Below are 175,812 nucleotides of genomic sequence, written 5' to 3'. Positions count from 1 at the left end.
GACATGAGTATGTACCATAAAATGGATTATACTCATGTCTTTTTTATTATCTAAAAGGCAGAACACTGAAAAACAAGATGTTTTTCAGTGCCCTCCCATAAATCAGGCTCTCTTTTAGTTACACAGCAACTTTAGTATTAAGTAGCTCTACTAAATCTTGATTATTAATAGTTTCTTTATCTATAAGCGCTGCTGCAATACTTTCTAATAGTTCCATATTTTCTAGTAATAAGGTTTTAACCAAATGATATAATTCATCAACCGTAACCTTACATTCTTCTATGACATTACTTATATCACTATTGCTAGTTAAGCTATTCATTTCGGAGAGTCTCAGTAGTCCTAAAGATTTACCCATACCATACTCAGTAATCATATTATTTATCATATTTGTAGTATGTTTTAAATCACTGAAAGCACCAGTAGTAACCTTTTCTTTTCCAAATACTACTTCCTCAGCAGCACGACCACCTAACAATACCATAATTCTTCTTTTTAAATAATCTAGATTTTGATAAGAACTATCTTTGGGTAAACTTAAGGTATAACCTCCAGCTCCTTTTGAAGTAGGGATAATTGTAACCTTTGATACCTTCTCTTCAGGCAACTTTAACATAGACACTAATGCATGTCCAGCTTCATGATATGCAGTAATTTTTCTATCTTCTTCACTCAGTGAACTTCTCTCTATTTTTTCATATCCTGCTAAAACTATAGAGTAGGCCTTGTCAAAGTGTTCATTTGTTATAAATTGAGAGTTATCTTTACAAGCTATAATGGCTGCTTCATTTGTTAAACTCTCAAGTTTTGCCCCAGAAAAATATGCAGTTTTATGAGCTAAATCTTTTATATCTACATCTTTAATAGGTTTATTATTTAGGTGTAAGTTTAGTATTTTTTCTCTAGCGGCAATATCTGGTAATGAAACTTCTATGTGTCTATCAAATCTACCTGGTCTTAATAGGGCCGAGTCCAGCATATCTAGTCTGTTAGTGGCAGCCATTACAACAATTCCAGAACTCTCACTAAATCCAGACATCTCTGTTAAAAGAGCATTAAGAGTTTGATCTCTTTCATCAGAACCACCATTTTTACCACTATCTCTTTGTTTACCAATAGCATCAATTTCATCTATAAAAATTACAGCTTTTCCCTGAGTTTTAGCCTTTTTAAATAGGCTTCTTATTCTACCAGCTCCAACTCCCACGTAAACTTGTACAAAGTCTGAGCCTGACACAGCATAGAAGGGTACACCAGCTTCGCCAGCAACAGCTTTAGCAAGAAGGGTCTTTCCAGTTCCAGGGTCCCCGTATAAAATAACACCTTTTGGCATTCTAGCACCGTAAGAAGCATACTTATCAGGATTCTTTAAAAAATCAACTATATCATTAAGGCTTTCCTTCGCTTCTTCATTTCCAGCCACAGAAGCAAAGGAAAATTTCTCTTTAGCAATACCTTGACCGTCTAAAGCTTCAATAGAAGTAATTTTGTTACCACTAAGAGAAGAATTTCTCATAGCCATAATCAATAAGGATAGCAAAGATAACCCTAGAATAGTGACCGGCACTCTTTGTGAAGCAGGCATTGTAGCTGAGCTTCTTACTTCAATTCCTTTACTTAGCAATTCCTCTTTTAAGGTAATACTATTTGGATTATCTGTTAAATATTTCGTACCATCTTTTAAAGTGACATTTATCTTTTGTGAGGCAGTAACCTCAACAGTGGTAACAATTGAATTAGTTGTATCATTTAAAAATTCAGGATAAGATTTATAATCCATAGTATTAGTTTTATGATTAGTAAAAACCAAAGCAATGAGAGATAGTAGTGCGGCGAAAATCGGTATAAGTATATATTTATTTTTAATTTTATTCATCAATACAAATCCCCCTTAAATATGAAATATTAGTAAGCCATTATTTAGCATATAAGCACATATTCAATATATTTATTATTATATATGAAATAAAAATAAAGTCTAATTTATTTCATATATAATGGAAATGTAAGTTATGGAATAATTGACAAAGAAATATATTTGTAGGGGAAATGAAGAACCCCTTACCATTTTAAAATAGTAAGGGGCTAAATTATATCATTTTTTTAGCTAAGATTAAAATTGATTTTTAACAATTTCACCATTGATCATTACAAATTTAACTTTATTTCTTAAGTCAAATGGATGGCCACTGTATATTACAATATCTGCATCTTTACCAGTTTCTATTGATCCAACTCTGTGAGCAACATTAAGTGCTTCAGCAGCATTAATAGTTATAGATCTTAAAGCTTCTTCTTCTTCCATACCCTCTCTTGAAGCTAAAGCTGCACAAATTGGTAAATACTGCAGTGGAATTACAGGGTGGTCTGTCATTATAGCTACTTTTAATCCAGCTTTATTTAGAATTGATGGAGTTTCAAAGGTTAAATTTTGAAGCTCTATTTTACTTCTATCAGATAGTGTTGGCCCAACAATAATTGCCTTAGGACTTTCTTCCTTTAAAAAGTCTGCAATTAAATGACCCTCAGTACAATGCTCAAGAGATATCTCTATATTAAATTCCTTAGATATTCTAAGTGCAGTCAAAATATCGTCAGCTCTATGAGCATGTGCTTTTAATGGAATTTCTCTTTTTATAACTTTAGATAAAGCTTCCATTTTCATATCAAAATCTGGTGCTTTCTCATTGTTTTCTAGAGCTTTTTCTTGTTTTTCTACATACATTTTAGCCTTCATTAAGTATTCTCTTAGAATTGCAGCTGTTGCCATTCTTGTAGAAGGAGATTTTTTTTGTGAGTTATAAACTCTTTTAGGATTTTCACCGAAAGCAACTTTCATTGCAGTATACGGATCAATAACCATATCATCTACTCTTCTACCATGAGTTTTCATAGTAACGAAGGTTCCTCCAATTACATTAGCGCTTCCTGGTCCAGTAGCTACGGTTGTAATACCTGCTTCTAAAGCTTCTTTAAAGCATTTGTCCACAGGGTTGATTGCATCAATGGCTCTTAACTGAGGAGTTACTGGATCTACTGCTTCATTTCCATCAGCACCTTCAAAACCCATTGCATTTTCCCACATACCTACGTGACAGTGAGCATCAATCATTCCAGGCATTAAGAAGCCACCTTGTGCATCGATGACTTGCGCATCTTCAGGAATATTCAGATCTTTTCCTACCAAAAGAATTTTTCCATCTTCAATAGCCACCACGCCGTTATCGAAATTTTCTTTAGCCATGGTATGAATATTTGCGTTTTTAATTATTAACATTCCCTATTCCCCCTAAGTTTAATATATTTACAACTATTAATTACTATAAATATATTAAAAATCCTCTTAAAAATACAAAAACTATTTAACATTTTTGTGAATATTTTCAGCAAAGGAAATTTATCTGTAATTTTTATTATATACTAAACATATTTATGATGTAATTTTTACTAACGTAACTAAGTTTAATCCTATTAGATAAAGTAATAGGATTAAACTTATCTCTGGATCATATTTGAAAAATAACCTTTTGGAATAAGGCCTTTTCTGATGCCTGTAGTAACAATTAAATAAGTAGCTGTAGTATCAAATCTAGCATCATGGTAGTCCCCAACACCTTGAAATAGCTCCCTACACTTACTCTCAACATCTTCCTTAGAAATTCCTAAGAAGGTAATAACTTCTTCTAATCTGGGATTTTTTATACTCCCTTTTCCATTAGTTAACTTACACTTATCTTTGTAGTAACCCATAGTGCAAAAAGTGTGTGAAGGATTAAGTTCAATATCGCAAAATTCTAACTCATGGCTCATAAATTTTAAGTCAAAATTTACATTATGGCCGATTATAATATCTGCAGTTAAAAAATCTTCTATAAAGGTATTTAATTGATCTTCAAAATATAATCCTTCGCTTAATTCATAAAGTTTTTCTAATGAAAATCCATGAACTTCCTCTGCACTACTACTCATGTCTTCTACAGTAAAGAAGAAATTCTTTCCTATAGTAGTTTGTGGTTTAGAGTTATTATCAACTAATATATATGACAACTGGCATATATTGCCTGGTTTTATGTCAGTAGTTTCAGTATCAAAAAATAAAAGTTTCAATTTAAGACCTCCTTTAATTATAAGTTTATTAAACCATAAAAAATGTAATAAATCTATTGCATTTTAATGTAAATTTACAAAAGTTATATTACAAGAAGAATTAGTCATCATGGTTTAGTTAGATTTATGTATTCACTATGATACAAAGGAATTACTCACAAGAGAATAAATCCTATCATATAGACTTGACAATTTAAACTATATACATAAAACATATTTTATAATATATTATCAATTTTATAGCAAAATTACATTGTTAAGAATACCATAATTGAGAAAACTAAAAACTGGAACAAATACGAATTAAATAGAAATATATTTGTATTATGTTCGTACTTTATATACATTTTTCAAAATATATGTTACAATTGCAATATTCATTTAATAATATTGCATATATTTGGGAGGGATAACTTTTATGAATAATAATTTATTGTACTTTATAGGAAAAGAAAATCATAATAAGGAAAGGCTTATAGAAATTTTAGGGCAACATAAAGAGATTAAATTTATTTCCTTAGTAGGTGTAGATTTTCTAGGTAATGAAACAGATGAGAAAATCCCAGTAAAAAACTTTATTGAAAGTATAGATACTTTTCTTTATGGAATTTCAGTACAAACTGACGGTTCATCTGTAATACTTCCAGAAATAGCAACATTAAACAATGCTAAGGTTGATATGAAAGTTGATTTAGAGTGCAATTGGTTTGTTGATTATAACTATGAAAACATTGATGAGTATACTAATATGCCTACAGGTACTTTAAGAATACCTTGTCATCTTTATCATAATAATGTGGCTGTGGATTGTAGAAATATATTAAAAAATTCAGTTGATTATTTTCAAGGTGAGCTTCTTGAGTTATTAAAGAAGAGTCCAGAATGCTTAAATAGTATAGGGATATCCTTTGAGAATATAGAAAAAGTTTTAATTACGGCTGCTACAGAACTTGAATTTTGGGTTAAAACCCCAAATGAATTTGCTGAACTTGAAGAATTATCTACATCAGAAGTGTTAAAGGAACAGTATTGGAAAAGAACAAAAGGCACAGTAAGAACTGCCTTAGAGCAGGCACTCACTATGTTAGAAAACTATGGATTGGAGCCTGAAATGGGACATAAAGAAGTTGGGGGAGTTAAAGCCAAGCTAACTGAGGGTGGTTCCTATAATCATATTATGGAGCAATTAGAGATAGACTGGAAATACTCAAACGCAATACAAGCTTGTGATAATGAATTATTGGCTAGGGAAGTAATTAAAGAAGTATTTAGAAGAAACGGACTAGATGTGACTTTTCAAGCAAAACCTATGGACGAAGTAGCTGGAAATGGAAAACATCTTCATATAGGAGTTAATATAAAGTTAAAGGATGGAAAGGTAATAAATCTATTTCATAACATGAATGATTTTATTAGTGAGATAGGTTATGGTGCCTTAATGGGCATACTTAAAAATTACGAAGTAATAAACCCCTTTGTGTCTTCTAGTAATGGTGCCTTTAGGAGATTAAAACCTGGCTTTGAGGCTCCAGTATGCATTGTTACATCCCTTGGACATGAAGTAAATCAGCCTTCAAGAAATAGAACTATCTTGATAGGATTAATTAGAGATATGGATAATCCAATGGCAACTAGATTTGAACTTCGTTCTCCAAATCCACATACAAATATTTATCTAGTATTATCGGCTATGAATGTAGCCATGCTTAATGGTATTAAATACGCACTAAAAAACAAGAAAACTTGTAACGAACTATTAAAGGAATTATCAAAGAAACCAGGTGATATAGTAGAATACTTAGAAGAGTCTAGGGCCTATAGAAGTGAGGAAGATGTTTTTGAGCATTATTCAGAAGAGGAGAGGGAAGAATATTTTGGTAAAGCTCCTAGAACTGTTTTCGAAAATATCCTTAACTTCCAACATACTAACAAACTAAAAACACTTAAAGAGGGCAGTGTGTTTACTGAAGAAATTCTTAATAGTTATAAAACAGCAATTTTATCAAGATGGATGACAGAAATAGAGCATAGATTAATACCAAATTATATTAGTGAAATAAGAAGTATAAAAAAAGGGTGCAATGATGAGCTAACAGAGTATGATATAGAAAAGTGGGGAGAGATTAGCAAAATTAGAGAGTACATTATGAAAGATAGTTATACTAGAAAAAGTTTATTTAGTCAAATAAAGGATTCAATAAGTAATTCTGATTTTGAAAAATTATCAAATCTGCAAATTCAGCTTGATAGTGAAATGAAAAATTTGAGAAAGCTCTACGCAGATTATCGTAGAAATTTAATGAGCTTATAAGGCTTAGTAAAAGATATTAAAGTAATATTTTACACAATAATACTAAATCTATTTTTCTAAGGCAAATATATATAATAAAAGAGTACTTTAAATTAGTACTCTTTTATTATATATACATTAAAATTGTCTAAAAAGATGCTTCCTAACATTTTAAGGATCAATGCCGTAATACGGTATTGATAATGAAAAATAGAGCATTTAGTTGAACTGTTAAGGTCTATACATAAATGATTATAGGTATTATTTCCATGTAACTACTAATATTTTCTTCAATTAAATCATCAATATTTAGTTTGTCTAATAAATCTTTGCTTAGCACAGAGGAGAGTCTGTCATAAGCAAAATCAAAGCAAGTTTCAGTATTTATTGGTGCTTTGATATTACCATGCGAGTTTTTTTCAATAGAACTCACTTTACCAAGTACAGTCATATTAGTATGATAATTACAATCTAAATCCATTAAAGAGTATTTATTTTGTATAGGGATTATTCCTCTAAGATCGGAACTAAAAAGAGGCTCAGTTATATATTTTGTGCACTTAGAATCTTTTACAATCTGTAGAGTAGTCTTAAACCAGTTTAACAAAGCTTTTTTATCAAACTTTTTTTCTTCTCTTCTTTCCAGATTACATTCATCTATAATACTTTCTATTTCTAAAATATCAATGACATGTTGAATTTTCTTTAATTGAGAATTCATTTTCATTTTGCACTTTATTTCAACTATGTCTCCATCTTCAATAAAATTAATATCATCTTTGGATGACACCTTCTTTAAAAACATATTCTTTTCTAGTATATCTCTAAGTCTAATATAGGTGGTTATAGTTGATTTTTCAATTTCTTGAATGGTTCTTCTTGTAAAGCCTTGAAGGAGTTGTACTGATGCGTTTCCTTGAAGAATTTTACCGCAAGTAAGTTCACATAAAGGAACATTAGAATTTATAATAACTTCTTGTTTATTTGTTATTTTCTCAATTTCAATAAATCTTTCAATAGCAATTTTAAATAAGCTCGACAAAACTTCATCATTGATATACAAAGGGACAAAAAAATCGTTCATAGTTCCCTCCTTGGAAGTTAAATATATAATAATTATATTAAAATTATAAAGGGTTTAGAATTTATTGCGGTAATTTAAATCAATAAGTAGGTAAAATGACAAAGTTTCAATAGGATGATATAATAATAGGGTAATTTTTAGGGAGGGGATTAAGTGGAGATTATAATTGCATTATTTTTAGGAGCCATTATCGGATATTTTGTAAGACTAAAGGATAATCACAAAAAATTAAATGGTAAGGTTCAGCAAGCTGGTGTAGTATTTCTATTATTCTCAATGGGAGCCTCTATAGGGGCAAATGAGAACATAATAAGGGATTTACCTCTTATTGGGGCTAAAGCTTTTGCTTTTGCAGCTTTATCTATCTTAGGGAGTATAGTGATTATATACTTTCTTAGTAATAAGTTCTTAAGTAATAATATAGTGAAGGAAAAAAATAAGGAACTAGCTTTTAACAATGAAGATTTAGTACATAGAGAAGGACAGGAGGAAATATAGTATGACCTTAGTGATTTTAGGAGCAATTGTGCTTGGAATTGGTTGTGGGTATTTTATATTTCCATCCAGTATGATATCAAACTTAGATATGGTTGCATCTTTTTCCCTGTATGCATTAATATTTTGCGTAGGAATCGATGTAGGCTCAAATAAAACAATTTTAAAGGATCTTAAAGCTCTTGGATTTAAAATACTATTAGTTCCTTTGGGAGGAATCATGGGTAGTTTAATAGGAGGGCTACTTTCAGGCATAATTTTTAGTATGGCTATCAATGAAAGTTTATCCATAGCGTCAGGGTTTGGATGGTATAGCTTATCAGGAGTTATGTTGAAAGAGCTTGGAGGGGAAGCTTTAGGAGCAATAGCATTCCTAACAAATGTATTTAGAGAGATTTTTGCTGTAATATTAATACCGATACTAGCTAAGAGGCTAAATTACTACACTGCAATTGCACCTGCTGGTGCTACGTCTATGGATACTACCTTACCATTAGTCTCCAAAGCAACAAACCCAGAAATAGCAGTAATTTCTTTTATAAATGGAGTTATAATGAGTTCACTTGTACCAGTTCTGGTAACATTCTTTTATAATATGCATTAGAATAAGCAAGTCTTATTATTACAATTGTCGAAGGATTTTTATTTACTATAGTTCAGAAAATTTATATAATTAAGTTAGATTCTTTACTGCGAGAGATTCTTTCAGTTGAGAGTGGTAAATTAATAAAACATTAACCTGATTGTGGAGAAGTTCTTAGCAAAAAGGCGGTGAAAATAGAAATAATAAAGATTTTTACCAACACTTTTTGTGTTGGTTTATTTTTTTGTAAGTGGTGATGAATTATGAAAAAAAGAATTGCTGTTGTCGGCATAATAATTGAAGATATTGAAAAAGCTACTGAAGTTAATAGTATACTACATGACTTTAATTCAATAATAGTAGGTAGAATAGGAATTCCTTATAGAGATAGGGGAGTAAGTGTAATTTCTGTTATAGTGGATGGATTAGTTGATGATATATCGGCTATGACAGGGAAAATTGGAAAGTTAAAAGGAGTTGCTGTAAAATCAGCAATAACTAAGGGATAGGGTAAAATATTATAAATTTATAGGGTAAGAAAATTGTTAAAGATAATATAAGAAAAAGGGGATTTTTATGAATAAATATAATGCAGAAAATTTTATAAAAGATGATGAAATTAGAAAAGTAATAGATGAAAGTATAGAGCTAAGTAAAAATAGAAACTTAGTGCTAGAAATATTACATAAAGCTAGAACAGCAACTGGGCTTTCTCATAGGGAAGCTGCTATTTTACTGTCAGTTAAAGATAATGAAAGCATCGAAGAAATGTATAAGGTTGCCCGTGAAGTTAAGGAAAAAATATATGGTAAACGTATTGTAATGTTTGCTCCTTTATATGTAAGTAATTATTGCGTAAATAACTGTGTTTATTGTGGTTATAAACATTGTAATGAAGATTTAAAAAGAAGAAAGCTTAATATGGAAGAGCTTAAGGAAGAGGTTAGAGTTTTAGAGAGTTTAGGACATAAGAGAATTGCTTTAGAAGTAGGGGAAGATCAAGTGAACACTCCTTTAGAATATGTTTTAGACTGTATTAAAACAATTTACTCTTTAAAGTTTGACAATGGAGCTATTAGAAGAATCAATGTTAATATAGCTGCTACTTCTGTAGAAGAATACAGAAAATTAAAAGAAGCAGAAATTGGAACTTATATTCTTTTCCAAGAAACTTATCATAAGGAAACCTATGAGAGAATGCATCCAAGTGGTCCAAAACACAATTATAATTATCATACTACAGCAATGCATAGAGCAAGAGAAGCAGGTATTGATGATGTAGGTATAGGTGTTTTATATGGGCTTTATGATTATAAGTATGAAACTATTGCAATGTTAATGCACGCAGAAGAGTTAGAGAAAACAACTGGAGTTGGACCACATACCATATCAGTGCCAAGGCTTAGAGAGGCTGAAAATGTAAGCTTAAAAGATTATCCATACCTAGTAGGAGACGAAGAGTTTAAGAAGATTGTAGCTGTTTTAAGGCTAGCAGTTCCATACGCAGGAATGATTTTGTCTACAAGGGAAGAACCAAAACTAAGAGATGAAATAGTTAGCATAGGTATTTCTCAGATTAGTACAGGATCTTGTACTGGAGTCGGTGGTTATGCAGAAAGTCAGAGGGATATAGAAGAAAAGCCACAATTTGAAGTAGCAGATCATCGTTCACCAATTGAAATGGTAGAGAGCTTAATGGAAAGCGGCTATATACCTAGTTATTGCACAGCTTGCTATAGAGAAGGCAGAACAGGTGATAGATTTATGGCTTTAGCTAAGAGTGGTCAAATTAATAATGTATGCCAATGCAATGCATTATTAACCTTAAAAGAGTTTATGATAGATTATGGTACTGAAAATACTAGAAACCTTGGAAATAAAATTATTAAAGAATCCTTATCAGATATTCCTAATCCTAAGAGAAAAGAAGATACTGAAGCTAAACTAAATAGAATAGAAAATGGGGAAAGAGATCTCAGATTCTAATTAGGCATCTTCAAGAAATAAATAAGTCAATCTGCTCGTCTATTTTGTGCTATACTGCGTCAACAGAACCCTTAGATAGCCCCACTATCTGCAGAACCTGTTTCCTTGTCTATCACAAAATAGCCTTCACATCTTTGACTTGTTATTTATTTTCAGATGCCTTAACTCTTTCAAGAAGGAGGGATAACATGTTAGAAACACCAAGAGCTAATCGGCTTCATATTGGAATATATGGTAAGAGAAACGCCGGTAAGTCAAGTATTATAAATTTTATAACTAATCAAAATATAGCACTAGTATCAAATATCAAAGGAACTACCACAGACCCCGTTTATAAAGCTATGGAACTATTACCAATTGGGCCAGTAGTATTTATTGATACAGCTGGAATTGATGATATTGGAGAAATGGGAACTTTAAGAGTTCAAAGAACTAAAGAAGTTATAAACAAAACAGACCTTGGGATTTTAGTTATTTCTGCAGAACAAGTTCCTTATGATACTAAGGATTTAACTTTAGAATTAGAATGGTGCCAGTTACTAAAGAAGAAATCTATTCCAGTAGTTGGCGTACTTAACAAAATAGATTTAATCGAAAATAAAGAAATAATCAAAGAAAACTTGAAAATGTTAAAAAAAATATTTGACATATCCTTTGTAAGCATTAGTGCTGAAGATAAAATAAATCTAGATGAGTTAAAAGCTAATATTATTAAATTAACTCCTGAAAGTTTTCAGTCTTACACTTTAGTAGGGGATATTGTTAAGCCAGGAGATAAGGTACTACTAGTGGCGCCACAGGATATACAGGCTCCTAAGGGAAGGTTAATACTACCTCAGGTTCAAGTTCTTAGAGATTTATTAGATAATAAAGCTATTCCAGTAACGGTAACCCTTGATAATTTGGATTTAGGTCTTGAAATGCTAAACAATAAGCCTGACCTTATAATTACTGACTCCCAGGTGTTTAAGTTGGTACACTCAAAAATAGATGATAATGTACCATTAACCTCTTTTTCAATTATTATGGCGAGAGAAAAAGGGGATTTAAAAGAATTTGTTCAAGGGGCTAAGGAGATTAGAAATTTAAAGTCAGGAGATAAAGTATTGATTGCAGAAGCCTGTACTCACCATCAATTAAAAGGGGATATAGCAAGAGAAAAATTACCAACCTGGTTAAAATCAATTGAGGAAAACATTGTTGTAGATAATTTTTCTGGAAAAGATTTTCCTGAGAACTTAAAAGAGTATAAATTGGTAATTCATTGTGGATCTTGTATGTTTAATAGAGCGGAAGTAATGTCTAGAATTGAAAGTTGTAGAGCAGCTGGAGTGTCAATTACGAACTTTGGAATAGCCATTGCTGAAATTAACGGAATTTTAGATAGAGTAACAAGGCCATTTAATATTCAAGGTTATTAAACTTAAATATTAGGGATGTTTAATAAAAATTGCACTGTTTTTTATATTAGCAGTGCAATTTTCACTATAATTTATTCTCAGATTGTTACATATTATTACATAGAAAAAGCCCTGCATAATGCAGGGCTTTTATTATCTCTTAGTATAGTGAGTGTGTAATAGGTCATGAGCCTTATGGCTATTTGGCTCTCCTAAATACTCTTCATATAGCTTTTTAATTTCTGGGTTTTCATGGGATTTTCTAATTGCTTTTCCTTGATCCTCATTGTAAAGTATTTGCATTCTACCTTCAATGATGTCTCTTCTGTTGTTAGAGTATGGTTGGCCACCACCATTTATACATCCACCTGGGCAAGCCATTACTTCTATGAAGTGATAATTAGCTTCACCAGATCTGATCTTTTCAAGTAATTCTCTAGCATTTCCAAGTCCACTTACTATGGCAACTTTAACATCAGTTCCATCAATGTTGATAGTAGCTTCTTTTGTACCTTGAAGACCCCTAACAACATCAAAATCTACCTTATCTAAAGATTTATTTGTTAGCCATTCATAAGCAGTACGTAAAGCAGCTTCCATAACTCCACCACTAGTACCAAATATTACTCCAGCGCCAGTCGATTCTCCTAATGGATTATCGAATTCTTCATTTGATAAAGATTGGAAATCAATTCCTGCTTCTTTAATCATTCTAGCTAGTTCTCTGGTGCTTATTACGATGTCTATATCTTTAATGCCGCTTTCGAGAGAGAATTCTTCTCTTTCAGCTTCAGATTTTTTAGCTATACATGGCATAACTGAAACTACAACTAAGTTTTTAGGGTCTATATTCATTTTTTCAGCAAAATATGATTTAGCAATAGCACCCCACATTTGTTGTGGTGATTTACATGTTGAAGGTAAATGTAATAAATCATGATAATGCTTTTCTATGAAAGTTATCCAACCAGGACAACAGCTTGTTATCATTGGAAGATTTTCACCACTTTGAACTCTAGTTAAAAATTCACGTGCTTCTTCTAAAATAGTTAAGTCAGCAGCAAAATCAGTATCAAATACTTTGTTGAAGCCTAAAGTTCTTAAAGCTGCAGCCATTTTTCCAGTAACAGATGTACCAGTAATTCCAAACTCTTCCCCTAAAGCAGTACGCACAGCAGGAGCAGTTTGAACTATAACCACTTTTTCATCATCAGCTAAAGCTCTCCATAACTTTGAAGTATTATCTTTCTCAACTAATGCACCAGTAGGACATACAGCTACACATTGTCCGCAGAAAGTGCATTTAGTATCTTTTAAATCAGAACCAAAAGCAGGAGCTATAGTTGTATTAAATCCTCTGTTTATAGAAGAAATTGCTCCAACCTTCTGTACTTCATTACAAATAGTTTCACATCTTCTACAAAGTATACATTTTGAAGTATCTCTAGCAATAGAGAAGTTATTATCTTCCTTTTGACATATAGATTTTTCACCAGTAAATTCGATTCTTCTGATTCCATATTCAGCTGCTAATTCTTGTAATTCGCAGTGCATGCTCTTAGCACAAGTTAAGCACTCATTTGGATGGTCAGATAATAATAATTCTAATATAGTTTTTCTTGCAGCTAATGCCTTTGGAGAACTAGTTTTTATAACCATACCTGGAGTAACTGGAGTACAGCAAGCAGGAGCTAAGTTTCTTCTGCCTTCAACTTCTACTACACATACTCTACAAGAGCCAGGTTTATTTTCAGTTTTATTATCATGAAGATTTAAGTAGCAAAGTGTAGGTATTTTAATGTTTAACTCTTTAGCTGCATCTAAAATAGTTTTACCTTGCTCAACTTGAACTTCTTTATCATTTATTTTAAGTGTAACTAAACTCAATGTTGGCACCTCTTTCTCAAATTATTTTTTAATTAAACTAAATCAATAGCATCTACAGGACATGCTGATTGACAAGCTCCGCACTTGATACATTTTTCTTGGTCAATTACGTGCAGATTTTTAACTTTTCCACTGATGCAACTAACAGGACATTGTCTAGCACACTTTGTACATCCTATACATCTATCAGTAATTACATACTTCATAAGATCTTTACATACTCCAGCTGGACAAACTTTATCCACTACGTGAGCTTTATATTCATCATAGAAGTATTTCATAGTACTTAATATTGGGTTTGGTGCTGTTTGACCAAGTCCACATAAAGAAGTATCTTTTATAGTTTGAGATAGTGATTTTAGCTTGTCTAAATCTTCTAATGTTCCTTTTCCTTTACTAATTGTTTCTAATATTTCAAGAAGTCTTGTATTTCCAACTCTACAAGGAGTACATTTACCACAAGATTCTTCCTTAGTAAATTCTAAGTAGAACTTAGCGATATCTACCATACAGTTATCTTCATCCATTACAATCATTCCGCCTGATCCCATCATGGAACCAATAGCACCTAAGGACTCATAATCTATTGGTATATCTAAATATTCTTTAGGAATACATCCACCTGATGGTCCACCAGTTTGTACAGCTTTAAATTCACGGTCGTTTTTAATACCACCGCCAATTTCATAGATTATTTCTCTTAAGGTAGTTCCCATAGGTACTTCAACTAAACCTACGTTATTTATCTTTCCTGCTAAAGCGAATACTTTAGTACCTTTAGAAGTTGCTGTTCCTATAGAACTATACCATTTAGCACCTCTATTAATAATAGCTGGTATATTAGCAAAGGTTTCAACATTGTTTACGGAAGTTGGTTTATTCCAAAGTCCTGATTCAGCTGGAAATGGTGGCTTGTTAGTTGGTTCTCCACGCTCACCTTCGATAGAGTGAATAAGAGCAGTTTCTTCTCCACATACAAAGGCACCAGCACCATATTTAATTTGTATATCAAAATCAAAATCAGTTCCCATGATATTTTTTCCAAGAAGTCCGCAGTTTCTTGCTTGTTCAATAGCAATTCTTAATCTATTAATAGCTAGCGGATACTCTGCTCTTATATATACACATCCGATAGAAGCTCCAATGCAGTAACCAGCTATTGCCATAGCTTCAATTACACTATGTGGGTCACCTTCTAATATGGAACGATCCATGAATGCACCTGGGTCACCTTCATCAGCATTACATATAATATATTTTTGATCAGCATCATAAGATTTAGCAAATTGCCACTTTTTACCTGTAGGGAAGCCACCGCCACCTCTACCTCTTAGTCCTGATTCAATCATTATATTGATTACTTCATCTTGAGAATACTTAGTTAAACATTTTCCAAGTGCTAAGTAACCTTCTTCAGCGATATATTCTTTAATGTCTTCCGGATTGATTAATCCGCAATTTCTTAATGCAATTCTTACTTGTTTTTTATAGAAAGTCATTTCGTCCTGTGTCTTAACTTTTTCTTTGATAGTTGGCTCTTCATATAGAAGTCTATCAATAACATGTCCATTAATTATATGTTCGTTTATAATTTCTCCAGCATCTTCTGGTGTAACATGAACATAAAATACATCATCAGGCGAAACCTTTACAATTGGACCCTTTTCACAGAAACCAAAACATCCAGTAATTGAAACATGTACTAGATTTTCAAGTCCAGCAGCCTTAACTTCAGCTTCTAGATTTGATTTTATTAAATCACTTTGGGCAGACTTACAGCCTGTACCACCACAAATTAATAACTCAATTCTTTTGTTACCATTTTCATCTTTAAAATCCCTACCATTAGTAGCTTTCCTAACATTTAATAAGGATTTGTATTTTTCATGCAATTGATCTAACTCATTAAAAGAATTAATTTTATTCAAAATTATCCCCCCTAAACTACATATACTCTGCAACAATTTTTTCAACTTGGTCTTTTGTTACATGTCCATAAACTTTGTCATTAACAGTTACAACTGGTGCTAGACCACAAGCACCTACGCAGCGTAATGAACCTACAGTGAATTTCATATCCGGAGTAGTTTCACCAGATTTGATATTAAGCTGTTTTTCAAATTCTTTAAGTACGTCTCCAGCACCTCTTACAAAGCAAGCGGTACCCATACACACATTAACGACATACTTACCCCTAGGTTCTGTAGTAAAGAAAGAGTAAAAAGTTACAACCCCATATACCTTAGAAACAGGTATATCTAATTTTTCAGCTACAAAGGCTTGAACTTCAGATGGCAGATATCCAAAGATGTGTTGAGCTCTGTGTAAAACCTCAATTAAAGCGCCTTCCTTGCTAGGAAGTCCATCAATGAAAGTTTGAAGTTCGTTAAACATTTGATTCTTTTCATTGTTACAGCACACTTAAATTTACCCCCTTAAATAAACAATAATGCTTGACAGCTTCATTGCAATAAAAACAATTTTTGATATTTTGTAAATTGTTTAACAATTTCATATATAGTATAATACGTCCTTTGCTAATTGTATAGTGGTATTTTATTTATTTAGATATAATTCGACAACTTTTTTGCTTCATAGTTAAGAGTGTTTTAAACATACTCTTTAACTTATATATGATTAATTGATACGAATATTCAGTATTATATAATTCAGAGCTGAAAGTTCTAAAATAATATGATAATGATGAAGTGGGTTTCAGCCATAAAATCTTGTTAAAAAAATATTAATTATATATGAACATTTTTAGGTGTTTAAAATTTTTATATTAATTGTAATATTTTAAAACTTAATTAGAATATAAAAAGCTTCTTCAGAATATAAATTACAAACTAAAGTTATGAAAGTAGTTTTGTTTTTATGATAATTATGACATAAAAACTTCATTTTGCAGTTATAGATAACTTAAAATGAGTTTTTGTTTAAGGGTGGTTGTTTATGAAGGCTATAGTTAATTCTAAGTTTTATGATTTTAAAAACTACAGAGAAGATAGTTATATACTCTTTGATGAAAAAATATTGAAAATAGGCTCAATGAAGGAATTTACTTCTATAGAAAAAAAACATATTGATACTATTATTGATGGAAGTAACTGTATACTAATGCCTGGACTAATTAATGGACATACTCACATATATTCTACTTTTTCCAGAGGGATGAATTTGCCCTTCAATCCTCAAAGCTTTAAGGATATTTTAGATCAATTATGGTGGAAGTTAGATGGTGTTTTAGATATTGAAGATTGTTATCTAAGTGCAATTATTTATGGTGTAGACTGTATAAAGAATGGGGTAACTACACTGATAGATCACCATGCAAGTGGTGGAAATATTTTAGGTACCTTAAAAAAGCTTAAGACAGCAATTTGCGATGACTTAGGGCTTAGAGGTTTGTTTTGTTTTGAAACTAGCGATAGGTTCAATATTGATCAATGCATAGAAGAAAATATAGACTTTTCAAAAGTAAAAAACGAGAGTTGCTACGGCTTATTTGGAATGCATGCATCCATGTCTATTTCTGATAGTACTATGGAGAAGGTATATAACTTAAAAGGTGATATACCAATTCATATTCATGTTGCTGAAAGTTTAGATGATGAGATAGATGCTATTAATAAATATGGAAAAACAGTAGTTGAAAGATTAAGAGACCATAAGCTACTTGGAAACAATTCAATTCTAGCTCATTGTGTTCATATAAACCATATGGAGGCTGAAATATTAGGGAATAATAATGTATTTGTAGCTTTAAATCCGACCTCCAACATGAACAATGCAGTGGGATTGCCGGATTATAACTTGCTTAAAAGACACAATATTCCTTGTATTATTGGAAATGATGGGCTAGGTGCCAATATAACTAGAGAATATCTAAATTTAACCTACTCAATGAAAAATAAGTATCAAAGTCCACTAGCTTTTAACTTTGGTGACTTATTAAAAATAATTAACAATACTTATGAATATGTTTCTAATCAATTAGGGATAAAAATAGGAAGATTAGATGAAGGATATGTTGCAGATTTAATCCTAGTTCCATATAATCCACCAACTATGATTTCAGAAGAAAATATTTTTTCACACATTTATTTTGGTATATTTGATAATTTTGCTCCTAGTTATGTGATTTGTAAAGGTAGTATTGTTATGGATAACTATAAGATTAAATTACCCCTTTCTAATGTCTATGAAGAAAGTAGAGAGGCTTCAAGAAAAATATGGAATAAATTAAATTAGGTCATTATACATTTTAATAAAATAGTTTAATATTGGGGGAGATAAGATGAACTTAAGGACTAGCATATGTGGAATTGAACTTCAAAATCCATTGATGCCTGCTTCAGGACCATTAGTAGGCGATGATGAAAAAATTCTTATTCTTGAGCAGTTTGGTCTAGGTGGAATGGTTACAAAAACTATATCAGTAGAGGCAGCAGTGGTGCCAAGACCTTGTATATACGGAGATAACAATAAAATAATGAATGCAGAGCTTTGGTCTGAGTATTCTAGTGAAAAATGGATAAGCGAAATACTTCCTGCATTAAAAGAAAAACTGAAAGTTCCACTAATAATTAGCGCTGGTTACACAAAAGAGGATATGGAATATTTAATTCCAAAATTACACCCCTTTGCACAAGCTTTTGAAATCTCTACACACTATGTTGGTAAAGATTTGAATGTTATAGGACAAACTGTAGCTACAATTAGAAAATATACAGATAAACCAATATTTATGAAAATGAGTCCCCATATGCCTGATCCTATAGGATTTGTTAAAACTGCAATAGAAAATGGTGCAAATGGAATTGTAGCTGTAAACTCACTTGGTCCATCTATGATATTAGATCCAATGAAAAGAAAGGTATTAGTTGGAAATGAAAAAGGACAAGTTTGGACCTCAGGTCCTAATATAAAGCCAGTTGCACTTGCTTTGGTGAATATGATAAGAGAGGCTTTTCCTGATATTACTATAATCGGTGTGGGTGGAATATCTAGCGCAGATGATGTAGTGGAGTTTTTATTAGCAGGTGCAGATGCTGTGCAAATGTTATCTTCTGCCATGATAAAAGGAAAAGACTTATATGAAAAAATAGTTAAGGACTTACCTAAAACCATAGAAAAATACAACTTTAAATCAGTAGAAGAGATAAAAAACACAAAATTAATTAAAGAGATAAAATTTGAACCTAGACACCCAACTATTGATGAAGAGAAATGCAATGGATGTAAATTATGCGAGAAGGTATGCCCTTATTTTGCAATGAAAGTTGAAAAGGTTGCTAAGGTTAATAGGGACGTATGCTTTGGATGTGGTCTCTGTGAAAGCCGTTGTCCAATACATTCTATTACAGGAGTTTTATAAAAAAAATGGGGAGGAATATAGTTTGAGAATTAGCAATTATTTAAAACCTAAATCCTTAGATGAAGCCTATACTGAGTTAATTTCTCATGGTAATAATGCAGTTATAGGTGGTGGTGCTTACTTAAAATTAGGTAATAGAAAAATTAACAAAGCCATTGACCCATATGATTTAAATTTAAACTATATTAAAGAACAGGACAATTTTGTTGAAATAGGAGCTATGACAACTTTAAGAGAAATTGAAGAGTCAAAAGCTTTAAAAAATAATTTTGGGGGATTAATCTCAAAGGTTTCCTCTATAATTATGGGAGTTCAACTTCGAAATGTTGCAACTATTGGAGGCACAATTGGTGGAAGATACGGATTCTCAGACCTATTAACCGCATTAATAGCTTTAGATACTAAAGTATTTTTATACAATAGAGGGGAAATAAGTCTTGAGGATTTCATAGCATTGCCACAAATTCCAAGAGATATTATAACAAAAGTTATTATAAATAAAAAGAATTGTAAGACTAGTTTTAAAGATTTACGAAATACAGCTACAGATTTTTCAATAGTAAACGTAGCAGTTTGTAATACTAACAATAATTTTAAAATAGTAATTGGAGCTAGGCCAGGAGTTGCCAAAGCAACATGTAAGTCAATGGAGATAATAAAAGACTTACATGTTCCTGAAGAGCGGATAAATAATCTATGTGACTCAGTGGTTGATGAGTTTAGCTTTGGTAGTGATTTAAGAGGTTCAAAGGAATATAGAAAAGAAGTTGCAAAAGTCCTAGTAAAAAGGGCTGTAATGGAGGTATTGTAATGATTATTAATATAAAAATCAATGGTATGGATAAGCAATTACAAGTAGAACCTCAAGAATATCTATTAGAAACTTTAAGAGCTAATGGATATTTAAGTGTTAAACGTGGCTGTGATACTGGTTCTTGTGGAGCTTGCACTGTAATTTTAGATGGAAAGCCGATACCTTCTTGTGCCTGGCTTTCAGTAAGAGCTCATGGACATGAAGTAATCACTATAGAAGGAGTACAAAAGGAAGCTGAAGAAATAGGCAAATTTTTATCTTCTGAGGGAGTTGAACAATGTGGTTATTGTTCTCCAAGTTTTGTACTAACCATATTATCTATGAAAAAAGAGCTTGAAAACCCTACAGAAGATGACATCCGTCATTATTTAGTAGGAAACTTATGTAGGTGCTCAGGATATGTTGGACATACTCGTGCAATAAAAAAGTATTTAGGGGTGAAATAAATGAAGGAAGTTAAAAAGTCTATTCCGAAAATTGAAAGCATGGGTTTGCTAAAAGGAAAGCCAGTATATACAAACGACTTAGTTCCAAAAGATTCATTAGTCTGTAAAGTGTTAAGAAGTCCCCATGCCTTTGCAGAAATTATAGACATTGACACAAAGGATGCTGAAAAACTTCCAGGAGTAGAAGGAATTTTAACATATAAGGATGTACCAAGAAATGCGGTGACTAGAGCAGGTCAAGGTTATCCAGAACCTTCTCCCCACGATAAATTTATTTTAGATAAATACGTTAGGTATGTAGGAGATGAGGTAGCAGTTGTGGCAGCAATTAGCGAAACCATAGCTGAAGATGCTTTGAATTTAATCAAGGTACAGTATAAAGTTTTAGAACCAGTACTTGATTTTGAAAAAGCAGAAGGAAATCCTTCAATAATACATCTGGAACCTGAATGCCATTCTATGTTTGATATAGGTTTCGACCCTCAGAACAATATTGCAGCTGCTTATTCTATGAGCGTAGGTAATATAGACGAGACTTTTGCTAAGGCTGATATAGTAATAAGTAAAACTTATTATACTCAAGCTCAAGCTCATGTTACAATGGAGCCTCATTCCTCAGGAGCTTACTTAGATATACATGGAAGAATAAATATAATTTCTTCAACCCAAAATCCAGTTCATGCAAGAAGAATCGTTGGTACAGCTTTAGGGTTACCGCTAAATAAAATCCGCGTTATTAAACCCCGAATTGGTGGCGGTTATGGTGGTAAACAAGCTATCCATGGTGAGATGATTGTAGCTGCAATGACAATTAAAACTGGGAAACCATGTAAGTTGATTTATACAAGGACAGAAGTTTTTGATGCATCATATAACAGGCATCCAATGAGGTTTAATGTTCGATTAGCAGCTAATAAAGATGGAAGATTGAAGGGAATCGATATGAAGGTGCTATCAGATACTGGTGCTTATGGTGAGCATGCCCTAACTGTATTTATGGTAGGTGGATCAAAAACTTTACCATTATATAATAAAGTTGATGCGGTAAGATTTGGGGGAAAAGTTGTTTATACAAATCAGACTCCAGCAGGAGCCTTCAGAGGATATGGGGCAATTCAAGGCAATTTTGCATTAGAGTCTATTATAGATGAACTTGCTCATGAACTTAATATGGATCCATTAGAACTTAGAAGGATTAATATGATAACTGAAGGTGAAACCTCTCCAGTATTTAAAATCATGGGTGAAGGTGGCGAAGGAGTTGAAATGATTCTTGAAAATTGTAAGCTAGAATATTGTGTAAACAGAGGTTCGGAGCTTATAAATTGGAAGAAAAATTATCCAAGGAAAGTCGAAGGTAATGGAAAAGTTAGAGGATACGGTATGGCTATAGCTATGCAAGGCTCCGGTATACCTAAAATAGATATGGCCTCTGCAATATTAAAACTAAATGACGGTGGTTTCTTTAATTTAATGATAGGAGCTACAGACTTAGGTACAGGCAGTGATACAATACTAGCTCAAATAGCAGCAGAAGGTTTAGGAGTTTCCACTAGTGATATAGTAGTTTACTCATCGGACACTGATTTAACTCCATTTGATACAGGTGCCTATGCATCAAGTACTACCTTTGTATCAGGAAATGCTGTTAGGAAAACTGCTGAGAAGATGAGAGATATGATTATTGAAGAGGCAGCGCTTAAGTTTGGTGTATCTAAAACAGAAATACATTTTGACGGAAAAATTCTTAAAACTACAGATGCTAAGAAAGAAGTGTCATTAAAGGAGCTTTCAACAGAATTATTCTATAATAACAATCAAAAACAGTTAGTGGCTTGTGAATCTTACTGCGGTGAAAAGTCTCCTGCTCCATTTATGGGGGCTTTCACAGAAGTTGAAGTTGATACTGAAACTGGAAAAGTTGAAGTAAAAGATTATATATCTATAGTAGATTGTGGCACTACTATAAATCCAAATCTAGCTAGAATACAGGTTGAAGGTGGACTTCTTCAAGGGATTGGCATGACTTTATATGAAAATGTAGTGAGAAATGAAGCTGGAAAATTATTGACTAACAACTTAATGCAATACAAAGTACCTACTAGAAAAGATGTTACTAAACTTACCGTTGAATTTGCTGAAAGCTATGAACCTTCAGGACCTTATGGGGCTAAATCTGTAGGCGAAATAGGAATAGATACTCCACCAGCTGCTATTGCTAATGCGATTTTTAATGCATGTGGAGTTAGAGTGAGAGATTTGCCTATAACTCCAGAGAAGCTTCTAAGAGAAATAAACAATTTAAAAAAATAAATTTTTAGTAATAAAATTATAAGATTAGGGAGGTGTGACTATTGACCATAGAGGCAGTTGTTTTGGCAGCAGGATTTTCTTCAAGAGCTCACAGATATAAAATGACACTAGAATTTAATAATAGTACTGTTATTGAAACTTGTATAGCTAACCTGTATAGCAGTGTAGATAAAATTATTGTTATTGGTGGATATAATTATCATATTATAAAAGAACTACTATCAAAATACGAAAAGGTTCAGATTATCTATAATGATAATTATGAGTGCGGTATGTTCAGTTCTGTAAAGTTAGGTATTAATAACACTACTAGCCATAAGTTTTTCCTTATTCCTGGGGACTATGTTTTAGTTGATGAAGGTGTATATAAACAGTTGCTAGATTACAAAAGTAATTCTTCAGTAGTCATACCTACTTTTAGGGGGAGAAAGGGACATCCAGTTCTGTTTAGAGAAAATGATATAAAAAACTTAATAAATGGAGAGTTCAACAACTTGAGAGAAGTAATAAACTATATGGGTTTTGACACTTTAGAAGTAGACCATGATGGTATTTTATATGATATAGATACCTATGAAGATTATATTGTTGCCCTTGAAAAACATCTAGTTAAAGAAAAGAGCAAAAAGAAATAGGTTTTTATCATTAATCCGTTAATGAAGATAAATATTAGATTTATCTTACTATTAACATTAAGGAGTATGGGGGTGTTTAAAATTAATAAGTGTATAAGTACTCCAATTAATAGATTTGATGCTAAGGATAAAATAAAAGGAGAAGCTAAATATGTAGGAGACATGGATTTTGAAGATTTATTGTATGCGAAAACTCTTAGATCAACAATGGCTAGGGCTAAGATACTAAGCATTGAGTACCCTTCGCTTCCGGAAGGATACTTTATAGTTGATAAAAATGATATTCCAAGTAAAAATAAGGTTAAAATAGTTACCTATGATATGCCATTCTTTGCTGAAGATACTGTTAACTATATAGGAGAACCTATTGCCTTAATAGTAGGAAAAGATAAGAAGATAATCTTAGATTTATTGGCAAAGGTAAAGGTAAACTATGAGGCTTTAGACCCAATATTCAATATTGAGGAATCGACTTATAAATCACCAATTTATGGAACTGATAATTTGTTTGCAGATTATAATTATAAAAAAGGTGATATACAGCAGGCTTATAAAGAAGCTTATAAGGTTTTTACAAAAGAATATGAAACTGGATATCAGGAACATATTTATCTTGAGCCACAAGGAATAGCCGCAACTTATAGTAATGGTAAGGTTAGTATTTACGGTTCAATACAATGCCCTTATTATGTAAAAGATGCAGTAGTTGAAGCTTTAGGTTTTGAAGAGAATAGAGTACAAATTATTCAAACAACTACAGGGGGTGCCTTTGGTGGTAAGGAGGAGTACCCTTCTTTAACAGGTGGACATGTAGCCTTTGCTGCTATTAAAGCTAAAAAACCAGTAATGTTAATTTTTGATAGAGATGAGGATATAGAGTGTACTACTAAGAGGCATCCATCTAAACTTAAAGTTACTATGCTAATCGATAAGAATAATAAAATCATTGGAATAGATAATGATATTAGACTAGATGGTGGTGCATACTGTGGTCTTACTAATATAGTTCTGCAGCGGGCAATGTTTGCAGCAACAGGAGTGTACAATGTTCCAAACGTGAGAGTTAGAGGAAGAGCTTTTGCCACTAATACCGTTCCAGGAGGCGGTTTTAGGGGGTTTGGGGCCCCACAAGGTTTTTTTGCTTTAGAAATGCATATGGAATATGTAGCTAATGAGCTAAAATTAACTCCTCTTGAATTTAAAAAACTTAATTTAGTGAACACAGGAGATTTTACTTCTACAGGTGGTGTTTATAGGGGTTATGTACCAACAAAAGACTTAATCAATAAAATTGAAGATATGTCGCAATACAGTAAAAAGTATGATGAGTACAGAAGTAATAACTGTCTAAAAGGTATAGGAATGTCTTTATTTTTTCATGGTGGTGGATTTACTGGCAGTGGAGAAAGAGATCATATTAAGGCAGTAGTAAAGCTAAGAAAATATAAAGATGATTCCGTAGAAATTTTAATTTCAAATGTGGAAATGGGACAAGGAACCCAAACAACTTTAAGAAAAATAGTTGCAATGGAAATAGGGATTCCTGTGGATAAAGTAATTCTATCTAATCCTGATACAGATAGGGTACCAGATTCTGGCCCTACGGTAGCATCTAGAACTATAATGATTGTGGGAAAGCTATTACAACAAGCTGCAGCTAGATTAAAACAGTGCTGGCTTTCAGGGGAAGATCAGCAAATTACTGAAAATTACAAGTTTCCACAAGGATTTTACTGGGATGACTCCAAATTTGAGGGTGATGCTTATAATGAATATTCCTGGGGAGCAAATGTTGTAGAGGTTGAGGTTAATCCTTTAACCTATGAAATAAAAGTGTTAGGTGTCTATGGGGTATTTGATGTTGGTGTAGCCATAGATGAAAAAATAATTCGTGGCCAGATAGATGGAGGCATGCTTCAAGGATTAGGTTTTGGTTCCATAGAAAAAATGGAAATAAGAAAAGGACGGTTAGTTCAAAGAACAAATACAGATTATGTTATACCAACGGCTTTAGATTTTCCTAAAATTGAAAGTGCTATTATAACCAATCCCTATGACAATGGTCCTTTTGGTGCTAAAAGTGCAGGAGAATTAACCTTTGTTGGAGCGCCAGTTGCTTATGCCCTTGCAGTCAGAAATGCCCTAGGTAAAAATATAACTGAAATTCCTGTAACTCCAGAGTATCTTATGGAGGTGATGAATAATGAATAGGATTGCATTTATATTAGATGGTAAGGAAATAGTTTTATATTGTGATCCATTAAAAAGATTAATTGATGTACTAAGAGAAGACAAGTCCATAACTGGTGTAAAAGAAGGCTGTGGTCAAGGCGAATGTGGAGCTTGCTCAGTTATAATAGATGGTAACTTAGTAAACTCTTGTCTTGTTCCTATAGGTTCCTTAAACAATTCAATAGTATTGACTATTGATGGATTTAAAGAAAGCAAGCGATTTGAAGTTCTAAGACAGGCTTATGAGGATGCCGGTTCAGTTCAGTGTGGTTTTTGTACGCCTGGGATGATTATGGCATCAGAGGCCTTATTAGCTAAAAATCCGAAACCAACTGAAGAAGATATTAGAATTGGAATTTCTGGAAATCTATGTAGGTGTACTGGATACACTATGATAGTTGAAGCTATTAAATTAGCTGCGGAAAGGGGGAAAGGACTATGGTAAAAGCCTTCACTCCTAACACCCTAGAGGAAGCTTTAGATGTTTTAAGTAAAAATCAAGTCATGATTTTAAATGGAGGAACAGACTTAATGGTGAAAAGAAAAACTTGGTCAGGGGTTGTTCCGAGTTTTGAGAAACCAGTAATGTTTATTAATAAAATTAGTGAATTAAGGAGTATATCAATTAAAAATAGGACTCTTTATATTGGAAGTGGGTGTACCTTTAATGAATTAAATAACAGCCTTATAATTCCAAAATACTTAAAAGTAGTAATTAAAGAAATTGCTTCACCAGCCATAAGAAACGTAGCTTCCATAGGTGGAAACATTTGTAATGCTTCACCAGCAGGCGACATCATTCTTCCATTATACGCACTAGACGCAAAATTAAAGCTTATGTCTAAAGAAAGGGAAAGAATAATTCCTATAAAAGAATTTATTATTGGGCCTGGAAAAACAACCATATGTTCAGGGGAAATACTCACAGAAATACTAATAGAGAACTATGATAACAAAGAGTTTTATTATCATAAATTAGGAACTAGAAAGGCTACAGCTTTAGCAAAAGCTTCTTTTATAGGGTTTTATGAAGTGGAAAATAGTACTATTAGAGATTTGAGGATAGCATTTGGTTCAGTTGGACCCGTTGTAATTAGCAATAGAGATTTAGAACTTAGTTTAGTGGGAGGTTCAATAAAAGATACTAAATTCAAAGTTTGTGAAATTGTAGGGAGATATTCAGAATTAATTAGGCCCATAGATGATGCTAGGTCAACAGCTAAGTACAGAAAGTTCGTTTCCTTGAATTTACTGAGGCACTTCTTACTTAATGAATTATCAAAATAGTAAATAGTAGTAATATAACTGATTTCATTGTTACTTAAATCAATAATAGTCTAATATTTAGAAGTAAAACTTTAATAGCATAGTAATATGCTATTTTTTTATAGTAAATTAAAAAAAATTATTTATCCAAAGTATCCTAGAAACAGTTTAATCGGGTTACTTCATAAGTACTATGAGAACTTTGGTAAGTGCATGTATGAATTAATTTTTATATAGTTATATTGATTGCTAAAAAATGAATTCACGTCAAAGTATACTAATTTTATAATCATATTTACAATCGGTATCCATTGTAGTATACTATTGTATATACAGTAGTAAAGGGGGATAAAAAATGAAGACAAATGTTAAAAAGATGATTATTACGGCTTTATTAATAGCTTTTTCAATTATAATACCAGCAATTTTCGGACCATTTTTAAGGGTGTATATTCCACCATTTTCTGCAACACTAGCATCGCATGTTCCACTGTTTGTGGCAATGTTTCTTGGACCTTTTGAAGCATTAATAGTAGGATTAGGTTCTGCACTAGGATTTTTATTCGCTTTTCCAGATCCAATAATTGCAGCTAGGGCAGCAACTCATATGGCTGTAGGGTATGTTGGAGCAAGACTTGTGTTAAAGAATTTTGGTTATGCTGCAGTTATGTCAATTACTGCTCCAATTCATGGGTTGTTAGAAGCACTAGTGGTTTATGGTATGACTAAAAACCTTTTTGTAGCTTTTGTAGTAGTTGGAGTTGGTACAGTACTTCATCATATAGCTGATAGTTTAATTACGGCACCACTTATAGCTACTTTAAGTAGAGTTTTAAAGATAGATCTTAAGTCTATTGGTGAAAAATCAAAAAAATTAGTTGCATAAATAAGTTTTTTCTTAATAATAAAAAGCAGGTGACCCCTGCTTTTTATTATTTTTTTTTACCTTTATTATTCTTATTATTTTTGTTGTCAGTTTTCTTTTTATCGCCTTGCTTTTTATTGTTGTTATTTTTAGCCATACATACTCCCCCTTAAAATTATCTATTAATAGTATATTTACTTTACTATTAATTTAGAATAAATCTTTAGCTTTTAAATATATAATGAAAATTACTTTATAATTAGGTATAATGTTTAAGTGAATGTATGTAATGAATAGAGTTTATAGATTTATAAGTTTTATATTATAAAGGAAACAAAATCAATACTCAGCTTCCACAATAATCCTGTTTAAGTTATATTAATGTTTTTGTACTGGATAAAATATATTCGTATTTTGTGTTCCTATAATATTATTATTTAAACTTTATTTTCAACTTAAAAACTAACTGAAGGAATGATTTTATGAATTTAATTACCTTAGAAAATATTTGCAAAAGTTATAGTGAAAAAACCTTGCTAGATAATATTAAACTTAATATTACTGATGAGGATAAAATCGGAATTATTGGAGTAAATGGCACTGGAAAGTCAACTCTGTTAAAGATAATTGCTGGCGTAGAAAATTGTGATAGTGGAAGTATAATAAAAATGAATGGTCTAAAAATTAACTATCTCCCACAAGAACTTGATTTTAATGGGAAAGATACAGTTATGGAGGCAGTGTTTAAGGGTGACTTAGAAGTTATGGAAACACTTCGTCAGTATGAGCGAGTTGTGGGTGAGCTTCAAACTCATTCTGGAGATAAGAATCTTCAAGAACAATTGTTTAGGCTTAATAGCAAACTGGACGCACTTAATGGGTGGCAAATTGAAAGTGAAGCTAAAAGTATCTTAACAAAATTAAATATTACTAATTTTTCTCAGAGAATGGGAGAGTTATCAGGTGGTCAGAGAAAGAGAGTTGCCCTATGTAATGTGCTTATTAGTCCTTGCCATTTACTTATCCTAGATGAGCCGACAAACCATATGGATAATGAATTAATTGACTACTTAGAAGAGCTCCTTAAGTCAAGAAAAAGTGCTGTACTTATGATAACTCACGATAGATACTTTTTAGATAGAATTACAAATAAAATTTTTGAGGTTGATAATGGTAACTTATATAGCTATGTAGGGAATTATTCGACTTTTTTAGAAAAGAAGATGGAAAGAATAGCTATGCTAGAATCCTTAGAAAAAAAGAGACAGAATCTATACAAAAATGAACTAGCATGGATTCGAAGAGGGGCACAAGCTAGAAGTACTAAGCAAAAAGCAAGAATTCAACGATTTGAAGAGATTAGAGATAGTAAAATAGAAGTTAAGGACGAGACCGTAGAAATAAATACAGCATCGTCAAGATTAGGAAAAAAAGTTATAGAAGCTTATAATATTAGTAAAAGTTATGAAGATAAAGTACTAATAAAGGACTTTACTTATATTGTGACTAAGGAAGATAGAATAGGTATAATTGGAAGTAACGGAATAGGAAAAACCACCCTGCTAAATGTTCTTGGAGGAAGACTTAAACCTACTACTGGTGAAGTAGTCTTTGGAGAGACTGTAAAACTAGGGTATTTTACACAAGAAAATACTGATATGAACCCAAATCTTAGAGTTATCGAATATATTAAAGAGGTTGCTGAATACATAACTACAGCTGATGGAAGTAAAATTACAGCCTCTCAAATGTTAGAAAGGTTTTTATTTGAAGGATCTATGCAATTTACTTTTATATCAAAACTTTCTGGTGGTGAAAAAAGAAGATTGTATCTTCTTAAAGTTTTGATGGAAGCGCCAAATGTGTTACTGTTAGATGAGCCAACTAATGACTTAGACATAGAAACTTTAACAATACTTGAGGATTATATCGACAACTTCAATGGCTCAGTTATTGTAGTTTCTCATGATAGATACTTTTTAGATAGAATCATAAATAAGGTTTTTAGTTTTGAGGGAAATGGAGAAGTACTTCAACTAGTTGGAAACTACTCTGACTATAGAGAATACAAAGAAACTGTAATTGATGAATCTATTGAAGAAAAGGTTTTAGTAGAGAAAAAAAATAAAAATCTAGAAAAAAATAAGAACGATAAGCCTATAAAATTTACTTTTAAAGAACAAAAGGAATTTGAAGAAATTGATGATAAAATAGAAGCTAAAGAACTTGAGTTAGAAGAAATTCAAGATCAAATAAATAAATGTGGAAGTGACTTCGTACTTCTCCAAGAGTTGTTAAGTTTAGAAAGTAAATTAAAGGAAGACCTTGAATTTTTAATGGATAGATGGACTTACTTAAATGAAATTTATGAACAAATACAAGCATCTAAAAAATAATTATTATTTTAAGGTTCAGAAGGTAGATGGAATCTGCCTTCTTTTTATATAATAGTTTTATAATTATATTATGTTATGTTAAGGTGAAGTGTTATGAATAGCAATAAAATTAAAGTCTCTGTTAGAAACTTAGTGGAATTTATATATAGGAGTGGTGACTTAGATAGCAGTTATAATAGTATATCTAGAGCTCAAGAAGGAACAAAAATTCACCAAATGCTACAAAAATCAATAAAAACTCAATATCAAGATAATGAAAGAGCCAAATTTTATACTGAACTTCATCTAAAGCATGAATTTACTTATGATAACCTAAATTTTCTCTTAGAGGGAAGAGCAGATGGGATTTTAGTTCAGGATGAAATTGTTACGGTTATGGAAATTAAGAGCACTAATAAAGACTTAATTCTATTAGAACCAGATTATAATTTTCTTCACTGGGCTCAAGCTAAGTGCTATGGTTATATGTACGCACTTGAAAATTCATTAACTACTATTGAGATAGAATTAATTTACTGTCATGTTGAATCCTTGGAAGTTAAAAACTTTACTAGGACTTATAGCATACATGAATTAGAGGAATTTTTAGAAGAGATAATGAGTAAATATATACACTGGGCTAATTTTACTTCAAATTGGATATCTACTAGAGATAGTTCTATAGTAGATTTGAAATTTCCTTTTGACGGTTATAGAAAAGGTCAAAGGGATTTAGCTATAAATGTATATAGAACAATTAAGGAAGGTAAAAAACTATATGCTCAAGCTCCTACAGGCATAGGAAAGACTATGTCCACCTGTTTTCCTAGTATAAAAGCATTAGGAGAAGGGGCAGGAGATAGAATCTTTTATTTGACAGCTAAAACAATTACAAGAACAGTGGCAGAGCAATCCTTAAGTATTTTAAGGGAAAAAGGCCTAAGATTAAAATCAACAACAATTACAGCAAAAGAAAAGATTTGTTTTGAAGAAAGCTGTGAATGTAATCCTGAGCATTGTGAATATGCTAAGGGTCATTATGATAGAGTAAACGAAGCGCTATTTAATATTCTAGAAAATGAAGATTGCTATTCAAGAGAAATCATTGAAAGATATAGTAAAGAGTATATTGTTTGCCCCTTTGAGTTCTCCTTAGATTTAACTTTATGGAGCGATATGGTTATCTGTGATTATAATTATGTATTTGACCCAAGAGTGTATTTAAAGAGATTTTTTATGGAAAGCAAAGAGGAGTATATATTTTTAGTAGATGAAGCTCACAATCTGGTTGATCGTGGAAGGGAAATGTTCTCAGCACAAGTTTCCAAGGAACCAATACTAAATTTAAAAAGAAAGTTAAAAGGTGTTGAACCTAAGATTTATAAACAATTAAACAAGATAAACAGCTATATGATAAAGCTAAGGAATCAATTTGAAAATAAAGTTAATTATACCCTAACGGAAGAGCCTAAAGAATTGATTAAATTATCCAAGGATTTTACCGAGGAATGTGATATCTATTTAGCTAAAAATGATGAAAAAGAATTTCATGAAGAGCTTTTAGAGGTATATTTTGAATTTTTGACCCTTCTAAGGATTAGTGAGTTTTATAATGAAGAGTATGTATCTTATGTAGAAAAGGAAGGGCAAAATATAAAACTGAAGTTATTCTGCTTAAATCCTAGGGAAATGATTAAGAATACTTTGAAAAAAGGTAGAGCTGCAATATTTTTTTCAGCTACATTATCACCTATTCAGTATTTTAAGGAGCTTCTTGGTGGTGAAGAAGGGGATTACTCTTTAAAACTTAAATCACCATTTCCTTCGAAGAATAGAAGTGTTATTATTGGAGAGAACATAAATACAAGGTATAACTATAGAGAACTTACTTATGATACCATAGTTTCATATATATATAATTTGAAGGTGGCCTATGAGGGTAATTATATAATTTTCTTTCCATCTTATAGCTATATGTTTCAGGTTTATAATAAATATATTGAAGCGTATCCGGAAGATTATGTTATTATTCAAAGTGCCACCATGGGAGAAGAGGCTAGGGAAGAGTTTTTACGATTTTTCTATGACAAGGACAAAACAGTAATAGCCTTTTGTGTTCTAGGAGGTATCTTTTCTGAAGGAATAGATTTAGTGGGAGATGCATTAAAAGGAACTTTAATTGTGGGAGTTGGGTTGCCACAACTGTGCTTTGAAAGGGAATTAATTCAACGGTACTTTAATAAGCATAACAATTTAGGTTTTCACTATGCGTACACTTTTCCAGGTATAAATAAGGTTATCCAAGGTGCAGGAAGAGTAATTAGAACAGAAGAAGATAAAGGTATTATTTGTCTTCTCGACGATAGATATTCCAGTGACCTTTACAGAAAAATTATACCTGAAGAATGGATTCCCTATGCAGAAGTTAGTAGTATTGAAGAACTCCAAATTGCGGTTAGTGAATTTAAAGAAAAAAGTATGGATTAGGTAATTCAATCCATACTTTTTATTTTAGCTAGTTACTTCTAATTTAAAATATTTATTTCTAATAAAGAAAGCAATACTTCCTACTAGCCTTAGAATTGCAACCACAACTAAGGTGTACTTAATATTTGTATTACTTAAGATTACATCTCCAACTAATGGAGCAATACACAAGCTTATACTCACGATTGTGGTATGAAAACCTATAAAAACGGCTCTATTTTTACTTGGAGAAACTTCTAACAGTGAATTCAAAAGAACAGTTACAGTCCCAGGAGTAAAAAAACCAGAGATCGTTGACACTATGGTCATGGTAATAAGGTTATTAGATATAACGAATAATAAAGGTGTTAATGCCATGCCTAAAGTAGCTACAGCCATTGCAAAGGCATTACCTTTCTTTTGAATTACTTTTCTCCAATAACCATAAGAATAAATCATTATTATAGCAGAAGCTATATTTATAATTGTAAGCCAGGTTTCATTTGCACCTAGATACTTAATTTGATATATACTAAACATAGGCCATCCCATTTGCCAACCAAAGTGAAATATTACTGAGCAAATTAAGAAATTAATAAAAGGTTTAGTGCTTTTAATTTCCTTAAACACTTCTTTAAAATTAATCTTATTCTGCACAGTTTCCGTTACTTCCTTAAGCTTTTTAAAGGTATTAATTTCAACTAAGCCTACTAGGAAGGCTAGAATAAAAAATATCTGATATACAATAATTACGGTGCCTTCAGAAAAAATATTAGAGATTAAACCTAAGGTTTGACCTATAATAAAAGTAAATAATATTTGAGCTATAGTTGAATATTTACTTCTTGTAGTGATAGCTACTGGAATAGTATCTTGGGTAAAAATATCTCCTACATAGCTCTGAAGGGAAGTGACAGATACTGATTCTGGAAAGTTCATTAAGCTAATTAAAATAACAAAGGTTAAAGGTCTTATAGCACTCGGCAGAAAGGGCACTAAAGCAAATAAAACTAAAAACATTCTACTAAAGTAAAAAGCCCTACTCATGCTTTGTTTTTTATTTTGAATTCTACTTATTAAGATTAGTCCTGGAATTGTGGCTAACACTGCAACAAAGCCAGGAAGTGCATTATATAATGCCACATGGGACTCTGTTCCACCTAATCTAAAGATAAATTTTGTAGCAAAGGTTTTATAAAGTTCATTAACGATTGTAAACAATACTCCATTTAAGGTGTAGTAATATATATTGTTTTGTTCTAAATTAAGTTTTCGCTTTTTATTAAATCTTTTAAATCCAATAAATAATCTACTAGACTTTTTCATTTCTGTCTTCCCAACCATAAATATCCCCCTAAATAATAAGCAATATTACTGTTTTTCTTCTTCCATAGATGCGTTAAAAAGTATATTTAAGTATTTCTCGAAATTTTCTTTATCTTCACTACATACTTCCTTTAAAGAGTTATCAATAAATTTGCATCTTTCAATTAAAACATTATCTAGTATTTTATTTCCCTTCTCTAAGGGGATAACTCTTACAATTCTTCTATCCTTTTGATCTTTAATCCTCTTAACTAATTGATTCTTTTCCATTCTATCAATTAAATCTGTTATAGTACTTGGTGCTTGTTCAAGATAACTACTAATTTCACTTATAGTGATCTCTTTATTCTTTATAATCAATTGTAGTGCATCAAATTGAGCAGGAGTGATATCGTAGTCTTCTAGTATAACTCTCCCTCTTTTTCTTATATTAAAGCATACTTTTCTAAGTAAAAATTCCAATTGTTCAACTTGGCTATCGTTGTAAAGCCCCATAAAAACACTCCTATTATAATAATATTTCGACTCTCGAATTATTATACACCTGATTGAATTTTTAGTCAAATAGGTGAAGAATGATTATTATATTATTTCAGATTTATTTGGAATAATTAAAATATTAAAGGTTAAAACTTTAATGTAAATATTTATAAAAAGGAGAGTTGTCTATGAAAGAATTAAAAGTAGGAGATCAAGCACCTAACCTTGAACTAAATAACCATAGAGGAGAAAGGGTTAGTTTAGAAGAACTAAAAGGAAAACGAGTTTTACTTTCTTTTTATCCAGTTGCATTTACTCCTGTGTGAGAAAATCAATTAAAAGCTCTGGATGAGCATTTTAATATATTTACAGAAAACAATACTTTGGTTTATGGCATAAGTATTGACTCTCAGTATACTCAAGCAGCATGGTATAACCATCTTGAACTTAAAAATATTCAGCTTTTAGCCGATTTTTGGCCTCATGGAAAAGTAGCATCAGATTATGGGGTATTCAGAAGCAATGATGGAATTAGTGAGAGAGTAAATATATTAATCGATGAAGAGGGTAAAATTAAATACACTAAGTTATATGATTTAGGCACTTTACCAGACATAAATGAAATCTTAGATCAAATAAAAGGATAAGTTTATAAAAGCTAATAAAATTAACTTATAATATAAAAATAAGTGAAGAGTAGGATTTAATCTCTTCACTTATTTTTATATTAGATTTTTATGTACTATTCAGGTGTTGCTAAAGAACTAAGACATTCATGACATATGTTTTTTCCTTTGAAGTTTTTAATATCTCTTGCATTACCACAGAATATGCAAGCAGGCTCATATTTTTTAAGGATAATTTGATCTCTATCAACATATATCTCCAAAGCATCTTTTATTTCAATATCCAGTGTTCTTCTTAATTCTATTGGGATTACTATTCTTCCTAGTTCATCTACTTTTCTAACTATTCCTGTTGATTTCATAATGTTCCTCCTAGTGTAATTATTAGTGAGATTATAATACCTTTACTATGCTACTTAATATAAATAGTATAAAAACCTAAAATTTGTCATATTTTATATACATTATTAAATTATCCAATTCAAATAAAAATATACATTACAGTTAAAGAGTATAACTTATAATTTAATAATAAAATATTAAGAAAAAAATTTACCTATAGTTAGTAAACTGCACATCAATTCCGTAATCATTAGACTTTAATAACTGTATTGCAGCTTGTAAATCATCTTTATCCTTACCAGAAACTCTTAATTGGTTATCCATGATTTGAGCTTGAACTTTAATCTTACTAGCTTTAAGATCAGCTACCATCTTTTTTGCTTTTTCTGTAGCAATTCCCTTAACTAGTTTTGCAGTTACTCTTGCAGTTCCCATAGAAGCTTCTTCGATTTTACTAATATCAAGTGCTCTTGAAGAGATTCCACGTTTAATAAACTTAGTTTTTAAAACGTCTATAACTGAATTAAGCTTATACTCATCATCAGAAAGAATTTTAATTTCATCCTTTCCTAATACAATTTCAGTTTTCGTTCCTTTAAAATCATATCTTTGTTTAACTTCTTTTAGAGCTTGATTGATAGCATTATCAACTTCTTGCATGTCAATTTCTGACACTACATCAAAAGAATATGAACTTGCCATATTATTTCCTCCTTATGCAATTATAGTAATAATTTATACCATATATAATAATTCATAAATTTATTATTGTCTAGATTTATATATATAAAACAAAAGATGTTATAAAATTAAATATAAATTCATAAAATTCAGTATGAAATAAAATATTTTTAGGGGGAATTTCATGTTAAAAGTTTTAGAGGTAAATGGTAAAAAGGATTTTTTTTTATTACTTCTTAGTATTATCTTAATAAATGGGTTAGCTTATATAGTAGGAAACCTTACAAGAGGTTCTGCTATGATTTATGCTAATCTTCAAAAACCTGTTTTTGCACCACCACCTTGGGTGTTTGGAGTAGTATGGCCCATACTATATTTTTTGATGTCTATAGCCTTATATAGAATCCTAATGCTGGGAAAACAAGGGGAAGATATAAGGAGGGAGATTGTGGCATTTACAATTCAATTTATTCTTAACTTAGCGTGGTCAATAATATTCTTTTATTATGGAAACATATTCTTAGCTCTAATTGACTTAGCGATTTTATTAATTTTTATTGTTATTACTATAATCTTATTTTACAGAAAGGATAAAATAGCCGGTTTATTATTAATCCCATATTTCCTTTGGTGCTGCTTTGCACTGGTTTTGAATTATAGTATTTATACTTTAAATAAGCAGCCATCATCAGGATTAATCAATATTTAATAGGAAAACAATTTTAAGTTTATATTGAAATGCACGTTCATATTTGTTAAAATATATAATATTGTTTACAATCATAATTTAAAAGAGGGTAGTGATATTATGGAAATGTGCATTTTTCAAAATACTAAGAGTTGCAATAATTGTGGAGAATGTGATGTATGCGAATTAAATAAAAATAAAACCTGTGATAACTGCGGAAAGTGCCTACAGCTTGAAGGTTATGATGTAAAAGCTATCAAAATTGATGAAGTCTTTGAAAAGCAAGAAGATTCTCAAGCTAATGTTAGTATTAACATTGAGGATTTTAGTGACTTTGATAATGATTTTGAAGACGATGATTCTTTAGAAGAGTGTGTGGATGACTATATAGAGGAAGAGTATATAGATGCTCTTGATGAAGCTAATAATTGGCAGTATATCGATGATATTGATGAATTGAAGGACTTACTTGAGGATTCTGATAGTTTAAAGGACTTAGGTCTGGAGAAATATCCTGGTTTAATCGTTGTAAATCCAAATAAAATAAAATAATTTAAAAAGGTGAGGGGACTCACCTTTTTTCTGTTCTTTGAAAGATTATTATCTATTCTTCATTTAGTGGATTTGATTTAATTGCCTTTCTTAATCTATCGTTATCTACATGGGTGTAAATTTGTGTAGTAGCAATATTCTCATGACCTAGAATTTCTTGAAGACTTCTAATATCAACTCCGCCGTGTTTATGCATTAGTGTAGCTGAAGTGTGTCTTAATTTATGAGGGGTATATTTATCCCTGTCAAGGCCAGCTAAACCAACATATTTTTTAACAATTCTTTCAACAGTCCTCTTGTTAATTCGTCTATACTTACCACTAATAAACAAGGCATCCTTATCCTCAAAAAAGACTTTATCTTGAAGGTCATTACGTATAGGTAAGTATCTATAAATTGCTTTAATAGAGGCTTTATTTAAATAAATAGTGCGTTCTTTATTTCCTTTACCTAAAATAGAAATAGTATCTCCTTTGATTTTAGAGATATCAATACTGCAAAGCTCTGATAACCTAAGACCACAATTTAAAAATAAAGTTATAATACAAAAGTCTCTTTCAGAATGTTTATCTCTATTTTTAGCTGCATTGAGCAAATCTTTGCTTTCATCTAGGGTAAGATAAATTGGATTTCGTTTGCCAAGCTTTGGGGATTCTAAATCTCCAGTTGGATCACTGGATAAAACCTTAGCTTTTCTAGTAAGATAATTAAATAGAGATTTAAGAGAAGCCACTTTACGAGCTTTTGCATAATTGCCGTTGTTTCTTACATTTTCAACATAGGATAGGTAGCTGTAGAAATCTGTAAGTTGTAAATCCTTTAAGATATCAACAGTTAGATGTTGAATAGGAATGTCATTAAAATCCATAGGGTCGCTTAAGGTAACAAGGTTTTTATGAATACATAAAAATTTAAGGAATAAGGTTAAATCCGCACAATAAGCATTTATGGTATTAACAGATACATTCTTAACTGTAGTTAAATAATTCAAATAGTCCTTAATAAATGTAGGGAGAGCTTTAGCATGAATTTGATAATTTGTAGATTTAATAGAAATATTTTTTTTGTAAATTTTGTTATTCATTTAGTACCTCCAAAAAATAAGCTAATGTCGTGAAACTTACATTTGACGACATTAATATTCGCCAAGAGGGGGTCAAAATCCTTCTTAAGTAAAAATTATTCATAAATTTTAATAATAAAAAAAGTCCTGTTAAAGTTTTTAACGGGACTTTTTTTATTATTATACATTTATTTCAGCTTTTTCTCCTAAAGAATCTTTATTGTTTTCCATTAGAGGATTAATAAATTCATTAATAAAATCAACTACTTGTGATGATGCTCTTCCAGTAAACTTATAAGGATCAATTATAGCCATTATTTCTTCCTTATTCATTTTAAAGGCTTCATCACCAATAATTCTTTGAATTAAGTCGTTACTTTCACCAAGCTCCTTAACTTTTCTTGCAGCTTCCATAGAATGAATTCTTATTCTTTCATGTAATTCCTGTCTATCTCCACCACGTTTTACAGCTTCCATTAATATATTTTCTGTAGCCATAAATGGTAACTCATTATTAACATGAGCTTCTATAACTTTTGGATACACTACCATATTAGAAGTGATATTTAAGTATAAATTTAGTACTCCATCTAAAGCTAAAAAGGCTTCAGCTACAGAAATACGCTTATTAGCAGAATCATCAAGGGTTCTTTCAAACCACTGTGTTGAAGCAGTGATTGCTGGATTTAAAGAGCTTACAACAACATATCTAGCTAAGGCACTTATTCTTTCACTTCTCATTGGATTTCTCTTATAAGCCATAGCAGAAGATCCAATTTGATTCTTTTCAAAAGGTTCTTCCATTTCCTTCATGCTTTGAAGAAGTCGCATATCATTACTAAATTTATAGGCACTTTGAGCTACTTCTGATAAGGTGTTAAGAATTATTGAATCTAACTTACGTGAATAAGTTTGACCTGTAACTGGATAAGATGCTTTAAAGTTCATTTTTTTACAGACTATTTTATCTAACTCTTTTACTTTTGATTCATCATTATTAAATAAAGTCATAAAACTTGCTTGAGTACCTGTTGTTCCTTTAACTCCTCTAAATTTCATTGAATCTATTACAAAATCAATATTTTCAATATCCATGAGCAGCTCTTGAATCCACAAAGTAGCTCTCTTCCCCACTGTTGTTAGCTGTGCGGGTTGAAGGTGAGTAAAGCCTAGAGTTGGCAAATCTTTATATTTTAAAGCAAAGCTAGCCAATTGATTAATAACATTAAGAACTTTTTTTCTGATTAAATATAAGCCCTCTCTCATTATTATTAAATCTGTATTATCTCCAACATAACAGCTAGTAGCACCTAAGTGGATTATACCTTTAGCAGAAGGTGCAACAACACCATAAGTATGAACGTGACTCATAACATCATGTCTAACTTCCTTTTCCTTAGCTTCAGCTAGTTCAAAGTCAATATTATCTATATTATCTCTTAATTCCTTTATCTGCTCATCAGTGATATTTAAGCCTAATTCTTTTTCGCCCTCAGCCAAAGCTACCCATAGCTTTCTCCAAGTTTTAAATTTCATTTCATCAGAAAAAATATAGCTCATTTCTTTTGATGCGTATCTAGTGTTTAAAGGTGAATTATATGTATCTCTCATAGCAACCTCCGTACAAAAAATAAAATTTTATAACTATCATTCACTATTATAGCATACTATTATAGAATGTGAATATGTTTTGTTCGTGAATTTTTAGTTAAGTAAGTCTTTCAAACATATATTGTACTATTATTCTTCTTTGATTCATATATATTAATTAGAACAAATATATTTATTTTCATTTTATTTTATTTAAGGGGTGAAACATATATGTACAAAGTTAGTTTGTTAGACAAGTTATCTTTTCTTCTAGTTATTATTGGTGCACTTAACTGGGGACTTATTGGATTATTTAACTTCAATTTAGTTCATACCCTATTTGGTTTCATACCATTGTTAACAAGAGTGGTATATATACTAGTTGGACTAGCTGGTGTGAATTTAATAAGATTTTTGTACTGTTTAAAGAAAAAATAATTACTATAAATAGACTAGCAAGGAAAAATCCTTGCTAGTCTATTTATTTTTCGAAGGTACCTTTTATGATAGCTTCCTTATTTCTAACCATAACTTTACCCATTGCTATAACTGTCTCTACTTCTAAGGTTTCTTTATTTACGATTACAATATCAGCATCTCTTCCAAACTCAATTCTACCTTTATTGTCAAGTTTTAAGTTATCTGCAGGGTTCGAAGTAATAACTTTAAGAGCTACTTCTATAGGTATATTTTCTATTTTAATAGCATCTATAACTTCTTTATATAATGACTTAGAAGTTCCTATTTGAAGCTTTGAAAACTTGCCACTACTATCAAAGGCTGGCAAACTTCCTTGTCCATCGGAGGTAAAGGTTATGTTTTCCTCTTTCACTCCGTTATCCAACATTATTTTTAGGCCCTTACTGCACTTCATTTCACCCTGTTCTAAGAATTGATTTGTGGTACTTGTAGTTAAATCTACTAAACCACCTTTTTTAGCATATCGTATTCCTTCTTCAAAAAGGCGTTTATTTCTATTTATATGGGTAGGAATAAATTGCGTAATAGGAATTTCCGTTGTCTCACATACTTCATTAAGAATTTTAAGTTGTTCTTTGCCATCTCCTATATGCACATTTACTATACCAGCCTTACCAGAAAGCATTCCTGCTACCCTAGCATCTGCAGCAATTTTAGATACTTCAGTAACTGTAGGCGCAGAGGAACGGTGATCAGAAATAGCAACCTCTCCTACTCCTATGATTTCATCAATTAACATAATATCTTCTCTAATACTCATTAAAGTTTTTAAAGGTACTTCATAAGAACCTGTATAAAGATAACAAGATAAACCTTCTTCTTTTAATCCTTTAGCCTTAGCAATTAAAGATTTCATATCCCTAGTTACACTATCAGTTCCTAAGCATCCAACAATGGTTGTAACCCCTGCTGTGGTGGCAGTTGTTAAGGTTAACTCTGGTGTTCTAGTTTTAAAGCTGCCTTCTCCACCTCCACCTAAAATATGAACATGTGAGTCAATGAACCCTGGAAATATGAGTTTATCTTCTGCATCTATAACTTCCACTTCTACATTTAAGTTTTCTATAATTATTTCTTCCTGAATATATGATATTTTATCATCACAAACTAATATATCGCATTTACCCTTATATTCTGGGCTATATAAAATGCCATTTTTAATAAGTTTTAGCATTATGATTCCCCTTTCAGTATAGACATTTATACACTTATTACTAGTATTTACTTTATTGAAACCTTTAATTACATTAAATAAAATAATTAAGACTTTATTATTCTTTACCTAATAGTAGGTTTTTCATTCTTAACATCTCGTCATCTTTATCTTTAAGTAATCTAGATATTCTTTCCTCATATTCTTTTCTGATACATGATAACTTTTCATTAAATTCCTGTTCAAGATGTAAAACTTCTTTTGAATGGTTTATTTTCATACTTTGCTCATTTTGATAAAGAGAAGTCTTAAAACCTTCTTCCATATTACTAATTTTCTTTTCATAACTGTCTTTAATGAAATTTAGCTCACTGGATAGTTGCTGATTTTCATATTGTATCTTATCATTATTTTTACTTAACTCATCTTTTTCCTTTAATATAACTTTTAGTTCTTTTTGAAGCAATTTGTTTTTGTCCTCATATTCTCCAAATAAAACTAACTCCCTGGTTAAATCTTCATTTTTTTCTTTAAGCATTCTATTTAAAGACTTAAACTCTTGAAGATTTTCATCTTTGGAAATTAGGTTTTCTTCATGTACCTTTATTTGTTTTTTTAGTTCCTCTTTTTGTTGTAATGCCTCCTTCAGTTTTGTTTTCAACTCTTCATTTTCAGTTAAAATTTTATTTTTAATTTCTTGCTCTTCTGCTATTCTGCCCTTAAAGATATTTGTTTGTTCTAAGGATCTTATTTTATTTCCTTCAATTAGATTTATGTATATATCCACAATTCTGCTACTAAGAGCTTGCAACTCTTCAATATGACTTTTAGCTTCTACAGCCCCATTTTTCACGTTTTCTAACTCATAAGATTTTATAATATGCTCCATTAATTCTTTATTATTGATACCTTGGTTTTGGGCTATTTCTATAAACTTCTCCTTCAATTCTTCACTTATTCTTACGCTAAATATTGAATCCATATAAATTACTCCTTTATTTTTATATACTATTAAAACGCTGCTATAGTTGCTTTATTACACTTTAATCAATGTATACACCATGTATACATTGATTAAATTACTGTAAACAATGTTATTATTAATGTATACTTGATGTATACATTAATAATAACATGTAAACGTGGAAAAATCAAGAAATCTATAAAATAAAAGCATTCAATATAACTTTTATTATATTGAATGCTTTTGTTGGTTTAATTATAGTTAATTTTTATATGTTTTAAAAAACCTTAAAAGAGGTTGTTATTAATATATTACAGTGAAACATCCCATCAAAAAGAGGGAGCAATAGATTATTTGTTATATTTCTCTACTTCTTTGTAGTTAACTCCAAAGGTTTCCACTGTTATAGTTTTGATTTTAACATCATTTACAGGTTTATCATTTGCTCCTTTTTCAACAGTGGCAATTTCATCTACAACATCTAAACCTTCAATTACATTGCCAAAAGCTGCATACTCTCCATCTAAGGAAGGATAATCCTCGTGCATTATGAAAAATTGAGATCCGGCAGAATTTTTACTTTTAGAACGAGCCATTGATATAACTCCTCTTGTATGTTTAAGAGGGTTATTAAAACCATTGCTATTAAACTCGCCAAATATACTATAATCTGGACCTCCTGTACCATTACCTTTAGGGTCTCCCCCTTGAATCATAAAACCAGGTATTACCCTATGGAAAGTTAAGCCATTGTAAAATCCTTTATTTGATAAGGATAGGAAGTTCCTTACTGTGTTTGGAGCTATATCTGGAAAAAGCTCTATTTTAATAGTTTTTCCATTCTCCATTTGGATAGTTGCTATTGGATTTTTATCGTTGAGTCCCTTTTCTGTGATTGTAGTTTTATCCTTATCAGATGTTGGATTTTCACTAGCTTTATTCACATTTGTTGAGTTATTCTCCTTATTCTCTTTAGCTGTTGTTGAGCATCCTGCAAAGAAAAAACTCATAGATAAGCATAGTAACAAGGATAATTTAAGTAATTTTTTCATTTTCAAGCATACCACTCCTTTTGTATTTCATTACTATTATTACCCATATTAGCAAAAATAAGCTGACTTAACAATGGTTAAGCAGCTTTTTATATTTATGCTAAATATCGTTGATTTTCAAACTCTCTAATAGGTAAAACCTCATTGGCAAACATTCGATGAGTATGTTCTATATAAGATACTTTTATAATTTCATCATTAATATATTTTCCTTTAACCATATATTCTCCAAAATCATAAACTGTTAATATCTCTATTTTTTCTTTTGAAATTACATCAAAGCAATAACTAGCAAAAGACTTAAATAAATTTATGGAAGTTTCTTGAATTATTCTTTTTGCATCAAATATTAATTTTATATTGGTAAACCCTTGCTCTTGTTTTTGAATCTTATAGTTATTAAGGCATTTACTAATAAATTCACTATTATCTTTGCTGTTATTCATTATAATTTTATCTAAATCTATTTTTCCTACCATATATCTTTCTGTTTCGCTTAAACTATCTAAAACCAAGTTATAAATTGAATCCTCTATATATAAGAATATGAAATTATTATTTTTAACGGAATCCTTTATATATTTATATAAATTAATTACCATATGATCCTCACCGTAATAATAAAAAGAAATATGCTTTCCTAATTCTGTATTCATTGATTTTCTCCTCCTACCCATTATGTAAATAACTGGAATTTATTACACCATAATATTCTACACTTTCCATTAATTACCTTTATTTTCCTTTTTATCTTTTTATCTAATTTATATGATATTTTGACAGGAGATATTCCTTTTTTAATTTTATAATTAAAATAAATATGGATTTCTAACTTTTCATGATGAAATATGTTATACTATGTGATAGAATATTTTAAAATTAAAGGACAAAAATACAAATAGTGGCTTATTTATTATTGACGATTATTCTTATATTGTATAAAATTTTTATGTGCATTTGGAATAAACGGTGCCACTAAGGAGGAAAGACTATGTGCGGATTTGTAACCTTTTTTAGTAATTCAACTATAGCTGAAGAAAGTAAAGAATCTTTAAGAGAAATGAGAAGAACTATTATTCATAGAGGTCCAAACCAAGATGGTGAGTATATGGATGATATGCTTTATCTTGGATTTAGAAGATTAAGTATATTAGACCTTGCTAATGGACAACAACCATACTCATATAACAATGAACTAGAAATCGTATTTAATGGAGAAATTTACAATTATATTTATCTAAGAGATGAATTAATAAAAGAAGGCTATGAGTTTTCAACTAATTCAGAAGTCGAGGTTTTAGCAAAATTATATAAGCATTTTGGTGAAAAGTTTGTTGAGAAGCTCAGAGGAATGTTTTCATTCATAATATGGGATAAAGTTAATAAAGTGTTTTTTGGTGCTAGAGATCCTTTTGGTATCAAACCTTTTTATTATGTAGAAAACGAAAATGGACTTTATGTAGCCTCTGAGTTAAAAAGTTTTCATTGTAATGAAGATACAACTTACAGGGAAATAGATAATGAAGCTCTACACAATTATTTAACTTTTCAGTTTGTACCAGAGCCAAAGACTATGCTAAAAGACATTAAAATATTAAAACCAGGTCACACTATTAGAAAAGAATATGGTAAAAGTCATGAAATTAATTGCTACTACTCAATAAAATTTAACCCTACACCTGGATCCAAAGATGAAAAGATGGAGGAAATTAGAAAAGTTATTGATGACTCTGTCAGATTACATATGCAGTCTGAAGTGCCAGTTGCCTCTTTCTTATCTGGTGGAATTGACTCTACAGTAGTAACAGCTCTTGCTAAAAAATATAAACCTGATTTAAAGACTTTTACAATCGGATTTGATAGACAAGGCTACACTGAAATAGACTTAGCCAAAGAAACGGCTGATAAACTTGGAGTAGAAAACATCAGCAAAATTATTACCCATGAAGATTTTGCTAATGAATTGCCTAAAATAATCTGGCATATGGATGAACCAGTTGCTGACCCAGCTGCTATTCCACTTTATTTCATAGCACAAGAGGCTGCAAAGCATGTTACTGTTATATTGTCAGGAGAAGGTTCCGATGAAGTTTTCGGTGGATATACCATTTATCATGAACCAAACTCCTTAAAAATGTTCAATTATATGCCTTCTATGGTTAAGAAAATTTTAAAATCAGGAGCTTCAATGATTCCGGAAGGTACTAGGGGTAAAAGCTTTATTGAAAGAGGCTGTACTCCAATGAATGAAAGATATGTAGGAAATGCTAAGATTTTCTTAGATAATGAAAAGCAAACAATACTAAGAAACTTCAGTTCTGATTTTACTATTCCTAGAGCAGTTAAAGATATTTATGCTAAAGCTGCAAGCTATGACCCTATAACACAAATGCAGTTTGTAGATTTTAATACTTGGCTTACTGGAGATATCTTAGTTAAAGCCGATAGAATGACTATGGCTCATTCTTTAGAGCTTAGAGTACCTTTTCTTGATAAAGAAGTATTTAGAGTTGCATCTAAGCTAACTTCAGAAGAAAAAATCAATGGCCATGTTACTAAATATCTTTTGAGAGAGTCCTTTAAATCAGAGTTAGACTTAACAGCCATTGACAGAAAAAAACTAGGCTATCCTGTTCCAATTCGTCTATGGTTAAAAGATGAGCTTTATAGCTGGGCAGAAAATATAATAAAAGAAAGCAATGCAGATCAATATATAAATAAAGCTTCAGCATTAAAACTTTTAGAAGACCATAGAAAAGGACCTTTTGACTTAAGTAGGAAGATATGGACTATTCTTGTGTTTTTAATTTGGTATAAAATATTTATAGAAAATCAAAGTCCCTTTCTAGAGCAGAAAGAAATTGCAGTGGATAGGAATTAGTAATAAAACATAATAAAAAACTCTCCTAATTATATGGAGAGTTTTTTTATTAGTCTGTACCCTGTATTCCATTTTTAAATAACCACTTTTGTGCATATTCATGATACTTATAATCTTTAAAGTCATAAAAATTATCTATATCTCCTTCTTTAAGAAGAATAGCATTGAAATCATAACTATAATTTTGACCTTTAAGGGAGTTAAGAAGCTTTTCTTTTAAAGCCGTATTAATTATAGATAAAGTATATTCCTTCATAACTGATAAAGTGAAGTTTTCTTCTACGATTGGAACAAATAAATAATCTTGAGAGTTTAGCTTTAAAATATTTGAAGCTTCATCAATGAGACTTTTTTCCCAATCTTCTAATTCACTTATCTTAGTATTATCTTCAAGGGCATTTATTACACTTCTTGGAATATAACTTAATTCACCTGAAATAAGATTAAGATAACTATCCCCTTCACCCCTTGTGTCTTCAGAAATTAATTCCAATAATAATTCCATGTCTATTAATAGTTCCTTCATATAAACCTCACAAAAATTCAATTTAAATTTATTTAAATATAGTTTTATAACATTCTTATAAACTATTATATCATAAATTATTCTTCATATTTATAAAATAAGAAGAATAAGTAAATTTTTATTAGTATGCGCATAGTATAATTTGGAACTGTGTTTATATTGTAAAAATTTTCTGTTTCATTCAGGTTCTATTGATTTTTTGGAAGGAAGTGATAAAATAACATTGTCGGTATCCTTTTGGAACTGAACTCGTCTAATAACTTAATTAGACCCGAATTATATCCCTTGGGGAATAAGAATGGGAGGATTTTTATGCAAAGTAATGTATCAACAACTCATAATACTAAGCTTAGTACTAGACAACTTGCCATTGTAGGTATGCTATCTGCAATTTCTATGATTTTGGGAATGACTCCATTAGGCTTTATACAACTGCCTTTTATGAGTGCCACAATTATGCACATACCTGTAATTATTGGTGCCATATTAGAAGGACCAGTTGTAGGCGCGCTCGTAGGACTAATCTTTGGTGTTTTTAGTCTAATTAGGGCATTTTCTAATCCTACTTTGACTTCTTTTTTATTTATGAACCCAATAATATCTATTTTGCCTAGAATTTTAATAGGTGTAGGAACTTACTACATCTACAAAGTGGTTAAATTGAAAATAACTAATGTACGAATTGGGATAGCTTCAGTTATTGGTTCCTTCATAAATACTTTCGGTGTTTTAGGTATCTCTTATTTACTTTACGGTGACAAACTTGCTGAAGTAATGAAAATATCTAAAACTGCAGTTGGAGTAACTTTTCTAACTACAGCTGGAACTAACGGAGTTGCCGAAGCAATAATTTCTGCCTTGGTTACTATACCAGTGGTTGTTGCCTTAAGACGAATACTTAAATAATTAAAATTTATCTCCTAGTTAAGACGTTTTCTTAACTAGGAGTTTTATATTATATTCTGTTAATAATAAAATTAGAGGTGAGTTGAATGAAAGAAATACAATTTGTAGATATTTCAGGTATTAAAGTTGGTCATGCTCAAAGTCAAGAAGGAATTACTGGTTGTACTGTTGTGCTATGCGAAAAAGGAGCTACTGCTGGTGTTGCTGTAAGAGGTGGTGCCCCTGGTACAAGAGAAACAGATTTATTAAATTCTACAGAAATGGTTCAAAATATTCATGGAGTGATTTTATCTGGTGGAAGTGCTTTTGGACTTGACGCAGCTGGTGGTGTCATGGAATATTTAGAAAGCAAGAATATTGGCTTTGATGTTGGCGTTACAAAAGTCCCTATTGTATGCGGAGCAGTAATCTTCGATCTAGTTATAGGAAATTATAAAATTAGACCTGATAAAAACATGGGTTATGAGGCATGTATTAATTCTGAGGTAACTACAAAAGATTTTCAAGGTAACATCGGTGCTGGGCTAGGTGCTACAGTTGGAAAAATCTTAGGACCTGAAAATGCTATGAAAGGTGGTTTAGGCTCAGCTGCTTTTCAAATTGGTGATTTGCAAGTTGGTGCTATTGTAGCAGTAAATGCTTTGGGAGATATCATAGATCCTAATAATAACTCTATCATAGCTGGAGCATTAAATGAAGATAAAACTGAGTTTTTAAATACAGAGGAAATTATGCTTAAAGAATATAATAAGAAAATAAATAGATTCAATGGCAATACTACCATTGGTATTATAGCCACAAATGCAATTTTTACAAAGGCAGAAGCTAATAAGGTGGCCTCTATGGCACATAACGGTTTTGGAAGGACTATTAAGCCAGCTCATACAATGTTTGATGGTGATACTATCTTCACCATGGCTACCAATAAAGTTCAAGGAGATGTTAATGTGGTAGGTTTTTTGGCCACAAGAGCAATGGAAGTGGCTATACAAAATGCAATAAGAAGTTGTGAATCACTTGAAGGGTTTATAAGTTACCAAGAATTAAATAAGTTAAAAACTAATTATTAAAAATAAGCCATTAAGTGTGATTATTATTAGAATAACTTCTTATGAAACAAAAAGGAGACGGCGTGGCCGTCCCCTTTTATTATTTATTCATTTTTAATGTTTCTGCTATTGCAGATATACTTCCTAGTGATGAAAGTGTATCAACTGGTAAGATTAGTTTGTTTGCTGGATTCTTAGATAATTCTTTTAGAGCTTCTACTTGTTTCAAAGCTACTACAACTTCATTTGTACCTGACTCAATTATAGCTCTGTTAACTTTATCTATAGCGAGAGCTTCAGCTTGAGCAATTATGTCAATAGCTTTTGCTTTACCTTCTGCTTCAAGAAGTTGAGATTCTCTAAGTCCTTCTGCACGTCTAATATTAGCCTCTTTTTCAGCTTCAGCTTGAAGAATTTTTGATTGTTTCTCTCCTTCAGCTCTTTCAATAGCACTTTGTCTTTCTCCTTCAGCATTAAGAATTGCTGCTCTTTTGCTTCTTTCTGCCTTCATTTGTTTTTCCATAGCATCTTGAATTTCTGCTGGTGGAACAATATTTTTAATTTCTACTGATAAGATTTTAATTCCATAAGCATCAGTTACATTATCCACAATTTCTAAAAGCTTTGAGTTTATTCTATCTCTTCCAGCTAAAACTTCATCTAAGCTCATATCCCCTAATATATTTCTCATATTAGTAACTGTAGAATACATTATACCTGAAACATAGTTTTCAATGTTATATACTGCATCCTTTGCACTTAAAACCTGATAAAAGATAACATTGTCAACTGATATTTTAACGTTATCTTTAGTAATAACATTTTGCGGTGGTATATCAAGTATTTGTTGTTTCATTGATACTCTTTTTCTAACAAAGTCAGCAAATGGAATTGTTAGATGCCAACCTGGCTCTAAAACTTTATAAAATTGACCAAATCTTTCTAAAACATAAACATAACCTGTATTGACAACCTTCACAGAAGCAATGATTAGTACTAATACAAGTGCTAATACTACTAATAATCCAACAAATGGCATATTAAACATCTCCCTTTTTAACTATTAATTTATTGTCTTTCACTTCTAATACTTTAAAGGAATCACCCTTATTAATTGTTTCTCCTATGTTTTTCACAGCCCAAAAAACTTCATTTATTTTGATTCTGGTTTCTTTTTCTATTGTTTCTGGTGCTACAAATTCTTGCCCCTCATACTTACCAAGTAATAACTTTTCTTGGATAATATTGGTTTTGATGTATTTCTTTGAAACCTTAAGCCCATAAAATAATGATATAACACCAATAACCAAAGCAACAACCACTTGGATTTCAAAGCCTACGTAAAATCCTAGGAAAAAGGCAGGTATAAATCCTAATGCTAACCATGAATAAGTAAAGTTGCTTGTTAAAAAGTCTACTAATAGAACAAACAACACCAGTGCAAACCATATCCAGTTTAATCCCACATTCATCACCCCACAATTTTAATCTTCATAATAATATTTATATATGATTTAGGATTATAAAGATTAATAATATTTATAATCTTATTATAGCAAATAAAAATATTAACTACTAGTAAATATTTGAAAAATTTCCTTCATTAAGGCTTCACTAATCTTATTCAAGGGGAAAAGTAATTGCTAAAAGAATAATCTACGTTTTCCTTATACATATAAGCTTTAAATATTATTAAAGCCATAGAAGACAGAAAATCTAGATACCTGTTTCCTATGGCTATAATATTTAAAACTTAAATTATTTTGATATTATCTCCTGGTTTAATATATCCTCCTTTTATAACTTTTGCAAAAATTCCTTCATGAGGCATTATACAACTTCCAATGAGATTTTTTATTTCACAACCTTGATGGCACTCTTTACCTATTTGGGTAACTTCCATAATGGTTTCACCTATAGTAAGTTTTGTTCCAATAGGCAACTCATAAAGTACTATACCTTCTGTTGTTAAATTTTCTGCAAACAAACCAAATGTTGAATTGTTTGAAGACAAACTAATTTGTTTCATTTTATTTATACTTTCTATAGCCAAAAGAGATACCTGTCGATGCCAAGAACCACTATGAGCATCATTAATAAGACCATAACTTTCTAAAAAATTACCTTCACTAATTGCTGTCTTAATAGTACCTTTCTTTTCGCTGATATTTACTGACAAAACCCTACCCATAATCTTAACTCCTTTCAAAAACTCCTGACTTGCCACCAGTTTTACTTAAAAGCATTATATTGTTGATTGTAATTTCTTTATCAATTGCTTTGCACATGTCATATATCGTTAAAGAAGCTGCAGTTACTGCAGTTAATGCTTCCATTTCTACTCCTGTTTTCCCTTCAGTAGTTACAATGGCTTTTATACTAATTTTAGATCTCAAAAAATCCAATTCAAAAGAAATATCACATCCAGTAATCACCAAAGGATGGCACATAGGTATAATGGATGAAGTATTCTTACAAGCCATAATTCCAGCCACTTGAGCCACAGCTAACACATCACCCTTTCCAATTAATCCTTCATGTATCTTTTCTAAGGTACCGGAATTCATATTCACTTCAGAGTAAGCCACAGCTGTTCTTACAGTTATTTCCTTTCCTTCTATATTAACCATCTTTGCTCTTCCATCTATATTTATATGTGTGAGCTCCATATAATTATCCTCCTATTTGATACATTAATTTTTTACTCATACTTTCTGCATCAGATACCAGGGTATGCTCCTTTGGCTTATTATATATACTATCTCTTAATACTGATACAAGACCTAAATCATTATTTAGATAGGGCTTTAAGTCTATCTCATCCTTTGAATGCAAACACGGCTTAATTAACCCTTTGCATGAAAGCCTTACTCTATTACAGTTATGACAAAACTTACAGCTTATAGGACTGATGAAACCTACCTTTCCTATTGAGTTTGGTAGTTTATAAAGTTGTGCTACCCCTTTATCTAATGAATTTATTGGCTTTAATTCACCATACCTTTTAATAATTTCCGCCGAAGTTATTAACCCATTTTTGTAAAACTTTTCTCCCTCACCTATGGGCATAAGCTCTATAAATCTTAAGGTTATAGGCAAATTTTTTGTAAGTTTAATTAAATCCTCAACCTCATCATCATTTATTCCATTTATTAGAACTGTATTTATTTTCAGCTCTAGATTTAAGGACAAACATTGATTAATTGCATTCTCAACCCTGTCTAAACTACCCCGTTGAGTTATAAATTTAAACTTGTCCTTATTAAGCGTATCTAAACTCACATTAACTCTTTTCAATCCACTCCTCTTTAAAGATTTAGCCATGTCTGCCAAAAGCATACCATTAGTGGTTATAGCTATATCATCTATATTAGCAAGTGTTGAAGTTTCAGATATTATTTTTTCTATATCCTTTACTATTAGTGGCTCTCCACCTGTAAACCTAACTTTCTTAACACCTAGTATAGAGGCAGCTTTTAACACTTTATTGATATCTTCATTTTCTAAATAATCTTTATTATCCTCAACACACATATCTCTCGGCATACAATAAATACATCGCAAATTACATTTTTCTGTTAAAGATACTCTAATATAGTTTATATTTCTTCCTAATTTATCTAACATTGCAATTCTCCTCCTCTAGGTAGCACATTCAAAGGCATTGCCAATTAAAATTTCTATGCCATGCTTTAAAGCCGGAATTATAGCCTCTAAATTTTCAACTGCACCTTTGGGACTGCCTGGTAAATTAATTATTAAAGTATTATTTCTTATACCTGAGGTTGCTCTAGATAACATTGCTTTAGGAGTTATCACTAATGATTTTGCTCTCATGGCTTCTGTAATTCCTGGAACCTTTTTAGTTATTACTCTATCAGTTGCTTCTGGAGTTACATCTCTTTTAGAAAAACCTGTCCCACCATTAGTCAGTATTAGATTTACTTTAGCCTCATCACATAGATATATAAGTTCCTTTTCAATTAAATCTATTTCATCAGGAATTATCTTATAGTATTCAACGATATAATCCTTCATAGGTAGAGCTTGTTTAACAGCAAAACCTGTTAAATCCTTTCTTTCACCTGAAGCCCCTTTATCACTAATTGTTAAAATAGCACATGTTATCATAGCTTTGCACTCCTTGCTTAAATAAAGTGTTACTAAAAACAGTAGAAAGTATATTATATCTAAATTTTACCATTTAACTTGAATATATCTAGAAAAATAATTCTGTGATAATTGACAAAAACCTAGTACTTTTATGATTTTTTAGTAAAATTTTTAAATTTAATGTACAAGCTATGGTGATATGTGTTTGAAAGTGTAGTAATCAGTATTAAATTTATTAATGCACACATTGGTAATTTATGTTATTTTCTAATAAGAATAGTAGAAGTGAGGAGATGTATCATGGATAAATTATTAATTCTGTATAATAATGCAGAAGAAAATACTTTAGAATATATCGAGAAGCTCTCATTTATTTTTGAAAGATGCGAATGCATATCAACAAGAGATTTTAGTGAGAGCTATGAAAACTACAATATTATGTTAATATATTTGGATATGAGTTATGAACAAAAGAATTTAGATTTTTTAAATATGTTAAATTATTACAAAGATAAATTTAAGAAAAAAAAGCTATTTCTCTTTACCTTCGATAATAATTTGAATGATTATACATGGATTAAATCCACAATAGAAAAAGTAATTAATCACAATCTGGTAGATTATAGATATATTAATAAAAAAATAAGTGAAGTCTGCAAGTATGGATTAGAAATTAAAACCAGGATAGAAAAATATAATTCACAGTTAGATGAACAATCACTTAAAAGGTTTATTGAAGACTTTATAAGTAGAAGGTCAGTAGCAAGTATTTGTACCTCAAGCAAAGATAGCAACCCTTCCACTCCTATTGAGTATATATATAAGGATGAATATATTTACATCTACTCTGAGGAGGGAATTGAATTCTTTAACAATCTTCAAAGTAATAAAATATCTCTATCTATATATGATGATTATACAAACTTTAATACTTTAAGGGGTATGCAAATATCAGGAGTAGCTTATATTATATCGCCTAAAAGCGAGGTTTATCAGGAAGTATTGAAGCAGAAAAATGTTAATAAGTGGACTATGAGTAACTTATTAAGCGTAATTAAGATTAAAGTTAAGAAAGTAGAATTTCTTAATAGTGAGTTTAAGAAATTAGGCTATGACATAAAGCAAGTTTGCCACTATTAAAGTTATAAATTCAAAGTACTATAGTTTCTTATATTTACATTATGCCAATATATAATGTATTTCATATTATATATTAAAGCTATTAGCATCAAGGAGATAGATGATGATAATGAAGAAGCTATATAAAAAGATTATAGTAGATATTGGACTGATATTAATAACTATGATTACTAGCTACATTTATTTAATAATATCAAAACATTCAATGTAGGGTTAAATTTTTCACCCAAACTATTTAGTGCTCATACTCGTAGTTTCATTAATAAACTTAATAGTCTATGTGATAATTTTAAGATACAGCTCAAAATAAAACCTTCTTCACAAATTAATTCTATGAAGAAGGTTTTTTACATTTGAAGTTACACTTGGTCAATACTAGTTAATACTGGATCAAATAAGTTAATATTGCACTTATGATTTTCCCAATGGTGGCAATTATCACAGCTTTTGCATGTATCTGCACCGATTGAACTAACAATATTGTTACTGGTAGGATCATAACCAGAACAATTTACAGCAACCATCATCATTTGGTCTTTACTAGCAGAATTCTTCATAATAAAACCTCCTAAATTATAAGTAAATAGTTTACTTAGATCAATTTTAAAAGTGGACTCTTACAAGCCAAAACTTAATCTTTTTATCGCTCCACCCTAAATCCCAAGGAACATTATATCTATCTGTATTATGGCAGCTCACTAAGGAATATCCGTTGGAGTCAGCACCAGTTACTACAGAAATATGAGTTATATCTCCTTTTTTCTCATAGGCAACAAAATCTCCAGGAAGAAGTTTGTAAGACGCTTTAAATACTTTGTCATAACTTCCATAGGCAATAACAGATGCCCTGCCGCTATTTACCATATAACTTTTAAAACCATCAGCGTTTAACCATGCTCTTGTTGCCCCACTTTTATCATAATTCCAAGCACCATTTTTTCTAAATTTGCCACCTTCAAATAAAATTTGAGAAGCAAAATTCGCACAATCTCCTCCTTGGGGGTTGTAGTCTCTATAGGATTTATTATATTTATAACCATATTGTTCTTCTGAAGCAGCCCCACAATACTTTTGTGCATACTCTACAGCTTTCAATCTTCTTTCTTTAATTGTAGACAGGTCTCTCGTGCTTTGGCTTAGGATAAATTCTTTAAAAGAGTCAGTTTTAATGTTATCAAGGTCTAAGGAATCAGCAAAAGGGTCTGTATACCACTCCTTTGTGATGATCCATTCACCAGAGGTATTATTCAAATTTAGTATATGATAAGTTCCAATTCGTGAGCTATTTATAATATCTGGCTGATTATCATAGCTATATTTATATTCAGTTGAACATAGTAGATTTACTGAATATTTTCCTTCTGAACCTTTAATATACCTTATTACTGTATTGGGTATAATATCAACAAATTTTACTCCCTGCTTCCCTTCCCAATTATGTAAGTACTTCATTTTCTTTTTTTCGTGCTCCATTGCCCAAGTTCCATACTTTGACTTAGTGTCATATATTGAATCAATGATTTCAGCATCACCTTTTAAAATGGCTTTATTTCTTTTTTGAAAAATTTCATTTACTGCTTTTGTTACTTCTTCTTTTGTAGCTTCATCAATGGCAAGTACTTCAAAAGACCTTCCCATGATAATTAATAAAGAACATATAATGGCTAAAAGAAACTTACTGTTCTTACTCTTAGGTTTCAGCTTTCTGAAAAATATCATAAACGCACACTCCTTTACCTTGTAGAGATACCAACTTTAATAATTAAAAATCTAGTTTACTATAACTATTTTTACGCATAAATTATAGATTTTTATAGGTTAAAACATAATCGAAATTAAATTCATAAATATGTAAATTTAAATTTACAGTTAATAAAAGTATGCTACAAAACTCTATTTTTTATCAGCAATAGTTGCTAAAATTTCTATGGAAAATTGTTGTTTTTATACCAAGGTTTAATTTAATATGAACGTCGTTATTGTTAATAATTCAAACGAGTTTTTATTATATAATTACAAACTTTTACCTATTAACATAAATTATATTATGATATTTTAACTGGTCACAAATATTTTTAAAAACCATATAATATAGTGTAATGCTTTTAATGCAAAAGTAATTTTTAGGAGGAAACCCTGTGTATCAACAAAATTACAGAGATATAAAGGATGATATGAACACTTCAAAAAACTTAATTGACTTAATCATTGAGGCAATGAAGGATGAAAGACATGACCGAGTTAAGTATAAAATGATGATGGATATGACTAAAAAGGACAAGATCAAGGAACAAATTAGATTCGCTTATGAAGATGAAGGAAAACACTATAAGATGTTCCAGTACATTTTTTATCAATTAACTGGAAAACAAATTGATATTCCAATTCCTGAAGTTGAAGAATATGATGAATTAATTGATGCGGTAGAAACAAGTATAAATGGAGAATTAGCAGCGGTTGAGTTATATAGAAAAATTCAATCTATGCTTCCAAACATTGGCCTAAGAGATATGCTTTTCGAAATTATAACAGATGAGCAAGAGCATGCAACTAGGTTTACTTATGTTTTTAGTATGCTAAATGAAGATTAGTTAGCATTATAAATTTTGCTTATATTATATAATAGGTTTTATATTTATTTAAAAGGAAATAGAGTGGCTAAAAAAGTCACTCTATTTTACATTTATGCTTAAATATCAAATTCCATATAAATTTTGCCATCAAGAGTTTTGATAAAGAATTTATTCTCTTCAATAATTCCATATGTATTAGGATGATTTTCTTTTGGAAGAGATACAGATCCAGGGTTGAATATGAAAATGTTTTCCACTTGTTTTGCCATAGGTACATGGGTGTGTCCGTGGATTAATATATCCTCTGAGCATAAGCTAGGTAAATTATCCTCATTATGTAAATGACCGTGAGTTGCGAAAATTTTTCTATTATTGTGGAGTATAAAGGCATAGTCTGCCATTATAGGAAAATCCAAAACCATTGAGTCTACCTCGCTGTCACAATTTCCTCTAACACTAATAATCTTTTCCTTAATATCATTTAGTAACCTTATAACTTCTTTTGGATTATACTCTTCAGGGAGTGGATTTCGTGGTCCATGATATAAGATATCCCCTAAAATAATCAAATAGTCAGCTTTCTCCTTAAAAAAGGCCTCTACTCCTTGTTTTGCATATTTATAAGAACCATGAATGTCTGACAAAAAAAATAATTTCATAATATCCTCCTTTTATATTTTTAAACTAAGTTAAAGTTGATAAATTTCATTTCCTAGTGATAGTTCAATACATTTATTCTATTATATAGATAAACAACCTTAAAAATCAATGTGTTCATAAATACATAAATCGTTTCAATTGCTAAAACCTCTTATTTAAATATTCTCTTGAACTTATTTTGATTTTTGGTGAGAAAGTATTTCATCAAAGAAGTGCATATACTTGAAGTTGCTTCTCTATAAAGAAATTTCAAAAAATTACAAAATAATTGTTGACATATTTTGTTAGCCAAAGCTATAATATAATTATGGTGAATTTATCAAGTAATTTTAGGAGGTAGGAAAATGTTAAATATAAATCTTAATACCAATTTATCACAATTCAATAGATTCGATTATCTTACCCTGCCTCAAAATTTAGGTTTTTAAAAAGCTTTTTATTTTGCATGTCTAGACCTAGGGTAATACCCTAGGTCTTTTTATGTATATATGAATTAAGCCATAATCCTAACCTTGTGGTTGTTGGATTATGGCTTTTTATTGTAGGGTAGCAGCACACTAAGGGGGCGAATATTATGAAAAGAATTTTAAGCTACACTAAGAATCACAAACTACTAACCTTTTTAGGTACTTTGTCTATGATTATTGTTATTGCAGTAGACTTAATTAATCCATATTTAATTAAAGTCTTTACTGACGATATTATTATGAATGGACAATACAACTTATTATCTACAGTCCTTCTAGGTATAGCAGGTATAACTTTAGTAAAGTTTATTTTTGGCTATCTAAAGGAATTTCTTTTTGATTTTCTTGCGTCAAAAGTTGCAAAAGAATTAAAGCAAAAGGTTTTTAACCATATTGAAAGTTTATCTTTCTCTTATTTCGATGATATGAACACTGGAGAGCTTATGTCAAGAGTTGGAGAAGATGTAGATAATATTTGGATGGTTCTAGGCTTTGGACTTAGACTATTTATTGAAAATATAGTTTATTTCCTTTTAGCATCCATTTTACTCATTAGAATAAATTTACTTCTAACTGTTATTGCACTAATTACAATGCCGGTGATTGCATTTATTACAATAAAACTTGAAAAGCATCTTGATAAAGTTTTTGAGAAAATTAGTGATCATACTGCACAACTTAACACTACTGCTCAAGAAAATATTGCTGGTGTTAAATTAGTAAAGGCTTTTGCAAGAGAAAAGCATGAAATATTAAAGTTTTTAAAATTTAACAGTAAGAATTTTGACTTAAATATGGAACGTGCAAAAGTATGGGGAAAATTCTATCCCATTGAAGAATTTCTAGGCAACTTATCAATAGTACTTGTTACTTGCTTTGGCGGTATTTTAGTAATCAAGGGTTCAATGACGGTAGGAACTCTTCTTGCCTTCATCAACTACCTATGGCTCTTAATATGGCCAATGAGAATGCTTGGATGGCTTATAAGCTTACTATCTCAAAGTAGTGCTTCTGCAAAAAAGATAGAAAAAATCCTTGAGGTTAAACCAGCAGTTAAAAATAGTAATAATCCAATTAATTTAGAGAATATCGAAGGAAATATTAGCTTTGAACAAGTATTCTTTAGTTATAAAGAAAAACCAGTGCTTAAAAACATCAATTTAGACATTAAAGCTGGAAGTACAGTTGCTATAATGGGTACAACAGGATCAGGTAAATCTTCCTTAATTAGTCTTATTAATAGAAATTATGATATATTCAAAGGAAGTTTAAAGATTGATGGAGTGGATATTAAAGATATTGACTTAACTACTCTTAGAAAATCTGTATCTATTGTTCCCCAAGACTCCTTCTTGTTTTCAGATACTATTGAAAATAATATTAGATACGGTAAGGCTGACGCTACTTTAGATGAAATCAAAGAAGCATGTGCAACAGCTTGTGCTGAAGAATTTATCAACGAGTTGGAAGAAGGTTATGATACTTTAATTGGTGAAAGAGGTGTTGGGCTTTCTGGAGGACAAAAACAAAGGCTATGCATAGCGAGAGCTTTAATTCGCGACTGCTCTATACTAATATTAGATGACTCTACTTCTGCCCTGGATATGGAGACAGAGTATGAACTTTTAAATAATTTGTACCACAGTGATAAAAAAGTTACTACCTTTATTATTGCTCATAGAATTTCAGCTGTTAAAAATGCTGATATAATTATTTACATGGAAGATGGTGAAATTGTCGAGGTAGGAAATCATAATAGCTTACTAGAACAACAAGGTAAATACTATGAAATTTACAGGACTCAATTTAAAGACTTTTTATCACTAAGTGAAGAGGAGGTGTCCTAATTGGCAAAGAACACAGTAAAACAAGATGAAAAAGTAATATCTTTAAAAAATAAAGAAATATTTTTAAGATTAATAAGTTACCTTAGACCTTTTAAGATAAAAGTTATATTTATATTGCTTTTGATGATAGTTATCATGATTAGTGGATTATTAAGTCCAATGATTCTTCAAATTGCTATTGATAACTACATTGATACAAAAAACATTGTTGGGATGTTAGTAATTAGTGGTGTTTTATTAGCTTTAAATATTGTAAGTATGTATTCGCAAAGAGCATCTATACTACAAATGAATAAAATTACTAATAATATATTGTTAAATATAAGACAAGAACTTTATGTTCATATACAAAAACTATCTTTTTCCTTCTTTGATGACAGACCTGTAGGAAAGATACTTGCTAGAGTTGTTGGAGACGTAAACTCTCTTTCAGAACTATTTTCAAATGCTGTAACTACTTTAATACCACAAACTTTAACTATTATATCAGTGGCGGCAATAATGTTTTATTTAAATCCTAGTCTTGCACTTATTTCTATAACTGTACTCCCATTGCTGTTTGTGGCTTTATTTGGATTACAGGTATTTATACGCTCAAAGTGGCAAGTTTATAGACAAAAACGTTCTAATTTGAATGGTTTTACCCATGAGTCCTTTTCAGGTATTAGAATTATTCAAAATTTCACTTATGAAAAAGAAATTTCTAAGAGCTTTAAGAACTCAGTGAATGATCTAATGGATTCCTTTGTTAATGCGGTATTCTATAACGATTTTTTTTGGCCAATTGTGGACTTTTCTTGGGGACTTAGCTCTATATTAATCTTTTGGTACGGAGCTAAACTTTCACAGACTGGTAGTGTAACTATTGGTACTATTGCTGCATTTATATCGTATTCTGGTATGTTTTGGAGGCCTATTTTGAATATAGCGTCTTTCTATAATACTTTAATAACAAACTTCGCAGCAGCAGAAAGAATATTTGAGATTATGGATATTAATCCAGACATTGAGGACTTAGAATCAAATGAGATAATGCCTTTAATTAAAGGTACTGTAGAATTTAAAAATGTTACTTTTGGTTATGAAAAGCATATACCTGTACTTCATAATGTTAGTTTCAAAATAAAACCTGGCGAAACCATTGCCTTGGTTGGGCCAACGGGGGCAGGAAAAACTACGATTACAAGTTTAGTTAGTAGGTTTTATGATACTAACAAGGGAGAAGTATTGATTGATGGTAAAAATGTAAAAGATGTTAATCTTAACTCACTAAGAAGCCAAATGGGGATCATGCTTCAAGATACATTTTTATTTTCTGATACTATTAAAGAAAATATAAGATACGGTAAGTTAGATGCTACTGAGGAAGAAATTATTGAGGCTGCTAAAGCTGTTAATGCCCATGAATTTATAATGCAATTAGAAAATGGTTATGATACTCAAGTAAATGAAAGAGGATCTAGACTTTCAGTAGGACAACGTCAACTCATTTCTTTTGCAAGAGCTTTACTGGCTAATCCAAGGATATTAATATTAGATGAGGCAACCTCTAATATTGATACCGCCACTGAGATTTTGGTTCAAAAGGGTATTAACAAATTACTTCATGGAAGAACATCATTTGTAATAGCTCATAGACTTTCAACCATTAGAGACTGTGATAAGATTATGGTTATTGATAATGGTACTATTATTGAAGCAGGAACTCATGATGAGCTAATTAGAAGAAAAGGATTCTACTATAATCTTTATATGGCACAATATAGATTTTTAAACGAAGGTGCGTAATATGTTTTTAAAACACTGCGGAAGCATAATGCTTGTGCAGTGTTTTTCTTATTTAACTTTCATTTTTACTCCACTTATAATTGACTAAACTTTAACAAAATTCTATAATTTAATTATAGTTTCATAAAGGGGATGGTGAGTTATGGTAGTAAAAGTTTGTGTTGGTAGTGCATGTTATGTAAAAGGATCCCATAAAGTAATAAATCGGATAAAAGAATTAATTGAATTAAATAACCTAAAGGATAAAGTTGAATTAAAAGCAGCCTTTTGTTTAGGACATTGCACCAATGCTGTTTCTGTTGAAATTGATGAAACAGATATATTTGGGGTTGACTTTAATAATGTAGACGAATTCTTTAATACTTATATAAAGAAGAAGGTGGAATAATGCAAGTAATGAATTTCTCCTCAGCAAACTGTAAAAACTGTTACAAATGTGTAAGAACTTGCAATGTTAAAGCTATAGAAGTTAAAAATGACCAAGCTCAAATTATAGAAAATCGCTGTGTAGCTTGCGGACAATGTCTCGTAGTATGTCCTCAGAATGCTAGAAATGTCCTATCGGATGTAGACATCGTAAAAGAAGCTATTAAAAATAATAGAAAGGTTATCGCACAGATAGCACCTGCATTCAGAGGCTTCTTTAAATATTCCTCAAAAGTTGTAACCGCACTTTATGAACTTGGATTTTCTTATGTTGAGGAAGTTTCAATTGGAGCGGAGTTAGTATCCCGTGAGTATGAGAAAATAATCACTTCTAGTGATAAAACAGAATTTTTAACAAGTTGCTGTCCTTCTGTTATGATGCTCATAGAAAAATATTACCCAGAATTAATTCCTAGTGTAATTCCAATTGTGTCTCCTATGGTTGCTCATGCGGTTAGCATTAGAGAAAGATATGATAATCCCTATATAGTGTTTATCGGTCCATGCATTTCTAAAAAATGTGAGGCTTTATCTGAAGAAAATATGGGTATTATAGATGCAGTGCTTACCTTTGATGAAATTGTAAAGTGGTTAAAGGAAGAAGATATAGATTATAATTCTTGTGAAGATAATGTAATGGATTATGCAGGCTCTGTACGTGGTGATTATTACCCCGTTGTAGGTGGAATTTTAAAAGCTATCTCCCCTACTCTAAAAAGTAAAAATTTAGATTCCATAAGAGTACATGGCATAGATAATTGTAAGACTCTCTTAGAAGAACTAAAAAAAGGTAATCTAACTAAGGTGTGTGTAGAGTTAAGTGCTTGTAATGAGAGTTGTCTTGGTGGGCCAGGGGGATCAACTTCCAATGAAAGTGTATATACCAGAATTCAAAGGATTCAAAATGGAATTAAGGCTGTTAAAGAAAAAGGTACAAACTATAACCTAGAAGTAAAGAAGCCTTTGTATAGGAGTTTTAAAAATAAATCCATGCAACTTCATAAGCCAAGCGAAGAAGAAATATATGAAATCTTGAATAAAATGGGCAAATATGACAAAGAAGATGAGTTAAACTGCGGTGCTTGTGGATATAATACTTGCTATGAAAAGGCTATAGCAGTATCTCAAGGAATGTCTCAAATAGAAATGTGTGTTCCTTACATGAGAAGCATGGCTGAGAGAACAACAAATGAAATTTTTACTCACTCACCAAACGTAATACTATTTCTAGATACAAATCTAAAAATTAAAGAAGTAAACCCAATTGGTGAAAAACTTTTTTCCATGGCTAAAGAACAACTTAAGGATAAGCCTATTTCTAGCATAATTCAGGACAAGGACTTTGAATTAGTAGCAAAGTCTAAGCAAAGCATGATTAAAGAAAAGGTGTTTTATAGCGAATATAACTATCATGCCTATAGAAGTATTATTTACATGGAGAAACATTCAAGTCTACTTGTTATATATACAGATATTACGGATGAAGAAAAAAGAAAATTACAACTTTCAGAATTAAAACATAATGCATTAGATGTAACTCAAAGCATTATAGATAAACAAATGAGAGTAGCACAAGAAATTGCAAGTCTCCTTGGTGAAACCACCGCTGAAACTAAGGTGGCCTTGATGAAGTTAAAAAAAGTTTTACAAGAGGAAAAGGAAGTATGAAAACATATTATATAGATGTCGCAAATTTTAGTTTAAATAAGTTTGGTGAAGAGCTTTGTGGAGACAATGTAGAAGTAGTTACCACAGAAGATGGCCTTATTGTAGTAATGTCTGATGGTCTTGGCAGCGGTGTAAAGGCTAACATTTTAGCAACATTAACCTCGAAGATTGCAATAACTATGTTAAAAGAAGGTGCTACCATAGAGGAAACTATTGATACAATAACAAATACTCTCCCAGAGTGTCAGGTAAGAAAACTTGCCTACTCTACTTTTACAATACTTAACATTAGAAATAATGGTGAAGTTTATATGGTAGAATATGATAATCCCCCAGTATTTTTTTACAGAGGCGGAAGAGAAGGAAGTCTTTTTAAAAAAGAAAGACAAATAAATAACAAAGTAATTTACGAAACTAATTTTTATATGGGAGAAAATGATATGCTTACTATCGTAAGTGATGGTGCTGTACATGCTGGTGTAGGTCAATTGTTAAATCTAGGTTGGCAATGGGAACATATTAATGACTTCCTAAAAAATCTAGTAAATAAAGAAAAAACTTCAGAAAATATCTGTAGACATTTATTAGAAGTATGTAAAAACTTATACGATGACAAGCCAGGAGATGACACCACCGTAGTAACAATCAAATTGAAAAAAGCTGAGTATTTAAATATCTTTACAGGCCCACCTAAAAAGAAAGAAGATGACACTATATTAATTAATGCTATCAAAAATTGCGTAGGCAAGAAAGTGCTATGTGGTGGAACCACTGCTAATATTGTGTCCTCTGCCCTAAAAAAACCTATAACTATAGATATGGAAAACTATAATCCCGAAGTACCACCAATGGGTTATATGGAGGGCATTGACTTATTAACAGAAGGATTACTGACTCTAAATAAGACTAAAGATATTTTATCAATTTACTTAGAAGAGAGGAAAAATAAGAAGCTCCCCTCCCCTATTGAAGGCAATGATGGAGCTACTAAACTTAGTAGAATGTTGATTGAAGATGGAAGCCATATTCACATATGGGTTGGTCAGGCTGTAAACCCAGCTCATCAAAACCCTCTATTTCCTAGTGAATTTAACCTTAAAATGAAGGTTGTAAAAGAATTAGTTGAAATTTTAAAATCCCTAGGCAAAATTGTAGAGATTACTTACTTATAATTAGAGTACTATGTTAAGGTAATATTTATAAATAAAGCAATGCATAATAGAGATGTAAATTCTCCATTGTACATTGCTTTTATATTACATAAGATTCTCATTTTTTTTATAAGTCTACCTTAAAAACTTTCTTTTTACTAAATCGTAAACTATGTTAAACTCTTCTACTTTAAGTACTTTAAGCGCTATAGCGTAAACTGAAACTCCTGATACTGCGGAGATAATTAAGCCTAATAGTATACCCACTGTTCCTCCTAATATATTATAAGAAGCAGTATATGTAATGTGAACTAATACTCCCATAATTACAGATGCAACCAAAACTTTTAAAGTAGTTTTAATTATCGACTTTTTATCTATTCCATGAATTTTTTTATCTAGGCTTTTAAATAATAAAAAGGCACAAATTGCTGCTGCAATAGAAGAAGATAAAGCTAAGCCATTAAGTCCAATAACTCGTACTAAGATTAAATTTAAAATAATATTAAGTAAAACTGCTATTATACCATTTAAGGTTGATGTTTTTGTATCTTGCATAGCATAAAGAGCCCTATTAAACACATCTCTTACACTATAAAAAGGAAGTCCTAATGCATAAAAAACTAAAACACTTGAAGTCATTGCTACAGACCTGTCATCAAAAATACCCCTTTTAAAGAGAATTGTTATAATAGGAACACTTAAGATTAAAACACCAATTGTACAGGGAATCATTATAAGAAATATATTATTTATTGAAGATACAATGTATTTCTTAAATCCTTCCATATCATTATCATTGATACTTCTTGCAAGAGTTGGAAAGACTACTGTAACTATAGCTACTGCAAAAGTAGAGTAAAATACATCTGATACCCTGTCTCCAAAACCCAAAGCTGCAATACTTCCAGCCGGCAGTCCTGATCCAAGAGCATTATTTACCAATCTATTCACCTGATTAGCACTAGCACCAATAATTACAGGCAATATTAAAGAAAGCATTTTTCTAACTCTTTTATCAGTTATATCAAAAATTGGTTTAAATTTAAAGCCATGTCTTATTAAAAAAGGAATTTGTGCTAGTGCTCTTAAAGCCATACCAACTACAGTTACCACAGTGAGCCCAATTACTCCTCCTTTAGCACCAATGATTATATATATAATTATTGGTAAGTTTAGGAGTATACCTACAATAGCAGGTCCTAAAAAGTCATCTAAAGTTTGTAAGATAGCAGTATATGCAGCATTAATTATAAGGAACACTAGGCTTATTACACTAATTTTTGTTAATTGTACAGCTAATAAATAAGTTTCTCCTTTAAATAATGGTGCAATAACTCTTACTATTTGTGGTGCGAAAATATAACTAAAAGTAATTAGCAAAAGAGAAATACCCATCAATATATTTAATATATTATTAGCGAAGTTAAACATCTCTTCTTTACCTTTTCTAGACTGAACTTCACTAAGCATAGGTATAAATGTAGTACTAATTGCAAGTGCAATCATAATAAATAGCACATCACATATTTGCATTGCCATGTTATAGGCGTCTGTTTGATAAGTAGTTCCAAAGGTACTTGCAACTAATGAGTCTCTTAGAAAGCCCACGGCTTTATTAACAAGAGTCATGACCATTATTACGCTAGCTGCCTTTGCTAATCTTGTATTAGACATATCAATCTCCCTGTAAGTAAAATTTATTAAAATAAAAAGCTATTTTTTATTATTTATTGCTACAAATTTGCTTTCTATGTATAAACCTATACAATAAAAATAATATAACACCCCAAATTGTAGAGATAACAATTATAGCTATACCACAATGGGCAAAAAATTCTTCAGGCATAATATTTATAATTGGGTCAGTAACTGGATCTAATAACCACTTGTCATTATTAAACATTATTTTGTGAAATAGTGTAAATGCTTTAGTAAAGTCAACCTTTAGTAATGCTAAAGAAGCAACTGGTATTGATACTAATATAATAGCACTATATTTTAGGAACTTATACCAAAGTTTATAATTCCTCATTATAAAACCTAAAACACTACATATAATAAGAGATAAAATTAGAAGCTTTGTGCCTAAATTAAATAGATTCCTAACTTCAAAAAAATGTTGAGAACCATCCTCTGATGAAGATAATGTAGGTGGCTTAAACTCACTTATTGAGTTGTCAAAAAGATAATCTATAGTATAATTGTAGTTTAGTTTTATCTCTCCTATATTAAGTCCAGACATTTTAGGTATATTCAAATAATTAATGTCAAAATAATAAATAAAATTAGACTTAGTCACAACTAAGGTGGACAACATAAGAACCGAATATATTGTTAGTATACTTAGTATAATTGTAGTTAACTTACTTAGTCTATTCTTCATAAAAATAATCACCTCCCAATTAGTCACTACTTTATTTCATTAAAACTAACCATTTCAACTATTCTAATTTTACTTTTTTACTCATTCTAATACAAGGGTTTCTTTTACAAAGTATTGATCGCTAACTCATTACCTTAGTATTATCATTTCAACTAATTGGTTAGTTTTATTTACTAGACTTAAATATTTAGAATTTAAGAATAACCTAGAGGTTGTTAAAAAGTAAAAAACTTTATACTGAGTGGTGTATAAAGTTTTTATAAGTTATAAAATTATATTTATTTGCATTTTTTTATTTAAACCTATACTTACTATATTTTTTACTTTCTTGTAATGCTCTTACCAATTAAAAATCCTATTACTAGGCCAGCTCCTAGTGCCACGCCTGCTTTTAGTTTTTCCACTTGAACTTCAATATCAGTAACAGGTTCAGTATTATTAATTATTATTGTATCTTGATTGTTACTTCTAGGAGAAATATGAGCTCCTACTAAACATAAGTGATGAAATCTAACTTCGGAAAAGTTATTACGTAACTCATCTATACCAGTTAAAAAGTACTCTTTATTCCATTGAGACGCATCTTTGAGTTCCTTACCATCAAAGGGTTGAAAAATATCATCCATTAGCTCTTTAGCATAATTTAATGCATTAATAATCTCTTGTGTATTTCCTGAGTCTCTTATTATATATTCTATTAAAGCATTCCTTACACCATTTATATTGTCAGAAGAAATTGCCTCTACTAAGTTAGACTCTAGTTTAAATTCCATAATTTACTACCTCCAGAAAGTATGTTATTAATAAAGTATATAGTTTAAAGCCTCTACAGTCAATAAATTTTCCTATTAAGGGGCAATAATACTATATTGAATAAAATTAGAATATGTAATAACATTTATACATGAACTTGAGTAAAATATATTAGGGACGAAATTATAGGAGGTTAACATGGAGAGGTATGGACTTGCATTTGGTGGTGGTGGCTCTAGGGGTGCCTATGAGGTAGGTGTATGGAGGGCCTTAAAAGAGCTTAACATAGAAATATCAGTTGTTGTAGGTACATCTATAGGTTCTATTAATGGAGCGCTTTTTATCCAAAATAATTTCGAACTTGCTGAAAAACTTTGGTTGAATTTAGATATTTATAAATGTTTTAACTTTAATACTATAAGTTCAGATTATGATGGGAAAATAAAAATAAAACACATACCTTCAATAATAAAAGAATTTATTATTGAAAAAGGCATAGATGTTTCCCCTTTAGAAAAACTTCTTAAAGAGGCTATAGATGAAGATTTAATAAGGAAATCCCCTATTGACTTTGGGCTAATAACCTTCTCAACAACCACCTTTAAACCTATAGAGATTTTTAAAGAAGAAATTCCACAGGGACAACTTGTTAACTACTTAATGGCTAGTAGTTGTTTTCCAGGATTTAAACCTGTAAAAATAAAAGGAGAAAAATTTATTGATGGAGGAGTTTATAACAATATTCCTGCAGAGATGTTGCTAAGAAAAAATATAGCCTCAATAATTACTGTAAATATACATGGTCCCGGTAATGTGAAAAAGTTTCCCAGAAAATCAAAAAATATAATAGAAATAGAGTGCTCTGAACATCTTGGCCCCATATTCACTTTTGATAAAAACATCATAGTTAGAAATATGACTATTGGATATCTTGACACTTTGAAAGCTTTTGAAAAAGTTTTGGGAAATATATATTATTTTTATCCAGAATCAATTAAAATAAATTCTCTACTTAGGACAATATCTGAAAATGAAATGAAAATTATATTAAATTCAATTGGTTATACTCGTTCTAAAAATGATAGTATCCTAATTACAAGAGTTATTCGTTTGTTAGCAAAGACAACCAAAAAAATTCCTGATGGAAATTCAACTATTTTAACTGCTCTAGAAATAACTGCTGAAATATTAGATATTGATAGAGCTGTTATTTATAAATATGATGAACTGTTGAACCAGGTGCTAGAAAAAGTCACAAATACGAATCATAATGAAATAAACTATATTGATGCCTTTACTAAAGGAAGTTATGAAAATTTGATAAATATGAATTCGGATATTTTAGATTTCAGTGATAATGTAATTAATATTAGAAGAAGTTTAGCAGTATTATCCCCAAAACATTTTATAGCAACCATATTTCTATCCTTAATTAAGTATAGAATTAAATTAACATAAAATAACGAATATGTATTTTTAAAAAACTTATTATTTTGTTAAAATTATCTTCTTAATTTTAACAAAATACATGGTATAATGTAATTAAGTATAAAATAATTTTATACTTAATATTCTGTTTCAATAGAAAAATAAATTTTATCTATTGTTATAACATAAAGTTTAATCGGAGGATGATTATATTATGAATGTTGCCTTTTTTCTTACTCCTAAGAGTGAAGTAGTCTTTGAGAAGGTGAGCTCAACTATGAGAAGAGCAATGGAGAGAATGGAATATCATAGATACACTTCCATCCCTTTGTTAGATGACCGTGGCAGATATATTGGTACCTTAACAGAAGGTGATATTCTCTGGAAACTAAAAAATACTCCTGATTTTAGTCTTAAGGATACTGAGAAAGTTCTTATTAAAGAAATTCCAAGGCATGTATGCAATAAAGCGGTTTCAATTAATTCAGATATTGAAAGTCTAATATTAGCAGCGAAATCTCAAAATTTTGTACCAGTAGTGGATGATTCTAATATTTTTATTGGAATAATTAAAAGAAGTGATATTATATCTTACTGCTACAATAAAATGTTTAATGAGAATTATTCTAAACTTCAGGAACTTGAAGAACTAGCTCAAATTGCAAATTAAAATTTTATTTGTGAAGTTTTGAAAACTATTTTAAACCTTCACACAATTAGCATCATTAATGACTAAAAATTTAATTGTATTGCTAAACACCATAGTTTCATATATGGTGTTTTCTTATGTAAAATAATACTGTTAACAATTTACATAATTTAATAATTACACTATACTATTTATTATGATGAATTTGTTAATACTGATGTAAAGGGGGATTTTATATTGGAAAAGCTTTTTAAAAGAAGCAGTCTGTTTGCAGACATTAGTCTACTCTTAGTTGCTATTATCTGGGGGGGAGGTTTTATAGCGGTAAAAGACTCCCTAGATGTACTTACGCCATACTACCAAATGGCATTAAGATTTTCAATATCAACACTACTTATGTATATTGTATTTTATAATAAGGTTAAGAAAATCAATAAAAATCAATTTAAGCATGGCGCTATTATAGGTGTATTCTTATTTTTAGGTTTTGCATTTCAAACTGTAGGTATTAAATATACTACAGCTGGAAAAAGTGCATTCTTAACTGCCGTTTATGTGGTACTAGTTCCATTTTTGCAGTGGATTATTATAAAAAGAAAACCTGATAATTATTCTATAGCTGGTGCAGTAATATGCTTATTGGGTATTTCATTTTTAACCTTACAGGGTGGTTTTTCCTTAAATTATGGAGATGGACTAACACTAATTTGTGCCTTTGCTTTTGCAGGTCAAATCCTTGCCATAGGAAAATATGTTGAATTAGATGACCCATTAATTCTTACTATAGTTCAACTAGGAGTAGCTGCTGTACTATCTTTAATAGTAGCTTTGTTTTTTGAACCTATTCCAACGCATATGAATCTAAGAGCAATCAGCTCTATATTATATTTAGCAGTATTTAGTACTACTTTAGCATTTTTAGTTCAAAATATTGCACAAAAATATACTAGCTCAACTCATGCTGCAATCATACTTTCTCTAGAGTCATTTTTTGGAGCTGTATTTTCAGTTTTTTTCTTTAATGAAATTTTCAATATAGCCATGATAGTTGGTTGTATATTAATATTTATTGCTATTATAACTACTGAAACGAAGCTGGAATTTCTAAAAAAACGCGCTAATAATGCAGACTCAAATGAAAATATAATGTAAAAAACCTTTATAAGAGACTTATAAAACTTCTCTTATAAAGGTTTCTTATTTTGCAAACTAAATACAATAAATAAATTATCTGTATACTTCCATCTTTTCAATAGCTTCTTCAACTAGCTTATCAATATCTAGTACTGACTCTGACTTTATTATTTCAGGAAGTCTTGGCTTAGTTTTTGGATGCTTTGGAACAAATATAGTACAACAATCTTCATAAGGAAGTATTGAAGTTTCATAGGTGTTTATTTCTCTTGAAATATCCATTATGTCAACTTTATCCATTGCAACAAGCGGTCTAAATACAGGCCTATCACTGCAGTCATCACTTACTACTAAAGCTTCCATAGTTTGAGAAGCTACTTGACCAACACTTTCTCCAGTAGTAACGGAATTTATGTTATACTTCTCAGCAAGCCTACAAGCAATTCTCATCATAAATCTTCTCATAATTATTGTTAACTCATCTTCTCTACATTTTTCAATGATTTGAAGCTGAATATCAGTGAAGGGAACTATGTATAAATTATAATTTCCTGTATAGCCTTTCAGTATATCTGCAAGCATTTTTACCTTTTCCTTAGCTCTCTCGCTAGTGTATGGAGGTGAGTGATAATACACAGCATTAAGTTCCACTCCTCTTCTAGCCATTAAGTAGCCAGCAACAGGAGAGTCTATTCCGCCAGAAAGCATAAGCATAGTTGAACCATTCATTCCATAAGGTAGTCCACCTACAGCTTTTATTTTCTTAGCAATTACATAGCTATTATTTCTTATTTCTATATGTACTAAAAACTCTGGATTTTTAACATTAACTGATACATTATCTAATCTCTTTAGAATATAAGCTCCAATTTCTCTTGATACTTCCATTGAATTTAATGGGAATTCTTTATTTGCTCTGTTAGTTTCAACCTTAAAGGTTTTTGCTCCAGTTTCCTTTAATACTCTTAGTGCTTCATCGCCAATTGCCTCCATTGAGTTTTGGACTTCATGAACAATACAAACTTCCATAACACCAAAAATATTTTTTACCCTTTCTATTACTTCTTCAAGATATGTTGACTGAATAAACCATCTGCCACTATCCTCTACAAATTCATATTCCATATCTTTTAGTACGAATTTAATATTCTCTTTCAGTTTTCTCTCAAACTTTCCACGATTAAGTCCCTTTAAAAATATTTCAGGAGCATACTTTATAAGTAACAACTCTCTCATCTTTTTGTCCTCCTTAAAAATAATAAAACTGAGTTTAACTTTTCTATAACATAATCTATTTCTTCTTTAGTATTTGTTTCACAAAAACTAAACCTAATAGCACCTTGTTGCTCTTTTAATGTTAGCCCAAAGGCATTTAACACCTCTGAAGTTTTTGCAGCCTTTGAGGAACAGGCAGAACCAGTGGAAACATAAATATTATGCTCTTCAAGGGCATGCAAGAGTACCTCACCTCGAGCCCCGATAAAGCTTACATTTAGAACATGAGGCATATAAAATTCCTCACTACCACTATTTATTTTTATATCTTTTATGTCTTCTAGTTTACTTATAAAATAATTTTTAAGTTCAGTAATTATTTTATAATTTACTTTCATGTTTTTATGCATGATTTCTGATGCGATGCAGAAACCAGTTATAGCAGGAAGATTCTCAGTACCTGATCTAAAATTACGTTCTTGTCCCCCACCAGTTATTAATGCGGTGGGAACTAAGCCTCTTTTTATATAGGAAAAACCAATTCCCCTAGGTCCATGCAACTTATGAGCACTAGTGCTCATTAGATCAATATAAAATTTATTAACATCAATAGGAAGCTTTCCATAACTTTGAACAGCATCTACATGAAATTTAACTCTGCTAGATTTTTTCTTTATTTCTGCTCCTATTCTTTCAATATCTTGAATTACGCCAACCTCATTATTAACGTGCATTATGCTAACTAATACTGTATCTTTTTCAATAGTATTTAGTAATTGGTCTAAATCTACTCTTCCATCAGCCTTCAACCCTATATATGAGACTCTTACACCTTGCGCTTCTAGATCTTTAAAGGTATTTCTCACGCTAGAATGCTCTATATTCGAAGTAATAACATGATTTCCTGGTCTACAAAAGCCTCTAATTAAAAAATTATTGCTCTCACTTCCCCCAGAAGTAAAAATTACTTCATCTGGCTGAGCCTTTATTGTTTTACTAATACATTCTCTGCTTTTTCTTAGTTTTTGTTCAGCTTTAAAACCCAATGAGTGAGCAGAGGATGGATTAGCATAAAAATTTCTCATTGTGTTTGCTACTTCTTCTATTACTTCATCATAAGGTTTAGTCGTAGCACTATTGTCTAAATAAACTTCCATTTTATCACCTCACAGAGGAACATTATACCATAAAAATCCTCTAATTATAATTAATATATAAATTTAAATAAATATTTATATATTATTATTGCTATTTTAAGCTAAACAAATCCATAAAAAACCAGAGTATAAGGATTTATCATAGTTTTATTACAACTATTGGGTAGTACCTTTTAAAAATATCCTAACAATACTTTTAATCTTAATTTATCCAATTAATCAGAAATTACTCTAATGTAATTCAAAATAAAATACCGATGATTCTTCATCGGTACATCTATATTACCTTTTATTTTTCTTTCTAACATGTCTAGACTTCTTAATAGTAAATTCAGCACTAACAGGTTGTTTCTCTACCCACTTTAAGTATCTTTGAATTTTTTCATCATCGTGAAGCTTTTGTACAGTGTTTAAGTTTAAGGCTAATTCTTTATTAGTAAATAAGGCGTGTATTTGTTTATGACAGGTGGTACAAAGTAATGCGGTGGGTAAATTTTTACCACCAGCCTCACGAGGGGTAAGATGGTGCTCTGTAAGATTTACGCCTTTTCTTTTACATAATTCGCATATGGTTAAAAACTCTGTACTCAATAAATTCACCTCTCATCAAAAAGATAAAATTCATTTCCTATAAGATTATATCATAAATTTTTATAAATAAAAGTGAGTAGAAAATATTTCCATAAGGTGCTATACTTAAATTAAAATAACTTAGGGGTGATTTTTTGAATTTAATCAAGTATAATAAGTTTTTTTTATTTTTAGGTATTATTTGTATTTTATACTTTATAATATTAAAGCTTCTAATTTGGTCCATGGCTTTTGCTGAATTTTGGTTAGTAGCAGGACTTATATTAATAACAATGTATTATTTACAGAGTAAAAACATTAATTTATTCAATTATTTTCCCCCACTATTAAGAAAATTAATCTATGCTTTATTAATAATAGGCTTTATTTTATTCTTGATATTAGAGGGATTAATTATTTATAATGGCAGTTTAAAAGAGCAAAATCAATCAGATTATATCATAGTATTAGGTGCAGGACTTAATGGTAGCAAACTTTCTGCCTCCCTACGACTTAGACTTATATCAGCAATGGAGTTTCATAAAAGTCATTCAAATATAAAAATTGTAGTAAGTGGTGGCCAAGGTGCTGGTGAAGATATAAGCGAAGCTCTTGCAATGAAAAACTTCTTAGTATCAAAGGGAATACCAGAAAACCTGATAATTATGGAAGATAAATCAACATCAACTTATGAAAATTTTTCTTTTAGTAAAAGTATACTAGAGAAGGAATATATTTATAATAAGCCTATACAAGTAACTGTTATCACCAACAACTTCCATATGTTTAGAGCCAAATTAATTGGTGAGAGAATAGGTTTTAAAGTCTTTAGATACTCGGCCCCATGTAATATAACTAGTGCTGTTAATTTCTACCTTAGAGAAGCCTTTGCATCTGTGAAAACAATTATTTTAAACAAATAGAAAAAGAGGGAAATCCCCTCTTTTTTATCATAATTGGCTAAAGTTTTTAGTTTTAGTATTACTAAATACACAAATAAAAGTTAACAGAGCCTCTATAGACAGTGTAAGCCACATTGAAGCTAATCCAAGACCGGCAATAGCTAATAATAGAATCTTTATTCCAACGGATAAAACAATTGTCTTAGCTATATTACCTTGAACCCATTTACTAATTTTTATTGCTACAGCAATCTTACTTGGATCATCTGACATAATTAAAATGTCAGAGTTGTTTGTAGCTAAATCAGACTTAACACCATTTAATTCAGTACTAATATAATGTTTATCTAGTATGAAATCATTTAAAAGTCCGTCATTAACAAAAATAATCTCACTGTTATGCCTACTTCTAGTTTGTAAGCTTTCAATTAAAGAAGCTTTTTCTTCTATTGATAATTCTGAGTACACCTCATCAATATTTAAAACTATACCCACATAATCCGAAATCTTTTTGTTATCTCCAGTTACCATAATTACTGTTTTTACTCCTGCACTTTTCAAATCAGAAATAGCTTTTGGCGAAGTTTCTTTTACTTTATCAGAGATAATTATATATCCAACAAAGTTTTGATTTATTGCTAGGTAAATAATAGTTCCAACCTCATTGGGGCAGTCGTAATTAATCTCATATTGATCCATAAGCTTATGATTACCAGCGTAAATATATCTATCACCAAAATAAATTTTAACACCTTTACCTGGGATTTCTTCAAAAGATTTAATCCTTGATTTATCAATAACCTTGGTGCTGCTTATTTCTTTAAAGGAAGTAATAATGGATTTTGCAATGGCATGATTGGAATAGAACTCTGCATATGCAGCATACTCTAATAACATATCTTCAGTGATAAATCCTTTTGATACAATTTTTCTTACATGATAAGATCCTTCTGTTAAAGTACCAGCTTTATCAAAAGCTACTACCTCAGTTTTATTTAAAATTTCAAGAACATTTTTTGATTTAATCAAAATCCCATTATTAAAACATTCTTCTATACCTTTAAGAGATACTATGGGTATAGATATTATTAAAGACCAAGGAGTACATAAAACTAAAAAGGTTAGCCCTCTATATAGCCATTGTATATAAGTACCACCAACAATGCTTGGGAACAAAGCTATTAAAATTAGAGCAATTAAACCTATTCCCATGGCAAAGGTTTTAGAGAACTTTGTAATAAATTGCTCAGTTGAAGATTTTTCATTGGAAGACTTTTTTAAAGTTTCAATTACTTTAGATGCTGTGGACTGCTCAGGTAGTCTAGTAGCCTTAATTTCTAGAATGCCTGTCTTATTTATTGTTCCAGAGGAAACTTCATCTCGTTCCTTAACCCTTATTAAAATAGATTCACCTGTAATATATGAAGTGTCTATCAGAGATGCTCCTCTTATTACAATGCCATCAGTTGGAATTTCTTCCCCTGGTTTAATGATTATAACATCATTGACCCTTATATTTGACCAATGAGTCTTAAGAATTCCTCCCTTGTTATCTCTTATATTTAAAGTATCACATCGAATACTTTCAATACCCATAATCCTATTTTTATATTCATTAACACTATAATTTTTAATATAAGTTAATAACTGATATATTGATAACACTAGTATTGAATCCATGTACTTGCCTAAGATAAAAGTTATGATACTTATTAAATATATTAGAACATCCTGATTAAAAAATTTTAGTTTAATAAAACTCTTAAAGCTATTTATTAGTATTACTTCTCCTGTAAGTAAGAATGAAAATATGTATATGATGATATTTAAATTGCTTTCTACAAAAATACCACATATGCCTAGAGCTGTTCCTAGCAGTAATTGAATTATCCTTCTTTTATTAAGATATTGCTCTTGATAAACTGTATGATAATCTCTTTCAGAAGTGTGTAATTCAATTTCTTCTTTTTCCACAGAGTTATTATTTGGTAACACATCCTCTACGGGCTCATTTCTCTCAATTTCTTTAAGTAGTATATCCTTATTAATATTGCTTATTATAGTTGAAATTTCTCTAAAAACCTTTTCATTTGCTGTTTCACTAATCAGCTCAACTATGGCTCTCGAGGTAATATGATTAACTACAACACTTTTTACATATGGTAGTTTACTAACTTTCTCTTCTATATCCATGCTAAAGCTTTCTGAATCTAATCCAGATAATTCATAAAGCTTTCTTAGGTTTATATCCATAAAAACTCCCCCTAAAAATCATTACTCCCTTACATGATTTAAACCTTTTTCAAAAATGTCATTTACATGATAATCATCAAGAGAATAGTATACTACTTTACCCTCTTTTCTGTATTTTACAAGTCTGGCAGACTTTAATACTCTTAGCTGATGGGATATAGCTGATTGAGTCATATTAAGCAAAGAAGCTATATCACATACGCAGGCTTCAGTATTTATTAATATATTGATAATTTTTATTCTAGTTGGGTCAGCTATAGCTTTAAAAAGTTCAGATAAATTATTAATAGTATTTTCATCTAAAATATTGTCTTTTACCAGATTAACTACATCTTCATGTATAAAGTTGCAACTACAAGTGTCATTATTTAAATTTTCCATTGCTTCCTCCCTAGTAATATAAATAGCATTTGTAGATAGATATGGTTTCACCTATAGGGTCACATAGTCTAAAATTAACTTATTTAGAACCTTATAAAATTCAGAATCCAATAATTGCATCTTTTAGGATTAGAATTTCACCGAATGTTTACCTATAAACTAAGGTTTCATTCAGTCTTACAGATAACCATAGTCAAGAATTAGAGTAAAAATTAACCTTTTTCTGTTCCCTCAAGGCTTTTAGAAACCAACAATTAAAATTTGTATTATTAAATCCTATATAAATACTAAAGCTATGTTTAAAAAAAGTCAATAAAATAAGAATTTAATGGAATATAAAATTACTTAAACTTCCATAAAACACTCTACCTAAAATGCTTTGCGCTTAATTTTCCCCCAAGTATGTTTATTTTTTTTATATTTTAGTAACCCATTTATTCTAAATAAAACTATTAATTGTCTATAACCGAAATTTTCTAATATACTGTAAATAGTTAATTTAAACAATTGTGAAAACTTAGGGTATTTATTAAAGGTGAACTGCTCAGTTAAAATTGCTGCAAGGGATTGTATCAATCCTACTAAAAGAGTTATCAATAATAGTACCCAAAAGGGGGCTAATCTTATAATTCCAAGATACATTAGGATTGGAATTAATATGAAAACTAATAAGTCCACTAAGGGTCCTATAGTCTCAAAAATCCAGTAATATGGAATGGCTATTAATCCTACCACACCATATTTATAGTTTAAAAACATGTCCTTATGCTTAAATAAACAGTCCATTAGCCCAATCTGCCATCTCTCCCTTTGTTTTCTTAAATCTCTTATGCTGTCTGGTACTTGTGTCCAACAAATAGGATCAGGCAAAAACAATATTTTATATTTTTGTTTTTTATTAATCATGTGCTTATGGAGTTTTAAAATTAGTTCCATATCTTCTCCAATGGTGTTTGGGGTATAACCACCTACTTTTAATACGGCTTCCTTATTGAACGCACCAAAAGCTCCTGATATTATAAGTAAAGAATGGAAATAATCAAAAGCTGCGCGACCTAAGAAAAATGCTCTAAGGTATTCTACGAGCTGGAACATTGTAATCCACTTTTTAGGCAAAACTATATTTTTTATTTCACCGTCTATTATAGTACATTCGTTAGCAATTCTAATAACGCCTCCAGCTGCAATTATTGTCTTATCTAAAACAAATGGAAAGCTAATTCTAGTTAATGCTTCTATATCTAAAAGGCAATCAGCATCAACAGATACAAATAAAGGATATTTAGACATGTTAATTCCACAGTTTAAAGCATCTGCTTTTCCCCCGTTTTCCTTATCAATAACAACTAAGTTTTTTATATTCATATTTCTGTAAACAGCCCTAACTTCTTTAGTTTTTATTATCTTTCTTACTGGTTCCTTCACTTCCAACAAGTCAAAACTCTCTATTAATTTTGTAAGAGTATTATCTTTTGAACCATCATTTATAACTATAACTTCATATAAATTATAATCCAATTTTAAAAATGATTTTACACTTTCAACAATAGTTATCTCTTCATTAAAAGCTGGGACTAATAAGGAGATTGGAACCATATTGTTTGAACTCTTATATTTCTCATAGTTTAAATAGTTTGATTTTTTGAAATTAAAATCTAGTATAGATATTCCCATAAGTATTTGAAGAAAATGAAAACAATTATTTATTACTAGATAAACAGTTATAATTAAATTCAAAAATAGAGCAATTTTAATAAAAATATATAATCCCATATAATTATGCTTCCTTTATTACATTTGTATGATTTTTAATCTTGTCTAAAATATTTTTATCCTTAATTTCCCTTGTTTTTTTAGTATTGTCAAGAACTGCTATTATTATATCTTTTGCAAATCTATCTTCATCATTTAAAATCATACTAATGTATTTCTCATATTCTTTAGAATTTATTAAAGAATATGCAGCATTATATCTCACTGTCCAAACCTTATCTGTAAGAGCTTTAATTAAATAACTTCCCGTATCTTCATTAAAATTACCTAAGGTTTTTGCAGCAATGGCTCTAACTTCCCAGCTTTCATCTCTAAGGCAATGAGCAATTTGATTAATATATTTTACTTCTTTTATTGCTCCTAAAAACTTAATGCTAGAAATCCTTAATTCAGTGTTATCACTTTTTAAATAAGAAACTAACGTTTCTTCTATACTCTTTATATTTTCATTATTTAGTAATGACTTGTCATAAGTAATTGAATTACTAGCAGACTTAATAAATAAAGAAGCTATATAACTATTATTTGATTTTACCATTTTTGAATATAGTTTTAATTTATCTCCTTCAAAACTATCAATTATATCTATTAGGCTTCTATGAGTTAAATACTCTATACTCTCAGAATGATTAAACCCTTCTATAAATGCTTCTTCATCTCCTATTTTTGCAAGTGCTAGAAGGCTATTATAACTCTCATAGGTGTTTCCACTTTTCAGTACATTTAGAAGCTCCATTATAGGAACTTTACTTCTAAAGTGACCCAACTTTTCTGCTGCTTCAGCAACTTTATGATGGTCTTTATCTGAAAGCATTTTTGTATAGTATTTCACTAAACCTAATTCCTCTGTTAGTGCTGCAACAATCTCTGCAGTAACTTTATTTTTTGTTTTAGTGTAGATTAATATTACTGCTTCAACTATATTTCTTTCTACATTTTTTCTGGTTAATAACTTCAAGTTTTTTAAAATTACATTTCTTTGTTCTAATTGCATTGAATTTGTAATACAATTACCATCTTCATACGTTAACTGACTGAACTCCATGTATTCCTTCACTAATTCTTCAATTTTAGGTTTTAATTTTAGTACCCTTTTTTCGCAATAACGTTTTTTTATTTTATACCACAAGATAGCAAAATAGAAAAAAAATACACCGCTTAAAAACAGGCTTAGTATATAAACAATAAGTTTAGTCATTTTATTCACCTAACTTATACTTAAAATATTTCAATATATATTTATAGTAATCCTTCATAACATAATAGGATTTTTTTAATCTTTCATGATATTGTGGTTCTTCCCAATTATTCCAAGAATAAAAAGTCATATCATTATTTACAAGTTGTTTTTTTTCTTCTGAAAGAATAATTAATCCGCTATAAAAACCTTCAATGCTGTAAGGTTTGATTCCATATTTGTATAAGTCATCCATAACTAGTTTTTGAGATGGATCCATCACATTTAAAAGAGCCCAGGGAATTCTGATTTCTAACACATTATCCTTCATTGCATAATCCGTAAGAGAATTATATACTTTACTCTTTGGATTTCCATTTCCACTAAGTAGTTTGCCAGTTTCATATTTTTCAAAGGGTAAAGATACTTTATCAACAGGTAAGAATAATCCTCTATTTAAAGCTAGATATATTGGTGTAAATATCCCTGTATTATCCTTTGAATAATCATTATTGTAATCAATAAACCCTAGTAATTTACCATAATGATAACTAAAAGAATCGTAGTACGCATCAATGAGAATTCTTGAGTCACTATTTTTATCTATTTTAATTAAGACATCAATAGGAGCTTTAAACCCTAAATTAGCTTCAGTATAGCTTGTATTGCCTTGATTAGGTTTTATGTCAATTGGTATATAGGTAACACAATTATTTCTCAAGTTTTCAGATTTGATTAAAAAATAAACATACCTCTCATCATGTCTTATATATACATTATCGTCTCTGATACTGAATTTATCTTTATTCTCTATCCATTCACTATAATCTCCATCTACATCACATATTGAGTTCTCCTGACCTGGATCAAAGGCTAGAATTCCAAACATTTGCTCGTTTGTTTCAACATTGCTCCAGAAAGGTCTTCTTTCTGGCAAATCATAATCCATTGTGTTCCAAGTTCTTTTAAACCATTCATCCTGCCAAGTGAATGCTAGTGCCCCAGCATAACCCTCATCAACAATATCTTTTAGCATGTGGTTATTTATTATTCCTTGCATAGTCTCATCATTATTCCCTTGATTGAAATCCATATGAATATTTTTGTGAGCCATACCTCTTGAAGATGGAACCCCATATTCAGCAACTAACACTGGTATATTATGCTCTTTTCTTAAATCTCTTAAATAGGCTTTATAGGTATTAATATTTCCTTCATCATCTTTAAAATTCCTATATTCCTCTTCATAATTCATAAAATCAGGATAATAAGGATATATATGATATGATGCAAAAAGACCACATTTAAAGCTGTTTTTATATTTTATATGTTCTGTATTTACAGAAACTAAGTCTTCTTTTTTTAATGGTTCATTAGGATGTGATAACATATCTGTAGTTACCCAATTTGTGAAGCTCAGAGGTCTTTGATAACCATAAGACTTTGTTTCATACTCTATAGTCATGTCTCCTATTTCTGTTAGAAATGCCTCGAAGGGAGAACAATCTTTACTGTATAAATACTCTCCATTGTAAGTAGTTTTATCTGGATTCTTTTCATTTGTACCAATTACAAAGTAAGGATCCCATTCTATACCAAGAATCCAACCAATTACATAATTTGAAATGTCAAAGCTGTATTTTCCACCTGCGTGTCCTTTTTTCATTGGGATATCAGCATTTCCATGTATTACATCAATAATTTGTTTTATTTCATTAGTAAAATCCTCTTTAAGATCTGGATTATACGCATCTTCATACTCAGACACTTTTTCCTCATTAACCCATACTCCATGAAAAACATACAATGGTTTTATTGAGTTTTTATTATGTTCATAAAGTGCTTCATAAAAATCTGGACTTAGCAAGGTGTATACTCTTATGGAGTTTACATTCAAATCTTCAATATATTTAAACCATCTAAGATAGTCTTCTTTAGTTATACCATGCTCTCCTGGAAAGTATCCTGGTTTTCCTGCACCAATATTAACTCCTGTAATAAATGTCCTCTTCCATTGCCCAAACTTAAATAGCGAAAAATACTTGTCATCAACTCTTGAATTGTAGCTTATTTCATCCTTATTTTGTATTAAAAAAAAGTCTCTTACATGGCCATAATTGTCAAATAATAAGAATAGCAAGGAAGTAACTAAAAAGATAGAAATAAAATATTTACGCATAATATCACTCCTCTAGTAGTAGATTATGCAGATAGGAGAAATTTTACTTATTAATATTTAAAATTAAATAGATAAAAATTATTTCGGTTTAAAACATAAAAAGGCTTGTACTCACATAGCAAGTACAAGCCTTTTGTATATTAATTATTATTTTTATCTGCATATATTTCAACTGGAATTAACACTTTTGATAGTTCATCTGCTGTTACTTGAAAAAAATTTCTTCCAATGTTTAAAGGCTTTATTTGTGAAATTACATAATCTTGATGAAAAGCCCACATAATTAAATCAGGATTAATATACTCTTTTGGAGTTAAAACAGCAAAATTCTTAGTAACATATACTTCATCATCTTCAATAAAAGCAGCAGTTAAATCGCCTTTTACAAAGTTTTGCTTTAAACAAAGAATAAAATCACCTTTTAGCGCCTTAAAGAATCTATCTTTATCCTCAGAATTTCCTCTAAACTCTTTAGTCTTAGTTATTTTGCATTCTTTGTCATCTATACACTCATTATCAATTAATGTGTATGTTTTCATGGGATCAAGTTCATATGTTTTTACTCTTGAAGATAAGTTAATTTCGCATATTTGATATAAGTATAAGGTTTCATATTTAGGTAGCATTCTTTCTCCCCCTATATTATATTTTAAATTATATTAATAGTGTAAAAGTATTTTTCAATTTTATTGTAACACATTCAAGCAATCAACGATAACTTTCTTTTATTCTTTACAGTATGTTTACAATTAGTCCATTAATTTACATTATATTTTCATTGTTACAAAACAAAACCATATACTTTAATAATGATAAAAAGTATATGGTTAATTAATGTCATAAATAATAGATTAAACATCAAATTTCATTAATTTAGTTTTTATACCCTTCTTTTAGTCCACATAGAACCATAGCAAAAATAAGAAATGAAATTGTAATAAATTCAGCCATAATAGACCTCCCCACTAAGTATGTCTATTATATTTATATTCACTTTAAATTAACTTGTTGACTAAAATAAAACATATTTTTCTTATACTCTACTCTTTTTATAATTAAAATTAACTATAAAATTACTTGTCATATAATTTTTATTTACATATTTCCAAGTGACACTCTATTTAAATACTTTTTCGCTACCTTTTCTGCTCTAATCATATCCTCAACACTTGTAGGTGGATTATCCATTTTGTATCTTGGAAAATATCGTGACAAATGTAATGGTATATTATTATTTATAATACTTAAAAATTTAGCAATATCCCCTACTTCCTCCATAGAATCATTCTCGTTACTAACTAACAAAGTTGTTACTTCTACATGACATCTTTTGTTAGCTATTTCTATAGTTTTAAGTACTGGACTTAAATTTCCTCCGCATATTTCATTATAGTACTTATTATTATAACTTTTAAGGTCAATATTCATAGCATCTACATAAGGTAAAAGCATTTTTAAAGGTTCTTCGCTAATATATCCATTGGTTACAAGTACTACTGCTGCTTTTTCATTCATTTCCTTTAATAGCTTAGAAACCTCATAAACATATTCAAACCAAATGGATGGTTCATTATAAGTAAACGCTATGCCGATATTATTTTCTACAGTCAATATTAATTCTACTAACTTTTCCTTGGTGATAAAGTTACTTGGAGCTTTAACTTGAGAAATTTGGTGATTTTGACAAAATCCACAGGTGAAATTACATCCAAAAGACCCCACTGACAATATATTTGTTGAAGGTTTAAAGTAATGAAGTGGCTTCTTTTCAATAGGATCTAGTGAAACTGATGTTACTTCCCCATAATTAATGGTATAAAGTTTTCCATGTTCATGGATTCTAACATTGCATTTTCCATAATGATTTTCCTCAATTACACAATTGTGAGGACATAAAAAACAGTGTATCTTATTTTCTAGCTTTTCATAAAACATTGCTTCAGTTTTCATTTAAAGACCACCTTACTTTTTACTCTTCCATGTGCCTAATAACTTCAAATTTTTCTATGGTATAATCCTGAGAGTATATATTTGCTTTTCTAAGTGCTATTGATAGTTGATCCGCCACTGTGTCTACACCCTCTAAATCTGGCAAAAGAAGGCCTGTTTTTCCGTTGCTTCTCACAATAACGCCATATTTTTTAGGATCTAATTCACTCTCAATTGCAGGTTCTGGTTCAGTAAGTACATCTACAGAGAAATCAATATCCATCAATTCCTGCTCCTCAACTCTGTAAAATCTTGGATCATTTATTCCAGCCTCTATAGCATTTCTTAATATTTCCTCTGCTATAGAATCAGTCACAGGAAATATTGTACCAATGCAACCTCGTAATTCCTCTTCTTTTTTTAAGGAAACGAACACTCCTCTCTTTAAACCTTTCATTTCATTAGTAACATAATTTGGAATACATTCTAGCTCTCTTCCAGTAGTTAAATAATTGGTTAAACTCTCTCGTGCAAGCCTTACATAAGGGTCCTTCTCATTTAACTTATTTTTATACAGAGACTTTTTAAGTTCCTCAATTCTATCCACCTTAGTTTCATCTTCTCTAATTTTATTAAATTTCATTACTCCATATCCCACTCCAAAGGTACCCTCATAGCTCATTAGTTCTCCTGTAAATTTGTTTTTATCTAGTGCTCCTAAAAGCATAAGTATAGATCTTCTGCCGCACTCCCCTGCCCCTGTGATAGTTTTTTTATCAATGCTCATAACGCCCAGCGGATCTCCCTTTTGAAGCAAGTCTAAAAACTCCTTGTCAAAAACTTCTCCATAAGGACTATAGTCATAAGGACCCTCTTTCTTTAATCTATGTGATAAATCACCACTTGCAATTAAAACGACATTCATGCTAAGCTCTCTAGCTGCCTCATCTATACACATTCCAAACTTATAAAGTTCCAAATCACTTAAAGGTGCGTAGGTAATGTGCACAATTTTATAATCTTTAAATTTTTTATTAATGAAAAACAAGGGAACAAAAACCCCATGGTCTATTTCAACATTAGAATTAAACTGCCTTAAAAGTTCATTTGTAGCCATAACACAAGGAATATTCTTCTGAACTGCAAATTCATATATCTTACTTGTAAGTTTCTTATCAACTTCTATCTCCATTGAGGTATTATACTCACCAAATTTTTTTAAGTCCCCTTTAAGAGTATCTTCATATGCTAGGGAAATTGCATCACCAAACATGGTTCCATGAGGAGTTATTATAATTATAGTGTTAGGACTTTTTTCTTTGATATCTTTTGCTATCGTATTTAATGAATCAATTGTTTTGCTAATCTTATTTTCCTCTCCCTTTCCTATAGTGGGTATAATTATAGGGGGATGCGGCATTAAATAAAAACCTGTTAAACCCATAAAATCACCTCAAAATAATTTTAATATTTGTTTTAATATTTGAAATAATAGTTTTAAGTCTATTTTATATATTTTACTTTTAAACTATACTATATTTTATAAAAGCAAAAAATAAGTAACGAAATTTGTTATAGAAGGAGAGATATTAATGTTTTTTATTGGCATAATGGGCGTTGATAGCAAGGAAGAAAAAATCAAAGTAGTGAGTAGTGAATGTCCTAATTGCAGTGCAAATTACTTAACGTTAATACAAAACTACAATAGGTTTCATTTTTTCTTTGTACCCTTATTTAAATGGGCCCATAGTTACTACCTATTATGTGAGACTTGTAACTCTTTATATGGTATATCTGACGAGAAAGGAAGAAACTTAAGTATTAGAGAAGATGTTGAACTTACTTATTGGGAGTTATCACCTATTTACGTAGAAAAGCTATGTAAAAGTTGTAAAAGATCTTTAAATGGAAGTTTTGAGTATTGTCCTTATTGTGGAAATAAGCAAACGTAAACATATTGTAAACCACCATAATAAAGAATATAAATCTTCTCTATTATGGTGGTTTTATACTAGCTTTTATATACTACCTAATCAGTATAATAAGTTTCACTTATTACCATATTAATTGTTTCAATAATTCTATCACTGACTAAACTAAATATTTTTTTGCCTTTTTCCTTATTTGCAAGGGTTGAATTTCCTGATAAGGCATCCTTATATATAACTTTTCCTCTATCTTTAAAATACATTCTCATTGTAGGTTTCCTATTATTAATTATTGCTTTATCCATTTCTACAAGAGATTCATTATAAAATAATACCGCTGATGTCTCATCTTCTCCCCCATGACCTTGTCCTTCAGTGATTGTTAGAATATCCTTTGAATAATCTACCCACCAATTTATAGTTAATGCAGCTGCACCCAAAGCCATAAGCTTTTCGCTTGCAAGATTTAAAGCATTGACATTTCCACCGTGTCCATTTAGAAATATTATGTTCTTGATCCCATTTTCAAATAAACTTCTTCCTACCTCATATACATATTGTGCTAGTACCTCCGTTGGTACATGTATAGTTCCTGGATAAATAGACAAATCATAACTTTGGCCGAATGGTATTTCAGGTGCAATCCATACTATATCCCCAATCTTCTCTTCAAGCATATTACAAAAAACTCTTGGTGAAAAAATATCGGTACCTAGTGGCAAGTGATGTCCATGTGCTTCCACTGAACCAATGGGTACTATAATTGTTTTTATACTCTTAACTTTTTCTGCAAAGTTGTCTGATGTAACATTTACCATATACATAACTTTTCCCCCCGTAGACTTTTTACTTATTTTAAATATATTATACCATAATAATACATTATTTAATAATTTATTTAGCATTTCAATAATTTATTAAGCAAATTTCATAAATTATTGGTGTTAAATACACTATAATTAAATAAACTGAAAATATATAGAAACAGCTCTTAAATTCCACCCAAATTAAATATGATCTTTTGAACAGTACAAATCAGATTTCTGTGGAGTTATTTTAAATCCAGATCTTTTACAGTAATCAATGATAGTTTTTACATACCAATCCTTAGCACGAGGATCAATAATTATTTCATCAATAAAATCTAATGGATTTAAGCTAATCTCAAGACGTGAACAAGAATCACTTTTATTTCCAATCTGTACTTCATCCTTTAAAGTTATTAATCTAACCTCTTTTTCATGTTCAAAAGCCTTTCTTTTAAACAAACCTTGAGTAAGAAAAGAGTTATCCTTAGTTTCTAATGATAACTTTTCTGAAACCTGCCTCAAATTATCATAATATATTACTGGAGATAACATACCATAGGTTATTTCTTGTATTAAATCGAATTTTTGTACTGTAGTTTGAATTAAAATTCCTTCACCTTCCCTTGAATAAATTCTCCAAAGGGCATCGGATACTCCTTCTAGGCTCCAACATTGACCGTACAAATCCTTTACTTCCTGATCATTAAAATTAATATTAGAACAGCTTTCTACTTCAGATAGAAATCTTATTGTAGGCACTTCCCATTTATCCTCCCAAAACAAAAGTCTTGTAAGATAAGTTTTTCTTGTTTCGACAAAACTCATAAACTGACTTAAACACATGTATCTATAAAGTTTCGTATCCCTTTGTAAAGATTTATCAATTATAATTCCTTTTGAGTTCATTATATTTTCTCTCCTTAGTTATGAATTTTTATTACTTCTAAAAATTCTTTTAAACCTAAAATTCTTTCTGAAGAAATGATGACTCTTCCGCAATTTAATATTTTTTTATCTTCCGTTACCAATACTAAGTCATCATGTGTAAAGCATAGATAAATTAATTTAAAATCATTCTTTGATAACTTATTCTCATTAATAATATAAATATTAGTCCTTGGATTATATTTAATTTTCAGTCCAGTTTTGTCTGTAAAAATATTTTCTAAACTATAGTCTTCATCTTCTATAACATGATTTAAAAGACTTAAAAATTTATCTGACAAAACAGGCATCCCTTTGTACTTATGATACTCTTTTTGAGACAATTCACCAGCCACTCCCTTTGACACCTTAAAATCTATCCACTGATTTTTCTCTATTTCGCTAAATAGATTAGGATATTCTCTCCAAATTCTTATAACTATATTGGAATCTAACAAATAGGTTGTTTTTTTCATAAAATAACTCCTTTATTTACCGAAATTTATAAACCTATATACCAGTATAAACTTCATAAATAATATACGAAAAATTTGTAAATAAAAATATCATGAAATGAATTATCATGATATTTTTGTATATTAATAATATTTCAATTGTTCATCTATTTATACAATTTCATTTCTAAAAGCTGAAGGTTCATTATTATAAAAAGGTTCAATATGGACAATCATCTGTATATTACTATCCACTTCTTTTCTCACCTTTTCTTCAATCTGTCTAACTAAGCTGTGGCATTGAGCAACACTCATATTGGCTTCAAGTTTAATGTGCATATCTAGATAAATTTCACTATTAATGCCCCTACTTCTTATTTTATGAACATCTTTAACCTCTTTGAAAGACAGTATAACTCCTTCTACCCTTTCAGATTGAATTATTGCTTTATCCACTAAAATTCCACTAGCAGATTTAAATATTTCATAGGATGATTGTAAAATAAATATTGAAACAATAAAAGAGGCTATTGAATCAATAACTGGTGGTAGTCCTAACTTAACACAAATTAGCGTAACAAGTACACCTATTGATACAAATACGTCACTTCTTGTATGAAGAGAATCAGAAGTTAATATATAACTATTGAGCTTTTTACCTTGATTAAACTCAAACTTACATACAAAAATATTTACTATGATAGTTAATATCAAAGCAATTATGCTATCAGATGTTATTTTTAAAGGAACTGGGTTAATAAACCTATCAATTGCACTTATAATTACTTTTACACCAATAACAAGTAGCATACCAGCTATAAATAAACCTGAAAGCATTTCAAATTTTTTATGTCCATAGGGGTGCTCAGCATCTTCAGGCTTAGAAGCAAGGCTTATGCCTATTAATCCCACTATATTAGAAGAACCATCAGTTAAAGAATGAAACCCATCAGCACTCATACTTGTACTGTTTATTAAACTTCCAATAATTATCTTTAATATTGCTACAAAAATATTAGCGAATAATATTACCCAAAGGACTTTTTTTATTTTCGCAAAGTTATTTTTTATCATAATAATTTACCTCCTTTTAAAGATAAAAAAACCATGGAACACAAAATAAATTGTCCCATGGTTTTTTTCCACTGCTTTTAAGTAAGCCCGGCTGCATAAATTAATATTTATCGCCTGTTCATATATAATTATTTAACTGGTCTAATTTTATTATATTCAACCTTAACTTAATGGTTCATTAAATTTAAATTTTAAATTGTAGTATATTAATACATATACTATTTTCTCTATTTAATTATTTGATTTTCCTATGTGCCTTATTTATGATGTAAATAAAAATAAATACTTTGATAAGATTATTACTTAAACAAAACTGGGATATTAAATGTATAATTATTTAACACAGGAAGCCTTAGATAAATTAAAAGAAGAATTAAATTATAGATAAGGTGTAGGTGGAGAATATACAGTAAAAAAAGAAAAAATAGAAAAAGTAGAAAAGGTTGAAAGCTAATCTTTAATAGTTGGCTTTTAACTTTCTCTACACTTAATCATAAGTTTTTATTTATAATTATTGAGCTTTTAATTTGGTTATCATCAAATTTTAGTCATATCCTAGTAATTAATAATTAGACTTTAGGCAAATTTAATTACATACTATAAATACTTTAATTAAACAATAAACTAATTTACTATCTCCATATATTTTTCAGGATTTACAAGACTAGAAAATCCAAACTTTCTATATAACTCGTGAGCATCTCTTGTAGCTAGAAGCCATTTTTTTAAATCTAGTAAATTAGGATAATTTAATATGCATTCCAGCATCCAAATTCCAAGTCCATTTCCCCTATAGTCTTCCTGGATAAATACATCACACAAATAAGCAAAGGTAGCATAATCTGTTATAACTCTAGCAAAACCTATTTGCTTCTCGCCTTTAAACATTGAAAAACACAATGAGTTTTCTATTGAAACTATAATTGTCTGTTTTGTTCTATCATTAGCCCAGTAAGACTTGTTAAAAAAATTATGTAATGTATCTATATCTATTTTTTCTTTATCTGTAGTTACAGTGAATCCACCCTTGGTATAATTTATTATTTTTTCCATTTAGACTCCTCCATAATTTTTTTAAATCTAGAGATAATTTATATCTGAAATCATTTGAAATTTGTTAATCTAAAAACTATTTTCATTATAGCATATTCTTACAATTATTTCTTCTTTACTATAATATTTTTGTAAAAACATAATAAAATATAGAGTTTAGAATCTTGAAATTTATGCTAATAGAACCATTATATTTTATCATAGGTTACTTAAAATTGGAGAAACTATGACTAGCTTTTTATTTTAATAGAAATTTAAAACTTGAGAGGAGCGATAACTATGGATGACAAGTACTTGCAAGAAGTGAGGATGCAAAATGCAAAATCTAGAGAAAATGCAAATCAAAGCAATAATTTAACCTCCAGCACATCTTCTATGTCTAAGTCTTACAACTCTAATTCATATAATATGAACACATTAAGTGATGAGGATATTAATGAAGTAAATAGTTTAAATAACATAAGTAGCATGGTTAGTATGGACTCAGTAGATACTAATTCTAGTTATACCAACAAATAATTATTTCATAAAAAAAATCAGGCAATTATTAATTTGCCTGATTTTTTTATCTCCACTTTAAGGCCTATAATTTTGATTTAATAATAATGAGTAATTTATTGTTGCATCTGTAGGTTTATCAAACTCTCTCGATCTTAGCCCGAAAGTAATAGTTACCTTTACTCTATAAGAAGAGATTACCTCACATTTACTTTCAATGGTGCAACGAAAAAACATGCCTTCTTCGTTAGAAAAACCATAATCAAAACCCTGTATTGCAATTGAAGCTTCACTGGTTATGTATGGATAGGTATTAAAGACCTTAGTAATGGTTCTACCACCCTCTAGAGCTTCTGGAAATCTAATAGTATCACTTATGATATTAAGCACAACTCCACCCCCTTTAAAAATATATGTGATATGCTTATAATTTAGAATTATATATAAATATTTAAGTTTATGGAGATTGCAATTAAAAACAATATATATTTAACAAATATATGAATTAAATGAAAATGCATGAATATTATCCTTTAATTTAATAATGACATTTTTGTAAATGTCATATATAATGTACTAAAAGTTAAACAAGTTATGCCGAATCTCTTTTATAGAGTACGGGGGAATACATTTTTTGGGGTGAAGCTACTTTTGTAGCTGGGGAACTCCCCCCTAACCCGACAGCTAACCTCGGAGGCAAAGGAGGAATACGCTATGTTTAAAATGAACAATTTTAAAAAAGTACTAATTGGAGCTACCATAATTTTATTTACAGGTTCTGGTTCAGCAAAAGCTATTACTCATGATGCTCAAAGTGGCGATAACTTATATAGAAGTTCTAAGACCTATGGAATTACCTTAGATACCTTAAGGGAAAGCAATGATGAGTGGGATAATTTAATTATTTCGGGAGAAACATTGGAAATTCCAGGCGCAACTTCTAGCACTAAAAATTCTAGTGCAAGTGTTGAAACAAAACCTGAATCAGTAATTCCATACAATGATGAAGATCTTCAGCTACTTGGAAGATTGATTAGAGCTGAGGCAGGAAATCAGCCTTATACAGCCAAAGTTGCCGTGGGAGCGGTTGTTGTTAACAGAGTTAAAAGTGATAAGTTTCCTAGCAATATATCATCAGTGATATACGAAAAAAATCAATTTACTCCTGTAGATAATGGGATGATAAACAAGCCTGCAACTGATGAAACAATAAAAGCTGCAAAGGAAGCTTTAGCTGGCGTTGACCCAACAAAGGGTGCACTATTCTTTTATGATACTAGTGCCACAAGCAAATGGCTACTTTCAAAACCACAAGCTTTAAAGGTAGATAAGATGGTGTTTGCTTATTAATTATAAACTTAATGATGTTTATGTTATAGGGAATCAAAGTAAAGATTTAACTTATATATTACTTCTACTTTGATCTCCGTAAGACTATTTGAATCATCAATAATTAAATTTTTAGCTTTGAAGCCTTTAAAAAGACAAGAATTTCCTAGTATAGGATCAATTCTTGTCTTTTTAATTCTAAAATTAATTCTGAGTTTTATACCATCTCATTAAAATTATCATAAACAACCTTACAATTCTTAGGTACTCTAAAGGCTATTCTACTATTATCGTCATAGTATTCTTCATCAAAGCCATCATTATCATAATCACATTCTTCTTTACTTTCATACTCAATAAGCTTAGGTAAAATTACATCTTCTATTTTATTATCAAAGTCATGACTTTCATCTGCATGGAATCCAAATTGAGAATCAGTAGTCATTCTGATACTACAAGGGATACTGTCAGTGTTTTCATTCATAATTTCAATAATTTCTTCAGTTAATTCCTCTGCTACATGAGGAACTTCCATAAATACGAACTCATTTCCTTTGTATTTCATTAATTTGGTCAATTGATTTAAATCTCTAACTAAGTGATATATAGCTTCATAACCTTCTTTTGATGTAACCATATATAAATTGCTCGAATATGCCATAATACTACCTCCCTTAATAAATTAAAACTTTTACTGTTCTAATACGGATGATATTAGAAGTTGATAGTATATTTATACTGAAAGTATCTGTATTTTGTGCATATTTCTCAATACTTTTTTAAAATGTGAATCTATCTTTCAAAAATAACATAAGTTTTAGGGGACCCTTCCTTAGGGGTGCCATTTTCGTTAAGTTCAAAAACACCTTGAATTTCCACCTTAGATATTTTATCAGTAGTTTCATAAGTAAAAGATGATATTTTATCCTTTGTATTTGGACTATATAATTTAACCTCATCAAAGGGTAGTGTATATGTTTCTCCATCTTCAGTAGTTAGAATAACATTTCCAAATATATTGCCATATCCAAGGGACACCTTATAATTTGCTTTATTTTCAACAGCTAACATAGCGCCAATACCATCAAACAATCCTATAGTTTTTTCCAATCTAAACTTATATTGCCCCTCAGGGGTTTCAGAAACTTGAAAGTTTTCCGATGATATGGCTCCATTATATATTATTTCAACTTTGTTTTGAAAGTTCTTTTGCAGGAATAGCATATCTTCATGCTCTAATTTGGTACCTTCCTTTGAAATTTCCACATATCTTGTATTTACAATTTTAGTATTTTCATTAAAATCTTCTGTTGATAAAATCTTATATTCTTTCACATCATTACTTTTCAAATAAGTATCAATAGTTTTTTTTATTTCTTCACCACTAGAGCCTAAATGCTTAAGACTTGCACTGTTTATATAGTTAATATACTCATCAGAATTCTTATTTATTAAAGCTTTATATATGCCATCTACTGCCTTTTGTACTTCTTTTTCCGTAAAACTACTTTGTTTTTCTTCCGCAATTTTTCCCGAAGTACTTGCACTTTGCATTGAGTTGCATCCCACTATAGTAAGTGAAGAACCCAATAATAATGCTACTAAAGCTTTGGTTATAATCTTTTTCATCTTTACACCACCCTATATAAAATTTTTAAATAAAAAACTAAATTATCATGCATATATGTATACTTTAATATTTACTATACTTTCCCATGATTTACTTTGTGTCATTGCACTAACAGCACATTTATTACTTTTCATGGCTTTATATTTTCAATTAAGTTCCATATAAATTTTACTAATAGCTTGTACATCTGTGAAAGTAATGAGTAAGCTATTTTAGACTTAGCTAATATAATCTCAATGCCTTTAAGTTTATCTAAAATAGCCTACCGTTTATTTAAGTTTTATATAATATTTTACCTGGCAATCTTAAAATATCCTAGTTATGATATTAGATTTTTTTTAGAAGTTTTTCAGTATTTTCTCTTACTTCTTCTGGAGTGATATGAATTCTATTAACTTTAGTTAGAATTGCAGCTCTTGCAACATATTCAGCTACCTTAGGTGCTATTCTTAAGTCAAAGGGGACAGGGATTACATAATCCTCATCTAACTCTTCTGAAGTAATTATCCCAGCTATAGCCTTTGCTGCTGCAATTTTCATATCATCATTAATATCAGATGCCCTAACATCTAGAGCACCCCTAAATATTCCTGGAAAAGCTAAAACATTATTAACTTGATTTGGGTAATCTGATCTTCCAGTACAGACTATTCTTGCACCAGCTTTTTTAGCTAAGTCTGGACTAATTTCTGGGATAGGGTTTGCCATAGCCATAATAATAGAATCCTTATTCATAGACTTAATCATATCACTATCTACACAATTCCCCACTGATACTCCAATAAACACATCTTTATCTTTAATAATTTCCCTTAAGGTTCCTTTTTCCACAAACTTATTAGAAATCTTACTCATTTCTATTTTATGTTTGTTCATTTTCTCTTGTCTTCCATCGTAAATTGCACCTATAGTATCACATAATATTACATCTTTAACTTCCAATTTTATCAGAAGTTTTGCTATGGCAATTCCAGCTGCACCTGCTCCATTAATCACAACTTTTATATCTTTCAAGTTTTTCTTTATTAATTTTAAGGAATTAAATATAGCAGCTAAGGATACTACAGCAGTTCCATGTTGATCATCATGGAAAATTGGGATACTACAAACTTTTTTCAGCTCTGTTTCAATTTCGAAACACTCTGGAGCTTTAATATCTTCTAAATTTATTCCACCAAAAGAACATTGAAGGAGCTTAACAGTATTTACAATTTCCTTTGAATCTTTTGTTTCTAAACAAAGTGGAAATGCGTCCACCCCACCAAAGGCCTTAAACAATACTGCCTTCCCTTCCATAACAGGTAAGCCAGCAGGGGCACCAATGTCGCCTAGACCAAGAACTGCTGTTCCATTTGTAACTATAGCTATCCAATTTGATTTAGCAGTGTAATCATAAATCTTATCATAGCATTTATTGATTTCTAAACAAGGCTCAGCTACTCCTGGAGTATATGCTAAGGTCATTTGCTCCCTAGTTTCCACTGGTACCTTACAATGTAGGGCTATTTTCCCTTTATGAAGCTTATGAAAATTCAGTGCTCTCTCTCTTAAATCCATTATAATCTCCTTTAACTATTGCTAAGTGATTATGTTCAGACAATTATAGAAAATACTCTCTCAGGATTGCATAGTTTACATCATGTTTAATATGTTAATTAGTATATACTACTACCTTCTATTAGTCTGATTTAACATAATCACTACATAAAATATATTAGAAAAAACTTAAAAAGAGAACTAAATAATTTATCCTATATAAACACTGTGTTACATATTACAATTTACCTTATACATAATAAAAGCCTTGGATTTTAAAGAAATTATTTTATAGAAAATTCGGTTTCTACTTTCTATAAATCTGAAGAGCTTCCTCCTAACAACCTCATTCTATAAGCATTCATAGCTGTTTCTCCTAGTTTATCCATTAGCTGATAGTTAGCATATGCTCCTACAACAGCTCCAATGCCTGGAACTAGTTGAAGCATTTTTGCTAAATCAATATAGTCTCTATATTCCATTTGAAAGCTTTTCCAGTCAAATTCATTTAAGTTTGATGGAAGAGTATTAATATAATTTTCCCAATTTAGAATGTTATGATATATTTCATATCTTTTCTCATCACTAGAGAAAGCTAATAAAAAGATATGTAGAATATATAATCTTTCTGTATAGTTCTTTACATCAAAGCCAAATATGCTAGCCGTATCAAATAGAAATTTCATTTTTATGCTCAAAAGTATAGGAAAATCCGCGAGTCCTAATAGAAGGCCTCCTGCACCAGTTCCAGCACCACTTACTGTTGCAGCTTTTCTATAAAAGTTTAGCTTTTCTTCAACCAACTTTTCCCGCTCTTCTAAAACTGCATATAATAGTGGTGCTTTAGTAATAAATTCTGAACCTGTAAGCACAGCCTTAGTCATATTTTTAATAGCTTCGGTAATAATATTTTGAGCTTTTTCAGGGACTAAATTATTAAATTTTTTTTGAACTCCCTTAGTAACCTTACTTTTAAAAGATGGTTTCTTACTCATCTTTTTCTGCCATTTTTTAAGTTCAAAAAATGCTTGTTCTTCGTAACTAATCATAGGTTCCTCCCTATATTTTAAAATTAATATATAGACTTTAATAAAAAAGTTAGGTTGTTTATACCTAAAGATTTAAGTAAGTCAACTAAAGCCTATGAATAAAATCTTGTCTGGTTCCTTTTAAGCTTACTTATATCTAATTTTAATAACTTCTTGTTACTAGTTTAACTTATTATCAATTAAATTTATATATTCTTTAACCTGTTCATTCTCTGGGGCACCAAAGTGCCATGTTGAACTCTCCTGTATAGGAGTAGAAAAATATCTAGCTTTTAATATTATTTCTGGTCTATATTCAAAATGTAATATGTCAAAATGACCCCATTTTCCTCCCCAAACAAAGTTATGGTTTTCAAAAATTTCAACTAATTCTTTTGGGTAAGCTCGCATTCTTTTTTCTCCATTGCTTCTAGTATTCCATTTCCAATAATCGTTTGGGTGACTCTTTACATCTATGGCTATAGCAAAAGCATGAGGGCTTAACCTTCCTGTACCTGACACATATCTATAATTATAAGTTCCATTTATAGGATATACAAACCCACCAATTTTGGCATTAGTTTTTGAAGCTTCATTTACATCCTTTAAAACTAACTTTAATGCTTCTGCTGCTCCGTTTTGTTTATTGAATTGCCAACCATTACAATTTATTAAATTCTTTTCAATTATCCCTTGATTACTTCCATAAACTTCATGAAGCAAGTTATATATTCTTCCTCTTCCTGGATCAAAGTTTACATCAGGTAAATCATCAATGCTATTTAATGGATAAGGCTGTTCCAACATATCTTGGATATCTGGATTACTTAACTTTTCATCATGAGTTTTTTGTTTTCTATCATCGTATAATATTTTTTTGCCAGACTTTAGAATTACATAAACATTTCCTTCAGCTGACTTTTCCACTCCAGTTACATGCTCTGGATAGGCAAGAAATAAACTTAGTATATCTCTCTTCATCACAGTATTATAATCTTCCAAAGCTACTACTTCCCTGCAAGGAAAAATAGCGCATAGTAAATAGGATAAAGTAAAAATCAATAACTTTTTCATTTTAAACCCTACCTTTCTATTGATTTATTATTTTATTTTACCCTAATATGGTTGATTTATTTTTGGTAGAACTTTTATTTTGAAAATCAAATAGACTCATTTTATTTTGTTACCTGACAAGTAAATTTTAATCAACCGAACCCTCTTTTTCATTTAAGAACCTGGTTGTTTTTAAAACTAACTATATAAAATTATGTGACATTTATTCTTTAAAAATATAAATAAAAAGAAAAGATTTTAGAATTTATGTATTATCTAAAACCTTTTCTTAAGTAAGTTACTATAGCAAATTATCTTTTCTTTTCCATAACTATAAACTTAAAATCCTCATCCTCTAAATATTCTCCACATTTTTCAAAGTGAAGTTTATTAAATAAGTTAATTGCTGGTATATTATTTTCACCAGTTTCAATATAGATTCTTTCAATATCCATATGATTGAATATATAATCTATTACAGCTTTAACTGAAGTATAACCTAGGCCCCTTTGCCAGTATCTTTTATCTCCAATTATAACTCCCATTTCCCCTTGCTTTTTCTCCTTATCTATGCTAAAAAAGTTAACGAAACCAATGGAATTTCCTTCTGCATCTTCAATTAAAAAGTACTTATACTTTCGCTTCTCTATAGGGCTAGTTATTATTTCATCCTCAAATCTTCTACAGTAATTTTCACACTCTTTCATTAAAGATTTCGTATCTTTAGGCAATGGTTTTGGATCATGTTTATTTATTTCTTGGTCAATTGACCAAGAAAACAAATTAACCACATCTTTATTTTCTACATCCCTTATTACAATTTCACTATCCTTATAGTAAATCATTTTATCCCCTCACTCAATAAATTCAATAAATTCAATAAATGATTTAGTTATTTTACAACTTTATGCTCACAAGTTATCAATTAAATAGGATTTTCCTCACCACATATAAAATTAATACATTATAAAGAAAATTTAAGGATTATTCTCTAAGATATATTCCATAACTATTTCATTTCCATCCACTTCATCAGTATGATGAAAACCTATATTAAGATACAAATTTTTGGCTGTTTCATCTCCTTCAATATAGCAGAGAATAATAGAATTGTACCTATTTTGTTTCTTTATCAACTCCATCCATAGTTTCATAGCTGCTTTTCCATAGCCCATTCTTTGATGCTTTTCTGCAATCATAAATTGATCTAATACGCAAAATAATTGATTATCCTCTTCATATTCACGTTGCATTAACAACCCAATAGGTATGTCCTCATTGTAAATAGCATATACTTGACTATTTGAGTCTCTAAATGCATATGCTCGTGCAAGAATTGTTAAATTTGAAGCAACAAATTCTTTTTGGTCCTCTTTAACTTTCAACTTATTAAAAGTCCGCCAATTATCTGGAGTAATAATACCAAAATGTATATACATCTTTATCCCTCCATGACTTTATCTAATAATTTTACAAAAATATATTACTTTACAAGGTAATTGTGATCACTTGTAATAAACAACACATTTAACTTATTACATTTATTATTACTAAAGCCATTTTGTCATATTACTTTTTACCTAAAACATAGCAAGCTCTTTGTTGGTAAACAACTGGATGCATAAGCATATCTTGCTTAATTCTATCTACGCCCTTTTGTATTTCATCATGAGAAATCAAACCAAACATTGAGTAGCCTCTTTTAGTGGCAATGTCGATTAGTTTTGCACCATAGTTTTGGTCTTGTCCCAACTCAAGTATTCCATTTTCCACACTCCTAAATTCATTACTTAAAAGACTGTTAGTAAGCTGAGATGTATCTGGATATCTTTTAAGTTCCGGTGCTAATGTTTCCGGAAAATACTTAGAAGTAAGCCTATTTCTAATATGCTCATGGCTATCAGAAAACACAATTAGAGTTCCATTATCTTTTAATATCCTTTTTATACTTTCAAAGGTCTTATCAATATCCTTGATATGGTGAATTACATCTACCATAAATACTAAGCTAAAGGTTGAGTTAGGAAGATTTAAAAGTTCTGAAGCATCATCTTGAATAAACTTTCCATCACAGCATTTTTCTCTTGCCTTACTTAGTATTCCCAGCGATTGGTCTACTCCCCAAATCTTTGATTTTGTCATATTATGTACTAGCTTAAGATAATTTCCAGTTCCACATCCTACTTCTAGCACATGACTTTCTTTTGTAATGCCTGCCTTATCAACCATAAACTTCACTATTTCAAAATCCGCTTCCCTAACATCGTCATATATCTGGCAGATTTCATCATAATTATAACTCATAACATCACTCCTATATAACAACAACTAATACATTATTTTACTTTTATGGTATCATAATATAATTTTACAGTAAAGTGAATGTGTATAGAATTTAAATTAAACATATTTTTTTACTTTCAGATGCTAGAATCTAAACATATTTCAGAAAGAATTAGAGCATCTAATAGACGAATAGTAGGCGCTTTCTATAGTTGCAGGTCTTAGATTTCTAGCTTTACAACTATCTAAAAACTCCTAAAACCTCTCTTTAAAAGTTAGATTATTATTAGCTTGAACCTTAATTTCCTTGCTATTTTAACTTGTACATCACCCTTAAAATAATAAAAAAAGAGATACACATCTATTAGCTTTATACTAATAATGAAGTGTACCTCTTTTTTATTGTTTTCTTATTATCTCATAGCCTCTTCAATAGCGACAGCTACAGCAACGGATGCTCCTACCATTGGGTTGTTACCCATTCCGATAAGTCCCATCATTTCTACGTGTGCTGGTACAGAAGATGAACCTGCAAATTGTGCATCAGAGTGCATTCTTCCCATTGTATCAGTCATACCATAAGAAGCTGGACCTGCTGCCATGTTGTCTGGGTGAAGTGTTCTTCCAGTACCACCACCTGATGCTACTGAGAAGTATTTTTTACCCATTTCAATACATTCTTTTTTGTATGTTCCTGCTACTGGATGTTGGAATCTTGTTGGGTTAGTAGAGTTTCCAGTTATAGAAACATCGACTCCTTCATGGTGCATTATAGCAACCCCTTCTCTAACATCATCAGCTCCAAAGCATCTTACTTTTGCTCTTTCGCCTTTTGAATAAGCAGTTTCTTTAACTATTTCTAAGTTTCCAGTGTAATAGTCAAATTTAGTTTGAACATATGTGAAGCCATTAATTCTTGAGATAATCATTGCTGCATCTTTTCCAAGACCATTTAATATTACTCTTAAAGGCTCTTTTCTTACTTTATTAGCTGATTTTGCAAGACCTATAGCACCTTCTGCAGCAGCAAAAGATTCGTGTCCTGCTAAGAAGGCAAAACATTTAGTTTCTTCTCTAAGAAGCATTGCTGCAAGTCTTCCATGTCCTATTCCAACTTTTCTGTCATCTGCAACAGAACCTGGAATGCAGAATGCTTGTATTCCTTCTCCTAAAACTTCAGCAGCTTCTGCAGCGCTTGTACATCCTTTTTTAATAGCAATTGCAGCGCCAACTATGTATGCCCAGCATGCATTTTCAAATGCAATAGGTTGAATTTCTTTTACTATATTATAAACATCTATGCCTTTTCCATCGCAAATTGCTTTTGCCTCTTCTAAAGATTCTATTCCATACTTATTAAGTACAGGTAGAATTTGATTTATTCTTCTTTCAAAACTTTCAAATAATGCCATGTTTAGCTTCCTCCATTTCCTATTCGTGTCTTGGATCTATTACTTTATGAGCTTCAGAAAATCTTCCGTAACTTCCAGTTGCTTTTTTCATTGCTTCATTAGCATCCATTCCCTTTTTAATCATATCCATCATTTTTCCAAGGTGAATGAATTCATATCCAATTACTTGATCCTCTTCATCAAGAGCTACTTTATTAACATAACCCTCAGCCATTTCTAAGTATCTAGTTCCCTTATCCTTAGTTCCAAACATTGTTCCAACTTGGCTTCTTAATCCTTTGCCTAAGTCTTCTAAAGAAGCTCCAATAGGTAGTCCACCTTCTGAGAAAGCAGTTTGAGTTCTTCCATAAACTATTTGTAAGAATAATTCTCTCATTGCAGTATTTATAGCATCACAAACTAAGTCTGTGTTAAGTGCTTCAAGTATTGTTTTTCCTGGTAATATTTCAGAAGCCATAGCAGCTGAGTGAGTCATACCAGAACATCCTAATGTTTCAACTAATGCTTCTTCAATAATTCCGTCTTTTACATTTAAAGTTAGTTTGCAAGCTCCTTGTTGTGGTGCACACCAACCTACTCCATGGGTTAATCCTGATATATCTTTAACTTCTTTAGCTTGTACCCATTTTCCTTCTTGTGGTATTGGTGCTGCTCCATGGTTAGGTCCTTTTGCAACACATACCATTTGTTGAACTTCATGTGAATAAATCATAATTAGTCTCCTTCCTCTTACCAAAATACTTATACATAATACTTTAATGTATAATAAATATCCAATAAAGCTTATGATATTTAACACCACTATTCGGGACTAAAATTATCCCGCAGTGGGCAAATTTAGCAAATCGACTAACTCATTTTACCAAATATATTTAGTTTTAACAATAGCTATACTTAAATTTTATAAATATGGACATAGATTTCAAGGTATTACTACAAATTTATATAACTGGTTATTCAACTATATAATTTTAATAGTCATTCATAATATTTTACTTATGAATATTAATACACTAAAACAATGAAACAAAATAATATTTCTTAGCCCTACACAATTAAAGGAACTAAGAAATATTATTATAGGATTAAACTATGAACTTATTAATTATTTCATAATTATGGTTCTTCTACTATCCAAAATAAATTAAACCTATTGTTTATGGTTACTTAGAGTTCTAATAGATTCATATAATTAATCTATACTACTTCGTAATACACTATAGTCCTTAATACTACATAGTTATTGCAATTTAATAATTCTTATATACTGATAGTCTAAAAATTCTAATTAAATTGTATTACGAGATATTTGGAACATCTCCAGTAATTATATTATAGTACATTTTCCACTTTTCTTTACTTCCGCCAACTTCAATTACTTTCCCCTTCTGATCTAAATAAGTTGGGGGGGTATCACTTAATTTATCGGGATTTAGCTTGTTTAAATAATTATACATTCTCTTTGCATCTTTTATAACTTTTTTAGATAAATACTCTAAAGCCCTAAATACAGCACTCTCATAGGAATAACTTTCTTCCTGGCTTACTAAATTTAAAATAGTATCTACTGCACTGAAGAATCTATCCTCATCTTTAATCGCCCAACTATCGAAATTAGCTATATAGCAATCGTAAAGTATAGCTGCAAAAAGTTGGTTATGATGAGTGAAAGTCTTGTCATTTTCGTATAGCTCTTTGCGAAGATACAAGTCCTTGCAAATTCTAAGGGCTTTTTCATTTCTATTACACATTCTTAGACATCTAATGTAATTAATGTAATCTTCTCTAGTAAAATTACTTTTATCTTTTTCATAAAGCGTGTCATAAATTATTAAGGCATCTTGGTACTGTAAACATTCTAGCAAAGCTTTTCCTTCACATCTCATCATACAAATACTATCCATCTTTACACCCCTATAACTTTATTTTATAACTGCAAGTTACCATTTACATTTATGCATATTATATTATATGCAAACTCTACATCCATTGTATACCAATAATTCAATATAGTACATAATTATTTTATTGCAATTTTATTTAATCACACTTCATTAGTTGTTATATTAACAACTATCATTTTGAAATCTGTACTATAAAAGTATTAATTGTTTTATAACAGATTACTCATAATTGAGTTATTTAAAATATTTTTATCTTTTATATGTTTGAATGATCACAAAGTCATAGTAAGTGAAAAAATATATGTAAAAAAACTGTATGTTATTTTATTGAAACAGTATATTTAACTACTATACTAGTTTTCTAAAACATGATTAAATTCCTTCATGTAGTTAAATTAATATCAGAGTTTTTCTGTAAAAATACTAAGCACAAAAGTAAAAAGCTTCAGAAAGTTACAATGTCAATTTAACACTACAACCTTCTGAAAAAAAGATTTATAAATACTAATATTTTTTTATTTTGTTATAGCTAAACTTTTTATTAAGTTTAACCGTCAATCATATTGCTACATTGTTCTTTTAAAGCATAGGCTTCATCATAATGATCATCAATAGTTATGGCATCTTCACAGGCTCTTATTGCCTCTTTATACTGTCCATTTTTCATATAAATCTTGGCCTTAAGCAAGAAAAATCTCTCATCATCTCCAAGTTCAATGGCATTATTGATAAAAATTAGAGCCTTCTTATAATTAAAATCACTTAAGTAATAGAAATAATAGGCCATAAGATAGTAAATTTTATCCTGTCTTGGGTATATATTGAAGATCCCCATTAAAAAATTTAATATATCTTTTTTAGGTAGAAATGTTTTTTTTACCTTTCCTATAGATGTATTCTTAAATGACAGCCTTAAAAGTGCATCAATAGCTTCTGTATATTTATGACTCCTAATTAGTACAAATACCTTGTTTAAACTTATATATAATTCCCCTTCATCCATAGTCAAGGCTTTATCAATATAAGTAAGAGCTTTGTCATATTCACCTATTTCAAAGTGCGTTCTTGAAAGTAAATTAAAATACTTTGAGTTTGTGTGATTAAGGCTTATTGCTTTGTTTAAGTTAAATATAACTTCTGAGTAGGAATAACAATGTAAATCATGAACCATTCTTGAATCTTTAGTGGTTGTCTCTGAACTGTTTAATATTCTCAGCACAAGAACTATAGCCCTACCTTTTCTATAATATCCATGGGCACAGTACTCATTAAACTGAATTAACTTATCGTATATTTTAATTGCTTTATTATAGCTTTCTATAATTTTGAAATTCGATTGATTAGTTGGAGTTTCTTCATATTCTTCACCAAAGAATAAACAAACTTCTTCAGTTTTTAAAGGCCAATAGTTATTATCTAGGTTCATATTTAGAGCTCTATCGCATTGTTCAAGGACAATATTACATTTTTCATCTAAAGTTAAGGTTTCATCCCTTAAAACTTCTTCTACTTTTGTTTTGAGAAAATTAGAAAATTCAATTTTGTAAGCTTCATAGGTTTCTAAGCCTTTTATCCCTATATTTTCTAAGCCTATTATTATACATTGGTAAGCCTTAATTTTAATGGATGTTTTTGCATTAGAATCATCTATAACCTTTCTTAAAACTTCTAATCCGCCATTGTATTTTAAGGTTTTAAATAATATGGCACCCTTTTCATACAAATATTCATGAAAATCTTTATTTCCAATAGCTATAGCTTCCTCTAGAACTTTTAAATAAACCCCTTCTTTATTTTGAAGTGAAGTTCTATTTTCTGTTTCTACTATTAATTCCTTAATTTTTCTATCAATGTAATCCTTATTTACATAAGTTAAATCCTCATATTCTAAATTACATTCTACTTTGTATAGAGTTTTGTAGATATTTAATAATTCTAAAAAATATCCGCAATCTAGCAGTACCTGTCTTCCTATTTCAATTAGATGCAAGTAATTAATATTATTAGCTGTATTAAAACTATGATATTGATCGTTCTCTTCCTCTTTTATAATTATATCCAAAAGTCTACTATAGCAATTATAAAGTTCTTCGCAATTTTTCTCCGTTATAAACCTAATAATTCTTTTTTGCAACTTTTCTTTTAATAGATTACCAGTCCTCTCTAAATTCTCCCCAAATATCTCCAAATCCCCATAGCTTTTATTATTGTGGATTAAAAACTTTAATCCCTCATAGTAAGAATTAAAGGCCTCCTCATAATCTTTTAGCTTTTCTAAGATCTTCGCTTTATGATTATAGAGAAATTCATCCTCTGATATCTTAAAAGAGAGATTTACATAATTTAATGCTTCTTTATACTCTGAAATTTCATAGTATGCAAGGGACAAAAGGTCGTAAGCTTCCTCGCTTTGCTTAAATGAGAGAGACTTTTTCAAACATTCTATTGCTTCTTTAAATTTATCTAGCTTCAAATACATTTTACTTTTCAAAATGATACTGTCATAGTCCAGCTCCATGGTTTCATTTTGGCTTAACTTAAAAATAATCTTTTCAGCTTCTTCATTTTTTATGTTTTTGTAGCTATCATATTTCTCTTCTATATTAAACTTATTGTAATCCATAAAGTTTCTCCTTTGATAATTTAATTCTTGGGAAAACCCTAGATATTTCTATTAAATAAAACCTTCAAATATAATTTTATCATATTTTTTCCTTATAAACATATAATAAAGCCCTTTATAGTACTAATTAACATGGAAAAGGTGACAATTACACAGAATTATCACCTTTTCCTACTACTTGTAGCTGTATTTTTATTTAAAATATTTCTAAAAGTGAACCTAGCTTTAGTATTAAAATATATATAACCCTATTACTGTATCTAGGTTTTAATAATTAGTATAACTAGGTTTATAATGTAATTCCTAACTATAAATTGATCTACTTAAGTAAATACTCTTTGTGGAGCACCCAAGTATTGTTTACCCATTTAAAAATTGAAATATTATCAAATTCCCCGTTGAAGTCGCAACAAAGCTTACTTATATATTCCCATAACTCAGTGAATATAGGTTGAATTCTTTTAGAGCTCACTGTTACATGAAACACTTTATTTTTACCATCTTTTTTATCAAAGTCTATATAATCTATTTTACTCATTTCATCAATTAGCCGATCATGAACAGCTTTAGCTTCCTTTGACATATTTACTTTCATAAAAATAACTCTATCATCGAAATGATCAAAACCTTTTATTTCTAGAGGCTCACTTTTTTCAGTTTTAGAAAATTCTTTCAAGGTATTTTCTAATTCTAATATATCCCCTTCGTATTCAAAAGGTGCTTTAATAGTAAAATGTGCTGGAAGCTTTGAAGATTTTGCTCCAAATTTTTGAAAAACTTCTTTTCTAAGATTATTATTAAAATCCCCAGGTGCTCCTTTTATAATGGAAACTATAACATATCTCATATGCTCACTCCCAGACTTATTTATTTTTCTTAATAAAATAATATACCGGTAACCCTACTAGTGTAATTACTAACCCTACTAGTGCAAACATAGTATCGGTAAATAAAGTACTAATTATTATATAAAGTCCTCCTGCAACTCCCACAATAGGTGTAATTGGATATAAAGGTACTCTAAAAGGTGCAGGGTTATTTTTGAATTTTCTTCTTAAAATAAATACACCAAATACTGCCATTGTAAAGAAAATCCAAAGTACAAACATTACAAGGTTTGTTAATAATTCAAAAGAACCACTTAGAACATATAAAGATGCCAAAACAACTTCTATAATAAAAGCATTTAAAGGTGTTTCAAATCTCTCATTAACTTTACCGAAGAATTTTGCAAAAGGAAAAACTCCATCTTGTGCCATAGCAAAAGGTATTCTTACTCCAGTCATTAAATAGCCATTTAGGGCTCCGAAGATTGATATCATTATACCAGCAGCAATTAAACTAGCTCCACTTTTTCCAAAAAGTATTACGGAGGCATCTGTAGCAGGTTTTGATGATTTTATAACTTCACTTACTGGTATTACTTTTATTATAGCAAGATTAATAAGAACATAAACTACAATGATAACTAATAATCCAACTATAATAGATTTTGGCAAATCTTTCTCTGGCTTTTTTAATTCTCCCGCCATATTTCCAACTGCAATCCATCCATCATAAGCCCAAAGAGTTCCTAAAATGGCTGCTCCAAATCCCGCAAGTCCTGAGGTACTTCCCTGCATTAAACTTGGTGAAAAACTATTGACTGTTCCTTTCATCAAACCAAAAATTATTATTATTGCTATAGGAATAAGTTTAGCAATTGTAGATATCAATTGAACCTTACTTCCAATTTTTGTTGAAATAATGTTTAAAATCATGATGAAGAAAATCATAAAAATTGCAAGAATTTTTTGTTGTGTACTACTCATTGGAATAAAATAAGTTGCTTGAGTAACAAATACAATAGCTAAGGCTGCAACTGCCCCAGGAACATAAACGAAGCTTTGTACCCATCCAAATAAGAATGCCCATTTCTCACTATATAGTTCTTTTAAATATACAAATACTCCACCAGTTTTAGGTATTGCAGTGGCAATTTCTGCAATGGTAAGAGCTGAAGCTATTGTTATTACACCACCGATTACCCATGCCATGATACCCATAGTAGCACTTCCAGCATTGCCAAATACTGCGGAAGCTTTAAAAAATATTCCTGAACCTATAACAATCCCAATAACCATAGTTATTGCTTCAAATAAACCAATTTGTTTTTTTAGACTATTTGAACTATTGTCTCCTACTTTTGCCTTTTCCTTTTTTACTTCCATAAATAAGACCTCCTATTAATTAGTTTATAAGTCCTTGAGACTATTTTGCTTAATGTTTAAGATTTTTAAACATTAAAAAGGACAGAGAGTAAAATAGCATGTGAAATAATGCTATCTTACTCCCTGTCCTTTTATCTGAAAGATTCCTTTAAATAATGAATAAGTTCATTTTTCAATAACATTACAGTATAATTAAATCCTTCTTAATGAAAAAAGTTAACATTGCTGTAATAAACTGTCATTGAAATAAAGTTGCTCCGTTGATGCCACTTTAAAGTGGGCTCTCCAGGGTTGTGTCAAATTATTGTATGTGACCTGAAAGCTTCGATATAAACATTTAGCATTGCTTATATCTTTCTCCTACGGTTATCAATGATTGATATCTCCAATAATTTTCATCCACTATTATTAAATTATTTTAATTCTAATTAAAATAAACACAAATGTCAATACATAATTCGACATTTATATACAAGAAATATATTCATAACTCAGAAGATTAATTCATAAACCTATAAATATTAGCAATTTCTATATAAGTAAAACAATTTTATAATAATCATATGCTTTCATGTGCTAGCTAGTTGAACTTTTTATATCATTATAGGCGCTAATTACTGCATTCCATGTAGCCTCATCCACCTTCCCTGTAACGGGCAAATTTGAAATTCTTTGAAATTCAGATATAGCAGAACTTGTGTTAAGACCAAAAATTCCATCAGGTATAAGGTAAATTATTGATGGATATTTACTCCGTATCAGATTTAAGTAATCTTGTATAAGTTTTACACTATTCCCTTTAGAGCCTACTACTAAAACGCTTCCTGGATAAGAAGAGATAACTTCAGACTCTCTTTCTCCTTCACCATAAGCTTCTGCCATTTTTGTTACACCAACATAAACTTCAGACAATTTATACCAAGTTTTATAATCTACGTTACCACTTTGATATATTCCAAAAGTTCTTTGAAAATTCTGTACAGCCAGCTTTGTATTATTTCCATAAATTCCATCTGAAGATAACTTTTGTATAGCAGGAAAATTTCTCGAAATTCTATTTATATACTTTTGCACTATAGTAACTTCTTTTCCCCTGGTGCCCACAGCTAATGTATATCCTGGATATGATTTTGGTATTCCACGAATCATTTTCGAAATATCAAAAACTATATTTTTTCCATAATAATAAGTAAGTATTTCATAAGGAGTTTTCCCCTGGTCTCCAAGATACTTACTTCCCCATTGAGTTAGATGCCCTGGACACTTAGCTCTTACTCCATCACAGTATTGTGCCAAAAGAGGTTGAACTGAGCCTTGTCTTTTAATGTATTGGGCAAATACTTCATCTACGATATTACTAATATTTTCAAAGATATTTCTACCATAAACAAAATAATGATCATAGGCTGTAGAATTAGTTATGTCAAAATCTTTACCTTTAGCCCTGTACCATTCTGTAAATATTCTATTTAGGGTAAAAGATACAATGCAGTGAACATTAGCCCTAATAGTGTTTTCTGTCCAAGTTGGATAGATTTCACTGCTAGCTACATTTTTTATATAATCTCTAAAACTAACCTCATAATTTGGGCCTGTAGAATCTGGGTTTCCAATATGAACAACTATTTTGTCTGGTACTACCACTTCTGGCAATACTCTAAACATAGATTTTGCTATAGACATTTCTTTTTCCATATCTTCTAAATCCTTTTTCTCATAGCTTCCGTGGAGTAAGTGTGGCTCGATTTGGATTACAGTATATAAACTAGTTTCCCTATGACTTAAACTACTTAAACTTCTGTACATTGATAACTGATGCTCATCTTTTTCAAGGATTACCTTTTGAATAGATGTTATTTCGGGAAATATTTGAACTCCTTTGATTCTTATAGTTCTTCTTCCTGGGGCTTCAACCATTACTTCCCAAGAGCTATAGGGAGCAAGTCCTGCCGCATCACTAGGAGACTGAGACAAAGCAGTGGGTGGTGTTGGAATGTCTATAATTTCTGCCTCTCCACTTATATCAGTTACCGCCTCCTTTGTTCCGTAGTATTTATATTGAACCTCTTCTGGTGTAATTGTTACCTTTGCTCCTACATATGGTTTAAATTCTGCTTCATCATAAGCTACAACTTTTAGTCTTCCAGTATAACTCATAATTACCCTCAAAACTATTACTCGTATTACTATACTATGATACACACTTAAGTTTTGGTACATTGAAAATAAACCTAATAACTTACCAATTTTACCAAAAGGTTTTTATTTATCTGTAATTTTGTGCAGTATTTTGAAATATATCCTGTCTTTTATTCTATTTAGCATAAATTTTATTGACTTATACCCCCTATATTGTAAAATAAGTATGGATGTCATTTAATAATGAAAATGGGGTGGTTTTATGTTAGGTACTATAGTTAACTTTCTAGCTATAGTTGGAGGGGCAATCATTGGACTTTTTCTTAAAGGTGGAATCCCTGAAAAAGTTAGTAATACCGTTATGCAAGGCATTGCTTTATGCATATTGTACATAGGAATCTCTGGAGCTTTTAAAGTTGAGAATATGCTTGTAGTCATAATTTGTATGAGCCTTGGAGCGGTAGTTGGAGAATATGTGGATTTAGATAACATGCTTAAAAAGCTTGGCGATTGGCTTCAAAGTAAATTTAAAAATAGTGAAAGTAAAATTTCTGAGGGTTTTGTAAGTGCAAGCCTGCTCTATTGTGTAGGAGCTATGGCAATTGTAGGGTCTCTTGAAAGTGGTCTTCAAGGAAAACATGATATTTTGTTTTCAAAATCCATTCTAGATGGTATTTCTGCTATTATTTTTTCTTCAACCTTAGGTATAGGAGTTATGTTATCTGGAGTTTCAGTATTTATATATCAGGGAATTATAACTCTATGCGCTTCCTTTTTAAGCCCTGTACTTTCAACTTCTGTAATTGCAAACATGACTGCTTGTGGAAGCTTAATTATAGTAGGTTTAGGACTTAATCTTTTAGGGGTAACTAAAATAAAGGTTGCAAACCTTTTACCCGCCATATTCTTACCTATTTTAGCACCCTTTGTTATTCAATTAATAAATTTATTTTAAATTAAAAAGCACCTTTAATATAGTTTTAACGCTATACTAACGGTGCTTTTATAGGTGAATTAACTACAATCCTATGTCCTGTCTATAATAAATTCCCTCAAAGTCCACATTCTTTATTCCATTATAAGCATTTGATCTGGCTTCTTCTAAGGATTTTCCAAGAGCAGTAACTCCAAGAACTCGTCCTCCGCTAGTAAGTAAGTTTTTGTTGGCTTCTTTTCCTCCAGCTATAAATACCTTTTCAGGACCTTGATTTGAAATTTCTATACATTTTCCTGTATCATATTTATTAGGGTAACCTTTAGATGCAGCTATAATGCAACAAGCATATTGGTTTTTAAACTTTACCTCCGTGTTGTGTAAATTATCTTCTAACGCTGCTATTATTAGCTCCATAAAATCATTTTCCATTAATGGTAGTACAACTTGAGTTTCTGGATCTCCCATCCTCACATTATATTCTAAAAGATAAACATCTTCATTGGCTATCATTAAGCCGAAAAATATAATACCTTTATAGTAAAGCTTCTCTTGTTTAAGTCCTTGAAGAGTTGGAAGCATAATTTTTTCTTTAAAATCTTCTAGTACTTTTTCTGTGCAATAAGGATTTGGTGCTATAGTACCCATGCCACCAGTATTAGGTCCTAGGTTCCCATCAAATATGGCTTTATGATCTTTAGAAGATACAAAGGGTATTATTGTATTTCCATCAGTTATAGCTAAAATAGATGCTTCTACCCCTTGCAAAAATTCCTCTATTACAATAGATTTTCCTGCACCCTTTAAACTATCTGAAACCATAAATTCTTCTATAGCAACTTTAGCCTCTTCATAGTTGTTAGCAATAATTACTCCCTTACCTGCAGCTAAACCATCAGCTTTTAGTACTACTGGAAATTTACACTTTTCAATATACTTCATAGCATCATAAGGATTAAGAAAAGTGCTATATTCAGCAGTGTTGATATTATATTTTTTCATAAATTCCTTGGCAAAAATTTTACTTCCCTCGAGGTTAGCTCCGGCTAAGGAAGGCCCGAATATTTTTTGATTATTTTCTAAAAATAAATCTACTATACCTTCACAAAGTGGTGCTTCAGGTCCTACTACTGTTATATCAATGCTATTTTCCAGAGCAAATTTTAATAATCCCTCATTACTAGTTATATCAACATTTTCACACTTTTCTTCCCTTGCTGTTCCACCATTGCCAGGAGCGCAATATATTTTTCCCACTTTGTTACTTTGGCTTAGTTTCCAAGCAATGGCATGTTCTCTTCCACCACTGCCAATTAAAAGTACTCTCATTTAATCATCTCCTATTAATGTTTAAAATGCCTAGTTCCAGTAATAACCATAGCTATCCCATATTCCTCACAAGCTTCTATGCTTTCCTTATCTCTTACAGAGCCACCAGGTTGGATTATGGCCTTTATGTTGCATTTATTTGCTTCTTCAACACAGTCTCTAAATGGGAAAAATCCATCAGAAGCCAGAACTACACCATCTTTAGCCCTGTCAAGTGCTTGCACAGTTGACCAAATTCTATTAACCTGGCCTCCAGCAATACCCTTCGCCATTTTATCTTTGATTGCCACAATAGCATTAGATTTTACATATTTAGCTACCTTCATTCCAAACACTAAGTTTTCCATCTCATCATCAGTAGGTGCAGTTTTTGTCACTACCTTTAACTCTTCATATATTTTTTTATCTACATCCTGAAGAAGAATTCCGCCATCAACAGAAACAACTTCTATTTCATCCTGTGGAGATGTTGTACATTTTATAACTCTTAGATTTTTCTTAGTTTTTAGTACTTCAAGAGCTTCTTCATCAAAATCGGGAGCAATAACAATTTCTAAGAAGGTTTTTACCATTTCAAGAGCAGCTAATTTGTTAACTTTATTATTTAAAGCTACAATACCTCCATAAATTGATACCTCATCACAACTAAATGCTTTTGTATATGCTTCTTCAGGGGTTTCTCCTAAAGCTACACCACAAGGAGTGTTATGTTTTAAAGTACAACATGCTGTTTCTTCAAACTCATTAACTACCTTCCATGCAATGTCCATATCCTTTATATTGTTATAGGAAAGTTGTTTTCCATTTAATATTTCTATATTATTCATCATTCCATTTTTATCTGTTCTCTTATAAATTGCAGCATTTTGATGAGGGTTTTCTCCATACCTTAAATCCTCAAGTTTCTCATAAGATAAAGATAAGTATTTTGGATTAGAAAGTCCTTCTTCTTTGAAAAGATAATTTGCAATAGCTGCATCATAAGAGGAAGTTAAGTTAAACACCTTTGCTGCCAACCTTCTTCTTGTGGAGTAAGTAACTTCCCCTTGGTTTTCTATCTCTGCCATAATAGTTCTATAATCTTCAATTTGGCTTACAACCACTACATCTTGGAAATTCTTAGCTGCACTTCTTAGCATAGTAGGGCCACCAATATCAATAAATTCGATCATCTCTTCAAAGGAAAGATTTTCTTCTAATTTATCAAAGAAAGGATATAGGTTTACACATACTAAATCAATGGTTTGAATTTCTCTAGCATTTAAAGTTTCCATATGATTCTCATTGTTCCTTATTGCTAAAATTCCACCGTGAATCTTAGGATGAAGGGTTTTAACTCTTCCATCTAGCATTTCTTCTGCATTAGTGACTTCAGAAACTTCCTTTACAGGAAGTCCCTTTTCCTTTAATAACTTATAGGTTCCTCCAGTAGAGATAAGCTCCACTCCATTACTCACTAAAAAATTAGCAAAAGTTATAATGTTAGTTTTATCGTATACACTTATTAAAGCTCTCTTAATCATCTTAATTACTCCTTTACTATTACGTGTCTACCAGCAACACTAATTTTATTCTCTGAAAAAAGCTTAATAGCCTCTGGAAGAGCCTTATGCTCTTCCACAAGAATTCTTTTTTGTAAAGTTTCCTTAGTATCTTCAGCAAGAACCTCTACAGTCCTTTGAAGAACTATAGCACCTGCATCAGTATCCTCTTCAACAAGATGCACTGTACACCCACTTACCTTTACCCCATAATTTATGGCTGCTTCGTGGACCTTTAACCCATACATTCCTTTTCCACAGAAGCTTGGTATCAAAGATGGGTGAATATTTATAATTTTATTTTTAAATTCTTCTAGTAAGGTACCTTTTATTATAGATAAAAAACCTGCCAATACGATTAAGTCAACATTTCCCTTTAAAACCTTATAAATTTCCTCGCTTAAAGTTTGTTTATGTGCGTTTCTTTCAATAACTAAAGTTTTAATGCCGGCATTTTTTGCTCTTTCTAAAGCAAAAGCATCTCCTTTATCACTTATTACATACTCAATTGATACGTCTTTTAAGTACCCTGTTGAAATACTATCTATTATGCTTTGAAGATTAGAACCTCCGCCAGATACTAGAACCGCTACTTTAAACAAACCCCTTCACCTCCGGCTTGTACATATCCAATTTCATAGGCCTTTTCATTTAAAGCATTAAGAGCATTCAATACTTCTTTTGCTATAGATTTATCTACGGCTAAAACCATTCCTATGCCCATATTAAAAGTGTTATACATTTGTTCTTCAGCAACACCTTTATTCATAAGATATTTAAATATTTCAGGAAGCTCATAACTATTTTTATTAATTATTGCAGTAAAGTCCCCCTTAAACATTCTTGGAATGTTTTCATAAAACCCACCACCAGTAATATGTGCCATACCTTTAATACTAAAATCCTTCATAACACTTGAAATGGTACTTACATAAATCCTTGTGGGTTCTAAAAGGATTTCTCCTAAAGTTTTTTCTCCTAGTTTTTCATCATAATTAGTTACTAATTTTCTAACTAAAGAGAATCCATTGCTGTGAACTCCACTAGAAGCTACTCCTATTAGTACATCTCCATCAGCTATTTCACTACCATCAATAATTTTGTCCTTCTCAACAATTCCTAGTGCAAATCCGGCTACATCATAATCCCCTATGTTATACATTCCTGGCATTTCAGCTGTTTCTCCACCTATTAAAGCAGCTCCACTTTGAATACATCCTTCAGAAACTCCTTTAACAATATCACTTGCAATGATTGCATCTAATTTACCACAAGCAATGTAATCTAAGAAAAATAGTGGTTTAGCACCGTGACATAAAATGTCGTTAACACACATTGCTACACAATCTATGCCAATGCTATCAAACTTATTTAAAGAAATAGCAATTTGCAGCTTTGTACCAACCCCATCTGTGCCTGAAACTAGTACAGGATTTTTATATCCTGCTCCTAGTTCAAACATGCCTGCAAAGCTACCAATGCCGTTTAGTACTCCTTTTGTATAAGTTTTAACAGTATAATTTTTCATCAAAGTAACCGCCTTATAGCCCTCTTCAATATTAACTCCTGCATCTTTATATGAAATCATAGTTAATTCTCCTCTCCATTACATTCCTTAACTGGTGCTGATATTGGATACTTTCCATGGAAACAGCCTGTACAAAAACCTTCACTTTTGCCAAGACATTCATATAAACCCTCTGTAGATAAATACTCTAAACTATCTGCTCCAATAGCTTCTTTTATTTCATGAATTTCAAGTTGACTTCCAATTAAAGCATCTCTATAAGGAGTGTCAATACCAAAATAGCAAGGATACTTTACAACTGGAGAACAAACTCTAAAATGAACTTCTTTGGCACCTGCATTTTTTAATAGTTCTACAAGTCTTTTACTGGTTGTTCCTCTAACTATGGAATCATCTATTAATACTACTGATTTACCTTCAACACTTTCTTTTAATACATTCAATTTTACATTTACTGCGCTTTCTCTTTCCTCTTGATTAGGTGCAATAAAAGTTCTTCCTATATATCTATTCTTAATTAACCCAATTTCAAAGGGAATTTTTGAAGCTTTTGAAAAACCAATTGCTGCTGGCATTCCTGAATCTGGAACCCCTATAACTACATCTGCCTCAATTGGATGCTCTTCAAAAAGCTTGATTCCTGCTTTTACTCTTGAATCATTAACAGAAATACCATCAATAATAGTATCTGGCCTTGCAAAATAAATGTACTCAAAAGAGCAAGTAGCACATTTTGTCTTTTCTCCAAAGTTATAGGATTTAATTCCCTGTTCATTAATAACCACAATTTCTCCTGGTTCGATGTCTCTAATAAAGTTTCCACCTGTAGCATCAAAAGCACAACTTTCTGAGGCGATTATATAGTTCCCATCTATTTCGCCAAGACATAGTGGTCTTATTCCATAAGGATCTCTAACTCCTATTAATTCATTTTCAGTTAAAATTACAATACCAAAAGAGCCTTTTATTGCTTGCATGGTATCAATTATACTTTTGAGAATCCCTTTTCCTGATCCTTTAGCAATTAAATTTAATATTACTTCAGAATCTATAGAGGTTTGAAACACAACACCTGAATCTTCTAAAAGTTCTCTTATAATATCTGCATTTATCAAATTACCATTATGTGCAATAGCAATACTACCCAGTTTAAACTCACCTAAAACTGGTTGAGCATTTTTTAGTACACTATCTCCTGCTGTTGAATATCTTACATGTCCAATGGCAGAATGCCCTTGAAGACCATTAATAATCTCATTATTAAAAACTTCTGATACCAGACCCATACCTTTATGGCAATTCATAGACTTCCCATCACAGGTTACAATTCCTGCACTTTCTTGCCCTCTATGTTGAAGAGCGTATAGGCCATAATAAGTTCTTTTGGCTACATTAATCTGTGGTGACTTACTAAAAATTCCATATACTCCACACTCGTCATGAAATTTATCCTCATCGTAACACTCATAAGGCCTTTGTAATAACAACTCCATATTTTTCCTCCTGAATACCACTTAAAGTACTATCCGTTAATTCTTTCTAAAATTTTTGTATATCCTTCTACTAAGTCTCCAAGTTCTCTTCTAAATCTATCTTTATCTAACTTCTCCCCTGTGTTCATGTCCCAAAGTCTGCAAGTATCTGGCGAAACTTCATCAGCTAAAATAACTTCACCCTTATATCTTCCAAACTCTAATTTAAAATCTACAAGCTTGATATTTTGTTTTTTAAAGAAATCACTAAGAATTTCATTTATTTTTTCCGCTTGAGAATATATATGATTTAACTCATCAAAGGTAGTTAATCCCATAGCTACTGCATGATAATCATTCATTAGGGGATCACCTAGAGCATCATTTTTATAGCTTATTTCAAGAACTGTAGTTTTAAGCTCTGTACCTTCTTCAAGACCATATCTTTTCGCCATACTTCCAGCGGCAACATTTCTTACAATAACTTCAACTGGAACGATTTCAACTTTTTTACATAACTGTTCTCTATCACTTAGCTTCTTTATGAAGTGACTTTCTATGCCATTTTCTCTTAACATATCAAAGATAATGGAAGTAATACTATTATTAAGGATTCCTTTTGAGTTAATTGAAGCTTTTTTCTCACCATTAAAAGCTGTTGCATCATCTTTATAATATATAATTACTTCGTCATCCTTTTCTCCTTTATATATCTTTTTAGCCTTACCCTCATACAAGAAATTTTTATTATCCATTATAGCTCCACTCCTTCTTGATTTTCTCTTATAAAGTTCTCTTTCATTGTTTTTCTATAATTTAATAATTTTTCTTTCAGTTCAGGATATTTTATAGATAATATCTCCACTGCAAGCATAGCTGCATTATAGCTGTTATTAATTCCAACAGTTGCTACTGGAATAGACTTAGGCATTTGTACTATAGAATATAAAGAGTCTAACCCCCCAATAGCTGCCTTTATTGGTACTCCAATTACAGGAAGTACAGTTTTTGAAGCTATAACTCCTGGTAAGTGAGCTGCAAGGCCTGCACCTGCAATTATTACCTCGTAACCTTGAGCCTCTAACTCTTTTAAAACTTCTTCTAGCTTTTCAGGAACTCTATGAGCTGATAGTACATGAGCACTATACTCCACATTAAATTCCTTTAAACATTTCCCCGCACCTCTCATTACATCCACATCAGACTTGCTGCCAAAAATAATTGCTACTTTCATTTCTCTTCCTCCTATTTATAATAATTAACTCCACTTTGGAAAATCTTTTGATCAAAGTTTCCCTTAATATTTTTAAATACATTATTATCATATCTTTCGCTATGTCCCATTTTTCCAAAAACTCTTCCGTCAGGGCTAGTAATACCTTCAATAGCATAGGTAGAACCATTAGGATTAAATTTAATATCATAGGTTGGATTGCCAAAACTATCTACATACTGAGTTGCAATTTGATTGTTATTTAATAATCTATTCACCATTTCCTCACTACAATAGAAACGTCCTTCGCCATGGGAAACTGGAATGCTATGAACTTCTCCTAAATCTACTCCATGAAGCCAAGGTGAACTATTATTTATTACTTTAGTATTCACCATGCAGGATATGTGTCTTCCAATGGCATTAGATATTAAAGTTGGGCTATTCTCTTCTAAATCTCTAATTTCTCCATAGGTTACAAGCCCTAGCTTTATTAAGGCCTGGAACCCATTGCAAATTCCGAGAATTAAACCATCTCTATTTTTAAGTAAATCCATAGTAGCTTCACTAATTCTCTTATTTCTAAATATGGCATTTATAAACTTACCTGAACCATCAGGTTCATCCCCTGCACTAAAGCCTCCAGGAAGCATGATTATTTGAGAAGATCTAATTTCACTTTCAAGTGCTAATATGGACTCTTCAATATGCTCTGGACTTAAATTATTAAATACTAACTGTTTAACATCTCCGCCAGCTTTAATAAAGGCTCTTTCACAATCATACTCACAATTAGTTCCTGGGAACACAGGTATAACTATCTTCGGCTTCGGTAAATCAATTAATAAAGAGCTTTCATTTTTCTTACCCTCACCAAATCTTTGTATATCTTTTCTTGCAGTGTTGTTACTTTTGATAAAGTTTACTGGGATATCTCTATCAAACTGAAAATTTATTCTCTGACTTTCTTCATAATCCGTTGGAAACACCTTTTCTAAAGGCTGACAATATATTTTCTTAAGCTCTTTTATATCTATACTTTCCTCTCGAAGCTTAATAACTGATTCCTCTAAAGTTCTGCCAAGCACTTCGTATTCTACTAATTCCAATAGCTCTAAAGCTTCTTCTTTTTTTATCTCTAAAATTATACTTCCATAGGTATAATCTCTTATTTCTTCAAGCTTTGTACTTGGTCTAAATTCAAACCCAACTTCACTTCCGAAGGCCATTTTTGATATACCTTCAATAACTCCTCCGTAGGTTACTGTATATGAGGACAACACCAGGTTTTTATCAATAAGCTCTGATACACACTTAAAGTTCTTCTTTAATTTCGAAAAATCAACTACGAAATTTTCATCTAACCTACTTGGTAATATTACAACTTTACTTCCGCTTTCCTTAAAATCTCCACTAATAGCTTTTTCTACATCTAAAGTGCCTACTGCAAAGGAAATTAAAGTTGGTGGTACATGTAAATCTTCGAAAGTACCTGACATACTATCCTTACCACCTATGGCTGCAACTTCTAAGCTATGCTGAGCATATAGTGCTCCTAAAAGCGCCGAGAAAGGTTTTCCCCATTTACTTGGGTCACTACCTAATCTCTCAAAGTACTCTTGTAGAGTTAGATATGTACTTTCTAATTTAGCCCCTGAAGCTATAACCTTAGAAATACTTTCAACCACTGCGTACATGCTTCCATGGAAAGTACTCCAGGAAGATAACTCAGGATTAAATCCATAAGCCATCACAGTACCAGTTTTAGTTTCACCTTTTAGGGTAGGTATTTTACAAACCATAGCTTCTGATGGTGTTTCTTGTGTATTTCCTCCAAAAGGCATGAATACTGTTCCTCCTCCAATTGAGGAGTCAAACATTTCTACAAGCCCTTTTTGAGAGCATACATTTAAATCTCCTAATACCTTTGTTAATTCTGCTTTAAGGGTAAGGTTATGATTTTCCTTGTTTGCAAAATAGTTGTCACTTTCCTTAGGACTTTGAACTAAGACATCATTAAAACTAGGAGCACCATTGGTGTTCAAAAATTCACGGCTTAAATTTAAGATTGTTTGTCCATTCCATTCCATAACGACTCTATGTTCCTCTGTTACCTGTGCCACTATGGTTGCTTCAAGATTTTCTTCATTTGCTAGAGTTATAAACTTGTCAGCATCACCTTTTGAAACAACTACTGCCATTCTCTCTTGTGACTCAGAAATTGCAATCTCAGTTCCATCTAAACCTGCATACTTTTTAGGTACTAAATCTAAATTTATTTTTAATCCATCTGCTAACTCTCCAATTGCAACTGATACTCCACCAGCCCCAAAATCATTGCATTTCTTTATAAGTTTGGTAACTTCATTATTTCTAAATAACCTTTGTATCTTTCTTTCTGTTGGAGCATTACCCTTTTGAACTTCTGCGTTACTAGTATTAATGGAAGTTTCAGTATGAATTTTAGAAGATCCTGATGCTCCTCCAATTCCATCTCTACCTGTTCTTCCTCCTAATAAGATTATTAAATCTCCTGGTACAGGTTTACTTCTCACTATATTCTCATAGGGTGCAGCTCCAATCACCGCTCCTACTTCCATTCTTTTTGCTGTGTAGCCTTCATGATATACTTCTTTAACAAAACCAGTTGCAAGACCAATTTGATTTCCATAACTACTATAGCCCCTAGCAGCTTCTCTTGTAATTTTTCTTTGAGGAAGTTTTCCTCTTAAGGTTTTTGAAATAGGGCTTCTTGGATCTCCACTTCCAGTAATTCTCATTGCTTGATATACATAACTTCTACCAGATAGTGGATCTCTTATAGCCCCTCCAATACAAGTTGAAGCACCCCCAAAAGGCTCTATTTCAGTAGGATGGTTATGAGTTTCATTCTTAAACATCACTACATACTTTTCTTTTTTACCTTCAACATCAACATCTACTATAATGCTACATGCATTAATTTCATCAGAAGAGTCTAAATTTTGTAGCTTACCTTGATTTTTAAGTTTCTTCATCCCAATTACTGCAATATCCATTAAAGTTATTGGCTTTTCTTTTTCTTTATATAAATCTGATCTATAGCTTTTATAAATTTCATAGGCTTTTTTAACTGGATTATTTAAAGTTCCTTCTTCGAAGGTTATATTTTTAAGATTTGTTGAAAAGGTAGTATGTCTACAATGATCTGACCAATAAGTATCAATAACTTTAAGCTCAGTTATGGTTGGATTTCGTTTTTCTTCATTTTTAAAATAATCCTGAATTAGTTTTAAGTCATCTAAGGTTATTGATAGTCCAAATTCCTTAAGGAATATACTTAACTCATTTTCATTTTTCTCATTAAAATCATCAATGATTTCTATTGTTTGGGAAGTATTATCTATTGAAATGTGGTTAATTAAGCTGTTATTATTTTCAAGTGTTGTTTCTCTTGAGTCTACTTTATTTATGTAATAATCTTTAATTTTTTCTAAATCTTCACGGGCTACCTTTCCATAAAATGCAAAGATCTTAGCAGTTTTAATTTTAGGCATTTCACTTTGAGTAATTAATTGAATACACTGAGCAGCTGAATCCGCCCTTTGATCGTACTGACCAGGTAAATATTCTGAAACAAAATATTTACAATCATTTAGATTAATTTTATCAGTGTAAATATCATCTATATTTATTTCAGATAAAACTGTATATTTTACTAACTCATATTGTTCCTTTGAAATACCCTCTATGTTGTACCTATTAATTATCCTCACTTTTTCAACAGTTTTTATACCTAATAGTTGATTTATCTCATTTTTAATAGTTAATGCCTCATTTTGAAAGTTCGCTTTTTTTTCTACATAAGCAGTAATAATTTGATTTTCCACCTTATCACCTCTAAATTTCAGTTTCAATACGAATATTAACATTTTATATATTTGTATTGTTCGTATATTTATATTATTATATATTTCAGAAAATTAAAAGAGGTTTTTTAAAATTTTAACATTTTTAACTTATTCTTTACTATTAATACATAATTAATTTGAACTATGTTTAACTGTATAAATATTAAATTTGTTTTATTTAGTATTTATATTCCCTTATTAATTCTTAAACCAGTCTTGTATAAAGTAACTTTATAAATTTATATATATCTACTTTTAATTTAAAAGTAATTAATTTTGTATTCTTTACCTTTTTAAAAAAACCATTATCTTCATATCTTTTTACTAGTATTTCAAAACCTGAATCACAAGGCTTAGTTGCAATATTTTCAGGCAAAGAACTTAATTTTCTATATAAAAAAATGTATAAACCTTTATATTGACACCTAGAATCTATGCCCCTATAAAGGTCTACACATTTATACTAATTTTCTATTCTGTTTTTAAACTCCGCTAACAGTAACTTTGTCATAAAACCATAACTTGACACTCCGGCACTTTGATTATTAGATTTTAGGTAGCTATCATTAACTTTATCCCATATTTTTTCAATAGGCCCTTCTTTTGCTTTCCAATAGTTATAACTATAATTCAAATCTCTTCTTAGTTTTTCACTATATAGACTTTTAAGTTTATTGTATTCTTCCTTATCCATCTGATAGAGGTCATTCATAAGATAGTTTAACGCTAAGTAATATCCTGAATACTGAAATTCTTTATTTGGATTATTAATACAAGCCAAATAAGCTACATAATTTGCTTCTTCCTCTTTTGCAATTCCTCTTTGGTGAGCTTGCTCGTGACATATAGTAACTGGTAAAGTTGTTTTTGGAATATCTATATTTATATTAGCTTCCCCAGTGAAAGGAGAATACATTCCGGTGATCCCTGTATAACTCATAAGTTTAGACAAAACTACAGGCTTAGTATTAAAATACCTTTTACCTAAATTCATATTTACCAACTTTACATATTCAAATCCATTCTCCGCATTTTCACTTAACTCAGAGAAGGTTTGATTTAGGTAAAATACTCCATTAACATCTTCCGGCAGATTTTCTCTTAATTCATTAGCCTTATATATAAATTCCTTAGATAATTCAATTAAGTCATTTTTTTCAAATCCAGGATAATTAAGTCCTAAGATATTTACTAATGGTTCTCTATAGTAATTGAATGCCCACAAAAAGTTAAATAAAAAATAAGCTGGTACTAGCACCATAATTAAGGTTCTAGTGTACTTTAATGCATATAATTTTATTTCTTTAGGTCTTCTTATTAATACATAAATAAGCTTTAAAAACACATAAAAGGGAATTGAGAGTAAAGCTACATAGATTAACTCCCATAAGGAAAAAGGAAGCAACCCAAATATTTTTCCCAATGCTTTTGCAATAAAAAGAAATACATAATTAGAGTATATTTGCTCTACCTTTAATGAATTAACTTTACACAATTCAATTAAAAAGAAAGTCAAAATTCCTATTGCTATAAAACAAGAATATACACAAACTCTTTTATTTACTTTCATAAAACTACTCCTAATCAATTACTAATTCTATCTAGAGTTACATGTTAAAGTATAATTCATATATATAAATTCAATTGAACTTATAATTTATAAAATTACTTTAAATAGTACAAAAAAATTTCTCATACTATAATGTATTTATTATAGTATATCGACCCTATTTCGACTATTCTACTATATTTATAATTCTATCACATAAATATTACCAGAAATAATTTTATAAAAAATATGTTGACTTTTATTTTTTTAAATTATATAATCCTTTTTGTAAGATAACTCTTATTAATTAATAAATGCTGTGATTAGGAAAAGTAAGTATTAGGATTCATACAGAGAGAAGCTCATTTGGTGAGAGAGTTTTATGTAAGAATAATACTGAAGTGCCCCTATGAGCTTAATACCGAAATTAACATTAAATAAAAATGTTGAAGTAGGATATTACGGATTCCCCCGTTATAGGGATAGAGCATGGTAGTGCTTAAAAAGAGATGAGTATTAATTACTTAATCAGAGTGGAACCGCGGAATATTACTTCTGCCTCTGTTTTTACAGAGGTGGGAGTTTTTTGTTTTGTAAAATATTTAAGACGTCAAAATGCTTTGCAAAACAAGGATTGCGTGCTATTAATTTACCGGTGTTTATAGCCTTCTTAAATCTCAATAAAACACTAACCTTGTAAATTAGCTTTTTAATAAATATAGGCTTTTTATGTAAAAAATCGCTTTATCTTTTTAAGTATTAATTTAATCAAACTAAATCGATGTACAAGCTTAGTCCTAACATATTTGCTTATTGTAAAATTATTTGATTTAGTTGTAAGTCACAAATAAAAAAATTAGGAGGAAATCGTATAATGATGAATTATATAAGTTTAATAGTTTCAGTTGTCATTTTTTCAATTCTTATGTTTTTAAAGAAGAAAAATGTTTCTTTTGGTAATAGAGTCCTTATTTCTATGGTATTAGGTGTTGTTGTAGGTACAGTTTTCAGTGGAAATATATCTTTAATTGAACCAGTAGGTTCTATGTATGTTAACTTAATTAAGATGATTGTAATACCTCTAGTAGTATCATCAGTTATAACTAGTATAGCTTCTCTTGAAAGTCCATCAAAGCTTAAAAAGATTGGCACTAGAACACTAGCTTATTTAATGGGTACTACTGCAGCTGCTACTGTAATTGGAATTGTGGTTGCCCTTGTTTTTAACCTTGGAAATGGCATTAAGTTTGTAGAAGATGCAAGTTTTAAAGCAAAAGAAGTTCCAACCTTTACAAAGGTATTAGTTGACATGATACCATCTAACCCGGTTAATGAAATGGCTAACGGAAAGATAATTCCAGTTATAATATTCTCAATACTAATTGGTATAGCAATAATAATTGAGGGTTCAAGAAAGCCAGAAAAGGTGGAAGCAGTTAAAAATCTTTTTGATTCCTTTGCAACAATTATGTTTAGAATAACAAAAATGGTTTTAAAACTTACCCCTTATGGAGTTTATGCTTTAATGGCTGGAGTTGCTAGTAAGTACGGTATAGCTACACTAATTCCACTTGCTAAAGTTATAGTTGCAATATATATAGCTTGTGCACTTCAAATTATATTAGTACATGGTTCTCTTTTAGCTTTCGTGGCTAAAGTTAACCCAATAAAATTCTTAAAGAAAATCTATGAGCCTCAAGTAGTTGCTTTTACCACAAGAAGCAGTTATGGTACTTTACCAGTGACAATTAGAGCTTTAACCGATAACGTTAAAATCTCAAATAAAATAGCCTCTTTCGTAGCTCCTATGGGTGCTACAATGGGAATGAATGCTTGTGGTGGTCTTTACCCTGTTATGGCTGCAATTTTCGTTGCTAATGTATTTGGACATAACTTCACCTTAGTAAATTACATCACTTTAATACTAGTAACAACCATTGCATCTATCGGTACAGCTGGTGTCCCTGGTACAGCTTCAATAATGACTACTGTAGTTCTTGCAGCTATGGGTCTACCTGTAGAGGGAATTGCACTATTACTTGGAATAGATACAGTTGTTGATATGGCAAGAACAGCTACAAATGTAACTGGTGCCTCTGTGGTATCACTTCTTGTTGCTGATGCTGTAGGTGATTTTGATAGAGAATCTTTTAATAAAGAAGTATCTATTGATTCAAATGAAAGCATTACTAGATAGAAATATGGTTTATTAGTAATAGAATATAACAATATGTAAATACATGTTGTTATATTCTTATATTCTTATAAATATATAGTATTTGTGCGGCTTCCGAAGTCCGCACTTATTTTTTTATGAAGCTAATTAACCTTAGTAAATACAATCATAAAATTCTAATTACTGTATAATAGGGGCTTTAAAATATTTGTACTTTTCAGAGGTGTAAGAAATCACACCTTTATTATTTTAGTTACCTTTCTTTATTCTTATGCTAATTAGCTTATTAAGTGCCATAATAAGTTATAATCACCTTAGGTTATGAATAAAAATGAATTATAACCACTTGAGTATAGGGGGAATTATGGATTTTTTTATCATTTATGTTGTACTTTTTGCTTCAATTTTAATTCATGAATTAGGGCATTATATGACTTCTAAGCTCTTCAAGGTCCCTGTTTATGAATTTTGTATAGGAGTTGGTCCAAAGTTATATTCTTTTTTTAGACATGGCACAGAATTTCAAATAAGATTATTTCCCCTAGGCGGCTATATTTATAATAATGAATTAAAATATGAAAGACTAAATCTATTAGAGATTTATATAATATGTTTATCCGGGGTAGCCTTTAACTTTTTAGTGTTTACTTTATGTTTACTAGCTTCCTTAGATTTTAACTTTGACCTACTAAAAACAGCTCTAATGAATGTATCACATATAATTATTCAAAGCTTTCGCATTATAAGCTTAAAAAGAATTTATATCTTAGAAAATAGTCTATCTACCTTATTTCATTCCATGAAAGGTACTTTCTTTTTATTTTTTCTCACCATAGTAAATTTAACTCTAGGTCTTACGAATCTATTACCTTTGCCTTCTCTTGACGGAAACAAGGTATATATTGCAACTATGGAAAGGTTACTGGAGAAATTTCACCTTCCCCTTGTAAATAAGAAAAAACTTTCAGTAACATTAAACCTTATATTATTGTTATTTATTCTGATTTTATTTATATAGAAATTACCTTTTACATCAATTATCCTTCTTAAACTGATAGTTTAAGGACTACTATTCAATTTACAAAGGCTATATACTATAAAAAGCCATGAATAATTAGAAACATAACCTGCTCTATTATTCATGGCTTCAACTACGAAATTTTAATTTATTCATTTACAAAAGTTATAAGAACACCAAGGTAATTTTCATTTATTAGTTAGTCCTGACTTTGATTTCCTACATATTGAATTTGCTTTATTACTTCCAGTAAATATTATTTGCAACCTCTGCAATTTCAGGGAGATTAACACCCTCTAGTACAAAATCCTTAAAAACTTGATATCCTGTTCTATCAACTATATAACCTACATGCTCTTTACCGTTAGGTGCATCCTTATCAATATATTTATCTACATATTTATAGGTATTTAAGATTATTTTTATTATTGAATCTTCGTCAATCCATTTAATAAAGTCCTCTGCAATTCTTGGATTTTTCTTCCCTGTTCTCCCCATTATAACTAGTTTGTAATATTTTTTATCACTTCTAGTCCAGGCATTTGTTGGACATTTGTTTACGCACTCTCCACAGCCTAAGCATTTCTCATGATCTCTTTCTACTTTGAAATTCTCCATTCTAAGTGCCCCAGTTACTCTTTTTTTACAATTTTTAACGCAAGCACCACAGGAAATACATCTATGACTTTCATATTGAGGCTCAGTCATTCCTAAAACTCCAAAATCATTCATTCTAGCCTTAATGCAATCATTAGGACATCCTGTTACGGCTACCTTTACATGATAGTGGTTTGGGAAAATGGCTTTTTCAATCCTTTGTGCTAGTGCAGTTGTATCATAATTCGCAAAAGGACATACCCTATTTCCTATGCAAGAAGCTACATTTCTTGTCCCTGCAGCTGCATACCCAGTTTTTGGTGCATTAGGCTGATTTATATCTAATCCCTCAATTACAGGCTGGATTAGTTTATTAACCTCTTCCATTTTATCAAAATCTATATCTGTGATTTCAAACCCCTGCCTCGTAGTCATATGCACAGATCCATTCCCATACTTCTCTGCCACTTCTTTTAACACATCAAAATACTTTACAGGTAAGTGTCCTCCTGGAACTCTTATTCTAATAGCAGTTTTCCCTCTTTTTTTAGTTACCCTAAAGGCATTTCTCATTATAGCTTTAGTATTAATATCCAAAGTTATCCCTCCTTAATCTACTAGATTTTTTGCCTCTAAATAATTAAATACAGGTCCATCTAAACAAATATAAGTATCATCCATCTTACAATGTCCGCACTTACCTACTCCACAACACATTTTTCGCTCATAGGAAACCCATATATTTTCTTCTTTAATACCTAGTTTTAAAAACTCCGCCACGGTAAATTTCATCATCATTGGGGGACCAACCACTACAACTATTGCTTTTCCTACATCTTCTATTTTAAGCTCAGGTACATATTTAGTAACAAGTCCAGTATTTCCCTCATAATCTTCTGGTGCTGAATCTACAGTTACCGTAACATTAACTGTGTTAGACCAAAGTTTTAGATCATCTTTAAATAAAATATCTTTAGGAGACTTAAAACCTACTAATAAGTTGAAATCTCTGGCTCTATCTCTATGGCTTGTAAAGTGTTCTACAATACCTCTCACCGGAGCAAGTGCACTTCCACCTGCAGCTACTATTATTTCTTTACCTTCATATAAACTAACATCAAATCCATTTCCATAAGGTCCTCTTAAGAATAAGGAATCTCCTACAAAGAAGGTATGAATTATATCTGTAACCACTCCAACTCTTCTAATTGTTAAATCAATAAAGCCTTCACCAGCCCCACTTACTGAAATAGGTGCTTCTCCGTATTTAGGAATAGATACTTCCATAAACTGCCCAGGCTTAACCTGACCGTTAAATTCCATTCTAAAAGTAAACTCTATATCTGTATGCTTAATAATATCTAATATTTTTGATTTAAAGGGCATGTATATGTTATTCATTATTCCACCTCATTTACAGCAACATTTAATTTGTTTATGCAATTAGAAAAAGATATATATTGTGGACAAATATCATCACACCTACCACAGCCTACACACATATGATATCCAAACCTTTTCTTAAAATCATAAACCTTATGCATGGCTTTAAATCTCATCCTTTCTCCATTCTTTCTTCTAAAGCTATGGCCTCCTGCCATATCTGTATACCCGTCAACTTGACAGGATGCCCAAACTCTTCTTCTTTCACCATTTTTAGGATTATCCTTGTAATGAATATCCTGCATTGTAAAGCAGGTACAGGTTGGACAGACAAAATTACATCTTCCACAGGCTATACATCTTGCATCATATTCATTCCACATGGAAGATTTAAATATTTTTTGAGATAGATTTTCTGGAATATTTACACTAGTACTGTTCTCTTCCACAAAGTCTATTTCAATGTCTGTATTTATTCCTCCCTGGAAATAGCTTGTTAGTTCCTCATCCTTAACTTTTAAATAAACTGTGTCATTTTTATATTTTAAATACATACTATACTCATCTGTTTTGTTAGTTCCCATAGAAACACAAAAACAATTCTCAAAGGTTTTCTCGCAGCCTATTAAAACTATCTTAAGATTATCCCTAAAATGCTTATAGTAAGGATCTTCAAAACCATTTTTTAAATATATTTCATCACTTCTTTTAAGAGCGTGAATATCGCAACTTCTTAAAAAAACTAATGTCTTTTTCTCTTCTTTTTTAGGCTCAATGTATGAATCTTCAGTAAAATAAAATAAGGTTTCTGTAATTGGCATGTATACTTCTTTAGCAGAGAAACTGCTTTTTATTTTAAATTCCACATCCTCAATTCTATTTATTGGCTTATACTTAATTGAATCTGTATCACTTAAAGTTCCCTTACCAACCAAGGTCATAGGAGCTAATATTTTATATTCATGTTTTAATTTATTTAAAATTTCATTAAAGCTTTCTGTTGTAAACTTTATATCCATGGTTATCTCCTTCCAAATGTTTTTTTATATTCATATAAAAGTTTTCTTAAAAATACTACTAATCTAAGCTTTTATACTTATTTTTCTTTTGAAACGTACCAGTAGGCAAGGCCAACAAAAACTATTCCCCCTACCATGTTTCCAAGAGTTACGATACCAATATTATATAGATATCCTCCTACTGTAACCGTTGCAGGGTGAGGAATTAGTAGTCCTATAGCTAACAGTGTCATATTTGCAATACTGTGCTCAAAACCCGATGTAATGAATACAAATAAACACCAGAAAATCATTATTAATTTTGAGGTTTCTTCTTTTAATTTAAAAGAGCACCAAACAGCAAGACAGACCATTATATTGCAAAGAATTCCCCTAATAAATAATTGCATTGCTGGGGCAGTCATTTTAGCTGTTGATATCTTACCAATAAATTCTGCTACTGGCCCAATTCCAAGACCACTTTGAGAAAATAGAAATGCTAGTAAAATTGAACCTAATAAATTTCCTATAAAACTAAAAATCCAGATATTTAATGTGTCACTAAACTTAACTTTCTTCTCCAAATTACCAATGGTCATAATCATATTATTTCCAGTGAAAAGTTCTGATCCTGACATAATTACAAGACTAAGTGCAACTCCAAAGCTTAAGCCCATAATAATTTTTGTAGTAGGTGAGTTTGCTGCTGAGAGTAATCCACCAATAGTAAATATGAGTATAATTCCAAAACCTACAAACATTCCAGCTAAGGCAGAACTTACTATATATTTTCCTTTAGACCTTTTTAATAAATTACTCTTAGCTACAGATGCATTACTTACTTTTTCAATAACATCGCTAAACATAAAAAAACCCCCTTAAAGTATTGTTAATATAATAACAATAAACTCCAAGGAAGTATGTGATAATAGTCACGCAATTTAGTTTTTTTCTATAAATTTCTGTAAAATTGAAGTAACTTTTCTTGATCTACTACTATTTTTTTATCCATATATCTTACAAGTCCTTTGCCTTCTAAGGTTTTCATTGACCTTGATATGGTTTCTCTTGGATGTCCTAGCATTTCAGCTAGATAAGTTATAGTTATTTTTAAATCAATAATAGTTTCTCCATTACAAGGTTTACCGTAGTCTACAGATAGTTTCCAAAGCTTTGCTGCAACTTTCTTATCAACTCTGATTACTGCTGTATTCTTTAGTTGTCTATATAACCTTCTAATTTTTTTGCTCATTGAAAATATCACTAGCTTTGTGAATTCAAAATCTTTTTCCATTATTTTCAGTAAGTCTTCTTTGTTTATAGCTATAACCTGAGTATCTTCATAGCCCTCACAACAAATCGAGGCAGAAATACCATCAAAAATCACTTCATTAATTATAGTACCATCTGTAAGCACATATATAATTCTTTTTTGGCCATCAGAGGTAGTTCTATACATAGTAACTTTTCCTTTAAGAATAATATATACGTTATTTACTTCTTCTCTTTCTAAAAATAGCACTTCACCTTTTTCGATGGAAAGTTTTTCACATTTATTCATAAAACTTATTACAGTCTCTTCCTTAACCTGTTGGAAAAGCTCCAAACTCTTTAATTCAGAAAGCACCACTTTCATATAACCACCTACATTCTTCTTTATCTTCTATTAGCTCATTTTAAAGTTTGTGATAAATTTGCAATCGCCATGATTTTATCCTGTGCTTGTATAAATTTAAAATGAATCATAGTAAAAAATTATTCTTTACACTCTTTTAAACGGATACTTCATTTTCATAATTATATCATTGAATAAAATTAACATATAGCTTTTATTAATTTTTTTAGTGTTAACATATGTATAATACTTATAGGTATCTTATAACTATGTGAACATATAACCTGAATAAGCATTTAAAACTTACATGTAACTTTAAGACATTGAGTATTTATATATAAACTAATTTCTACGCTTGTTTATATATTTAAATAGATAAAAGCACTATAAAACTATTAATTTTATAGTGCTAAATTATATTTTTAATACTATAGTTTATTGCTCTATTACCATTTATCTTTAACAAAGCGGAGCTTCAATAGATTTGTAGACTTAAGTTAATTTCACTAAGACACACATCTAAATTTCACCATAGTTTGTAGTCACGTTTCTATACTCAAAGTAATTATCAAGTGTTGAAGCAATAATTAGTAATAAAATTTACATTTCTAAAGAAATCTCCCATGAAGTCATATTACTATTACTAGATAAACAAATTAACATTTGAATCTTCAGCTTCACCTAAGTAATATCCTACTCCACCTTCTTTTACTCCATCTATTAACTCCTCTTTTTTTATGCCCATAACATCCATTGACATTGAGCAAGCAACAACTTCTACTCCACTCTTCATTGCCTGTTCTATTAAGTCCTCAAGAGAAGATATGTTTTTATTTTTCATAACTCCTCTTATTAGCTTACTTCCCATACCCATCATATGCATATTGGAAAGTTTAAGTCTTTTACTTCCTCTTGGCATCATAAATCCAAAAGCTGTTTCAATAAAGTTCTTTTTAACAGGAACTCTTTCATGTTTTCTCAAAATATTAAGTCCCCAGAAAGTAAAGAACATTGTAACTTTCTTGCCCATAGATGCTGCTCCATTGGCTATTATAAATGATGCTATTGCCTTATCTAAATCTCCACTAAACACTACCATAGTTTTGTTATCTTTAGTTTCAGTAGTCACAGCAGTCGCAGGACAAGCTTCTGTTACCTTTTGTATAGCTCCCTTTTTTATTATTGCAGTTGAAATGCCTTTGTCCCTACTAATTTCGACTAACTCGTTATTTGTTCTTTTACACCAAGCTTTAATATCCTCATAAAACCCTGGGTCAGAGGCTTTAACTTCAAGGGTATCTCCAATATTAATTTCATTAATATTATCTCTTACCTTCATTAATGGTCCTGGGCAACTTAATCCACAAGCATCTAAAGCCACTCTTTTACTTATTTGATCCTTACTACTAATTGAACCATCTTCATTATTACTTTCAATACTTCCTACTCTTTTCCCTTCAAAACCAGCTTTTCCCTCGTTTTGATAATCATTAAACTCTTTTGGTAAGTATTTTTCAATCATGTAACTCTTATATCCACCAGTGACGTTCTTAGCATTGAAACCATGGTTTTTCATCATTCTCTCAGCCACATAACCTCTAAGTCCTACTGCACAATAAATCCAGTATTCTTTATTTTTATCAAGGGCTCCTAACTTATTTCTAAGTTCATTAACGCTTATATTTATTGAACCTGGTATTTTTCCTACTTCCACTTCTAGAGGTTCTCTTACATCTAAAAGTACCACTTTTTCCTTATCCCTATTATCTATATCTCTAGGTAATACAACTTCACTTTTTCCTGATAAAATGTCTTCAGTTATATAACCTAGAAAGTTTACAGGATCTTTAGCAGAAGAGAATGGAGGTGCATAGCTTAATTCTAACTCAGTTAAGTCGTGAACTGTTCCATTTAGCCTCATTACTGTTGCTATGACGTCAATTCGTTTTTCAACACCACCATACCCAAGACCTTGAGCACCTAATATTTTACCCTCATCATTAAATAATAATTTTAAAGCTATAGGTGTTGCTCCTGGATAATAAGATGCATGATCATTTGGATGAGCATAAACTACTTTATAAGGAACTCCTAACCTTTGAAGACCTCTTTCGTTGTTTCCTGTGCCTGCCGCTGTAATATCAAAAACTTTGATTACAGAGGTACCCTGAGTTCCCTTATAGGTTGATTTAATTCCACAAATATTATCTGAAATAATTCTACCTTGTTTGTTAGCTGGACCTGCTAGTGGAATTGCTGTTTTGCTTCCATTAACAAAATCTATAACTTCAACAGCATCGCCTCCAGCATAAACTCCTGGAAGATTTGTTTCCATATGCTCATTAGTAATTATGTGTCCTCTTGGTCCAAGATTAATTCCACTACCCATTAAGAATTCTGTGTCAGGTTTAACTCCAATAGCAGAAATTACTATTTCACCAAATACTTTTGTACCGCTATTTAAAATTACATTTAATCCATTTGTTAAAGCCTCGAACTTCTTAACTCCATCATTAAGTTTTAACTTTACTCCCTTTTCTTCAAGCTCTTTCTCAGCAATAACCACCATATCACTATCAAAAGGTGCTAATATGTGAGGCGCCGCTTCAACTAAGGTTACATGTACTCCTCTTTCCTTTAAGTTTTCAGCCATTTCAACCCCAATATATCCTCCACCTATTACAACTGCTTCTTTTATGTTTTTATTATCAACTACATGTTTAATTTTATCTGTGTCTGGTATATTTCTTAAGGTATAAATTCTTTCATCATCAATTCCTTCAATTGGTGGAACTATAGGCTTAGCTCCTGGGGCTAATATTAGGTAGTCATAGGACTCAATATATTGTCCCCTATCTTTGGATTCAACTGTTACAGTTTTGTTTTCTCCATCAACCTTTATAACCTCACTATTATTTCTTACATCTATATTAAAGCGGTTTTCCATTAATTCCTTCTTAGTTACAATTAATTTTTCTCTTTCTTTTATAACTTCTCCAATATGATAAGGAAGTCCACAGTTTGCAAAGGATATATACTCCCCTTTTTCAAACATAATTATTTCAATTTCTTCATTTAATCTTCTCAATCTAGCAGCTGCTGAAGCTCCTGCTGCAACACCACCAACAACTAATACTTTCATAAGCTTTCCTCCATAAATTTATTAATTACTATATCTTAATATTACGTTATTTCTAAAATAAAATCAAGTTAATTTTTTAACTTGTTTAATGATTTATTATTTTTATCTTATTTTAATATTATCTAGAAATTCAATAAATAATATTCTAAAAACTTAAAATAACTGTACAATTAGTTTGTACAGTTATCTTAATTCTTATATATTTCTTTCAAATCTTCTTCTTTTAAAAGCCCTTCAATTAAGTATCCTAATATAATAATAAAAGGTAGGTTCACAAACATTCTTGTAAAAGTATATTTGTAACCTAAGGCTGATAATTCAAATAAAAGAGTAGGTATTTTAGTAGTACACCATGCTCCAAGAAATATCATTACATTGCTGAACTTCACACCTTTTTTTATAAATACAGCAGTAATTGGGAAGGCTGCGTATAGTGGTCCTGCTGCCACAGATCCAAAAATAATGGCAAGAATTATTCCCATAATTCCTGAGTTTTCACCCATATATTTAAGCATGGTTTCCCTAGGTACCCAAATATCTAGTAACCCTAAAAGCAACATAATTGGCGGTAATACACTTATCATTTGTTTAAAGGAATCTACTGCTATGTTTATTATACTCTTACCGCTATTAAAGTCTATGGAGGTAATTATTAATGTAACAAACAGTACAATTAAAGAAAATATATATCTTTTTAATATCTTCAAAATATCACCTCATGAGAAAATTGATAACAAAAGCAATTAAAATTGAATATATAAAGTAAACAAGGTTTCTTATTAGAGTTGCTTTCTTGCCTAAAAACTTAGCCTCCAAAGAGAAGGTTAACACACCAACAAACATTAAGGTTGATATTAAAGCTGTAACTTGAGCATAACCAGCACCACTTTGCAATAATAGTGCTGCTGTTGGGAAGGCTACAAAGGTAGGCATTATAGTAATTGATCCAATAATTGCAGCTAGTAAAACTCCCCCAAAACCAGATTTTTCTCCAATTATGCTGGATATAGTTTCTGGTGATAGAGCAGTAAGTATGATTCCAACTATAAAGATTATCCCTAAAAATTGAGGCATGATGCTTTCAAAAGATTTTAAAGATTTCATTAGAGCTTTTTTAGTTTTATCTCTGTCTTTAAAAAAGCTAACAATATAAAGAAGTATTACAACCCCATATAGTATATAAGCACTCATTTTTTCACTTCCTTAAATCTCTATCTAATACATTATACAAAACTGTTTTTTAAAGGTTCATATTACTCCTAGTCATTTCAAAGTTATATTGAGACTAAAATCCATAACATTATTTTATTATTTAAAAAGTGAAATTATTTGGTGCAGAGTTTTCTCTTTGGTATATTTAATAAGCTTATACAAATAATAAATAATAGATCTAGGAGGTGAATGTCATGGATTTGAAAAACATAGATGTATTACAGGATTGGGATAAATGGAAGGGTACCCTTTCAAAAGCAATTAACTTAGGTGAAAATTTAGGAATGAGTGAGGATACTATTGATACTATAGCTTATAACGTAGGAAACTTTCTTAGTGCAATAGTTGATCCAGAGAATAGAGAAGAAAGGCTTCTTCATGAATTATGGAAAGTAGGATGCAAAGAAGAAAGAAAAGTTTTGGCAAAATTAATTGTTAAATCATTAAAAAATGATAACTTAAAATAAGTCCTATTAATTAATAGGGCTTTTTATTATAAAACTAAGAGATATCCTCAATAGGTAGTTTGTAAAGTTACCCAGTTTGATTTTGGGGAAATTTAAGACCACCCTGCTAGTTAACTATATATACTAACACACTGCATTTGCAGCTCATTGTTTTAATATACTCCAAATGAATTTTATCAATCTAAACATTGTTAAGTGAACTTTAATGTGACTTTAGCAAAATTTTATTCCTCTTGAAAATAAAACAAACCTTTTAAGAATTGTAAACTTATTATGGAATTATTTATAGTTTTGTAATATAATTTTAATAAATATACTATTCTGTTTATTTAGACTTTTCTAAAAAAAACAGTTTAATCTCTAATTTTGATATTTATTGGGGTATTTATGGGGGGCGTAATTATGGAAAATCGTGCTATAAAAGTAATTATAGAAAAGGATAAACCTTGTGTTTGTGGCAGTGGTATAGATTTTGAAAATTGTTGCATGAAAAAAAATCACAGGTATGAGGGTTTACTGAGGGAAGATGGCACCTACGGAATTTATGATGAAACTGAGTTTGTAACTGCTGCTAAAAGTCTTCTTAGTTTCATTGATCTTAGGGTTGAGAAGGAAAACTTAAAATTAACCTTTGATAGTAGTTCAAAAAAGTTAAACAAGCTATACGATAAACTAGGCAATACTTTAAAGCCAATACACGAAGCCTCTTCTTGTAGAGAAGGATGTAGTCATTGCTGTCACCTACTCGTTCTTACTAGTAAACTAGAGTATGAAATTATTAAAAATTTTATAGAAGTTAATTTTTCTAATGAAGATAAAGAAAAGTTAAAAACAAAAATTAATAATATACAGGATATATTAAAGGTGTTAGAACATAAGGATGAGAGGTTCACAAGTGATAGCTATAATATTTATAACAAAGAAGATATACCCTGTGCTTTTTTAGGTGATAATAATCGTTGCACCATATACAGTGTAAGACCATATATCTGCAGAAAATACTTAGTTTTAAATGACCCTAAGGTCTGTGAAGACCCTTCTAAAAAGACAACCCAATATTATGCTAAGTACTTAACTACTGTAAAAAATGCTATTGGAAAACTCAATAAATTAACCTACGGCGATTTGACATACAATCATCTCCTTAGCTGGTTTCTTGAAAAATAAAGCTTAAGACTAAATATATAGTTATTTTAGAACAAAAGTTTATTAATTAAATTAAAAAAGCCATGGATGAAAAGGAAGTTAAATTCCCATTTATCCATGGCTTTAGATTATTTAGGATTTTTATAAATTATTTTTCTAACTCATCTGTTAACTTAATAATTTCGTCAATTATATTTCCAATATGCTGAATTGTATCCCTTAGAGGTTTTTCAGTAGTGATGTCTACTCCAGCCATTTTTGCAAGCTCAACTGGGGTTTTAGTCCCTCCAGCTTTTAGAACCTCTCTCCAATCCTCTATAGCAGGTTTGCCTTGTTCAAGTATTCTTTTGCTAACTTCTGTAGCCACAGTAAGCCCTGCACTATAAGTATAAGGATATAGTCCCATATAATAGTGTGGTTGTCTCATCCAAGTTAATTCAGATCCGTCTATAATCTCTACTGTATCTCCCCAGAACTTTTGAAGAACTTCTTTCTTAATTTTATTTAATGTTGAAGCTTGAACACTACCACCCTTATCAATGATTCTATATACTTCCCTTTGATAGGCTGCTTCAAGAAGATGAGTAACAAAGTTGTGATAATAAGTACGACTAATCATAGAAGATAACACCCATCTTTTAAATCTTAAATCATCGTTGATTTTCATTAGATAATTTGCCATTAGCATTTCATTCATAGTAGATGGTGCTTCAATAAAATATAAAGATGGTCTAGAATCAAATATATTTTGATTTTTGTGTGCTAAGGTAAAATGTCCCGCATGACCTAATTCATGAGCTAACACAAAAACCTCCCTCATTCTTTCAGACCAAGATATTAGTATAAATGGATGACTTCCATAGGGACTTGAACAGAACGCACCTGTGGATTTACCCTTATTTTCAACAAAGTCAATCCATCTTTCTTTATAGGCTCTTTTGACCATTTCTAGGTAATCTTCACCTAGTACGGATAAGGCTTCTTCCACATATTTTTTAGACTCTTCTACTGAAATTTCAGGCTCATAGTCTGGGTCTACAGCTAGTTTTAAATCTGCAAAAGTCATGTGGTCTATATTATGAATTTTTTGAAGAAGCTTTACAAATTTTCTCATGTGAGGTGCTAATTCTTCCATAATTATATCTATTTGTCTATTATATAACTCGCTATCTACTTCCTGAGAAAATAATAAGCTATCTAAAACTGACTCAAAACCTCTTAAATTAGCTAAGGTTTTCTCTTTCTGAACTTGAACTCCATAAACTGTTGCTATGGTATTCTCATATTCCTTAAGCTTTCTTGAAAAAGCTTCAAAGGCTGCTCTTCTTACCTTTGTATTTGACTCAAACTCATAATGATTTTCAAAAAGTACAAAGCTTAATGGGTACTCTTCTCCATCAACAGTAAAGGTTCCAAAATCCATGTCAGCAAGTTTAGCTTTGTTGTATATAGAATAAGGTGAATCTAAAGCTTCAGATAAAGCTGCAAGAGCCTTTTCAACTTCTGGATGGAGAGTATGAGGTTTGGATCTTTTCAAAGATTTTAAATAGTTTCTATTTTCCTTTGAAGTATTCATAGCCTCTTCAATAATCTCTTCATCTACCGCAATAATTTCACTTTCTACAAAGCTTAAATTGCTTTGCAGTTCTGTTAGTATGTTCATTAGCTTCATATATCTCTCTTGATCTTCATAATTAGTTTGATCCACAGAAACAGAAAGACTAGCATAAGAACCTGTGAGGTTCATTAACTCAGTAACCTTTTGCATTTTACTTAAACATTCATTAATAATAAGAGGTGAATTTAAATTTCCCTTATATTTCTCAATTATCTCCGCAGCAAGAATTTCAATCTGTTTTACTGCATTATTAAACTCCCCTTCAGTTTTAAAAATTGCAGATAAGTCCCAGGTTAGTAATTCATCTACATCTTTTCTACTTAATATTGCTTTCCCCAATTGATTTACCCCCTTGAATAATAAAATATAATTACATTATATCACATTTTTGTTAATAATTTTTTATCTTATAATTTTTTCTAATTTTTCCGTTGAATCTTCACAAATATGAAACCTGTTTATTATATGGTGAATAAACGAAGCCTTAGCCCTGTGTTTTATTAAATATTTTTACCTTCTTACTCACATTTTTCAATAAGATTATTATCTAATAGAATCTTCAAATCAAACTTTCTATTATTACCATTTTTAAAGCTAATATCAATATTCCCATCTTCTAATTGGTTAACTATCCCCTGCCCAAAGCTTTTATGTATAACTTTATCTCCCTTAGTAATACCTTTGGAATTAACATTATCTTTAATGATACTACATTCACTTAAAAATCTAGAGGGTTTTCTGGCTTTTCCCTGAACTACATTAGGAAGGATTAGTGTTAAATCCTTAATAGCTCTTGTAATAGCTACATAAAACAATCTTCTCTCTTCCTCAATATTTTCTTCTAAGCTATGCTCATGAGGAATAACCCCTTCAACTAAATTAATTAGATAAACATGATTAAATTCCATACCTTTTACTCCGTGAATAGTGCTTAGCAAAACCACATCTTCATCCTTGGTTTTACTTCTACTTTTAAGAATTTCTTCACTAACTACCTCAACATGGGCTAGAAACTTAATAATGTTATTATAGTCTGCAAGAGAATCTCTAAATTCTTCTATAATATTCTCTAGATCTTCTAGATGTATTTTATACTTATTACAGTATTCTACCAAATAATCATGATACCCTAAATCATGTATTATAAAATCAACTGCTGTATGAAGGTTCATTTTATTTAAATTATGAATATCTTTTCTAAGCTTATCTATAGCTTTCAATTGGAATATTGGAACAGTATCAATACTTTTTAACTTTTCAAAAACATCTGAGCGATACCTATCTTTTTTTATTATTTCTAGATTTCCTTTACTTATATATCTATAAGGCCTATTTATTATCCTAATAAAGCTCTCTGTATCTGTAGAGTCTATACTTAACCTTAAATAAGATAAGATATCTTTACAAACAAAGTGGTCGTAAAAATTAAACTCCTTTTCTAATAGTTTAAATGGAATTTTTTTTCTTATAAGACTATCAATTACTCCCCTACTCTCTAGGTTGGTTCTATAGAGTACAGCAAAATTGTTGTAGGACACTTTCGTTGAGATAACTGTTTTTTCAATATCATTAGCTATAAAATCCCCTTGTTGTGATTCTCTCTGAACCTTAACAAAGGATATATTGCCATGAAAGCTTTTATTTGGCACTATAATTTTATCACTTCTTAACTTGTTGTTTTTTATAGTACTCATTGATAATTCTACAATATTTGAAACAGATCTATAGTTTGTAGAGAGATAAAGTTTAGTAGCATTAGGAAAAATCTCATGGAAATTTACCATAAAGTCAGGTCTAGATCCTCTAAAACTATAAATACACTGATCCTCATCACCTACAGCAAAAATACTGTTATTTTGCTTTAAGAGTTTTAATATTTCTAACTGCAGAGCATCACAGTCTTGAAATTCATCTACTAAAATATGCTTAAACATATTTTGATACCCTTGTAAAAGTCTAGGATTTTTAATAAATAGATTCTTACACATTAACTGCAAATCTTCAAAATCAAGTAACCCCTTTTCTCGTTTATACGCTTCATAGATTTCATAGCAATTTTTAAATATATTTTTATCTAAATCTGTATTAAATTCTTCTAAGGTTACATCAGCGCATTTAAAGAGTGAAATGGTATTGATAAATTCCTTTATTCTATCTTCACTAACTTCTTCCATATAAGTGGTTAAAAAGTTTTTTATTAGCTTAAAGGTCTCATTACTTTCAATTATTTTTATCTCACCATAGTAGGAAGTTAAAATTTTATAAAAGAGCCCATGAAAGGTACCAAAAAAGGGAGTAAAGTTGCTTTTACTCATTTTTACATATCTACTTTTCATATTGTTAGCTGCTGCTTTTGTAAAAGTTATAACAATAATATTCTTAGGACTTACTTTATTATTATTAATAAGATGAAATACTCTATTTACAATTACCACAGTTTTTCCACTACCTGGACCAGCTGTAACTAGTATATTTTCATCCTCACAAAGCACAGCTTTAAGTTGTTCTTCACTTAAACTTTCAAATTTTTTGTAAACCATTTTTATCCCTTTTAAATTAATATATTTTATTCTAACCAAATAATATTACCACATTATTAATAATTATACTATAGTAATAGAAGTATCAATATGGTAATATATAGTGGACATTAATATGAATTAAATTCATAATCATTAAATAGTAAGGGGAACAGAAATGAATACATTTACTGAATTTGATGTGAAAAATCAAAGAAATCTTACCATGCTGGTAGATTTTTACGAGCTAACAATGGCAAATGGTTATTTAAATAAGGGTGTTCAGGATACAATAGCATATTTTGATATGTTTTTTAGAAGAATTCCTGATGGTGGTGGATACTGTATAATGGCTGGTGTTGAACAGCTAATTGAGTATCTTTCGAATTTAAAATTTACTAAAAATGACATAGATTACTTAAGGAGTAAAAACCTTTTTAGTGATGACTTTTTGGAGTATCTGCTTAACTTTAAGTTTACCTGTGATGTTTGGGCTATTCCAGAGGGCTCTCCCGTGTTTCCTAATGAGCCACTAATTACTGTTAGAGGGCCAATAATGCAGGCACAATTTATTGAAACTATGGTTTTATTAACAGTTAACCATCAAACTTTAATAGCTACAAAATCAGCTAGAATTTGCGAAGCAGCCAAAGGAAGAGCAGTAATGGAGTTTGGATCAAGAAGAGCACAAGGTTATGACGGTGCTATATATGGTGCAAGAGCTGCTGTAATCGGTGGTTGTAGTTCAACCGCTTGTACTATTGCTGATGAAATGTTTAATATTCCAGCTATAGGAACTATGGCACATTCCTGGGTTCAGCTATTTGATAGCGAATATGATGCTTTTAAAGCTTGGGCTGAAACTTACTCTGATAATACGGTGCTTTTAGTAGATACTTATAATGTTTTAAAATCTGGAATACCAAATGCTATAAAAGTATTTAATGAAGTCTTAAAGCCTTTAGGCAAGCGTCCTAAGGCTGTTCGTATAGATAGTGGTGATATTACTTACCTATCTAAAGAAGTTAGAAAGCTTCTAGATGAAGCTGGATATGAGGATGTGAAAATTACTGTATCCAACTCCCTAGATGAGTTTATAATTAGAGGTGTCCTTGAAAATGGTGCTAAGATAGATAGCTTTGGTGTTGGTGAACGATTAATTACCGCTAGAAGTGAACCTGTCTTCGGTGGGGTTTACAAACTTGTAGCTATTGAAAAAGATAATAAAATTATACCTAAAATTAAAATTAGTGAAAATGTAGAAAAGATTACTAACCCTGCATTTAAAAAATTGTACAGGATATATGATAAAGGTTCTAAAAAGGCTGTAGCTGACTTAATTACTTTGCATGATGAGGTTATAAATGAAAGTTCTGCTTTAGAACTTTTCGATCCAAACTACACTTGGAAAAGAAAAAAAATAAAGGAATTCTACTGCAAAGAACTTATGGTTAAGATTTTTGATAATGGAAATTTAATTTATAAGAGTCCTTCAGTAATGGATATCAGAGAATATAGCCTAGAAGAAAGAAATAAGCTTTGGCCTGAGGTTTTAAGATTGGAAAACCCACATGCTTATTATGTAGACTTATCCCATAAGTTATGGGAATTAAAGGAAGCATTACTTCATGAATATTCATCGGTTTTTGAATAAAAACAAAGATAGGATTAAATAAATAATATGAGAAAAGTTAAGATAAAAATTGCAAACAATGCCTACAACGATATGTTAAATTTGCTTAAATTTCATGATAATTATAGTTGTTTCAGATTATATTATGAAGATGGTTGCTGTAAATCATCAAAGGTTCAACTCATGCTAGATGTACCAAAACCTACAGATATTTGCAATAAAATTGAGGATTTAACTATATGTTATGATGGTGAGCTTTCAGAGAAGGTTGAAGAAGTAATTGTTTACTTAAATAAGGGTAACTATTTAATTAAACCTACTTTAAAAAGTTTACCTGGCTTCCAAAAGGATTGTTCTAAATCTTGTGGTGGTTGCAAAAACTCCTGTGGAAGCCACTAAAGGAAAAAGTAACACCCTTATGTAAACTACATAAGGGTGTTACTTTTTAAATCATTGTAATCAAATCATTAAAATATTATCTTTTAAAGATAACTTTCTCCATATAAAATATTTAATGGTGAAGTCTTGTCCTCTCTAAACAAATCATAATCATAGATGTTTTTTATGGAAATTGATTTGAAATTTTTGAGTTCTACAAAAGGACATTTATTTTCATTTTCTGTCCATTTGTAAAGTGAACACTCTTTAAAGCATTCAACTACTTCATCACGTGTAGTCAAAAAAGGACATTTTGACATTATAACACCCCATCCCTACCAAAGCTAATAACACAATTATAGATTATAATAAGAATAAAATGAAGCATTTTTTTGAAAATTCTATATGTTTTATTAAATTAATTATAATTAATTTAAAAATTTTAGTGAAATAATATATTATTATAATATAATGGTAAAATAAAGAAACTTTCTGCGTAATTAGATATATTTTGACAAACCATTTTTCTCTTTTAGTTTAAAAACCTAAGTGTTCTCCTACAACTACAACTGTAATATCACTTCTTATAGGTCTTCGTTTAATAGTGGAATAAATTCTGCAAATTCTCCTATTACTATTACACTCAGTGCAAATTCCTCCAACAGTACAAGGGTTTTGTAAGTTTAATCTTTTATTGTTCAGCGGACATGCTCCAAGTTTCAGTGTTTCAAACGCACTAGCTTCATCCTTAACAATTTTATTTACCCCCACAATTATGATTGTTTTCTTAGGTCCAAAGGTCATTGCTGCTACTCTATTTCCAGCTCCATCAATATTTACTAAATATCCATCTAGGGTTACTGCATTAGAGCTGCATAAGTAAACATCACTTAGTAATTGTTTTCTCATAATTTCAACTCTTTCTTTGTCAGTAGAACCCTCAGTGTGCTTTAGTAAAGTTCCTCCATTTTCTATAATGTTGCGTTCTATATTTAATTGGCCGATTGTCACTGAACCTCCAATACCAACTACAGTTCCTTTATTTATATGATACATAATAAAGGCTACTGCTTCTTCTTTAGATTGTACATAGATAGCATGAAATTCATTATTTTGAAGAGCTTTCACAACCTTTTCCCCTAAAGTCTGTTCTTGCCATTTTATAATACTTTCCATAACCCCACCCCACACATTTTAAATATTAAAACCCTTTTATAATTATATGCTTTTAAATTCTACTTTTTCCTTTATAAAAATATATTTATAATTAGTTCATTTCTTTTTTTAAGATATCTACAAAAGTTTTAATAATTTGCGCTGTAAATCCCCATATTACATAATTGTTGTACTCGTAAAAATATTCTTTTAAAATGCCATTTCTAAATTTATAGTTTTTTCCTCCATTTATTAAATGAAAAGGAAAGCCTTCTTGGTTTGTTGGGCCTATTTCCATATTATACAGTAAAGGTTCCTGTTCCATAAAAAATTTCAAGGGTACTGTAAATATATGATCAACTTCATACTCACTTGGTTCTATTTCAATTTTATTTGTTTTACCTATAAAAGGATACATAAACATGCCATAAGGGCTTATGAAATAATCCAATTCCCCAACATACTGAATTTCATCTAAAGATAGATTTAGTTCCTCCATAGCCTCTCTTATTGCAGTATCCCTTGGATTTTCACCTTCTTCAATCATACCTCCTGGTAAACAAACATCTCCTGGTTGATGAGTTAATTTGTTAGATCTTACTTCAAAAATCACATGCTCTTCTCCATTAACCTGTTGCAATAAAACAAGTACCGCACTATTTTTGTACTTTCCAATTGGCATTGCTTTTCTATCTTTAAAAACCTTTTCTATATTATTTATCATAGTTAACATCCTTTCCAAGTGATTCTTCAAATGACCTTCCTCAAAGTTCAGCTTTTTTATTCTTTTAAACCTCAATGCACATATATATTTTATTATTTTCTTCGTTTTACTTATTACTATTATTATATACTATGATTATACCTAAAATTGCTAACTTTGTCCCCTTGTTCTAAATTATTCATAGTGTTATACTATGTTTATACTTTAGGCAAATGGAGAGATGCAAATTGATGAAAAAAAAGGTAATATCTTTAGCATTAACCTTTAGCTTACTTTTCTCTTCTACTGCATTGGCTGCACCAGCTCCTGAACTTATAGGAACTTCTGCAATTGCCGTAGATTTGAATACTAAAGAAATAATTTATGCTAAAAATATTGATGAAAAAAGACAACCTGCAAGTATAACTAAACTTATGACAGCATTATTACTTGCAGAAAATAAGAAACCTGAAGATAATTTAACTTATCCTCAAGGTGCTAAAACTCAACCTGATTATTCTTATGGGCTTAATGTTCATCCTGTTCAAGCAGGTGAAACCTTTAGCGGTGCTAATGCTATGGATATTCTTTTACTTTATTCAGGTAATGACATAGCTTATATGATTGCTGAAAACCTAGGGGGTAACGTTGAAAACTTTAGCAAACTTATGAATGAAAAAGCTAAAGCTTTAAACATGACAAACACCAACTTTGTAACCCCAAATGGATTAGATGACAACACTAATGATCATTATACTAGTGCTTATGACTTAACCCTACTTGGTGAAGCAGTTTATAACAATCCATGGGTTAAGGCAACTATTGCAAAAAAGACTTCTGAAGTTAAATCCTCAAATGGTCCTATTGCAGTAATAGAAAATAGAAACAAGCTCCTTGGTATCAATGGAAACATCGGTGGCAAAACAGGATATACTACAAAATCTGGTCGCTGTCTATTTACAATATACGAAAGGAATGGACGTACCATTGCTACCGTAGTATTAAATTCTGAGTATAACTTTCCTGCAGACACAAAGGTGTTTGAGGATATGGAAAAGCTTGTGGAGTACAGCTTCACTGCTGATAAGCAAGTATACTTAGAAAAAGGAAAGGAGTTACAATCAATTACCTTAAAATATAAGTCAATTCCTTTTATAGGACCTACTAGAACTATAAAAGTTCCTGTTACCTTACATAAGGATATAAACCTTTATGATACAGGGTTAACTCCAGAACTTAATTACAATATTGATGATGTAAGTCCTTGGAAGCTTAGTGCAGATAAACCAGTAGGTAAAGTAGATGTAAAGATTAGAAATTATTCTGAAAGCTATGAGCTATTCCCGAACATATCCAAAATGCAAATTATAAAGGATAATGCTTTATACTACATCTTAGCTTTATTGGCTCTAATTATAATTGTTTCTTCAATTATAATTATTAGAGTTAAGTTTAAAAGAAAGAAAAGAAGGAAAAAATCCCTTTTTAGATAACATCGAAAAAGCCTATAAAGAGTAACTCTTTATAGGCTTTTGTTTATCCATTCATGGTGTATTATTCCATAATTCACCAAATCATATCTTTGTTTATCTCTTAATATAAACTCTCTAAATACTCCTTCTTTTATAAAGCCTAAAGATTCGTAAAGAGCAATTGCAGCAGTGTTATACCCAAGCACTGTAAGCTGAAGCTTATGTAGGTTTAACTCATTAAATCCATAATCTATAGTTAGAGACATAGCTTCTTTTCCAATTCCTTTTCCTCTATAACCTTCTTCTCCAATACCAATAAATATTGTTGCAACCCTATTATTCCATTGTATATTTTCAAAACCAGTTATACCTATTAATTTATCATCTTCAATATCTCTAACCGCAAAGATAATTTCATTATTAGCATCTTGCATACCCTTTATAAAATTTGATATATATGTATTTTCTCTTGGAACCGCTATCAATTTATCAAAATGCCTTAAAAAGTTCATATCATTGTACCATTTTTCAATTACTGGAATGTCTGATTCTCTCACAGCTGCCAACTTAACTTTTTTTCCCTTTAATAAACACATCATATTTAAAATTCCCCCTACAAAATATCTATTATAGTATACTTTTTCTCTAGTTTTACTGGCCCATAGGACATTTTTGCAATTCTAAGCCCTGGTAATCCCATATCATCTTCCCTATTTATATAAGGTATATCACTGTATAACATTTCAGTGGATTTTTGGTTTATAAATGCAAATACCCCTGAGTAATCTTTATCACCTTTTTCAAAATGAATAATAGCCATTTCCTCATTAACAATTTCTCCAATGCTAAATCCGGCAATATTATTATCTACGTAAACAGCTACTCCTTTTAAGTCTAGTAAATCCCAATGATCAAGAACCTGGTTTATAGCTTCTAATTCGTAATCTGTAAGTTTATCATAGATTCCATAACTATCATGCCATATTTTCGCTACTCTTTTACAGTCTTCTCTAACTTCTAAGCTATTAATAATCTCTAGTCTATGGTTATAGCCTTTATCAAATTTGTTAAAATGGTTTCTTTTTTTATGAAGAACTTTTCCTGTCATAGTTATTAGACTATTACTTTCATAGATATAATCGAAATTATCTCTATCTTCTTCATATATAACCTGATCTCCATAAACCTGAATTAAATCCTGGACAAAATTCCACTCTACTTCTTTAAATAGATAATCTAAACCTGTCGTTTTCTTTTCTTCTTTAAGAGTTTCAACTATTGGTTTTAAAGAATTTTTATCATATCCAAGGAGTTGTACAAGGTGGCTTTTACCATGATAATCCTTCTTTTTTATAATTAAAACTCCCTCTTCAATTGTATATTCTATATTACAAGCCCTACTCCAAATAACTAGTGTTGCAAAAGAAAACTCACAGGTGTTAAATTTATATGGTGTAATATAGGGCTTAATAATATTTTTATCTTCAATAGTTAAATTTTTAAAACTAAGCATAAACGCCTCCACGCACTAATTAAAATCCATTATTATATTATTATCGTCAATTTTCAAACGGGCACTAAATTTGTTCCCCTTTTTAGAAACAAAACCTGGAATTAATTCAGTTTTTCCACTAGTTATTAATTGTCTAAGGTACACTGGTGAAATAGTAACTCCACATATGTCAGCAATAAAAAATTTACAGCCACTCTTCCAGTTAGTACAGCCATAACCCTTTGCATTTTTTACTATATGTCCTACTCTACATATTGGACATATTCCTAAAACTTCATCTAGATCAGACTTGCTTAACTTAGTATTTTCCTCAGAGCATAGCCCTTCCAGTGCATTGCTATAATCAATTACATTGTTATTAGACAATACTCTTTTTACATTATCCTTTATATAATTCTCCAGTTTACACATAAACTCTTCAGAGTCAATTTCACCCTCTGTAATCATTTTAAGTCCCTTTTCCCAACTAGCAGTAAGTTTAGGGTTTAAAAGAGATGGAATTGAGGTTTTTATAGTTTCATATATAAGTTCTCCCTTTAAGGTAGGATGTACTACTTGGCTCTTCTTGTTTGTTTGAATATACTCTATTCTTTCAAGCTTCTTTAAGATTTCTGCTCTTGTAGCACTTGTACCTATCCCCGCACCCTTTATATGCTCTCTTAGCTCCTCATCCTCTATTAGTTTTCCCGCATTCTCCATAGCTAGAATTATAGATCCCGAGGTGTAATATTTAGGCGGAGAGGTCTCCCCCTCTTTTATATTCAGCTCCATTAACTCTATGGGAGAGTTCTTTCTTATCTTATTTAAGTTACTTTCGCTTTTTTCTTCTTTTTCTTCCTTATTATTAGCTATAACAAGGTATCCCTTTTCAACACAAACCTTCTCGTTGGAGTAAAAATATTCATTATTAATATTAACTTCAATAGATATCTTGCTGTACTCAGCCGCAGGATAAAAGATAGATAAAAACCTTCTAAGAATCAACTCAAAAACTGATTTTTCTATGGAATTTAGTCTGTTATAACCTTCTAGTCCTTCCCCAGTTGGTATTATAGCATAGTGGTCTGTAATCTTAGTATCATCTACGTACTTTGATTTCAATAATTTTGAATACCACTTTTCATTTATGATGGTATTAACATTATTGTTAATATCTCCAATTTCTTTAAATCTTAATAGTTTATTTAAAGTTTTGTTTATTTCCTTTGCTACAGCTGAAGATAAAACTCTAGCATCAGTTCTTGGATAAGTGACAATCTTCTTTTCATATAAACTTTGAACAACTCCTAGAGTCTCATCCGGATTAATTTTAAATCTTTTTGAACACTCATTTTGAAGTTCTGCTAAGTTAAATAGCAATGGTGGATTTTTTTTCTCCTTTGCTTTATTTATATTTGTTATTTCTATGTTCTGTTTATTACTATTTACAAAATTTAATAATTCTTCACTATGTTCTCTTTTTAAAAATCCATTATCATTATATAACTTTTCGCTATTAAAATATCTAGATTTTTCTTGAACCTTCCACTCACCAGTAAAATCACCTTCAGAGGTATGAAATTCCCCTTGAACCTTGTGAAACACAGTTTTTTCAAATTCCTTAACTTCTCTTTCTCTATCTACAATCATAGCAAGAACACAAGACATAACTCTACCTACAGCTATAACCACCTTCTCTTCTTTTAGAAGTTTAGCTAAGCTTCGACCATAAATTAAAGTTAGTAGTCTGGAGAAGTTTATTCCCTGAAGATAATCTTCTTTAGCTCTAAGATAAGCAGAATTAGCTAGGGTATCGTAAGCTGACAAATCCTTAGCTTCTCTTATACCCCTTTTAATCTCCTCTTCGGTTTGCGAGTCTATCCAAACTCTCTTTTTAATCTTATTGTTTACACCAACCATTTCATCTACCAGTCTATAAATGTACTCTCCCTCTCTTCCAGAGTCAGTACAAACATATATAGTATCTACATCCTGACGAAGAAGTAGGTTTTTTACAACTTCAAACTGTTTTTTAACCGTTGGTATAACTTCGTATTTATATTCATGTGGTAAAAAAGGCAAAGTTTCTAAAGACCATGACTTTAATTTATCATCATAAGCTTGTGGATAACTCATGGTTACCATATGACCTACACACCAAGTGAAGATAGCCTTATCACACTCAATGTAACCATCTCTCTTTGTTCCCTTAAGCTTTAATAAGTTTACATAGTCCATAGCAACTGATGGCTTTTCTGTAACAAATAATGCTTTATTCATTTTAAGTCCTCTTTAATGTAATTTGTTTTTTATAATCTAAAGTTTAGTAACATTTTTAGTTCTAACTATCTAAGCTTCTATACCAATTATATAATAGCGCAAAAATCAACTTTTTTGCAATAAAAGACTTTTGTTTAGAACGGTACTTTCTTAGGTTCGTTTGTCACGAAATTTTTCTATATAATTACAATACTAAAACTTTAATTATAAATTAAAATAGTAAGGACTTTTTCACCTTACTTTTTTCATTATACCATAAATTCCTATAATATATTTCATTATTAGTCTAAATAATTTATAATGTATATGTAAAGGCTTTCAACATGGAGTTTTTACAATTTACTTATAAGTCCTAAGGAAGTAATGGTAGTAATTTAAATTTAGTTATATACCACATTTCCTATACTATATAAAAATGGAGGAAAAGTTATGAGAATAATAGACTTAAGAAGTGATACTGTTACGCAACCTACTGATAAGATGAGAGAAGCAATGTTTAATGCTATGGTAGGAGACGATGTTTATGATGATGATCCTACTATAAAAGAATTAGAAAAATATGCCGCTGAGCTTGTGGGCATGGAGGCTGCTCTATTTGTACCAAGTGGTACTTTTGGTAACCAATTAGCACTACTTACTCATTGTCATAGAGGAGATGAAGTTATTCTTGGTGATGACTGCCATATTGTTGCTCACGAAGTCGGTGCAGCTTCTGTGATTGCTGGTGTTCAACTAAGAACAGTTCAAAGCGATCATGGCACTTTAAACCCAGTGGAAATAGAAAAAAGAATTAGAAAAGAAGAAGATATTCACTATCCTAAAACATCTTTAATCTGTGTTGAAAATGCTCACTCTAGTGGTAGAGTTGTATCTCTAAAAGTTATGGAAGAAATTTATCAGGTTGCTAAAAAACATACTCTTCAAGTTCACCTTGATGGCGCTAGATTATTTAACGCATCTTCTTATTTAAATGTTGATGTAAAAGAAGTTACTAAAAATGTAGATTCTGTAATGTTTTGTTTATCTAAAGGCCTTTGTGCTCCAGTAGGCTCTATACTAGCTGGTAAAAAAGACTTTATATCAAAAGCTAAAAAGAATAGAAAACTTATGGGCGGTGGTTTAAGACAAGCAGGATTTCTAGCAGCTGCAGGTTTAGTTGCACTAAAAGAAATGAGAGAGAACTTAAAAACAGACCATGAAAAAGCTATCCTTTTAGCAAAGGAGCTACAAAAAATACCTGGAATAAAACTAAATCTAGAAGACATTCATCTAAACATGGTTTTCTTTGATATGACAGATACTGGATTAGTAAGTGACCATGTAGTGGAGAAGTTCCTTGAAAAGGGAATTAAAATTAATGGAGAAGAAGATGGTTTAATGAGATTCGTTACTCATTATTGGATATCAGAAGAAGATATTCATTTTGTAGTAGATTTGTTAAAATCTTTAATGAATAAATAAACTAAATTAAGAGTTTCTTTTCTTAATATAAAAATTTAAGAGTCCATTAAGAAGTTTTGTGGAAAATAATTTTTAATATAAACCCTTTCCTTAAAGTTATCAAGTTATGTAATTTAAATATCATGACTAGCACTTACTTTATAGTTCATTAATAAAACCATGAGATTCATAGATCCATCATTAAGTTTACAAAATTTTAATAATATTTATTTTATATTAGGAAACTCTATGAATAGGAAGAGAACCTAAAATAATTGAGATATTTTTAAATAGAATTCTATAATTACATAGGTGTAACTATAGAATATTATCCTATGAATAATGGATAATGTTCCTCCACTACTCTATTTAATAAATAATAGTCAAAATATAATAAATTTATTTCCATAAAACTATTATATATACACTATAAAACGTAGATTATTTTAAGTTCTCACTAAATCCCTAGGGTATAGACAGGCGCGCAATGCCTGTCTTTTTATATTATATTCCCAATATCTTCAATGGATTCTATAACATAATCTGGCTTATGCTCTAAAAGCTTTTCTAAAGGTAGTGCTGTATACTTAACAAGGCAAGTTTTTGTCCCAGCATTTCTCCCACATAATATGTCATTGTGACTGTCTCCTACCATTAAAACTTCTTCAGGTGACAAATCTAGCACTTCACAAGCTTTTAAAACTGGCTCCCCGCAAGGTTTGTGCTTCTCTGTGTCTTCTGGAGATATAATCACATCAAAGTATTTTTCTAAGTCAAATAATCTTAGCCCTCTTAAAGCCGTGCTTCTTCTTTTTGAAGTTACTATTGCTAATTTATAGCCCTTTTCTTTAAGATAGCTTAAACCTTCCTCAACCCCCTCAAACCCTTCTGTATATTCATCATGGATAGAAAGAGAATACTCCACATACTTTTGAACTAATTCTTCTACCCTATCCTTTGTGTATTTAGCCATAGTATAAGATAAAGGCTCCCCAAAATATTGAACTATTTCCTGTTCTTCTACCATTAAATTTAAATTCTCTTTAAACACATATTGAAAAGAGCTAACTATTAGCTTATTAGTGTTTATTAGTGTTCCATCTAAATCAAAAAAAATTCCTTTTATCATCAAAATCTACTCCTTTATTTATGTAAGTTACTTAAAGGAACATACCATTTACCATACCTATTTCCTTCTTTATCCTTATACTGTCCTTTGCTATCTAATACCATTACTGTTGCTCTTTTAGTTATATTAGACACAAATCCTTCATAAATTTTGTCCTTAAAAGTAAACTTAACTTTATCTCCAACAGATATATTGGTACTTTTATTTTTTTTATTTAAACTTTTTTCTGAGGGAATTTCATGATAAACCCCCTTATGATTAAATATTTCTATGCTGATTTTCTTAAACCTATAAGCCTTACAATTTGATTGCCCATAATTATAAAACTCAATAACATGGCATATCTCATGTTCCATTATAATCATTAAAGCCTCAATATGATCAAGTACGACTAACCCTGATACTCTTTTTTCACTATTAGTTAAATAAAAATTATTTAAAACTGGTAAACTTATTCTGATTTCATAGCTATAACCTTGAACTGATTTGCTGAAAATTGATTTGCCACCAGAAGAGGTCATCCTTTTAGAAAGAGAAAACTTCATTTTATCTCCAATAAATTTTTCTAACTGTCCCTTTAAAAAGTTATCATCATATAAATAAAATAGTTTTTTTATAAAACTATTACTTAACAAAATACTTTTTCCTTCTAAAGCATTTGCTGTAAAGCTGTGATTATTAATTTCTAATAGCTTTAGAAATTCACTCTTTATGTGGTTTCTAGCATTTAAAATATAACTCTCTGATTTCACTTCCCATTTAATCATAAGTAATCACCCTTGCATCTTACTTCTTTAACATTATAGCTTATATTTCATGAAAATTCATTTGCATACTATATATCTCTAATTAATGTACCATATATGCTTAATATAATAAACAAAAGCACCCGCAATTTTTACTTATAACTTTCACACAGCTTAAAAATTGGGATGCTTTTATCCTAGAGCTATTGCTCAAAGAAATTATTTAGTTTTTAATATAGTTTTATCAATTAAAGTATTTAAGGTATCTTGACCTTCAGAATTATTTGTAATAAAGTTTATAAACTCTTCTTCTATTTTTGATACATCAATACCTCTATTCTCTAAAACATCTTCAAGATCCTTACATTTGTATGCAAAGACTTCACGCACCTCAGATTTTATTATACCTTTATTCAGCGCAGTTTTTAAAGTTAAGTATACAAAGGGAAGTATAGCTTCTTCATTACTAATTTCCTCTTCAGAATTATCAATAACATAATTTAATGCCTTATCGAGGAGATTTTTATAAATAGTTATGTCCTCTTTTCCTAGAGTAAAGGCAAGAATACCTTTTAAAGTAGACATAAATTTAGCGTATTTTTCTTCTTCATAAGAATTAGCAAAGGCTCCACTAGCTAATTGTTGAGTAGCTAAAATTCTTAAAAGCTCTTCTCTCAAATCTAAGCTTAATATTTCCTCATTGAAAGAAACTCCATTTAAGGAATGGTTGTAATATAGGCTTGGCGTTGTTGAAGTAGTTTCATCCTCTACATCTTGAACCTTCACAGGCAAAAACTTTCTTATAGCAATACCTAATACTGGTTCATAAAGTTCTTCTAAGAGAATAAATGAGGTTTCACTACTTATTACTCCAACTTTAGTTGATAGTTCTATAATCTTATTTTTCATTGAGTTAAAAACTTCGCCGCGCTCATATACAATTCTATTTTCTAAAGACTCCAATCTCTTTTTATACCAAACCTTCTCTATTAAGTTTGCATTAACTTCTAAATCTAAATTTGTTAGGCTTATTCTTCTTTGAACCCTTCTATTTCTAACTTTACCTCTTAAAGTCACTACGCCCTCAAGAGGTCCTTCTACTTTTGCAAAGATAGAAAAAGGTTCCTCATCATACATATACTCTATAGTTCTTGGGTAGGTTTTTTCTACCTTCATGTTACCCCAATCGATTTCTATATCTGTTATTTGTAGTCCTCTTATTCTATTAAATTGCTTTAAAACAGAATTTTCAATTCTTCTTTTCCCATTGATAAACTCAGCTTTACCATAAGTAATTCTCGCAAGTTTATTAATAAAATAAGTATTAACTGAAGCATCAATTCCAAAGGGGAATATTCTGCTTTCCATGCAAATCTCATCTACATAATCTAGGATTTCTTTTTCATCATCTACTATGTCATCAGTGAATAGTAAAATAGTGTTTTCTTCACCTTCATGCTCCCTTTCAAAAGCATATTTAATCCCTTCAAAGATTACAGCATCTTCTTCACATTGCAAACTATCAATCCACTCTGAAGCATTCTTTAAACTTTCTTCGCTAAAGATTACTCTTCTTTCAGTTGAGAAGTAGTGTAATTTATCACCCATAGCTACAATATTAAAGGTGTCATGTTCAGTTAAGTTTCTTAAGCATAGTTGAAGAGCTCTTTTAGCCTCTTTAATTTTGTCGCCCTTCATAGACTCAGAAATATCAACTAAGAAAATATAATTACCATAGTTTATATTATTAATATCTTGAATATCTGGAATGAATCTTAAATATAAAATTCCATTCTTCTCTCTGTAATTCTCATAAACCATTCCTGTAGTTTCTTGAAGTTCTTGTTCTTCAAGATAAATTACCATATCCTCAGTTAATTTTTGTTCTTCATTTTCTAGAGTCACTTTATATAGATTATTTTCTCCGCCTTCAACAGCTATTTCGTGAGTAGGACAAGAAATTTTTATTTCTTCAAAGGACTCCACAAGTAAGTTTAAATTTAACCTATAATTATGGTTATTTTTAATTATCGCAATAGGTTTCTTGTTGTTAGAATAGGCCTTAACAGGTGGAATAACTTTAGGTATAGTGAGCTTAAGTCTGTTATTGTCATAAATTAAATCCTCAATATAGGAAATTTTAATATTTATGGTCTCACCTGATAGAATCTTTCCAATAGAAATTCTAAAGTTATTTTCGTTGAATTCTTCAAGTAAAAAATTACTAGTGCCTTGCTCAGCTACATTATTATAAATTTTGTCAATTTCATCTTTTCCTTCTACCTTGCCTTTAATGGTTCTGCCACCAATATTAGCTTCAAACCCTGATAATACAGCAGTTTCTGGAATTGGAAAGTTATAAACTGCTTCCACATCCCCCTTGCCTTTATTCTCATACACGTGATTAATTGTAAACTCAACAAACTCACCGCAAACATTTCCTTCGATATCTACTTTTTTTAGTTCAATGGCATTTTGTGATGGTTTGTATACGATTTTAGGATACTTCATACTATCTCTCCTTTTTTAGTGCAGGAAATATTATCTTTAATTATATTCTACCAGAAAAATAAGTAGAATAGTTGTAAAATTATGAAATTATATTAAATTTATAAGAAGCTAAGTAAACATTTTTTAATAAATGAACTTTCTTAGTTTCTTTAACACTCTCTGATTTCTATAAATTACATTATTCTCTTATATATTATAAAAAAGCAAAGCTTAAATATCTTTGCTTTCTTATTATTATACTTATTAGATAGTATACATATACTTATTTCATTACATCTTTTATTAATCTCATAGCATTTTTATAAAAAATCTTTTCAACTTCGTCCTCAGTAAATCCATCTTTTAGTAAGGCATTAGATAATTTGTGAATATCCCCAATGTTGTCTATTTCAATGCCCTTAGAATTTATGCCGTCTAAATCTGTACCTAAAGCAATGACATCAATACCACCTATATCATAAATGTGATTTATATGTCTTAGCATATCTTCAATATTACTTCTTTCTTCATTATTTAAAAAACTTCTTTCGAAATTAATACCTGTAACTCCACCTTTGTTACTTAGAATTTTAATCATCTCATCGGTTAGGTTTCTTCTATGACCACAAATTTCTCTGGCATTTGAATGAGAAGCTACAAAAGGATCTTTAGAATGCTTAGCTACATCATAAAAACCTCCATCAGATAGGTGAGATACATCAATAACCATACCTAAATTATTCATTTCTTCAACTACTTCTAAGCCAAAGTCCTTTAGTCCTTTATTTATAAAATCTATATTTTTATTTGGATATCCAATTTCATTTTCATAGTTCCAAGTTAAGGTTATAAGTCTAACTCCTAGTTTATAAAAGTTTCTCAAGTTAGATAGCTTTCCTTTTAAAGCCCCACCCTCTTCTATGGTTAAGAACGCTGAAATTTTTCCTTCTTCATTATTTTTTATCAGCTCCTCATAGTTTGTAGCTAGTTTTATAATTTCATTATTGTTTTTGATTTCCTCGTGAATCCTATCCGCCATGTCCATACAAAACTCAAAAGCATTATCAACGTACTGTTTTTCAATAAAAAGTGCAAAGAATTGTGCCATAGAATTAGATTTTTTAAGTCTTTCCAAGTCCACTGAAAAGTCATTTTTTCTTAAATTAACCTTTTCCCTTCCTTGCATTAACTTCATTACAGTATCGCAGTGCAAGTCAATTACTCTCATTTTTATCCCCCTATCCAATCTTTTATTTCCAATTAAAACCATATATTCATTAAACCACAATAATTGTTTAATATAATTATTTATACTGTGGCTTTTGTTATATATTTTTGCATTAGTTAGTTTTAATATCATAATCATTTAGTTAAAACAACTAATTTAAACAAGTAATTACTCTATAAATATTCAACTGCTAAAAATTAGTTATATTTGATACTATGATTTATAATCTCATAAATTCATTAATTAACTAAATATATAAATTTCAAAATTACCTCTTCATTATAAGAAAATTTGAAGCAACTTATATTAAAGAAAATGCAAAGTAAAATTAGCTCTACTAATGCAGTACTTTATTTCACTATAAATAAGATTTTAGATTAGCAGATTAAATTTCCATCCTTCTTAGTATATGTTTCTTTTCCTCTATATTTAACCTTAGCTATTCCATTTATAAAATTTTCAGCTTCCTCAAATTTAGGTTCTATTATGTTATTTCCATTAATATCAATGTATCCCCATAATCCATTAACTTCTATAGAAAATAAATCTTCACTAAAATCAAATACATTGTCATACTCAGGTTCAACAACTACCTTTCCACTCTTATCTATAAAACCATACTTATCATCCATTGATATAACTGCATAGCCATTACTAAAATTATCTGCCCAGTGATATTTAGGCTTAATGATAAGTTCCCCAGTTTTGTTAACAAATCCCCAAATGTCCTCTATGGATACTGGTGCTAATCCTTCACTAAAGTTACCTATAAAGTCAAAGCCTCCTTCTATTACTTTATGCCCCTTTGTATCAATAAAGTAATACTCTTCTCCTATCGCTACTGCTGCAAGATCTTCTATGAACTCATTAGCGAAATCATAAATTAAATCAATAACAACATTACCATTAGTATCAATGTAACCATATTTTTCGCCTTTTTTTACAAGAGCTAACCCATTTTCATTAAACTCACTAGCTTCATCAAAGGAAGGTTTAATTATCATTTCGCCTTTATAATTTATATAGCCATATTTACCTAAAATCTTTACTGCCGCTAAGCCCTTTGTAAAGCCCTTAGCATCTTCATATTTTATATTTATAACTTCTTCTCCCTGAGCATTAATATAACCGTACTTGTGGTGAATTTCTACCACTGCCATACCTTCATTAAAATAGTTTATATCATCATACTTAGGCTTGATAATAAACTCGCCATCTTCATTAATAAAGCCACATAATCCCTCAACTTCAACAAAGGCCATGTTATTTTCAAACTCATCTGCAAAGTCAAACTTAAAGGGAATAACTACTTCTCCATCTATATTTACATATCCATACTTATCTTCTTTTTCTACAGGGTATAATTTCATAATACTCTTTCCTCCTTAGGTTTAAATGTTGAATTTTATTAATTACTTTAACAAATTCTACTATGAGAAGTTTTAAAATTAAGCGCACTTATTTCTTAAAATTAATTTTCCTCAGCATAAATTGAGCTATGGCAATATACTTCTCTTGTTATACTGCTAATATATAATATTGAAAAGTATACCTATTAATCTACCATTATCAATGCCATGGCGAATTAGACTATAAAATTAATGGTATAAATATATTGTTATAGTTTAAAATGCTCTTAAATATCTCATTGCTTCACATAAAGAATAGTTAAAGCTTTTATAAATAATTAGCTTCTTAAATTATTATTATATCATATATTTTTTACCTAAATAGGATAATAATATTTATAGTTACAATTGTTACAAAGAAGGATTTATATTATAATGTAAAAAGTAATGAATTTTGAAGGGAGTACACAACATGAGAAATTGTATAGTAGCTCAATCCGGAGGTCCTACCTCTGTTATTAATGCCAGTGCAATAGGTATATTCGAAAAAAATGAGGAATTAAAATATTACGACAAAGTTTTTGCTGGATTAAATGGCATAGAAGGAATTTTAAAAGAAAATATTATTAACCTTTGTGAATTAGACAAAGAATCAGTACATGGTCTTAAATACACACCATCTTCTGGCTTAGGTTCTTGCAGATATAAGTTAAAATCCTATGAACAAAGTAAAGAAGAATATATTAAGTTATTTGAAATTCTTGAAAAGAACCAAATTAAAACCTTCTTTTACATAGGTGGAAATGATTCTATGGATACAGTTCATAAATTAAGTAACTATGCTAAAGAACATAGTATTGATATAAAGTTTATAGGAGTTCCAAAAACTATAGATAATGATCTTCCAATAATGGATCATACTCCTGGGTTTGGAAGCGCAGCTAAGTTTATTGCAACAATAGCATTAGAAAACAGCTTAGATGCTAGTGTTTATGAAACTAAAAACATATTCATCATGGAAGCCATGGGAAGAGATACTGGTTGGCTTGCAGCAAGTTCCTGTATAGCAACTTTAAACGGAGAGCCTGCAGTTGACTTAATCTACCTTCCTGAAATTCCTTTTGATACTAATAAATTCTTAAAGGATGTAGAGAATAAATTAAAAGAAAAGAACAGACTTGTTATTGTGGTTTCTGAAGGAATAAGAACCGCTGAAGGAGTATTCCTTGGAGAAATGCAATCCAACGCAGGATATGATAAATTTGGTCATGCACAATTAGGTGGAGTTTGCGTGTACCTTAAAAATTTAATCACTGAAAATGGTATTTGTAAAAAGGTAAGAGCTGTAGAGCTTTCTACTCTTCAACGCTGTGCAATGCACTTTGCTTCACAAACTGATATTGATGAAGCTTATGAAAGCGGTGCCTTTGCTTTAGAATATTCTATTGAAGGTGAAAGTGGAAATATGATTGGTATTAGAAGAATTCAAAATAACCCTTATAAATCTGAACCTTTTGCTGTTCATACTTCTAAGGTTGCTAATACCATAAAATACTTCCCTAAAGAGTGGATAAATGCTGAGGGCAACAATGTAACTAAAGAAGCTTATGATTACACTCTTCCACTTATTATGGGTGAGCCAAAAATTAAATATGAAAACGGATTACCTAAGTATGTTTTCTTAAATGAAAGAAAAAAATAGTAACCTTCTTAGGCATAACCTATTAATATTAAATAGAAAAATCAGGAGTGAATAAAATGAATAAAGTTAGAACTAGATATGCACCTAGTCCAACGGGTAGAATGCACGTAGGAAATTTAAGAACAGCTCTTTATGCTTATCTAATTGCTAAGCATAAAGATGGAGATTTTATATTAAGAATTGAAGACACGGATCAAGAAAGATTTGTTGAAGGTGCTATAGATATAATATATAACACTTTAAACCTTACAGGATTACATCATGATGAAGGGCCAGATGTAGGAGGCCCAGTAGGTCCTTATATTCAAAGTGAAAGAAAAGGACTTTATCTAGAGTATGCTAAAGAATTAGTATCTAAAGGAGAAGCTTACTACTGCTTCTGTGACAAAGAAAGATTAGATGCTTTAAGAGCAGAAACTGAAGAAAAAGGTGGAACTTTTAGATATGATAAACATTGTTCTCACCTTTCAAAAGAGGAAGTAGAGAAAAACTTAGCAGCAGGACTTCCTTATGTAATAAGACAAAACAATCCTACTGAAGGCTTCACTACTTTTGAAGATGAAATTTATGGAACAATTTCTGTGCCAAATAATGAGTTAGATGATATGGTACTAATAAAATCAGATGGACTTCCAACTTATAACTTTGCTAATGTAGTAGATGACCATCTAATGGGCATAACTCATGTAGTTAGAGGAAATGAATACTTATCTTCTTCTCCTAAATACAATAGATTATATGAAGCTTTTGGATGGGAAGTACCAGTATATGTTCATTGTCCACTTATAACAAATGAGGAACACCAAAAGTTAAGTAAAAGAAGTGGTCACTCTTCCTTTGAAGACCTTTATGAGCAAGGCTACTTAATTGATACCATAGTAAACTTTGTAGCATTACTTGGCTGGAACCCAGGAACTAATGAAGAAATGTTTTCCTTAGAAGACCTTGTTAAAATTTTTGATTATAGAAAAATCAATAAATCTCCAGCTGTATTTGATATGCAAAAGCTAAAATGGATGAATAGTGAATATATTAAAAAGCAAAGCCCCGAAGCTTTCTTTAAAATGGCTGAGCCTTATATTAAAACTGTAGTTAAAAATCCAAATACAGATTTTTTTAAAATCAGTAACTTAGTACAAAGCAGAGCTGAAGTGTTAACGGACATTCCTGAGAGAATAGACTTTATTGATGAGCTTCCAGAGTATAGTACTGAACTTTATATTCATAAAAAGATGAAAACAACTGAAGAAAACTCTCTAGAAAGCTTAAAAGCTGCACTACCAGTATTAGAGACAATTAGTGATTGGAAAGCAGAAGTTCTGCATGATGAGATGATGAAACTAGTTGAAACTTTAGGAATTAAAAATGGTCAAATGCTTTGGCCTATAAGAACTGCCATCTCTGGAAAAGCTGCAACACCAGGTGGCGCCTTCGAAATAGCTGAAATTCTTGGTAAAGAAGAGACTTTAAATAGAATTAGAATTGGTATAGAAAAACTTACAAAATAATTATTAGTTTTCACTGCATGATCATCACAATGTCCTAAGTTATCTTTATTTCTTTACTTAGATATTGTTAGTTAATGTATAAAGTTCAATAAAACTTTTATTGGTTTTAAGCAGGTGTATGTGTATACAACACTAATCATGGATTAAGGGATAGAGTTAATGGTAACTTCTATCCCTTAATTAATTTTCTGAAACTCTGGATATAGCTTGTATTTAGTGGTACTTACAGCAATATTGCTATTATTAACTATACTTATAATAAAACTCTCCCCTGTTATTTGAGACTTCGGCATTACTCCATTAAAATACCCATCTGCAATTTTCTTATATCCGCTATTGCTAATATTCTCTAGGGTTAAACCCTTGCTTAACTCAACTTTAACTGCTATTGCTATGTTTTGAGCAGTTATTTCATCTGCCTTTACCTTTGCATCATTCTTATAGGACATATAGTTTGGAACAGCTATTGATGTAATTATACCGATTACTGCTATTACTATGATTAGTTCAATGAGAGTAAATCCGTTCTTTTTTCCTGCACAATTTTTTTTATTCATATTTTAATCACCTAAATCCTTAATTAAGTAATAATTATATTTTACTTGTCTATAAGTGTGTCCAAATTATAAACTTAAAAACATTATAAATCTAAATATTTCCCTTTAATTATGTAAAATTATTTTGAACTAAATGCTAATAATAAAGTCATGGCTACACTCACAGCAAATTAAGGGTAATTAGGTAAGTTTACAAACTATAATTTTTTTAAACTAAATACCTACCAATTATTTGTACAGTTGTTAAATATAAAAATAAAACTTGGTTGAATACTCAATCAAGTTTTATTTTTATTATCATTTAATCATTATAAAATTCATGATTAAAAAACATCTGGCATAGCAACTATCTTTGTTTGAAAATCGTTGTATTTACTTGAATCTGTAATACCTGCCCTATTTATAATCAAGCCACTAGAACCCTCATTTACATCCGCCACCATGTAATTATAATTAATTATATAGTACTTATATCCATTAGTAGCTTCTCTAGCCAAAGTTACTTTAATATTAGGAGTACCACTTTCATCATTTTCTACAATAGGTGTTGATGATGTTAATTTGACAAGAGAACCATCTGTACTAATAGAATATACGTTAACAGATGCAACTTTAATCTTAGTTACGTCAACGTTGTTTCCTAAGTTTAGCTTAATATTTATTGACGTATCTTGTCCATTAGTTCTTATAAATGCAGCAAGTTGATATTCAACTTTTGGAGCTATATTTAGACTTGAATCGCTAATGTATTTTATGTTTTTTTCTCCAACATGAATAATATTAGGATTATTCCCATTTGGTTGGAAAAGCCCTTGCTTTATGATATAAGTATCTAAGATAGAAATATTAAGAGAGTCAAAAACTTTTTCGCCAGGAGTGCCATCAAAATCTGTATAAGTGAATTTAGCATCTCTACTTAACTCATAATTACCTACCTTAGTACCTTTTACATTAACCGTAAAGTTTATAGGCTCTGCTTCATACTGCTTTGTAGTATTATTATAGGTATAATTCACTCTTAAATCTTTAATTAAAGAATTGCTTCCGTTTTCTGTCAAAACTAGCCCATCAGGCAATGTTTGCGAAAACTTCACATTACTTAAAGATATATCAGTTTTTATCTGGTCAGCAATGCTACTATACACTTCATTAATTGCATCAATGTTATTACTTGTAGCATCAAAATATTCTCCACCAGCACTTGTTGAAATTTCTCTAAGTTTCTCAGCATTTGCACCCTTTGAAAATCCGATCGAAAAAGTCTTAATATTTAAATCCTTATTCTCTCTTAAAATGCCTGCTACTAAATTAGTGTATTCTAATCCTTTTTCATAGTCATTTCCATTACTATTAGTATATACATCTTTGTTATCTAATTCTGTATAATATTTTGAATCATAATAGGAATAAAATGTTGGTTCTCCATCCGTCATCATTACAATATACTTATTGGCATCCTTATTCGACGATAAAGCCCATGCCGCTCTTCTTAAACCGTCACCTATATTGGTTCCACCATTCGGTGTTAAGCCATTTATAGTATTTCTCATGCCAAGTATATTGCTATAATCAAACAAACTAATGCTATTATTAGTATATACTCTTCCCTTATCAGCATAGGTTATAAGTCCAATTTTTACATTACCAGCGTTACTAAATTTGTTTATAAAGTTATTTAATGCAGTTTTAGTCAATTCAATTCTAGACGGTTTAGTATAATCATTATCTTTTTCTACTGACCAGGCCATGCTACCTGATGTATCTACTACAAGCATTATCTCTTTAGTTTTTTGGGTAGTTTCTATTTTTATTGGTTGTGGTACAATAGAATATTCTATTTGAAACTCATTGTTTACATTGTATTTCCCACCATTTTGTTCTGGCAAAAGTCTTCTTGATACCGCAAATTCCGTATTATATTTTTCAATAGTAATTTGAGTTTTTGGCAAGAGTTTGTTGACAATATTACCATTAACATCTTTATAGGAAATGTTCCATCCAGTTCCTGATAACTCATAGTAACCCTTTGTAATTCCTTTAAATTTTAGAGTTACATCAAAAGCTTCAGCAATATATTGAGTATTTGTTGAATTTAATTTATATGATATACTTGAAACGGATTTTGAGTAATCATTTCCATTTACTGATGTATCAAAACTATCCATCACATATTCTAATCCATTAGGTAATGTGAAGTTCACCTTAACTCCCTCTACTGAATAATCTGCTTTTATTTTATCCCCAATATCAGAATATACTTGACTAATAGCTGTAGCACTTCTTGCATCATAATAAGTCCCAGCGCTTGCTGTGGCAATTTGAGTAAGCTTACTACTATCACTACCACCACTAAACCCAATTATATAGTTAGTTATACTATCCTTCTTTAATTCTGATGCCATGGTAGTACTATATTCTAAACAAATATTTTTGGGATCTGTATTTCCATAAGTTCCATACTTTAGTCCTTGTGTATTCATTGTATTAGTATAATACTGCCACCTTGAACTTTTTTCAAAAAATGATTCCCACCAATATATGTTTGGAGATTTGTAATAGCTTTCCTTTGAATACCTATCCTTATAACTCCCCCCTGCTTCTCCGGTATAAGATAATGCTGTAGGCATTCCATCTGACATTAAAACTAAATATTTCTTTGTAGATGCATCACTTGAAAACATACTATTGGCAACTCTTATACCATCTCCAATATTAGTAGCTCCTTCTGCACTAAGACCGTTAATAACATTTTTTAAATCACTTTGGGAGGTTGCCTCAGTTAAAGCTTTAGTTTTTCTCCCATAATAATCATAGGTTACAATTCCTATCTTTATAGTAGCTTCATTTTTAAATTTATCTATGAAGTTATTCGCAGCTTCTTTTAATGCTTGAATCCTTGTTTTAGAGTTTGTTATATACTCATTCATACTTCCCGAAGTATCAATAACCAAGATAATTTCTTTATTTGCTTTCTTATTTATATCATTTAATCCTAATGGCTGTGGCTGAACTCTATAGGTAACCTGAAATTCCTCATTTACATAAATGGATGATTTACTTATGCTGGCAGCGATATTTAAATCTGGTGTATTAACTGTTGCCTTCACATTATAAGCCATACCTAAAAAACCTATTAGTAGGAAAGCTACCATCATTTTTGAAACCTTATTTTTAAATGAAATTTTCTTCAAATCTTATCCCCCCTTCTATGTTTTATTTCTGAAAAATAGTATATTACTTACTTTATATTCAACTTCCTTTTTCTTCATATGTAACACCATTTTTATCCCCCTACTTTGCTGAAAGGTGGTCTCATCTAGAGGTACTATTTCCAAATACGTTACGTAATTAGCTATTTGAACTTTTTCATTTATTGGGGGTATTTTATATAATAATCCTTCTTCCAGTTGAAACTTATTTATTTCATCACTTCCAGATAAAAGTTCTAAAGTTTTATGACTAGACCCATCGATTTTATAAACTCCAGAACTATTATCAATATTTGCTCCGTCAAGTGAATTTACTTTTTTTGCTTCCATAGCTATTTTAGATATAATCCTAATAGCGTTTTCAGCTTCATTTTGAAGTTCTGATTTTATAGCAGTATTATTATAGGCTTTAAAAATTCTTATAAAAAAAGGGAAGAGGATTCCCATGACTATTGCCAAAATAGAAAGAGCTATTAATACCTCAATTAAAGTAAGAGCTTTCCTTTTCTTCATGTAAATTCTCCCCTTCTTTTATTTTACTAATTTCCAATTGTTAGTCTTTATAAGATTGTCCTTTGGAATATTTTGGAGTCCATTTTCTACAACTACAGATGCATCAACTTCAATATTACTTAAAACATTCTCCATATTTTTTTGAAAAATACCATCAAAATACTTAAAGTTATTTGCTACTATATAATCCACAACTTTTTTGTTACTATTTAAAGTAACCTTTGCATTATCTTTAATTACAATTTTGCCTGTAGTAATAATTGTGCCTTCAAAGTTAACATTTCCATCTATATACACATCACCAGATGCAATGATTACTCCTTTAGCATTTGTTCCATTTAAATATATTTTGTTATCTTTTGAATCTCCATTTCCATTAGAAATTTCTAAATTAGTATTTTCTTTTGAAATATATATTACTTGTTTAGATTTTTCAAAATTTGATACCTTATTTAATGCGCTAGTAATTGCTGAAAAATTGATATAATCATTTATACTTTCAATTTTTTTGATTTCATTATCATAAGTTTCTACACTTCTTTTAATAGTATCATTATCAATAGTATAATTCCCACCTAAGGCATTTCCACTGTTTATAGCAACTCCTAATGTATAAATATTTTCTGACAAATTAATTCCACTTAATTTTAATGAATTTTTTTTATTCTCCAAATAAGCCATGAAATAATTATTTTTATCCTCTAAAGTAAGGTCTTTTCCATCTGTGAACCTACTTGCTAATTGAAGAGGAGTTAAATAATCGAAAACAATTTTATCCTTATTATATTTACCTTCATTTTCTAAAGCTGTTGTATATGCCTTATAATTTCCTTTTATAGCAATGGATTCACCTGTTTGGTAACTTTCTGGTTTAGTATCGATATATGCAGTACCTAAAAGCACCAAATTTTCTCCAATAGTAATTGATGATCCATCCTTTTCTCCTATATCCTTTGCATTCACTATAATACTACTGGAATTACTTCTTCTTTCTCCAACACTATTTTTTCTAATATCATTAATTCCATAAAAACCTTTTCCGATGCCTATATTTGACTTTTCAGCATTTAAAATTAAATCATTATTTGCATATACTGAACCCTTAATATCAATGTTAGACTTAATTGCATTGTTCTCCACCGCTAAGCTTCCTGTGTATAAGGTACTTTTATCATCGCCTATAATTTTAGAAGAATCTCCCTTAATTCTAACATCACCTTTTGACACTACTTTTGCCTCTGTTAGATTTAGTCTTGCATTTGATCCATTTATCATAATTCCTGTGGAATCACTAAATGCTTCACTTTTTCCAAGTACATAGGCCTCACCCTTTATATTTAATTCTGAGTTTGTTTGTAATTCTAAGTTTGAGTTGATTGCAAGAGTTTTACCTCTTATGATGTTATCTAGTAAAATCAACTTTTCATTTTCCATAGCATAAGGATTACCATACTCTGACACAAAAATTTTAAAAGTAGTTTCAACAGTTCTTAAATTTTTATATCCATTGTTATCAATTTTCTCATAAGAAGAAGATATAACCATTTTTAACTCTTCAGGTTCATTGTTGTCGGGGTTAGTTTTTTTAAATGCTACTTCTTGGGCCGTTAAATTCTTAATACTAACTCTAGGAGAAGAATTGTCGTCCCCTATTAGATAGCTATTTTTATTATTAATTACACCTGTAATTTCATTAATTAAATAGTTTTTGTATGCTTCTTTAAAGGTTGAGTTCAATAAAGCTTTTATATATTCCTCTTTTACATCTCCTTCATCATCTATTAGGTCTTTATTATAGGTTTCATTATTTGTAAACTTATCTTTCTCCGTAACTATACGACTATTTAAAGCCTCAATCTCAATTTTAACTTTTTCATTTCCTGTTTTAATTGCTTCATCTACAGACTTTGAAAATATTCCATAAACATTTTCTAATCCTGATTCAGACTCGTATAGATTTTGAACTCTTTTACTTTCATTTGACCTTAATTTTACATCAGATAAAGACACAGTCATCACCGCTGTACCAACTGTAACTAATATACCGAAAACTAAAATTACAGTTAGCAGTGCAGACCCTTTCCTTTTTCTTTTCATGGTAACACCCCCTTATCTTACCATAGCTTTATTTGATTTTACTTCATAATAGGTATCTTTTTTTGAAACCTTTATATTAATATTATACACTCGATTTATTGTACTTGGTATTGTAGACGAATCTTGTTTTAATAAATTATCGTAATATGAAACCTTCCCCTTTTCATTTATTACATTGAATTTAGCATTTGAGTCATTAAACTTATAACAATATAAGTTTAATGTGGTATTAGTATTATTGGAAACTTTGATTGTGTAATTCAAAGATGAATCTTTATCGGCAATAATTTCTATAGCTGATTTATCGTTAGGGATTGCAGTGGTACCATTAGAAAATATTAATTTTGTGTCAGAAGTGTCTTTTACAATAGAAAGCTCTTTAAAATTTATAGTAAAAGATTGCCTAACACCATTTACTATTACATATAAATTGCCATTGGCATCTTCTTCAGGTAGCTCCACCGTGGCATCAGCATCAACTTCATTTGTTATACTACCTAACTCACTACTGTAACCTTCAACTGCCTCTATGGTTCCTTCTACCTTAAATCCATCTATTTCTCCTTGTATTCTGTAAGGTGAGCTCCCTACTTGCAAAGTTACTCCATCCGTTAGTTCTACACTACTGAATTTTGGTAGTGACTTTACCTTTTCCATAAGCTTTTGGGCTAAAGCAGTTGCTTGTTGCTTGTCTTCTGCCTGTTTGTTCATTTTAACTGTTTGAATTGCCATGGTAGATATGGGTATCATTATAATAAATAGAATTGCTAAACTTATTACAACTTCAATAAGAGTCAAAGCTTTCTTTTTATAAACTTGCAAAAACCTCAACCACTTTCCCTCCTTTAGGGTGCCTGCTTTACTTCAATATTTCCACCTTCACCTTCAATTTTAATTCTAGGTGATGTAGCATCTTCTCCTTCTATAATAACAACAATTTTTTTATCTGTTTTATTAGTAAGCTTAATATTTGCACCGGACTTGTCATCAGCTGTAAGTCTTAGAGAAGATAATATGTTGAAATATACGTCTGATAATCCTGGGTTGAATTCAATTTTCTCATCATTAAAATTTAATGGATAGCTATCTCTTGAAGTTTTATATCTGAAGTAATACTTATCTTTCTCTTTTTCTAAAACTATTTCAATATTCTCTACCTTATTACTATCTGCATAAACATATGATTGTCTATCTGTATCATTAGCCCTTCCCAAAATTATTGTTGGTATATCAGAACTTTGTGGCTTTACAGACATTACAAAGTCAAACTTTGGCTTGCCAGTATTGGTTATGTCTTCTACAGTCTTAAGAGGATTAATACTCATAGAACCATCAAAGATGTTTTCTTTTCCATAAGGATTTCGTAAATCCCAGCTAAAGTAATTTTTATCCTCATCAGTTATTTTAGGTATTGCAAAAAATTCTAAAACACAAGTACCTGTAATTTCAGTTTCACTACTTTGAGAAATATTTATTGATACCATAGCTATATGCTTAGAGTAATCCTCAAGTCTTTTTACAAAATCAACTATGTTATTGTATGCTCCAGTAAAGTTTAAAGTTACTTTTAATTGTTGTACCTTAGAGCTATTTTCATCCTTAGCTACTGCAGATTTATTGTCACCTTTTGTTTCTCCATTTGAAAATTGTCCCTTATCTTCAGTTTTAGTTGTACTGTTGTTTTCCGAATCATTTTTCTTTACTGTGGACTCTGTATTTAGGTTATTATATTGATTCTTCAAATCCTCTAACTTACTATCTTTTAATTTTGACTCTTCCTTCTTAGATGTTTCTATAGAAGATACAGCTACTTCTGAAAAGCTAATACTTCCATTAATTCCTGAGTCTCTGATTAATTTATCTAATTCTCTAATTATGTTTTCTTGAATTATATCAGGGTATAATTTAATACCTTTATCTTTAATTTTAGTAGTTATAACTTTAATATCTGATTCCTTTTGTGGTATGGTTGCAACTAAAGTATTTAACTTATCTACTTTTTCCACGTAGACAGCTTTATCTTTTTTTAACCCATCTATTTTCGCCTTTTGTGAAATAAAAATAAATTTATAATATGCTCCTAGAAATAATAAAACTCCTAAGACAGCTAATAGCATCTTTTCTCGCTTACTTAGCTTCATGATTATTCACACCCTTTAATGTACATTTTATTGAAAAACTATACTGTTCTTGGCTATCCTTACTAACTAAATTTATGTTTCCCATGTGAACTTCACTAAAGTAAGAAAGATTTTTTAGGTTATGACCAAGTTCAGCTACTGCAACCCTACTACTGGATATTCCTTGAATACTAAGGACACTCCCATCAAGTGACATACTCTTAAAGGAAATCTCCTTGGGAATTGAATTTGACACATCAAATAAAACTTGGCTACTAACAACCTTTCTATCTAACACACCAGAAAAGATATTTTCTAATTCCTTGTTATAATCATTAAGAGTATTATAAGTTTTAATAAGTCCTTCAGCTTTTGCTAATTGTTGTTGATTATCTGCAGCCTCATAAGTATTTTTTAAGTCCTTAATGTCGCTTCTCAAGGTGAAGATATAAAAGGAGTTATAAACAAAGGTTCCTACTACTATTGCAGCAACTAGGATTAAGGTGGTAGCTATATAAGTTTTTTTATTTTTTCTTTCATTTTTATCATTTAAATAGGGTAAGAAGAAGTTAAAATCTCTCATTAAATTTCACCACCTAAAGTCTTATTAAGGCGCCTAAAGCATTTAAGTATATATTAATATCCTCAAAGACCTTGCCATCTTGCACCACTATATTTTCAATTGTATTTATGGTTTCCACAGAAATAGATAACTGTTCTCTTAAAAATCTATCCATGCCTTTAATATTAGATGATCCTCCAAAAATGTACATATTATCAATTTTGTTACCAACATTTTTATTTTTATAAAATTGAACTATTCTTTGAATTTCTACCACCCATTGTTGAAGTTCTTCCTTTAAAAATTCATTAAACTCATGAACTTCTTCTGATTCACCATAACTATCTAAATGGCTATACTTTATTTTTCTTTCTTCCGCTTCTTTGAAAGTGATTCCATATTTTCTAGAAATCCTTCCATCTAGGTCACTACCTCCAGATTTAATAACTCTAGTAAATTCAAGATATCCGTTTTTATATATGTGTACATTTATAGTGTTACACCCCATGTCCACAAAGGCTGTGGTAGCTTCTTTAGATAAAAAGTTATCATTCAAATACTGAGTATTATTATAAAGTTTCTTTACAGAGTTAAATGCAACATCTAAGGCATAGGGTTCTAAATCACACTCTTTAATAAGATTAAAATATTCTTTTGACATAGCATTAGGGTAAGTAATCACCAGTGCTTTATATTTTTGTACACCTTCATTTTCCACTTCCCCTAAAATATCATATTGAATTGTATAATCATTCATATTAATATGAAGATACTGTTGTATAGAGAAGTTAATAACAGCACCCATTTCACTTTCTTCTGCAATAGGAACTACTATATCTCTATTAATTATAGAAGTACTATTTGTAGTACACACTGCAGCACTAATTTTAACATTGTTCAAAGCAAGCTTTTCCTTTATTAATCTAGTAATCTCCAAATGATTTAATATTTTACCATCCACCACAAAACCTTCTGGAATCGGAAATGAAAAAGCCTTATGCACAATGATCTTATCTTTTGCTCTTTCGCCTGCTACTACTTTAATACTATGGCTACCTATATCTAAAGACACAAGTTTCTTTACTGTATTTTTTTTAGAAAAATAACTAGTTTTTTTATTGTTATTTGTTTTATTTTTTACTAAAGTTTTAATATCCGTATTAAGTAAATCTTTTAAATTGGCTAACTTCGCAACTTTCATTGTTCAAAATACCCCCTTAATAACTTTTTAGTATTTGTCTATACTACCTATGCCTAATTTGTAAATTTTCAGTTCATATATTATATGAATTAATCTAAAGTTAAAGTGCACAGTTCAAGGATCAAAATTTAACGAATTAATTACTAAGCTTATATCTTACCTTATATTTGATAAGTGAACTCTACACTTTACTGTTTTAATTTATTATGGATAAAGTGTAAAGCTAGAGTAGCTTTACACTTTATTTCATTAAGGAGTTGTAGTAACTGAAACTTCCTTACTAGTTGAATCAATATTAATTTTATAGCCTGTCTTACCATCTTCTTGTGGCTTGTTCACACTTTTGAAGTAATCAGTTAGTTCAGCAGCAGTTGCAGTACCTGGTTGAGTAGCTGCTGTTGTTTTTGTAACTGTCCTGGTAGCAAGATCAGCACCACTAAATACTATTGTAACTACTTCACCTGGTACTAGCTTTTGATCTATAAGTAGTGTCTCTGTAATTCTTTCTATATTTTGAACACTTTGTTTCTCAGCCTTAACCCTTGATTCTGTTCTTATCTTTGTAAAGTTAGGTAATGCTATAGCACCTATAATTGCTATAATTGCTATTACGATAATAAGTTCTATTAATGTAAATCCTTTCTTTTTTCTTTTTTTGTTTGATATTTCTTTCATTTGAAAACCTCCCATTATATTTTTTATATATTAAGACCATATGGCCCAAATACCAATTTATACAGTTGATTTTGATATTTATTACATTTTTACAAAAACACTAAATAGTATTATACATTCCAAAGACTGGAGTAATAATTGAAACTATGATAAAACCTAATATTATTCCCATGACAGCTATCATTAGAGGCTCAAGAAGTGCTGTAGCTGTTTGAATTTCATTTTCTAGTTCCTCATCGTAGAAGTCTGCAGTTTTATTTAGAATGTCATCTAGTGATCCTGATTCTTCTCCGATTTTTATCATGGAAGATAACATCATTGGAAATATGCCGCAATCTCTAATGGGTTCTGCAAGGCCTTCTCCTTTTATTACTTTGTCCTTTATTTCATCTAAGGCATTTTCTGCAACTTTGTTTCCAATAACACCATTTACCACTTGAAGCCCTTGTACTAAAGGTATACCAGAAGCTAGAACAGTAGATAGTGTCCTTGTAAATCTAGATACAATAATCTTCTGGTTTAACTTTTTTATTACTGGAATAGTTAATTTAAGCTTGCTTAATAGTTCTTGTCCTTTTTCACTTTTAAAATATCGCCTTAAAACTACAACGAAGGAAATTGTTCCAATAAGCATTAACCATCCGTAACTTTGTATTCCTGAGCTAATACCAAGTAATATTTTTGTTGAGGTAGGAAGCTCAACTCCCCCTTGTGTAAACATATCTACAAACATTGGCATTACAAAGGCTAGGATAAATACAATAACTCCAATTGCTACAGTTGCTAAAACTAAGGGATATATCATAGCCCCTTTAATTTTATTGTTTATTCTATTTTCCTTCTCATAATGCTTTGACATTCTAAGCATTACTGAATCTAAGGTACCGCTGACCTCACCTGTTTCAATCATACTTATTAAAAGATTTGGAAACACATTCTTTGGCTTTGCCATTGCTTCTGCAAGAGTGGAACCTTTTCTTACTTCATCCTCAACCATAGATAGGGCATCTCTCAATTTTCTATTAGGATGCTGAGTTGAAAGTATATGAAGTGCACTGTTAATTGGACTTCCAGCATCTAACATAGTATGAAATTGCCTGCAAAACACAGCGATATCCTTTGTTTTTATTTTAGCAAATCCTGAAAAATCAATTTTTACTCCTTGTTGTGGCTCCTCAATCACGAGAGGATAATAGTTGTTTGCTTGAATCATTTCCATAACTTCTTCTTTTGATTCAGCATCAAAGGTTCCTTCTATTCTTTCTCCCTTTTCATTCATAGCCTTATATTTATAGTTTGGCACTAACTCCTCACCCCCATAAGATCTAAATAATCACTATTATATACATTTAATATTATGGATAATAAATGTGCATATTCTTATATTCTTAAGTTGTTATCTTGTTATATTTTTGCATTAAACAAATTACTCGTTTAAGAAAGCAATTTTGGCTAATTCATCTACAGTAGTAACCCCCTGAAGCACTAAACTTTTGCAAGCTAATCCTAAGGTTTTCATTCCCTTTTCTATAGATATATCTCTAAGTTCATCAGAACTTTTATCACTAAGTATTGCTTCTTTGTGCTCCCTTGTAATTTCCATCAGTTCATAAACCCCTGTTCTACCCACATATCCGGTGTTATTGCAGTACGCACACCCTTCTCCCTTGTGAAGTATAAGTTCTTCATAAGGGTCCATAGCCAGTATTTTTTTTTCATGAACAGAAGCTTTATATTCTTTTTTACACTTGCTGCATATTTTTTTAACTAATCTTTGAGCTATAACACCGCTTATAGATGTTGCTACAAGATAAGGTTCTATTCCCATATCAACAAGTCTAACCACAGAAGATGGGGCATCATTAGTATGAAGTGTACTTAATACTAAATGACCAGTTATAGCTGCTCTTACAGCTATTTGAGCTGTTTCATTATCTCTTATCTCACCAATCATTACAATATCAGGGTCTTGTCTTAAAATAGATCTTAATCCATTAGCAAAAGTTAGTCCCGACTTTGTATTAACATTAACTTGGTTAATACCTTCCATAATATATTCCACTGGATCTTCAATAGTAATTATATTTTTACCTTCATCATTTAGTTCATTTAGGATTGTATATAAAGTAGTGGATTTACCACTACCTGTCGGACCAGTAACTAATATTATTCCATGAGGATTTTTAGTCATGTTGTCAAGACTTTGTAGCTCTTCTTCGCTCATTCCAAGACTACT

At 30.5% G+C, this 175,812-nt stretch carries 153 protein-coding genes, 3 riboswitches and 1 other annotated feature (1 of these 157 cut by a window edge); of the genes, 50 read left to right on the top strand and 103 right to left on the bottom strand.

What is annotated here, in order from left to right; translation table 11 throughout:
• Positions 1–118 precede the first annotated feature (118 nt).
• From J2Z44_RS03205 to J2Z44_RS03195, 3 genes are all read right to left on the bottom strand, one after another.
• Positions 119–1,876 carry an ATP-dependent metallopeptidase FtsH/Yme1/Tma family protein gene (locus J2Z44_RS03205; RefSeq protein ID WP_209649333.1) on the bottom strand — a complete coding sequence of 586 codons (1,758 nt, stop codon included), beginning with the start codon at positions 1,874–1,876 and terminating at the stop codon, positions 119–121.
• Between the two features lie 237 nt (positions 1,877–2,113).
• Positions 2,114–3,277, bottom strand: coding sequence for an amidohydrolase (locus J2Z44_RS03200; protein WP_021282685.1), 1,164 nt, complete (start codon positions 3,275–3,277; stop codon positions 2,114–2,116).
• 218 nt (positions 3,278–3,495) lie between these two features.
• Positions 3,496–4,107 (bottom strand): 3'-5' exonuclease, encoded by a 612-nt coding sequence (locus tag J2Z44_RS03195; RefSeq protein WP_021282686.1) that lies wholly within the window; start codon positions 4,105–4,107, stop codon positions 3,496–3,498.
• A 418-nt stretch (positions 4,108–4,525) separates the two neighbouring features.
• Between J2Z44_RS03195 and J2Z44_RS03190 the strand changes: the two genes are divergently transcribed.
• Positions 4,526–6,418: a type I glutamate--ammonia ligase gene (locus tag J2Z44_RS03190; RefSeq protein WP_209649332.1), complete on the top strand. Its 1,893-nt coding sequence runs from the start codon at positions 4,526–4,528 to the stop codon at positions 6,416–6,418.
• A 217-nt stretch (positions 6,419–6,635) separates the two neighbouring features.
• Here the strand turns inward: J2Z44_RS03190 and J2Z44_RS03185 are convergent, their stop codons facing one another.
• Positions 6,636–7,481, bottom strand: coding sequence for a DUF6414 family protein (locus J2Z44_RS03185; protein WP_021282689.1), 846 nt, complete (start codon positions 7,479–7,481; stop codon positions 6,636–6,638).
• Between the two features lie 153 nt (positions 7,482–7,634).
• Between J2Z44_RS03185 and J2Z44_RS03180 the strand changes: the two genes are divergently transcribed.
• From J2Z44_RS03180 to hydF, 5 genes are all read left to right on the top strand, one after another.
• Entirely contained in the window at positions 7,635–7,979 is a 345-nt protein-coding gene (locus tag J2Z44_RS03180) for a LysO family transporter (RefSeq protein ID WP_021282690.1), read from the top strand.
• Between the two features lies 1 nt (position 7,980).
• Positions 7,981–8,580, top strand: coding sequence for a LysO family transporter (locus J2Z44_RS03175; protein WP_021282691.1), 600 nt, complete (start codon positions 7,981–7,983; stop codon positions 8,578–8,580).
• A gap of 242 nt (positions 8,581–8,822) precedes the next feature.
• A complete protein-coding gene (locus J2Z44_RS03170; RefSeq protein WP_209649331.1) occupies positions 8,823–9,068 on the top strand; it encodes a TM1266 family iron-only hydrogenase system putative regulator in 246 nt (81 codons plus the stop codon).
• Between the two features lie 67 nt (positions 9,069–9,135).
• The gene (gene hydG, locus J2Z44_RS03165; protein ID WP_209649330.1) at positions 9,136–10,545 is read left to right on the top strand and encodes a [FeFe] hydrogenase H-cluster radical SAM maturase HydG; all 1,410 of its coding nucleotides are present in this window, start codon (positions 9,136–9,138) and stop codon (positions 10,543–10,545) included.
• Between the two features lie 188 nt (positions 10,546–10,733).
• Positions 10,734–11,966 carry a [FeFe] hydrogenase H-cluster maturation GTPase HydF gene (gene hydF, locus J2Z44_RS03160; RefSeq protein WP_209649329.1) on the top strand — a complete coding sequence of 411 codons (1,233 nt, stop codon included), beginning with the start codon at positions 10,734–10,736 and terminating at the stop codon, positions 11,964–11,966.
• 132 nt (positions 11,967–12,098) lie between these two features.
• On the opposite strand, the gene J2Z44_RS03155 is transcribed toward hydF, so the two are convergent.
• From J2Z44_RS03155 to J2Z44_RS03145, 3 genes are read right to left on the bottom strand one after another with little or no spacing between them, the layout of a single operon-like run.
• A complete protein-coding gene (locus tag J2Z44_RS03155) occupies positions 12,099–13,832 on the bottom strand; it encodes an NADH-dependent [FeFe] hydrogenase, group A6 (protein WP_021282697.1) in 1,734 nt (577 codons plus the stop codon).
• 32 nt (positions 13,833–13,864) lie between these two features.
• Positions 13,865–15,760 carry an NADH-quinone oxidoreductase subunit NuoF gene (locus tag J2Z44_RS03150; RefSeq protein ID WP_021282698.1) on the bottom strand — a complete coding sequence of 632 codons (1,896 nt, stop codon included), beginning with the start codon at positions 15,758–15,760 and terminating at the stop codon, positions 13,865–13,867.
• A 16-nt stretch (positions 15,761–15,776) separates the two neighbouring features.
• Positions 15,777–16,253 carry an NADH-quinone oxidoreductase subunit NuoE family protein gene (locus tag J2Z44_RS03145; RefSeq protein ID WP_021282699.1) on the bottom strand — a complete coding sequence of 159 codons (477 nt, stop codon included), beginning with the start codon at positions 16,251–16,253 and terminating at the stop codon, positions 15,777–15,779.
• A 534-nt stretch (positions 16,254–16,787) separates the two neighbouring features.
• On the opposite strand from J2Z44_RS03145, the gene J2Z44_RS03140 reads away from it, so the two are divergent.
• The 12 genes from J2Z44_RS03140 (at position 16,788) to J2Z44_RS03085 (ending at position 32,645) form a co-directional block, all read left to right on the top strand.
• Entirely contained in the window at positions 16,788–18,086 is a 1,299-nt protein-coding gene (locus J2Z44_RS03140; RefSeq protein ID WP_209649328.1) for an amidohydrolase family protein, read from the top strand.
• 46 nt (positions 18,087–18,132) lie between these two features.
• The gene (locus J2Z44_RS03135) at positions 18,133–19,212 is read left to right on the top strand and encodes a 4Fe-4S binding protein (protein WP_021282702.1); all 1,080 of its coding nucleotides are present in this window, start codon (positions 18,133–18,135) and stop codon (positions 19,210–19,212) included.
• A 22-nt stretch (positions 19,213–19,234) separates the two neighbouring features.
• The gene (locus J2Z44_RS03130; RefSeq protein ID WP_021282703.1) at positions 19,235–20,023 is read left to right on the top strand and encodes an FAD binding domain-containing protein; all 789 of its coding nucleotides are present in this window, start codon (positions 19,235–19,237) and stop codon (positions 20,021–20,023) included.
• Positions 20,023–20,472: a (2Fe-2S)-binding protein gene (locus J2Z44_RS03125; RefSeq protein ID WP_021282704.1), complete on the top strand. Its 450-nt coding sequence runs from the start codon at positions 20,023–20,025 to the stop codon at positions 20,470–20,472. Before J2Z44_RS03130 ends, J2Z44_RS03125 begins: the two co-directional genes overlap by 1 nt.
• Complete coding sequence (locus J2Z44_RS03120) at positions 20,473–22,785, top strand: xanthine dehydrogenase family protein molybdopterin-binding subunit (RefSeq protein ID WP_021282705.1); 2,313 nt, start codon at positions 20,473–20,475, stop codon at positions 22,783–22,785.
• A gap of 41 nt (positions 22,786–22,826) precedes the next feature.
• The gene (locus J2Z44_RS03115) at positions 22,827–23,420 is read left to right on the top strand and encodes a nucleotidyltransferase family protein (RefSeq protein WP_021282706.1); all 594 of its coding nucleotides are present in this window, start codon (positions 22,827–22,829) and stop codon (positions 23,418–23,420) included.
• An 81-nt stretch (positions 23,421–23,501) separates the two neighbouring features.
• Positions 23,502–25,631, top strand: coding sequence for a xanthine dehydrogenase family protein molybdopterin-binding subunit (locus J2Z44_RS03110; protein WP_162830936.1), 2,130 nt, complete (start codon positions 23,502–23,504; stop codon positions 25,629–25,631).
• Positions 25,624–26,097, top strand: coding sequence for a (2Fe-2S)-binding protein (locus tag J2Z44_RS03105; RefSeq protein WP_021282708.1), 474 nt, complete (start codon positions 25,624–25,626; stop codon positions 26,095–26,097). Before J2Z44_RS03110 ends, J2Z44_RS03105 begins: the two co-directional genes overlap by 8 nt.
• Positions 26,091–26,939 (top strand): FAD binding domain-containing protein, encoded by an 849-nt coding sequence (locus J2Z44_RS03100; protein WP_021282709.1) that lies wholly within the window; start codon positions 26,091–26,093, stop codon positions 26,937–26,939. The genes J2Z44_RS03105 and J2Z44_RS03100 overlap by 7 nt, the downstream gene beginning before the upstream one ends.
• Before the next feature lie 334 nt (positions 26,940–27,273).
• Positions 27,274–27,804, top strand: coding sequence for a hypothetical protein (locus J2Z44_RS03095; protein ID WP_021282710.1), 531 nt, complete (start codon positions 27,274–27,276; stop codon positions 27,802–27,804).
• Between the two features lie 461 nt (positions 27,805–28,265).
• Positions 28,266–30,179 (top strand): ABC-F family ATP-binding cassette domain-containing protein, encoded by a 1,914-nt coding sequence (locus tag J2Z44_RS03090; protein ID WP_021282712.1) that lies wholly within the window; start codon positions 28,266–28,268, stop codon positions 30,177–30,179.
• Between the two features lie 93 nt (positions 30,180–30,272).
• Positions 30,273–32,645: an ATP-dependent DNA helicase gene (locus J2Z44_RS03085; RefSeq protein WP_021282713.1), complete on the top strand. Its 2,373-nt coding sequence runs from the start codon at positions 30,273–30,275 to the stop codon at positions 32,643–32,645.
• 24 nt (positions 32,646–32,669) lie between these two features.
• On the opposite strand, the gene J2Z44_RS03080 is transcribed toward J2Z44_RS03085, so the two are convergent.
• Positions 32,670–33,968: an MFS transporter gene (locus J2Z44_RS03080; RefSeq protein ID WP_021282714.1), complete on the bottom strand. Its 1,299-nt coding sequence runs from the start codon at positions 33,966–33,968 to the stop codon at positions 32,670–32,672.
• A gap of 27 nt (positions 33,969–33,995) precedes the next feature.
• Positions 33,996–34,445 carry a MarR family winged helix-turn-helix transcriptional regulator gene (locus J2Z44_RS03075; RefSeq protein ID WP_021282715.1) on the bottom strand — a complete coding sequence of 150 codons (450 nt, stop codon included), beginning with the start codon at positions 34,443–34,445 and terminating at the stop codon, positions 33,996–33,998.
• Between the two features lie 173 nt (positions 34,446–34,618).
• Here J2Z44_RS03075 and J2Z44_RS03065 point away from each other — a divergent pair, with 173 nt between their 5' ends.
• On the top strand, positions 34,619–35,077 hold the full coding sequence (locus J2Z44_RS03065) for a redoxin domain-containing protein (protein WP_242833398.1): 459 nt from the start codon (positions 34,619–34,621) through the stop codon (positions 35,075–35,077).
• A gap of 95 nt (positions 35,078–35,172) precedes the next feature.
• On the opposite strand, the gene J2Z44_RS03060 is transcribed toward J2Z44_RS03065, so the two are convergent.
• Complete coding sequence (locus J2Z44_RS03060) at positions 35,173–35,418, bottom strand: AbrB/MazE/SpoVT family DNA-binding domain-containing protein (protein WP_021282718.1); 246 nt, start codon at positions 35,416–35,418, stop codon at positions 35,173–35,175.
• A 190-nt stretch (positions 35,419–35,608) separates the two neighbouring features.
• Positions 35,609–36,100 (bottom strand): YajQ family cyclic di-GMP-binding protein, encoded by a 492-nt coding sequence (locus J2Z44_RS03055; protein ID WP_021282719.1) that lies wholly within the window; start codon positions 36,098–36,100, stop codon positions 35,609–35,611.
• A gap of 163 nt (positions 36,101–36,263) precedes the next feature.
• On the opposite strand from J2Z44_RS03055, the gene J2Z44_RS03050 reads away from it, so the two are divergent.
• Together J2Z44_RS03050 and J2Z44_RS03045 are read left to right on the top strand one after the other, a co-directional pair.
• Positions 36,264–36,788, top strand: a complete 525-nt coding sequence (locus tag J2Z44_RS03050) for a TspO/MBR family protein (protein ID WP_021282720.1) — start codon at positions 36,264–36,266, stop codon at positions 36,786–36,788.
• 99 nt (positions 36,789–36,887) lie between these two features.
• Positions 36,888–37,319 carry a hypothetical protein gene (locus J2Z44_RS03045; RefSeq protein ID WP_021282721.1) on the top strand — a complete coding sequence of 144 codons (432 nt, stop codon included), beginning with the start codon at positions 36,888–36,890 and terminating at the stop codon, positions 37,317–37,319.
• Between the two features lie 52 nt (positions 37,320–37,371).
• Here J2Z44_RS03045 and J2Z44_RS03040 read toward each other — a convergent pair whose 3' ends face one another.
• Together J2Z44_RS03040 and purB are read right to left on the bottom strand one after the other, a co-directional pair.
• Positions 37,372–38,370 (bottom strand): tyrosine recombinase XerC, encoded by a 999-nt coding sequence (locus J2Z44_RS03040; protein WP_161624455.1) that lies wholly within the window; start codon positions 38,368–38,370, stop codon positions 37,372–37,374.
• A 192-nt stretch (positions 38,371–38,562) separates the two neighbouring features.
• Entirely contained in the window at positions 38,563–39,993 is a 1,431-nt protein-coding gene (gene purB, locus J2Z44_RS03035) for an adenylosuccinate lyase (protein ID WP_021282723.1), read from the bottom strand.
• 210 nt (positions 39,994–40,203) lie between these two features.
• Here purB and J2Z44_RS03030 point away from each other — a divergent pair, with 210 nt between their 5' ends.
• Positions 40,204–40,410 (top strand): DUF378 domain-containing protein, encoded by a 207-nt coding sequence (locus tag J2Z44_RS03030; protein ID WP_021282724.1) that lies wholly within the window; start codon positions 40,204–40,206, stop codon positions 40,408–40,410.
• A 43-nt stretch (positions 40,411–40,453) separates the two neighbouring features.
• Here the strand turns inward: J2Z44_RS03030 and iadA are convergent, their stop codons facing one another.
• The 4 genes from iadA to J2Z44_RS03010 all read right to left on the bottom strand — a co-directional run bounded on the left by iadA (position 40,454) and on the right by J2Z44_RS03010 (position 44,277).
• Entirely contained in the window at positions 40,454–41,626 is a 1,173-nt protein-coding gene (gene iadA, locus J2Z44_RS03025) for a beta-aspartyl-peptidase (RefSeq protein ID WP_021282725.1), read from the bottom strand.
• 97 nt (positions 41,627–41,723) lie between these two features.
• Positions 41,724–42,587, bottom strand: coding sequence for a hypothetical protein (locus J2Z44_RS03020; RefSeq protein WP_021282726.1), 864 nt, complete (start codon positions 42,585–42,587; stop codon positions 41,724–41,726).
• A gap of 332 nt (positions 42,588–42,919) precedes the next feature.
• Entirely contained in the window at positions 42,920–43,627 is a 708-nt protein-coding gene (locus tag J2Z44_RS03015; RefSeq protein ID WP_021282727.1) for a peptidylprolyl isomerase, read from the bottom strand.
• An 89-nt stretch (positions 43,628–43,716) separates the two neighbouring features.
• Positions 43,717–44,277, bottom strand: coding sequence for an MEDS domain-containing protein (locus J2Z44_RS03010; RefSeq protein WP_021282728.1), 561 nt, complete (start codon positions 44,275–44,277; stop codon positions 43,717–43,719).
• A gap of 335 nt (positions 44,278–44,612) precedes the next feature.
• Here J2Z44_RS03010 and asnB point away from each other — a divergent pair, with 335 nt between their 5' ends.
• Positions 44,613–46,502 (top strand): asparagine synthase (glutamine-hydrolyzing), encoded by a 1,890-nt coding sequence (gene asnB, locus J2Z44_RS03005; RefSeq protein WP_209649327.1) that lies wholly within the window; start codon positions 44,613–44,615, stop codon positions 46,500–46,502.
• 49 nt (positions 46,503–46,551) lie between these two features.
• On the opposite strand, the gene J2Z44_RS03000 is transcribed toward asnB, so the two are convergent.
• Entirely contained in the window at positions 46,552–47,028 is a 477-nt protein-coding gene (locus J2Z44_RS03000; protein WP_021281461.1) for a hypothetical protein, read from the bottom strand.
• 312 nt (positions 47,029–47,340) lie between these two features.
• On the opposite strand from J2Z44_RS03000, the gene J2Z44_RS02995 reads away from it, so the two are divergent.
• Together J2Z44_RS02995 and J2Z44_RS02990 are read left to right on the top strand one after the other, a co-directional pair.
• Positions 47,341–47,934, top strand: a complete 594-nt coding sequence (locus tag J2Z44_RS02995; RefSeq protein ID WP_021281460.1) for an ECF transporter S component — start codon at positions 47,341–47,343, stop codon at positions 47,932–47,934.
• A gap of 86 nt (positions 47,935–48,020) precedes the next feature.
• Positions 48,021–49,004, top strand: coding sequence for a P1 family peptidase (locus J2Z44_RS02990; protein ID WP_021281459.1), 984 nt, complete (start codon positions 48,021–48,023; stop codon positions 49,002–49,004).
• A 79-nt stretch (positions 49,005–49,083) separates the two neighbouring features.
• Here J2Z44_RS02990 and J2Z44_RS02985 read toward each other — a convergent pair whose 3' ends face one another.
• The 6 genes from J2Z44_RS02985 to J2Z44_RS02960 all read right to left on the bottom strand — a co-directional run bounded on the left by J2Z44_RS02985 (position 49,084) and on the right by J2Z44_RS02960 (position 53,114).
• Positions 49,084–50,031: an SPFH domain-containing protein gene (locus J2Z44_RS02985; RefSeq protein ID WP_031270904.1), complete on the bottom strand. Its 948-nt coding sequence runs from the start codon at positions 50,029–50,031 to the stop codon at positions 49,084–49,086.
• Positions 50,024–50,449, bottom strand: coding sequence for an NfeD family protein (locus J2Z44_RS02980; RefSeq protein ID WP_021281457.1), 426 nt, complete (start codon positions 50,447–50,449; stop codon positions 50,024–50,026). The genes J2Z44_RS02985 and J2Z44_RS02980 overlap by 8 nt, the downstream gene beginning before the upstream one ends.
• Positions 50,450–50,736: 287 nt before the next feature.
• Complete coding sequence (locus tag J2Z44_RS02975) at positions 50,737–51,174, bottom strand: MOSC domain-containing protein (protein ID WP_021281456.1); 438 nt, start codon at positions 51,172–51,174, stop codon at positions 50,737–50,739.
• Between the two features lie 4 nt (positions 51,175–51,178).
• Positions 51,179–51,652 (bottom strand): cyclic pyranopterin monophosphate synthase MoaC, encoded by a 474-nt coding sequence (gene moaC, locus J2Z44_RS02970; protein ID WP_021281455.1) that lies wholly within the window; start codon positions 51,650–51,652, stop codon positions 51,179–51,181.
• Positions 51,653–51,656: 4 nt separating this feature from the next.
• The gene (gene moaA / locus J2Z44_RS02965; RefSeq protein ID WP_021281454.1) at positions 51,657–52,610 is read right to left on the bottom strand and encodes a GTP 3',8-cyclase MoaA; all 954 of its coding nucleotides are present in this window, start codon (positions 52,608–52,610) and stop codon (positions 51,657–51,659) included.
• Between the two features lie 15 nt (positions 52,611–52,625).
• Positions 52,626–53,114: a MogA/MoaB family molybdenum cofactor biosynthesis protein gene (locus tag J2Z44_RS02960; RefSeq protein WP_021281453.1), complete on the bottom strand. Its 489-nt coding sequence runs from the start codon at positions 53,112–53,114 to the stop codon at positions 52,626–52,628.
• A gap of 282 nt (positions 53,115–53,396) precedes the next feature.
• Here J2Z44_RS02960 and J2Z44_RS02955 point away from each other — a divergent pair, with 282 nt between their 5' ends.
• Complete coding sequence (locus J2Z44_RS02955) at positions 53,397–54,236, top strand: pyridoxamine 5'-phosphate oxidase family protein (protein ID WP_209649326.1); 840 nt, start codon at positions 53,397–53,399, stop codon at positions 54,234–54,236.
• Positions 54,237–54,595: 359 nt separating this feature from the next.
• Here J2Z44_RS02955 and J2Z44_RS02950 read toward each other — a convergent pair whose 3' ends face one another.
• Complete coding sequence (locus J2Z44_RS02950; RefSeq protein ID WP_021281449.1) at positions 54,596–54,793, bottom strand: hypothetical protein; 198 nt, start codon at positions 54,791–54,793, stop codon at positions 54,596–54,598.
• Positions 54,794–54,839: 46 nt separating this feature from the next.
• Entirely contained in the window at positions 54,840–55,955 is a 1,116-nt protein-coding gene (locus J2Z44_RS02945; RefSeq protein ID WP_021281448.1) for an amidase domain-containing protein, read from the bottom strand.
• Positions 55,956–56,374: 419 nt separating this feature from the next.
• Here J2Z44_RS02945 and J2Z44_RS02940 point away from each other — a divergent pair, with 419 nt between their 5' ends.
• Entirely contained in the window at positions 56,375–56,827 is a 453-nt protein-coding gene (locus tag J2Z44_RS02940) for a ferritin-like domain-containing protein (protein WP_021281447.1), read from the top strand.
• Positions 56,828–56,925: 98 nt separating this feature from the next.
• Here the strand turns inward: J2Z44_RS02940 and yfcE are convergent, their stop codons facing one another.
• Positions 56,926–57,468 (bottom strand): phosphodiesterase, encoded by a 543-nt coding sequence (gene yfcE, locus J2Z44_RS02935; RefSeq protein ID WP_021281446.1) that lies wholly within the window; start codon positions 57,466–57,468, stop codon positions 56,926–56,928.
• Positions 57,469–58,043: 575 nt separating this feature from the next.
• Here yfcE and J2Z44_RS02930 point away from each other — a divergent pair.
• The 5 genes from J2Z44_RS02930 (at position 58,044) to J2Z44_RS02910 (ending at position 64,837) form a co-directional block, all read left to right on the top strand.
• On the top strand, positions 58,044–59,783 hold the full coding sequence (locus tag J2Z44_RS02930; protein WP_021281445.1) for an ABC transporter ATP-binding protein: 1,740 nt from the start codon (positions 58,044–58,046) through the stop codon (positions 59,781–59,783).
• A complete protein-coding gene (locus J2Z44_RS02925) occupies positions 59,784–61,571 on the top strand; it encodes an ABC transporter ATP-binding protein (RefSeq protein WP_021281444.1) in 1,788 nt (595 codons plus the stop codon). It abuts the gene before it with no gap.
• A gap of 142 nt (positions 61,572–61,713) precedes the next feature.
• Positions 61,714–61,959: a (2Fe-2S) ferredoxin domain-containing protein gene (locus J2Z44_RS02920; RefSeq protein WP_021281443.1), complete on the top strand. Its 246-nt coding sequence runs from the start codon at positions 61,714–61,716 to the stop codon at positions 61,957–61,959.
• The gene (locus tag J2Z44_RS02915; RefSeq protein ID WP_021281442.1) at positions 61,959–63,665 is read left to right on the top strand and encodes a [Fe-Fe] hydrogenase large subunit C-terminal domain-containing protein; all 1,707 of its coding nucleotides are present in this window, start codon (positions 61,959–61,961) and stop codon (positions 63,663–63,665) included. The genes J2Z44_RS02920 and J2Z44_RS02915 overlap by 1 nt, the downstream gene beginning before the upstream one ends.
• The gene (locus J2Z44_RS02910; protein ID WP_021281441.1) at positions 63,662–64,837 is read left to right on the top strand and encodes a SpoIIE family protein phosphatase; all 1,176 of its coding nucleotides are present in this window, start codon (positions 63,662–63,664) and stop codon (positions 64,835–64,837) included. Before J2Z44_RS02915 ends, J2Z44_RS02910 begins: the two co-directional genes overlap by 4 nt.
• Positions 64,838–64,951: 114 nt before the next feature.
• Here the strand turns inward: J2Z44_RS02910 and murJ are convergent, their stop codons facing one another.
• From murJ to J2Z44_RS02895, 3 genes are all read right to left on the bottom strand, one after another.
• Entirely contained in the window at positions 64,952–66,493 is a 1,542-nt protein-coding gene (murJ, locus tag J2Z44_RS02905; protein WP_021281440.1) for a murein biosynthesis integral membrane protein MurJ, read from the bottom strand.
• Between the two features lie 49 nt (positions 66,494–66,542).
• Positions 66,543–67,202 carry a TIGR01906 family membrane protein gene (locus tag J2Z44_RS02900; RefSeq protein WP_021281439.1) on the bottom strand — a complete coding sequence of 220 codons (660 nt, stop codon included), beginning with the start codon at positions 67,200–67,202 and terminating at the stop codon, positions 66,543–66,545.
• 320 nt (positions 67,203–67,522) lie between these two features.
• On the bottom strand, positions 67,523–67,975 hold the full coding sequence (locus J2Z44_RS02895) for a hypothetical protein (protein WP_021281438.1): 453 nt from the start codon (positions 67,973–67,975) through the stop codon (positions 67,523–67,525).
• A gap of 178 nt (positions 67,976–68,153) precedes the next feature.
• Between J2Z44_RS02895 and J2Z44_RS02890 the strand changes: the two genes are divergently transcribed.
• The 3 genes from J2Z44_RS02890 (at position 68,154) to J2Z44_RS02880 (ending at position 71,184) form a co-directional block, all read left to right on the top strand.
• Positions 68,154–69,413 (top strand): patatin-like phospholipase family protein, encoded by a 1,260-nt coding sequence (locus J2Z44_RS02890; RefSeq protein ID WP_021281437.1) that lies wholly within the window; start codon positions 68,154–68,156, stop codon positions 69,411–69,413.
• Positions 69,414–69,597: 184 nt separating this feature from the next.
• On the top strand, positions 69,598–70,053 hold the full coding sequence (locus J2Z44_RS02885) for a CBS domain-containing protein (RefSeq protein ID WP_021281436.1): 456 nt from the start codon (positions 69,598–69,600) through the stop codon (positions 70,051–70,053).
• Positions 70,054–70,269: 216 nt separating this feature from the next.
• Positions 70,270–71,184, top strand: a complete 915-nt coding sequence (locus tag J2Z44_RS02880; RefSeq protein ID WP_209649325.1) for a DMT family transporter — start codon at positions 70,270–70,272, stop codon at positions 71,182–71,184.
• A 75-nt stretch (positions 71,185–71,259) separates the two neighbouring features.
• On the opposite strand, the gene thiI is transcribed toward J2Z44_RS02880, so the two are convergent.
• The 3 genes from thiI to J2Z44_RS02865 all read right to left on the bottom strand — a co-directional run bounded on the left by thiI (position 71,260) and on the right by J2Z44_RS02865 (position 74,129).
• Positions 71,260–72,402 carry a tRNA uracil 4-sulfurtransferase ThiI gene (gene thiI, locus J2Z44_RS02875; RefSeq protein WP_021281434.1) on the bottom strand — a complete coding sequence of 381 codons (1,143 nt, stop codon included), beginning with the start codon at positions 72,400–72,402 and terminating at the stop codon, positions 71,260–71,262.
• A complete protein-coding gene (locus J2Z44_RS02870; protein WP_021281433.1) occupies positions 72,399–73,538 on the bottom strand; it encodes a cysteine desulfurase family protein in 1,140 nt (379 codons plus the stop codon). The genes thiI and J2Z44_RS02870 overlap by 4 nt, the downstream gene beginning before the upstream one ends.
• 282 nt (positions 73,539–73,820) lie before the next feature.
• Positions 73,821–74,129: an HNH endonuclease gene (locus tag J2Z44_RS02865; protein WP_021281432.1), complete on the bottom strand. Its 309-nt coding sequence runs from the start codon at positions 74,127–74,129 to the stop codon at positions 73,821–73,823.
• 134 nt (positions 74,130–74,263) lie between these two features.
• Between J2Z44_RS02865 and J2Z44_RS02860 the strand changes: the two genes are divergently transcribed.
• Entirely contained in the window at positions 74,264–75,031 is a 768-nt protein-coding gene (locus J2Z44_RS02860; RefSeq protein ID WP_021281431.1) for a YdcF family protein, read from the top strand.
• Positions 75,032–75,058: 27 nt separating this feature from the next.
• Here J2Z44_RS02860 and J2Z44_RS02855 read toward each other — a convergent pair whose 3' ends face one another.
• The 8 genes from J2Z44_RS02855 to amrA all read right to left on the bottom strand — a co-directional run bounded on the left by J2Z44_RS02855 (position 75,059) and on the right by amrA (position 86,146).
• Positions 75,059–77,263, bottom strand: a complete 2,205-nt coding sequence (locus J2Z44_RS02855) for a heavy metal translocating P-type ATPase (protein ID WP_021281430.1) — start codon at positions 77,261–77,263, stop codon at positions 75,059–75,061.
• A gap of 21 nt (positions 77,264–77,284) precedes the next feature.
• Entirely contained in the window at positions 77,285–77,644 is a 360-nt protein-coding gene (locus tag J2Z44_RS02850; RefSeq protein WP_021281429.1) for an ArsR/SmtB family transcription factor, read from the bottom strand.
• Positions 77,645–78,013: 369 nt separating this feature from the next.
• Positions 78,014–79,417: a glycosyltransferase family 2 protein gene (locus J2Z44_RS02845; protein WP_021281428.1), complete on the bottom strand. Its 1,404-nt coding sequence runs from the start codon at positions 79,415–79,417 to the stop codon at positions 78,014–78,016.
• Positions 79,418–79,421: 4 nt separating this feature from the next.
• Positions 79,422–80,462 carry a HEAT repeat domain-containing protein gene (locus tag J2Z44_RS02840; RefSeq protein WP_021281427.1) on the bottom strand — a complete coding sequence of 347 codons (1,041 nt, stop codon included), beginning with the start codon at positions 80,460–80,462 and terminating at the stop codon, positions 79,422–79,424.
• Between the two features lie 154 nt (positions 80,463–80,616).
• Positions 80,617–82,773 carry a family 2 glycosyl transferase gene (locus tag J2Z44_RS02835; protein WP_209649324.1) on the bottom strand — a complete coding sequence of 719 codons (2,157 nt, stop codon included), beginning with the start codon at positions 82,771–82,773 and terminating at the stop codon, positions 80,617–80,619.
• A 140-nt stretch (positions 82,774–82,913) separates the two neighbouring features.
• Positions 82,914–83,399 carry a hypothetical protein gene (locus J2Z44_RS02830; RefSeq protein ID WP_021284088.1) on the bottom strand — a complete coding sequence of 162 codons (486 nt, stop codon included), beginning with the start codon at positions 83,397–83,399 and terminating at the stop codon, positions 82,914–82,916.
• 469 nt (positions 83,400–83,868) lie between these two features.
• Positions 83,869–84,723 (bottom strand): AmmeMemoRadiSam system radical SAM enzyme, encoded by an 855-nt coding sequence (amrS, locus tag J2Z44_RS02825; protein WP_021284087.1) that lies wholly within the window; start codon positions 84,721–84,723, stop codon positions 83,869–83,871.
• A 19-nt stretch (positions 84,724–84,742) separates the two neighbouring features.
• Entirely contained in the window at positions 84,743–86,146 is a 1,404-nt protein-coding gene (amrA, locus tag J2Z44_RS02820; protein WP_209649323.1) for an AmmeMemoRadiSam system protein A, read from the bottom strand.
• A 148-nt stretch (positions 86,147–86,294) separates the two neighbouring features.
• Here amrA and J2Z44_RS02815 point away from each other — a divergent pair, with 148 nt between their 5' ends.
• Positions 86,295–86,654, top strand: coding sequence for a zinc ribbon domain-containing protein (locus tag J2Z44_RS02815; protein WP_021284084.1), 360 nt, complete (start codon positions 86,295–86,297; stop codon positions 86,652–86,654).
• Positions 86,655–86,731: 77 nt separating this feature from the next.
• Here the strand turns inward: J2Z44_RS02815 and J2Z44_RS02810 are convergent, their stop codons facing one another.
• The 5 genes from J2Z44_RS02810 to J2Z44_RS02790 all read right to left on the bottom strand — a co-directional run bounded on the left by J2Z44_RS02810 (position 86,732) and on the right by J2Z44_RS02790 (position 90,945).
• Positions 86,732–87,454: a creatininase family protein gene (locus J2Z44_RS02810; protein ID WP_021284083.1), complete on the bottom strand. Its 723-nt coding sequence runs from the start codon at positions 87,452–87,454 to the stop codon at positions 86,732–86,734.
• Between the two features lie 183 nt (positions 87,455–87,637).
• Positions 87,638–88,345 carry a DUF2971 domain-containing protein gene (locus J2Z44_RS02805; protein ID WP_021284082.1) on the bottom strand — a complete coding sequence of 236 codons (708 nt, stop codon included), beginning with the start codon at positions 88,343–88,345 and terminating at the stop codon, positions 87,638–87,640.
• 14 nt (positions 88,346–88,359) lie between these two features.
• Complete coding sequence (locus tag J2Z44_RS02800; RefSeq protein WP_021284081.1) at positions 88,360–88,839, bottom strand: PIN domain-containing protein; 480 nt, start codon at positions 88,837–88,839, stop codon at positions 88,360–88,362.
• Between the two features lie 150 nt (positions 88,840–88,989).
• On the bottom strand, positions 88,990–89,892 hold the full coding sequence (locus tag J2Z44_RS02795) for a cation diffusion facilitator family transporter (protein ID WP_021284080.1): 903 nt from the start codon (positions 89,890–89,892) through the stop codon (positions 88,990–88,992).
• A gap of 48 nt (positions 89,893–89,940) precedes the next feature.
• Positions 89,941–90,024: riboswitch (NiCo riboswitch) on the bottom strand.
• A 492-nt stretch (positions 90,025–90,516) separates the two neighbouring features.
• Entirely contained in the window at positions 90,517–90,945 is a 429-nt protein-coding gene (locus J2Z44_RS02790) for a GNAT family N-acetyltransferase (RefSeq protein WP_021284079.1), read from the bottom strand.
• 279 nt (positions 90,946–91,224) lie between these two features.
• Between J2Z44_RS02790 and J2Z44_RS02785 the strand changes: the two genes are divergently transcribed.
• Entirely contained in the window at positions 91,225–91,464 is a 240-nt protein-coding gene (locus J2Z44_RS02785) for a hypothetical protein (RefSeq protein ID WP_021284078.1), read from the top strand.
• A gap of 57 nt (positions 91,465–91,521) precedes the next feature.
• Here J2Z44_RS02785 and J2Z44_RS02780 read toward each other — a convergent pair whose 3' ends face one another.
• Positions 91,522–91,833, bottom strand: a complete 312-nt coding sequence (locus tag J2Z44_RS02780; RefSeq protein WP_021284077.1) for a hypothetical protein — start codon at positions 91,831–91,833, stop codon at positions 91,522–91,524.
• A gap of 195 nt (positions 91,834–92,028) precedes the next feature.
• Positions 92,029–92,153, top strand: a riboswitch (cyclic di-AMP (ydaO/yuaA leader).
• A gap of 4 nt (positions 92,154–92,157) precedes the next feature.
• Between J2Z44_RS02780 and J2Z44_RS02775 the strand changes: the two genes are divergently transcribed.
• The gene (locus J2Z44_RS02775) at positions 92,158–92,793 is read left to right on the top strand and encodes a cell wall hydrolase (RefSeq protein ID WP_021284076.1); all 636 of its coding nucleotides are present in this window, start codon (positions 92,158–92,160) and stop codon (positions 92,791–92,793) included.
• 196 nt (positions 92,794–92,989) lie between these two features.
• Here the strand turns inward: J2Z44_RS02775 and J2Z44_RS02770 are convergent, their stop codons facing one another.
• The 15 genes from J2Z44_RS02770 to J2Z44_RS02700 all read right to left on the bottom strand — a co-directional run bounded on the left by J2Z44_RS02770 (position 92,990) and on the right by J2Z44_RS02700 (position 110,608).
• Positions 92,990–93,433: a hypothetical protein gene (locus J2Z44_RS02770; protein ID WP_021284075.1), complete on the bottom strand. Its 444-nt coding sequence runs from the start codon at positions 93,431–93,433 to the stop codon at positions 92,990–92,992.
• Between the two features lie 131 nt (positions 93,434–93,564).
• On the bottom strand, positions 93,565–94,401 hold the full coding sequence (locus tag J2Z44_RS02765; RefSeq protein ID WP_209649322.1) for a hypothetical protein: 837 nt from the start codon (positions 94,399–94,401) through the stop codon (positions 93,565–93,567).
• Positions 94,402–94,729: 328 nt separating this feature from the next.
• On the bottom strand, positions 94,730–95,959 hold the full coding sequence (locus J2Z44_RS02760; RefSeq protein WP_021284072.1) for an NAD(P)-dependent malic enzyme: 1,230 nt from the start codon (positions 95,957–95,959) through the stop codon (positions 94,730–94,732).
• A 293-nt stretch (positions 95,960–96,252) separates the two neighbouring features.
• On the bottom strand, positions 96,253–96,987 hold the full coding sequence (locus J2Z44_RS02755; RefSeq protein ID WP_021284071.1) for an EcsC family protein: 735 nt from the start codon (positions 96,985–96,987) through the stop codon (positions 96,253–96,255).
• A gap of 159 nt (positions 96,988–97,146) precedes the next feature.
• The gene (locus J2Z44_RS02750) at positions 97,147–98,040 is read right to left on the bottom strand and encodes a M15 family metallopeptidase (RefSeq protein WP_209649321.1); all 894 of its coding nucleotides are present in this window, start codon (positions 98,038–98,040) and stop codon (positions 97,147–97,149) included.
• A gap of 290 nt (positions 98,041–98,330) precedes the next feature.
• Complete coding sequence (locus J2Z44_RS02745; protein ID WP_021284068.1) at positions 98,331–98,864, bottom strand: GNAT family N-acetyltransferase; 534 nt, start codon at positions 98,862–98,864, stop codon at positions 98,331–98,333.
• Positions 98,865–98,996: 132 nt separating this feature from the next.
• Positions 98,997–99,458 carry a GNAT family N-acetyltransferase gene (locus tag J2Z44_RS02740; protein ID WP_021284067.1) on the bottom strand — a complete coding sequence of 154 codons (462 nt, stop codon included), beginning with the start codon at positions 99,456–99,458 and terminating at the stop codon, positions 98,997–98,999.
• Between the two features lie 130 nt (positions 99,459–99,588).
• Positions 99,589–100,323, bottom strand: coding sequence for a class I SAM-dependent methyltransferase (locus J2Z44_RS02735; protein ID WP_021284066.1), 735 nt, complete (start codon positions 100,321–100,323; stop codon positions 99,589–99,591).
• A 392-nt stretch (positions 100,324–100,715) separates the two neighbouring features.
• The gene (locus tag J2Z44_RS02730) at positions 100,716–101,714 is read right to left on the bottom strand and encodes a GGGtGRT protein (RefSeq protein ID WP_021284065.1); all 999 of its coding nucleotides are present in this window, start codon (positions 101,712–101,714) and stop codon (positions 100,716–100,718) included.
• 19 nt (positions 101,715–101,733) lie between these two features.
• Positions 101,734–102,426 carry an iron-sulfur cluster assembly scaffold protein gene (locus tag J2Z44_RS02725; RefSeq protein WP_017416026.1) on the bottom strand — a complete coding sequence of 231 codons (693 nt, stop codon included), beginning with the start codon at positions 102,424–102,426 and terminating at the stop codon, positions 101,734–101,736.
• Positions 102,427–103,012: 586 nt separating this feature from the next.
• The gene (locus J2Z44_RS02720; RefSeq protein ID WP_021284064.1) at positions 103,013–103,618 is read right to left on the bottom strand and encodes a hypothetical protein; all 606 of its coding nucleotides are present in this window, start codon (positions 103,616–103,618) and stop codon (positions 103,013–103,015) included.
• A 547-nt stretch (positions 103,619–104,165) separates the two neighbouring features.
• Entirely contained in the window at positions 104,166–106,241 is a 2,076-nt protein-coding gene (locus J2Z44_RS02715) for a tetratricopeptide repeat protein (protein ID WP_021284063.1), read from the bottom strand.
• A 319-nt stretch (positions 106,242–106,560) separates the two neighbouring features.
• On the bottom strand, positions 106,561–107,088 hold the full coding sequence (locus tag J2Z44_RS02710; protein WP_021284062.1) for a 2'-5' RNA ligase family protein: 528 nt from the start codon (positions 107,086–107,088) through the stop codon (positions 106,561–106,563).
• A gap of 16 nt (positions 107,089–107,104) precedes the next feature.
• The gene (locus tag J2Z44_RS02705; RefSeq protein ID WP_021284061.1) at positions 107,105–108,451 is read right to left on the bottom strand and encodes an APC family permease; all 1,347 of its coding nucleotides are present in this window, start codon (positions 108,449–108,451) and stop codon (positions 107,105–107,107) included.
• Between the two features lie 294 nt (positions 108,452–108,745).
• Positions 108,746–108,850: riboswitch (glycine riboswitch) on the bottom strand.
• Between the two features lie 177 nt (positions 108,851–109,027).
• Positions 109,028–110,608 (bottom strand): peptidoglycan-binding domain-containing protein, encoded by a 1,581-nt coding sequence (locus J2Z44_RS02700; protein WP_021284060.1) that lies wholly within the window; start codon positions 110,606–110,608, stop codon positions 109,028–109,030.
• 244 nt (positions 110,609–110,852) lie between these two features.
• Between J2Z44_RS02700 and J2Z44_RS02695 the strand changes: the two genes are divergently transcribed.
• The gene (locus J2Z44_RS02695; RefSeq protein WP_021284059.1) at positions 110,853–111,545 is read left to right on the top strand and encodes a DUF554 domain-containing protein; all 693 of its coding nucleotides are present in this window, start codon (positions 110,853–110,855) and stop codon (positions 111,543–111,545) included.
• A gap of 63 nt (positions 111,546–111,608) precedes the next feature.
• Here the strand turns inward: J2Z44_RS02695 and purD are convergent, their stop codons facing one another.
• From purD to J2Z44_RS02650, 9 genes are all read right to left on the bottom strand, one after another.
• A complete protein-coding gene (gene purD / locus J2Z44_RS02690) occupies positions 111,609–112,853 on the bottom strand; it encodes a phosphoribosylamine--glycine ligase (protein WP_021284058.1) in 1,245 nt (414 codons plus the stop codon).
• 14 nt (positions 112,854–112,867) lie between these two features.
• Positions 112,868–114,376 carry a bifunctional phosphoribosylaminoimidazolecarboxamide formyltransferase/IMP cyclohydrolase gene (gene purH, locus J2Z44_RS02685; protein WP_021284057.1) on the bottom strand — a complete coding sequence of 503 codons (1,509 nt, stop codon included), beginning with the start codon at positions 114,374–114,376 and terminating at the stop codon, positions 112,868–112,870.
• A gap of 5 nt (positions 114,377–114,381) precedes the next feature.
• Entirely contained in the window at positions 114,382–114,996 is a 615-nt protein-coding gene (gene purN, locus J2Z44_RS02680; protein WP_209649320.1) for a phosphoribosylglycinamide formyltransferase, read from the bottom strand.
• On the bottom strand, positions 114,984–115,982 hold the full coding sequence (purM, locus tag J2Z44_RS02675; RefSeq protein ID WP_021284055.1) for a phosphoribosylformylglycinamidine cyclo-ligase: 999 nt from the start codon (positions 115,980–115,982) through the stop codon (positions 114,984–114,986). The genes purN and purM overlap by 13 nt, the downstream gene beginning before the upstream one ends.
• A gap of 2 nt (positions 115,983–115,984) precedes the next feature.
• Complete coding sequence (gene purF / locus J2Z44_RS02670) at positions 115,985–117,415, bottom strand: amidophosphoribosyltransferase (protein WP_209649319.1); 1,431 nt, start codon at positions 117,413–117,415, stop codon at positions 115,985–115,987.
• 29 nt (positions 117,416–117,444) lie between these two features.
• On the bottom strand, positions 117,445–118,149 hold the full coding sequence (purC, locus tag J2Z44_RS02665) for a phosphoribosylaminoimidazolesuccinocarboxamide synthase (RefSeq protein WP_021284052.1): 705 nt from the start codon (positions 118,147–118,149) through the stop codon (positions 117,445–117,447).
• Positions 118,149–118,628 carry a 5-(carboxyamino)imidazole ribonucleotide mutase gene (purE, locus tag J2Z44_RS02660; protein WP_021284051.1) on the bottom strand — a complete coding sequence of 160 codons (480 nt, stop codon included), beginning with the start codon at positions 118,626–118,628 and terminating at the stop codon, positions 118,149–118,151. The genes purC and purE overlap by 1 nt, the downstream gene beginning before the upstream one ends.
• An 11-nt stretch (positions 118,629–118,639) precedes the next feature.
• Positions 118,640–122,476, bottom strand: a complete 3,837-nt coding sequence (locus J2Z44_RS02655) for a phosphoribosylformylglycinamidine synthase (protein WP_342591408.1) — start codon at positions 122,474–122,476, stop codon at positions 118,640–118,642.
• A gap of 484 nt (positions 122,477–122,960) precedes the next feature.
• Positions 122,961–124,067, bottom strand: a complete 1,107-nt coding sequence (locus J2Z44_RS02650; RefSeq protein WP_021284048.1) for a DUF3810 domain-containing protein — start codon at positions 124,065–124,067, stop codon at positions 122,961–122,963.
• 289 nt (positions 124,068–124,356) lie between these two features.
• Positions 124,357–124,612: a binding site (T-box leader), on the top strand.
• A gap of 308 nt (positions 124,613–124,920) precedes the next feature.
• On the opposite strand from J2Z44_RS02650, the gene J2Z44_RS02645 reads away from it, so the two are divergent.
• Complete coding sequence (locus J2Z44_RS02645; RefSeq protein WP_021284047.1) at positions 124,921–126,243, top strand: dicarboxylate/amino acid:cation symporter; 1,323 nt, start codon at positions 124,921–124,923, stop codon at positions 126,241–126,243.
• A gap of 343 nt (positions 126,244–126,586) precedes the next feature.
• Positions 126,587–127,240 carry a site-2 protease family protein gene (locus tag J2Z44_RS02640; RefSeq protein ID WP_021284046.1) on the top strand — a complete coding sequence of 218 codons (654 nt, stop codon included), beginning with the start codon at positions 126,587–126,589 and terminating at the stop codon, positions 127,238–127,240.
• Between the two features lie 240 nt (positions 127,241–127,480).
• On the opposite strand, the gene asrC is transcribed toward J2Z44_RS02640, so the two are convergent.
• From asrC to J2Z44_RS02600, 8 genes are all read right to left on the bottom strand, one after another.
• Entirely contained in the window at positions 127,481–128,434 is a 954-nt protein-coding gene (gene asrC, locus J2Z44_RS02635; RefSeq protein ID WP_021284045.1) for a sulfite reductase subunit C, read from the bottom strand.
• Between the two features lie 12 nt (positions 128,435–128,446).
• Positions 128,447–129,238, bottom strand: coding sequence for an anaerobic sulfite reductase subunit AsrB (asrB, locus tag J2Z44_RS02630; protein WP_021284044.1), 792 nt, complete (start codon positions 129,236–129,238; stop codon positions 128,447–128,449).
• Positions 129,238–130,239 carry an anaerobic sulfite reductase subunit AsrA gene (gene asrA, locus J2Z44_RS02625; protein WP_021284043.1) on the bottom strand — a complete coding sequence of 334 codons (1,002 nt, stop codon included), beginning with the start codon at positions 130,237–130,239 and terminating at the stop codon, positions 129,238–129,240. Before asrA ends, asrB begins: the two co-directional genes overlap by 1 nt.
• A gap of 77 nt (positions 130,240–130,316) precedes the next feature.
• Positions 130,317–131,084, bottom strand: a complete 768-nt coding sequence (locus J2Z44_RS02620) for a formate/nitrite transporter family protein (protein WP_021284042.1) — start codon at positions 131,082–131,084, stop codon at positions 130,317–130,319.
• A gap of 86 nt (positions 131,085–131,170) precedes the next feature.
• Positions 131,171–131,854, bottom strand: coding sequence for a Crp/Fnr family transcriptional regulator (locus J2Z44_RS02615; protein WP_021284041.1), 684 nt, complete (start codon positions 131,852–131,854; stop codon positions 131,171–131,173).
• A 622-nt stretch (positions 131,855–132,476) separates the two neighbouring features.
• Positions 132,477–134,975, bottom strand: a complete 2,499-nt coding sequence (locus J2Z44_RS02610) for a DsrE/DsrF/DrsH-like family protein (RefSeq protein WP_209649317.1) — start codon at positions 134,973–134,975, stop codon at positions 132,477–132,479.
• A gap of 188 nt (positions 134,976–135,163) precedes the next feature.
• Complete coding sequence (locus J2Z44_RS02605) at positions 135,164–135,682, bottom strand: permease (RefSeq protein WP_021284039.1); 519 nt, start codon at positions 135,680–135,682, stop codon at positions 135,164–135,166.
• Positions 135,683–135,686: 4 nt separating this feature from the next.
• Positions 135,687–136,166: a permease gene (locus J2Z44_RS02600; RefSeq protein ID WP_021284038.1), complete on the bottom strand. Its 480-nt coding sequence runs from the start codon at positions 136,164–136,166 to the stop codon at positions 135,687–135,689.
• Positions 136,167–136,381: 215 nt separating this feature from the next.
• Between J2Z44_RS02600 and J2Z44_RS02595 the strand changes: the two genes are divergently transcribed.
• The gene (locus tag J2Z44_RS02595; protein WP_021284037.1) at positions 136,382–136,654 is read left to right on the top strand and encodes a DUF3243 domain-containing protein; all 273 of its coding nucleotides are present in this window, start codon (positions 136,382–136,384) and stop codon (positions 136,652–136,654) included.
• Positions 136,655–137,056: 402 nt separating this feature from the next.
• The gene (locus J2Z44_RS02590) at positions 137,057–137,821 is read left to right on the top strand and encodes a YkgJ family cysteine cluster protein (protein ID WP_021284036.1); all 765 of its coding nucleotides are present in this window, start codon (positions 137,057–137,059) and stop codon (positions 137,819–137,821) included.
• A 127-nt stretch (positions 137,822–137,948) separates the two neighbouring features.
• Here the strand turns inward: J2Z44_RS02590 and pepF are convergent, their stop codons facing one another.
• On the bottom strand, positions 137,949–139,757 hold the full coding sequence (gene pepF, locus J2Z44_RS02585) for an oligoendopeptidase F (RefSeq protein WP_021284035.1): 1,809 nt from the start codon (positions 139,755–139,757) through the stop codon (positions 137,949–137,951).
• 179 nt (positions 139,758–139,936) lie between these two features.
• Positions 139,937–141,958 carry an ATP-dependent helicase gene (locus J2Z44_RS02580; RefSeq protein ID WP_209649316.1) on the bottom strand — a complete coding sequence of 674 codons (2,022 nt, stop codon included), beginning with the start codon at positions 141,956–141,958 and terminating at the stop codon, positions 139,937–139,939.
• Positions 141,959–142,115: 157 nt separating this feature from the next.
• Here J2Z44_RS02580 and J2Z44_RS02575 point away from each other — a divergent pair, with 157 nt between their 5' ends.
• Both J2Z44_RS02575 and J2Z44_RS02570 read left to right on the top strand, forming a co-directional pair.
• Entirely contained in the window at positions 142,116–143,591 is a 1,476-nt protein-coding gene (locus tag J2Z44_RS02575; protein ID WP_209649315.1) for a nicotinate phosphoribosyltransferase, read from the top strand.
• A gap of 27 nt (positions 143,592–143,618) precedes the next feature.
• On the top strand, positions 143,619–143,969 hold the full coding sequence (locus tag J2Z44_RS02570) for a hypothetical protein (RefSeq protein WP_021284030.1): 351 nt from the start codon (positions 143,619–143,621) through the stop codon (positions 143,967–143,969).
• Between the two features lie 83 nt (positions 143,970–144,052).
• On the opposite strand, the gene J2Z44_RS02565 is transcribed toward J2Z44_RS02570, so the two are convergent.
• The 3 genes from J2Z44_RS02565 to J2Z44_RS02555 all read right to left on the bottom strand — a co-directional run bounded on the left by J2Z44_RS02565 (position 144,053) and on the right by J2Z44_RS02555 (position 145,827).
• A complete protein-coding gene (locus J2Z44_RS02565) occupies positions 144,053–144,268 on the bottom strand; it encodes a hypothetical protein (RefSeq protein WP_021284029.1) in 216 nt (71 codons plus the stop codon).
• Between the two features lie 217 nt (positions 144,269–144,485).
• Positions 144,486–145,124 carry a lactate utilization protein gene (locus J2Z44_RS02560; protein ID WP_021284028.1) on the bottom strand — a complete coding sequence of 213 codons (639 nt, stop codon included), beginning with the start codon at positions 145,122–145,124 and terminating at the stop codon, positions 144,486–144,488.
• 91 nt (positions 145,125–145,215) lie between these two features.
• A complete protein-coding gene (locus tag J2Z44_RS02555) occupies positions 145,216–145,827 on the bottom strand; it encodes an NUDIX hydrolase (RefSeq protein ID WP_021284027.1) in 612 nt (203 codons plus the stop codon).
• Positions 145,828–146,057: 230 nt separating this feature from the next.
• Here J2Z44_RS02555 and J2Z44_RS02550 point away from each other — a divergent pair, with 230 nt between their 5' ends.
• Positions 146,058–147,299, top strand: a complete 1,242-nt coding sequence (locus tag J2Z44_RS02550; protein WP_021284026.1) for a D-alanyl-D-alanine carboxypeptidase family protein — start codon at positions 146,058–146,060, stop codon at positions 147,297–147,299.
• Between the two features lie 29 nt (positions 147,300–147,328).
• On the opposite strand, the gene J2Z44_RS02545 is transcribed toward J2Z44_RS02550, so the two are convergent.
• Genes J2Z44_RS02545 through J2Z44_RS02535 form a run of 3 tightly spaced genes read right to left on the bottom strand, consistent with a single transcriptional unit; the run spans position 147,329 to position 151,050 of the window.
• Positions 147,329–147,877 (bottom strand): GNAT family N-acetyltransferase, encoded by a 549-nt coding sequence (locus J2Z44_RS02545; RefSeq protein WP_021284025.1) that lies wholly within the window; start codon positions 147,875–147,877, stop codon positions 147,329–147,331.
• Positions 147,878–147,891: 14 nt separating this feature from the next.
• Entirely contained in the window at positions 147,892–148,791 is a 900-nt protein-coding gene (locus J2Z44_RS02540; RefSeq protein ID WP_021284024.1) for a DUF2156 domain-containing protein, read from the bottom strand.
• A 15-nt stretch (positions 148,792–148,806) separates the two neighbouring features.
• Entirely contained in the window at positions 148,807–151,050 is a 2,244-nt protein-coding gene (locus tag J2Z44_RS02535; RefSeq protein WP_209649314.1) for a type IA DNA topoisomerase, read from the bottom strand.
• Between the two features lie 429 nt (positions 151,051–151,479).
• Here J2Z44_RS02535 and ltaE point away from each other — a divergent pair, with 429 nt between their 5' ends.
• The gene (gene ltaE, locus J2Z44_RS02530) at positions 151,480–152,511 is read left to right on the top strand and encodes a low-specificity L-threonine aldolase (protein WP_209649313.1); all 1,032 of its coding nucleotides are present in this window, start codon (positions 151,480–151,482) and stop codon (positions 152,509–152,511) included.
• Positions 152,512–152,989: 478 nt separating this feature from the next.
• Here the strand turns inward: ltaE and ppaX are convergent, their stop codons facing one another.
• The 5 genes from ppaX to J2Z44_RS02505 form a co-directional block, all read right to left on the bottom strand.
• The gene (ppaX, locus tag J2Z44_RS02525; protein ID WP_021284019.1) at positions 152,990–153,619 is read right to left on the bottom strand and encodes a pyrophosphatase PpaX; all 630 of its coding nucleotides are present in this window, start codon (positions 153,617–153,619) and stop codon (positions 152,990–152,992) included.
• A gap of 14 nt (positions 153,620–153,633) precedes the next feature.
• A complete protein-coding gene (locus tag J2Z44_RS02520; RefSeq protein WP_021284018.1) occupies positions 153,634–154,386 on the bottom strand; it encodes a SprT family zinc-dependent metalloprotease in 753 nt (250 codons plus the stop codon).
• Positions 154,387–154,584: 198 nt separating this feature from the next.
• Positions 154,585–156,876 carry a VIT and vWA domain-containing protein gene (locus tag J2Z44_RS02515; protein WP_021284017.1) on the bottom strand — a complete coding sequence of 764 codons (2,292 nt, stop codon included), beginning with the start codon at positions 156,874–156,876 and terminating at the stop codon, positions 154,585–154,587.
• Positions 156,877–157,138: 262 nt separating this feature from the next.
• Positions 157,139–158,083, bottom strand: a complete 945-nt coding sequence (locus tag J2Z44_RS02510; RefSeq protein ID WP_021284016.1) for a dipeptidase — start codon at positions 158,081–158,083, stop codon at positions 157,139–157,141.
• A 377-nt stretch (positions 158,084–158,460) separates the two neighbouring features.
• Positions 158,461–159,453, bottom strand: a complete 993-nt coding sequence (locus J2Z44_RS02505) for a WG repeat-containing protein (protein ID WP_021284015.1) — start codon at positions 159,451–159,453, stop codon at positions 158,461–158,463.
• A gap of 451 nt (positions 159,454–159,904) precedes the next feature.
• On the opposite strand from J2Z44_RS02505, the gene J2Z44_RS02500 reads away from it, so the two are divergent.
• Complete coding sequence (locus J2Z44_RS02500) at positions 159,905–161,134, top strand: 6-phosphofructokinase (RefSeq protein ID WP_021284014.1); 1,230 nt, start codon at positions 159,905–159,907, stop codon at positions 161,132–161,134.
• Between the two features lie 56 nt (positions 161,135–161,190).
• Complete coding sequence (gltX, locus tag J2Z44_RS02495; protein WP_021284013.1) at positions 161,191–162,642, top strand: glutamate--tRNA ligase; 1,452 nt, start codon at positions 161,191–161,193, stop codon at positions 162,640–162,642.
• Positions 162,643–162,818: 176 nt separating this feature from the next.
• On the opposite strand, the gene J2Z44_RS02490 is transcribed toward gltX, so the two are convergent.
• The 11 genes from J2Z44_RS02490 to J2Z44_RS02440 form a co-directional block, all read right to left on the bottom strand.
• Positions 162,819–163,199, bottom strand: a complete 381-nt coding sequence (locus J2Z44_RS02490; RefSeq protein ID WP_021284012.1) for a type II secretion system protein — start codon at positions 163,197–163,199, stop codon at positions 162,819–162,821.
• Between the two features lie 323 nt (positions 163,200–163,522).
• Positions 163,523–166,390 carry a vWA domain-containing protein gene (locus tag J2Z44_RS02485; RefSeq protein ID WP_021284011.1) on the bottom strand — a complete coding sequence of 956 codons (2,868 nt, stop codon included), beginning with the start codon at positions 166,388–166,390 and terminating at the stop codon, positions 163,523–163,525.
• Between the two features lie 15 nt (positions 166,391–166,405).
• The gene (locus J2Z44_RS02480; protein WP_021284010.1) at positions 166,406–166,921 is read right to left on the bottom strand and encodes a PilW family protein; all 516 of its coding nucleotides are present in this window, start codon (positions 166,919–166,921) and stop codon (positions 166,406–166,408) included.
• 18 nt (positions 166,922–166,939) lie between these two features.
• Complete coding sequence (locus tag J2Z44_RS02475) at positions 166,940–169,018, bottom strand: DUF2572 family protein (RefSeq protein ID WP_021284009.1); 2,079 nt, start codon at positions 169,016–169,018, stop codon at positions 166,940–166,942.
• 12 nt (positions 169,019–169,030) lie between these two features.
• Positions 169,031–169,849, bottom strand: a complete 819-nt coding sequence (locus J2Z44_RS02470; RefSeq protein ID WP_021284008.1) for a type IV pilus modification PilV family protein — start codon at positions 169,847–169,849, stop codon at positions 169,031–169,033.
• A 14-nt stretch (positions 169,850–169,863) separates the two neighbouring features.
• A complete protein-coding gene (locus J2Z44_RS02465; RefSeq protein ID WP_021284007.1) occupies positions 169,864–171,159 on the bottom strand; it encodes a hypothetical protein in 1,296 nt (431 codons plus the stop codon).
• A complete protein-coding gene (locus tag J2Z44_RS02460; RefSeq protein WP_209649312.1) occupies positions 171,146–171,721 on the bottom strand; it encodes a PilN domain-containing protein in 576 nt (191 codons plus the stop codon). Before J2Z44_RS02460 ends, J2Z44_RS02465 begins: the two co-directional genes overlap by 14 nt.
• Positions 171,722–171,734: 13 nt before the next feature.
• Positions 171,735–172,901 carry a type IV pilus assembly protein PilM gene (gene pilM / locus J2Z44_RS02455; protein WP_021284005.1) on the bottom strand — a complete coding sequence of 389 codons (1,167 nt, stop codon included), beginning with the start codon at positions 172,899–172,901 and terminating at the stop codon, positions 171,735–171,737.
• 249 nt (positions 172,902–173,150) lie between these two features.
• Positions 173,151–173,576: a prepilin-type N-terminal cleavage/methylation domain-containing protein gene (locus tag J2Z44_RS21750; protein ID WP_021284004.1), complete on the bottom strand. Its 426-nt coding sequence runs from the start codon at positions 173,574–173,576 to the stop codon at positions 173,151–173,153.
• A gap of 100 nt (positions 173,577–173,676) precedes the next feature.
• A complete protein-coding gene (locus tag J2Z44_RS02445) occupies positions 173,677–174,879 on the bottom strand; it encodes a type II secretion system F family protein (protein WP_021284003.1) in 1,203 nt (400 codons plus the stop codon).
• Between the two features lie 123 nt (positions 174,880–175,002).
• Positions 175,003–175,812: the end of a GspE/PulE family protein gene (locus tag J2Z44_RS02440; RefSeq protein WP_209649311.1), read on the bottom strand. The gene runs 888 nt beyond the window's last position; 810 of the gene's 1,698 nt are visible here — the last part of the coding sequence; its start codon lies off the right edge, out of view; its stop codon occupies positions 175,003–175,005.

This window comes from Clostridium punense (assembly GCF_017874425.1).
Lineage (GTDB): Bacteria > Bacillota > Clostridia > Clostridiales > Clostridiaceae > Clostridium_J > Clostridium_J punense.
The sequence above is the reverse complement of the archived record's forward strand: the minus strand, read 5'-3'. Positions and strand labels throughout refer to the sequence as shown.

Coding starts and splice junctions, on each gene's coding strand:
- J2Z44_RS03205 (WP_209649333.1), bottom strand. CDS start 1,876: ATGAATAAAATTAAAAATAAATATATACTTATACCGATTTTCGCCGCA.
- J2Z44_RS03200 (WP_021282685.1), bottom strand. CDS start 3,277: ATGTTAATAATTAAAAACGCAAATATTCATACCATGGCTAAAGAAAAT.
- J2Z44_RS03190 (WP_209649332.1), top strand. CDS start 4,526: ATGAATAATAATTTATTGTACTTTATAGGAAAAGAAAATCATAATAAG.
- J2Z44_RS03185 (WP_021282689.1), bottom strand. CDS start 7,481: ATGAACGATTTTTTTGTCCCTTTGTATATCAATGATGAAGTTTTGTCG.
- J2Z44_RS03175 (WP_021282691.1), top strand. CDS start 7,981: ATGACCTTAGTGATTTTAGGAGCAATTGTGCTTGGAATTGGTTGTGGG.
- J2Z44_RS03170 (WP_209649331.1), top strand. CDS start 8,823: ATGAAAAAAAGAATTGCTGTTGTCGGCATAATAATTGAAGATATTGAA.
- hydG (WP_209649330.1), top strand. CDS start 9,136: ATGAATAAATATAATGCAGAAAATTTTATAAAAGATGATGAAATTAGA.
- hydF (WP_209649329.1), top strand. CDS start 10,734: ATGTTAGAAACACCAAGAGCTAATCGGCTTCATATTGGAATATATGGT.
- J2Z44_RS03140 (WP_209649328.1), top strand. CDS start 16,788: ATGAAGGCTATAGTTAATTCTAAGTTTTATGATTTTAAAAACTACAGA.
- J2Z44_RS03135 (WP_021282702.1), top strand. CDS start 18,133: ATGAACTTAAGGACTAGCATATGTGGAATTGAACTTCAAAATCCATTG.
- J2Z44_RS03125 (WP_021282704.1), top strand. CDS start 20,023: ATGATTATTAATATAAAAATCAATGGTATGGATAAGCAATTACAAGTA.
- J2Z44_RS03120 (WP_021282705.1), top strand. CDS start 20,473: ATGAAGGAAGTTAAAAAGTCTATTCCGAAAATTGAAAGCATGGGTTTG.
- J2Z44_RS03105 (WP_021282708.1), top strand. CDS start 25,624: ATGAATAGGATTGCATTTATATTAGATGGTAAGGAAATAGTTTTATAT.
- J2Z44_RS03100 (WP_021282709.1), top strand. CDS start 26,091: ATGGTAAAAGCCTTCACTCCTAACACCCTAGAGGAAGCTTTAGATGTT.
- J2Z44_RS03095 (WP_021282710.1), top strand. CDS start 27,274: ATGAAGACAAATGTTAAAAAGATGATTATTACGGCTTTATTAATAGCT.
- J2Z44_RS03090 (WP_021282712.1), top strand. CDS start 28,266: ATGAATTTAATTACCTTAGAAAATATTTGCAAAAGTTATAGTGAAAAA.
- J2Z44_RS03085 (WP_021282713.1), top strand. CDS start 30,273: ATGAATAGCAATAAAATTAAAGTCTCTGTTAGAAACTTAGTGGAATTT.
- J2Z44_RS03080 (WP_021282714.1), bottom strand. CDS start 33,968: ATGGTTGGGAAGACAGAAATGAAAAAGTCTAGTAGATTATTTATTGGA.
- J2Z44_RS03075 (WP_021282715.1), bottom strand. CDS start 34,445: ATGGGGCTTTACAACGATAGCCAAGTTGAACAATTGGAATTTTTACTT.
- J2Z44_RS03060 (WP_021282718.1), bottom strand. CDS start 35,418: ATGAAATCAACAGGAATAGTTAGAAAAGTAGATGAACTAGGAAGAATA.
- J2Z44_RS03055 (WP_021282719.1), bottom strand. CDS start 36,100: ATGGCAAGTTCATATTCTTTTGATGTAGTGTCAGAAATTGACATGCAA.
- J2Z44_RS03050 (WP_021282720.1), top strand. CDS start 36,264: ATGTTAAAAGTTTTAGAGGTAAATGGTAAAAAGGATTTTTTTTTATTA.
- J2Z44_RS03045 (WP_021282721.1), top strand. CDS start 36,888: ATGGAAATGTGCATTTTTCAAAATACTAAGAGTTGCAATAATTGTGGA.
- purB (WP_021282723.1), bottom strand. CDS start 39,993: ATGAGAGATACATATAATTCACCTTTAAACACTAGATACGCATCAAAA.
- J2Z44_RS03030 (WP_021282724.1), top strand. CDS start 40,204: ATGTACAAAGTTAGTTTGTTAGACAAGTTATCTTTTCTTCTAGTTATT.
- iadA (WP_021282725.1), bottom strand. CDS start 41,626: ATGCTAAAACTTATTAAAAATGGCATTTTATATAGCCCAGAATATAAG.
- J2Z44_RS03020 (WP_021282726.1), bottom strand. CDS start 42,587: ATGGATTCAATATTTAGCGTAAGAATAAGTGAAGAATTGAAGGAGAAG.
- J2Z44_RS03010 (WP_021282728.1), bottom strand. CDS start 44,277: ATGAATACAGAATTAGGAAAGCATATTTCTTTTTATTATTACGGTGAG.
- asnB (WP_209649327.1), top strand. CDS start 44,613: ATGTGCGGATTTGTAACCTTTTTTAGTAATTCAACTATAGCTGAAGAA.
- J2Z44_RS03000 (WP_021281461.1), bottom strand. CDS start 47,028: ATGAAGGAACTATTAATAGACATGGAATTATTATTGGAATTAATTTCT.
- J2Z44_RS02995 (WP_021281460.1), top strand. CDS start 47,341: ATGCAAAGTAATGTATCAACAACTCATAATACTAAGCTTAGTACTAGA.
- J2Z44_RS02990 (WP_021281459.1), top strand. CDS start 48,021: ATGAAAGAAATACAATTTGTAGATATTTCAGGTATTAAAGTTGGTCAT.
- J2Z44_RS02985 (WP_031270904.1), bottom strand. CDS start 50,031: ATGTTTAATATGCCATTTGTTGGATTATTAGTAGTATTAGCACTTGTA.
- J2Z44_RS02975 (WP_021281456.1), bottom strand. CDS start 51,174: ATGGGTAGGGTTTTGTCAGTAAATATCAGCGAAAAGAAAGGTACTATT.
- moaC (WP_021281455.1), bottom strand. CDS start 51,652: ATGGAGCTCACACATATAAATATAGATGGAAGAGCAAAGATGGTTAAT.
- moaA (WP_021281454.1), bottom strand. CDS start 52,610: ATGTTAGATAAATTAGGAAGAAATATAAACTATATTAGAGTATCTTTA.
- J2Z44_RS02960 (WP_021281453.1), bottom strand. CDS start 53,114: ATGATAACATGTGCTATTTTAACAATTAGTGATAAAGGGGCTTCAGGT.
- J2Z44_RS02955 (WP_209649326.1), top strand. CDS start 53,397: ATGGATAAATTATTAATTCTGTATAATAATGCAGAAGAAAATACTTTA.
- J2Z44_RS02950 (WP_021281449.1), bottom strand. CDS start 54,793: ATGAAGAATTCTGCTAGTAAAGACCAAATGATGATGGTTGCTGTAAAT.
- J2Z44_RS02945 (WP_021281448.1), bottom strand. CDS start 55,955: ATGATATTTTTCAGAAAGCTGAAACCTAAGAGTAAGAACAGTAAGTTT.
- yfcE (WP_021281446.1), bottom strand. CDS start 57,468: ATGAAATTATTTTTTTTGTCAGACATTCATGGTTCTTATAAATATGCA.
- J2Z44_RS02930 (WP_021281445.1), top strand. CDS start 58,044: ATGAAAAGAATTTTAAGCTACACTAAGAATCACAAACTACTAACCTTT.
- J2Z44_RS02920 (WP_021281443.1), top strand. CDS start 61,714: ATGGTAGTAAAAGTTTGTGTTGGTAGTGCATGTTATGTAAAAGGATCC.
- J2Z44_RS02915 (WP_021281442.1), top strand. CDS start 61,959: ATGCAAGTAATGAATTTCTCCTCAGCAAACTGTAAAAACTGTTACAAA.
- J2Z44_RS02910 (WP_021281441.1), top strand. CDS start 63,662: ATGAAAACATATTATATAGATGTCGCAAATTTTAGTTTAAATAAGTTT.
- murJ (WP_021281440.1), bottom strand. CDS start 66,493: ATGTCTAATACAAGATTAGCAAAGGCAGCTAGCGTAATAATGGTCATG.
- J2Z44_RS02900 (WP_021281439.1), bottom strand. CDS start 67,202: ATGAAGAATAGACTAAGTAAGTTAACTACAATTATACTAAGTATACTA.
- J2Z44_RS02895 (WP_021281438.1), bottom strand. CDS start 67,975: ATGGAATTTAAACTAGAGTCTAACTTAGTAGAGGCAATTTCTTCTGAC.
- J2Z44_RS02890 (WP_021281437.1), top strand. CDS start 68,154: ATGGAGAGGTATGGACTTGCATTTGGTGGTGGTGGCTCTAGGGGTGCC.
- J2Z44_RS02885 (WP_021281436.1), top strand. CDS start 69,598: ATGAATGTTGCCTTTTTTCTTACTCCTAAGAGTGAAGTAGTCTTTGAG.
- thiI (WP_021281434.1), bottom strand. CDS start 72,402: ATGAGAGAGTTGTTACTTATAAAGTATGCTCCTGAAATATTTTTAAAG.
- J2Z44_RS02870 (WP_021281433.1), bottom strand. CDS start 73,538: ATGGAAGTTTATTTAGACAATAGTGCTACGACTAAACCTTATGATGAA.
- J2Z44_RS02855 (WP_021281430.1), bottom strand. CDS start 77,263: ATGGATATAAACCTAAGAAAGCTTTATGAATTATCTGGATTAGATTCA.
- J2Z44_RS02850 (WP_021281429.1), bottom strand. CDS start 77,644: ATGGAAAATTTAAATAATGACACTTGTAGTTGCAACTTTATACATGAA.
- J2Z44_RS02845 (WP_021281428.1), bottom strand. CDS start 79,417: ATGGGATTATATATTTTTATTAAAATTGCTCTATTTTTGAATTTAATT.
- J2Z44_RS02840 (WP_021281427.1), bottom strand. CDS start 80,462: ATGGAGTTCAGTCAGTTAACGTATGAAGATGGTAATTGTATTACAAAT.
- J2Z44_RS02835 (WP_209649324.1), bottom strand. CDS start 82,773: ATGCGTAAATATTTTATTTCTATCTTTTTAGTTACTTCCTTGCTATTC.
- J2Z44_RS02830 (WP_021284088.1), bottom strand. CDS start 83,399: ATGCTACCTAAATATGAAACCTTATACTTATATCAAATATGCGAAATT.
- amrS (WP_021284087.1), bottom strand. CDS start 84,723: ATGAAAACTGAAGCAATGTTTTATGAAAAGCTAGAAAATAAGATACAC.
- amrA (WP_209649323.1), bottom strand. CDS start 86,146: ATGGGTTTAACAGGTTTTTATTTAATGCCGCATCCCCCTATAATTATA.
- J2Z44_RS02815 (WP_021284084.1), top strand. CDS start 86,295: ATGTTTTTTATTGGCATAATGGGCGTTGATAGCAAGGAAGAAAAAATC.
- J2Z44_RS02810 (WP_021284083.1), bottom strand. CDS start 87,454: ATGTATATGGTAAATGTTACATCAGACAACTTTGCAGAAAAAGTTAAG.
- J2Z44_RS02805 (WP_021284082.1), bottom strand. CDS start 88,345: ATGAACTCAAAAGGAATTATAATTGATAAATCTTTACAAAGGGATACG.
- J2Z44_RS02800 (WP_021284081.1), bottom strand. CDS start 88,839: ATGAAAAAAACAACCTATTTGTTAGATTCCAATATAGTTATAAGAATT.
- J2Z44_RS02795 (WP_021284080.1), bottom strand. CDS start 89,892: ATGATAAAAAATAACTTTGCGAAAATAAAAAAAGTCCTTTGGGTAATA.
- J2Z44_RS02790 (WP_021284079.1), bottom strand. CDS start 90,945: ATGGAAAAAATAATAAATTATACCAAGGGTGGATTCACTGTAACTACA.
- J2Z44_RS02785 (WP_021284078.1), top strand. CDS start 91,225: ATGGATGACAAGTACTTGCAAGAAGTGAGGATGCAAAATGCAAAATCT.
- J2Z44_RS02775 (WP_021284076.1), top strand. CDS start 92,158: ATGTTTAAAATGAACAATTTTAAAAAAGTACTAATTGGAGCTACCATA.
- J2Z44_RS02770 (WP_021284075.1), bottom strand. CDS start 93,433: ATGGCATATTCGAGCAATTTATATATGGTTACATCAAAAGAAGGTTAT.
- J2Z44_RS02765 (WP_209649322.1), bottom strand. CDS start 94,401: ATGAAAAAGATTATAACCAAAGCTTTAGTAGCATTATTATTGGGTTCT.
- J2Z44_RS02760 (WP_021284072.1), bottom strand. CDS start 95,959: ATGGATTTAAGAGAGAGAGCACTGAATTTTCATAAGCTTCATAAAGGG.
- J2Z44_RS02755 (WP_021284071.1), bottom strand. CDS start 96,987: ATGATTAGTTACGAAGAACAAGCATTTTTTGAACTTAAAAAATGGCAG.
- J2Z44_RS02750 (WP_209649321.1), bottom strand. CDS start 98,040: ATGAAAAAGTTATTGATTTTTACTTTATCCTATTTACTATGCGCTATT.
- J2Z44_RS02745 (WP_021284068.1), bottom strand. CDS start 98,864: ATGATTTACTATAAGGATAGTGAAATTGTAATAAGGGATGTAGAAAAT.
- J2Z44_RS02740 (WP_021284067.1), bottom strand. CDS start 99,458: ATGTATATACATTTTGGTATTATTACTCCAGATAATTGGCGGACTTTT.
- J2Z44_RS02735 (WP_021284066.1), bottom strand. CDS start 100,323: ATGAGTTATAATTATGATGAAATCTGCCAGATATATGACGATGTTAGG.
- J2Z44_RS02730 (WP_021284065.1), bottom strand. CDS start 101,714: ATGGCATTATTTGAAAGTTTTGAAAGAAGAATAAATCAAATTCTACCT.
- J2Z44_RS02725 (WP_017416026.1), bottom strand. CDS start 102,426: ATGATTTATTCACATGAAGTTCAACAAATGGTATGTGTTGCAAAAGGA.
- J2Z44_RS02720 (WP_021284064.1), bottom strand. CDS start 103,618: ATGGATAGTATTTGTATGATGAGATGTGAAGGAAAAGCTTTGCTAGAA.
- J2Z44_RS02715 (WP_021284063.1), bottom strand. CDS start 106,241: ATGGATTACAATAAGTTTAATATAGAAGAGAAATATGATAGCTACAAA.
- J2Z44_RS02710 (WP_021284062.1), bottom strand. CDS start 107,088: ATGAGATATGTTATAGTTTCCATTATAAAAGGAGCACCTGGGGATTTT.
- J2Z44_RS02705 (WP_021284061.1), bottom strand. CDS start 108,451: ATGGAAGTAAAAAAGGAAAAGGCAAAAGTAGGAGACAATAGTTCAAAT.
- J2Z44_RS02700 (WP_021284060.1), bottom strand. CDS start 110,608: ATGAGTTATACTGGAAGACTAAAAGTTGTAGCTTATGATGAAGCAGAA.
- J2Z44_RS02695 (WP_021284059.1), top strand. CDS start 110,853: ATGTTAGGTACTATAGTTAACTTTCTAGCTATAGTTGGAGGGGCAATC.
- purD (WP_021284058.1), bottom strand. CDS start 112,853: ATGAGAGTACTTTTAATTGGCAGTGGTGGAAGAGAACATGCCATTGCT.
- purH (WP_021284057.1), bottom strand. CDS start 114,376: ATGATTAAGAGAGCTTTAATAAGTGTATACGATAAAACTAACATTATA.
- purM (WP_021284055.1), bottom strand. CDS start 115,982: ATGATTTCATATAAAGATGCAGGAGTTAATATTGAAGAGGGCTATAAG.
- purF (WP_209649319.1), bottom strand. CDS start 117,415: ATGGAGTTGTTATTACAAAGGCCTTATGAGTGTTACGATGAGGATAAA.
- purC (WP_021284052.1), bottom strand. CDS start 118,149: ATGGATAATAAAAATTTCTTGTATGAGGGTAAGGCTAAAAAGATATAT.
- purE (WP_021284051.1), bottom strand. CDS start 118,628: ATGAAAGTAGCAATTATTTTTGGCAGCAAGTCTGATGTGGATGTAATG.
- J2Z44_RS02650 (WP_021284048.1), bottom strand. CDS start 124,067: ATGAAAGTAAATAAAAGAGTTTGTGTATATTCTTGTTTTATAGCAATA.
- J2Z44_RS02645 (WP_021284047.1), top strand. CDS start 124,921: ATGATGAATTATATAAGTTTAATAGTTTCAGTTGTCATTTTTTCAATT.
- J2Z44_RS02640 (WP_021284046.1), top strand. CDS start 126,587: ATGGATTTTTTTATCATTTATGTTGTACTTTTTGCTTCAATTTTAATT.
- asrB (WP_021284044.1), bottom strand. CDS start 129,238: ATGAATAACATATACATGCCCTTTAAATCAAAAATATTAGATATTATT.
- asrA (WP_021284043.1), bottom strand. CDS start 130,239: ATGGATATAAAGTTTACAACAGAAAGCTTTAATGAAATTTTAAATAAA.
- J2Z44_RS02620 (WP_021284042.1), bottom strand. CDS start 131,084: ATGTTTAGCGATGTTATTGAAAAAGTAAGTAATGCATCTGTAGCTAAG.
- J2Z44_RS02615 (WP_021284041.1), bottom strand. CDS start 131,854: ATGAAAGTGGTGCTTTCTGAATTAAAGAGTTTGGAGCTTTTCCAACAG.
- J2Z44_RS02610 (WP_209649317.1), bottom strand. CDS start 134,975: ATGAAAGTATTAGTTGTTGGTGGTGTTGCAGCAGGAGCTTCAGCAGCT.
- J2Z44_RS02600 (WP_021284038.1), bottom strand. CDS start 136,166: ATGAGTGCTTATATACTATATGGGGTTGTAATACTTCTTTATATTGTT.
- J2Z44_RS02595 (WP_021284037.1), top strand. CDS start 136,382: ATGGATTTGAAAAACATAGATGTATTACAGGATTGGGATAAATGGAAG.
- J2Z44_RS02590 (WP_021284036.1), top strand. CDS start 137,057: ATGGAAAATCGTGCTATAAAAGTAATTATAGAAAAGGATAAACCTTGT.
- J2Z44_RS02580 (WP_209649316.1), bottom strand. CDS start 141,958: ATGGTTTACAAAAAATTTGAAAGTTTAAGTGAAGAACAACTTAAAGCT.
- J2Z44_RS02575 (WP_209649315.1), top strand. CDS start 142,116: ATGAATACATTTACTGAATTTGATGTGAAAAATCAAAGAAATCTTACC.
- J2Z44_RS02570 (WP_021284030.1), top strand. CDS start 143,619: ATGAGAAAAGTTAAGATAAAAATTGCAAACAATGCCTACAACGATATG.
- J2Z44_RS02565 (WP_021284029.1), bottom strand. CDS start 144,268: ATGTCAAAATGTCCTTTTTTGACTACACGTGATGAAGTAGTTGAATGC.
- J2Z44_RS02560 (WP_021284028.1), bottom strand. CDS start 145,124: ATGGAAAGTATTATAAAATGGCAAGAACAGACTTTAGGGGAAAAGGTT.
- J2Z44_RS02555 (WP_021284027.1), bottom strand. CDS start 145,827: ATGATAAATAATATAGAAAAGGTTTTTAAAGATAGAAAAGCAATGCCA.
- J2Z44_RS02550 (WP_021284026.1), top strand. CDS start 146,058: ATGAAAAAAAAGGTAATATCTTTAGCATTAACCTTTAGCTTACTTTTC.
- J2Z44_RS02545 (WP_021284025.1), bottom strand. CDS start 147,877: ATGATGTGTTTATTAAAGGGAAAAAAAGTTAAGTTGGCAGCTGTGAGA.
- J2Z44_RS02540 (WP_021284024.1), bottom strand. CDS start 148,791: ATGCTTAGTTTTAAAAATTTAACTATTGAAGATAAAAATATTATTAAG.
- J2Z44_RS02535 (WP_209649314.1), bottom strand. CDS start 151,050: ATGAATAAAGCATTATTTGTTACAGAAAAGCCATCAGTTGCTATGGAC.
- ltaE (WP_209649313.1), top strand. CDS start 151,480: ATGAGAATAATAGACTTAAGAAGTGATACTGTTACGCAACCTACTGAT.
- ppaX (WP_021284019.1), bottom strand. CDS start 153,619: ATGATAAAAGGAATTTTTTTTGATTTAGATGGAACACTAATAAACACT.
- J2Z44_RS02520 (WP_021284018.1), bottom strand. CDS start 154,386: ATGATTAAATGGGAAGTGAAATCAGAGAGTTATATTTTAAATGCTAGA.
- J2Z44_RS02515 (WP_021284017.1), bottom strand. CDS start 156,876: ATGAAGTATCCTAAAATCGTATACAAACCATCACAAAATGCCATTGAA.
- J2Z44_RS02510 (WP_021284016.1), bottom strand. CDS start 158,083: ATGAGAGTAATTGACTTGCACTGCGATACTGTAATGAAGTTAATGCAA.
- J2Z44_RS02505 (WP_021284015.1), bottom strand. CDS start 159,453: ATGAAATTATACCCTGTAGAAAAAGAAGATAAGTATGGATATGTAAAT.
- J2Z44_RS02500 (WP_021284014.1), top strand. CDS start 159,905: ATGAGAAATTGTATAGTAGCTCAATCCGGAGGTCCTACCTCTGTTATT.
- gltX (WP_021284013.1), top strand. CDS start 161,191: ATGAATAAAGTTAGAACTAGATATGCACCTAGTCCAACGGGTAGAATG.
- J2Z44_RS02490 (WP_021284012.1), bottom strand. CDS start 163,199: ATGAATAAAAAAAATTGTGCAGGAAAAAAGAACGGATTTACTCTCATT.
- J2Z44_RS02480 (WP_021284010.1), bottom strand. CDS start 166,921: ATGAAGAAAAGGAAAGCTCTTACTTTAATTGAGGTATTAATAGCTCTT.
- J2Z44_RS02475 (WP_021284009.1), bottom strand. CDS start 169,018: ATGAAAAGAAAAAGGAAAGGGTCTGCACTGCTAACTGTAATTTTAGTT.
- J2Z44_RS02465 (WP_021284007.1), bottom strand. CDS start 171,159: ATGAAGCTAAGTAAGCGAGAAAAGATGCTATTAGCTGTCTTAGGAGTT.
- J2Z44_RS02460 (WP_209649312.1), bottom strand. CDS start 171,721: ATGAGAGATTTTAACTTCTTCTTACCCTATTTAAATGATAAAAATGAA.
- pilM (WP_021284005.1), bottom strand. CDS start 172,901: ATGAAAGTTGCGAAGTTAGCCAATTTAAAAGATTTACTTAATACGGAT.
- J2Z44_RS21750 (WP_021284004.1), bottom strand. CDS start 173,576: ATGAAAGAAATATCAAACAAAAAAAGAAAAAAGAAAGGATTTACATTA.